This window comes from Stappia stellulata DSM 5886, assembly GCF_000423705.1.
In the GTDB taxonomy this organism is placed as follows: Bacteria; Pseudomonadota; Alphaproteobacteria; order Rhizobiales; family Stappiaceae; genus Stappia; species Stappia stellulata.
In genome coordinates this window covers 56,064-286,749 of sequence record NZ_KE384083.1, presented here as the reverse complement: position 1 = coordinate 286,749, position 230,686 = coordinate 56,064, and the positions used below count along the sequence as shown (strand labels likewise).

The window sequence follows — 230,686 nt, the reverse complement described above, 5'->3', positions numbered from 1 at the left end:
TGTGGAAGTTCTGCCCGGCAATTGCCGCCGGCAACGCCTTCATCCTGAAGCCGTCGGAGCGCGATCCGTCCGTGCCGATCATGCTGGCCGAACTGATGCTCGAGGCCGGTCTGCCGGCGGGCATTCTCAACGTCGTCAACGGAGACAAGGAATCCGTCGACGGCATTCTCGACGATCCGGACATCATGGCGGTCGGTTTCGTCGGCTCCACCGCGATTGCCCATTACGTCTATTCGCGTGCGACCGCGACCGGCAAGCGCGCGCAGTGCTTCGGCGGCGCCAAGAACCACATGATCATCATGCCGGATGCCGACATGGACCAGGCGGCCGATGCGCTGATCGGCGCGGGCTATGGTGCCGCCGGCGAGCGCTGCATGGCGATCTCGGTTGCCGTGCCCGTTGGCGAGGAAGCCGCCAATGCGCTGATGGAGCGTCTTATCCCGCGCGTCGAAGCCCTGAAGATCGGTCCTTATACGGCCGGCAACGATGTCGACTTCGGCCCGCTGGTGACGGCACAGGCACGCGACCGTGTGCTCGGTCTGGTGGAGCAGGGCGTCAAGGATGGCGCGACGCTTGCCGTCGACGGCCGCGACTTCACCATGCAGGGCTACGAGAATGGCTACTTCATGGGCGGTTGCCTGTTCGACAATGTGACCAAGGACATGTCGATCTACACCGAAGAGATCTTCGGCCCCGTTCTGTCGGTGGTTCGCGCAAAGGACTATGACGAGGCGCTGGATCTGCCGATGAGCCACGAATACGGCAACGGCACGGCGATCTTTACCCGCGACGGCGACACTGCCCGCGATTTCGCCAGCCGCATCAACATCGGCATGGTCGGTATCAACGTGCCGATCCCGGTGCCGCTGGCCTATCACACCTTCGGCGGGTGGAAGCGCTCGGGCTTCGGCGATCTCAACCAGCACGGCCCGGATTCGTTCAAGTTCTACACGCGCACGAAGACGGTCACCTCGCGCTGGCCGTCGGGCCTCAAGGACGGCGCCGAATTCGTCATTCCAACGATGAAGTGAGCCCCGGTCGGGCGAAGCCCGAGCCATCGCCCGGTGGGGCGATGGCAGGGGCGAACGCGAGTCGAGGGTAAGCGGGCGCAGCCCGCGTCGAGACCGCAACCCGGTCGGGCGGCGAGATCAATCCGGCCCGGTCTTGACCGGGTCGGACAGAATTGATCGCTGGATGAAGCCCGAGCCATCGCCAAGCCTCGCCAGGGCGGATTTTCCGCCCGTCGCGCGAGGCGTCTCTAAAAAGTGGGGCGATGGCAGGGGCGAACGCGAGTCGAGGGCAAGCGGGCGCAGCCCGTGGTCCGAGACCGCAAGCCGGTCGGGCGGCGAGATCAATCCGGCCCGGTCTTGACCGGGTCGGACAGAATTGATCGCTGGATGAAGCCCGAGCCATCGCCAAGCCTCGCCAGGGCGGATTTTCCGCCCGTCGCGCGAGGCGTCTCTAAAAAAGCGGGGCGATGGCAGGGGCGAACGCGGATCGGGGGCAAGCGGGCGCGAGCCCGTTGTCCGAGACCGCCAGCCGGTAAGCGTCGGCACGCAGCAGCGTCTCTATCGAGAGCAGGAAAGAGCCGGGACAAGCGTCCCGGCTTTTTCGTGTGCGTCGCTGCAAGCTTCTGGTTGCAGGTTTTCCCTCCGTCGCGGTCCTGTTTGCGGTTCCTCGCAAGTCCCGATAGGGTGCCGAAAAATCAGGGCCGCCGCGACGGCGGAAGGTCAACAGTCCAAGAGGGTTAGATGACGCAGCGTGAAGTTGTTCTTGTTTCGGGTGTCCGCACGGCAATCGGGAGTTTCGGGGGATCGCTCAAGAGCGTGCCGCCGAGCGAACTGGGGGCGAAGGTGGCTGCCGAGGCAATCCGGCGCTCGCGCGTTTCCGCGACCGACATCGGCCATGTGGTCTTCGGTCATGTGATCAACACCGAACCCCGGGACATGTATCTCGCGCGCGTCGCTGCGGTGGACGCCGGCATTCCCGTCGAGACCCCGGCGCTGACCGTCAACCGACTGTGCGGCTCGGGTGCGCAGGCGATTGTTTCGGCCGCGCAGTCGATCCTTCTCGGCGATACCGACTATGCGCTGGCCGGCGGTGCGGAATCCATGAGCCGTGCGCCCTATGCCTCGCCCGGTGCGCGTTTCGGCGTGAAAATGGGCGAGGCCGTGCTGCACGACATGATGCTCGGCGCGCTGAACGATCCCTTCGGCGGCGGGCACATGGGTGTCACGGCGGAAAATGTCGCCGAACGCTACACCATCAGCCGCGAGGCGCAGGACGCCCTTGCCGTCGACAGCCAGAACCGTGCCGGGATCGCGATCCGCGACGGCCGGTTCGTCGACCAGATCCTGCCGATCGAGGTTCGCGCCGGGCGCGAGACCGTGGCTTTCGCGACCGACGAACATCCGCGCCCTGACACGTCGCCCTCGACGCTGAGCGGTCTTCGGGCCGTGTTCCGCAAGGATGGCTCCGTGACGGCTGGCAACTCCTCGGGGATCAACGACGGGGCGGCGGCTGTCGTTCTGGCCGAGCGGTCCCAGGCGGAGGCGCGCGGCCTGACGCCGATGGCGCGGCTGATCGGTTATGCGCATGCGGGCGTTTCCCCCGATGTCATGGGCATCGGTCCGGTGCCGGCGGTGCAGAAACTCTTTGAAAAGACCGGGATGACGGCGGCGGACTTCGACGTGATCGAATCCAACGAGGCTTTTGCAGCGCAGGCCTGCGCGGTGATGCGCGAACTGGGTCTGCCGTCGAACCGGGTCAATCCGAACGGCGGGGCCATCGCGCTCGGCCATCCGGTCGGGGCCACCGGGTGCATCCTCGCCGTCAAGGCGATGTACGAACTGGAACGCACCGGCGGGCGCTATGCGCTTGTGACCATGTGCATCGGCGGCGGCCAGGGCATTGCGCTTGCGCTGGAAAACCTGAGCGCGGTGTGAGGCCGGGCAGTCGCCGATCTCAGTCGCAGATCGCGGTCACCTGAAGTTCCATCCCGCTCTTGTTCTTGAAGGGAACGAGGTCGAGACGCTTGCCGTCAAAGGTCTTGCGTCGGGAACCGGGGATGGGGCCACGATCCCTCTGACCGATGCCGATCCGGGAATACGCCGGTTCGAGATGCCACTCGACCGGCGTGGCTCGGCCCGCGGTCACTTTGTAGGTCAGCAGGCGCTGCCGTGCCGACATGGTGTTCGAGCCGAGAATGTGGAACGCGATGGTCCGGTCGCAGGGGTTGGAAAAGCGCAGGCCCAGGCCTTTCCCGCCCGCTTCCAGTCGTTTCCCCGGCCTGACCGTCATGCGGTTGTCGGGCAGGGCATCGCCGTTTTTGGCGAGACGCAGAAGCTCCGTGTCGGCGGGCGAAAATGCCACGGCGTGGCGGACGATCTTTCCGCTGCGGCGTTGGGACGTGAAGAAGCCGGCGAAGTACATCTTGCCGTTTTCATGCCGGGCACGAATCGCACCGCGCCTCGGGCCGGCATCGCGGGCGCAGTCCGGATCGGTCCCAAGCGACAGGGGGCGATTGCCGGATGTCTCGGCATTCTCCGCCAGCCAGTAGCGGCAATTCAGCGCCAAGCGATGGTACCGGCCGGGATCGTCCAGCGCGACGCCGCGAAAGGCGAGGACCGGCGGCGCCGAGTTTTTCGTGAACCTCCAGAAGCCGGAGGATCCGATGGAGCCGGGCGCCGCGCTTGCGAATTCGGCAAGCGCAATCGAGGCGACGCCGTCTTTCCCGACCATGCCGGGCCAGACGTGGAGAGCCTCGACATCCAGTCGTCGCAACCGCGAAAGGCCGGGTACTTCGTCCCGTTCTCCGCGTTCGTTGCGGGCGATGATGGGGCGCAGAGTCTGAAACGACATGCGCATGTTGTCCTGCTCGCCGTACTCGGCGATGGCCGGCTCGTAGCAGATGGTGGAGATTGCGGCGAAACGGTCCGAGACCACGACCGCTTCACAGTCCAAGGAGTTTCTGTCGCCGCGTTCGATACGCAGGACACCGAGACCGACGAAACGCTGCGCGTCGGTCAGGCCCTGCCGCTGATCCCCGAGATCGCGCGCGCGCATGGCGGTTTTCGACAGGGGGCCGGAGTAGGGAGCGGTTTCTGCGGCACGCGTCATGGCGGTTGGGGTGCCGGATGATGCGGAAGACGCTTTGGTCGAGGCCGTGTGAGCCGACGGGTCGGTCGTGCGCAGCGCCTGCAGCAGATCCTCGCCGTACAACGGATAGGCAAGCGCCAGCGCGGCAAGTCCTGCGGCGATCCCGACAAGCGGGCCGCGCCTGTTCCGACTGTCTCGGCGGGGCGGCAGGTCCGATGCGGTGTCGGGCCGGGCCCGGTCCGTGGATTCCGCGGCGGTGTCGCCGGGCGAGGGGGAGGGATGATCGGCGGCCTCTTCCCATTCGCCGTCGATCATGTCGTCGTCGGCCTCGGTCAGGATCACCAGCGCACGCGGGTTTGCCAGACTGTCGCCCACTCCGGCGGCGATCTGGGTGACTGTGCCGGCGAGCGGCGAGCGCATCGCAAGTGTCTTGCCTGGTGCCGTTTTCAGGGTCAGCAGCACCGTGCCCGCTTCGACCGTGTCACCCTGGCGAACCCGGACCTCCTCGATTTGGAGGGGGAAGAGGGTCGTGTCCCGCGGGCTGAACACCTGTTTCGACTTGTCCGCAACCAATCCTACGTTCCTTTCGGGCGTCCGGTCTGTCGTCTTGCCTTATTTACCTGCCCTGCAAGGACTTTTTCGTCAACCGGAAGGCGCCGGCTCTTCGCCAGGCGGGGTTTCTTGCCTACATTGTCTTTGCGAGCAAGTGAGCGGAGGTGTCATGGTCCGGTATTCGACGATCGCGTTTCTCGGGGCGTTCTGCCTTGCGGCGTTTCCTGTGCGCGCCGAGGTGCCTGCCTTCACGCTGGAGGCGGGAGCAGAGCATCCGCTCGCCGGCAAGGTCTGGTCGCGCGCGGACGGCGACTTCGTGGCGGCGGGTGCGGTCGAAAAGGCTGTGCGCGACGCGCGCTATGTGCTTCTCGGCGAGATCCACGACAATCCCGACCATCATGCGCTTCAGGCCCATTTGCTGGGACAGGTCGTCTCGCAAGGCCGTCGCCCGGCTGTGGTTCTGGAAATGGTCCCGCGCGACCGGCAGGGGCGGATCGAGGCTCATCTCGCCGCAACGCCCGACGATGCGGCCGGGTTCGGCGCGGCGGTCGGCTGGTCGGAGCTTGGCTGGCCGGACTATGGGATTTATCGCCCGATCCTGGAGGTCGCTCTCGGTGCCGGCCTGCCCGTGGTTGCGGGCGATGCGCCGCGCGCGGATCGCCGCGTGCTGGCAAGGGAAGGGATGGAGAGCCTCGGCGGGGAGAAGATTGCGGTTCTCGCCCTGGAAAACCCGCTCGGTGTGGCGGAGGACGCCCGGTTGCTCGACACGCTGTTCGACGGTCATTGCGGATTGATGCCGCGTGCCGCGCTGACGCCGCTGGTTGCAGTGCAGCGGTTGCGCGATGCGGTCCTTGCGGATGCGATGATCGCGGCCGGGACGGGGCGCGCGGACGGGGCGGTGCTGATCGCCGGGGCCGGACATGTGCGCAAGGACTTTGGCGTGCCGCGCTATCTGGCCTGGCGGGAAGCGGCAAGCGACGTGGTTTCCGTGGCCTTTGTCGAGGTCCGGGAGGCGGCGGCAATGCCCTCGGACTATGTGACGGTCGGCGACGGTGGCGGGGCGCTCTACGATTATGTCTGGTTCACCCCCGGACGCGGGGCCGCGCGCGGCGACCCTTGCGCGGAACTCGAAAAACGGTTCGAAAAGGCGCGGGAACAGCCGTGATGCCGGGCAGGATCAGGACGCGGGTCGCTTCGGCGCCGGGGCGGTTTTCGAGGCGGTATCTGCGTGCTCCGCCGGGTCGTCTTTCGGTTCCGCCCCTGCCGCTGCGCGCGGTGTCTCATAGGCGCTGAGCCTGCGGGCTGTCACCTTCTTGCGGGCACGGCGCATGCGCAGCCGGCTGGCCGCGCGCCTGCTCATGCGGCTGAGATCCTGCCGCGAGAAGAAGAACGGCAGCACCGGCTCCTCCGGCTCCACATGTTCCACCGCAAGCCCGACCCCGGTTATCTCGTGGTCGTCGTTGATGTCGCGCACCACGAGGTCGATGTCGCCATAAGGCACGCGGTCGGTCGGCTCGATGTCGTCGCCGAGCTCGCGTTCCATCACCTTTTTCAGCGTTAGCTCGGCATCGCGCCGCTCCACGCGGAACCCGTAGGCCGCGCCGACATCGGCGATGCGCGTCGCCGGATCGAGCGGAAAGTCGCCGAAGAGGGCAGGGTCGTGCTCGTCTTCCGGCGCACCGGCAAAGAGCGCGTCGAGCACCGGCACCTGTCGCGCGTTGGTGAGGATATAGACCCGGTCGCCAGCCTCGGGACGTCCGGCCTTTTGCAGGCGGATGGTCTTGCCGTTTCGCAGGATCAGCGTCGGCCGCGCCCAGCGGGGAATGCGCGCACCGCGCGCCACCGCACTCGCCGGATGGACGGTGTAGCAGACGATCTCGTGATCGAGCCCGCCCGGCAGTTCCAGCTCGATCCGCTCCACCGGCCCGCGCCTTGCGGGGACGATCAGCTTCAGCCATTTCGCCATCGGGCGGATCGTCCACCCCTGCAGCACCAGCGAGGTCAGCACGATCAGGAAGGTGACGTTGAAGATTGCCTGCGCGTTGGGCAGCTCCGCGATCAGCGGCAGGATCGCAAGCAGGATGGAAACCGCGCCGCGCAAGCCGACCCAGGAGACGAAGGCGATCTCCGCCCGCGTGAATCCGAAGGGCAGAAGGCAGAGCCAGACCGCGATGGGACGGGCGAGAAAGATCAGGATTGCGGCGAGCACGAAGCCGGGCAGCGCAACCTCGCCGAACTGCGATGGCGTCGCGAGAAGCCCGAGCGTCAGGAACATGCCGATCTGGCCGAGCCAGGTCATGCCGCCCTGAAAGTTCTTCAGTGCCGGCTGCTGGCGGATGCGCACGTTGCCGCAGGTTATGCCGGCGACATAGACGGCGAGAAACCCGCTGCCGCCGGCAAGCGGGGTCGCACCCGACAGGGCGAGTGCAAGCGCCAGCACGACGATCGGATAAAGTGCGGGTTCCAGGTTGACCCGGTTGACGAGCTGGACGATGGCGTAGCCGCCGGCAAGCCCGGCGACGAAACCGATGCCCATCTGCTGGACGAATTCCAGGGCAAGCCCGCCGGCCGTTCCGCTGTCGAAGTCGAGCGCGCCGGCCGTGATCATGCTCACCAGCGTCATCGTCAGGAAGATCGCCATCGGATCGTTCGATCCCGATTCGACTTCCAGCGTGGCGGAGATCATCTCGCGCAGGTGCACCCCGCCGACGCGCAGCAGAAAGAACACCGCCGCCGCGTCCGTCGAGCCGACGATGGCGCCAAGCAACAGCCCCTCGACCCACGACCAGCCGAACAGGAGATGCGCCGCCGTCCCGACAACCGCCGAGGTGATGCCGACGCCGAGCGTCGCCAGCACAAGCGCCGGCGCCGCGGCGAGGCGAAAGGTCGACAGCCGGGTGCGAAACCCGGAATCGAACAGGATGATGGCAAGCGCGATGGAGCCGATGAAATAGGCGGCGCGGGCATCGGAAAAGGCGATGCCGCCGGGGCCGTCCTCGCCGGCGGCAATGCCGACGAGCAGAAACACCAGCAGCAGCGGTGCCCCGACCCGGAAGCTGACAAGCGATGTGAACACCGATACGGCAACGAGACCGGCGGCGATCAGGATCACGAGGTTCAGCGTTTCGAGCATTCGGCGTGGCCCTGCCCCTTGTGTCGGGGCGTGTCGAGGGAATCGTCCAATTCCCCCGACTATACGGCAATTTGGGCCCGAATTGCGTCCGCCTCAGGCGGCGGCGCGCGGTGCGGCTGCGGCACTGCTGCGGGCAGGCGTTGCCGCCCCGCTCGCGAAGGTGCGTCCGAAGCGGTTTGCCAGGAAAGTGTCGAGCGCGATGTCTTCCTGCTTGATCAGGCCGCGTGTCGCGATTTCGCCAGAGCGCAGCAGGTCGAGCGTCGTGCACACACCGGCCGAGGTGGTGCTCTGGATCGCCGACCATGTGTCGCCGGCGAACTCCTGCGCCGTCACCCGGTAGACGGCGGAATCCTGCTCGTGCAGGTCGCCCTTCGTGCCCGATGCGGTGATGAAGATCAAAACCACGTCCTGGCGGGTCATCGGCACGGCGGTTTCCAGCACCTCGCGCATCAACTCGCGGCGGTCCTTCATGCCGAGGTCCTGCAACAGCATGCGCATGATGTCGCGGTGGCCGGGGTAGCGCGTCGTGAGATAGCGCAGGTTCTTGACCTTGCCGGCCAGCGTCTCGCTGAGCGAGCCCAGCCCGCCGGAGGTGTTGAACGCCTCGTAGGTCACGCCGTCGAGGGTGAAATTCTCATATCCCTCAAGCGGCTGGACCAGCGTCGGCTTGCCGTCGACCACCGCCTCGCAGGGCTCGCAATACTCGTTGATCAGCCCGTCGGTCGACCAGGTGAGATTGTATTTCAGCGCATTGGTTGGAAAGCGCGGCAGCGCGCCGACGCGCATGGTCAGCGTGTCGAGCGTGTCGAAGCGTTTGGCGAGATCGTGGCCGGCAATGGAAACGAAGCCCGGCGCCAGGCCGCACTGCGGCGCAAAGGCGGTCTCCGCGCCCTCGGCAAGCGCGCGCACGGCCTTGGTCGAGGCGACGTCTTCGGTCAGGTCGAGATAATGCGCGCCGGCGCGCTTGGCGGCGCGGGCAATCGTCTCGGTGAGAAAGAATGGCGCGGCGGAGAGAACCGCCTTTGTGTCGGACAGGGCGGCGACCAGCGCGTCCTCATCGGCGACGTCGACCTCCTTCGTCGCGACGCCCGGCCGGGCCGAGGCCGCAAGGGCTGCGGTGTCGCGGTCGGCTATGGTGACGGCATAGTCGCCCGTGTCGGCGAGCATCGCGGCAAGCGCGCGCCCGATCTTTCCCGCGCCAACGATCAGTACCGGCCAGGTGCTCATGGGTGTTTCCTCCTGAAAAGCGTTGATTTCTAAGAGGTTACGTTTGCGCCGGTTCGCGGGCGAGGGGCAATTTCGTCGGATGTTCGGCGTTTTCCGGCGATTTGACGGAGATTGCGGCAAATCGTCGGCTCAGCTTCCGGCAAGCGTCGGCATCGGGCTTCGATCGAATTTCGACGCGAGCACGATGGAGGATCGCGAGCGCTGCACGCCGGGAATGCCGGCGATGTCGTCGAGTGCCTCGTCGAGGTCCTCAAGCTGCGGCGCCTCGACGACCAGACAAATGTCGAACTCACCCGAGACCGTCAGACAGGTGCGGATTTCCGGGAATGTTTCCAGTCGCTTGAGCGTCTGGCGCACCTGCTGCTGCTCGACCGCCAGCATGACCAGCGCGCGCACCGGATTGTCCTGGCCCGGCCGCGACAGCACGGCCGTATAGCCGGTGATGACACCGGTCCGCTCCAGCCGCGCGATCCGCTCGTGCACCGTGGAGCGGGCGACGCCAAGCTTGCGCGCAAGCTCCGACGTCGGCATGCGCGCGTTCATCTGAAGCAATGCAATCAGCTTTTTCTCGAGGGAATCGCGGGGTGTTGCCATCAGGAACCATGCCATTGTCCGGTGATTTGTCGACAATACCGACGATTCGCGGACGTTTACAGTCATTTTGTCCGCCTCGAGCGGGCCGTCGGCCGGCCTATGTAATGGCGTAGGGGATCAGCCGCCGGTCGTTGCTGTCGATGGTGATGGCGCGGTTGAGCGGGGGAACCGAGCGCTGCGGGCAGGTCAGCCGCTCGCAGATGCGGCAGGAAATGCCGATTGGCTCGAAGGCGGCCGTTCGCGTCAGGTCGAGGTCGTCGCAATAGACGATGTCGCGCGCATGGGCGATCTCGGTGCCGAGCGCGATGGCATAATGCAGCACCGGTCCGCTGTAGCCGCCGGACTTCTTGATCACATGGGCGGCGAGCGAAATGTAGCGCGAGCCGTCCGGCGTCTCGGCCAGTTGGCGGATGATCGTGCCCTGGGTCTCGAAGGCGCGGTGCACGTTCCACAAGGGGCAGGCGGCGCCGAAACGGGCGAACTGCAGTTTGGTGGCGGAGTGCCGCTTGGTGATGTTGCCGGCCCGGTCGACCCGGGCGAAGAAGAAGGGAATGCCCTTCATGCGCGGCCGTTGCAGCGTCGACAGGCGGTGCGCGACCTGCTCGAGGCTGGCGCCGAAGCGGTCGGCGATCAGGTCGAGGTCGTGCCGGGTTTCCTGCGCTGCGCGCAGGAAGGCGCGATAGGGCAGCACCAGCGCGCCGGCGAAGGCATTGGCAAGTCCGATGCGCGCCACATGGATGGCGTCGTCGGACTGGAATTTCGCATCCTTCAAGACGCCGTCCATGATGTCGGTCGCTTCCAGCAGGGCGATCTGATGCGCGAGCTGGAAGACGATGGTCGATTCCGGCAGGGCCTCGTTGAGCACCAATGTGCGCGCTGATCTGTCATAGGTGCGGATCTGGCCCGCATCCTCGCCCGAGCGGCGGCGCTGCACCGCAATCCCGTGCCGCGCTTCCAGGTGGGCGACGAGATCGCGGGCGAAGATGCGCCCGGCCGGTGCGATCGCTTGCGACAGCGCTTCCGCCGCGACGTCGAGCTCGTGGATGTAATTGTTCTCGAAGTGAAAGAAGTCGCGGACTTCCTCGTAAGGGGTTGGCCGTGCCAGGCTTTCGTCGCGCGCCAGCGTGTCGTCGAGCATGGCAAGCTGCTCGCTGGTCTGGCGATAGGCCTGGTGCAGCCGCACCAGGCCGTGCGCGAAGTCGGGCGCGTTCTGGCACACCATCTTGAAGTCCTGCAGGCCGGGCACGCTTCCCGCGAAGACCGGATCGGCGAAGACCTCCTGGAGTGCGGCCAGCAGGCGGTCGTTGTCGTCCACCGAGAGCGACGAGATATCGAGGCCGAATTTCTCGCTCAGCGACAGAAGGACCGGGGCGGAGACGGGGCGCTGGTTGTTTTCCAGCTGGTTGACGTAGCTGGTCGACAGGCCGAGCCTTTCGGCGAAATCCCGTTGCGTCAGCGCCGCTTTCTCGCGCAGACTGCGGATCTGGCGACCGAGAAAGAGCTTTTTCATGCGTGATAGCCTCTTTCGGCCTTGAGACGCTGCGGCTGTCGCGCGATCATGGCGCGTAAAGCGTATTGCGCGCGGCTGCGGTGTCGAAATCGAAACCAAAGGTCTCGATGTCGCGGCTATACCAGTCCGCGACGATCTGGATGAGCCGAGCGTTGTAGTATTGCCTGTAGCTTGCTTTCGATCTGGCGCTTTTGTTGCGACGATCGAGACTAGCCGAAAGCTGAAAGTAGCGGCTGGTCTCTTCGGATAGGTGTTCAAGTCTCAGGAGATCGACTGCGATATCTCCGCTTTCGTCGACGACATAATCGAGTTGCGGGTACCATCCACGAATTGCCCGGTGCCAGAAGAACTCGCGCGCACCCCAGACATGTCGCTCTTCCAGGAAAGCTTCGAAATCGCGCGGAACATACCCCTCCGGCGCGCGTCCGTCATCCATCGCGCTTACGGCGAAAGTGAAACGCGAGACCACTCGGGACCACGGATTGCGGATGACGGCAAAGGCGTTGTTGGCTTTTCGAATCGACAACCGGACATCGCGGTAGCGGGCATGTTCATAGCCCGGGTGATCGCCGTTCGCTTTCATTGTGGCAAGCAGCCTGTCGGCATAGGCTGGGCTCTTCAAACGCTTCCGTGAGGCTAGGATCACACGTTCCTTGAGCTGATCAGCATGCCGGATCGTCATGCCGCCGTTCTTTGGAATGTGAATGAGCAGCTTTTTCGGCTGGCGGATGCCGAGGACGGTAAGAAGACGCTCAGCCGAGTATTGAACGGCTCGACGGTCCAAGTTAAGCAAATCAGTTCCTCCCGTGGTATGCGCTTTGCCTGCAAGTGGGTGATCGCAGATGACGAACGCTGCTGTTTTCGCGCATTGAAACAGCACATCGGCTGCATACGAAGCGGCGGTCAGCGATCTCTGTCCTGCGCCGTTTCTGGCAAGAGCCGCTTACCATCGCCGCGCTAAAATGCATATCCTTCAGGCGCCGGCTTGTGGCTGTACTTCCCTTGGGGGGCTGACGGCGCATGTCAGGCGTCAGCGCCGCTTTCTCGCGCAGACTGCGGATCTGGCGACCGAGAAAGAGCTTTTTCATTGGACGTACCCGGGATTTGGCTTGATCGGCGAGTTTGCAAATTTGCAGTTTTGTATTTGCAAATAGATTAAGTTTGCCTTGCGGCTTTTTCAACTCTGACTTCGCCGCGCGAACCAGATAGGAGCACAGACGATTGCATCGGGAGGTTTCGCAATGACGCAACATGCCGGATCGACGTCGGCTTCGCTTTCCTTCGCTCCGCAAGGCGTTGTCGCGACGCTCGTCGCCGCATTCGCCGGATCGCTGCTCCTGACCGTTTCCGCCAAGGTCAGCATCCCCTTTTATCCCGTTCCGATGACGCTGCAGACGCTGGCGCTGCTGGTGCTGGGCTTCACGCTCGGTCCGCGCTGCGCCGCTGCGGCCGTCGTCCTGTATCTGGCGCAGGGGGCGGCGGGCCTTCCGGTCTTTTCCGGCTCTCCGGCCAAGGGCATCGGCCTTTCCTATATGGCCGGCCCGACCGGCGGGTTCCTGCTCGGCTTTGTCGCCTCCGCCTGGATCGCCGGCTGGTTCGCCCTGCGCGGCTGGACGCTGAGCCTCTGGCGCGCCGTGCCGGCCGCGCTGATCGCCCAGGCGGTTGTCTTCCTCCCCGGCGTGCTCTGGCTCGGCCTTCTTTTTGGCTTCGACAAGCCGATTTTTGCCTGGGGGCTGTATCCCTTCATTCTTGGCGGTATCGTCAAGTCGCTTCTTGCCGCCACCATCGCCGTGGCGCTGACCCGTATTCCTCGTAGCTGAAAGGCCCGTCCATGCAGGAGATTTTGCAGGAGCTGGAAACCCGCCGCGCCGCCGCCCGCCTCGGTGGCGGGCAACGCCGGATCGATGCCCAGCACGCCAAGGGCAAGTTGACCGCGCGCGAGCGCATCGACGTCTTTCTCGATGAAGGCTCCTTCGAGGAATACGACATGTTCGTCGCGCACCGCTGTGTCGATTTCGGCATGGATGGAACCCAGATGCCGGGCGACGGCGTGATCACCGGCTGGGGCACGGTCAACGGCCGTCTGGTCTATGTTTTCTCCCAGGATTTCACCGTCTTCGGCGGATCCCTGTCGGAGACCCACGCGCAGAAGATCTGCAAGGTCATGGACATGGCCATGAAGAACGGCGCGCCCATCGTCGGCCTCAACGACAGCGGCGGCGCCCGCATCCAGGAAGGCGTCGCCTCGCTCGCCGGCTATGCGGATGTGTTCCAGCGCAACATCATGGCATCGGGTGTGATCCCGCAGATCTCGATGATCATGGGTCCTTGCGCGGGCGGCGCGGTCTATTCGCCGGCGATGACCGACTTCATCTTCATGGTCCGCGACACCTCATACATGTTCGTCACCGGCCCGGATGTGGTGAAGACGGTGACCAACGAGGTGGTGACGGCGGAAGAGCTCGGCGGCGCCAAGACCCACACCAGCAAGTCCTCGGTCGCCGACTGTGCTTTCGACAATGACGTGGAAGCTCTGATCGCGCTGCGCCGGTTCATGGATTTCCTGCCCGCCAGCAACCGCGAAAAGCCGCCGGTCCGGCATTTCTTCGACGATCCCTCCCGCGTCGAAGCCTCGCTCGATACGCTGATCCCGGACAATCCGAACAAGCCCTATGACATGAAGGAGTTGATCGTGAAGGTCGCCGACGAGGGCGATTTCTTCGAGATCCAGGAGGCCTATGCCGGCAACATCGTCACCGGCTTCATTCGCATCGAGGGCCAGACGGTGGGCGTCGTCGCCAACCAGCCGATGGTTCTTGCCGGCGTGCTCGACATCAACTCCTCGCGCAAGGCCGCCCGCTTCGTGCGCTTCTGCGACTGTTTCAACATTCCGATCCTGACATTTGTCGATGTGCCGGGCTTCCTGCCGGGCACGACGCAGGAATTCGGCGGTGTCATCAAGCATGGCGCAAAGCTGCTCTTCGCCTATGGCGAGGCGACGGTGCCCAAGGTGACGGTGATCACCCGCAAGGCCTATGGCGGCGCCTATGACGTCATGGCCTCCAAGCACATCCGCGGCGACATCAACTACGCCTGGCCGACGGCGGAGATCGCGGTGATGGGCGCCAAGGGGGCGACCGAGATCCTCTATCGCTCCGAACTGGGTGACGCGGACAAGATCGCCGCGCGGGCCAAGGAATACGAGGACCGCTTCGCCAATCCGTTCGTCGCGGCGGAAAAGGGCTTCATCGACGATGTGATCATGCCGCAGTCGACGCGAAAGCGCGTCGCCCGGGCCTTCGCCACGCTGCGCAACAAGCAGCTGTCGAACCCCTGGAAGAAGCACGACAACATTCCGCTTTGAGGTCGACCATGGGGGAAGACAAGCAAGTGAAGATCGACGTGGGACTATCTGCCAAGGCTGAGGTTAAGGCGGAAATCCCCGCTTCCTCCGCAGGCCGTTTAGTCGATGCTCTTACCGATCTTATTCGACCTTTTACCGAGCGTCGCGGATTAAAGGCTGACCAAATTCGCCTGCAGAGAGAAGATGTTCTAGTCGAAGTCGCGCGTAGAGCGAGAAAAAGACTGCGTTTAGACGGTGTTGAAGCCAAGCCACTTCCGAACAAAGTCCTTATCCCACTCTTGGAGAAGGCATCTCTTGAAGATATCGACGATGAAGAAATGATTGCGCGGTGGTCAAACCTTCTTGCAAATCAAAATGAGGCGCCTGGGGAAAGTAAAGTCTGGGCTGTAGAGATTTTGAGTACAATTAGCTCATGGCAGGCTCAATTTCTCGACGAATTATCTAGGCAACAGCCTTCGCGTGAGTTCTTTCGTATTAGCGCGTTTACAAGAGATGCCGTCGCAGAAGATTTCTATAGTTCTGTGAAATTGTGTGAGGGCAAGGATGAGGCGCGAGTAAGGGAAGTATTAAAAAATCTGAATGGTTACACGCTTGTATTTCTGGGTGATGATATATCAAATACGGAGGAGTTCGAATTTAGTGGCTTGGAAGAAGGTCCAAACATCCTGCACCTAGAGTCATTGGGTCTGTTGTGGGTGAATTCAACATCTTTCCTAGCCAAGAGTGCGTTATCATCGAACGATCAGAGATGCTTTTTATTTAATGCTCATCTATCCCCACTCGGGTCTGCGTTCGTGTCAATGGTGCAGAAAGAAGAAATCTAACCATGCTCAAGAAAATCCTGATCGCGAACCGCGGCGAGATCGCCTGCCGCGTCATCAAGACCGCCAAGAAGATGGGCATCGCGACCGTCGCCGTCTATTCCGACGCCGACCGCGACGCGCTGCATGTGAAGATGGCCGACGAGGCGGTTCACATCGGCCCGCCGCCGGCGAACCAGTCCTACATCGTGATCGACAAGATCCTGGACGCGGTGCGCCAGTCCGGCGCCGATGCCGTTCATCCCGGCTACGGCTTCCTGTCGGAGCGCGCGGAATTCGCGGAAGCCCTTGCGAAGGAAGGCGTCGCCTTCATCGGTCCGCCGACCAATGCCATCGAGGCGATGGGCGACAAGATCACCTCCAAGAAGCTGGCGGCGGAAGCCGGCGTGTCCACCGTGCCGGGCTACATGGGCCTGATCGCCGACGGCGACGAGGCGGTGAAGATCTCCGGCGAGATCGGCTATCCGGTGATGATCAAGGCGTCCGCCGGCGGCGGCGGCAAGGGCATGCGCATCGCCTGGAGCGAGGGCGAGGTCCGCGAGGGCTTCCAGTCGTCGAAGAACGAGGCGGCCAGCTCCTTCGGCGATGACCGCATCTTCATCGAGAAATTCGTCACCCAGCCGCGTCACATCGAGATCCAGGTGCTTGCCGACACGCATGGCAACACGATCTATCTGGGCGAGCGCGAATGTTCCATCCAGCGCCGCAACCAGAAGGTCATCGAGGAGGCGCCGTCGCCGTTCCTCGACGAGGCGACCCGCAAGGCCATGGGCGAACAGGCCGTGGCGCTGGCCAAGGCCGTGGGCTATGCCTCCGCCGGCACGGTGGAATTCATCGTCGACGGCGAGCGCAATTTCTACTTCCTGGAGATGAACACCCGCCTTCAGGTGGAGCACCCGGTGACGGAACTGATCACGGGCATCGACCTCGTCGAACAGATGATCCGCGTCGCGGCCGGTGAAAAGTTGTCGATCACCCAGGATGACGTGACACTCAACGGCTGGGCCATCGAGAGCCGGCTTTATGCCGAGGATCCCTACCGCAACTTCCTGCCCTCCATCGGCCGGCTGACACGCTATCGTCCGCCGCAGGAGGGCACCAACGCCGAGGGCATCGTCGTGCGCAACGACACAGGTGTGTTCGAGGGCGGCGAGATCTCCATGTTCTACGATCCGATGATCGCCAAGCTCTGCACCTGGGCGCCGGACCGGCTGACCGCCATCGACGCCATGTCGGCGGCGCTCGACCGCTTCGAGGTCGAGGGCATCGGCCACAATCTGCCGTTTCTTTCCGCCGTGATGGATCACGAACGCTTCCGCTCGGGCGCGATCACCACGGCGTTCATCGCCGAGGAATATCCGGACGGCTTTGCCGGCGCGACGCTCGATGACGCGAGCATCGCGCGGCTCGTCGCCATCGCGGCCGCCTGCAATTTCGTCTCCGAGACCCGCGCCACGGAAATTTCCGGGGCGATGGACAACCATCGCCGCGTGGTCAATCCCGATTGGGTGGTAACCATCGACAAGGCGGAACATCCGGTGAAGGTTTCGCGGAGCGAGGACGCCTTTCGCGTCGAGCGCGGCGATGCCGCGCCGATGGCGGTCGCGCTCAACGGCTGGCGCCCGGGCATGCCGCTGGTGGAGGCGGTGGTCGACGGCGTTGCTTGCGCAGTCAAGCTCACCCGCACCATCCAGGGTTACCGCATGCGCATGCGTGGCGCGGATCTGACGGCGACCTGCCTCACGCCGCGCCAGGCGGAAGCCGCGCGCCTGATGCCGGAGAAGATTCCGGCCGACACCTCCAAGATGCTGCTCTGCCCGATGCCGGGTCTGATCGTGTCGATCTCCGTGGAAGCGGGACAGGCGGTCGAGGAGGGCCAGACGCTCGCCACCGTCGAGGCGATGAAGATGGAGAACGTCCTCAAGGCGGAGCGCAAGGGCGTCGTCAAGACCGTCAATGCCAAGCCCGGCGACAGCCTCGCCGTCGACGAACTCATCATGGAATTCGAATAGGAGCCAAGCCGGTGAGCGACAAGAAGAGCATCGACGACTGGAAGGCCCTCGCCGCGCGCGAGATCAAGGCGGACAGCATCGAGGATCTCGTCTGGCAGACGCCGGAGGGCATCCCCGTCAAGCCGCTCTACACCGAAGCCGACCTTGAGGGGATCGACCATCTCGGCACGCTTCCCGGCTTCGATCCCTTCCTGCGCGGCCCGCGCGCGACCATGTATGCCGGTCGCCCCTGGACCATCCGCCAGTATGCGGGCTTCTCCACGGCGGAGGAATCCAACGCCTTCTACCGAAAAGCGCTCGCCGCCGGCCAGAAGGGCCTGTCGGTTGCCTTCGACCTTGCCACCCATCGCGGCTACGACAGCGACCATCCGCGCGTCCTCGGCGACGTCGGCAAGGCGGGCGTTGCCATCGATTCCGTTGAGGACATGAAGATCCTCTTCGACGGCATTCCGCTCAAGGAAATGTCCGTCTCCATGACCATGAACGGCGCGGTCATTCCGGTGCTGGCGAGCTTCATCGTCGCCGGCGAGGAGCAGGGCGCGTCGCGTGCCGAGCTCTCCGGCACGATCCAGAACGACATCCTCAAGGAGTTCATGGTCCGCAACACCTATATCTATCCGCCGGAGCCCTCCATGCGGATCGTCGCGGACATCATCGAGTTCACGGCGAAGGAAATGCCGCGCTTCAACTCGATCTCGATTTCCGGCTACCACATGCAGGAAGCCGGCGCGACGCTGGTACAGGAACTGGCGTTCACGCTGGCCGACGGGCGCGAATACGTGCGCGCCGCCCTGAAGAAGGGCCTCGATGTCGATGCCTTCGCGGGCCGCCTGTCGTTCTTCTTCTGCATCGGCATGAACTTCTTCATGGAAGCGGCGAAGCTGCGCGCGGCACGGCTTCTGTGGTCGCGCATCATGGACGAGTTCGAGCCGAAAAAGCCGCAGTCGAAGATGCTTCGAACCCATTGCCAGACCTCCGGCGTGTCCTTGGCCGAGCAGGACCCTTACAACAATGTCGTGCGCACGGCTTTCGAGGCGATGTCGGCGGTGCTTGGCGGGACGCAGTCGCTGCACACCAACTCCTTCGACGAGGCGATTGCGCTGCCGACGGAGTTTTCCGCCCGCATCGCCCGCAACACCCAGCTCATTCTCAATCACGAGACCGGCGTCACCAATGTCGTCGATCCGCTGGCCGGCTCCTACTACGTGGAGAGCCTGACCGACGAACTCGCCACCCGCGCCTGGGAGATCATCGAGCGCATCGAGGCGGAAGGCGGCATGACCGCCGCCGTCGACAAGGGCCTGCCCAAGCGCATGATCGAGGAGGCGGCGACCCGCCGTCAGGCCGCGGTCGACAAGGGCGATGCGGTCATCGTCGGCGTCAACAAGTACCGCCGCGACGACGAGGACGCGCTCGACATCCTGCAGATCGACAATGCGGCGGTGCGCAAGTCGCAGGTCCGCCGGCTGGAGAAGATCCGCGCGACCCGCGATCCCGATGCGGTTGCCGAAACGCTCAAGGCGCTTGAGGAAACCGCCCGCACCGGCGAGGGCAACATTCTGGAGCGCGCCGTCGAGGCTGCCCGTGCGCGGGCCACCGTTGGCGAGATCTCCGACGCGATGCGCACGGTTTTCGGCGATCACGCGGCGACGCCGGAAGTCGTCACCGACATCTACGCCGGCGAGTACAAGGACGAGCCGGAATACCAGACCCTGGTCGCGCGTCTCTCCGATCTCGCCGCCGAGCTTGGCGAAAAGCCGCGCGTGATGGTGGCGAAGCTCGGTCAGGACGGCCATGACCGGGGCGCCAAGGTGATTTCCTCCGCCTTCGGCGACGTCGGCTTCGAGGTGCTCGCCGGCCCGCTGTTCCAGACACCGGAGGAGGCGGCGCAAGCCGCCATCGACGCAAAGGTGCATGTGGTCGGCGTGTCGTCGCTTGCCGCCGGTCACAAGACGCTGCTGCCGCAGCTCGTCAAGGCGCTGGAGGAGCGCGGCGCCGGCAACATCATCGTCGTTTGCGGCGGCGTCATTCCGCGCCAGGACTACGAGTTCCTGAAAGAGGCCGGCGTCGCGGCGATCTTCGGTCCCGGTTCCAACGTGCTGGATGCCGCCCGCTCCGTGGTCGACTTGATCGCCGGCCGCCGCCGCAACGTGGCGTGACATAGAATTGAAGCAAAGCTGCACCGATGGCCGGTCGCCTTCTCGCGGCCGGCCGTTGTCGTTCGGTGGGCGTTATGAGCAGAATTCGGTCGTCTTCGCCCCGGACGTCGCGTTTGTCGGCCCGCACATTGCCCGGACGGCCGCTTCGCCGGCCTGCGTGACCTCCTGCGCCACGGCCGAGATCGTTGCCCGCAGCCATTGATGCGCCGGGTCGGCGTCGTCGCGACCGTGCCAGATCAGCGAGACGGTGAACTCCGGCATCTCGATCGGCGGTTCGAAAATCTCCAGATCGAGCAGATCCGCCTTGGCGAGCGCGATACGCGCCGGCAGGCAGGAAACCAGATCGGCTTTCGCGACCGCATAGGGCGCAAAGATGAACTGCGGGAGGGTCAGGAACACGCGCCGTTTCAAGCCCTGCGCGGCAAGAGCGGCATCGATTGCGCCTCCCGGACCGTTGCGCGGTGCGACCAGTGCGTGTTCGGCTTCGACGAATTGCTCCAGCGTCGGTCCGTCGGGCCCGAAGCGCCCGCGCCGCGCGATGCCGACCAGTCGGTCCGAGTAGAGCGGGGCGGCGCGGTGGCGGGGTTCCAGGTCGCTGGCGACGCCGACGGCAAGGTCGATTTCGCCGTCGTCGAGCATCGGCGGCATTCCGGAGGGGCGCGTGTTCTTGATGTGAAGGTCGAGGTTCGGCGCCGTCTCGCGCACCCGTTCGATCATCTCGATCAGGAGCACGGCCATGGAATTGTCCGTCATGGCGATCCGGACCACCCGGTCGAGCCGCGCCGGATCGAAAGTAAGCGCTGGCGCCAGCGCTTCCTCGATCCGCGCCAGCGCCTCGCGAACGGGGAGCGCCAGCGATTGCGCCCGCGCGGTCGGCTCCATGCCACGACCCGAGCGAACGAAGAGTTCATCGTCGAGCAGCGCCCGCAGCCGCGACAGCGCATTCGACATGGCCGGTTGCGAAAGCCCGACCCTGCGCGCGGCCCGCGTGACATTGCGCTCGCTGAAGAGGGCGTCGAAGGCGACCAGCAGGTTGAGGTCGATTGCCGATATATTCATGCCGTGAATGTTCCGCGATACCCAAAATCAATTGGACGATAGGCCGATCCTGCCCCACTTACAAACTGGACGTTTTTATCGAGGTTGGCGGCCGTGCGGTATTCATGCCCGTCCCGTTTCCAGGAGGCTCATATGATCCGTTTGAATGTGAACGGCGAGGATCGCGAGGTCGATGTCGATCCCGATACGCCGCTTTTGTGGGTTTTGCGCGACGAATTGCAGATGACCGGCACGAAATACGGTTGCGGCATCGCGGCCTGCGGCGCCTGCACCGTGCAGATGGACGGGTTTCCCACACGCTCCTGCCAGACGCGGGTGTCGGATGTCGAGGGCACGAAGATCACCACAATCGAGGGCGTCGACGGCAAGGCGGCAAGCGCTGTGCAGGCCGCGTGGCGCGAGTTCGACGTGCCGCAATGCGGCTATTGCCAGTCGGGACAAATCCTCGCCGCGACGGCGTTGCTGGCCGAGACGCCGAAGCCGACCGACGACGATATCGATGCTGCGATGAGCGGAAACGTCTGTCGCTGCGCCACTTACCACCGCATCCGCGCGGCGATCCACCGCGCATCCGACACGATGGAGGGCTGAGCCGATGCTGCATCTCATGCAAAGACTGGCCACGACGGCCCCGCGCCCAAGCCGGCGCTCCTTTCTGAAGCTTTCCGCCGGCGCTGCGGGCGGTCTGCTGATCGGCGTCAAGCTGCCGGGTTCCATGGCGCAGGCTGCCGAAGGCGCCTCGGCCGAGCAGATGTTCACCCCCTTCGTGCGCATCACCCCCGACAATATCGTCACCGTGCTCAACAAGCATCTCGACATGGGGCAGGGCAACGCCACTGGTCTTGCGACGCTTGTCGCCGACGAGCTGGACGCATCGCCCGAGCAGGTCCGCGCCGAATTCGCGCCCGCCGACGCTTCGAAGTACCAGAACCTCTTCTTCGGCGTGCAGGGGACGGGCGGGTCCACGGCCATCGCGAATTCCTTCGAGCAGTATCGAAAGGCCGGTGCCACCGCGCGCGCCATGCTGGTCGCGGCGGCAGCAGATGCCTGGGACGTTTCGTCCTCCGAGATCTCGGTCAAGGCCGGCACGCTGTCGCATGCCTCCGGCAAGTCGGCGACATTCGGCGAGATGGCCGAGGCGGCGGCGAAGCAGGAGGTTCCGGGCGAGGTGACGCTCAAGGCGCCGGAAGACTGGGTCTATATCGGCAAGGGGTTCCCCCGGCTCGATGTGCCCAACAAGACGGTCGGCGCGCCGAATACCTATGGCATGGACGTGCAGCGCGAGGATCAGCTGGTCGCCGTGTTGGCCCGCCCGCGTGCCTTCGGCGGGAAGGTCGCCTCTTTCAACGCCGACGAGGCGCGCAAGGTCACCGGTGTGGTCGATATCTTCGACGTGCCGGGCCACGGTGTGGCGGTGCTGGCGACCTCGACCTGGCCGGCGATCAAGGCGCAGGGTCTCCTTGAGATCGAGTGGGATGAAAGCGGTGCGGAAACCCGCTCCTCGGGCACGCTTTTCCAAGAGTACCGGGCGCTTGCCGACAACGACGGCCCGGTGTTCCGCGACGACGGCGATGCCGCGGCGCAGCTTGAAGGGGCGGCGAGGGTGGTCGAGGAGACCTTCGAGTTTCCCTATCTCGCCCACGGCATGATGGAGCCGATGGTGCTCACCATCCATGTCGAGGGAGACCGGGCGACACTTTGGTATCCCGCGCAGTTCCAGACGATCGACCAGGCAACGGCGGCCTCCGTGCTGGGCATCCCGCAGGAAAATGTCGCGATCAACACGCTCTACGGGGGCGGCTCCTTCGGCCGGCGCACTTCGTTCGACGCCAAGCACATCGTCGAGGCGGCTTCCATTGCGAAGATCTGGGGCAAGTCCCAGCCGATCAAGCTGGTCTACACCCGCGAGGACGACACGCGCGCCGGCTACTACCGGCCGATGGGTGTTCACAAGGTGCGTGCCGGTCTCGATGCCGACGGCAATCTTGTCGCCTGGCACCATCGCATCGTCCAGCAGTCGCTGATGACGGGAACCGCGTTTGAATCCGTCGCCGTCAAGGACGGGATCGATTCCACCTCCATCGAGGGCGTCGAGGACTTCAGCTACGCGCTGGCAAACTTCCACGGCGAGCTGCACTCGCCGAAGGTCGGCGTGCCGGTGCTGTGGTGGCGGTCTGTCGGTCATACCCAGACCGCCTATGTGGTGGAAACGATGATCGACCGCGCGGCCGAAGCGGCCAAGGCCGATCCGGTCGCCTTTCGCCGTGCGCATCTCACCCGCAAGACCGGCAGCGACACGCATGACGCTGACAACACCCGCAAGCTCGGCGTTCTCGACAAGGTTGTCGCGATGTCCGGCTGGGACGAGGGGGCGCCGGAGGAACGGTTCCGGGGCGTTGCGGTCCACAAGTCGTTCAACACCTATGTGGCCGAAGTTGCCGAAGTCAGCCGGCGCGACGATGGCACCTTCAAGGTCGAGAAGGTCTGGTGTGCGGTCGATTGCGGCGTCGCCGTCAATCCCGACAACGTCAAGGCGCAGATGGAGGGCGGCATCGGCTACGGGCTGGCGGCGATCCTCTTCAACGAGATCACGCTGACCGACGGCCACGTCGATCAGGAGAATTTCGACACCTACCGGCCGCTGCGTATTGAAGACATGCCCGAGGTCGCGGTCGAGGTGATTGCCTCGGCCGCCGCTCCGACAGGTGCGGGCGAGCCGGGCACGCCGCCCATCGGTCCGGCGGTCGCCAACGCGATCCGTGCCGCGACCGGCAGCGTGCCGGCGGTGCTGCCGCTCTCCAGGGCGGGCCTTGCCTGACCGGGCTACGTTCTACCGAAAGCACAGACCGCGCCGGAGCGATCCGGCGCGGTTTTTTAGGGTCCGAACGCGGTCGCGCGGGCGGCCGAAGTGTCGTATGGGAGCGGTTGGGGCGGCACAACCGAAGGACATCCATGAGCGGCTATCGGCTGGAGCGGGGCGGGGCGCTGATTGCGCGGGAGCGGAGGCTCGGCTTCTCCCTCGACGGACGGCCGTTCGAAGGGGTTGCCGGCGACACGCTCGCCTCCGCGCTCATGGCGAACGGTCATGCGCCGGCGTCGCGCGTGGCGCTGAAAAACGGCGAGGAAGCCGCGCCGTCGCAGATCGCGCTCCTCGATGGCCTCCAGGCGGTCTCGGTGACGGATGAAGGGACTTTGCTGACAAGGGCCCTGCGCGCGTTGCGCAGGAAGCCGCCTGACTTCGAGCGGGGCAATCCGCCCGGCGTCATGCGTCTGTGCGAGGGACTTGCACTGGTGCAGGACCATGGCGTTGCGCCGGGACAAAACGTCATCGTCTCTTGCGAAGAGGACGACGGTCTGCGGGCCGCCTTGAGCCTCCACGATGCCGGTGTCTTCGTGAAGGCGGTGGTCGATACGCGTGTTCACCCGGATCGCCGTCTGGTCGCCGCTCTGGCTGAGCGCGGTATCCGCCTGGAGGCGGGGGCGGTCGTCGCTGCGACACGGGGGCGCACCCGGCTCAAGGGGGTCGACATTCGCGGTTTCGATGCGACGTCCGGGCAACTTGGCCCCAATGTCATGCGCCCCGCCTGCGATGCGCTGCTGGTCCCGCGCATGCGACGTTTCGTGCGGCCGATGCGACGGCGAGCCCCTTGACCGGAACGTCTCGACGGGCGAGTCTGGATCTGGAACGGTCATCGACCGTTTCCCGATGCCAGATGCGTGTCTGTTGCATTTGGCCGACTATCCGGCGTGTGCGCCGGCATGACCCTCGACGCCTGTCCGGTGCAGGCGGAAGAGAGGGCCGGTCACGATCGCCGATTCCTATTCATCACCCCGACGGGAGCCGCCTGCATGTCCGATGCTCCGCCCGAGCTTCACGTTAAACCTTCAAGCGCCGAACTGACGCCCGGAGAAACCGTTGGCGCCGGAGACCCGGCGTTGACACTGAGCGAACTGAAGCTCGGCGCGGTGCTGGAAATCGGCGCCTGGCCGAACCGCCTGGAGGCCGTCACGGAGATACTGGCGACGCTGTGCCAGGCGGATCCGCCGGGGCGGCCGGGTCGTTTCTCGCAAGGGGAGGCGGCGCTGCTCGGCTGGCTGGCCTTCGGACGGTTCCTGTGGCTGGCCGACGACGAGAGCGACGCGACGCGGCTTGACGAGGCGCTCGACACCAACGACGCCGCCGTCGTGGACCTCGGATCGGCCCGGCGTGGCGTCCGCCTGTCGGGCCCGGCCGCGATCGCGACGCTCAACAAGGAAGTCGCGATCGATTTCGACCCCAAGGCGTTTCCGCCGGGATCGCTGGCACAGGCCGTGATCGATCAGGTGCCAGTCATCATCCTGCGCCGCAGCGACGACAGCTTCGACCTTTTGGTCTCCACCAGCCTTGCCGACAGTTTTCTCGACTGGTTGCGCGATGCCGCGAGCGAATTCGGCTACCGAGTGGGCGATCCGGTCGACCGGGCGGTTCCGGCACCGTCGTCCTGACGCGGCCTCGCAGGCGGTGCCGTACCGCCTGCGATTTTGCCGATTTTGTCGAAGTCGAGTGCCAACTCGGTCCGGATTTTACCGATATTGATCGCGAATTTGGCGATATTGATCGGCCGGCAGGCAAAATCAGCCGATCACATTGTGCGCCGGCCCATAGGGAAAGCCGGTGATATTTTCCGCAGCCTCCTGCGTGACGATCAGGATGTCGTGTTCGCGGTAACCGCCCGCGCCAGGCGTGCCCTCCGGGATCATGATCATCGGCTCCATCGAGACCACCATGCCCGGCTCAAGCACCGTGTCGACGTCCTCGCGCAGCTCCACCGACGCTTCGCGTCCGTAGTAGTGGCAAAGCACGCCGAAGGAATGCCCGTAGCCGAACGAGCGGTAGCCGAGCAGCCCGTGCGAGCGGTAGATCTCGTTGAGCTCGGCCGCGATGTCGCGGCAGCGCGCGCCGGGACGGATCAGCTCCAGTCCGCGCCGGTGCACCTCGCAATTGACTTCCCAAAGCTTCAGATGTGCGTCCGGCACATGATCGCAAAACAGCGTGCGCTCAAGTGCGGTGTAATAACCGAAGATCATCGGAAAGCAGTTGAGCGACAGGATGTCCCCGGCCTTCACGGTCCGGTTGGTGACCGGGTTGTGCGCGCCGTCGGTGTTGATGCCGGACTGGAACCAGGTCCAGGTGTCCATCAGCTCGACCTGCGGAAAGCTATTGGCGATCTCGCGGATCATCGCATTGGTCGAGGCGATGGCGACCTCGTGTTCCGCGACGCCCGGCGCCACCGCCTCGGCCACGGCGGCCCCGCCGATGTCGCAGATGCGCGCGCCTTCGCGGATGAGCGCGTGTTCTTCCGCCGACTTGATCGTGCGCTGGATCATCGCGTCGCCGGCGATGTCGACCAGGTCGACGCCCGGCAGCGCCTCGGCGAGCAGCGCCCGCAGCTCCAGCGAAACATGGTCGAACTCGATTCCGAGCCGTTTCACGCCCTTCGTCAGTCCCTGAAGGGCGAAGAAGTAGTTGTCCCGGCGCCAGTCGGTATAGGTCACCGCATCGCCGTGCGAACGACGCCACGGCTGCCCGCCGTCGATCCCGGCGGAGATGGTCGTCGCCTCGCTCTGGTCGATCACCAAACCGTAGCGGCGGCCGAACTGGCAGTAGAGGAAGCCGGAGTAGTAGCAGATATTGTGATGGGAGGTGAAAAGCGCGGCGTCGATGTCGCGCCGGGCGAGCGTTGCCCGCAGGGCGACCTTGCGGCGGGTCATTTCGGCATCCGAAAAGGGCGACCAGGCTTTCTCGCCATTGTGCCAGCGGGTGGTGCGGATGAGGTCGTCGGACACGTCGGTTCCTTTCAGGGGGGCCGAAAGCGGCGGTTGAACGCAAGACGGGCCGGTTCCGCGAGGAACCGGCCCGCCAGGCCAAGGATCTGGAGCAGTGCGCTTCGCCGGGTCACGGAAGCCCGAAGGCTCTTTCGCGACCGCCCGGTGACTGGCGTGCCGTCACCGGTTCCCCTTCGGGAAGGCGGGGCGCCCCGCCGTGGTTGTCGCCGTCAGGACGGCGAGAGGCCGCGCAACCGCTCGGAGCGGCGGCGCAGGAACTCGAGCACCGTCAGCAGCACGATCGAGATCGCGACCATCAGCGATGCCACCGCCAGGATGGTGGGCGAAATTTGTTCGCGCAGGCCGGTGAACATCTGCCAGGGCAGCGTTTTCTGACCGGCCGAGCCCAGGAACAGCACCACCACGACCTCGTCGAAGGAGGTGATGAAGGCAAACAGCGCGCCCGAGACGACGCCGGGAATGATCAGCGGCATCTGCACCTTGAAGAAGGTGGTGACCGGGTTGGCGCCGAGGCTTGCCGCCGCCCGCACCAGGCTTCTGTCGAAGCCGACGAGCGTGGCTGTCACGGTGATGATCACGAAAGGCGTGCCGAGCGCGGCATGCGCCAGAACCACGCCGACATAAGTCCCCTGCAGGCCGATGCGCGAATAGAAGAAATACATGCCCGCGGCCGAGATGATCAGCGGCACGATCATCGGCGAGATCAGGATGGCCATGATCACCGAACGATAGGGCACATGCGCCTGCGACAGGCCGATGGCCGCAAGCGTCCCGAAGGCTGTCGCAAGAATAGTGGCGACGGGGGCGATGGCAAAGGAGTTCCGCATTGCCTGCTGCCAGTCGGGATTGGTGAAGAAGTCTTCGTAGTGCTTGAACGAGTAGCCAGCCGGATCGAAGGCGAGCATCTCGCGGGTGAAGGTGAAGAAGTCTTGCGCGTTGAAGCTGAGCGGCAGGATTACCAGGATCGGAAAGATCAGGAAAAAGAAGATCAGGCCGCAGATCGTGCGGAAGCTGTAGTGCCAGACGCGCTGGCCGGTGGATGCATAGGCGGGAAGGGCTGACATGTGTGTGTTCTCCTTAGCCCAGCTTGACGTTATCGATGCCGACGATCTTGTCGTAGACATAGAAGAGGAGCATCACCGCAAGCAGCAGGATGACGCCGAGCGCGGCCGCCAGACCCCAGTTCAGCGAGGTCGAGATGTGATATGCGATGCGGTTCGAGATGAAGATGCCGTCGGTGCCGCCGACCAGTTCCGGCGTGATGTAGTAGCCGATGGCCAGAATGAACACGAGAATGGCTCCCGCGCCGATGCCCGGCACCGTCTGCGGGAAATACACCCGCCAGAAGGCCGTCCAGTCGGTCGCGCCGAGGCTCTTGGCGGCCCGCACGTAGGACGGCGAGATCGTCTTCATCACCGAGTAGAGCGGCAGGATCATGAAGGGCAGCAGGATGTGGGTCATCGCGATGATCGTGCCGGTCTGGTTGTTGATCATCACGAGCCGGCCCGCGTCGCTGACAAGCCCGGTCCAGACAAGGAAGTCGTTGATCACGCCCTGCTGCTGAAGCAGCACCTTCCAGGCCGAGGTGCGCACGAGCAGCGATGTCCAGAAGGGCAGAAGCACGAGGATCATCAACAGGTTCGCCGAGCGCGCGGGCAGGGCGGCCAGAAGGAAAGCGATCGGGTAGCCCAGCAGCAGACAGCTGAAGGTGATGGTCACGGACAGCAGCAGCGTGCGCCAGAACAGATACAGATAGATCTGCTCGTCCTCCGGCTTCATCTGAATGCCCTGGGGCGTCAGCTCGGCATCGGCGGCGGCCAGGAAATATCCGGAGGTGTAGGACGGCGAGAATGTCTGAATGACGCCCCAGTAGTAGGGATTGCCCCAGTCTTCGTCGGCGTCGATGAAGGCCTCCCGAAGACTGATCTTTTCAAACCCGGACACGGCATTCGCCGCCTGGCTCAGCAGCGTGGCGGTCTCGCCGGAAAAGGCGGAGGCGGCGTTCGGGTTCGCGAGAAGGTCGTCGTGCAGGCCGGTGTAAACCGCGTTCCACGGTTCTTCCTCGGTCGGACTGTCCTGATCCTCGGTCTGAATGAACTCGGCGAACGCCTGATAGATGTCGGCGGTGCGCGGCAGGGCTTCGGCAACGCCTTCGCGGATCGCGAACGCGGGCTCGGGCTGTTCGAACGCTGTTCCGTTCGCGCGCGCCGCGTCTCTGTCGGCGACCCAGGCCGCCTGCTCGGCGATCCAGTCGGGCGACGCCATGAGCGAAACCCAGGTGGCGGGCGCCTCCCAGGCCGAATTCAGATCGATGAACTGGTCGGCGTAGATTTCCCCGAAGTCGTCGACACGCCGGCCTGTGCGGCGGAACATGGAGGAAATACCGCTTTCCTCGTAGTTGAGACGGGTGCCGAGCTGCGTGTGGTTCTTGCGTTCCACCGCGACTGTCATGTCGAAATGGAGGGCGTTGAAGACGTTTTCGCCGGGCGCTTCGCCGGTGGTGCCGTCCCAGCTGTCGAGCTCCACCACCGTGCGTGGGAGCGTTGTCGACACGATCTGGTTTTCCACCGACCGGAACAGCATGTCGACGATCGGGGCGACGAAGGTGATGATGACGAAAAGCAGGAGCGGTGCGATCAGCAGCAGCGCACGCATCTTCTCGCGGCGCAAGGCGCGCGCGATACTGGTTTTGAGCGGCTTGCCGTCCGCGGTCGTCAGAACCTCCGGCGTTCCGTTCGTCTCGTCGGCGTGAGTCTGGATGGTCATGCGTGCCGCCCCGTCGGAAGAAGTCTCTGGTTCAGTCCCTCGGTTTGCCGGCGTCCGGTCATTTTTTTATGACCGGCGGACCTGACGTGACGCGCGGTTCGCGCGCGGCATGTTGCGGTCGGACCTGTTGTTCGTCTTGCGCTCCGTTGCCGCTGTTGCAAGCCGGTCGGGAGCGAGAGGGGCCCGCGCCGGCGGCGCGGGCCGATGTCGGGCGTCGGCGGCGCAGGAAGCGCCGCCGCGCGCGGCTTACTGCGTGAGCCAGGCCTGGAACTTGGCGTCCAGGTCGTCACGATAGTCCGCCCACCACTCGTAATTGTACAGGAAGGTGTTGGTGGCGTTCGCCGGATCGGTCGGCATGTGCGGGGCCATGTCGATGCCGAGTTCCGCATGCTTGCCGACGAGCGGAGCCGAAGACGCACGGGCCGGACCGTAGGAGATGTACTTGGCCTGGTCCGCCAGACGCTGCGTATCGGTGGCGTACTTCAGGAACTCCATCACAGCTGCCTTGCGATCGTCCGGCAGGCCGGCCGGAACGATCCAGCCGTCAAGGTCGAACACCTGCGCGTCCCACAGCATTTTCACCGGCTGGTCCTGCTCCACGATGAGCGAGAACAGGCGGCCGTTGTAGGTCGAGCCGATCACGACTTCGCTGTCGGCGAGCAGCTGCGGCGTTTCGGCGCCGGCCGACCACCAGATCGTGTCGTCCTTGATGGTGCCGAGCTTGGCAAGTGCGCGGTCGATGCCCTCGTCGGTCTCCAGCACGTCATAGACATCTTCCTTGGCGACGCCGTCGCACAGGAGGGCCCATTCCATGTTGTTGATCGGACGCTTCTCGAGCGAGCGCTTGCCCGGGAAGTTTTCCAGGTCGAACACGTCGCAGATGTCGTCCGGCTCGCGGCCGTTCCAGGCGTCGACATCGGTGCGGTAGCCGAAGGTCGTCGAATAGACGATCTGCGGGATGTAGCAGTCGGAGATGATCAGGTCGCCGAAGTCGTCCGACGCGGGCGTGCCGTCCGGTGCCGCGGCCAGCACTTCGTCGTGATCGATTTCCTCGGCGAGGCCTTCGTCGCACAGACGGATGGCGTCAGCCGCGACGACGTCGACGAGATCCCAGGTCAGGTTGCCGGCTTCGTTCATGGCGCGCAGCTTGGCGACGGCCTCGTTCGAAGCGGATTCCCAGATGAAATTCACATCCGGGTTTTCCTTCATGTAGGGGTCGGTGTAGGCGTTCTTCTGCGAATCCTGGTAGGCGCCGCCCCAGGAAACAACGGTGAGATCGATGGCCAAGGCCCCCGACGTCATCATCGCGCTTGCAGCGCCGGCGAGAAGGAGTGTTCTGAACTTCATGGATTAAGTCCCCTCGTTTTGGTGTTTGCCCGAGGCGGTGCCTCGGGAAGGGCTGCGGGCGCGGTGCCGCGCGCCGCAATCTCTGTTCGGGCCGTTTGCTGGCTTACGCGACGGCGTCGAGCGCCTTGCAGTCGCCGGCGGCCCAGCCGATCTCGACGGTTTGCCCGGTCTTGAGATCGCGCTTTTCTCCGCGGTTGCGGACCTTGACGACAAATTCGTTGTTGCCGGCAACATTCATCCGCACGCGGATATGGTCTCCAAGATAGATCATTTCCTCGATCTGGCCAGAAACCAGATTGTCCATCGTCTCGTGCGTATCGAATTCGACGCGCTCCGGACGCAGGGAAATGGTGGTGCGTGAGCCCACGCCGTCGATGTTGACGGCATCCGCCTTGAGCATCGTTCCGTCGTCCAGCCGAACCGTGCAGGTCTCGCCTTCCACGGCTTCAACGGTTCCGCTCAGCTTGTTGTTCTCGCCAATGAACTGGGCGACGAACGAGTTCTGCGGATTCTCGTAGAGAACATCCGGCCGCGACAACTGCTGAATGACGCCGTCGTTGAACACGGCCACCCGGTCCGACATCGTCAGCGCCTCGGTCTGGTCGTGCGTCACATAGACGATCGAAACGCCGATGTTGTCGTGGATATGCTTGATTTCATACTGCATCTGCTCGCGCAGCTGCTTGTCGAGCGCGCCCAGCGGTTCATCCATGAGCACGAGCTCCGGATCGAACACCAGCGCGCGGGCAACGGCCACGCGCTGCTGTTGGCCGCCGGACAATTGCGCCGGCCGACGCGATCCGAAATGACCGAGCTCGACCATTTCCAGTGCGCGCTTGACCTTCTGTTCCTGTTCCGCCTTGCCCATCCCGCGCACCTGAAGCGGGAACGCCAGGTTTTCCGCCACGCTCATGTGCGGAAACAGGGCGTAGTTCTGGAACACCATGCCGATGCCGCGCTTGTGCGGCTGCACGTTGTTGATCGGACGGTCATTCAGGAAGATTTCGCCGTGGGTGGCGGGCTCGAAGCCGGCCAGCATCATCAGGCAGGTGGTTTTGCCGGACCCCGACGGCCCGAGCATGGTGAGGAATTCGCCCGGCGGAATGTCGAGATTGAGATTTTTGACGACAAGAGTCTCGCCATCATAACTTTTTTGTACGTTCTCGTAACGGACTGCGGCGCCCTTGGTCTCTGTCATCTGTGCCCCTAAGCAATACACAGCAAGGGGCACGCTCTTCCGGCCAAAAGACGGAGCGTAACGCGCTGTTCCCCTGCCACGAACTCTTTGCGGTTCGTTTCAAGACCCTGAAAGTCGCGTCAGCTAAGCAAAATTTGACTCACAATGAAAGGGGGGAGGGGGAAAAATTATTAAAATTGCAAAGAAAAACAAAGCCATGCTGTTGCGTGAGGCGGGGGCCTGCACGATTTGCCCAATACTTTGGCACGGCAGCAGTCGGATGCAGTGTGCTTTTCGACAGGTTGCCGGAATGCGTATTCCGTCCGAGCCGCGGAGTGGCTCCGGCTAGATATTGCTGTCCGGAAATTCTTCCTTTCGCCGAGCCATGAAGCCAATCAGGGCTTCGTCTATTGCCGCGTCGAGCGGCGGTGCTTCATAGGCGGCAAGTGTCTGTTTCCACTTCTGGTTTGCCCGCATACTCGCATCCAACCCGCCGTCTGCGCTCCATTGTTCGTAGGAGTTGTTGTCGGCGATCGCGGAGCGGTAGAATGCCGTCTCGAAGTTTCGCTGGGTGTGGGCGGCGCCAAGGAAATGGCCGCCGGGGCCGACCTCCGCCAGGGCGTCCATCGCCTGCGCTTCCTCCGACAGGTCGATGCCTTTCGCCATCACATGCATCATGCCGAGCTGGTCGGCATCCATCACGAATTTCTCGTAGGACGAGCACAGGCCGCCTTCGAGCCAGCCGGCGGAATGAAGTGCGAAATTCACGCCCGCCTGGAGGGTCGCCATGATGGTCTGGGTGGATTCCTGCGCCGATTGCGCATCCGGCGTCTTGGACGCGGTGAAGGATCCGCCCGAGCGGAAGGGAAGGCCCGCACGCCGGGCGAGCTTTGCCGCGCCGTTGAGCAGCAGCGTGCCCTCCGGCGAACCGAACGTGGGGGCGCCCGACTGCATGGAGATGGAGGAGACGAAGGCGCCGAAGACCACCGGCGCGCCGGGGCGCACGAGCTGGGTCAGCGCGCAGCCGGCCAGCGCTTCCGCCAGGACCTGGGAGAGCGTGCCGGCAACCGTGACCGGGCTCATCGCGCCGGCGAGAATGAAGGGCGAGACGATGCAGGCCTGGTTGGCCGCCGCATAGACCTTCAGCGCGCCCAGCATCGTCGCGTCGAAGACGAGCGGCGAATTGGCGTTGATCAGCTGGATCATCACGCAGTTCTCGTCGACGAAGGCGTCGCCGAAGACGAGCCGCGCCATGGCAACGGAATCCTCCGCCCGTTCCGGTGCCGTCACCGATCCCATGAACGGCTTGTCGGAGTATTTCAGGTGGGAATACACCATGTCGAAATGGCGTTTGTTGACCGGCAGGTCGACCGGTTCGCAGACCGTTCCGCCTGAATGGTGGAGCCAGGGGGAGGAATAGGCGAGTTTCACGAAATTCCGGAAGTCCTCGATCGTGCCGTAGCGCCGGCCGCGGTCGAGGTCGGTGACGAAGGGGGGGCCGTAGACCGGGGCGAAGACCGTATTGTTGCCGCCGATCTCCACGCTGCGCGCCGGGTTGCGGGCATGCTGTGTGAACTGTGCCGGCGCGGTCTTGATCAGCTCGCGCAGCAGCCCCTTGGGAAAGCGCACCCGCTCGCCGTCGACATCCGCGCCGGCGTCCTTCCAGATCTTCAGCGTTTCGGGATCGTCGCGAAACTCCAGCCCGATCTCGGCGAGCAGCCGGTCGGCGTTGGCCTCGATGATCTCCGCGCCTTCGTCGCTCAGGATGTCGAAGAGCGGAAGATTGCGCGAAATATAGGGAATGCTTGCCCCCGCGTTCGCGCCGCGCCGCTTTTCCGTCCGTGCCGCCCGTCCGCGCCGTCCCGCGCGCTCTGCCTGTTCGCTCATCTTTGAAACTCAACCTCGTGTGTCGGGCCTGGTGTCGGGCTGTCCATCGTTACTGTGCGCCCGATCGCTCGCGACCTGCGGCCCGAAAGCGTCGCGCGATTTCCTAAAAACGTCATGGGCGGGAACGGGGTGAGGGTGCGGCGCAAGGCGGTGCCTGCGCGGCGGGCCGGCCGGATGGACGATTTGGTTTGCTTGTCGTCGCGGCGACACCCGGATGACGCAATTGAACAACCTGGCCCCGAAAATTCCCGCGATACTGCCGGCACGAAGGACACGATCCGCCGCGCACCCGGCGGGAATGAAGGGGTTGAAGGATGTCGGCTTTTCCGGACAAGGCACAGATCGTCATCGTCGGTCTGGGCGGGATCGTGGGGGCTTCGATCGCGCATCACCTGATCGAACGCGGCTGGACGGATATCGTCGGCATCGACAAGTCCGGCATCCCGACCGACATCGGCTCGACGGCGCATGCGTCGGACTTCTGCTATTCCACGAGCCACGACTTTCTCTCCACATGGACGTCGCTCTATTCCATCGATTTCTTCGACAGGATGGGAAACTATGAGCGCTGCGGCGGCTTCGAGGTGGCGCGCACCGGCGACGACACCTGGATGGAGGAGATCAGGCGCAAGGTCACCTCGGGCAAGGCGTTCGGCACCCGCGCGCATCTTGTCACCCCGGCAGAGATCAAGGCGAAATTCCCGCTGATCGAGGAGGATCAGGTCCAGGGCGGGCTCTACGATCCCGACGCCGGCCTCGTCGTGCCGCGCTCGCAGGCGGTTGCCGGCAAGCTGGTCGACCAGGGCGAGACGACCGGCGCACTCAAGGCCTTTGCCAACACGCCGGCGAAGTCGCTGATCGTCGAGGAGGGGCGCATCAAGGGCGTCGTCACCCATCGCGGCACGATCCATGCCGATCACGTCATCGTCTGCGCCGGGCTTTGGGGCCGGCTGATCGCCAACATGGTGGGCGAGGACCTGCCTGTCATGCCGGTCGATCATCCGCTGACCTTCTTCGGGCCGTTCAACGAATTCGCCGGGACGGGCAAGGACATCGGCTATCCGCTGATGCGCGACCAGGGCAATTCCGCCTATATGCGCGACACCGGCGACCCCAAGACCACCGAGGGCGGCCAGATCGAGTGGGGCTATTACGAGACCGACACACCGCGCATGTGCCACCCGCGCGACCTGCAGGAAAAGGAGGAGGCGCGGCTCTCCCCCTCGCAGCGCGACCTGGAGCTGGAGCAGGTGATGGAACCGCTCGAGCGCGCCATGGAGCTGACACCGGTGCTCGCCGAGCTTGGCTACAACGAGACCTGGTCCTTCAACGGCCTGCTGCAGGTTTCCGCCGCCGGCGGCCCCTCCTGCGGCGAAAGCCAGAAGGTGCGCGGGCTTTGGTATTGCGTCGCCATCTGGGTCAAGGACGCGCCGGGCTTCGGCAAGTTGATCGCCGACTGGATCACCGACGGGCGCACGGAAATCGACCATGCCGCGATCGACTATGCCCGCTTCTATGCCCATCAGACGGAAGAAAGCTACATCGAGGGGCGCTGCTACGAGGCGGCGCAGAAGATCTATTACCCCGCGATCCATCCGCGCGAGCCCTATGCCAGCGGGCGCGGCGTAAAGCGTTCGCCGTTTTACGAGCGCGAGGTGGAGCTTGGCGGCCACTTCATGGAGCTGGGCGGCTGGGAACGCGCCCACGGTTATGCCGCCAACGAGCCCCTGCTGGAAAAATACGGCAACCGCATCCCGCTGCGCGAAAACGAGTGGGACGCCCGCCACTTCTGGCGCGTCTCCAACGCCGAGCACCTGGCGCTGAGCGAGGATTGCGGGATCATCAACCTCTCGCATTTCTACATGTTCGACGTCGCCGGGCCGGATCACGTCGCGCTGCTGGAATGGCTGTGTGCTGCGAAGATCGGCGGCGACGGCAACATCGGCAAGGGCATCTACACCCACTTCCTCGACGACGAGGGCATGGTGCGCGCCGATCTCACGGTGTTCCGCATGGCCGACCGCTGCCGCATCGTCGATGGCGCCGATGCCGGCCCGCGCGACTTCCACTATGTGAAGCGCGTGGCGGCGGACAGGGGCTTCGACGTCACGGTCACCGACGTCAGCGAGGCCTACACCACCATCGGCATCTGGGGCCCGAACGCGCGCGAAAACCTGAAGAAGGTGGTCTCCGACCCGGCAGCGCTCGACCCGGACGCCTTCCCCTTCGCCGCCATTCGCCAGATCGAGATCGCCGGCAAGTCCGTCATGGCCTTGCGGCTCTCCTATGTCGGCGAGCAGGGCTGGGAACTGCACATGAACTACGCCGACGGGCTTGCCGTCTGGGACGCCTTGCGCGCGCTTGGCATTCCGGCCGTCGGGGTCGAGACCTATGCGAATTCGCGGCGGCTGGAAAAGTCGCTGCGCCTGCAAAACGCCGATCTTCTCACCCAGTACAACCTCTATGAAGCGGATCTTGCCCGGCCGAAGGTCAAGGAGGCGGAGTTTCGCGGCAAGGCCAAGCATCTGGAATACCGCGCCCGCGATCACCAGCCGGCCATGCTGTGCACGCTGGTGATGACCGACAACACCGATGCCAATGGCGTTGCCCGCTTCCCCGTCGGCACGCTTCCGGTGGTCGATCCGGCGACCGGCGAGACGCTGGTCGATGCGCTTGGCCGTCGATCCTACACCACCTCCATCGCCTATGGCCCGACGGTGGGCAAGAACATCGCGCTCGCCTATTTGCCGCACGAGCAGGCGGAAGTCGGGCGCAAGTTCGCGGTCGAGTATTTCGCGGAAAGCTTCCCCGTCGAGGTGGCGGGCGTCGGCTATGCGCCGCTCTACGACCCGCAGAACCTGAAGCCCAGGAGCTGAGGAGACGGGAGACACCAGCGACAGTCCCGCTCCCGGGGCATGAATCCAGTGGTGGCCGCAGAGGTCGTCGCTCACTCAGGCCGTCACCCCGGACGCAGGCGAAGCCGGAGATCCGGGGTCTATTGGCGCCCTCAGCGGGCGAGGGGGGCTGTGCGGTCGAGACCGGCCGAATAATTCTGTTCCGCGCTTGGGTGCGCGGCTCGGTGGATTGGACCCCGGCTCGGTGGCCGGGGTGACTGTTGAGGGCGGGGCGGGGCCTGTAAGCGGTCGGCGCCTTGCGACATATTGAGGACCAAGGCAGTGAGCAGACTAGAGGATCTTCTGGCGGAAAAGGGCACGCTGCTCGCCGACGGGGCGACGGGCACCAACCTCTTCGACATGGGGCTGACGTCCGGCGATCCGCCGGAGGAATGGAACGTCACCCAGCCGGACAAGATCCGCGCGCTGCACCGAAATTTCGTCGAGGCCGGCGCCGACATCATCCTCACCAACACTTTCGGCGCCAACCGGGACCGTTTGAAGCTGCACAAGCTTCAAGACCGCGTGCATGAGTTGAACGCCGCCGCCGCCGGTCTGGCGCGCGAGGTTGCGGACAGCGCCGGGCGCGCCGTGATCGTCGGCGGCTCCATCGGCCCGACGGGCGAGCTTTTCGTGCCGCTCGGCGCGCTCACCCACGAAGACGCGGTCGCAGCCTTCACCGAACAGGCGCAAGGTCTGAAGGACGGTGGCGCAGATGTGCTGTGGATCGAGACCATGTCGGCGGCGGAAGAGATGAAAGCCGCAGCCGAGGCGGCGGCTGCCGTCGGCATGCCCTTCGTGGTGACGGCCAGTTTCGACACCGCCGGACGCACGATGATGGGTCTGAAACCGGCGGCGCTGGGCGCGCTCACGGGCGATTTCGCCTGCACCCCGGTCGCCTATGGCTCCAACTGCGGCGTGGGGGCCTCCGACCTCCTGGCCGCGATCCTGGAAATCACGCAAGCCTTTCCGGAGGCTGTCGTGATCGCCAAGGCGAACTGCGGCATTCCGGTCATTCAGGGCGACGCTGTGGTCTACACCGGCACCCCGGAGCTGATGGGCGATTATGCAAAGCTCGCGATGGACGCCGGCGCGCGCATCATCGGCGGCTGCTGCGGCACCTCCTATGCGCATCTGGCGGCAATGCGTTCAGCGATAGACGCGCATCGGGCGGGCACGCGCCCGAGCGTCGGGGAGGTGGTCGCCCACCTCGGCCCGCTGGTTTCCCCGCCAGCGGCGGAGACGGGAGGCGAAGACGGCGAAAGCACCGGGCGGCGTGGGAGACGCCGGCGGGGGTGAGGGGATGGCGGTGAAACATTGCGCAATGCCCCTCTCGGCTTCTGGTTGCCCCCTTCACTCCCTGCAACGCCACCGATGGGCGCGCTGCCATACAGTCGCTCGCCTGTCGCCATGAAAACATCCGGCGTCCAGCTGCACCGTCCACGGGCGCTGCGCACTTGCGGCATCCGCCGACGCCGCTGTAGCAGCCGGTCTCGCTGATCAGCGAGAACGTAGGGTTTGCCTGCGCCGGCGTTCTCCCTCCTCATTTCCGGTGTCATCGCGAGCGCCCATTGACCGGCGGACGGGGCAAGGATCATGCCGCGCCTGTTCCCGTCTGACAGCAATCGAGGCTGGCGTGCGGGCGCCGTTGCGGTACTCTGAAGGGATGCGAACGCTCGGCCAGATCGGTCCGGTGCTGCGGGCCTTCTTCCTTTCCGCAATCGTATCTGCGGCGATTGTCCCGTCCGCGCGCGCCGAGGTCGCTGTCGATGTGGCGCTGGTGCTGGCTGTCGATGTGTCGCGGTCGATGTCGCATGAGGAGATGCGCATCCAGCGGCGCGGATATGCGGATGCGATTTCAAGCCCGCAGGTGCTGCGCGCGATCTCGCAAGGCCCGCATGGGCGCATTGCCGTGACGCTGTTCGAATGGGCCGCCGACTATCATGCCCGCGAGATCGTCGCCTGGACCGTGATCGAAACGCGCGCGGACGCGCAGGCCATTGCGGCCACGCTGCTGTCACAGCACAGCCGGGGCGAACGGCGGACCTCGATTTCCGGCGGGATCGATCACGCTGTCCGCCTGCTTGAGGCGGTGCCGTTCCTGGCCGACCGGCGGGTGATCGACGTCTCCGGCGACGGGCCGAACAATCAGGGCCTGCCGGTAACGATGGCGCGCGATGCAGCCGTCCGCAAAGGCATCACCATCAACGGCCTGCCGCTGATGACCGAGGGCGGTTACGGCTCGCAGTTCAACATCCCCGATCTCGACGAATATTACCGCCGCTGCGTGATCGGCGGGCCGGGCGCCTTCATGATCCCGGTCAACGACTGGGACCAGTTCGCCGAGGCCGTGCGGCGCAAGCTGGTGCTGGAGATCGGCGCTCTGGAGCCGATGCCCACGGCCACCGAACGCGCCCGCGTGATGCCGGCGCAGTTCGATTTCGCTCCGCCCTACGATTGCCTGATCGGCGAGAAGATCTGGCGCCAGCGCGGCTGGTAGGCGGGGCTGTCGCCGGCGCCCCTACAGTGTGCGCAGCCACGGCAGAAAACCGTCGAGAAACCGGGTCGTGGCCGGCATGAAGTGGCTGCCGTGATGGTACATCGGATCGAGCGCGGTCACGATCATCCGGCCCGGGGTGGTGTCCCTGTCGTCATAAAGCACGGATCCGGTCCCGGCGACGTCGATCAGGCTGGTCGCGCCCTCCGGCACGTCGAAATGACCGTGATGGTGCCAGGTCGCGTCCTCCAGGGTGATATGGGAAAACAGCGGATGACCGGGCGCGACCGTCTCCAGACCGAGGCTTCCGCCTTCCTTCCACCACCAGAAATTCGTCGGCGTGTCGTGCCAGACAACGCCGTCAAGCCAGGACGGCTGCCCCGTCGACCCCATCGCGACGACCGTTCCGCCGCCGGCCAGATAGTCGGCGAATTGCGCGCGGCAGGGTATGAGTTGCGAGGGATCGGTGCGGCAGGAGACGAGCACGAGGTCATGGTCTGAGAGATCGGTGCGGGGAAGGTCGCGGATGTAGACGATTTCGTCGAAATGCGCGCGGTAGCGCTCCTCGTGGATCGTGCGGTGGTGATAATAGGTGCCGCTGTCGAGAACGGTGATTTGGGCCATGGGTCAATCCTCTCCTGCCGCCCAGCGGCACAATTGCGGAACGATGCGGGCGCTGCTGTCGGACGCGCCTGCATACATCCACAGGTCATTGCCCGCGTGCATGAGAATGCGCCCGCCGTCGGGGCGCTCATAAACCCAGTCGCAGGGCACGCGCTCAGGCCCCAGACCGTTGAGCGCGACGGCGCCGGCCGGCGGGGGATTGTGGCCGCGCGCGTAAAAACCGGCGACGCCGCGCCGATAGGTGAGATCGTGCGCTTCAACGCCGGCAAACACGGGATGCTCGGCGAGGCGGTGCACCTCCAGCGTTTCCAGGGTCACCTTGGGCAGCACTTCGAAGGGACGGAACTCGGGGAGCATCGGCCAGGCGACATGGCCGTTGAAGACCAGCGTTCCGCCGCCGTCGAGAAAGCGGGTAATCTTTTGCGTCAGCGTTCCGAAGAACCGCTGGTCGAGATGGGCGGGGACGAGCAGGGCGCGGTAGCGGGACAGGTCGACCTCGGCGAGGGCGTAGTGGTCGATCTGCTCGAGGTCGGCGACGAAGCCGGAAATGTCCGGCAGGTCGCCGCCCGCACCCTTGATCGGCTTGAGGAAAAGGCAGGAAGCCATCGGTCGCTCCGAAGTGGCCCGGCCGGCGGCGTGCCGGCCGGGTTGCAGGATCAGTTCTTGGTGACGGTCTTGAAGTCGTAGAAGAAGCCCGACGGGTGAACCTTGTAGCCGTCGACCGCCGCGCTGGAGGCGGCGACATAGACCTTGTGCACCAGCGGAATGATCGGGGCGTCGGCTTGCAGGATCTGCTGGGCGCGTTCGTAGGTGGCGAAGGCCTCGGGGCCGGCGTCGAGGGTGCGCCCCTTGTCGACGAGCGCGTCGAATTCCGCATTCGACCAGAACTGGTGGTTGAGGCCGGCCTTCGAGTGGAACTGCGACTTCAGGTGAAGGTCCGGATGGCCGGTCATTTCCGGGGTCCAGAACACGACGGAGACGTCGTAGTCGCCCTGCCGGACGCGCTCGAGCATGCCGTCCCAGGTGTACATCTTCACATCCGTGGCAATGCCCTGCTGCTGGAGCAGAATGGCCATCGCCTCGGTGATCGTCGGCATTTCGGCGCGGCTGGAGTAGCTGAGGATGCGCAGGGTCAGCGGTGTGCCGTCCTTCGTCCAGGTGCCGTCGGTCTTCTCGTAGCCGGCCTCGCGCAGCAGCGCGGCGGCGGCCTGCGCGTCGACCTCATGCGGCTCGACCTTCTCGCTCGACCAGGGGAAGGAGGGCGGGAAGAAGGTCCAGGCCGGCGAGCCGATGCCGTCGAGCGCGCCCTTGACGACAAGCTCGCGGTCGACGAGCAGGTTCACCGCCTTGCGGATGCGCACATCGTTCAGGACGCTTTTCTCGCCGGCGTTGAAGGCGCCGTAGTAAAGGCCGGCGCTTTCGTCCTTGTAGACCTTGAAACTGTCGTCGCGCGACAGACGGGCGGCGTCGGAGGGCAGAAGGTGGACGACGAAGTCGACCTCGCCGGTCTCCAACGCCAGCGCGCGGGCGTTGTGGTCGGGGATGTAGCGGTACTCGATGGTCTTCAGCGCGGGAGCCTCGCCCCAGTAACCGTCGAAACGCTCGACGATGGTGCGGTCCTGCTTGCGATAGTCGGCGAAGGCCCAGGGGCCGGTGCCCACAGGCTTGACGAAGTCGCCGGCTTCATTGAAGGAGGCCTTGGCGTAAATCCCGGTGATGGCGTCGGTGAGCTGGTTGGGAAGTGCTGCGAAGGGGCCCAGGGTTTCGATTTCAAGCGTGAGCGGTTCGACGGCGGTCATCGACTTGATGGAAAGCAGGTCGGCGGCATAGGGCAGCAGAGCGATGACGCGCTCGAGCGAGAACTTCGCGGCTCTCGCATCGAAGGGTGTGCCGTCGTGGAAGGCGACGTTGTCGCGCAGGGTGAAACGCCAGACGGTCGGCGCAACGCGCTCCCAGGAGGTCGCGAGGCCGGGCACCAGCTTCATGTCGAAGTCGAGCTTGACCAGCGTGTCGAGGATTTCGCTTTCGTTGAAGAAGCGGCTGCGGCGCGGCTTCATCGACAGCGGCAGCGCTTCCCACATGGTGGCGACGACGAGCGTGTCGGACGGTGTGTCGGCGGTCGCTGCCGCGCCGGGTGCGAGCAGCGTCGCGGTGGCGAGCGCGGCGAGCGCGAGCTTGCGCAGCCGGGTGAGGCGAAGGGTCATGTCAGCTCCTTGTTGCGAGGTGGTTGGTGCGGCCGTCGCGCAACCGGTCTCCCAGGGCATCGCCGAGGAGATTGATCAGGATCACGAAGGCCATGATGGTGAGGCCCGGCACGAGCACGAGCCTCGGATATTCGCGGAGATGGTTGCGGGATTCTGCGATCATGCGGCCCCACTCGGGCGCGCCGGGCTCGACGCCGAGGCCGAGAAAACTCAGCCCGGCGAAGGACAGGATGACCCAGGACAGGGAGTAGCTGCCCATCGCCAAGAGCGGGCCGAGAATGTTGGGCAGGAGGTGCCGGCGTATGATCGCAAGGCGCGGCACGCCGAGCGCCTCGGCGGCGACCACATAGGTCTTCGCCCGTTCCACCATCGTGACGTTGCGCACGAGCCGGGCGTATTCGGTCCAGTGCACGGCGGCGAGGGCAAGGATCACGGCCTTGAGGCCCAGGCCGAGGACGCCGGCGATGATCATGGCGACGGCGAGTGCCGGCAAAACCGAGACGCCTTCGCACAGGCGCATCAGCACCCGGTCCGCCGTGCCGCCGACATAGCCGCTGACCGCGCCGGTCAGGGTGCCGACGGAGGCGGCCGCGAGAACGACGGCAAGTGTGGAAAGGGTCGTGAGCCTTGCGCCGTGCAGCAGGCGCGATAGCAGGCAGCGGCCCATGGCGTCGGTGCCCAGCGGATAGTCGAGGCTGGGCGCGGCCAGGCGGTTGAGGATGTCGGCGGCATGGGGATCGTGCGGGGCAAGCAGCGGACCGGCAAGCACCAGCGCAAGAAACAGTGCGACCGCGACGGCAAGCCCCGTGCCGTGGCGCGCGGCGGCGCGCGCGATGCGGGCGCGTCCCGCACGGGGCCGGGCGGGCGCGATCCGGGTCATCACACCATCTCCCGCACGCGCGGATCGTAGAGGGCGATGGCATAGTCGACCGCGAGGTTCACGACCGCATAGCCGCCGGCAACCACGAGAAAACAGGCCTGGATGACGGCATAGTCGCGCGCCAGCAGCGCCTCGACCATCATCCGTCCGATGCCGGGCCAGCCAAACAGCGTTTCGACGATGATCATGCCGTCGAAGATGCGCGCCAGCTGCATGCCGGTCAGCGTGAGGACGGCAGGAAGGATGTTGGGCGCGGCGTGACCGAGCAGCACCCGCGGCTGCGACAGCCCCTTGGAGCGGGCCGTGCGCACATAGGGTTGCGACAGTTCCTCCAGCAGGCAGCCGCGCACATAGCGCGCGAGGATGCCGGAGATCGACGTCGCGATGGCGATGGCCGGGAGCACGATATGCGCCGCCGTGCCGTGGCCGGTGCTGGGCAGCCAGCCGAGTGTCAGCGCGAAGAAGAGGGCCAGCAGAAGCGCGTACCAGAAATTGGGGATCGACATGCCGACGACCGCGAAGGCCGCAAGCGCCCGGTCGAGCGTGCTGCCGGGAAAGGCGGCGCAGAGCGCACCGACCGGAAGCGAGATCACGAGCGCCAGACCGAGCGCGGCCAGCGCAAGCTTCAGCGATGCCCCCACGCGCAGTTCGAGATCGTCTAGAACCGGCGCGCCGGTCACCATGGAAACGCCGAAATCGCCGGTCAGCAGCCGGCCGAGCCAGCGCAGGTATTGCAGCGGAAGGGGCGCGTCGAAACCGTGTTCTGCCGAAAACCGGGCCACCGCCTCTTCGCTTGGCAGGGTGCCATCCATCTGGGACATAAGCAGGATTTCGGCGAAGTCACCCGGCAGAAGGCGCAGCAGCGCAAAGCCCGCGATCGAGATCGCGAGGAGCAGGACGCAGGTGGAGGCAAGCCGGATGAGCAGGAGGCGGATCATGATGGCGGCGCGAAAGCGGGTGACGAATAAAACTTGACTGCAAAGTGCATGTTTTATCCGGCGCGTCCATGCGTGCGGCCGAAAAATATGAGTTTTTAGATCATGTTTTGAAAATCAGTGCGATTATCCACATGTCGCCACCTCCTGATGGTGGAGAAAGGGCATGCAATGCGCTTCAGGGTTGCCGGATGAGGCGTAGCGCCGTCGGCGAAAGCATCAAGCCCGTCGGCGACGACGCCTGCGTCCCGTGTCGTCCTGGCCCTCGGGCGTTTCGTCCTCCGCCGCCGGCTCGGGCAGTGCGACGGCGGCGCGCAGGCGCGGAAAGGGATCGACCTTGTTCGGGAAGGCCATGGCATTGACGAAATGCTCCTGGAACTTCGGCTCCAGGGCGGTTTCGATCTTTTCGATTTCGCGCACCACGCGCTCGATGGTGCGCCGTTCGCCCCGGTTGACCAGCGCCATGCGGGCGCCGGTGCCCGCCGCATTGCCGACGCTTGAGATCTCGGAAAGCTCGCAATCGGGGATCAGCCCGAGGATCATCGCGTATTTGGTGTCGATGTAGCTGCCAAAGGCCCCGGCGAGGCGAATGCGTTCGATCTGCGGATTGCCGAGCTTGTCGAGCAGCAGTTTCACGCCGGCATAAAGCGCGGCCTTGGCGAGCTGGATCGCGCGGATGTCGGTCTGGGTGATCACAAGCTCGATGCCCTCGCTTGCCACCACATACGCATGGGTGCGGCCTTTCTGGACGATGCGCGGGCTCCTGGCGGCGAGCCGCCCGTCGATGCGTCCGTCCTCGGTAACAACGCCGGCAAGATAGAGCTCCGCCACCGCCTCGATGATGCCGGACCCGCAAATTCCGGTGACGCCGACCTGATCCTTTTTGGCTGAAAATTCCGGATCGTCCGACCATTCGTCGAGGCCGATCACCTTGAAGCGCGGCTCAAGCGTGTCCTTGTCGATGCGGATGCGCTCGATGGCGCCGGGGGCTGCACGCTGGCCGCTGGAGATTTCCGCCCCCTCAAAGGCGGGACCGGTCGGAGAGCTTGCCGCAAGCAGGCGCGCGTGGGTGCCGAGCACGATCTCCGCATTGGTGCCGATGTCGACCATCAGCGTCAGCGCCTCCGCCTCGAATGGGCGGGTGGAGAGCGTGGCGGCGGCGGCGTCCGCCCCGACATGACCGGCGATGCAGGGAAGCACATAGGCGCGCGCGCCGGGGTTCAGCTCCAGGTCGAGCGCGCGCGCGGTCGTATGGACGGCGCCGGAAACAGCCAGCGCGAAGGGCGCGCCGCCAAGCTCCGTCGGGTCGATGCCCAGAAACAGGTGATGCATGATCGGGTTGCCGACGAAGACGGCATCCAGCACGTCACCGCGCGTTGCGCCGACATCGGCGACGAGTTTGGCGACCAATGCGTCGACAGCGGCACGCACCGTGGAGATGAGATCCGGCAGCCGCGCCGGGTTCATCTGCACATAGGAGACCCGCGACATCAGGTCCTCGCCGAAGCGGATCTGCGGGTTGGAGGTGCCGGCCGACGTTACCGTGCGTCCGCTGGTCAGGTCGCACAGATGAGCGGCGATGGTGGTGGAGCCGATGTCGACGGCAAGCCCGTAGACCGTGCTCTTCTCGCCGGGCCACAGTGCAGTGACGCAGGGCCGTGCCTCGCCGTCCTGCCAGATGGCGGCTGTGACGCGCCAGTCGCCGGCGCGCAACACCGACTGCACGCGCGAAAGGAGCGGCGTGTCGAAGGTGAGGCCGGGCAATCCGCCCGCTATCGCCAGCGCCTCCAGAAGCCGGTCGGCATCGCCAAGCGGCATGTCCATGTCCGGTTCCGCGATCTCCACGGTGACAAGCCGGATGGCGCTGTCGGCGGCGACCTTCACGGCTTCGGCGCGCTTGCGCACCACCTGGCGGTTGGTCTGGGCGTCGGTCGGGACATCGACCACCATGTCGCCCTGGATCGTCGCCTGGCAGGACAAACGCCGGTCGGACTTGAGCTCGCGCAGGGACGCGTAGCGCGCTTCCGCCTCGGTAACGGGGCCGAGATGGTCGGCGGAACTGGTCAGCTTCTCCTTGGCGAAGGCGCCTTCGGAGACGGAGATCTGGCAGCGGCCGCAGATGCCGCGCCCGCCGCACACGGATTCCACATAGACACCGAGCGCGCGCGCCGCATCGAGCAGCGGCGTGCCGGGCGCAAACGTTCCCCGTCGTCCGCTCGGCTGGAAGACGACGCGGGCCAGTTTGGTCGTCGCGGGGGCGGTTGGCGGTTGTGATGTCATGCCCGGTGTCCGTTCCTGTCCGGGTGGTGCGGTTCAAACGGCCGCGCGCCGACGCCCCTCGCGTCCGCCGCGCCGGCGGCCGCCGGCGGTATCGCCGCCGGAGGGAGCCGCCGCGGCGACCGCGCCCGGCGTGTGATCGCGATAGGTCATGATCCAGTCATGGCAGTTGGGATCGGCGCCGGTCAGCACGTTGGCGCCGCGCACGGCTTCCATTTCCTGGGGGCGGCAAGGGTTCATGATCGCGCTGGTCATGCCGGCGGTGATCACCATGGGAATAAAGGCGGCGTTGATACCGTGACGATGCGGCAGGCCGAAGGAGATGTTCGACAGGCCGCAGGTGGTGTTGACCTTGAGTTCCTCGCGCAGCCGGCGCAGGAGCTGGAACACCTGCTTGCCGGCGCTGCCCATGGCGCCGATCGGCATGACCAGCGGGTCGACAACGATGTCATGGGCGGGAATGCCGTAGTCGGCGGCATGCTCGACGATCCTCTTCGCCACCGCGAAGCGCACGTCCGGATCCTCGGAAATGCCGGTCTCGTCGTTGGAGATCGCGACGACCGGAACATTGTACTTCTTGATGAGCGGCAGGATCGCTTCCAGCTTCTCCACCTCGCCGGTGACGGAATTGACCAGCGGACGGCCCTTGGCGACGCGCAGGCCCGCCTCGATGGCCGCCGTCACCGAACTGTCGATCGAAAGCGGCACGTCGGTGAGCCCCTGCACGATCTCCAGCGTCTTGACCAGCAGCGGCGGCTCGGTCTCGTTCGGATTGACGGCGGTCACGCCGGCGTTGACGTCGAGCATGGTCGCGCCCGCCGCGACCTGGGCGAGCACGTCCTTTTCCACGGTCGAAAAGTCGCCGGCGATCATCTCGGCGGCGAGCTTCTTGCGGCCCGTCGGGTTGATGCGCTCGCCGATGACGCAGAAGGGCTGGTCGAAGCCGATGATGATCTCTCGTGTGGCCGAGGCCACGATGGTGCGTGTCATTGCGCTATCTCCGCGGGGTACGGGCGCAGGGGGATGGGCTGATAGGACCAGCTCCCGCGCTGAAGGAGCCATTCGGAGGTCTTTGTCAGGCCGCCGAAGGGAAAGACGTGGATCTGTTCGAGCTGCGTGTGCGGGCGGGTCTCGATGCGGGTCTCGAGCGGGCCGATCATGCTCTCCGGATCGTAGCCCGACAGCAGGGAGACCACCGCGCCGCCGCGCTTTTTGAGGAAGGCGAGCGAGTTTTCGACGCCGGCGAAGGCGGCGTACTTCAAAAGCGTCGTCATCTTGGCCGGACCGGCAACGCCGATGTGCACCGGGAAGCGGTTGCCCCAAGACGCGATCTCGTCGAGCCACAGGTTCACCCGCTGCGGATCGAAGCCGAACTGGGTGACGATATGGAAATGCGCGTCGCTCTGCGCGGCGATCTCGTGCTTGCGCATCAAGAAGGCGCGGATCGTGTCGGACGGAATGTCGGGCGCGCCTTCCGGATGACCGGCAATGGCGATCCGCTCGATGCCGAGTTCGTCGAAGAGGCCGGTCTCCAGCATGGCAACGGAGGAGGTGAGGGGGCCGGGCGTTTCCGCCTCGCCGGCAATCGCCAGCACCTCGCGCACGCCCGCCTCGCCGACGAGCCGGCGCAGACGGCGGTCGAAGGCGTCAAGGCTTTGATAGCGGCGCGCGGCCATATGCGGTACAGGCACCAGCCCCTGGTCGTGAATGGCAAGGGCGGCCCGCACGATGTCGTCCTCGCCCGAATTGCCGAGATCGGTGAGATAGACGCGCGTCAGCCGCGGGACCAGCGCGAGGATCTCTGGCTTTTCCAGCGCCTGGCGCGGCGAGACCTCGGTGGAGGCGGTGAAGCGCCCCTGGGCATTGAGGCGGGGATCGGTCATGTCGCATGCCCTCCGGAGGTGATGAGCGCCTTCAAACGCTCTTGTGTGTAGGTCGCATCGAGATCCGCAAGGGCGGCGTCCGCCTCCTGCTCAAGGTCGTCGCCGACGCTCTCGGGCGCGCCGCGTCGCCATTCGGCCAGATAGGCATCGCTGTCCTTCGCGCCGATCGTCATGGCGCACCGGTCGATTGCGTGAATGAAGCGCTCGGGCAACTCGCGCCGAGCGGTCTTGCGCCCGGCCCTGACCAGCACCTGGGCGGGGATGTCCCGCCAAAAAACGATTGTCTTCTGCGCCACCGGGCCGCTCCGTGAGCCGTGTTGCCATCAAGGCCATGATGCCCGCGAACCGGCATGTCATCGGTGCACAGACGACACGCGTAATCCTGAATGCGACAGGATGACGCCGCCGTTTTTCTTGGAGGCCATGTATTGGGGCGCGCGTGTTCCGTAGTGCGTCGTAAAACCGGGGCGGGAACACTTGGGAGCGGGGCTTGAGACGCCCCGCCGGGCTGCCTGCCGGCGGGTGTCCGACATCGAAGGTCAGGCGTCGCCGTCGTCAGGCGTGCTGCCTGAGCCGGGCCTCCAGGAGGCCGTAGCCGGTGTGGCGCTGCGCATAGGCAAGGCCGATGCGCTCGGCCGCCGCCCGCGCCCGCGCCTCGAGGGCCGGGTCGGGCGCCTGGACCAGATAGAGCAGGCGCGTGTAGTTGCCGAAATAGGCGTCGCGCAGCTCCGGGTGGGTGTCGAGGCCGAGCGGCCGGATCACCAGCGTCTCGAAGTGGCGGGCGAGAAAGTCGGTGAGGTAAAAGGTGCCGGGCTCGCTCTCCGCTTCCGCGTCGAAGACATCGAGGCCGGCGAAGAACGCATAGCAATGCGCGCCCTCGATCCGCTCCACGCCTTCGTCTTCGAGCACCTTGTCGAGAAGCCCGCCGGTGCCGCAATCGCCGTAGCCGATCAGGATACGCTCATAGTCGTGGCGCGCGACGTGGATTGCCCGGCGCACGGCGTCGGGGATCTTTTCCGGCCGGTTGTGAAGCTGGGCGGGCAGGCACTGAAGGTCGATGTGGGTCAATCCGTGCTGGCGCGTGATCGCCAGCACCTCGTTGGCCAGCGCGCCGCAGGCGATGACCAGAACGCGACCGCCCGGCACGGGGCCGGGCGACTGCGTGTCCGGGGCCGGGCGGCTCATGTCCTAGCCCGCGCGGGCGGCCAACTGGTTGTGCCGCCGTGCGATCAGGTCCTTGGCGAGTTCGACGGTGACGGCGGCATCGCGGCCATAGGCGTCCGCGCCGACGGCCTGGCCGAATTCTTCGTTGAGCGGCGCTCCGCCGACCATGACGATGTAGTCGTCGCGAATGCCTTTCTCGACCATCGCGTCGATCACCACCTTCATGTAGGGCATGGTGGTGGTGAGCAGCGCCGACATGCCGAGGATGTCGGGCTTGTGCTCCTCGAGCGCCGCCAGATAGTTCTCGACCGGGTTGTTGATGCCGATGTCGATCACCTCGAAGCCGGCGCCCTCCATCATCATGGAGACGAGGTTCTTGCCGATGTCGTGGATGTCGCCCTTGACGGTGCCGATCACCATCTTGCCGACCTTCGGCGCGCCGGTTTCCGCCAGAAGCGGGCGCAGGATCAGCATGCCGGCCTTCATGGCATTGGCCGACATCAACACTTCCGGCACGAAGAGGATGCCGTCGCGAAAGTCGACTCCGACGATGCGCATGCCCTCGACAAGCGCCTTGGTCAGCACCTCGTAGGGTGTCCAGCCGCGGCCCAGCAGGATGTTCACGCCCTCGACGATTTCGTCCTTGAGGCCGTCATAAAGATCGTCATGCATCTGCTCGACGAGATCATCGTCGGACAGGGACGCGAGATCGAGGTCTTCTTCTTCCGACATTCGGCGCTCCACATGCGGGAGGGACATGTATATCTAGGTGATATTACTGTGAGCGCTGCGCCGCCGCGTCGATATCGTCAAAGCGACATGCGGGGTCTCCGGTGCGACAGAGGCTGCTGCGAGCCACCGGCTTCGCGGCCGTGTGGCCTTCGAGCCCGGATTTCGCCGGCACGACGGAAGGAACCGAAACCAGATGGCCTTCGATTTCATCTTCATGCTGACAGAGGACGACAGCACGGTCCCCGACGCGCGGCGCCGGCTGGACGAGGTGCTGGCCGGCGGCGCGCGGCACATCGGTTTCAAGGACGTCGGCCTGCCCGTCGGCGAGCTGAAGGCGCTGGCACGGGAGATCCGTTCGGCCGGAGGGCGCGCCTATCTCGAGGTCGTCAGCCTCGATGGCGAAAGCGAGCGGCGTTCGGCGCGCGCTGCCATCGAACTGGAGGTGGATTGCCTGCTCGGCGGCACGCGCGCGGCCGAGATCGCGCCGATGCTGAAACCCCATCCGGTGCGCTACTATCCCTTTCCCGGTGACATCGTCGGTCATCCGAGCGTTCTCTCCGGCACCGTCGAAACCATCACCGACAGCGCCCGACGCCTTGCGGACCTGGAAAGCGTCGACGGCTTCGATCTGCTCGCCTACCGCTTCGACGGCGATGTGCGCGCATTGATGGCCAGCGTCTGCTCCGCGGTCGACAAGCCGGTGATCATGGCCGGCAGCATCGACCGGGCAGAGCGTATCGAGGCGGTGGCGGAAGCGGGCGGCGCCGGCTTCACCGTCGGCACGGCGGCGCTCAAGGGCCAGTTCGCAGCCCCCGAAGAGGGGCTGACGGCCCAGGTGCGCGCGATCCTGGCGCTGACGCTCAAGGCCCGCGCCCGCTCCACCGCCCCGCGCCGCATCGCACTCGTCGCGCACAACGCCCGCAAGACGCAATTGCGCGCCTGGGTCGCCCGTCACGCCGACGTCCTGCGGCGCCAGAAGCTGATCTCCACCGGCGGCACCGGCGCGATGCTGCTGGAGGCTGTGCCGGATCTCGCCATCCACCGGCTGCAGCGCGGCTCTCACGGCGGTGACCAGCAGCTGGGCGCGCTTGTTGCCACCGGTGAACTCGATGCGGTGATCTTTTTCGCCGATCCGCACGGCCATCACGCCAGCGACGTCGACCTGATGGCGCTGACACGGCTTGCGATCCTGCACGACACGCCGATTGCCTGTTCACCGGCGGCAGCGGACCTCGTGGTGAGTGCAAGCCTGGGGCGGTGAGACGAGCACCGCGACCGGGCAATAAGACCGCCCGGCCTGCCGTTTCTTGCGATGCGCATTGCCGTTTTCGGATGCCATGTCGCCCCCATTTCCGGGGCCACACCCAGGTCTCCGGTTCGAAGTCGCCCGATTTTCAGCGATGTGTCGTTGCTGTCGATGCCTGCCAGTTTCTGCGACGTTTCGAGCAGCGATCGCGTCTGGTTATCGTAAGCGACGAAGGACCAGAACGCCTTGGCCGGGATCGGCCCGGGCAGGGTGACCTTGTCGGTCTTGCCGCCGTCGAAAAGAGTGTATGCCTGTCGGTGCCGAAAGGTAGGCAAAAGGGCGGGGGACGCCTGATCCCGGAACGAAAAAAGGCGGAGCCGGGGCTCCGCCTTTCGTCGTTACGGGGTGCGGACGGCTTACGCCGCGCGGACTTTGGTCAGGAACTCGCGCATCGCCAGCTGGAGATTGTCGGAGCGTTCGTGCAACTGGCCGACAGACGCCTTCATGTCCGAGCTGAGGCGACCCGTTTCGCCGGCGCCATGGCTGACCTGGGAGATCGATGCCGACACGCTGGCTGTCCCCTGCGCGGCCTCGGCGACGCTGCGGGCGATCTCCGTGGTCGCGACATTCTGCTCTTCGGCTGCCCCCGACATGGCGTTGGTGTTTTCCGAGATCTCCTGCACGAGGCCGGCGACCACGTCCGAGGCGGAGGTCGAGGCGTCTGCCGCGTCGCGCATTTCGGAAATCTGGCGATCGATTTCCTCGGTCGCCTTTGCCGTCTGTTCGGCGAGCGCCTTGACCTCGGAGGCAACGACGGCGAAGCCCTTGCCTGCTTCTCCGGCACGCGCCGCCTCGATGGTGGCATTCAGCGCCAAGAGGTTTGTCTGTTCGGCGATGTCGGTGATCAGCTTGGTGACGTCGCCGATGCGCGCGACGACGCGCTGCACGGTTCCGACCGCCTCGCTGGAGCGCCCGACTTCGGTTTCCGCCTTGCGCGCGATCTCCGAGGAGGTGCGCACCTGCTCGGTGATGGCGCGGATCGATGCGGAAAGCTCTTCCGTGGCACTGGCGACCGTGTTGACGTTGGTGGTGGCCTGTTCGGCCGCGGCCGACACGGAGACGGACTGCTCGTTCGTCTGGTTGGCAATGTCGGAGAGCGACGTCGAGGAGCCGCTCAACCGGTCGAGCATCGCGATGATTTCATCCGAAATGGTCATCACGGTCGCCTCGAAGTCGCTGGCGACCTGTTCCATCTCATCGCGCTTCTGGCGTTCCGCATCGAGACGCTGCTGGCTGGTATCGGCCTCCAGCTGACGGGTCCGGATCAGGTTGTCGCGGAACACGTCGAGCGCCAGGCCCATCGAGCCGATCTCGTCGGTGCGCTTGCCGAAGTCGACGCTCTGGTCCGTGTCGCCCTTGGCTAGTTTTTGCGTGATGTCGCAAAGCTGGGTCAGCGGCCGCGAGACGAGTGCGTGGTTGAGGAAACCAAGAAGGATCGCGACCGTCGTGATCAGGCCCGCGCTTGCGACCGCGATCACCCAGACCAGCGACAGTGCCGCGTTCTGGAGTTCTACCGATTCCGCCCGATGCGAGGCGATGGCGTTGGAAAAGGCCTCGGAGCGGTTGCGGACCGCTTCCAGCAGCTCGGTGCTGTCCTTCGTGACCTCGATGGCGCGCGCCAGGTCGACAGTCTCGGGCTTGCGCATGTATTCGATCTGCTTCGCGGCGATCCTGTTGTTCCAGTCCGTCCATGCGCCTTGCACGTCGGCGAGGCGCGCCGTTTCGGAAGGCAGGTCGGCAGAGACCATCGCGCCGATGTTCTGGAACTCGCTCTGGATCATTGTGCGGTGCGTGTTGGCCTCGGCAAGCCAGTCGCGGTTGCCGGTCAGCAGGAACGTCTTGACCGCGAGCGCCTGCTCGACGATCAGCGCGTCGAGCGAATAGGCCTTTTCGCTCATCTGGGAAAGCTCGTTCGCCGTCCCGACTTCGGTCAGGGCGCCGGAGGTGTTCACGGCGGTGACGATCCCCGACGCCGCGCCGATGAGGGCGAGTGCGAAAAACGCAGTCGCACCCTTTTTGCTAACTGACAAATTTCGAAACATAATCTTCTTTCGCCTTAAGAGCCGGTGGACATGCGCCGCTGGAGTTCGGTCAGGTTGAATTCGATGGTGGCCGCCCCGATTGCCTTGCCGGTCTGCGGGTCGGCGATCGACATGTTCATCTGGGCGCGCCAGATCTTGTTGTCGCCGTCCCACTCCGGTTCGTCGACGAACACGGCGTCCGGGCCATTGGGGAAGGTCTTCTGGAACTTGGCCTCGTCGCCCTGCCAGTAGTCGCCCGTGATGGAACTCTGGCCGACGTTCAGCCCGTTTGCGTCCATGATGAAGATCTCGGGGTAGAGGCCGACCGACTTTGCCTGGATGCGAAGCAGGTAGATCGACAGGGGAGCGGACAGCGTCGCGGCGATCAGCGGCTTGTCGTCCGCTTCGCGTTCACTGCGCCACTGGGTGTCGAGGGCATCGATCTCGCCCTGAGCGAGTTGGCCGCGCAGGTCGTTCTGCGCGTTCACCGACAGCGCGACGATCGGATTGGCAAGCCAGGAGCGGACCTCGGAGACCACGTCCGGTGTCAGAAGCGCGGTGGCGTCTGGCGCCGTGTCGGCGGCCAGGACGGTTTGGGTCAATACCGCAAAACTAACAGCAGCAAGTCGGAAGCGCATCTTCAAGCCTTTCGAAAGAAATCGAATTGCGAAGATCTTGCAACCGAGAAAGTTAATTTGATATAAACAGGAAGTAGATTTTAAAATCACTAGTATTTTAATGTATATATTGTTTATGTATCTTGTTTTTGAGGTGGGGAATTCGCTGCGTCTAAAGACCTGTAAATTGTATTATCGGTAGAAATATCACTGTGTATTCGATTTTGCGAAAAAACGGAACGGTTGTGCCGGTCCGCGTCGGTCCCCGGCCGGAAAAAAGCGCGGCCCGGGCCGCGCTCATTATGTTTCTGACGTAGGGTTTCTAAAAAAGGCCCTCGATCGATCCGGCGTCGTCAAGCCGGATGTGGTTCGCCGAAGGGATCTTCGGCAGACCCGGCATCGTCATGATTTCCCCGCAGATTGCGACGATGAAGCCGGCCCCGGCCGACAGGCGCACCTCGCGCACCGGCACGGTGTGTCCCGTCGGTGCGCCGCGCAGGTTCGGGTCGGTTGAGAAGGAATACTGGGTCTTGGCCATGCACACCGGCAGATGACCGAAGCCGTCGGCCTCCCACTTGTGCAACTGGTCGCGCACCGTCTTTTCCGCGATTGCCTCGTCGGCACGATAGATGCGCCGCGCGACGGTCTGGATCTTCTCGAACAGCGGAAGGTCGTCTTCGTAGAGCGGGGCGAATTGCGCACTGTCGCCGTCGACCATTTCAACCACCTTGCGGGCAAGCTCTTCGGTTCCCTCCGACCCCTTCGCCCAGTGCTGGCACAGGATGGCCTCCACGCCTTGCTCCTTCGCATACTCCCGGATCGCGGCGACCTCGGCGTCCGTGTCGGTGACGAAGTGGTTGATCGCCACGACGACAGGCACGCCGAACTGCTTCACGTTCTCGATGTGGCGTCCGAGGTTCACGCAGCCCTTTTTCAGAGCCTCGACGTTTTCCTTGCCCAGATCGTCCTTGCCGACGCCCCCGTTCATTTTCAGGGCGCGAATGGTGGCCACGATCACGGCGGCCGAAGGCGAAAGGCCCGCCTTGCGGCACTTGATGTCGAAGAATTTCTCCGCGCCGAGGTCCGCTCCGAAGCCGGCCTCCGTCACCACATAGTCAGCGAGCTTCAGCGCGGTCTTCGTCGCCACGACGGAATTGCAGCCGTGGGCGATGTTGGCGAAGGGGCCACCGTGGATGAAGGCGGGGTTGTTTTCCAGCGTCTGCACGAGGTTCGGCTGCATCGCCTCCTTGAGCAGGACGGTCATGGCGCCATCGGCCTCCAGATCGCGGGCGGTGACGGCCGTGCGGTCGCGGCGATAGCCGACGACGATGTCGCCGAGCCGTGCTTGCAGGTCGTCAAGATCGGCCGCAAGGCACAAGATGGCCATGATCTCGGAGGCCACGGTGATGTCGAAGCCGGCCTCGCGCGGATAGCCGTTGGCAACGCCGCCGAGCGAGGACACGATCTGGCGCAACGAGCGGTCGTTCATGTCCATCACGCGGCGCCAGGTGATGCGACGTACGTCGATGTCCAGCGCATTGCCCCAGTAGATGTGATTGTCGATCAGGGCCGACAGCAGATTGTGGGCCGAGGTGATGGCGTGGAAGTCGCCGGTGAAATGGAGGTTGATGTCTTCCATCGGCACGACCTGGGCATGGCCGCCGCCGGCAGCGCCACCCTTCATGCCGAAGCAGGGGCCGAGCGAGGGTTCGCGCAGGCAGATCGCGGCTTTCTTGCCGATGCGGTTGAGGCCGTCGCCCAGGCCGACCGAGGTTGTCGTCTTGCCTTCGCCGGCGGGTGTCGGGTTGATTGCGGTGACGAGCACGAGCTTGCCGTCGGGACGGTCGGAAAGGCTCTTGATGAAGTCGGAGCGCACCTTTGCCTTGGTGGAGCCGTAGCTCTCCAGGGCTTCGGCGGGAATGCCGAGTTTTTCACCAATCTCCGCAATCGGCCGTGTCTTCGCCGCGCGCGCAATCTCGATATCGCTCGCCATAACCCCAGTCCTCCTGCGGCCGGGTTTCGACAGGGCCCGGCGGTTTTCTTCGTGAGAGCCGGCGCGAGGCTAGAAGACCCGGCGCGCCGGCAGTGTTGAATTTGCGACGCGCCCTTGTCCCACAATCGACGTGGCGGACCGCCGTGTCGGGGTCAGCTGTCGCCGGTGGCAACGGGCGTATCCTCGCGCCCGCCCCAGTCGGTCCAGGAACCGTCGTAGACAGGCGCCTTGTTCTGTCCGGTGACCGACAGCGCCAGCGACAGGATCGCGGCGGTGACGCCGGATCCGCAGGTGGTGACGACCGGTTTCGAACGGTCGACGCCCGCCGCATCGAAGGCGGCTTTGAGCGCCTGCGTGTCTTTCAGCCGACCGTCGCGCATCAGCTCGCTGAAGGGCAGGTTCATCGCACCCGGCATATGTCCGCCGCGAAGCCCCGCGCGCGGTTCGGGGTCGCTTCCGGCGAACCGGCCGCGCGAGCGGGCATCGAGCACCTGTCCGCCGGCCTCCAGCGTACGGGCGACCTTGGCGCGGTCGGCGACCAGGCCGTGGTTGAGGCGGGCGGTGAAATGCCGGTCGCCACGCGGGGCCGGGTCCATGTCCTCGACCGGATGGCCCTCGGCCTGCCAGCGCGGCAGGCCGCCATCGAGCACGAAGACATCCTCCACCCCCATGGCGCGGAACATCCACCACACGCGCGCGGCGGAATACAGGCCGACGCCGTCGTAGATGACGATGGTCTGGCCGTCGCCGATGCCGAGCTTGCGCATCATGGAAGAAAAGACATGCGCCGGCGGCAGCATGTGCGGCAGGTCGCTTGCCGGATCGCTGATCGCGTTCACGTCGAAGAACACCGCGCCGGGAATGTGGCCCGTGCCGTATTCCGGCTGGGCGTCGGGCTCTCCGACCGGCGGCAGCCAGGCGTTGACCACGACGACATCCGGGGAGGCAAGCTTGCCGGCGAGCCAGGCGGGGGAGACGAGGGGCGAACTGGACATGAAGGACGAGCTCCGGAAAAGCGGCTGGCAGGGCGGATCAGTCGATAAGGCGAATGCGGACCCGGCGGTTCTGCCGGCCCTTCTTTTCGATCTTGGGTACCTCGATCGGCCCGATCTCCGAGGTGCGGCTGACGTGGGTGCCGCCGCAGGGCTGGAGATCGATGTCCGCACCGATGCGAATGAGGCGCACGCGGCCAGAGCCCATCGGCGGCTTGACGCTCATGGTCTTCACCAGGTCGGGGTTCGCCTCGAGTTCGGCGTCGGTGATCCATTCGCTGGTGATCGCATGATCGCCGGCGGAGATCTCGTTCACCTTTGCCGCGATCTCCTCCTTGTCCAGCACCGCCTCGGGCAGGTCGAAATCGAGCCGTCCGTCGCCGTCGGAGATCTGCCCGCCGGTGACGGGGAAGGGGAGCACCACGGACAGAAGATGAAGCGCGGTGTGCACCCGCATCAAACGGTAACGCCGTGCCCAGTCGAGATGCAGCACCACTTTCTCGCCGACGTGCGGAAGGGCGCTGCCTTCGGCGGGCACATGCACGATCTGGGACCGGTCCTCGCCGTAGACGGCGGTCGCCAGGGTCACCGCCTCGCCATCGGCACGCTCCAGCGTGCCGCTGTCGCCGGGCTGTCCGCCGCCGGTTGCATAGAACACGGTCCGGTCGAGCACGATGCCGCCGCGATCCGTGATGGCGGAGACGGTTGCCTCGCAGGTGCGAAGGTAGGCGTCGTCGCGAAAAAGCAATTCTGTCATGAAGTCCCCGGGCCGATTCCGATTGAGGAGCAAGACTAGCCGATCGCTTGCGGCATTCAAATGCCGAGGGCGCACCCTGCGCTTACAGGATCGGCGAGAACAGCCGCGCCGCCTGCGCGACGAGACGGAAGGCGAAGGACCGCGATGCCAGGTCTTCCTGAGTCGCCTCGCGCGACCGGGAGAAGTCCTCGGCCAGCATGTCCGCGACCCGCGTGATCGTGCGCTGATGGGTGAACCACAGCATCACCTCGAAGTTGATGCGGAAGGAGCGGGCGTCGAAATTGACCGTGCCGATTCCGGCGAGCGCATCGTCGACCAGGATGACCTTCTGGTGCAGGAAGCCGGACGTGTAGCGATAGACCTTGATGCCATATTCCGTCATGTCGTCGGCATGGGCGTAGCTTGCCAGCCAGACGAGACGGTGGTCGGCCTTTTCGGGCAGGAGGATGCGCACGTCGACGCCGCGCATGGAAGCGGCAAGCAGTGCGGTCTGCATCGCCTGTTCGGGCACGAAATAGGGACTGACGATCCAAAGGCGCTTGCGCGCCCTGGCGATGACCTCGGCGAAAGCGATGCCGCAGTCCTCGAAAGTGTCCGCCGGACCCGTCGGCATGGTCAAAACCGGCTCGTCGCCCGGTTGCGGGATGGGGTCCGGCAGGCTGGGATCGATCGGCTCTCCGGTCGCCCAGTGCCAGTCCTCGCCGAAGGACAGCGAACAGGCGCTTGCCGCCGGGCCCTCGACGCGCACGTGGGTGTCGCGCCAGTGGCCGAATTCCGGCGACAGGCCGAGGTATTCGTCGCCGACATTGTGCCCGCCGACCCAGGCGGTTTCCCCGTCGACCACGACGATCTTGCGGTGATTGCGGTAGTTGAGGCGCATCGGGCCGCTGAGGCGCAGCAGCTTGAAGCGTTCGTTGAACCCTGCCACATGAACGCCGGCGTCGCGCAGCTTTTGAACATATCCGCGCGACAGGCTCTTGCTGCCGACGTCGTCGTAAAGCAGATGGATGCGCACGCCCGCCCTTGCCCGTTCGATCAGGCTGTCGGCGAGTCGCTGGCCGATGCCGTCGTCGCGCACGATGAAGAACTGGACGAGGACGGTGCGCTTTGCCGAGGCAATGCCTGCGAGGATGGAATCGAACGTGTCGGGGCCGTTGATCAGCACCTCGACCCTGTTTCCGGCCAGAAACGGTATCTGCGCGATTTTCGTGAGCACGGGCCAGCTTGTGCTCGTGTCGGCATCGGCGAGCTTCATGTTGCGGGCGCGTTCCGCGCGGGTGTCGCGCCCGGCGTAGGCCCGCACTTCCTTGTAGTCGCCGAAGTGTTTCCAGCCGAACACCAGATAGACGAAGGCGGTGGGAAACGGCAGGAAGAGCAGGGCCATCAGCCAGCCGATGGAGCCTTGCGCGGTGCGCGAATGCAGGATCTCCCGCACCGCGCAGACCGCGGCGAGAACATAGATCGCAAGCGTGAGGGCGGCGATGATCGGCAGATTGTCGAGAAACAGCCCGATCAGGTCCAGGTCCTGCATCACCGGCGCCTGCTCATGTCGTCTCTTCGAAGGGCACGGAAACGTCGCTCTCGCGGTCGAGCCAGGCGGGAACGGGAAGGTCCTTGGAGCGCAGGAATTGCGGATTGAACAGCTTGGACTGGTAGCGCGTGCCGTAGTCGCACAGGACCGTCACGATGGTATGCCCGGGCCCCATCTCGCGCGCCATGCGGATCGCGCCGGCAACGTTCACCCCCGAGGAGGCGCCAAGGCACAGGCCCTCGTGTTCCAGAAGGTCGAAGACGACGGGAAGCGCCTCGGCATCCGGAATCTGGAAAGGCATGTCCACCGGGGCGCCTTCGAGATTGGCGGTAATCCGGCCCTGGCCGATCCCCTCGGTGATGGAGGAGCCCTCGGCCTTCAGTTCGCCATGAGCGTAGTAGTTGAAGAGCGCGGCCCCCATCGGGTCGGCGATGCCGATCTTCACGTCGCGGCTGCGCTCCTTCAGCGCCATGCCGACGCCGGCGAGTGTGCCGCCGGAGCCGACCGCGCAGATGAAGCCGTCGACCTTCCCCTCGGTCTGGCGCCAGATTTCCGGACCCGTCGTTTCGACATGCGCCTGCCGGTTGGCGACATTGTCGAACTGGTTGGCCCAGATCGCGCCATTCGGTTCGCTTTTGTTCATCTGTTCGGCCAGCCGGCCGGAAATCTTCACGTAGTTGTTCGGGTTCTTGTAGGGCGCGGCGGGCACCTGGACGAGTTCCGCGCCGGCCAGGCGCAGCATGTCCTTCTTTTCCTGGCTCTGCGTCTCGGGAATGACGATCACCGAACGGTAGCCGAGCGCATTGCCGACCAGCGCCAGTCCGATGCCGGTGTTTCCCGCTGTTCCCTCGACGATCACGCCGCCGGGCCTCAGCGCGCCGCGGGCCTCGGCGTCGCGAATGATGTAAAGCGCCGCGCGATCCTTCACCGATTGGCCGGGATTGAGGAACTCCGCCTTCCCGAGGATCTCGCATCCGGTCATTTCCGAGGCGCGGTTGAGCCTGATGAGCGGCGTGTTGCCGATGGCGTCGATGACAGAAGCCTTGATATCCATGCGTATCGTCATTCCGGTTTGGCCGGCGGAACGGATGCCGCCGGGCGAGATGCGTGTCTGCGCTGGGCTTCGAAGATAGGCGGTGGAGCGTTCCGTCTCAAGCGGGGGAGCGATTGGCCGGACCCGTGTTGATAATTCGCGGCTGGCTGTTCTTCAAAGCTGCTCGATCAATGTTCGTTCAATCCATAGAATTTGGAAATTAAGCCATTCTGCGCTGATCCGGCGCCGGGTGGAGAGCGTAGCACGGGATATGAACGGCGCGAAGTCTCTGCTGAAGCCGTTGGATTTGGAATTTGGCGCGATGCCCGCGATCCGGTATGACGGGTCCCGCACGATCTGTGTTTGGCGGGCGTCTGCGCTTGAGACAAAGGTGTTTGCGGGAATGGACCAGTCACATCAGCACTTCGATGCGTTGCTTGCCGGCTATGTCGCGGGAACGCTTGCGGAGCCGGCACGGCTTCTGGTGCGGTCTCATCTCGACCTGTCGCCTGTCAATCGCGCATTCGTCCGCGATCTCGAGGCCACCGGCGGACGCATGCTGGAAGACGTGGCGCCAATGCCGCTTGCCGACCGGGATGCCATGCTTCAGGCCATCTTCGACAGCCCCGAAGAGGAGCGGATTTCGGTTGCGCCGAAGCCCGCCGGAAAGACGCGCCTTCCGCAAACCCTGGTCGACTTTATCGGCAAGGACTTCGACGAGCTGGCGTGGAAGACGAAACTTCCCGGGCTGCGCGAATATCGCGTCGGCGAGATCGACGGGTGCAACGCAAGCCTTCTGTGGATCCGCGCGGGGCAGGCGATGCCGACCCACACCCACCACGGCACGGAACTGACCCTGGTGCTCGAAGGCGGTTTCAGCGACGAGGGCGGTCATTTCGTGCGGGGCGATGTCGCCTATGCCGATGACGATGTCGACCACCGTCCGATCGCCGACGAGGGCGAGGACTGCCTGTGTTTCGCGGTTACCGAGGGAAGTCTGCGCCTTACCGGCCCCGTCGGGCGGTTTTTCGCGCCTTTCCTGCGCGGTTGACGCGAGGCAACCCGGACTTCAGCCCGGTTTTCGCACCTCGCACCTGATCCGAAGCGATCCGTCTTCGCGCATGTTCGTACATCTGTATGAAGCGAGGAGATCCAATGACGTTCAACCCATCCGACTTTACCGCGACGCCCGATGACGGCGTCGCCTGGATCACCGGCGCGAGTTCCGGCATCGGAGCGGCCCTTGCCCGCAAGCTTGCCGGCGAGGGATGGCGCGTCGCCGTGACGGCGCGCTCGGCCGACGACCTGCACGCCCTTGCCGCGGACTGCGCCGGCGCCTCCGGCGAGATCCGTGTTTACCCAGGCGACACCACCGATGCCGCGCGCATGGCGCAGACCGTCGCCGAGATCGAGGCCGATGCCGGTCCGATTGCTCTGGCGGTGCTCAACGCCGGCGTCTATCTGCCGGTCGACGGCACGAATCCGGATCTCAAGGCGTTTCACAAGTCCTTCGACGTCAATCTCGGTGGCACGGTGAATTCGCTGGTGCCGCTGGTCGAGGCGATGCGCGGGCACGGTCGCGGACAGGTCGCGCTCGTCGCCTCGGTCGCAGGATACGGCGGCCTGCCGACGTCGGCGGCCTATGGCGCGACCAAGGCCGGACTGATCAACCTGGCCGAGGCGCTGAAATTCGACCTCGACCGCATCGGCGTGCGCATCCAGATCGTCTCGCCGGGCTTCGTGGACACGCCGGCGACCAAGAACAATCCCTTTCCGATGCCGCATCTGATGCAGGTCGAGGAGGCGGCGGCGCGGCTGCATGCCGGGCTCAAGCGCCGCGGCGTTTTCGAGATCACTTTCCCACGCCGCTTCACATGGCAATTGAAGGCGCTGCAGCTGCTGCCTTACCGTTGGTATTTCGCGTTGCTCGGCCGGACGACGGGGTGGTCGAAAAAGGGGCCGCCCTCCGCCGCGCGCGCGGATGTCGCCGACGCCGCCGAATAAGCCGCGCCTTCAGGCGCGGGCCTGTTCGGCCGCAATCCGCTCCGAGAGGCGGGCGTGTTCCCGCGCGTCGAGCGGAAACCGCCACATCAGCAGGATGGCGGCAAGCTTCAGGATCACCGGAACGATGGCGTAAAGGGCCACCAGAACGGCAAGTCCCCCGGTCGCGCCGCTTTCGGCGTTCGTTTCGAACCCCGAAAGTTCCAGCACGGGAAACGCCAGGCCGACGGCGAGCGCCAGCGACAGTTTTGTCGCCAGTCCCCAGAGCGCGAAGTAAAGCCCGGAGCGGCGCGCGCCGGACGACACCGTGTCGACGTCAATGACATCGGCCTGGATGGAGGAGGGCAGGGCGAGATCGGCACCGAGTGCAAGTCCCGTGAGCACGCAGATGACGGCGAACCCCCAAAGGTCTCCGGGGCCGAGCAACGGCACGGTGATGAAGACCGCGCAGGCGCCCAGCATCGCGACAGACCAGGTGCGGTGCTTGCCGAAGCGCCGGCTCACCGCAAGCCACAGCGGCACGCCGGCGACTCCGCACAGGAAATAGAGAAACAGGAACGGCCCCTGCATTTGCGGCGCTTCCAGCACGCGCGCCACGAAAAACAGGAACAGCGTCGCCGGAAGGCCGTTGGCGAAGCCGTTGAGCACGAAGGCGGCGAGCAGGCGCAGGAACGGCCGGTTGGCGCGCACATGCTTCAGCCCCGCGCGCAAGGGCGGTGCGACGCGCCCGGTGTCTGCGGGTTCCGGCAACCTCCAGACGGCGACAAGCGTCAGCAGCGGTAACGCGAGCGCCACAAAGAGGGCGAGGATATGGAGCGACAGCGCCTGGCCTTTCGCGCCGAGCGCTTCGGCGATCCCGGGAACGGAAACCGCAAGCAGCGTGCCGACGAGCACCATCCCCTCGCGCGCGCCGGCGATCCGGCTGCGCCCGTGATAGTCCGACACGAGATCGGCGCCCCAGGCGGTATAGGGAATGACGCAGGCCGTGTAGCCGAGCGACAGCGCGATGCCCCAGCCAAGCAGATAGACGCCGCTCGCCCCCTCCGGCGGGGTAAGGATCATGTAGGCGGCAAGGGCGGCCGGCAGGGAGGCTGCGAGAAACCAGCCCCTGCGCCGTCCGAGCGGCGGGTGGAGCCGGTCGGAGAGCACGCCGACGACCGGGTCCGACAGCGCGTCGATCAGCCGGACGGCAAGCAGGATGATCCCGACTTGCGCCAGTGGCAGGCCGATGCTCTCGGCGTAGAACGTCGGCAGGATGACGTAGAGCGGCAGCGTGAGCGCGGCCAGCGGCAGGGCCGGTCCTGCGTAGGCCGCCAGCTGCGTGAAGGAGACGCCGCGACCCGCGGGACTCATCGCCACGGATCAGGGTGCCTTCACGTAGATCATCTGCCGCACGTCGATGTTGCCGGAGCGAAAGCCCGCTTCGCAGTAGTGGAAGTAGAACTCCCAAAGCCGCTTGAAGCGCTCGTCGAATCCGAGCGGGCGGATGCGCGGCCAGGCGGCCCAGAAGCGCTGACGCCACTCCTCAAGCGTGCGCGCATAGTCGTGGCCGAAGATTTTCTGCGCCGCCAGCGTCATGCCGCTGCGCGAGCCAAGCTCGTCGAGCGTGCGCGGAGGCGGCAGCATTCCGCCCGGAAACACATGCCTTTGAATGAAGTCCGGCGTCTTGCGGTAGTCGTCGAACAGCGCGTCCTGGATGGTGATGATTTGCAGGCCGGCGCGTCCGCCGTCCTTCAGGCAACCCGCGATCTTGTGGAAATAGGTCTGCCAGTACTGTTCGCCGACCGCCTCGAACATTTCGATCGAGGCGACCCGGTCGTATTGGTTCGTTTCGTCGCGGTAGTCCTGCAGCTTGATGGTGACCTTGTCGTTGAGGCCGCCCTCCTGCATGCGCCGGCAGGCGAAGTCGTATTGCTCCTGCGAGATGGTCAGGCCGGTGACATTCGCACCGATCTCGCGCGCGACAAACTCTGCGAACCCGCCCCACCCGCAGCCGATCTCGAGCACGTGGTGGTCGGAACGGATATCGGTCTCGCGCGCGAGCGACTGGTACTTGAGGCGCTGTGCCTGCTCCAGATCGTTGACGCCTCCGTCGAACAGCCCGGACGAATAGGTCATCGTCGGATCGAGCCACTCGCTATAGAACGCATTGCCCAGATCGTAGTGCGAGGAAATGTTGCGCCGCGACCCGGACTTCGTGTTGCGGTTCAGCCAGTGCCGGAGACGGATCAGCATGCGGTAGACGCGGGTGCCGCGCAGCATGTCGGCGGTGGCGTCGCGGTTGCGGCAGAACAGCTCCAGAAACGTGGTGACGTCGGAACTGGTCCATTCGCCGGCCATATAGGCTTCGCCGACGCCCACGTCCGCGCCGCTCAGCAGACGGCGGATGAAGCGCCAGGAATGGATCGTCACGTCCGCGTCCGGCCCCGGTTCCTCGCCGCGCACCACATAGCGGTGTCCCTCCGGCGTTTCGATGGTCAGCGACCCGACCTTGAGGTTGAGCGCGACGCGCATGCCGAGGCGCGCCAGCCGCGGAAGGCCGGCGAGCGCATGGCGCGCGTTGTCAGGTGTGAGATGAATTGCAGTCGACATGGTCAAACCTCGTCAAACGGCCGGGGCGGTCAAACCCTGGGGGAAGCGGTGGTGCGCGAAATCGCGCTTGGGCGTTTTGACGGCGAGTGAAATGGTGCCCCTTTCCACCACAGTTTGAGAGCCTCCCAGTGGATGCCTGCCACCACTTTGAGTGTCATGAACGGAATTTTCAAGCAGACAACTACCGCATTGCGTGTGGTCAGAGCGCGTTGCGTGCCCGCGAAACTGGCAGAAAGAATGGGGCCGTCCGCGTCGCTTTCAAGGATGCGCAGACGAACGGCGTCGCCGGGCGGCAGGATGCGAAAGCGGTAGGTCTGCTGCATGTCGAGGAAAGGCGAGACGTAAAACGCCTTGTCGCGGGTTTGCCGGATGCCTTCCGGCCCACTCTGGCCATCCTTCACCGGCTCCACATAGGTGTGGATGTCGCCAAAGGTGTTGCGCACCTCGTAGATCAGCGCGATCAGCCGGTCGTCGGCGTCATAGGCAAAATAGACAGAAAGCGGATTGAAGACGAAGCCGAACACGCGCGGATAGCACAAGAGAAGCACCCGCGACGCCGTGGTCGTTACGCCATGCGCTGCAAGTTGGGCATCGACGTGCGCGCGCAGGGATGTTCCGTCGCGCGGACCGTGGTCGGTCTCGCGAAAGCTCAGAAGATTGAACCGCCCGACCGAAAATGCCCGCGACCTGCGCGCCGCCTCCTCCAGCCTGTCGAGATCGATCAACAGGGTGAAAACGGTATAGGTGAACCGGTGGCCGAAGGGCTTCAGCCGCGCATGCATGACCTTGCCGGGATAGAGCGCTGCCGCGTCCGCCGGGGGCGGGCCGTTGTCGGGCCAGGTTGTCGCAACATGCCGCATGCTCACTCCGCCGCTTCTGCCGCGCGCGCCGTGCCGTCGGCGTCGATGCGCCACGGGATCTCCGCGCCGATGGCCTCTGCGGCCGCAAGCCCTGCCTTCAGGCCGTCCTCGTGGAATCCGTAGCCGCACCACGCTCCGCAATACCAGGTGTTGCCGCTTCCCTGGATCTGGCCGAGCGCGTTTTGCGCGGAAATCGCCGCACCGTCGAACTGGGGATGATCGTACTCGAAGGTGGCAAACGTGAGGTCGGGATGCGGGGGCTCGACCGGATTGAGGCTGACGAACACCGGCTTGTCCTCGGGAAGGTTCTGCAGGCGGTTCATCCAGTAGGTGACCGAGGCGTCGCGGAAAGGCGCGTCGGAATCGCTCGACGCAAGGTAGTTCCACGAGGCCCAGACCCGGCGGCGGCGCGGCATCAGCGCGCGGTCGCGATGCAGATAGACCGCATTCGGCCGGTAGCGGACCGACCCCAGGATATTGCGTTCCTCCGGCGTCGCATCGCCCAGCATTGCCAGCGTCTGGTCGGAATGCGCGGCCATGACGACCCGGTCGAAGACATCCTCATGCCCGTGGGTGTCGCGCACATGCACCTTGCCGGCCTTGCGGGTGACCTCGGCGACCGGTGTCGAAAGCCGGATGTTGTCGCGAAACGGGGAAACCAGCCGGTCGACATAGCTGCGGCTGCCGCCCGACACCGTTCTCCAGATCGGCCGGTCCCGGTTGACCAGCCGGTGGTTTTCAAAGAACGCGATGAAGTTTTCCGCCGGGAAGGCCAGCATGTCGGAGGGTGGGGTCGACCAGATTGCCGCCCCCATCGGCAGCAGGTAGTCGCCGGTGAAACTCTTGGAAAAGCGGCGTTTGGCGAGATAGGCCTCAAGCGAGAGGCCCGCCAGCATGCCCGACGCCCGGTCGAGCACCGCTAGCTTGTTGAACCGCAGGATTTCACGCAGCATCCACAAAAAGCGCGGCGAGGCGGCGTTGCGCCGCTGACCGAACACGGTGTTGAGATTGCAGCCTGCCCACTCGCGCACGCCGCGATCGAGCGAAAACGCGAAGCTCATGTTGCTGCCTTCCGTTCCCACGCCGAGATGGTCGAGAAGCGCGGTGAAGTTCGGATAATTCAGCTCGTTGTAGACGATGAAGCCCGTGTCCACGGACAGGGGTGTGCCGCCATGATCAATATCGACCGTCGCGCTGTGGCCACCCGGGCGCGCGCGTTTTTCGTAAAGCGTCACGTCGTGGCGTTCGCTCAGGGCCCAGGCGGCGCTGTTTCCGGCGATGCCCGATCCGATGACGGCAATGCGCATGGCGTGTCCTTTTCTTATGCAGCGTTTTTTATGGATTGGAATGCGTCAAGGGCGCGCTGGCGCGCCTTGCCGTGATCGACGACCGGGCGCGGATAGGTGGTGCCCAGACGCACGCCTGCATCCACCAGAACGGACGCGGGCGCCTCATGCGGCTTGAAGAGGTATTTGTCGGGGACGTTCGCCAGTTCGGGCACCCAGCGGCGCGTGTAGTCGCCGGCCTTGTCGAACTTCTCGCCCTGGGTGGTCGGGTTGAAGATCCGGAAATAGGGGGCGGCATCCGCGCCCGAACCGGCAATCCACTGCCAGCTTGCCGAATTGTTGGCGTCGTCGGCGTCGACGAGCGTATCCCAGAACCATGCCTCGCCCGCCCGCCAGTCCATAAGAAGGTGTTTTACCAGGAAGGAGCCGACGACCATGCGCACGCGGTTGTGCATGTAGCCCGTGTGCCAAAGCTCGCGCATGCCGGCATCGACCAGCGGATAGCCGGTCTGGCCCTTGGTCCAGGCGTGGAACTCCGCCGCGTTCTCGCGCCAGGGGAAGGCGTCGAACTTCGGCTGGAAGTTCTCGTGGGGGAGGGTTGGAAAGTGGAACAGCAGGTGGTGGGAAAACTCCCGCCAGCCGAGCTCCGCCTGAAATTTGGCAAGCGTCGTGTCGCCAACCGCCGTGCGGCCGTCGTCGGCGCGATGCTCCGCTGCGGCCCAAATGCGGCGTGGCGAAATCTCGCCGAACCTGAGGTGTGGCGACAGCATCGAGGTGACGGCGGCAGCCGGCTCGTCGCGGTGGCCGGCGTAGTCGGCAAGCCGGTCGGACAGAAAACTCTCAAGCCGCGCAAGCGCACCGGACTCGCCCGGAGTCCAGGTCTCGCGCAATCCGCCTGCCCAGTCGGGGCGGGTGGGAAGAAGCGCCCAGTCTGCAAGGCGCTCGCTGTGCGGAAGATCGTCCCGGCCCGTCGTCGGGCGGGGTGCCGGGTCGGGCTTGCCGGCGGGATGGGGCATCGCCCCAAGGGCACGTGCGGCCCGCCAGAACGGAGTGAACACCTTGTAGGGGGCGCCGTTGCCGGTTTTCACCTCCCAGGGTTCGACAAGAAGCGCGGCGTTGAAACTTGACGTTTCCACGCCGTTTCGCTTCAGGTCCGCCTTGATCCGCGTGTCGGTCGCGACGCCGCCGGGATCGTATCGGCGGTTCCACACGACGCGGGCGGCGGCGACCTCGCCAACGACCTCGGATACGACATCCCCGGCCGTGCCGCGCCGCAGGATCAAAGCGATCCCGAGTGTCTCGAGGGCGTCGCGAAGTGCGGTCAGAGAATGGTGCAGCCACCAGCGGCTTGCCGCGCCGAGTGGGCGAGGGCCGGGTGTCTCGTCGTCGAGGACATAGAGTGCGATGACCGGACCGCCGCCGTCGAGGGCGGCTGCCAGGGCAGGGTTGTCATCGATGCGCAGATCGTTTCGAAACCAGACGACGGTTGCGGCGGGAATTTCTTTTTCGACCATTGTCCGTGAAAGTCCGGGTCCAGGGGCGCTTGCAATTCCTTCTTACGGCCGCTTGTCCTTGATGGATTAGCGTTTTTGGCACCAGGACGCGAAAAGATTTCGGGCCACCGCTCGCCGCGCGCGATGCTGCGGAAAACGGTGGCCCGTGAGGGGAGGCCGGCGTCGGGTCGCGGGGAAGCTTCTCCGGGCCGGAACCTGAAAATCTCGTCGGTTGTTCCGGCAGGCCGCGAAGACGGCCTGCCAAAACCGGTCGTGGGGCGCGTGATGTAAACCCGTCAGGCCCGGAAGGGTTCCGTAAGCCAGTTCCACGCAACAAGCACGCCATCGGTCGCGGCAGCGAGACTTGCAACGATGGCTGTCCAGATGCGTTCGCCGAAGGCGGCGATCCGCATCATCGCGGTCGATTCCTGCGTCGGCGTCTGTTCCACGAACTCGATCGCGGTCTGGACGGAGGGCGCGTCGACGACCCGGCGCGTGACCACCAGCCGGGCATCGGGGGCGACGCGCGACTCGTCGGTTTTCGCGACGGTTTGCGCGGGATCGGCGCTGTCGTCGAGAAGGGCGCGTACGACGACGGCCCGACCGTTCGGCAGCAAATGGGTCTCGTTGTGCGAAACCTCGCTGTCGTAGACGACCTCGCCGTGTTCGTCGATCAGCTCGACCCAGACGGCGGTGCGACCGTTCAGCTCGACCTCGCCGACCCAGATCGCGTAGTCATCCGATCCCGAAGACGTGCCTTCAGGGATTCCAAGCGTGACGGCGAGACGGTCGCTGGGAAGCAGGAAGGTTTCCCTGTCCTGTTTCTTCAGGTCGCGCTCATTGGTGACGTCCAGCGCCATCGCGCTGCCGCCTGCAAGTGTCATGGCGAGTGCAGCGGCAAGTGCCGTGTGTCGCCCAAGTCTCTTCATGCCAAACATTCGCGCCTCCCAAGGCCTGGCGCTCCCGACTTTTACGCATCGGTGAGCGCCTGAATGTCGATACCGTTAAGATCTGGTGTCCGACGTCGGTTTATTCTAGACGCCACACTGACGAGACTTGCTCAAACATCCTGACGAAACCGTAATATGGATCACAAACTGAAGGGTTCTCGTTTGTAAAAATTTAACCGAAACAGTTCCTGGCTATGCAAGTCGTTGAAAGAAATTCGATTTTCATGCAGGCGGGAATGGGGCGGACATGAGGCGTAATCGTGACACGGTAAACGTCACGTTTTCGTGATCGGCCCGGATTTTTGTTGTCTGCGGCCTTTTTTCAACGGTTTCGGCTTTGCGCGCCGTCGATGCCGGATAGCTCAAGAATGCGCAAGGCCGGGATATTCGTCCCTCAGGGCGCGTCGGGGGTGCCGGCGACCGAGAAGCCGTAGGAGGCCAGGATCTCCTGCCCCGCGGGAGACAGGATGAAAAACGCGAGCTGCCACGCAGCCTCCGGCGCATCCTTCACGACTGTGAGGCCGTAGGCAGCGCCGACGGAAAGGACGGGCGGAAGCTGAACGATCCGCAAGGCCGGAACGTCCCGCTGCGCGAGGACTGCATTGGTGCAATAGGTCAGGAAGAGGTCGGCCTTGTCCGTTTCCATCACCCAGCCGTAGGGATTGCGTCCCTCCGGTGCCTTGGCGCTGTCCTTGCCGCCGGTAAGCTGAAGCGCCTTGGCCTTGAGGGTCTCGCCCGCACCGCTTGAAACGGTCTCCGCCTTGTCGAACACCTGGAAGGCGTAGTCGCCGGCCGGGTCCGCCTTGGGCGTCGAGGTTCCGACCCGAACTTGCGGATCCAGCATGGTGGCAAGCAGCGTGTCCGGTTTCACCGTCAGGTCCGCCTGCACGAGCGCGCAAAGCCGGTTGCGGGCGAAGAGGGCAACCGGACCGGTCGTGCCGGCTTTGGAGAGGGTCGTCGGGTGTTTCATGTTGGCGGAGGCGTAGACCTCGGCCGCCTCGCCGCCCTCGATGCGCTCGCGCAGCAGGCCGGAGGGGCCGAACGTGCGGTCCACGGGGCGGCCGTGGGTTTCCTGGTAAAGATCGGCGATATCGCTCATGGCGGCCTTGAGGCTGCCGGCGGCATGCAGTTTGACGGATGTGTCGGCCATCGTGGGGATCGTGAAGAGGGACAGGACAACGGCGGTCGCAAGCGCAAGGCGCATCGCTGGTCTCCGAAAAGGCTTGAAGGAAGAGAGGGGCGGCGGGAGGAACAGGCCGGGCGCAGTGCCCTGTCGGGGGGGCGGCGAGTGTGCCGCAGGGCGCCCGGGGAGAGAGGGCCTGCGCCGGATCCGACCGGCGCAGGCTTGCCGATCAGCTGCCGGCGGGTGCGTTCGGGAAGAACAGCTGCTGGCCGTCCACCTTGTAGTTGGCGATGGCGGATTGGCCGTCTTCCGAAATCACCCAGTCGACGAAGGACTTGCCGAGTTCGCTTTTCACGTTCGGGTGCTTCTCGGCGTTGACCAGGATGATGCCGTACTGGTTGAACATGCGGTTGTCGCCCTCGACCGCGATCTCGTAGTCGCCCTTGTTGCCGAAGGCGATCCAGGTCGCACGGTCGGTCATGATGTAGGCGCCCATGCCCGTGCCCGTGTTGAGCGTCGCGCCCATGCCGGAGCCGGTTTCGCGGTACCAGTCGCCCGAGGCCTCGCCGACATCGATGCCGGCGTCCTTCCACAGGCGCAGTTCTGCCTTGTTGGTGCCGCTGTCGTCGCCGCGCGAGGCAAACGGCGCCTTGGTCGAGGCGATCTTGGTGAGTGCGTTGACGATGTCGGAGGATCCGGCGATGCCGGCGGGGTCGGACGGCGGTCCGACGATCACGAAGTCGTTGTACATGACGTCATGACGCTTCACGCCGTGACCGGCAGCGACGAATTTTTCCTCCGCCGGGCGAGCATGCACGAAAAGCACGTCGCCGTCGCCATTGGCTGCGTTCTTGATCGCCTGACCGGTTCCCACGGCAACGACGCGGACCTCGATGCCGGTCTTGTCGGTGAAGATCGGCAGCAGGTGGTCGAAAAGGCCGGAGTTCTGCGTCGAGGTCGTCGACTGCACGATGATGAAGTCATCGGCCGCCGCGACCGGCGCCGACAGTCCGGCCGACAGGGTTGCCGCAACGGTGCCGGCGAGGGCGAGGGAAAGGAACTGACGTCTGAACATGTGATGCTCCCGTGTGTTCAGGGTGTCGGGGATGGGGTCGAAGAGAGGTCGTCCAGATACAGACGCCCCTCCAGCCAGGCGCGCGCGGCGCCCGAGTTCGGGGTTTCAAGCACGCGGGCCGCCGGGCCGGTCTCGACCAGGCGTCCCCCATGCAGAAAGGCGATGTCGTCACCCAGGCGCCGCGCCTGGCCCTTGTCATGGGTGATCATGACGATGGTGATGCCGCGGGCATGGGCGGTGGCGATCAGGTTTTCGATCGCGAGCGTCGATGCGGGGTCGAGACTGGCGGTCGGTTCGTCCAGAAACAGCAGTCGCGGGGTGCAGGCGAGTGCGCGCGCCAGCGCAAGCCGCTGCTGTTCGCCGCCCGAAAGCACCCGCGCGGGATGTCTGGCCAGATCGCCGAGGCGCGCCTGCTCCAGCGCTTCCTCCACGCGCCGGCGGCGTTCCGTCCCGCCGATGCCGCGCACGGCCAGGGCAAACTGGAGGTTCGCGATCACCGACCGGCGCAACATCACCGGGCGCTGGAACACCATCGCCTGCTCGCGCATGGCCGCACGGTCGAGCGGTTTTCCCTGCCAGACGACCTCGCCGCCGGAGGGCGGCAGCAGCCCGTGCAGCAGACGCAGCAGCAGGCTTTTCCCGGCGCCGTTCGCGCCCATGACGACAAGGCGGCGGCCTTCGCGAATGTCGAGATCGACGGTGTCGACCAGCGGCTTGCCGTTCGGACAAAACGACAGCTTGCGGGCCTGCATCAGCAGTGGCGCTTGTGCGGCTTCGGGACTTGTCCGTCCGCCCTCGATCGTCTTCAGCCGTGCATCAGGCATAGGCGGACCTCACGGCGGAGGCGCGCAGTGCCATTACCGCGGCATTGACGATCACCGCGATTGCCAGAAGCACGACGCCCAGTGCCAGCGCGAGCTCGAGGTTTCCCTTCGACGTCTCCAGCGCAATGGTCGTCGTCATGACCCGGGTGACGTGATTGATGTTGCCGCCGACGATGATCACGGCGCCGACCTCGGCAACGGCCCGGCCAAAGCCGGCAAGCGCGACGGTCAGGAGGCTGTAGCGCGCGTCCCACAAAAGGGCAGCGATCCGGTCGAGCGGGCCGACGCCGAGCGAGGCGAACTGTTCGCTATATTCCGTTTGGAGATCCTCGATCACCTGGCGCGTCAGCGCCGCGACGATTGGCGTGACGAGGATGGTCTGGGCGATGATCATCGCCGTCGGTGTGTAGAGCAGTCGCAACGGGCCGAGCGGCCCGGCAGCGGACAGCATCAGATAGACAACGAGGCCGACGACGACGGGCGGAAGCCCCATCAGCGCGTTCAGGAAAACGGTCACGACGGCGCGCCCGGGAAAGCGGAACGCACCGACAAGCGCACCGAACGGCAGGCCGATCGCACAGGCAATGATCACTGCGCTCAGCGTGACGCGCAGCGACAGCGTGATGATCTCGATCAGGTCGCCATCGGCCAAAAGGATCAGGCCGATGGCCTCCGCAAGCGTTGTCCCGAAATCTTGCATGAATGCATTTTCTCCGTCCTCGCGGAAATAATGCATAAAAATGCGCGATAATCTACAGGCGATGAGAGGGTGGCCGGACTTTGAGCCCGGATCCCCTGGACATCTTCCTGTCGGGTTCGAAACCCGCCGGGCGTGCCGGGGGTCAGGCCGGGTTCAGGTCGCGGTTTCGTTTGTCACGGTAAAGCAGCTTGTCGGCACGCAGGATCATCTCCTCCGCCTCGATCGTCCCGTCTGTTTCCTGCAGGCCGACGCTGAAGGAGACTGCGATGTCGGGTATCGATAGCTTTCTGGCCGAGCTGTTCAGGGTCGCGCGAACGCGGTCCACGATTGCGGCCGCGGCCGCTTCCCCGGTTTCCGGCCAGATCACCATGAATTCGTCGCCGCCCCAGCGCCCGAGCGTGTCGACATCGCGCAGGTTTGCCTGGACACAATGCGTGAAGGCGGTGAGAACCTCGTCGCCGACGTGGTGACCGTGAGTGTCGTTGATTTCCTTGAAGCCGTTGAGGTCGATCATCGCGACCGTCATCAGATGATCGAAGCGGCGGCAGCGCTCGACCTCGTCGCGCAGGATCTTGGACAGCTGGCGGCGATTGTAGACGCCGGTAAGGGGGTCCTTGATTGCGGCGCGCTGCAATTCGTCGATCAGTTTCGCGCGTTCGGAAATGTCGCGCACAACGGCGGTGTATTCGACCTCTTCGCCGACCTTGATCTTGGCGATGGTGACCTCGGCGGGAAATTCGGTTCCGTCCGAGCGCAGCCCCATGACCGCGACACGCGATTCCATCGGTCGCGAATTGATCGGCGAGCGGCCGAAGCCGTCGAGGTAACCCGAATGACGGTCGCGGAAACGGGAGGGGATCAGCGATTCCAGTGCCCGCCCGACGGCGTCTTCCTGCTCGATCTTGAAAATCTCGCAAGCGGCGCTGTTGAACAAGACGATGCGATGGTCGCGGTCGACGGAGATGATGCCGTCGTAAGCGGCCTCCACGACTGCTTCGAAACGGCTTCGCGACTGACTCAAAGACGCTTCCAGAAGCTTTTTCTCGGTGATGTCGATGCAGGTGTTCAGGACGCGGTGCGTTGCGCCTTCTCCCGACAGGATGGGAGCATAGACCAGGCGCCACCAGGAGACCCGCCCGCCGCGATCGATCACGATTTCCGTCTCCGTCGTGCTCTGCGTCACGAGGCACTCGGTGATCCGCTCCGAAAGCGAGACAATCAGATACCGGGGAAACACGTCGGAGAGCCGTGCGCCGGCGATGTTGTCCGTGTCGCGATCGAGCATCGTCGCGAAGGGCCGGTTGGCCGCCAGGATGTTGAAATTGTCACGTGAGTCGGCGCTGAAGATCGCAGCACTTGCCCCGATCGCGTTGACAAGGGACGTGAGGGACTTCTGATCGTCGGGAACAAATGCCATTCAGGGACTCTCAACTGATGGGCGAAGGAAATCTCGGGGTGGGGGGGGGCTAAAAACCGGGCTGGCAATAATTAATTTAACTGTAAAAATTAACCATACCCTAAACGAAAAAAATGATATCCTCATTGTATATATTGGCATTTTACCGATTGCCGGTGCCGGCCCGTGCATAATGTCCGACGAGTATATTTATTTTTATATATTCGCAATTAAATAAAATTATTGATCGAGGAACAGTGTTTGGCGGGGAGAAGCAACCCCGGAGCGAATGCCGGATTCGGAAACGTTGACATTCGTGCTTGGCAAAACGCCGGGTTTTTTTGAAAAACACACCGGAAACACCGAACGACGACGGTAGCCTTTCGGGCTTTTCCCGGCCGGCCTTGCGGCTGGGCGGCTGCGCGGGCATGCATGCGCCCGGCATCAGGTCGATGCGCCGGGCCATGGTGAGGGCCGCGATCTTCAAAACGGAAAAGGGAACGAAAAAGGCGCGCCTTGCGGGCGCCTTTTTCGTTCGGTCGCGCGGGGCCGGGAGGGGAAGCCGATGGGGCAGATGCACCCCGCGCGACCGGCTTGGCGCGCGGGCTTATTGTGCGGTGACGATGGTCATCACCAGCTTGCCGTCGACCTTGACCGGGCCGTCTTCCTTGGCGCCAAGCGTGTACTCGAAGGCGCCGGTTTTCATGCCGCCGTCTTCGCCGTGGACCATGAGCATCAGCTTGTCGCCGGGAGCGACCGGCTCGCTGAGGATCGCGGCCACGTCATTCGTTTCGCCGGCGCGGATCGGCGCGTGGCCGACGACGGGGCCGGGCTTGTTGCCGTCCGTGCGGTGCACCACCAGCCAGCCGTTCTTGTCCGCGGTGACCTTGTCGGCGGACACGATGCCGTTGGCGACCGACTGGTCCATCGCCTCGACGCCCATCATGTGGTCATCGGCGGAGGCGGCGCCTGCGGCGGCGACCAGGGCGAGGGAGAGAAGAATGCGCTTCATGACGTCTCCTGCTTTTGCTTGCGAAAAAGATTCGGAAGAAGCGACGGTGTTTCACCGTGCTCAGGGGAGTTACCGCCCCCGGACCCAAAAGGTTTCACCGGCCTTGAAAAAAATGTCCTTGCCGGGCTCGGGGCGTCCTCGCCGGTCGCAGGGCTGTGCCGGCCCCTGACGATCGGCTTGCCAACTCTCGACAATCGACAGACACGTTGTTTCTTGTCATAGGTTGTGCAGACGGGAGTTCGAGCCGAATGACAATTGCTTCTGGTGCATCTGCCGATGCGACATCTTCCAAGGTCGACCTTGCCGGGCTGCTCGACGCGGTCTCCGTCGGCGACCGAATGGCGTTCCGCGACCTTTATGGGCGAACGAGCACGAAACTTTTCGGCGTGGTGCTTGGTATCTGCAAGGACCGGACGCTTTCCGAGGATGTCATGCAGGAGGCCTATCTCCGGGTCTGGCGGTACGCGGACGGGTTTGACGCCTCGCGCGCCTCTCCGGTGACCTGGCTTGCGACCATCGCCCGCAACGCCGCGATCGACGCGGTGCGCGCGCGCGGACGAACGAGCCCGGTTTTCGACGGTGCGCGGGACGAGAACGAGGAGGATCCGATGATGCGGGTCGCGGATCCGACCGAACATCCCGCGCCCTGGGATCTTGAAGCGCTCAGGACCTGTCTTGCCGGGCTTGAGGCCGAGCATCGGCGGTGCGTCCTGCTCGCCTATTACGAAGGCTATTCCCGCGAGGATCTGAGCGAGCGTTTCGACCGCCCGGTCGGGACGATCAAGACGTGGCTGTATCGAGGGCTGTCCGCTCTCAAAGCGTGTTTGGGCACCACATGACGGACGACGAATGCACGGCACTGGCCGGGGAATATGTTCTTGGCACGCTTTCTTCCGCGGACCGGCGCCAGGTTGAGCGTCTGCGTGTCTCCGACACACGGCTCGACGGCGAGATAGAGGCCTGGGAAGCGCGTCTTTCACCGCTTTCGCAGACCTTCGAGGACGTCTCCGTCCCGGATGGCGTGCTTGCGCGCATCGAGGCGGAGCTCGATCGCGAGGCCGTGACGGTGTCCATCGAGGACGCACCGCGGGGCGGGCATGGCCGGGCGCGTCTTGCCTATGCCGCAGCGGTGGTCGCGCTGATGATCGGCCTGGGGTCCGGCTACTATGTGCGCGACGTGCTGCCGCCGCCGGCGGATGACTCCTATATCGCGGTGGTCAACCGCGATGCCGGGCTTCCGGCGCTGATCGTTCGGGTCGACCTTGCCGGACGGCAGGTCAGCGTGCGCCCCGTTTCGGCGGAGAAGCCCGCGGACAACGATCTTGAGCTCTGGTACGTCGGCCCGGAAGAAGCGCCACGCTCGCTCGGTGTGATCGATGTGGCGACACCGCTCAAGGCCGACCTGGGGCAGGGCGCAATCGCGCCCGACGGCGTGCTTGCCGTCAGCCTCGAGCCGCGCGGCGGATCGCCAACCGGCGCGCCGACCGGCCCCGTGGTCTATTCCGGCCAGTTGATCCGCGAATAAGCGCAAGGCGCGCAGCCGGAGGGTGCGAGGGCCGCGCTTTCACGCTGCGGCCCGGCTGTGATGCCAAGGGGCAAACGCGCCGCCGCGTCATCGCGGTCCGTGCCTTCGCCCCGTCCGGGAGGACGGCTGTCGAAGGCGCTGCAAACAAACCGGGGCCGTGCCGCCAGGTGCGGTCCTTTTCGTGTCCGCAGCCGGTGTGCGCGCCCCGTTCACGTGGGTGTGATCGTCCGCTGCGAAACTTTCCCCGCCCGTGCCCGGTAACTCTCCTGACCGCGCCGACCGACAGGGTCGTCAGCCGCGGTGTTTCAAGTTTCGATTTGACAGGAGAGATCTATGATCACCGAATTCAAGACGATCGCATCCACGACGGCAATCGCCGCGATGCTCACCGCTGCCGTCGCCGTGGGGGCCGCCGAGGCCTCCAACCCGATGGTTGGCGGCGCGGAAATGTATGCCGACAAGACGATCGTGGAAAACGCCGTCAACTCGAAGGATCACACCACGCTGGTCGCGGCGGTGAAGGCTGCCGGCCTCGTCGAGACGCTTCAGGGCGAAGGACCGTTTACCGTGTTCGCGCCCACCAACGAGGCCTTTGCGGAACTGCCGGCCGGCACTGTCGAAACCCTGCTGAAGCCTGAGAACAAGGACCAGCTCACGAAGATCCTGACCTGCCACGTGGTGGCCGCGGACGCGATGTCCGATGCCATCAACAAGATGATCGCCGATGACGGCGGCGCCCATCCGGTCAAGACGGTCGGCGGCTGCGAGTTCACCGCCCGCACCAAGGACGGAAAGATCATGATCGAGGATGGCCAGGGCAACATGGCCACCGTCACGATTGCGGATGTCGACCAGTCGAACGGCGTCATCCACGTGATCGACGGCGTGCTTCTGCCGAAGTCGTAATCGGTCCTGTCTACGGCCCGCCGTCAGGAATGAGGGCGGGCCGGCCGGCCGCGCGGGGCGACATCGCTTGCCTCTTGCCCCGTGCGGTCGGGTTTTCGCGAACCCCTGCCAGGCCGCACGTCAAGTCGTGTGGCCTTTTGCATGTTCGCCAGATCTGTCCTGCGGAAAAGCGGATCGCTTCGATGCGTCGCCGGCATAGCGATATTGCGATGCGAGCGGGGTGCAAGGGCCGGGTGCAAGGGACTGTTCCCCGGGCCGCGCCCTCGCTACTGCTTGCGGTCGACCGCGCCCACGTCGAGCATCGGAGAGGCGTCGATCGTGCCGGCGTTCAGCATGGAGCCGACCTTTTCCAGGACGGCGACGATCATGGCCTGTTCCCAGTCCTGCAGCCGATGGAACTGCGAGGCGAAAACCTCCTGCAGGGCATCGGGAGCGGTGTCGAGCGTTTCGCGTCCGGCATCCGTGGCCGTGACCCAGACCACGCGCCGGTCGATCTCGCCGCGCGTGCGCTTCACCAGGCCACGGGCCTCGAGCTTGTCCAGCAGCGAGGTGGCGGTCGCCTGCCCGACACCGGCGCGCGCGGCGATCCCCTTCGGCGAAATCTCGTCCGACTCGGCCACGATCGACAGCACGATGAATTGCGGCGTTGTCAGACCCGTCGCGCGCGCGAGTGTGCGCGCGTTCAACTCTGTTGCCCGCAGGATGCGCCGCAGCGCGATGAGACTGGTCTGGACCCGGTTTTCCATGAAATGGCTCTTTGACGCGATTCCCCGTTAGGTAGCAGACTAATTATTATTCGATAAGCGAATTTTTTGACCGTCGTAGGGTATGGGAAACGCTTGGTTTTCCGCCGTTTTGCCAATTTTTTTGGCGCTTGAGGTTGAAAACTAGTTCGATAAACGTAATATCCCTCTCGAACAGACAAGAGGATTCCATGTCCCTTACCCCGATTAAATCCGCTCGCCGGAAGGACGACGACGTCGTCTTTCGAAAGCCGACCGCCGAAGATGGAGCCAATATTTGGCGCCTGATCGGCGAATGCGGCCCTCTCGACGAAAATTCCATGTACTGCAATCTCTTGCAGTGCGACCACTTCGCCGACACCTGTGTCGTCGCCGAACGCAAGAGCGACGGCGAGATTGTCGGCTGGGTGTCTGCCTACATCATCCCCGATCAGCCGGACACGGTCTTCGTGTGGCAGGTCGCGGTCGCGGAAGCGGCCCAGGGGCAGGGGCTTGGCAAGCGTGTGCTCGCCGAGTTGCTGAACAGGGATGCCTGTTCCGAGGTTCGGCACCTGAAAACCACGATCACCTCCGACAATGATGCCAGCTGGGCATTGTTCACGTCTCTCGCGCGCCGCCGTGATGCGAAGCTGCTGCGTGAGCCGTATTTCCGTCGCGATGCGCACTTCGATGGCGAACACGCCACCGAGCACATGGTGACACTGCGCTTCGAGGAGAGGGCGCGCAGCGCTGCGTGACGCGCGCCGCCGCCACTTCATTCTCCCAAGCTCTTCTCAGCATGAGACATCTCGAAAGGATGCGACATGACGACCGTCAACACTGACGACCGTACGATTTTCGCGCGCCGCGAGTCGGAAGCCCGCAGCTATTGCCGCAGCTTCCCCACGGTGTTCACCAAGGCCTCCGGCGCTCTTCTCAGCGACGGCGAAGGCCGCGAGTACATCGATTTTCTCGCCGGCTGCTCCTCGCTGAACTACGGGCACAACGACCCGGACATGAAGCAGGCGCTGATCGACTATATCAGCGCCGATGGCGTGACCCATGGCCTCGACATGCACACGCGGGCCAAGGCGGAGTTCCTCGGCGCGTTCGAGAAGCACATTCTCGAGCCGCGCGGCATGGACCACAAGGTCATGTTCATGGGGCCGACCGGCGCCAACGCTGTCGAGGCCGCGCTGAAGCTTGCCCGCAAGGTGACCAAGCGCACCAATGTCATCACCTTCACCAATGGGTTCCATGGCGTGACGCTGGGCGCCCTGTCGGCGACCGGCAACGGCTACCACCGTGGTGGCGGTGGCGTGTCGCTTCCGGACGTTACGCGCATGCCCTTCGACAACTACCTGAAGTCGGGTGGCGATGCGGCCGACCTGCTGGAAGCCATGCTGAGCGATCCGTCGGGCGGCATCGATGCGCCGGCCGCGATCCTGCTCGAAACCGTCCAGGGCGAGGGCGGCCTCAATGCCGCGAGCGCCGAATGGGTCCGCCGCGTCGAGCAGATCGCGCGCGACAATGGTGCGCTGTTCATCATCGACGACATCCAGGCCGGTGTCGGTCGCACGGGCAGCTTCTTCAGCTTCGAGGAGATGGGCGTGTCTCCGGACCTCGTCACGATGGCCAAGTCGCTTTCGGGATACGGTCTTCCGTTCGCCGCGCTGCTGATCAAGCCGGAGTATGACATCTTCGGTCCGGCGGAGCACAACGGCACGTTCCGCGGCAACAATCATGCCTTCGTGACGGCCCGTGTCGCCATCGAGAAATACTGGTCCGACGATGCCTTCCAGAAGAGCGTCAACGAGCGGGCCGAGCTTCTCGAAAAGCGCCTGGAGAAGGTGCGCGCCATGTTGCCGAATGCGCGTCTCAAGGGGCGCGGCATGATGCGCGGCGTCGATGTCGGATCCGGCGAGCTTGCCAGCGACATTTGTGCGCGCTGTTTCGAGCACGGTCTGATCATTGAAACGTCGGGTGCCTACGATGAAGTCGTCAAGGTGCTGGCGCCGTTGAATATCGACAAGGCGCTGTTTGAGCGCGGCCTCGACATCCTCGAGGAAGCGGTCGCGAGCAGCGTCCAGTCCACAAGCATTGCTGCGGAGTAAGAAAGTATGATTGTCCGGGATTTTCACGAAGCCAAGAAGACCGACCGAAGGGTCGCTGCCGGAAACTGGGAAAGCGTTCGCCTGTTGCTCAAGGACGACAACATGGGCTTCAGCTTTCACATCACGACGATCAAGGCGGGAAGTGAGAGCCAGTTTCATTACAAGCATCACTTCGAAAGCGTCTATTGCGTCTCGGGAGACGGAGCGATCACCGATCTCGCCACCGGCGAGACGCATGAGATCCGCCCCGGCGTGATGTATGCGCTCGACAAGCACGACAAGCACATCCTGCGCGGCGGCAAGGAGGACATGATCCTCGCCTGCGTGTTCAATCCGCCGGTCACCGGCAACGAGGTGCACCGCGAGGACGGCTCCTACGCGCCGGAAAACGAGGCCGTCTGAGGCGGCTGAACGACAATGGGGGAGACGGCATCGTCGTCGTCTTCCCTTCAAGGATGCAATGCACGGCGGCGCTTGCGCCGTCTGCCTCGGGGCCGCCCAGACAGGCCCCCGGTCGCTGGTCCGCGAAAGGGCACGCCCGCAGCCGGACAATGATCAACAAAAGGGTTTGATCCGACAATGACCAACTTCAATGAACAGACCGGTTCTTCTTCTCACCAGGCCGCCCCGGTGGATGCAGCGACGCCTTCGCCGGCCGGCGCGCACACCGTTGAAAAGATCGGCGGCACCTCGATGAGCCGCGCCCGCGAGCTTGTCGACACGATCCTGGTCGGCAATCGCGGCGAGGACGACCTGTACAACCGTGTCTTCGTGGTGTCGGCCTTCGGCGGCATCACCAACAAGCTCTTGGAAGACAAGAAGACCGGCAAGCCGGGCGTTTATGCGCTGTTTGCGGATGCCGACGAGGATCACGGCTGGATGGAGGCCCTGAACGACGTCGCGCGCGAGATGTATCGCATCAACGGCGAGATTTTCGATGAATCCGCCGACCGCGATTCCGCCGACGAATTCGTGCGCGAGCGCATCGAGGGCGCGCGCGGCTGCCTTCTCGATCTGCAGCGTCTGTGCTCCTACGGTCATTTCAACCTGTCGGAACACATGATGACGACGCGCGAGTTGCTGTCGGGCCTGGGCGAGGCGCATTCGGCCAACAGCCTGACGCTGCTCCTGCGCCGCCACAACGTCAACGCGCGGTTCGTCGACCTTTCGGGCTGGCGCGACGAGAGCCAGCCGAGCCTCGACGAGCGCATCGAGACGGCGTTCTCAAAGATCGACGTAGGCCGCGAGCTGGCGATCGTTACGGGCTATGCCCAGTGCCGCGAAGGCCTGATGCGGGAGTATGACCGGGGTTACTCCGAGGTTACTTTCGCGCAGATCGCCGCCCTGTCGGGTGCCCGCGAGGCGATCATTCACAAGGAGTTCCATCTCTCCAGCGCCGATCCGCGCCTGGTGGGAACGGATGCGGTGCGCAAGATCGGCCGGACGAACTACGACGTCGCCGATCAGCTGTCCAACATGGGCATGGAGGCAATCCACCCCAACGCCGCCAAGACGCTTCGCCAGGCGGGCGTGCCGCTGCGCGTCACCAATGCGTTCGAGCCGGAGGATCCGGGCACGCTGATCGACGCCGAACCGGCGGAAACGCCGGGCGTGGAGATGGTCACCGGCATTCCGGTCACCTCCTTTGAGCTGTTCGAGCAGGATATGGTCGGCGTGAAAGGCTATGACGCCGCGATTCTCGACGTGCTGACGCGCCACAACGTGCGGATTGTGTCCAAGGTGTCGAACGCCAACTCGATCGTGCACCACGTCGAGGCGCCGCTGAAGCTCTTGAAGCGGGTCGAGCAGGACCTGATGAAGCGCTATCCGTCCGCGCGGATCGCCACCCGTCGCTCGGCCATCGTGTCGGTGATCGGGCGCGACCTGACCGGTCTCAGCGTCATGCTGCAGGGCCTGCAGGCGCTCGACGCCGCCGGCATCGAGGTGATCTCCTCGCAGGACACCGGCCGCAAGGTGGACGTCCAGTTCGTCGTCGGCGGCAAGGACAAGGACAAGGCGGTCAAGGCGCTGCACCAGGCTTTTTGCGAAGGTGACGCCAACGCATTGAGTCCGGCCGCAACCGATGACACCGGTGCCGACACCAGCAGGCCCGCAGCGCTGTCGCAGGCGGCCTGAGAGGCAATTTGAGGCGGAAACGGCCTCAGCAAAAGACAGGAACGAAACGGCGCGGGAGATGGCCTCCCGCGTCGTTTTGCGTTTGGGAAAGGCGCTGTGGGCGTTGCGCATGGTCCGTCGCTCAGGACGGGTCAATCACCCTCGTTCGGCGGATCGTCGAAGCCCCATTTCAGGAAACCGTCGAAATCGCGCGGCTGCACCCTGTCGGCGATTGTCGACAGGATGTCGCCGGTTGAATGGGCGAACTCGCGCATGCGCCGCAAAGCTGCCTGATCCTTCTCCGGCAGCAGATGCGCGCCATGCTCCTTGACGAGACCGTTGAACCGTTCGAATTCGGCCTCCCAGTGCGCGGCGTGCGTGAGCCGTCCGGCCGGGCTCCAGATGTCGACCGTCCCGACCGTGAACACGCGGACGCGGTCCATGAAGGCGTCGTCGTCGCGTCGCGCGGTGCGCCAGATCTCCGACAGTTCGAACATGCAATTGGGTGACGTCAGGTATTTGTCGCTCAGGAACACGAAGACACGGTCCCCGCCGCCGATGCGCTTCATGAATTTCGGGATGCTGTCGCCGAAGCCGAGATTGGCCTTGTCGCGGATGATGTGAATGCCGCGCCCTTCATACGCCTCGCAAAGACGGTCGACGCCGGCCTCGCGGTCGCGCCCCTCGGGCGTCTTGTCATCCGCCCAAGCATAGGACACGAAGCATTCGGGGACGTCCGACCCGGGTTGCGAAAACGCCAGGGCGGGCTCTTCCTGTGCGCTTCGGAGACGAGCCCGCATCTCATCTCCCTCGATGTCGAGCGAAATGCCAAATCGTGCGGCCTCCCGTTCTATCGTCTCGACCAGGAGCTCCACTGCAACCGGGCTGAGCGTGGACGAGTCGTCCTGCGGGCGCAGGCGCAGGACGATGCGTCCGCCCCAGCTGTCCGGTCCGGAGCGCATCTGTTCGATCAGGATGTGCGTGCCCGATCCCGCTTCGAAGACGGAGAGCCCGCTTGCCCAGTAGTCGCCGTCGATGCCGGCCCGTTGTCCGATTTTCGAGATGATGCCGCGGATGAGCGTCTCGGGCAGGACATCGCAGGCGAACTCGATTTCTCGCTCCCGCTCGCTCTCGACCTCCCACAGTCGCGTCACGTGGCCCGGACGCCCTGCGGGCAGAAGTTCCGGCGCGATATACTCGGTCGTGTCGGGATCGAGGTCATGGGCGGTGCGATGCGCAAAGCAGATCCCGCAGCTTTGCATCATCGACAGGAACAGCCGCTGCTCCTCGAGCGAATAGGTCGCGTCCCACAGATACAGCCCCAGATCCTGCCGGTTGAAGCGCCCGCCCGCGTTCTTGAGCGCGCGGTAGCACAGCTCCCGGTGGAAGACGGCATAGATCGCTTCCAGCGCCCATTGCTGATCGAGGATGATCTTGTCGTGCAGGATGCCGTCCCGGTGGAACACGGTTCCCGCGTTATGCAGGAACTTCAGGAGCATCGCCGGGTCTGAGACAGTGCCGGTCCTCTCGCATAGCTGCCGATAGGCCGTGTAGCTCAGCGTCTGGTGCTTGCGTTTGTTGGCGGGTCGCCCGCTGTCTTCTGCCTGCCAGGCCTCGATCTGTGCCTTCACGCTTGCGCGACCCGGCCCGATCAGGGGCGGGTTGAAGTACGTATAGGCCCGGTTCAAAGCCTCCTTGAGGCTTGCAAATCCGTGACCCTCGCGCGCACTGGTATGAAGGGCGCGCTTGAAACCGGAAAACGCCTCGAGGGCGTCCCGGGCCGCCTCCGGAAGACCGCGCTCATCCTTGATCTCGTCGCATTGCGTCTGCACGACGAGAACGGGCGCATCGACGCCGGCGAACTGGCGCACGTGATCGAGCCAATAGGCGAGCGGATAATTGCGAAAGCGCAGGCCGTCATACTCATGGGTTGCGCTGTCTTCCATCTCCGGGGTCCAGCAGATGATGAAGACCGCGCGGCTGCGCAGGAAGAGCGCATGCGTGCCGTGATAGATATCCTGTCCGCCGAAATCCCAGACATGAAACCGCGCGGGATCGCCGGCGGCACGCTCCGGAACGGGGAGATCGGCCACGAGAATGCCGTGGGTGGAATCCGCATTTTCCTCGAAGGCCGCACCGCGCAACCGGCGCAAGACCTGGGTTTTTCCCACGCGCCCGTTGCCGAGGATCATGAGCTTGGCATCGGTCATCTCGACCGGCGTGTCGCCGAGATCGGCGAGATGGGCGCGCAACGAATCGAGACAGTTGTCGCCATAGCTGGAGGAGAGGACTTCCGACGGGATCCCCGGGATGCTCGTTCGAAAAAGATGGAGGTTTTCCAGCGCGTTCCCCATCCAGACGTGGTGCGGTGGCGGGACCTCGATTTGTGCTTCGCAGCAAACAAGGCGCCGCAGCGCCGTCAGGCCCGAGAGCGGGGTGAGATCGGTGACTTTCGTGTCGGAGCAGACAAGGCTCTGCAGCGCGGTGAGCCCGGTGAGCGGGGCAAGGTCAGCCACCGGGGTTTCGAAGAATTCGAAGCTTTGCAGCGACGTCAGTCCCTTGAGCGGTGTGAGGTCGGCCACCTTCGTGACGGAACAGTCGAGGCTTTGCAGTGCGGTCATTCCCGTGAGCGGAGTGAGGTCGTCCACCTTCGTGCCGGAGCAGCTGAGGCTCTTCAGCGCGGTCAGGCCTTTGAGCGGAGTGAGGTCGGCCACCTTCGTGCTGAAGCAGGCGAGGCTCTGCAGCGCGGTCAGGCCTGTGAGCGGAGTGAGGTCGGCCACCTTCGTGCTGAAGCAGGCGAGGCTCTGCAGCGCGGTCAGGCCTGTGAGCGGAGTGAGGTCGGCCACCTTCGTGACGGAACAGTCGAGGCTTTGCAGTGCGGTCATTCCCGTGAGCGGAGTGAGGTCGTCCACCTTCGTGTCGTAGCAGTCGAGGTTCTGCAGCGCGGTCAGGCCGGTGAGCGGAGTGAGGTCGGTCACTTCGGTGTAGGAGCAGTCGAGCTCTTCCAGGTGCGGCAGCGCAGAGGAGAGAGCATTCGGCAATGCGCGGAACGCGTTGCATGATTCTGTGTCGGAAAGCTCAACGACCGGCTTTTTGCGGGCGTCTGCCGCAAGGCCGAGGTAAAGCCGTTTCAGCCATGTCAGCTCCAAGATCTCTTCCGGGACGTCCTGCAAGGCGAGGCCGCCAAGGTCGAGGTCTTCGCTTCTGTCGGTCTTGCATATCGCGATCCGGCGCAGAGCCTCCTCGGTCCCGGAAGCCGAGGCGGCGTGATCTCGGTCGCGCAAGGCAAGACCCCCTCAATGCTTGAATCGAATGACGAATTCAAAGCATACAGCCGGAAGTCCACGCAATGGAACGGGAAACGCCTGACGTGCAATCCGTTGGGGGTCAACGCTTGCAAGACGTGAGTACGGAAGAATTTTTGGAAAAAGGAGAATGGCTCCCCGGGCCGGACTCGAACCAGCGACCCAGCGGTTAACAGCCGCTTGCTCTACCAACTGAGCTACCGGGGAACACTCTCGAGCGATGTCCTGCATCGCGTCGGTGGCGAGCATATAGCAAACGGATGCCCGCCTTGCCAAGGGCCTTGTCCCAAAAACTTTTCCACAAGCGGGGTTTTCAACGCATTGCGCGCGCATGTGGCGGGAAATGCACCTGCGCTTGTTGCGCGGACCGTGCCGGGTTATGACTTGGCCTCCGGTCCTTCCCGCGCAGGCTCAAGCCTCAAGGGAAGGGGAAAGTCGGAATGCGGTGGGGGAGGACCCAATCCGGGCTCCCGAATCCGCAGCTGCCCCCGCAACTGTGAGCGGCGAGCCCCCTTGCGCAGACCACTGGACACGCATCGTGTCCGGGAAGGGCAAGGACCGGCGACGACCCGTAAGCCAGGAGACGAGCCGGAACGGGAAAAACGTCGCAAGCCGTCGGGTGGACGGCAGGAGGCCTGCCATATGATTTCGCATTTCGCCGGACGGGCATTTTCCGTCGGCTCCTGTCCCGCAATTCGTCTGCCGTCGGGCGTGCGGCATCCATGACCGTTCCCGCCGCGCATTGCGTGTTGGTGACGGGCGGCGCGCGCTCGGGCAAGAGCGTCTATGCGGAAGCATTGATTCGCGACAGCCGGCTCGCGCCCGTCTATGTGGCGACCTGCACCCCCCATGACGCAGAAATGGAAGAGCGTGTGGCGCGTCACCGTATCCAGCGCGGCGACGGCTGGGCAACGATCGAGGAACAGCGCGCCATCGCCGATGTGATCGCGCGCGAAAGCACGCCCGAACGCGCGATCCTCGTCGACTGTCTGACGCTCTGGCTCTCCAACCTGATGTTCGCCGAGGCCGATATCGAGGCGGAAACGGCTGCGCTGGTGTCGGCCCTTGCCGCGGCAGCCGGCCCCGTCGTTTGCGTCACCAATGAAGTCGGCTCGGGCATCGTGCCGGAAAATGCCCTGGCGCGCCGCTTTCGCGATGCGCAGGGGCGCCTCAACAGATCCATTGCCGAGGCGGCGGACGCGGTGGTGCTGATCGCCGCCGGCCTGCCGCTCGTGCTCAAACCGTCCCACGCTCAACCGGAGATCCGCCTATGACCGCGTCCTCTCAAACGCCGAAGCCGAAAATTCCCGCCACGATCATTACCGGATTTCTGGGAGCGGGAAAGACGACGCTGCTGTCCAACCTGCTGCGCGAGGCCAAGGGAAAGCGCATCGCGCTGATCGTCAACGAGTTCGGCGACATGGGCTTCGACGGTTCGCTGGTCGACGGCTGTGCGGACCCCGATTGCGCGGCGGAGGATGTGGTGGAACTCACCAATGGCTGCATCTGCTGCACGGTGGCCGACGATTTCCTCCCCACCATGGAGATGCTGATTGCGCGCGACGACGCACCCGATCACATCGTCATCGAGACGTCCGGCCTGGCGCTGCCGCAGCCGCTGGTGCGGGCGTTTTCCTGGCCGAGCGTGAAAACCCGCGTGACCGTCGATGCCGTGGTGACAGTGGTCGATACGGCGGCGGTCGCGGAAGGGCGCGTTGCGAGCGACGAGGCGGCAGTCGCAGCGCAACGCGCCGCAGATGATGCGCTCGATCATGACAGTCCGGTCGAGGAACTCTTCGAAGACCAGCTCGCCTGTGCCGACCTCGTGGTGCTGAACAAGGCGGACCTGGTCGATGCCGCAGCGCTTGAAGCGGTGCGGACCCGCGTCGCGGCGCGCCTGCGCCCGGCGGTTGAGATCGTCACGGCGGAAAAGGGCATTCTCGCAGCCGACGTGCTGCTTGGCCGGGCAAGTGCCGCGGAAGACGACATGGACGGCCGCAAGAGCCATCACGAGGCGCAGCACGACCATCACCGCGATCATGACGATGATCACGATCACGACCACGACCACGACCACCATCACCATCATCACGATCATGACCACGATGCCTTCGAAAGCCATGTCGTGGCGCTTCCGTCGGTTGCCTCGCTGGCCGACCTGAAGGCGCGGGTGGAAGCGGCGATGGCGACCCCCGGCGTGCTTCGGATCAAGGGCGCGGTGGCGATCGACGGCAAGGCGGCACCGGCGATGGTGCAGGCGGTCGGCCCGCGCGTGGAAACCTGGTTCGCCCGCGATGCGCGCGGCACGGGGCAGCTGGTGGTGATTGGCCTCGCCGGCTTCGACCTCGGTCGCGCCCGCGCGATCCTCACCGACGCGCTGGCGGCCTGAGCCAAACGGCACGCGATCCGTCGCGGCAGGAGGAGACGACATGCATATCCTGGCCGGGCGCAGCGGGCGCATCGACGAGGGCGACGAGGCGGTCGATCTGGAGCAGACGCCCGCCGATGTCGTCTTTCTCTCCGCAGCCGATACGGAGCTTGCCTCGCTTGCGGGCGCTGCGCGTCGTCTGGGCGGGGAGGCACCTTCGCTGCGCCTTGCCAGCCTGCTTGCGCTGTCGCATCCCTATTCGGTCGATCTCTACGCGGATGCGACGCTCAGGGGATCGCGGCTGGTGATCGTCAGGCTGCTGGGCGGTGCGGAATACTGGCCCTACGGTCTGGAGCGGCTCGGCGAGCTTGCCAATGGCTATGGCGTCAAGCTCGCCGTGATGCCGGGCGACGACCGCTGGGACGCCGATCTTGCCGCACGCTCCACGCTGGACACCGACGAGGTGCACCGGTTGTGGCGTTATTGCGCGGAAGGGGGCGCGGACAATCTCGCCAATCTCCTGTCCCATGCCCGTCACCTGCTCGACGGGACGAGGGAACCCGATCCGCCGCGCACCCTGCCGCGCGCCGGTCTGTTTCGCCCCGGGGCAACCGCTGCCGCATTCGACGACCTCAAGGCGGCGTGGCGCGATCCGGATGCGCCGGTGGCCGCCATCGTCTTTTACCGCGCGCTGATGCAAAGTGCGGCCACGGAGCCGGTGGAGGCGCTTGCCGCAGCGCTTGCCGCGCGCGGGCTGAACCCGCTGCCGGTCTTTGTCGCTTCGCTGAAGGATGCCGAATCCGCCGCCGTTCTCGCCTCGCTGTTCGAGGAGGCCGCCCCCGCCGTCGTGCTCAACGCCACGGCCTTTGCCGTCTCCAAGGCGGGTGTCGCGCATCGGCCGACGCCGCTCGATGCGCCCGGCGCGCCCGTGCTGCAGGTGGTGTTTTCCTCCTCCTCGGAAGAGGGATGGCAGTCCGCCGACCAGGGACTTTCGATCCGCGATCTGGCGATGCATGTGGTGCTGCCGGAAATCGACGGGCGCATCACCACCCGCGCCGTTTCTTTCAAGGAGCAGGGCGAGCGCGACCCGCTCACCCAGTCCTTGCCGGTGCGTTTCGTGCCCAAGGCCGACCGCATCGATTTCGTCGCCGAGCTTGCCGCGCGCATGGCAGCGCTGCGCAGCACGCCGGCGGCGGAAAAGAAACTCGCGCTGATCCTCGCCAACTATCCCAACAAGGACGGGCGGCTCGCCAATGGCGTCGGGCTCGATACGCCCGCTTCCTGCGTTGCGGTGCTGACGGCGCTTCAAGACGCGGGCTACGCGGTTTCGGGTGTACCACGGGATTCGGCCGCGCTGATGGAGGCGATCAGCTCCGGGCCGACCAACGCGCTGGAAGACCGCCGCGCGCGTCACGGCGGAGCAGCGCTTGCGCTCGCGGATTACGCAATTCAGTTCGACCGACTGCCGAAGTCGGTGCGCGATGCGGTGACGCAGCGCTGGGGTGCGCCGGAAGACGACCCTCATGTCGACAACGGTGCGTTCCGTCTCGCGGTCACGGCCTTCGGAAATGCGGTTGTCGGCATTCAGCCCGCGCGTGGCTACAACATCGATCCGAAAGCGACCTATCACGACCCGGATCTCGTTCCGCCGCATCACTATTTCGCCTTCTACATCTGGCTGCGCGAGGTGCTCGGCGTCCATGCGGTCGTGCATCTGGGCAAGCACGGCAATCTGGAATGGCTGCCCGGCAAGGCGCTGGCACTGTCGCAAGACTGTTTTCCCGAAGCCGTGCTCGGGCCGGTGCCGAACGTCTATCCCTTCATCGTCAACGATCCGGGCGAGGGCGCACAGGCGAAACGGCGCAATGCCGCCGTCATCGTCGATCACCTGACGCCGCCGATGACGCGGGCTGAAAGTCACGGCGTTTCCGGTGACCTGGAGGTGCTGCTCGACGAGTATTATCTGGCGCAAGGGGTCGATCCGCGCCGCCTCAAGGCGCTGACCCGCGACATTCTGGACACCGCGACCCGCCACGGTCTCGACCGCGATATCGGCCTCACCGACGACATGGACGAGGAAACGCGCCTGGCGCGGCTCGACGCGCATCTCTGCGATCTCAAGGAATTGCAGATCCGCGACGGGCTGCATGTTCTGGGCCATGCGCCCGAAGGGCGGCTTCTGACCGATTTGCTGTCGGCGATGGTGCGCGTTCCGCGTGGCGAGGGCGCCGAAAACGCCGGGATCACCCGCGCGCTGACGCAGGATCTGGGACTCACCTCGGCGTCATCCCGGCCAAGCAACGCGCGAGCCGGGATCGGAGAGCCGGAAGACGATGAGGGGACCGTGGCTCCCCGATCCCGGATCTCCGCTGACGCTCCGTCCGGGATGACGAAAGACGGCGAGGCGTTCGATCCGCTCGACTGCGCTTTCGAGGCGGCCTGGCAGGGAGCAAGGCCAGATGCGCTGGCCCGTGTCTCTGATGCGCCCTGGCGCAGTGCGGGCGATACGGTGGAGCGGCTGGAGCTGCTGGCCGCTGACGTGATCGCACGCGGCGAGGCGCCTGAGGGCTGGACCGCGACGCGCGCGGTGCTTGGCGAGATCGAGACGCGGATCGCTCCGGCGGTGGTTTCCTCCGGCGCGGGCGAGATGCGAGGGCTTCTCGACGCGCTTGGCGGACGCTTCGTGCCGCCCGGTCCTTCCGGCGCGCCGACGCGGGGGCGCCCGGATGTGCTGCCGACGGGGCGCAATTTCTACTCCGTCGACGTGCGCGCGGTGCCGACACAGACCTCCTGGAAGATCGGCGCGGCCAGCGCGGAACGGCTGGTCGAGCGGCATTTCCAGGACGAGGGCGAGTATCCGCAGGCCGTGGTGCTGACCTGCTGGGGCACGGCCAACATGCGCACCGGCGGCGACGATGTGGCGCAGGCGCTGGCGCTGATCGGCACGCGGCCGAAATGGGAGCCGGGCTCGGGGCGAGTGACCGGCTTCGACATCCTGTCGCTCTCGGATCTCGGACGGCCGCGCATCGACGTGACGCTTCGGATCTCCGGCTTTTTCCGCGACGCCTTCCCGCATCAGATCGACCTGTTCCAGTCGGCCGTCGCGGCAATCGCGGCGCTCGACGAGCCGGCGGACGCCAATCCACTGGCCCACGCGGTGCGGGTCGAGACGAAGCGGCTGACGGAAGCCGGCGAACCGGCGGACGGTGCGGCGCGCAAGGCCGTCTACCGCGTCTTCGGCTCCAAGCCCGGCGCCTATGGTGCGGGCCTTCAGGCGCTGATCGACGAGGGCGTGTGGTCGAACCGCGCCGACTTCGCCGATGCGTTTCTGGCGTGGGGCGGTTACGCCTATGGCGGCGGCGCTCAGGGCGAGGGCGCTCGGGACGCGCTGGAGACGCGCCTGTCGCAGGTCGATGCGGTTCTGCACAATCAGGACAACCGCGAGCACGATCTTCTCGACAGCGACGACTACTACCAGTTCGAGGGCGGACTGGCGGCGACGGTTGAAACGCTGAAGGGCGATGCGCCGAAGGTCTATCACAACGACCATTCGCGGCCCGAGCGTCCGGTGATCCGTACGCTGTCGGAGGAGATCGGCCGGGTGGTGCGCGGGCGCGCGGCCAACCCGAAATGGATCGCCGGCGTCATGCGCCACGGTTACAAGGGGGCCTTCGAGATCGCGGCGACGGTCGACTATCTTTTCGCCTTCGCGGCGACGACCCATGCGGTCGGGGACCATCACTTCGACCAGCTGTATGATGCCTATCTGGATGACGAGGCGGTGCGGGATTTTCTCGCAGATGCCAATCCCAAGGCGCTTGAGGAAATCACGGCGCGCTTCCGCGAGGCGGTGGAGCGCGGCCTCTGGACGCCGCGGCGCAATTCGACGCGCGCGGCACTGACTTTGACACAAGGGGAGACGATCGGGTGAGCGACAAAAAAGCGGAAATGACCGAAGAGGAACTGAACGCCCGTCACGCCGACAAGATGCGCAAGAAAAAGGCCGCGCGTGACAAGATCATGGCGACCAAGACCATCGAGAAGGGGCTGCTGATCGTCCACACCGGCAAGGGCAAGGGCAAGTCGACGGCCGGTTTCGGCATGATCTTCCGTTCGCTCGGACACGGCCACAAGGTCGCCGTCGTGCAATTCGTCAAGGGGCGGATCGAAACCGGCGAACGCATGGCGCTCGACCGCTTCTCCGATCTCGTGACGATCAAGCGCATGGGCGAGGGCTTCACTTGGGAAACCCAGGACCGCCAGCGCGACATCGATGCGGCGCGTCAGGCCTGGGAAGCGGCCAAGGACATGATCCGCTCGCGCGAGTATCGCATTGTGCTCTGCGATGAACTCAACATCGTGCTGCGCTACGATTACCTGCCGATCGACGAGGTTGTTGCCTTCCTGCGCGATGAAAAGCCCGAGGATGTCCATGTCGTCATCACCGGTCGCAACGCCAAGGACGAACTGATCGAGGCCGCCGACCTGGTGACCGAGATGACCCAGATCAAGCACCCCTTCCGCTCCGGCGTGAAGCCGCAGGAGGGGATCGAGTTTTGAGGCGCCTACGCGCGCTTCCCGTCAATATCCGGATGGAATGACCGCAATGAAGCTCTTCAGCTCCGATCTTCGCCGTGCCTCGCCCAAGCACGCGGAGCTGGTGCGCCGCTACGAGCTCTTTCGCACGGTCGTGGAGTTTCTCGCGGCGCTGATGTTCGTGATCGGGAGCGTGCTCTTCTTTTCCGACAGCCTGCTTTTCGCCGGGACCTGGCTGTTCCTCATCGGCTCGATCCTCTTCGCGGTGCGCCCGACGATCCGTCTTGCGCTCGAACTGCATCTGACGCGTCTGCCCGTGCCGGACGAGTTTCGCCCCTATGGTGCGCGACCGGAAACACAGGATCGCACGTGAGCAGGACCCGCACCCCCGCCCTGATGATCCAGGGCACTGGCTCGAACGTCGGCAAGAGCCTGATCGTCGCCGGGCTGTGCCGGCTTTTCGCCAACCGGGGCATGACGGTGCGCCCCTTCAAGCCGCAGAACATGTCGAACAACGCTGCCGTGACCTCCGACGGCGGAGAGATCGGCCGTGCGCAGGCGCTGCAGGCGCTGGGCGCGCGGCTGCCGCTCACCGTTCACATGAACCCGGTGCTGCTGAAGCCGGAAACCGACGTCGGCGCGCAGGTGATCGTGCAGGGCAGGCGCGCCGGCACCATGCGCGCGCGCGAATACGGAAGCCGCAAGGCGGAGCTTCTGCCGAAGGTGCTGGAGAGTTTCGCGCGCATGGGCGACGGCGCGGATCTCGTGCTGGTCGAGGGCGCGGGCTCGCCGGCGGAAATCAATCTCAGGGCCGGCGATATCGCCAACATGGGCTTTGCGGAAGCCGCCGACATTCCCGTCGCCCTTTGCGGCGATATCGACCGGGGCGGAGTGATCGCCTCGCTGGTCGGCACGCATACGATCCTGCCCGACGACGAGCGCGCACGGATAAAGGCGTTTTTCGTCAATCGCTTCCGGGGCGATGTCACGCTCTTCGACGAGGGCGTCGCGGAAATCGCAAAACGGACCGGCTGGGCGTCGCTTGGTGTGGTCCCGTGGTTCGCCGACGCCCGCAAGCTGCCGGCGGAGGATGCGCTCGGGCTGGAAGACGGAACGGGCAAGGGCGAGGTGACAATCGTCGTGCCGGTGATCAGCCGGATCGCCAATTTCGACGATCTCGACCCGCTCAGGCTGGAGCCGGGCGTCTCGCTCAGGCTGGTGCAGCCGGGCGACCCGCTGCCGGGAGACTCTGATGTCGTGCTGCTGCCGGGGTCGAAATCCACGGTCGGCGATCTCGCCTTCTTTCGCCAACAGGGCTGGGACGTCGATCTTGCCGCCCATGTTCGGCGTGGCGGACGGGTCGTCGGGATCTGCGGCGGCTATCAGATGCTCGGCCGGACCATTTCGGACCCCGATGGTATCGAGGGGCCGTCCGGCACGGTTCAAGGGCTGGGGCTGCTCGATGTCGAGACGGTGCTCACCCCCGACAAGCGGCTGGTCGAGGTGACGGGCCGGCACGCGCCAAGCGGTGCGGCGCTGTCAGGCTACGAGATCCATATCGGACGAACGCAAGGCGGCGATTGCGCGCGGCCCTTCGCGCATGTGATGTCGGGCGGCGACCCAAAACACCCGGATGGTGCGGTGTCACCTGACGGGCGTATCTGCGGAACCTATCTCCACGGACTGTTCGGCTCGGACGACTTCCGCGCAGGATTCCTGAAGGAACTGGGGGCTGGATCGTCGCTCGGCTACGAGCGCGAGATCGACGCGACGCTGGATGCGCTTGCCGGGCATCTGGAAGGATGCATGGACATTGAGGCGCTTCTGGAGATTGCAGGGAAATAGAAATCGTGTCGGGGGATCATCCTTCTAAGATTCCAGTCACGGGATGTTGAAATTTTCAGGAGTTTTTATGCCATTTGCCTTGTTGCTGGTACGTTTTTTCGCGGCTTATGTCTTTGTGGCTCTGCTTGGTGTTGTCCCCCACGGACTCAGACTTGGCTACGGTGTCGGGGCCGGATTGGCCGGACTCGCGTCCTCGACCCTGATTCTGGCTGTTCTGCTGTTCTCGATCGTGCTGATGCTCTTCCCGCGCAGCTTTCTGCTCGGGCTTGGCTTCGGCCGTGCTGACGCTGATGGAAAGCCGGGTCTCGCGGACGGTTTCGAAGTTGTCTGCGTTGCGCTGCTGGGTCTCTATTTGCTCGTCATCAGCATGAGGGATGTCGTTGTCTGGGCCGTGACCTATCTTTCGATTGAAAGTCAGGCAACCTATCGAAACGCTGCGTCCGACTGGGTGGCGCAGCAATGGCCGGGTCTGGTCGGAAGCATTCTGGTTGCGCTCGCAGGGGGCATATTGATCCTCGGTCCCGGCAAGGTCGCCGGCATGCTGCGTGCGCTCCGAAACTGGCGGCCGGGGCAGGAAAAGGCTTAGGCGTAGGCCGCCTGTGCGTCAGCCCGTGCCGCGCTGCCAGACCAGCAGCCGGTTGTTCGCCGGCATCGCGGTGTCGGCGGCGAGCGTCATTTCCTGCTCGTAGGCGAGATCGTCGAGGGTTTCGAAGTCGCGAATGCCGCTTTCGGGGTTACGGGTTCTTAGCTGGGCATCGAAGTCCGCATTGCTTTGCGTCGTGAAGTCGCCACCGTATTTCATCGGCCCGTAGACGCAGCAAATTCCGCCCGGCGCAAGCACCTCTCCGACACGCGCGAAGAAGTGCTCCACATGTGTAAACGACATGATGTGCAAGGTGTTTGCGGTAAAGATCGCGTCGAAGGCTTCCGGGCTCACGGCTTCCGGAACGGGCCAGGGCGGGGCGGCGACATCGAGGGCAAGCGGTGGCGGCGTGCGCGGGTTGCCCTCCGCTTCAAGCCGCGCGGCGATGCCGGGAACGGCGTCGGCGAGGTCGCTGCACTGCCAGACGATATGGGGCAGGGCCTTTGTGACATGCACCGCATGCTGGCCCGTGCCGCTGCCGATTTCCAGGACGCGCGCGCGGGCCGCGAGATGCGGGCGGATGGCGTCGAGGATGGCGTCCTTGTTGCGCTCGGCAGCGGGGGCGTGGGGGAGCATGTCGATCCTTTCAAAGGCTGAGCGAAAGGACAGCCAGAAGCGCGACGAGGCCGATCTGCAAGGCGCAGGCGAAGATCATCGCCTTTAGCGCGCGGGCGATATCCCCGGCTGTCGCATCGCGGCGCCCGTCCGCGTTCATATAGGGGTCGTCGACGTTGTAGCCAGCGTAGGCGCGCGGCCCGGCGAGCGCCAGTCCGAGAACGGCTGCCATCGCCGCTTCCGGCCAGCCGGCATTGGGCGAACGGTGCTTCGCGGCGTCGCGGCGCATGATCGCGAGAGAGGCGCCGATGCTCTTGCCGAAGAGCGGGGCGGAGAGGGCGAGCAGACATCCGGCGATCCGCGATGCCGGAAGATTGACCAGATCGTCGAAACGCGCGGAGGCCCAGCCGAAGGCGCGGTGGCGGTCCGTCTTGTGGCCGATCATGGAATCGGCGGTGTTGACCGCCTTGTAGGCAAGAAGGCCCGGAAGCCCGAGCAGCAGGAACCAGAAAGCCGGTGCGACCACGCCGTCGGCATGGTTTTCGGCGCAGGATTCGATTGCGGCGCGTGCGACTCCGGCCTCGTCAAGCTGTTCGGGGTCGCGGCCGACGATCATGGCGACCGCCTTGCGCCCGCCTTCAAGTCCGCCCTGCGAGAGACCGTCGCGCACGGCCGCGACATGATCGTAGAGACTGCGTTGGGCAATGAAGACGGCGCCAACCAGAACGATCCCGATCTCGCCAAAGGGAAGCCCGCGAAAAATCACCTCCAGCAAAGCGCCGGTGAGCAGCGTGCAGGCAACAAGCGCGAACAGGAAGATGGCACCGTAGAGTTTTCGCCGGCTCTCCGGCGCGTCGGGCGTGTTGAAATCCTGATCGACGATCTCGATGATTTTGCCAAAGAGCACCACCGGATGGGGAACATGCCGCCACAGCCACGGGGGATCTCCGACGAGCGCGTCGAGCAGAAGCGCAAGGAGGACCAGAAGGGCCGTGTCGGAAAAGAGCAGCATCGCCGCCTATCCCGTCGCCGGTGAAAGGGCGCGGGCGAGCGCATCGTCCAGCCACGCGAGCGGGGCCGCGCCACCGGGAAGCCCGATCCTGAGCCAGGTCGGGGCATAGTCGAAGGTCCGCGTCCAGATCCGCTGTCGCGCCAGCGCCTCATGAACAGCGGCCGCGTTGCGCGTGCCGGCAAGCACATAAAGCGGCGTGCCGCCGAAGACGCTCAAGCCGCGCATCTGCAGCATCAGGGTCAGATCGGCGGCTTCGTCGGCAAGCTGCGTGCGCATGGCGTTCTGCCAACTTTTGTCGGCGAGGGCGCGCGTGCCGATCTCGATGGCCGGGCCGGACACCGCCCAGCTTTCCAGCGAGGCGGACAGAGCCGCTGCAACACCGGGAGGTGCGGCGGCGAAGCCGAGGCGCACGCCGGCCAGTCCGTAGAACTTGCCGAAGGAGCGAAGCACCAGCACCGGAACGTCGCCCAGGTGCGGCAACACGCTGGCGCCCGGAACACAATCGGCGAAAGCCTCGTCGACGATCAGCAGACCGCCGCGTGCGGCCATTGTCTCGGCATGGTGGCGCAGGCTCTTCGGGTCGACCAGGCGTCCGTCCGGATTGTTCGGATTGACGATGACGATCACGCGCGTGTCATGCGTCGGCTCGAAATAGGGCGAGGTGACCTCGGTGACCTGTCGACCCGCCCGCCGCCAGACATCGCCGTGGCTGGAATAGGTCGGTCCGACGATGGCGACATCCCCGGCTGGAAGACAGGCGGGCAAATGCGGCAGGAGCGCCTGGGTGCCCGGGGCCGCGACCAGCCGGAGGTGGTCGGGCACGCCATAGGCTGCGCGTGCCACCTCCAGCATGCGGTCGTGTGCGCCGCGCGCGGGAAGCCGGGTCCAGGCCGCTTGCGACAGCGGCCAGTCGAGCGGATAGGCATGCGGGTTGATGCCGGTGGAGAGGTCCAGCCAGTCCTGTGCAAGTCCACCATGCCGCGCGATTGCCGCGCCAAGATCGCCGCCGTGTTTCATCGTTTCGAACAGGCTCCCGAATTCGTTCCGGCGGACGGTAAAGCGGCTTTGGCTCCATGCCAAGCGCGATGGAGGTCCCCCGTGTCCAACACGGGAAAAAGGGATTGCAAAGCGGTTATTGTATCGATATATCAAGATTTATGGATATGAATCACGCATTGGACGCTTTGGCCGCGCTCGGCCAGAAGACGCGGCTTGAGGTGTTCCGCCTGCTGGTAAAGGCGGGGACGGACGGCATGCATGCCGGCGAGATCGCCGAGGCGCTCAACGTGCGCCAGAACACCATGTCCGCCAATCTCGCCGTTCTGCTGCGCGCGGGGCTGGTGCGCAACGAGCGCGAGGGACGCACCATCCGCTATGTCGCGGACATGGAAGGGATCCGCGGGCTTCTCGCGTTCCTGATGGAAGACTGTTGCGGCGGCAATCCGCAGATGTGCCAGCCGGTGCTCGACGCGCTCGCCTGCGAGTGCTGAGCGCGGAAACGACAAGGAAACCTGCGATGACCGCATCGACATACAACGTGCTGTTTCTGTGCACGGGAAATTCCGCGCGCTCCATCATGGCCGAAGCAATCATGAACAGGGTGGGCGCGGGGACGTTTCGCGCGTTCTCTGCCGGATCTACCCCGACGGGAGAGGTGCATCCCTATACGCTCGACCTGCTGCGCAAGATGGAGTTCGACACCGCCTTCGCGCGCTCCAAGTCCTGGGACGAATTCGCGGCCGACGGCGCGCCGAAGCTCGATTTCGTCTTTACGGTCTGTGACAACGCCGCCGGCGAAACCTGTCCCGTCTGGCCGGGACAGCCGATGACCGCCCATTGGGGTGTGCCCGATCCGGCCGCCGCAGAAGGCTCGGAAGCCGAGCGCCGCTATGCCTTCGCGGATGCCTATCGCATGCTCGATGCGCGGATCTCCGTCTTCGCCAGCCTGCCTCTTGCGAGCATCGACGGTCTGTCGCTGAAGACCACCCTCGATGACATCGGACGTATCGACGCCAAGGAAAGCCTGACATGACCATCGTGATCCATCACAACCCGGACTGCGGCACCTCGCGCAACGTGCTGGCGGCGATCCGCGCCAGCGGCGAGGAGCCGGTCGTGATCGAATACCTCAAGGAGGGCTGGACCCGCCCGCAACTGCTTGCGCTCTTCGCGGCCGCCGGCCTGACCCCGCGCACCGCATTGCGGACCTCCAAGTCGCTTGCCGAGGAACTCGGCCTCACCGACCCGACCGTCGGCGACGACACGATCCTGGCCGCGATGCTGGAGCATCCGGTGCTGGTCAATCGCCCGATCGTGGCGAGCCCGAAGGGCGTGCGCCTGTGCCGCCCCTCCGAAGCCGTGCTGGAGCTGATCGATGCCTCCAGGCTTGGCGATTTCCGCAAGGAAGATGGCGCGCCGCTGGTCGCGACGCCCGGTGCATGAGATGAGCGATCCCGACGCAGTGCACGACATGCCGGCACTCGATCCGCGGCATCTCGCTCCCGTCGACGTCTCCGCGCTCGCAAGCCCCGGCGATCCGGGCCATCGCCCGCGCATCCTGTTGCTCTACGGATCGCTGCGAAAGCGCTCGTTCTCGCGGCTTGTGGCGGAAGAGGCCGAGCGGCTGCTGAAATGGCACGGCTGCGAGACGCGGGTGTTCGATCCCGGCGGTCTCCCGCTTCCCGATGCGGAAGAACCCGACCATCCCAAGGTCAAGGAATTGCGCGACCTTGCCATGTGGTCGGAAGGCATGGTGTGGGTCTCGCCGGAACGTCACGGCGCCATGACCGGCATCATGAAGGCCCAGATCGACTGGCTGCCGCTGTCGCTTGGGGGCGTGCGCCCGACGCAGGGAAAAACGCTGGCGGTGATGCAGGTCTGCGGCGGGTCGCAAAGCTTCAATGCGGTCAACCAGATGCGCATTCTGGGCCGCTGGATGCGGATGGTGACGATCCCCAACCAGTCCTCGGTGCCCAAGGCCTTCACCGAGTTCGGCGAGGACGACCGGATGAAGCCGTCGCCCTTCTACAACCGCATCGTCGATGTGGTGGAGGAACTGGTGAAATTCACTTGGATGCTGCGCGGCCGCTCCGATTATCTCGTCGACCGCTATTCCGAACGGGTCGAGACGCGTGCGGACTTGTCGAAACGGGTCAACCAGCGCGCGATCTGAGGCTGGATCGGCCGAGGCCCCATTCCGCAGGCCTGCGGCAACGGCGTCACTGGCCGGGCGGACGGGGGATCAGGATCGTTCGCCGCCCGAGGGTGTCCACGGCCATGTAGTGGGTCGACAGCACTATCGGGTTGCCACCCTTTGGGGACCAGCGCGCGTTCGGATTGAAGCCGATCAGCACGTCGAAGTCTTGCGTCCGGATGCGCTCCAGAAAGTCCAGGCCCGCCGGTTGCCCGTTGCGGATGAAGGTGGCGAGGCTGAAGGCGTCGAGCACGAACGCCCGCTCGCCCGCGACGATCGCGAAGGCGGGGTTTTCGGAGGCCAGCAGTCCGTTTTCGGGCAGCCAGCGATCCACCTTGCTCCTGATTTCGGCGATGGTCGGGACGGCGTCCTCGCGGATGGTCTTGAGCGGCGACGGCACGCCCGGCATCCAGCAGGCGAGGAGAATGAGGCTCAGGACCGAAAAGCCCCCTGTCAGGACACGGCGTTCGACCGGGCGGCCGGAAACGGCTGTCGCGGCGAGGATGAGACTGACGGCAGCGAGCGGGATGGCATGATTGCCGGCGATCCCGCGTGAGGAGAATATGACGACGGTGACCAGGGTGACCATCGCGAAGGTAAGGTGAAGCGGCGAACGCCAGTGCTTCGGCGCATCGGCGATCCATTTCGCGAGCGCCAGCAGGAACACGATGCCGACGGCCGGATTGTAGACGGCGAGTTCCTTCGCAAAGCGGGTGATCATCCCGGCCGCGAAGGCGAGGTCGGTGCCGCCGGTTGCCGTGGCCGCAAGCGAATCGAGCATCCGTCCGTCGGACAGGTGCAAGAAGAGCGCCGCAAAGGCCGCGAGCAAGACAAGCGAGCCAAGCGCAAAGCCTGTTGCCGCCCGCCACCGGCGAGAGAAAACCAGCGACAGGAACACGGCCGCCGGCGCATAGACCGTGGAGAATTTCGTATAGAAGGCGAGGACGAAGAGCAGGATCGCAAGGCCTGCGGCGAGCGCGGCGCCACGCGGCGAGGATGGTCTGTCGAGATAAAGGACCAGCCCCCAGAGGCTCAGGGCGGCGGCCAGATAATCGCAGTTCAGGCTGGTGAGATATTGCTGATAGAGCGATGTTGCGAGCGTGAGGCCTGCGATCCCCCACGCCAGCAGATGCGGCACCCCGTGCAGGACCATCAGCCGGGCCATGGCCGCGATCATCATGAGCACGCTGGCCTGCATCAAGACGACACCGGTCAGTGTCGGATCCCCGAAAGCCCGGATCAACAGGCCGTGGAGCATGAAGAACAGCGGCATGTAGCGGGTGCCGCCATAGCCCGTCTCGTCGAGGATGGGGCGATACAAAACGCCGTCGGCGTAGTCGACGGCCAGCGTCATCCAGACACCGCTGGTGGCGGAATCGAACGTGCGCCCCGGCCAGTAATCCAGGGCGAGCTGACCCGCAGCCACGATCCCCAGAACGAGCGTCAGGACCGTTGCGATCCGAAGGGCGAGAGTGTCGGGATGAGAGGGCATGAACGTCCGCTACGGTCTGCGGCGATCAAGGCCGGACAGGGCGCGGTCGGACCCGCGAGCCGGACGCGATCGTGAGCAAGCAGCCTGAAGCAGGATGAAACGCACGGAGAAAAGACTGGAGGCCTCGCCCGGAATCGAACCGGGGTGCACGGATTTGCAATCCGCTGCGTAACCACTCCGCCACGAGGCCTTGCTGCGTCTTTTCAGGGAGTTGTCCCGCGCTGTCAAGCGGTGACTGCGCTCTGTCGCCTCAGTGATGTGAATAACCGGGGCTTCGCGCCCGCGCACGCCGGAAGGCGGTCCGGCGTGCGGGGACGAAGTCGCCATCCCGGTGCCTAAAAGCCCAGGCCGCCGACGCAGGCGTATTTGATGTTGAGATAGTCCTCCACACCGTATTTGGAGCCTTCGTTGCCGACGCCGGAATCCTTGACGCCGCCGAAGGGCGCCACTTCCGTGGTGATCAGCCCTTCGTTGACGCCGACAAGCCCGTATTCGAGCGCTTCCATCACCCGGAATGCCCGGCCGAGGTCCTGCGTGTAGAAATAGCAGGCCAGCCCGTATTCGGTGTCATTGGCGAGAGCGACCGCCTCGTCTTCCGCCTCGAAGCGGAACAACGGTGCGAGCGGGCCGAAGGTCTCTTCCCGCGCGACCTTCATCTCCGAGGTGACATCGGCAACGAGGGTCGGCTGGAAGAAGCTGCCGCCATTGGCGTGGCGCTTGCCACCGGTGACGATCCGTCCGCCCTTGGAAACCGCGTCCTGGATGTGCTCCTCGACCTTCTCCACGCCCTTGAGATCGATCAGCGGGCCCTGGGTGGTTCCCTCCGCCAGTCCGTCGCCGACCTTGAGGGCGTCAATTGCAGCGGCGAGCTTTTCGGCGAAAGCGTCATAGACACCCGCCTGCACATAGATGCGGTTGGCACAGACGCAGGTCTGGCCGGAATTGCGGAATTTCGAGACCATCGCGCCCTCGACCGCCGCGTCGATATCGGCGTCGTCGAAGACGATGAAGGGCGCATTGCCGCCAAGCTCCATCGAGATCTTCTTCATGTGGGCGGAGGCCTTGGAAGCGAGCTGCTTGCCCACTTCCGTGGAGCCGGTGAAGGTGATCTTGCGCAAGAGCGGATTCTCGCACATCTCGTCTGCGATATCGGCTGCCGAGCCGGTCAGAACATTGACCACGCCGCGCGGGAACCCGACCTGTTCGGCAAGCGCGCCGATGGCAAGGGCGGAGAAGGGCGTCTGGCTTGCAGGCTTGATCACCATGGTGCAGCCGGCGGCGAGCGCCGCGCCCAGTTTCCGCGAGATCATCGAATGCGGAAAATTCCACGGCGTGATCGCGCCGGTGACGCCGACAGGCTCCTTGGTGACGAGGATCTTCTTGCCGCGCCAGGGCGAGGGGATGATGTCGCCGTCGATGCGCTTGGCCTGTTCGGCGAAGAAGCGCACGTATTTCACGCCGAGCGCGATCTCGCCCTTGGCCTCCGCGAGCGGCTTGCCCATCTCTGTCGTCAGGATCTCGGCGAGCGCGTCCTGATTGTCCATGATCGCGTCGCACAGCGCATGCATCAGGGTTCCGCGCTCTTCCGCCGTGGTGGCCTTCCAGTCCTGAAAGGCGAGATAGGCGGTCTCGATGGCGCGCGCGGTTTCCGCGCGGCCGCAGCGCGGCACGGTCCCGAGGGACTCGCCGGTTGCCGGATTGGTGACCTCGATGGTGTCACCGCTATCGGCATGCGACCAGAGCCCGCCAATGAAGCAGGCCTGTTTGAAGAGCGGGTGTTCAGTGATCATGAAGTCCTCCCGTGATCGGAGCGCATGAGAAAATGCCCCGCGCCCCTTTGTGTCTTTGGTCTCTTGTCACCGATCCCGCTGGACGGTCGGTGCGTCCAAGGCAGGAGTCGTATGTGGGGCTACCGCTTTGGGCACGTCCTGTGTCTTTGCGTCGGCCGGGCCGTCCTTGCAACCGGCTGACGAATGGCGGGTCGGGATGGCGCCGGACACGAATCCGGCTCAGGGTAACCCCATGGACGGGATCAAATGTGTCTCGCAGGGATCGGCGCCCGTCGACCTCCGTTCGTGCGGGATCATAGGACAGTCAATGGTTTGTCAGCAATGGTGCTGCCGGGGATACCCCCAGATCTGCAACGCGCAGCGGCGGGGTGATTCCGGCTTGCCGGCGGTTGAGCGGTGCGCGCCCGCATCCTTGTCCGGCGGCGCGGGCCGGAGAAGAGGCATGCGCGGTGGGGCGGGCGTCCGGGGCATGAATGTGGCTGTGACGGCAGGGAAATCGGCGAAACCTTGCAAGGAGGGCAGGCCGGGCGGGCGGGCCGCCGGTTACCGGCACCGACGATGCGACGCGCGTTCGTTTCCATGTCCCTCGGCGGAGACGTGATTTGCGCCTCTTCTTTGTGGTGAGGGAATTGAAAATATAGGAATTTTCCGTTCCTTCGCTCCTTGATGAAATGCAATCCGCCTCAAACCGTGGCACGCTCGTTTATGAGGCAGGCTGCAGGGGGCATCATCGGCGATGGCGCTCCGGTCATCTCGGTGTGCTGCGTGCTGGGATGGTCCAGGCGGCGGTCACGATCCGGCTTTTCAACGGGGATTTCGACAATGACACAGTCGGTAAGGCTCTCGCTCGAGGAGGCCGACGCTCTGGTTCGCAAGGTGCTCGTTGCCTGCAACACCGCGCCCGACAACGCGGCGAGCGTCGCCCGGGCCCTGGTCGCGGCGGAAGCGGATGGGCAGGGCGGCCATGGCTTGTCGCGACTGCCTTCCTATGCGCTCCAGTCGCGCTGCGGCAAGGTCGACGGGCATGCCCGGCCGGTTCTTGAGCGCCCGACGCCTGCGCTCCTGCGGGTCGACGCCGGTCACGGCTTCGCCTTTCCCGCCTTCGATGCCGTAATCGATGCGCTGCCGGCAATGGCCACAGCGGCCGGGATCGCGATGGCGTCGATCCGCCGCTCCCACCACTTTGGCCAGGCCGGCGCGCATTGCGAACGGCTGGCGGAGAAGGGGCTCGTCGCCTTCGTCTTCGGCAATACCCCGAAGGCCATCGCGCCCTGGGGAGGCAAGGCGGCGCTTTACGGGACGAACCCGATTGCGTTCGCCGCGCCGGTTTCGGCCGGGCAGCCGCCGCTCGTCATCGATCTTGCGGTCTCGCGCGCCGCGCGGGGAAAGATCATGGCCGCACAAAAGGCCGGCACGCCAATCCCCGAAGGCTGGGCGCTCGACAAGACCGGCAATCCAACCACCGACCCGGCCGCGGCTCTTGCCGGCACGATGGTCCCGATCGGCGAGGCGAAGGGCGCGGCTCTCGCGCTTATGGTGGAGGTGATGGCCGCGGCCGTGGCCGGCGCTTGCCTCGCCTTCGAGGCCAGCAGTCTGCTCGATACGGAAGGAGGCCCGCCCGATCTCGGACAGACGATCGTCGCCATCGATCCGCATCTCGCATCGGGCGGAGTTTATGGCGAACGGATGGAGACGCTTGTCGCGGAAATCGTGGCCGAGGCGGGCGCGCGCGTTCCCGGGACGCGCCGGCTGGAAAGCCGGGAACGGGCGGCGCGGGAAGGCGTGTTCATCGGGCCTGCGCTTTACCGCGAGATCGCGAGCCTGACGGGCAATACATCAAAAACCTGAAGGGCGCGGAAGCGTTTACTTGCCGAATTCGCGCTCGAAGAAGATACCGGCCTTCGATTCGCCGTCGGCGCCGACCTCGCCGCGCAGTTTCAGCGACTTGGTGATGTCGATGTCCACCGTCACACGGCTGGAATCGGCGCCGCTGCCCTGTTTGACCCCCAGATAGATGTTGTCATTGAGGTATTTGCCGACGGCCAGCGAAGGGCCGCCATCACCGCCGGTTTCGAGATCGATCGCATCCAGCCCCAGCGACTGACGCAAGCTGCCGAGCGGCCCCTCGCCACTTCCGCCCGTCAGGGTCAGGATGGAGGCGCCGAGCCGGGCAATCTGTGCCGGGCTGAGCTCGCTCATGCTGCGGTCGAACAGGAAGCGCGCAAGGATTTCATCCTGCGGAAGCTGGGGCGCCGACGAGAAGGCGATCTGCGGCGCGTCCGCCTGGCCCCTGACCGTGATGGTGATCGCGGCGCCGCTGGTTTGCGAGGTCGCGGCAAAGTCGAGGCGCGGCGTTAGCGACCCCGTGAAGCCGACATCGCCCTTGGAGAACTCGACGCGCCTCGACAGGACGTTGAGCAGGCCGCGTCGCATCGAGAACGTTCCGATTGCCTGCGGGTCCGCCACGGTGCCGACAAGCCTGAGGCTGCCGCCCATCTCCGCATCGAGACCGCGCCCGCGCACGAAGATCCGCCCGGGCGCATTGACGGTGACGTCGAGTGCAATCGGTCGCGTGCCGCCACCGGCGCTCCCGCCGCCACCTCCGCCCTCGTCCCTTTGCAGGACCCGGTCCTGCGCGCGCACGTTGGCCGGAGCGTTCTTGTGGGTGACGGAGACCGGATCGATTGCGCCGGGAAGGCTGCTCGGGATGGTGATATCTGCTCGCTCGATGGTCACCGTGCCACCCAGCCGCGCCGCCGACTGGGTGCTGGCCAGCGGTCCGGAAAGCGAGATGTCGGCATTGACCGTGGCTTGCACGATCTGTCCGTCCGAATAGCGACCGTTTAGAACCTGGACCTGCAGGTCGGCCGGCATGCCGTTGTCCAGGCCGACACGCCCCCCCGCCGTCAGCGATCCGCCGCCGGCAATGTCCGCGCGCAGCGAATTCAAGGTGATGCCGTTGGTGGCAACATCAATTGTCCCCGACACGTTGCGCAGCGAAAGACCGCTGGCAAGCTGGGTCGCACCGACGTTTGCAGGACGAAGCGTCAGGGCATAGGTCGGTGCAGCGAAAGTGCCGCCGATGCGGCCATCGACCGACAGGGTGCCGGTGGCCGAAAATCCGGCCAGGATCAGCCGCTGACGTGCGACGGACAAGGGAATGCTGCCATTGACGGCGATATCGAGCGAGCCCGCGCCGGCCGGTCGCACGGAGCCGTCCGCGACGAGTGACAGCCCGTCGGGTCCGCTGATCCGGGTGGTCTGGGTCAGCCTGTCTCCCGCGTAGCGGCCGTTGGAGGCAAGCGACAGGGCGGGAAGGCCGTTGTCACGCAGTGGCGCGGCGGCGAGAGCGGACGCATTCAAGGACCAGTCGGCTGTCGGCGCAGATGACGTTCCCGAGACGGTTACCGTGCCGTTGAGCGTTCCCGCGATGGCGAAGCCCGGCGCCACGGCATTTGCAAGAGACAGCGGCACCCGCGCGATGTCGGCTTTCAGGTCGAGCGTGTCGGCGACGCGTCCCGCAATCGTGAGCGTCCCGTCGCCAAGGCGCAGCGTGAACGGTTCGATCCGGGTCCCGGACGGCGCGGATACGATGCGAGCCGGATTGGCCAGACGCGTTTCGAGGCCGCTATAGCGACCGTCGAGGGTCTTCAGCAACAGGTTCACCTCTCCGTCGCCGGTCGCAAGCGCGCCGGCAAGCGACACGCCGTCGGCAGCAGCGCCCTTGGCCAGACGGGCCTCGAGCGTGAAATCCGTGTTCTCACCGGTTCCGCTGGCGGTGGCGATCACGCGATCAATGGACGTCCCTCCGGCGACGACGTCGCTGGCGCGCGCCTTGCCGTCAACCGCCGGGGCGGTGAAAAGGTCGCGAAGGGTGAAGTCGGCAGAGAGGGACCCGACGCGCGTGCCGGCGGCAGAGATTTCACCGCCCGACAAAACGACCTGTGCGCGTGCCGACCCGTCTTCCTGGGAAATTGCGATGTCGCCGGACAGCTTGCCCGCAAGCTCGGTCAGAGCAAGCGTCGAAAACTCCGAAAGATCCGGAGCATCGATGGAGATCTCTCCCGTCAATGTCTGCGTCGCACGGGCAAGATCGGCGATCTTCAGGGCGCCCGACAACGTGTTGTCGCCCGCGTTCAGGGTGAGGGTCGGGACGGAGAGGCCGTTGCCGTCCGGTTCCGCGCGAAGGGCCGCGTTCAGGGCGTTGCCGTCCACATCGGCGTCCAGCTCGATATCGGCGGACAGGGCCTGCGGATTGGTGTCGGCCCTTGCCGAAAGCCTCAAGTTTCGGACCGGCTTGCCGGCCAGCAGGATCTCGTCTGCATTGGCGTCGGCCGTGACGAGGGGGCCCGAGAGCGGACCTTCGACCCGTCCGCTCAGGGTCAGTCCACCCGACACTTGCGGGTCGAACCGCGCCAGGTCGGACACGCCGATGTCGAAGTCGGCGGCGACCGTTTCGGGGCTGACCGTTCCGCTTGCAGTGAGGGTCGCGGGCGCGAAGTCCACCTGAAGGGAAGCGATTTCGGTCTCGAGCGTCACGGGATCGAGAGAAAGGCTTGCACTGGCCTGGAAGGGACCGGCGAAATCGGCGGCCCCGTCCGCCTTCGGCGAAAGCCGCGCGATACTGGCGTCGATCGTCGCTGCAATCGCTGCCGATGGAGCGGTCGCATCGAGTTTCGATCCCTTCAGTACGATCTGCGCAGTTTCGAGGGAGGCTTCGGCGGTCTCCAGCGATGCCGATGCGAGATCGACCTGCCAGGTCAGTTCGGAGAGCGGTCCGCGCGCGGCCAATGTTGCGGTCGTGTCGCCAAGAATTACCCGGCGCTCGGGCAGTTCCAATGCGATCCGGGCACCGTCGCCGCCGGACAGGCGAAGACCGGCTGTTGCCTCCAGCGTGTCGTTTTCCGCATCGAAGGTCGCGGCGATATCGCTCGACAGCGTATCGCTTGCCGCCGACGCTTTCAGCTGTTGCGGCGTGAAGTCGTCGCTCATGCGCACATTCGCGGTGACCCGGGTTTCGCCCATCACGAAGGCCTGGGCGACCGGCGGCGTGAGCGGCGCCAGACGGCCCGATAGCTCCGCCTCGAGCGTGCGGTGGGCTTCCCCCTTGGCCGGAACGGACCGGGTAAGCCGGGCGGACCCCGACACGTCGGTTTCGCCGTCGAGCTTGAGCGCGAGGTCGGCCTGCCAGTCATCCAGCGGGCCGTCTCCGTCGATTGCGAAATCGAGCGCCGGCAATCCCTCGATCTGAAGAAGCCGTGCCACCAGTCCGCCGCGTGGCTCGCGGGCGCTGACGGAAACCGAAAGCGCTTCGGCCTGCCGGTCGAAGCGCACCCGCGCATCGACGGACCCTTCCGTACCGTCCGTGCGGATGACGCTGACGTTGCCCGACAGCGCCTGCGGGGCGGCTTCGGTGCGCAGCTCCGCGGTTGCCGCAAGGCGCATCGGGGAGCCTGCGACCGGCGCCCCCAGCTCGATTGCCTCGATGCGCGCGGTATCCAGCACAATGGCGGGGAGGGAGGGCAAACCGGGCTCCGCCGGCGGTCCGGGCTCCGTGGAGGCAGGCGAGGCGGGAAGGCGCGCCAGTGCGACGCGCTCGACAACAATCTGGTCGATGGCGACGACGCCGGAAAGAAGCGCCGAAGGGCGCCAGGCGAGGTCCAGCCCGGAAACAGACAGATAGGGGCCGGTCGCGTCGCGCACGGTGACCGAGTCAAGCCGCAGATCGAGACCCCAGTCGACGGCGAGACCGGTGAGGGCGACGCCTCTGTCTTCGCTCGAGGCGGCCCAGCCGATCAGGCTGGCGGCATTGCGTCGTCCGGCGTCGGTCTGCAACACGGCGAGCACGCCGACGGCCAGGACGACGACGAGCAAGGCAAGGCCCGCGGTCACCCGCAGTGCGATGCGGATCAGCGCAATTCCAAACCGGATCGGAAGCGGTGCGGTCATTCGGCCCTTCATGTGAAAAAACGAGTCTTGCTACAGCGACTTGCCGCGACAGCTTGAAGCCGGATCGTGGCGTGAGCGAGACCCTTTTGCACCGGCGCGCCGGCGGATTGAATCGGAATCTGATCTTGAAGAAAACGCGCCATCGGCCTGACGGGACTCATTCTTTGTCGACAGGCAGACGGTTTTCGCCCCTGTGTGTGTTCGAAGGCCGTCATGCACATGGGCAAGGATGAATCGGTTCTCAAGGTTTTCTGGCCAAGTGATTCTGTGTGAAGGGAAAACCGGACGTCTTGAAACGGCATCAGAACGCCTGGCTCAGACCCACATAGATCGCGAAATCGGGATCGTCCTTTTCCGGATCGAGCGGCACCGCGAAATCGAACCGAAGCGGCCCCACCGGCGTGAAGTAGCGCAGACCCGCGCCCACACCCACCTTCAGCCCCTGCGAAAAGTCGGGGTACATTGCATCGAAACTGTTGCCGGCGTCGACAAAGCCGACGACGCCGATGGTGTCGGTTGCCTTCACACGGATCTCGCCCGAGGCTTCAAAGAAGCTGCGTCCGCCGGTCACCTCGCCGTTTCGCCTCGGTCCGACATTGCGATAGGCGTAACCGCGAATGGAGCCGCCGCCGCCGGAGAAAAAACGCCGGGCGGCAGGGATGTCGCGCACCGACGGGGCGATGATGCTGCCGGCGCCCAGACGGCCGGCCAGCACGAAGCGGGCGGCCTCGTCCAGTGCCTGATATGCGGAGATCTGGCCGCGCGTGAACAGCATGGCGTTGCCGCCGCGCGCGTCATAGGCCGGTTCGGCGAAGACCAGCGCGTTGATGCCCTTGGTCGGGTTCAACGGATCGTCGCGCGTGTCGTAGTTCACCTGGCCGATCACACCCGTCAGCAGGTAGGTTTGATTGCCGAAGACATCGTTCTCGTCGGCATATTGAACCTCGCCGCCAAGCTTGAACGACAAGCTGTCGTTGACGTCGCGTTCGTAGAAGGCGTCGGCGGTGATGCTGCGGCTGCGATAGGCGTCGGGAACTTCCTGCTTCGCGCCCAGGCTCGTCGTGAACCGCGTCTGCGGACCGAAGGCGCCCGGCTTTTCCAGGGCGATCCGCGCCGAATACTCCAGATCGGATAGGGAATTGTCGGCGATCCGGCCGACGGAGCCCTCGATGCTGAGCAGCTCGCCCCGTCCGAAGAGATTGCGGCGCCGCCAGTAGCTTTCCGCACCGAACCCTTCCGAACTCGACCAGTTCGCGCCTACGCCGATGACGTTGCGCTTGCGTTCCGACACCTCGATGGTCACCGGCAACAGGCCGTCGGGGCCGATGCTGTCGGCGGGCACGATGCGCACCGAGGAGAAAATCCCCAGGTCGTTCAACCGTTCGGTCGCCCTGTTCAGTTTCGCCGGACTGTAGGCCTCGCCCACCGGCAGCATGGCCTGGGTGACGATGAAGTCCGGATCGGTCACCTCCGCTCCCGAGACCGAAACAGCGCCGAAGCGGGCCGCGCGACCCGCAGCGACGGCGAGGCGGACATCCAGGCGGTTGGTGTCATGATCGGCGACGATCTCTCGACGCGAAATGCGCGCGAAGGGATATCCGGCCGCCTTGAGGTCGGACACAATGGCCCTTTCCGCCTGCAGGATCTTCTGCGAATTCGCCGTTTCCCCGGGTACGAGGCCGTAGCTCGCGCCCTCCGAAAGCCGCCCCGAAACGCCTGGAATGTCTTCGCTCGAGGAGATGTCGATGTTGCCGAAGGAAAACAACGGACCGGGATCGACCGAAATCGTCACGGGCACGGGGCGGGGGCCGGGCAGGGAGGCGGCGCCAAGTGCCTGTTGCAGGTCGAGGCCGGCGACGCGGATGGTCACCGTCCCTGCGTAAAAGCCTTCCACGTAAAGACGTCCGATCAGTCGCTCGAAATCGGAGATGGCACGAGCGATCAGGCCGGCCTCGCCGGAGGGAAGGCGGTCGCGCTGGCTGAGCAGTTCCGAGGACGCGGTCAGCGCGTCCTTCAGTCCGGGCGACCCGCCCGGGACGTCCAGGCGCGCGGTATAGGGAAATGGATCGACCACGGCAGGTTGATCGTCTTCCTTGCCGGAGGACTTGGATCCGAACGGGAGCCAGCCGAAGAGATCGAGTGCGTCTGCACGACCTGGCGCGACGACAAGAGCCGCTGCAAGCGCCAGGACCGAGACACGATACGCCAGTCGCAGCGGCAGCCTTTCGGGGTGCCGGCGCAACGCGCAGGGTCTCAAGTCACTGGTCTCGCAAATACGCACGAGCATACCCGGGTTCGTGTGATCGCCTTGCCGACCACCGTTTGCGACTATGATCGCAAATGGTTGACCGGGGCTGAATGTGCTGCCTGGCGCCAAAGCTTGGGTGTTTAGCGCCATTTGGCCGGTTATGGCACGTTTCCCGGTGAAAGACGATTCACGCATGTCGAATGACGCGCCTCATGCATGAAGGATTTCTCGGGAATTCGTTTCAAATGGTTTCTTGTTCGTTTACCAATCCCGCCGAAGATGTTGCCGATTGACAACACGCCTGGGTTACAAGCGCGCCGGAGGGGTTCCGTCTTGTAACGCGGCTGAACGCGATGCTAACTGGACGCCGAATGGTGCGGGGGCGAAACCCGCCTGAAGTTGAGGCTTGTATGCGGTTTTTCCTCCTTGCGGTACTGGGAATGGTACTGTCTGGCTGCGGCGCTTTGCCCGGCCAGGGGCCCACGGCTATTTCCATTACCTCGGAGGACATCGAGGGCGACGCGATTCGCTCCAACTACGTCTTGCTGTCGCTTGACAACGAGATGCTGACGAAGCTTCACGCCTATCGGCCCGCACCGTTTGCCAAACAGTTTCGCGCCGTTCCGAACCGGGGCCGCTCGGCTCGCCTCGGCATTGGCGACCGGCTTGTGATCACGATCTGGGAGGCCGCCCCCGAGGGGTTGTTCTCCACGTCCGACGGCAAGCAGGTGTCTGTCCCCAGCGTGATCGACGAGAGCGGGTATATCTTCATCCCCTATGCCGGTCGGATCCGGGCCTCTGGCCTCAGCGTCGAGGGGCTGCGTGTCGCGATCCAGGAGCGGCTGAAGGGCAAGGCGATCGAGCCGCAGGTTCTCGTTACCGTCGAGGGCAGCGAAAGCACCGGCATTGTCGTCGTCGGCGATGTGACGAACCCAGGTCAGTACACGATGTCCGTTCGCGGCATGCGGCTGCTGGAGGCCGTCGCCCGCTCCGGCGGATCGCGCGAGGCGACATACGAGACGGTGGTGACGGTCAAGCGCGGCAACGCTTCCGGAGAGGCGCGCCTGGTCGATCTGATCAACTACCCGGAAAACAACATCTGGCTGACCGCCGGCGACAATGTGCTTGTAACCCACAAGCCGCGCACCTTCTCCGCCTTCGGTGCCGTCAAAGACACGAAACTTGTGCCGTTCAAGACGGAGACGGTCACGCTCGCCGAAGGTCTTGCGCAAGTGGGCGGGCTGAAGGACTTCTTCGCGGACGCCGCGGGCATCTTCCTCTTCCGGTTCGAGAATCGGGAGCTGGTTCGCCAGCTCAAGGGCAATGCCGTGGACTCGATCCGCGCGGCCCGCATTCCGGTTGTCTACAAGCTGAACCTGCGGCAGGCGGAAGCCTTCTTCCTCGCCCGCTCGTTTGAGATGCGCGACAAGGACATTATCTATGTCGCGAACCATCCGACCGCCGAATTCGGCAAGTTCCTGCAGATCATTGGTCCGCTGCTGTCCAATGTGAACACGGCCAACGGTCTGGTGAACAACTGATACCCGGTTGAAGGCTTGTCTTCCCGGCGTTCTGGAAAAACGGTTGGGGCCGGCGGGGCCAAACGAACGGCCGCCATGGACGGGCAAGCGTCCCGTCCTGCCGCCACCGGAGAAAGATGACCGAGGATCTGCACAGGGAACGCGACGAAGCCGAGGGCGTGCGCCGCCCGGACGGTTCCGCGCGTGTCGTGCTCTTCCTCCAGGGGCCGCCATCCGACTTTCCGCGCCGCGTTGCCGATGAGCTGGCTTCCCTTGGGCACAAGACCCTCCGCGTCAACCTCAGCCTGGCCGACTGGTTTGTGTGGCATGACGCGCGCTGCGTGAACTACCGTGGCAGCCTGTCGGACTGGCCGGCGTTTCTGGAGGACTTCCTGGTCCGCAATGCCGTCACCGACATCGTTTTCTATCAGGATCGCTTTCCCTATCACTCGGCGGCCGTGGAGATCGCGCGGCAAAACGGAGTGCGGGCGGTTTCCTATGAACACGGCTACCTGAGACCCGACTGGATTACGGCCGAACTCGACGGGATGTCGGTTCGCTCTCTTTTTCCCGAGGATGTGACGGCGATCCGCGCCGCTGCCGACGGTCTCCCGCCCGTAGACATGACGGAGCGCTTTCGGCACCCCTTCTGGCTTGAAGCCTTGCATGAAGTGCTGTTCCATCTGGTGAATACGTTCGACGTCCTGGCGTTTCCGCGCTTTGTCGCCGACAAGTTTTACCATCCGGTCGCCGAGTATTTGGCGACGGTCCCGCGTCTCCTGCTTGCCCGTCGTCGCGACCGCATCGCAACGATACTGATCGACGACCTGATTGAATCGAATTGTCCGTGTTTCGTCTTTCCGCTGCAGATGCAAAGCGATTACCAGCTGCGCTACAACGCACAGTACGCCCATATTGCCGATGCGCTGGACGAGGTCATGGCCTCTTTTTCGGCTCACGCCCATCCGGCCGCGCAACTGATCGTGAAGCTGCATCCGATGGATCAGGGCATCGAGCCGTGGCGCAAGATCGTGCGTCAGCTTGCGCGCCGGCATGGCATCAAGCGCCGCGTCCATCTTGTGGATGGCGGGCATCTCGTCACCCTGCTCAAGCACGCCGCCGGTGCGGTCATGGTCAACAGCACCACCGGACTGCACGCGATCAAGATCGGCTGTCCCGTGAAGGTGCTAGGGGTCGCCGTATACGATTTGCCGGGGCTTACCTGTCAGTTGCCGCTGGACCGTTTCTGGCGGACCCCGCAAGCCCCGGATCCCGACACCTATCAGTCCGTCCAGCGGCTGATGGGGCATGCCATTCAGATCCAGGGCAATTTCTACACGCGGGATGGCAAGGCGGCGGCGGCACGCGAGTTTGCCGCACGGATTGCACAAGGTGCGGTCAACGAGCCGGGCTGCGCCACGCCGCCGCCGCCGCGTGCCCGTCGCGCGCGCGCCCTGGGCATTCCGGTGACCTTTGCGGATGAGATCGCCGCGCGCGGCAAGACCGGGAGGTGGTGGCGTGCGTGGCGCGACTGACCGGCTGGCCGCCTCGTCGCCGCGCCGGTTCCTGTTTCTTCAAGGTCCGCTTTCGCCGCTGTACCGGCTGATCGGCGCAAGATTGAGCGCGGCCGGGCATTCGGTCCGGCGGATCAATTTCTGCGTCGGCGACTGGCTGCACTGGCACGGTGCCGGATCCTCCTCCTATCGCGGCCGTCTCGACACGTGGCCGATGTGGATCGAGACCTTGTTGTCGCAAGAAGGCGTGACCGACCTGGTGGTCCATGGCGACACACGGCCTTATCACCGGGAGGCGGTGATCGCGGCCGAGCGCCTCGGGATCGCCGTTCATGTCACCGAGCTGGGCCTTGTCCGTCCGGGCTTCCTGACGCTGGAACGCGGGGGGCTCGGTGTGCTGAGCCGGTTTCCCGTCGCCCCCGGGGCGCTTGCGCGCCTCAGCGAGAATGCAGGCGAGGTGGATATCACACCGTGCTACCCGGCCTCATTTGCGCTCGAGGCATGGCAGGATGTCAGCTATCACTTGCCGAATGTCGCCCTTGGTTGGCTGTTTTTCCCCCACCACAGGCGTCATACGCCGCTTCCGCCGGTTTTCGATTACATACTCTGGCTGCCGCGGCTTGCGCGCGCCCCGCTTCGCCGCCGACGCGCGACGGCCCTGCAAGAAACCGTCCTTGGCTGGAGCGAACCGTTCTTCGTGCTGCCGTTGCAGATGGAGGGCGACTACCAGATCGTCTCGCAATCGCCCTATGCCTCCATGCGGGACGCCCTGCGCGAGGTCGTCGCCTCCTTCGCCGGTCATGCGCCCGCGGGAACACGGCTGGTGGTCAAGTCGCATCCGCTTGACAATGGCTGGATCGACTGGCGCTCGGCGCTTGCGGATCTGGCGCGCGAATTCGCCCTGGAGGAACGGGTGGTCTTTCTGGATGGAGGCGACCTGCGCCCGCTTCTCGCGCGAACAAGCGGCGTCGTGACGGTCAACTCGACCGTGGGACTGGATGCAATGCGCGCGGGCGTACCGGTCAAGTCGCTCGTTCCGGCGATCTATGACGGTCCCGGCTTGACGCACGAGGGGGATCTGGACACTTTCTGGAGCACGCCGCAACCGCCCGCTCCGCTACGGGTCCAGGCGTTTGTCAGGGCGCTTGCCGCTTTCACGCAGGTGCGCGGATCGATCCACAATCGTCGGGGACTGAACGCGGCGGTCGAGGGGATTTCCGCCCGGTTGCTGGCGCCTTTCGACGGCGTGCCGGACCTGGTCAACGAACCGCCACCGCGCCTCGAACGTGCCAGAGCGCTCGGCGTCCGCTTGTAGGAAAGGGGCAGAGGATGGGGCTAGCGTGACACATCGGCTCGGCGATCCCGAAACGACGGTCGAAACAGCAGCGCGTGATGCCGTGCGGCGTCGGGATGCGCTTGTCGACCGGCCGGCCTTTTGCTTCGGCGCGAAGTCCTGGAATCACAGGGCGATTGCGGCGGCCTTCGGGTCCGACGCCCGTCCACTCAGCTTTTGCCGCGACGCCGGATCCGCGATCGCGGCAGCGGGCATGCGCGGCGGGCGCGTGCTTGGCTGGGCGGCCGCCGTCTCCGCCGATGTGGAGGCGAGGGCCGCCGACGCGGGGGTGGAGCTCTGGCGGATCGAGGACGGGTTTTTGCGCTCGGTCGGGCTTGGCGCGGGACTTGCGCGCGGCGCCGCGCTCGCCTTCGACGATCTGGGCATCTATTTTGATGCAACGCGGGAAAGCCGCATGGAACGGGTGCTGAACACCCGTCGGCTGTCGTCCGGCGAACGCGCCAGGGCGCAAGACCTCCGGCGCCTGATCGTGGCTGCGGGACTGAGCAAGTATAATGTCGGCAGGCGCGGCGCGGGATGTGTTCCGCCGCAGGGGCGCGAGGCGGTGCTTGTGCCCGGACAGGTCGCCGACGATGCCGGCGTACGCCGCTCGATCAGTGCAACGATCGACTGCGCGAACTGCGCCAACGTCAACCTCGAGCTTCTGCGTCGGGTGCGTTCAAGGGATCCAGACGCCTGGATCGTCTACAAGCCGCATCCGGATGTTGCGGCGGGCTTGCGCCCAGGTCGGCTCGAGGCGGGCGACCTCAAGGGGCTTGCCGATCATGTTGTCGTGGGCGGCGATATCGTCGACCTGATCGAGACGGTCGACCGGGTGGAAACATTTTCCTCGCTTGCCGGCTTCGAGGCCCTGTTGCGCGAAACGCCCGTCACCGTGCATGGCATGCCGTTTTATGCCGGCTGGGGGCTTACCCGGGATCTGACGCCGATGCCGCGACGAACCGGGCGTCCCGATCTGGCAACCCTCGTCCATGTCGCGCTCGTCGACTACCCCGTCACGCTGGATCCGAAGACACTGAGTCCATGCTCGCCGGAGCTTCTCATTGAACGGCTGGCGGCGCAGCGCGTCGACCGCCTTCACGGCTTCTTTCGCATGGCACGCCAGCAGGCGTCCTGGATCGGTCGCAAGATCGGATTGTGAAGGGCGCCGTCTATTCCGGCTTTCCGTTCCGCACGAGATCGGAAAACCGGGTGTTCGTCGTCCGGATGGCGGCAAGTTCCTCCGCCGTTGCATCGACTGCGCGGTCGATCTGCGCGTTCGTGTGCTCGCTGGTGATGAAAAAGCGGATGCGCGCGGATTTTTCCGCTACGGCTGGAAAAACGATCGGCAATGCATTGATGCCGCGTTTGAGCAACCGGTTGCACAGCGATACCGCGCCGATGGAATCGCCGACGATGACCGGAATGACACTGAGCCCGGCGCTCGGGCCGGTGTCGAGACCGGCCTCGCTTGCGCGCTCCAGAAAACGCCGTCCGTTCTCGGCAAGACGTTGAAGGCGTTCCGGTTCGCGCGCCATGACGTCCAGGGAGGCACGGGCTGCGGCGGCAAGCGGAGGGGACAGTCCGACGGAAAAGACGAAGCCGGGTGCTGTCGCGCGCAGGTAGTCGCATAGCGCCTTCGACCCGGCGATGTATCCGCCGCAGGAGGAGAAGGTCTTCGACAGCGTGCCCATCCACATTTCCACACCCGTGGGGTCGGTGCCGAAGTGTTCCGCGATGCCGCGTCCGGTTGCGCCCATCACGCCGATGGAGTGGGCCTCGTCGATCAGAAGCCACGCATCGTACATTTGCTTGATGCGCATGAGGCGGGGCAGGTCGGGAAAATCCCCGTCCATGCTGTAGATGCCTTCCGCGGCGATCAGCACACGGTCAAACTTGTGACGCTGCTCGCCCAGCAAGCGCTCCAGCGCATCGAGATCGCCATGGGGAAAGTTCATCCGCGCGGCATGCGACAGGCGGGCGCCCTCGCTGATCGAATTGTGAACGAGTGCATCGGTAACGATGAGGTCGTTTGGCGACAGCAGATGGCCGATGGTGGTGACATTGGTGGCATGGCCGCTCACCATCACCACCGCATCCTCAACGCCATGCAATTCGGCCAGTCGTGTCTCGAGCATGCGGTGAATGGGGCGTTCGCCGGCGACCACGCGGCTGGCGGAGGCGCTTGTCCCGTAGGTCCGGACCGCTTCAAGGGCCGCGGCATTGACCTCGGGGTGGCCGTTGAGGCCCAGGTAGTTGTAGGAGGCGAAATTGTCGTGGCGCACGCCGTCGATCACCGTCGTGGCGCCCGCAACACCGTCGTGCGGCTGGAAGAAGGGATTGTCCAACCCGATCATGTCGGCTGCCGCGCGATGCATGGTCAGCTGCCGGAAGGCGGGAAGCTTTGAAAAATCAAAGGACGTGACAGTGGGGGCGGCTTTGACCGGCGCGCCTGGAGGGGGCGCGGGCTTGCGCTGGCGTGCGGCTTCGTGCCCGGCTCTGAGACTTGCCATCAGATCCCGCCGTCGTCCGGTCCCGGAGGCGTTGTCGCCGTCGCGGCTCAAAGCAGGCTCCTCATGTCTTTCATCTTCTCCTCGATGCGAGCGGCGACGTCCTCCATTTCGGCGCTGTCGGAGAAAGTGTCCTCCTTCAGGTGGTGCATCGCATTCGCCCGAGCCGCATCGGAAAGCTCCGCGGCATCCTTCGCGCCTGTTTGCACCTGATCGGTGATGCGGGCCGCCATGTCGGCGAGTGTTGCGCCATTTGCGAGCGACATCAACGGGATGTCGATGCCGAATTGCCGCTCGGCTGCCATTCTCAGTTCAAGCGCCATGAGCGAATCCATTCCCACGTCCGCCAGCGGCCGCGCCGGATCGATTTCCTCTTCGCCAATGCGCAGGATCCGGCCGATCTCGACCGAGAGAAGCTGGCAAACCCGGGCAATCGCGCCCGGGCGGTCAAGGCCCTCGAGCAGGACAGCAAGGTCGACGGCCGCCGCATCGGTGCCGCTCGCCTCCGCGCTGTCGATATCGAGGCGCTCCGCGTAAGGCGTGGCGAGCAGGGCAAGATCGCGACGTGCCGCCGCCCAGTCGATGCGGGCATAGCCGGTTGCCGCCAGGCGGATGTCGGTTTGCGGTTCGCTCATCAGCGCGCACAGGCCGTCAAGCGCTTCGCGCGCGCTGAGGGCATGGCGTCCCAGCTTGCGCGCCAGCTTGTCGCCGACATCGGCGTTCCGGGCAAGATATCCGGCGTCGGAGATTGCGCCCCAGGCAACGGCAAGGGCCGGCCGCCCTTCCGCGCGGCGCTTCGCCGCGAGTCCTTCCAGATAGCCGTTGGCCGCAACGTAGTTGGCCTGACCGGGGTTTCCGACGAGCGTGGTCGCCGAGGAAAAGAGCACGAACTGCTGCAGGTCGTCGTCTCGCGTCAGACGGTCGAGAAGATCCGCGCCGCTGACCTTGGCCGCGAGAACCTTGCGCAAGGCCGCTTCGTTCATATTGGCGATCAGCCTGTCATCCAGCACCATGGCCGTGTGATAGACGCCCGAGATTCCGCCAAAGGCAGCGCGAATGCGCTCAAGCGCACCCGTCATGGCGGCGGCGTCGGACGCATCGCAGGCGTGTCCCGTGACCGTCACATCGCGCGCCGCCAGTTCCGTGATCAGCTCGGCAGCACCCTCCGTCTTTTCGCCGCGCCGCGACAGGACGGCGATCTTGCGCGCGCCGATGTCGGCAAGCCGCCGGATGAGTTCCGCACCGAAACCGCCAAATCCGCCGATGACCACATGCGCGCGCGCCGGGTCTAGGGAGACGGGCGGCTGCGCTTGGCATGCGGCGTCGGTCACGACCTCCGGCGGCCGGATCACGATCTTTCCGATATGGCCTGCCTGCTGCATCAGGCGGAAGGCGGCGACCGCGTCGTCCGCTTCGAACGCCCGATAGGGAAGGGTACGAAGCGTGCCATCGGCGAAAAGCTGCATGACCTCGCGCAGAAGACGTTGCGCCAGGGCCGGCTGATGCACGAGCAACTGGTCCGCGTCGATGCCGAAATAGCTCAGGTTCTGACGGAACGGCCGCAGTCCGAGATGCGTGTTCTCGTAGAAGTCGCGTTTTCCAAGTTCCAGGAACCGGCCGAAGGGCTTCAGAACGGAAAGACTGCGCTCCATCGCTTCGCCGAAGAGCGAGTTCAGCACCACGTCTACGCCCGCCCCGCTGGTTCGCGACATCACCTCGTCGGCGAAGGAAAGCGAGCGGGAATCCAGCACATGGTCGACGCCAAGTCCTTCCAGAAGCGCGCGTTTCTCCGCGCTTCCCGCTGTCGCGAACACCGTGGCCCCGGCATGTTGCGCGATCTGGATCGCGGCAAGGCCGACGCCGCCTGCGCCACCGTGGATAAGCACGCTTTCACCGCCGGTCAGTGCCGCCAGATGCGTCAGCGCGTAGTAACTGGTGAGAAAGGCGACGGGGATGGTTGCGGCCGCTTCGCTGTCCATGCCGTCCGGGGCCGGAACGCACCCTGTCTGCGAGACGAGAACGTGACTTGAAAAACACGCGGGCGCGAACGCGATAACGCGGTCGCCCGGCGCGAGCCCGCGCACATCTGGCCCGACGCCGACGACCCGGCCGCAGCATTCCATGCCCAGTGTCGGACCGGCGAAACCGTCTTCAAGTGCTTCTTCCGGCAGCAGGCCGAGCGCCCACATCACATCCCGGAAGTTGAGGCCGGCGGCCTCGACGGCGATTTCGACAGCGTCGCCGGCGGGGCTTTCGCGCATCGCCGCGGACCAGGACAGCCGGTCGAGTGCGCCTTGCTGGCCAATGTCGAGCCGCATCGCGTCGTGTCGCCGACCGACTGATGGCGCCAGGGCCGGAGGATCGCTGCGTACGATGCGAAGGCCCAGCCGGCGGTCGTCGTCGAGCACGATTTCGCGTTCCGCATCCGGATGATCGATTTCCGCTGCAATCCGCAAGGCCGCGGCACTTGCGTCCAGGTTCTTGCGGATGTCGAGAAGGCGGATGTCGGTGTCGGGAAACTCGTTGATCGCAACGCGCCCGTAAGCCCAGACACCGGCCTGCGCGGGGTCGGGCGCCTGGTTGCAGGTGGTGCCCCGCGCGCCATCCGGCGCGACGATCAGGATTGGCCCGGCACTGCCGGCGCGCCCGTTCAGAAGGCGGGTGAGAGCCCACAGGCGGGTCGTGCTTAGGTGCAGTGGGTCGGATGACGGTGCGAACGCCGCATGGAGGTCGATCACGCCATCGCCAGCGGCATCGGCAAGGTCGCCGGTCCACACATGCGGATCGTCGAGGTCGATCCTCCAGTCGCGTTCGCTCGTACGTCGCGTTTCCGTATCCGGGATGGCGAGGCTGGCAAGGATGCCCATGGGCGCGAGGGTCTCCTGCAACGCCAGGGCGACCGCGTGGCCCTTTTCTTCGGCATCGCTGAGGATCACCATGCGACGCGGGGCTTCCCGCTCGACAGAGGTTGGCGCGTCCGTCTCCGTTGCTGGCGATCGCGGCGCGGCGCAGGCGAGCAGAAGCGTCGCGTCGACGGCGCTGTCGGCTAGGCCATGGGCTTCGACCGAGACATAGCCGGCGTGTTCAAGTGCCCGTGTCCAGCCCTCGGCATCCAGCCGGGACAGCGTCGCGCCGTCGCCGGTGTCGGCATTGTGCCACATGTCCAGACCGCATCCGAAAATCAGGTCGAACGCGCTGTTCGCGTTGCGCTCCACGGCGATGAGTTGCCCACCCGGGGTCATCAGACGATGAAGGGCGCCAACAGGCACCGCGTCCGGAGAACCGAGCGCATCGCAGGCAACAACGATGTCGAAGGCGCTGCCGGCCGCGGCTTCCGCCGCATCGAGGGCCAGGAAGCGGGTGCCCGGGCGACCGCGCCACCGGCGGCGGAGCCGCTCGACCGATGCTTGCGTGTTGTCGGCGACGGTCATTTGCGCCGTGCGCGGGTCAAGCATTCTGCTGAAATCGGCTGCAAGCTTGGGGTGACCGGATCCGACGAAGAGCACGGATATCGGGCGATCGCAGGGGAGCGTCTCGATCAGGCCGGCAAACAGGCTGCGCAGGCTTGCGCCAAGCGCGGCGCTTGCCGGGCTGTCGTTGCGGCAGGTCTCCAGAAGGCCCGGCGCCGCGAAAGCCGCTGCCGTCTCCGGCAGCCCCTTTCGCAGGAGTGTCGGCAAATCACGGGCCAGTCGCGCCAGCAAGGCGGCCTCGATGCCATGTTCGTTCGCCGCCTCGAAGAGGACACGCAGCAACGCATCGGGGGAAAGGGCCGGGTCCGGCCGGACAACTGTCCAGAGGCCGTCGGCGAACTGCGTCAGGTCGTGGCGCGACAGCTCGGGCAGGAAATGCTCGACGAACGGTATCGCGGTCTCATCGATGATGCCGTTTCCGGCAACGTCCTCGACCGAAAACGGTTGTTCGCCAAAGGTTTCGTGAAATCCTGCATGCAGGACGCTTCGGGCAAGCGCGTCGAGCAGGAGGCGGTCGTCGTCGGGTGCGAAGCCCGTGCCCGGCTCTGCAAGGAGGTGGGCCTCGCGGGCAAGCGCGGCGATGGCATCCGGAGACAGCGAAATGGCGGTATCGGCTCCCCTCAGGAGGCGGGCGTCAAGGTGATAGGCGCAGACGGGGCCGCTCTGATCCAGATGGAAGTGAACCGCCTTGAAGCGAACGCCGTCGAGGCGGGCCATCACCTGTCCATGCGCATCCAGATATTCAAAGCCTGCAAGGATCGAGCGCGGGCTGGCCCTTTCGATCGTGATCCGCGCGGCAGTCGGCGTGGCCGACGCATCGATCAATTGGACCGTACCCGCGCGGACCGGCAGGAAACCGCTGTCCGCCCGGGTCATTCCGTTGCTGGACAAGAGGGCGAACAGGCCGTGAAAGGCCGCGTCCGCAAGTGCCGGATGCAGTGAGTACACCGGGTCTCCATCTCCCTGGGCCGGGGGGCGGAGCGAGACGGTTGCCGTGCGTGCGTCAAGGACGGTCGCGCCGTCGGCCAGTTGGAATGCGGCGCCATACTGAAGACCGTGCGCGCGTGTCATCTCGTAGATGGTGTCATGCGATACCTGCGTCGAACCCGGCTGTGCCGGACCTTGCGCCGGGCCGGCATGCCCTCTCGCGTCGGCCGAGGGAGACCGGAACCCGGCCCTTGCGTGCAGCGACCAGTCGGCGCCGGCAAGGCGCGGACGGGCGCAGATCTCGATCACGCGATCGTCCGCTGACAGGCGAACGCGGGTCTCCTGTGCTTTTCCGCCATCGAGCAGGAGAGGGCGAAGGATCTCGACATTGTCCAGTTCCGCTGCATCCTGCCCGGTCCAGTCGAGCGCGGCGCGCAGGGCCATTTCCAGGTAGCCCGCGGCCGGAAACACCACCGCGTCCTCGACCTTGTGGTCGGCGAGAAACGGCTGCAGATGCGTGTCGATGACGTTGAACCATTCGCAGCCGTCGGGCTTTGTCCGTGCGCCGGCCAGCGGCCAGCTGCGCGGCCCCTGAACGCGTTCGTCGGTTTGCGAAATGACGAAGGGAACGGTCTGCCAGGGGTAATGCGGCAGCAAGGGGAGGCTTGAGCCCTGCGGGCCGACAAAGAGGTCGGCATCGGGTGACGCGCCGGCGGCGACGATCCGCGCCACGACGGGCCCCAGGGCCTCGCCATCCGGTGTCTTGTCGCCTGTCTTGTCGAAGGAAGTCACGACATTGGCCTGCGTGCCCGCACCTGCCAGCGTGTCGCGCAGGTACGTCGCCAGAAGCGGCCGCGGCCCGATTTCCACGACGACGCCTGCACCGGCTTCGGCAATGCGGGCGACGGCCTGCGAAAATTGCACCGGCCGCCGCACGTTTTCCCACCAGTAGGTGGCATCCGGGGTGATGGTTTCCGCATCGGGATGCACCGAAGAGAAGAAGGGCACGCGCGGCGGTGCCGACCGGATCTCGCCCAGTGCATCGCGCAGCGGCGCCTCGATCGGGTCGACCAGCGCGCTGTGGAACGGATAGGCGATCTCGAGCTTGCGCAGTGCCCAACGCTTCGCCCTTGCGTGACGGGCGAAGGCGTCGATGCTCTCCGCCGGACCCGACACCGTCACGCTGCGCGGGGAATTTATGGCGGAAAGTTCTAGCCCGGGAAGCGCCAGGGAAGCGAGAGCGGCGCGCGCCTCGGTTTCCGGCAGCAGGAGGGCAGCCATTGTGCCCAGATGGCGAACCACTTCCTGCTGTGTGGATCTGGCATGAATGATGCGGGTTGCGCTCGCAAGGTCCAGCATGCCGGCGCACCAGGCCGCGGCAACTTCGCCGACGCTGTGGCCGACCACCATGTCGGGCACGATGCCGCGACTTTCGAGCGCCGTGACCATCGCGACCTGGAGCGCGTACAGCAGGGGTTGGGCGATCTCTGTTCGGCCGATCTCCTGATCCAGATCGGCGGAAAACAGCATCGTGACCAGTGACCAGCCGGAGACCGCCATGAAGTGCCTGTCGACGGTCTCGAAGACTTCGCGAAACACCGTGTCGCTCCGGTAGGCTTGCTGGCCCATTCCGGCCCATTGCGCGCCATTGCCCGAAAACGCGAAGACGAGGCCGCCGCGCGTGCCCGGACCTCGCCCGGTTACGGTCGACGGTTCTGTCTTGCCGCTTGCGAAGGCGGCAAGGGCGGCGCGTTTTGTCTCGCCGTCGCCCAGCACCACCAGTCGGTGATCGTGCAGGTCGCGGGTGCGAATTGCCGCATCCGCAACGGCACCGGAGGAGATGCCGGGCCGGGCGAGCAGCGTGCTGTAGCGAGCGGCCAGTTCGCGAAGCGCCGGCTCGCTGCGGGCGGAGACGACCAGCGGCGCATCGTCGGCGACCGTGCTTTTCGCGCCGCCTTGCGGCGCAACTTCGCCGATCACGGTGTGCGCGTTCGTGCCTCCGAAGCCGAAGGAATTGATCCCGGCGATTAGACGGCTGACGTCGCCGCTCAAGGGAACCGGTTCGCTCGCCACGGCAAGGTTCAGACCGTCAAAGTCGATGTTGGGGTTCGGTGTGTCGAAATGGAGGGAGCGCGGCAGGACGCCGTGCTGAAGCGCCAGAACAGACTTGAGGATTCCGACGAGGCCGGAGACCGGTTCCAGATGCCCGACATTGGTTTTGGCGGACCCGATGGGCAGCACGCTGCTGCGCGCGCGACCGATCACCTGGCCCAGTGCGTTCGCTTCGGCCGGATCGCCGACCTGCGTTCCGGTGCCATGCGCCTCGATGAACGAGAGATCCTCCGGTGCAATCCCGAGATCGCCGTAAATGGAACGCAACAGGGCTGTCTGTGCGGGCGAAGACGGCAGCGACAATCCCGCCGTTCGCCCGTCTGCATTGATTCCGGTCGCAAGAATACGGGCCCGCGCGGCGATCCCCGGACCGTCCCGGCGCAGCACGATCGCCACCGCGCCTTCCGAGCGGACGTAGCCGTCCCCCGAAGCATCGAAGGCCCGACACAGCCCCTGCGACGACAGCATGGAGGCACGGGAAAATCCGATGAAGGAAAACGGGCTGAGCAGCAGGTTGACGCCGGCGACGATGGCGGTGTCGATCTGGCCGCTTTCGATGGCAGCGACGGCCTGATGCAGGGCCACCAAAGAGGATGAGCACGCCGTGTCGAGCGTGAAACTCGGACCCTGCAGATCGAAAATATAGGAAATGCGGTTTGCGATGATCGACAGGGTGTTGCCCGTCATCGTCTGGATATCGACCGCGGGAAGGTCGAACAGGAGACTTTGATGATAGTCCAGCGCGGAGGCACCGACATAGACGCCGGTGTTCGTGCCCGCAAGATCCGAGGAGCGGATGCCGGCGTCCTCGATCGCTTCCCAAACGACTTGCAGCAATAGCCGTTGCTGCGGATCCATCTGCACGGCTTCACGGGGAGAAATTCCGAAAAACCCGGCGTCGAAGCCCCAGACATCCTCGATTTGTCCGGCCGAGAAGGTCATGCTGCGACCCGGCGTGTTGGGCTCCGGATGGTGATAGCGACGCGTGTCGAACCGGTCATCGCCGATCCGCGAGATCGTGCAACGTCCGTCGTCCAGGAGGTTCCAGAAGTCTTGCACGCTGTTCGCGCCGGGAAGGCGGGCGGCGTAACCGCAAATGATGGTATTGCGAGCCCGAAGGGACATTTATGTGTCTCTCATTTCGACGCCGTGCATGGTGTCTCGTTCCGTCTCGCAACTGACTGCGTCAACCGTGAGCGCTTTGTCGAGCCGCACGCGGAACGCGTCCGTCACGGGTTTCTATCAGTCTTGGTTCTTGTGCATGCCAGCAACGCACAGGGTCTTCGGACCATGGATGGATCACCTGTCCACCTGTCCCATACAAACCAGATAATGCCTGAAGCGTCGATATTGTGGCATCTGACAAGAAACGGCAGTATTTTCTCTCCGGATCACGTCTGATCCGGAGGGACATCCACAGACCCATCGGCCTTTTTGTCCGGTGCGTTGCGCGTGCCGAGCTTGTGTTCCCAAGCCAGCGCATGGCGGGCGATCGTTGTCAGGTCGCGATAGGCCGGCTGCCAATCGAAAAGAGACATGATCTTGCGGTTGTCAGCGATCACGCGCATGGAATCGCCGGGACGTCGCGGGCCGAGGTGGACGGGGAAGTCGACGCCGGAGGCCGTCTTGACCGCCTCGATAACCTCCAGCACCGAATAGGCTTGGCCATAGCCGCAGTTCGCCGTGAAGCTGGCTCCGCCCTCCCGCAGATGCGAAAGCGCGAGATAATGCGCGTCCACGAGGTCGCTGACGTGGATGAAGTCGCGCTCCGCCGTTCCGTCGCGCGTGGCATAGTCGGTGCCGTGGACCGTGAGCCCGTCGCGGACCCCGAGAGCGGCCTCGCAGGCCACCTTCAAGAGGTGTGTTGCGCCGACGGTCGAATGGCCCGCGCGTCCCTGCGGGTCCGCGCCGGCAACATTGAAGTAACGCAGGGCGCCATAGCGCAGGTCGCTTGCAGCGGCGATGTCGTGCAACATCGTTTCGACCATCAGCTTGGATGCGCCATAGGGGGAAAGTGGCAAGGTGCGGGACTCTTCCGCAACCGGGCAGCTTTCCGGGTCGCCATAAACGGCGGCGGTAGAGGAAAACAGGATGCTTCCGATGCGATGCGCAAGGCAGTTCTCGATAAGGGCGCGGGAGGCACAGGTGTTGTTGCGATAGTATTTCAACGGGTCGGCAATGGACTCGGGAACGACAACGGAACCGGCGAAATGGATCACGGCATCGATGTCGGCCAGCTTGCAGGCCGCCTCCAGCGCTTTCGGATCACTGACTTCGCCCTTGACGAAATGCGCTCGGCCGGGGATCGCCCAGTCATGTCCGGTGCTGAGATCGTCGATGACAACCACGGTTTCGCCGGCATCGAGCAGGCGCAATATCATGTGGCTCCCGATGTACCCGGCGCCGCCGGTAACAAGTGTCGCCATTTCCGCTCTCCGGTTTTCTGGGGGGTGGGGGCAGGCCCGCGAATCGTTCTGTTTGTCGCGCAAACCAAACGTCGTACGAGGTAACGGCTTGACAAACCGATGGCAAGCGAACACCAACGCTGCGTCTTTTCGGGTCCCTGGACGTGAAACGGTGGTGTCGCACGGCGGGGGACGTCTCATTTCCGTCGCAGATGGGGTCTTATAGACGGGTCCTGGACAAGCCGTCCGGGACCGCCCATCGGGAATGGCCCGCCGGGCCAAACTGTCCGGTGCCTCCATCGCGGGGCAACCGCATCTGTCCAGAGATCGACTTCAGGAGCATCCATGCGTATTGCGATGATTGGAACCGGATATGTCGGACTTGTGTCCGGCGTCTGTTTTTCCGAGTTCGGCTTCGATGTGACCTGTGTCGATATCGACGCCGACAAGATCGCCAGGTTGAATGCGAAGGAAGTTCCGATTTACGAGCCGGGACTCGATGCGCTGATCGAGCGCAACCTGGATGCGGGGCGCCTTGCCTTCACCACGGATTTCGATGCGGCGGTCGCGGCCGCGGATGTGGTCTTTGTGGCGGTCGGGACGCCGTCGCGACGCGGCGACGGCGAGGCGGACCTCACCTACGTCCATGAAGCCGCCCGCCAGATCGCGCGCGTGATGCGCGAGGGAACGGTCGTGGTCATCAAGTCTACGGTCGTCGTCGGCACCTGTCGCAAGGTGGCGGAGATCCTGCGACAGGAGCGTCCGGGGCTCGCGTTTTCGGTTGCATCCAATCCGGAGTTCCTGCGCGAGGGCTCGGCGATCGAGGACTTCATGCGTCCGGACCGCGTTGTCGTCGGTGCCGAGGATGCCCGCGCCGAGGATACGCTGCGTCGCCTCTACCAGCCGCTGTATCTGCGTGAGACGCCGATTCTCGTCTCGACGCTCGAGAACGCGGAAATCACCAAATACGCCGCCAATGCGTTCCTGGCACTGAAGATCACCTTCATCAACGAAATCGCCAACCTGTGCGAAAAGGTCGGCGCGGATGTCCAGAAGGTGGCAAGCGGAATTGGACTGGACAACCGGATCGGCGGCAAATTCCTGCATGCGGGGCCGGGCTACGGCGGATCCTGCTTTCCGAAGGACACGGCGGCGCTTGCTGCGACCGGACAGAGGCACGGAACGCCCTTGCGGCTTGTGGAGACGACCATTGCGGTCAACGAGGCGCGCAAGCGCGACATGGCGGAGCGGATTCTTGCCGCGCTCGGTCCGGATCCCGAGGGAAAGTCGGTCGGAATTTTCGGCATTGCCTTCAAGCCCAATACCGACGACGTGCGCGACGCGCCCTCGCTGGTGATCGTGCCGGCGCTTCAGGCGCATGGCGTGCGTGTTGTCTTGCACGATCCGGAAGCGCGGTCCCAGGCCGAACCGCTGTTGCCGGGCGCGGAATGGCGCGACAATCCCTATGACGTTGCGGACCGCGTCGACGTGCTTGCCGTTGTGACGGAGTGGAACCTCTATCGCGGCCTCTCGCTTGAAGAGATCGCAGGACGGATGCGTGGCGACACCGTCATCGACATGCGCAACATCTGGCGTGCCGACGATGTCGCCCGCGCCGGACTGACCTATCGCGGCATTGGCAAGGCGGCGCCTGCGCACGACGCCGCAACCGACACTTGAGTAAACCGGGAGAGCGGCATGTTGATCGGGCAAGAGCTTCAGGCGCTGGCCGCGGTGTGCGACGAAGCCGGCGATATCATCCTGTCGTTCTTCCGCAACGATGTGAGCGTTGATCGCAAGCCCGACGACAGCCCGGTAACGGAGGCCGACCGCAGGGCGGAAGACGTCATTCTGTCGGGCCTTTCCCGCCTTTATCCCGATATTCCGGTCGTGGCGGAAGAGGCGGCTTCGTCCGGTGCGGTTCCGGATATCTCCGACCGGTTTTTCCTTGTGGATCCGCTGGACGGCACGCGCGAGTTCATCTCCGGTCGCGGCGACTTCACGGTCAACATCGCGCTGGTGGAGAATGGTTTGCCGGTGGTCGGCGCGGTGTTTGCGCCTCACCGGAAAGAGGCATTCGTGGGTGCGCGGGGCGGAGGGGCCTTCGAGAGAGTGCAGGGCGCGGGCGCTGAAAGCGCATGGCGGCCTGTCAGGGTCCGGGAACAAGCGGCCGCCCGGCCGGTGGCCGTTGCCAGCCGCTCTCATCGCGACGCCAACACGGATTTGCTGCTCGAGCGGCTTGGGGTGGCGCAGACGGTGAGCGTCGGGTCCTCGCTCAAATTCTGTTTGGTCGCGCGCGGCGAGGCCGACTTCTATCCCCGTTTCAATCGAACGATGGAATGGGATACAGCCGCTGGCCACGCCATTCTCGCCGCGGCCGGCGGTACGGTCGCGGGGCTCGATGGAAACCCGTTTCTCTACGGAAAACGCAATCAGGCGACCGACGACGATTTTGCCAATCCCGGTTTTCTTGCCGCGGGCGACGACAGACTGATCGTACGCACTGCGGCCCTGATCTGCGCAACCAACAATCCCGCCAGGGCAATTTGACAGAGATTTTTTAAAGGCCGGCCATTGTCGGCAATCTGGTTTCTCGAACTTTCGGCGCGGCGCCATTATCGGTTGCTTCCAGCATGCGCAAAGCATATCGCGGGTTGATATGTTTTTGGTTTATGCAGCCATAAGATACGCTCGCTTTCCGCAGTGGCTGCAGCGATTTTCGTTGTCGACCGGCAGTCCCGACGGAAAAGCTTTGTTTGGGAGTGCGTGGAGCCGAATGGGCTTCGCGCGCTTCCCGCCGAGAGGATCAGATCGTGTACAATCGCGCCAGTCAGCTACGACGTCTTGAAGCGCAATCCATCGAGATCATTCGCGAGGTCGTGGCGGAGATGGCCCGTCCGGTGATGCTCTATTCGATCGGCAAGGATTCCAGCGTAATGCTGCACCTTGCGCGCAAGGCCTTTCATCCCGCGCCGCCGCCGTTTCCGCTGCTCCACATCGACACCACCTGGAAATTCCGCGAGATGATCGCCTTTCGGGACCGGATGGCGCGCGAGGCGGGGATGGAGTTGCTGACCCACACGAACGCGCAGGGTCTCGCCGACGGCCTGAACCCTTTCGACCACGGTGCGTCCTATTACACCCAGGTCATGAAGACTGACGCGCTCAAGCAGGCCCTCGACCTTCACGGGTTCGATGCGGCATTCGGCGGCGCACGGCGCGACGAGGAAAAATCGCGGGCCAAGGAGCGGATCTTTTCGTTTCGCACGCCCCAGCACGGGTGGGATCCTAAAAACCAGCGTCCGGAGCTCTGGTCGCTCTTCAACACACGGGTGCGGCGCGGGGAATCCCTTCGTGTCTTTCCGCTGTCGAACTGGACCGAACTCGACATCTGGCAGTACATCCGCGCCGAAAACATCCCCATCGTTCCGCTTTATTTCGCTGCGGAACGCCCGGTCGTGGAACGCGACGGGATGCTGGTCATGCGCGACGACGAGCGGCTGCCGCTTTCGCCCGGCGAAACCCCTCGCATGCGGCGCGTGCGGTTTCGCACGCTTGGCTGCTATCCGCTCACCGCGGCCATGGAGTCGGAGGCCGATACGCTCGACGGGATCGTCACCGAGATGCTGATCGCCAGAACGTCGGAACGCTCCGGGCGGCTGATCGATCACGATGAATCCGCGTCGATGGAAAAGAAAAAACGCGAAGGCTACTTCTGAGGGACATGTCATGAACCACCTTCCGTCGATTTCCCGACCCGTAACGAGCGTGCTCGACGACCATGATCAAAAGGGCCTGTTGCGGTTTTTGACCTGCGGCAGCGTCGACGACGGCAAGTCGACGCTGATCGGACGGTTGCTGCATGACACCAAGCGGGTGCTGGAGGATCAGGTTGCCGCGCTCCGCAGCGATTCCCGCAAATACGGCACCCAGGGCGATGACATCGATTTCGCGCTTCTCGTCGACGGTCTGGAGGCGGAGCGCGAGCAGGGCATCACCATTGATGTCGCCTACCGGTTCTTTGCCACCGATGCCCGCAAGTTCATCGTCGCCGATACGCCCGGCCACGAGCAATACACCCGCAACATGGCAACAGGCGCGTCCAACTCCGATCTCGCGGTCATCCTGATCGACGCTCGCAAGGGCGTTCTGCAACAGACGCGGAGGCATTCCTTCATCGTCTCGCTTCTGGGCATTCGCCATGTCGTCGTTGCGGTCAACAAGATGGATCTGGTCGACAACGACGCGGAGGTGTTTGCACAAATTTCAAGCGACTATCGCGCCTTCGCCGACAGCTTCGGCTTCGAGACCCTGCAAATGATCCCGATGTCGGCGCTGACCGGCGACAACGTCACAGCGCGCTCCGGCGCGATGGACTGGTATCAAGGCCCCACGCTGCTCGCGCATCTGGAGAGCGTTGGCGTTGCCGGCGAAACCTCCGACGGTCCGTTCCGGATGCCGGTTCAGTGGGTGAACCGTCCGAATCTCGATTTTCGCGGCTATTGCGGCACGCTCGTCAGCGGCCGGGTTCGTCCGGGCGACAGGATCGCCGTTGCGGCGTCGGGCCGACCTGCGGTCGTCGAGCGGATCGTCACCATGGATGGCGATCTTGAAGAGGCATGTGCCGGTGATGCGGTAACGCTGACCCTGGAGGAGGAGGTCGATATCTCGCGGGGCGATGTGCTTTGCGCGCCCGATCAGCGCCCGGAGGTGGCCGACAGGCTCGGCGCGCATCTGATCTGGATGGACGACCAGCCGCTCGTTCCCGGGCGCACTTACGCGATCAAGGCTGGAAAACGCCTCGCGTCCGCAAGCGTCACCCGCATCGATCACGGCATTGACGTGAACACGCTGAAGCATGAGGAGCTCGAGACGCTCGCGCTCAATGGCATCGGCTATTGCGAACTTTCCCTGTCGTCGCCGGTGGCCTTCGACCCCTATGAGGTCAACCGCGATCTCGGAGCCTTCGTGCTGATCGATCCGCTGACCAACCATACGGTCGCGGCCGGGATGATCTGGAAGGCGCTGCGCAAGGCCGACAACATTCACCGGCAGGCCTTCGATATCGACAGGTCCGCGCGCGCGGCGCTCACCGGCCAGGCGCCGAAGGTGCTTTGGTTCACGGGATTGTCGGGCGCGGGCAAGTCGACCGTGGCCAATCTCGTGGAGCAGCGGCTGCACGCGATGGGACGGCTGACCTTCCTGCTCGATGGCGACAACGTCCGCCACGGGTTGAACAAGGATCTCGGGTTTTCCGAGGCCGACCGGGTGGAGAACATCCGCCGGGTCGGCGAGGTGGCGAAACTCTTCACCGAGGCCGGGTTGATCACGCTGGTGTCCTTCATCTCGCCGTTCCGCTCCGACCGGCAGATGGCCCGTGACCTGTTCAAGCCCGGAGAATTTGTCGAGATTCATGTCCATGCACCGCTCGAGGTCGCCGAAGCGCGGGACCCGAAGGGGCTGTACAGGAAGGCCCGCGCCGGCGAAATCCGCGATTTCACCGGTATCGACAGCCCCTACGAAGCGCCGGAGGCCGCGGAAATCGTCCTGAACACCGACGGAGCCGATCCGGTCGCGCTCGCCGATGAGGTGATTCGCTACCTCGATCTCTAGCGATCTTCGGGGCAGTGCCGCCAGCCCTCGCGGGCAAGCGGCGGGGTGCCCCGGCAAGTGCTGCCTGTGATGAAAAGTTGGGCTGACCCAAAATCTGCTTGATCGATAGGCACCCGCTTGGCACTCTCTGCGGCGAAAACAAAGCCAGTGGGGACTGACATGCGTCGACTGTTTGGAATTGCGCTCGCCCTGACCTTGACCGCGCCGTCGGCCATGGCCGAGACGGAGATCAAGTTCACGCTCGATTGGAAGTTCGAGGCGCCGGCCGCGCCCTTCTTCATTGCCCAGGACAAGGGGTATTTCGCGGACGAGGGCCTGTCGGTGACAATCGACAGCGGGGCCGGGTCGCGGGAATCGATTCCGCGCGTTGCGACCGGCACCTACGACATGGGCTTCGGCGACATCAACGCATTGATCAAGCTGATGGACGAGCAGCCGGACCTCAACGTCAAGGCCGTTATGATGGCCTATGAGCGCCCGCCGTTCGCGGTGATCGGCCGCAAGAGCCAGGGCATCACCGAGGACCCCAAGTCGCTTGAAGGCAAGACGCTGGGCGCGCCGCCACCCGATGCAGCCTTCGGCCAGTGGCCGGCCTTCGTCGACGTCGCCGGCATCGACACCTCCACCATCACCATCGAGAACGTTGGGTTTCCGGTTCGCGAGCCGATGCTGGCGCAAGGGCAGGTGGATGCGATCTTCGGCTTTTCCTTCTCCTCCGTCATCAACCTCAAGGCACAGGGTATTTCGGACGATGACATCGCGCTGATCCTGATGGCGGAGAACGGTCTCGACCTCTACGGCAACGTGGTCATGGTCAACACCCAGTTTGCCGAGGAGAACCCGGAGGCGGTCAAGGGCTTCCTCAAGGCACTCGTGAAAGGGTTTCTCGACACGATCGAAGACCCTGCTGCATCCGTGCCTTATGTCCTTAAGCGCAACGGCGTGCTCGACGAGGCGACCGAGATCGACCGGATCGAAATGGCGATCGACGGTTCCATTGCCACTCCGGCTGTGAGGGAAAACGGCTTCGGTGGCGTGGACATGGAGAAGCTTGCCCAGTCGATGGAGTATCTGAAGACCTCCATGGGCGTGAGCGACACGCCGCCGGCACCCGAGCGGGTCTTCGACCCGTCCTACCTTCCGCCGGTCGAAGAGCGGATGGTTCGCTGACACCTCAATGATCATGACCGCGGGCCCCACGGTTGTCTTGCCGAGGGGCCCGGCGTAGTGGGACCAGCCGAAAGAGCATCCGTGACCGGTTTTGTTGAATTGAATGACATTCGCCTTGCCTACGGGCCGGGCGGTGACAGCACGCTGGCCCTCGACGGCTTGTCGATGACGGTGAAGAAAGGCGAGTTCGCAGCCGTTGTCGGCCCGTCGGGTTGCGGCAAGTCCACCTTGATGAAGCTTGCCACGGGCCTTATCCGTCCGCAGGTCGGCACGGTCGAGGTGGCAAGCAAGGAGGTCGACGGACCGGTTTCGATGGCCGGCATGGCCTTTCAAAACCCGTCCATGCTGCCATGGCGCACGACCTTGAAGAACGTCATGCTGCCGCTGGAAATCGTTCAGCCGCATCGCCGCAGGCTGTCGCGAGAGCGGGCCGCCTACGAAGCGCTTGCGGAAGACCTGCTTTCCGTCGTCGGCCTCAAGGGATTCGGCGACAAGTTCCCCTGGCAATTGTCGGGGGGGATGCAGCAGCGCGCGAACCTGTGTCGGGCGCTTGTCCACGATCCCGAGCTCCTGATGCTCGACGAGCCGTTCGGCGCGCTCGACGCCTTCACCCGCGAGGAACTGTGGCAGGTGATGCGCGATCTCCACGCGGAAAAGGGCTTCACCACCATCCTGGTGACGCATGACCTGCGCGAGGCGGTGTTTCTCGCCGACCGGGTGTTCGTCATGAGCGCGCGGCCGGGGCGCATCATCGTCGAGCGCGAGATTTCCTTCCCGCGTCCGCGACCGATCGATCTCACCTATGAAGCAAAGTTCAACGACATCGTGCATGAGCTTCGTGCACATATCGCCGATGCGAGGGCTGCGGCATGAACGAGAAATGGATCAAGGCCGCTCCCTGGATCTGGACCATCGGGTTGTTCGTTGTGTGGGAAGGCGTCGTGCGCGCCTTCGACATCGCGTTCTTCATCCTGCCGGCGCCCTCCGATATCTGGGTCGCCACAGTCAAATACTGGCCGGTAATCTGGACGAATTCGCTGCAAACGCTCTTTACCACGACGCTCGGCTTTTTGCTGGCGGTGGTCGGCGGACTGGCGCTCGGTCTTGCGATAGGCTGGAGCAGGTCGATCTACGCCGGGCTTTACCCGCTGATGATCGGCTTCAACTCCGTGCCCAAGGTTGCCGTGGTACCGATCCTCGTCATCTGGTTCGGCATTGGAACGGTGCCCGCGGTGCTGACCGCCTTTCTGATCGCCTTCTTTCCCATTGTCGTGAACGTAGCGACCGGCCTTGCCACCATCGAGCCGGAAATGGAAGACGTGCTGCGTGCGCTTGGCGCGAAGAAGCTCGACATCATGCTGAAGGTCGGCATTCCGCGCTCCATGCCCTATTTCTTCGGCTCGCTGAAGATCGCGATCACGCTTGCCTTCGTCGGTTCGGTGATCTCGGAGACCGTGGCGGCCAATTCCGGCATCGGTCACATGATGCTGGCGGCTCAGTCGCAGTTCAACGTGCCGCTTGTCTGGGCGGGGCTGATGGCGCTCGCGGTGCTCGGCATCGTCATGTATGCGATGATGGCCTGGCTGGAGATGCGCATGACCGGTTGGGCGCATCGCTCCTCGCACGGCTGAGGCGGTTCACGATCCGATTTCGTTCGCGCCCCGTTTCAACGGGGCGCGTTCGCGGTTAACGTCTTTTCAGGACGCGGTCGGGCATCAAGGGCGACAGGCGTGCCGTGCCGCGCTCCGATGACGAAAACCGCGAAAGGCGAAGCGTGATCATACCTTGCATATTGTCCGGCGGATCCGGATCGCGACTTTGGCCGCTGTCGCGTTCCTTGCGCCCCAAGCAATTCCTCCCGTTGTTCGATGGCGAGAGCCTGTTTCAAAAGACCCTGAGCCGTTTTCCCGCGCCCCATTATGCGCCGCCGATTGTGATTGCGAATGCCGAGCACCGCTTCCTCGTGGGGGAGCAGATGGCGAGTGCAGAAAATGGCCAGGGCACGATTGTGCTGGAGCCCATCGCACGCAACACGGCCGCTCCGGCCGCTGTCGCCGCGCTGACCGCTGCAGCGACCGATCCCGAGGCGTTGGTCCTGCTCGCCCCGTCCGATCACCTGGTGCGTGACGCGGATGTGTTTGCGCGGGCGGTTGCCGAAGCAGTGCCGGCGGCCAGGGACGGACGGATCGTGACATTCGGCATTCGTCCGAGCGAACCCAACACGGGCTACGGCTATATCCGTCTTTCGGCGGGCGAGGGGCCCGTGCGTCCGGTGGCCGCATTCGTCGAGAAGCCGGACCTGGAGCGGGCGAAGGCCTTTCTCGCTTCCGGGGACCACGTATGGAATGCCGGCATTTTCCTGTTTTCCGCGTCCACGATGATCGCGGAGTTCGAGCGCCACTGTCCCGAGGTGTTGATGCGGGTTCGCGCCGCACTGGCGGCCGCGTCCCCCGATCTCGATTTTCTGCGGCTCGACGCGGAGAGCTTTGCCGCCGTCCCGAACATTTCCATCGATTATGCGATCATGGAAAAGTCCGACCGCATCTCCTGTGTGCCGACGGATCCGGGCTGGAGCGACCTTGGATCATGGTCGGCCGTGTGGGAGGTGCTCGACAAGTCGGAGGACGGCAACAGCACGCTTGGCGAGGCGATGTTCGTGAAGTCGCGCGACAGTCTTGTCGTGAGCGACGGGGCGCTTGTCTCGGTCGTCGGCCTCGATCAGGTGATGGTGGTGGCCACCAAGGACGCGGTTCTGGTGGCCGACAAGAACCATGCCCAGGATGTGAAGAGCGTCGTCGAAGAGCTCCAGCGAGAAAATCGGCCGGAAACCCGGGAGCATCGCAAGCGTTACAGACCCTGGGGGACACGTGAGGAAATTGCCCGGGGCAATCGCTTCCAGGTGCAGGAAATCGAGATCAAGCCGGGGGAGAGCATGTCGCTTCAAAGCCACGTCAACCGGGCGGAACACTGGGTGGTCGTTTCCGGAACGCTGGCGATCACCATTAATGGCGAGACCCGGCTGATGACCGAGAACCAGTCCGCCTATGTTCCGGTCGGGGCCCGCCACCGGCTTGCAAATCCCGGTCGCGTTCCGGCGCGTGTCATCGAAATACAGTCGGGCACCTATATCGGAGACGACGACATCGTTCGATATTCCGACGAGGTGCCGGACGCGACTTGAGTCCCGGCATTCGGGCGAACAAATATTGGAAAAGCCGGCGCTCGCCGGCACACAGACTTGAGGATAAACGCATGCTGAGCGTTCCCGTCGCCGAACTGACGCCGAACACCTACGATTTTGAATCGCGCCCGATGGTGAAGCCGACCGGGTTTCGCGAATACGATGCCCGCTGGCTTTTCGAAAAAGAAATCAACCTGATGGGCATTCAGGCGCTTGGCATGGGCATAGCCACCTTGATGCGTGAACGCGGCACACGGCCCGATATTGTCGTCGGGCATGATTTCCGCAGCTATTCCGCCGCCATCAAGATGGCACTGATTTCCGGACTGATGGCCGGCGGCGTGCGTGTTCACGACATCGGGCTTGCACTCTCGCCAATGGCCTATTTCGCGCAGTTCGCGCTCGACGTACCGGCGGTCGCGATGGTCACGGCCTCGCACAACGACAACGGCTGGACCGGGGTGAAGATGGGAATCGACCGGCCGTTGACCTTCGGGCCGGACGAGATGGGGCGATTGAAGGAAATTGTTCTCACCGGCACGTTCCGCGAAGGCTCCGGCGGCGGCTATCGCTTTGTCGAAGGCTTTGCCGAGACCTATATCAAGGACCTTACCGACCGGGCGAAGCTGTCGCGGCCGATCAAGGTCGTTGCGGCCTGCGGCAATGGCACGGCCGGTGCCTTTGCCCCGCAGGTGCTGGAAGCGCTGGGCGCGGAGGTGATCCCGCTCGACTGCGAGTTGGACCACACGTTCCCGCGCTACAACCCCAATCCCGAAGACATGAAGATGCTGCACGCGCTTCGCGACAAGGTGCTGGAAACCGGCGCCGAGGTCGGTCTCGGCTTCGACGGCGACGGAGATCGCTGCGGCGTGGTGGACAATACGGGCGCGGAGATCTTCGCCGATACGGTCGGCGTGATGCTGGCGCGCGATCTGTCCGAGCTTCATCCCGGCAGCCAGTTCGTCGTCGACGTGAAGTCGACCGGTCTCTTTGCAACCGATCCCGTGCTTCTTGCCAACGGTGCCAAGACCGACTACTGGAAGACCGGTCATTCCTACATCAAGCGCCGCGTGAACGAGCTGAACGCACTCGTCGGTTTCGAGAAGTCCGGACATTACTTCTTCAACACGCCGATCGGGCGCGGCTACGACGACGGCCTCGTTTCGGCGATCGCCATTCTGGACATGCTCGACCGCAATCCGGGCAAGTCGATGGCCGACCTGCGCGCCGCGCTGCCGAAAACCTGGGGCTCGCCGACGATGTCGCCGCATTGCGCGGACGAGATCAAATACGAGGTGGTCGACCGGGTGGTCGCCCGCTTTGCCGAGATGCAGGAGAAGGGGGAAAAGATCGCGGGACACGAGATCGTCGACCTCGTCACCGTCAACGGCGTGCGGGTGGTTGCCGAGGACGGCACCTGGGGGCTCGTGCGCGCGTCTTCCAACAAGCCCGAACTCGTGGTGGTGATCGAAAGCCCGGTCTCCGACGCCCGGCTCAGGGAAATGTTCAAGGCGGTCGACGACGTCTTGCGCGAAAACCCGGAAGTCGGCGCCTACAACCAGACCATCTAGCCCCGGCCGGGCAGGGTCTGGGTATCAATCGCGCCGTCAACGCCGGCGCGGGCGCTCGGGCCTTGCCGAGTGCCGCGCGCTGTGCAAAACGGTCGGCTTGCGCCGCAGACAATGCGGCACGGTGATTTTACGGCACAGTGACTGGTCAGGATCGATCCGATGGCAGCGGACATGACGTCAACGAACCCTCTTGCGCGCTTTGCCGCGCGCATGACCGACCGCTCCGCGGTGATCGGTATCATCGGGCTCGGCTATGTCGGTCTGCCGCTGGCCTCGCGCTTCAGCGAGCTCGGGTATCCGGTCGTCGGTCTCGATGTCGATGCGGCCAAGGTTGCGGAACTGAATGCCGATGGCGGCTTTCGCCGCTATGTCGGGTTGACGCGCGAGAGCGTGCGCTTCTCGGCTCCCTTCACGGCAACCACGGATTTCAGTGAGGCCGCCGATTGCGACGCGCTGATCATCTGTGTGCCGACGCCGCTTGGCAAATACCATGATCCCGATATCGGCTATATCCTGGATGCCGCGCGCAGCGTGCGTCCGCATTTGCGCTCCGGACAGGTAATTGCTCTGGAATCGACCACCTATCCCGGAACCACCGAGGACGACATGCTTCCCGTTTTGGCGCGGGACGACCTCACGGTGGGCGAGGATATCTTCGTCGTCTATTCGCCCGAGCGCGAGGATCCGGGAAACGCCTCCTTCAGCATTCGCCAGATTCCCAAGGTGGTGAGCGGTGTGACCGAAAACTGCCTGCGCGCGGCCGAGGCGCTTTATGGCGGGGCGGTGGACACGCTGGTGCCCGTTGCCTCGACACGGGTCGCGGAGATGACCAAGCTTCTGGAAAACATCCACCGCGCGGTCAACATCGGTCTCGTGAACGAGATGAAGACACTTGCCGACCGCATGGGCATCGACATCTTCGACGTGATCCGCGCCGCCGCGACCAAGCCCTTCGGCTTTACCGCCTTCTATCCGGGGCCGGGGGTCGGCGGTCACTGCATTCCGGTCGATCCGTTCTATCTGACATGGAAAGCGCGCGAATACGGCGTGCACACGCGGTTCATCGAGCTTGCCGGCGAGATCAACCGCTACATGCCCGAGTTCATCGTGGAAAAGCTGATGGATGCGCTCAACGGCGAGCGCAAGGCGCTGAACGGTGCGCGCGTGCTGGTGCTTGGCGTCGCCTTCAAGAAGAATATCGACGACATGCGCGAATCCCCGAGCGTCATGGTGATCGAGGGCATCGCCGCGAAGGGCGGCGAGGTGGTTTATGCCGACCCGCATGTGCCGGTGCTGACGCTTGCCGACGGATCGCGCCACGCGAGCTGCGTTGCGGATGCCGGAACGGTCGCCTCCATGGACGCGGTGGTGATCGCCACCGACCATGACGCCTTCGATTACGAGATGATCGGGCGCGAGGCGAAGCTGATCGTCGATACGCGCGGCCGCTTTCCGGCCAGTCTTGCCAAGGTGACGCGCGCCTGACCGATTGTGTTTTTCGCCCCGGTCGGATAACCCACCCTTGAGGACCAGTCGACGCGCGGCTGTCTTGGCCGAAAACGCCATGGACCCGCGCGCTTGCCACAACAAGCGGGACGTTGTTGATGTACGAAGCCATCGATCCAAACCCTAGCTTTCCCAAGCTGGAGGAAGACATCCTCAAGTTCTGGGAAGAGAACCGGATTTTCGAGGCTTCCGTGGAGCAGCGGCGCAACCAGGACGGTGCGGGCGAATACGTCTTTTACGACGGACCTCCCTTCGCCAACGGCCTGCCGCACTACGGCCATCTCGCGACCGGCTTCGTCAAGGACCTGATCCCGCGTTACCGCACCATGCGCGGCGACTGCGTCGTGCGCCGTTTCGGCTGGGACTGCCACGGGCTTCCCGCCGAACTGACGGCGGAAAAGGAACTCGGCATCTCGGGGCGAAACGAGATCCTCGATTACGGCATCGGCAAGTTCAACGCCCACTGTTCGGTCTCGGTCATGCGTTTCACCAACGAGTGGCGCTACTATGTCGAGCGTCAGGGGCGCTGGGTCGATTTCGAGAACGATTACAAGACCATGAATCTCTCTTTCATGGAGAGTGTGATCTGGGGTTTCAAGCAGCTCTGGGACAAGGGCCTGGTCTATCGCGGCTACCGGGTGGTGCCTTACTCCTGGGCCGTGCAGACGCCTTTGTCGAACTTCGAGACGCGCCTCGACAATTCCTATCGCGAACGTCAGGACCCGGCGCTCACCGTCGGTTTCCTGCTGAAGGATGCGGCTTACGCTTCTGTCCCGACGCGTCTTCTCGCCTGGACGACAACGCCCTGGACGCTGCCGTCGAACCTCGCGCTCGCCGTCGCGCCCGATCTCGACTATGCGGTTCTGGAAAAGGACGGCCAGCGGGTGGTTCTCGCGGAGGCCGCGCTGGAGCGCTACGAGCGTGAATTCGGCGAATGGACGCGCGTCGACACGCTGAAAGGATCGGCGCTCGCCGATGCGTCCTACGAGCCGCTGTTCCCCTATTTCAAGGACACGGAAAACGCCTTCAAGGTGCTCGCCGCAGACTTTGTCGAAGCCGGTGACGGAACGGGCTGCGTGCATATCGCGCCGGGTTTTGGTGAGGACGATTTCGAGCTTGCCAAGGCCCGCGAGATCCCGCTTGTGGTTCCGGTCGACGAGGCCGGAAAGTTCACCGCCGAGGTGAGCGACTATGTCGGCCAGAACGTGATCGAGGCGAACAAGGACATCATCCGCGACCTCAAGGCGCGCAATGTCGTCTATCGCCACGAGACCTATCTGCACGACTATCCGCATTGCTGGCGCACCGACACGCCGCTGATCTACAAGGCGATCGACGCCTGGTATGTGGCGGTGTCCCAGTTCAAGGACCGCATGGTCGAGCTCAACCGCGAGATCGACTGGGTGCCCGAGCATGTGCGCGACGGCCAGTTCGGCAAATGGCTGGAAAACGCCCGCGACTGGAACATCTCGCGCAACCGCTTCTGGGGCTGTCCGATCCCCGTGTGGATCAGCGACGATCCGAATTACCCTCGCACCGACGTCTATGGCTCGCTCGACGAGATCGAGGCGGACTTCGGCGTGCGGCCCGACGACCTTCACCGCCCGATGATCGACGAGCTGGTGCGCCCGAACCCCGACGATCCGACCGGAAAGTCGATGATGCGCCGCGTGTCGGAAGTGCTCGACGTCTGGTTCGATTCCGGCTCCATGCCTTTCGCGCAGGAACATTACCCGTTCGAGAACAAGGATTATTTCGAACAGAACTTCCCGGCCGACTTCATCGTGGAATATGTCGCGCAGACGCGCGGCTGGTTCTACACGCTGATGGTTCTGTCGACCGCGATCTTCGACCGCGCGCCGTTCCGCAACGCCGTGTGCCACGGCGTCGTGCTCGACGAAAACAAGCAGAAGCTTTCCAAGCGCCTGCAGAATTACCCCGACCCGGTCGGCGTCTTCGACACTTACGGCGCCGATGCGCTGCGCTGGTACATGCTGTCCTCGCCGCTGCTGGTCGGCGGCGATCTGGCGGTCGCCAAGGACGGGCGCGGCATCGCGCAGGCACTGCGTCAGGCGATCATCCCGATCTGGAGCGCCTATTACTTCTTCACGCTCTACGCCAATGCCGACAGCTACAAGGCCCGGGTGCGCTTCGACCAGAAGGGCCTTCTCGACCGCTACATCCTCGCCAAGACGCGGGAACTGATCGAGAAGGTTCAGGGTTCGCTCGACGCCTACGACATCCCGGGCGCCTATGCGCATGTCCCGGGCTTTATCGACGCGCTGAACAACTGGTACATCCGCCGCTCGCGCTCCCGCTTCTGGGGCGAGGAGATGACGGAGGAAAAGCGCGACGCCCTCGACACGCTCTACACGGTGCTGACGCACCTGATGCGCACGCTTGCGCCGATGATGCCCTTCGTCTCGGAGCGCATCTACAAGGGGCTGACCGGCGATCTTTCCGTGCATCTGGCGGACTGGCCGGAGGCCGAAGCGCTGCCGAATGATCCCGATCTCGTGCGCCGCATGGACCTGATCCGCGACATTTGCGCCTCCGTCATGTCGCTGCGCGAGGCCAAGCGCCTGCGCGCCCGCCTGCCGCTGAAGACGCTGACCGTCGCCCACCCGGAAGTCGAGGACCTGCGGCCCTATGCGAACCTCATCGCCGAAGAGGTGAACATCAAGGACGTGGTGCTGGAAGCCGATCCGCTGTCGGTCGGCGAACACCGCCTTGCGGTCAAGCCGCAGATCGGCAAGCGCCTCGGCAAGAAGATGAAGGACGTGATGAGTGCGTCCAAGTCCGGCGACTGGACGCTTCGCCCGGACGGGATTGTGGAGCTGGCCGGCGTCGAGCTGCCGCCGGAAGATTACACGATGCGCGTGCTGGCGCCGGAAGGCTCCGATACGGGTCTCTTCGATGCCGGTGCCGGCGTCGTCCTGATGGACACCCAGCTCTATCCGGAGCTGGAGCGCGAGGGTTACGCCCGCGACATCGTGCGCCTGATCCAGCAGACCCGCAAGGACGGCGGTTTCAACGTCTCCGATCGCATTCGTCTCAACCTGACGCTGCCTGAGGAGCTGATGCAGGCGGTGGAAGAACATCGCGAGCGGATCGCGACCGATACGCTGGCGCGTGAGTTCACGATTGGCGAAAGCCTCAAGGACGGCTTTGGCGCCACGCATGAGGTCGGCGGCAAGAACGTCGTGATCGAGATGGTGCGCATCGACGCCTGATTGCCATGTCGACGCGCATGACCTGAACAATGCGAAACGCCGCAGTCGTATGGGCTGCGGCGTTTTTTGTTGTTCCGGGGGCGGCCGCCGGTCCCGCTTGACCTTCCAGTTACTGGATGGGCAATTGTCCGGGGTCTGGACGTGCCGAAAGGGATTGGAACATGAATATCGGTGCCGCGGCGGCCCGCACCAAGCTGCCGCCCAAGACCATTCGCTACTACGAGGATATCGAGCTCGTGCGCCCGACGCGGGCGGCCAACGGCTACCGCGACTATTCGGAGACGGATGTGCACCGCCTGCGGTTTCTTCAGCGTTCGAGAAGCCTCGGATTTTCCATCGAGGAGTGTCGTTCGCTGCTCTCGCTTTACGATGACGAGCATCGGGCAAGCTCGGACGTCAAGGCGGTGGCGCTTGAGAAGATCGGCGAGGTGGAACGCAAGATCGCCGAACTTCAGGCCATGAAGACGACCCTGTCGCGTCTGGTGGATTGCTGCCAGGGCGATGAGCGGCCGGACTGCCCGATTCTCGACGACCTCGCCGGGCGGGGAAAAGGGTCTTGAGGGCGCCGGGCGCTGCCCTGCTCGCCGGCGGAGTTCTCGCCGCGCTTGCCGGGACCTGGGTGTATCTGGGCGGCGCGGACGATCCGGGCGGGAGTAGTCGCAGCGGCGGCGCGCTCGCTGAAGTCATCGTCCCTGAGATGACAGGGGAGGCCCGTCTGGGCGAAACGGAGTTCGCCGAGAATTGTGCGAGCTGCCACGGCGCCAACGCTGCCGGACGCGACGGGATCGGTCCGCCGCTGGTGCACAGGGTCTACGAACCCGGCCACCATGCGGACGGAGCGTTCTACCTGGCGGTTGCCCGCGGCGTTCGCGCCCATCACTGGACCTTTGGCGACATGCCTCCCGTTGCCGGTGTTTCCCCGGAAGAGATTTCGCGCATCGTTGCCTACGTGCGGACCCTCCAGCGGGCCAATGGCATCGAGTGATCGTCGGGCCGGTTTGCCCTTCGCGGCCAAACCCCTATGATCGCGCGGAAAGACAGTCTGGGAGGCAATTTTCATGAAACTCATGCGTTACGGACCCGTCGGGGCCGAAAAACCGGGTCTGGTCGATACAGCAGGGCGCATCCGCGACATCAGCGCCCATGTCGACGATCTTGCGGGGGCCGCATTGTCGGACGACAGTTTCGCGCGGCTGAAGGCGCTCGATCCCGATACATTGCCCGTGGTGGAGGGATCGCCGCGGATCGGACCTTGCGTCGCAGGTGTCGGGAAATTCATCTGTATCGGGCTCAACTACTCCGATCATGCCGCGGAAGCCGGCATGGACGTTCCGCCGGAACCGATTGTCTTCATGAAGGCCACCTCGGCGATCTGCGGGCCGGACGACGGTATCGAACTGCCGCGCGGGTCGGCGGCGACCGATTGGGAAGTGGAGCTCGGCGTCGTCATCGGCAAGCACGCCAAGAACATTGCCGAAGCCGATGCGCTCGATCATGTCGCCGGCTTTTGTGTCGTCAACGACGTCTCGGAGCGCGATTTCCAGATCCGGCATTCGGGGCAATGGGTGAAGGGCAAGTCCGCGGACACCTTCGGCCCCATCGGTCCGTGGCTGGTCACGCGTGACGAAGTGCCCGACCCCCAAAGCCTGCCGCTCTATCTCGATCTCAACGGCAAGCGCTATCAGGATGGAACGACCGCGACGATGGTCTATGACGTTGCCTTCGTCATTGCCTATCTGTCGCGCTTCATGAGCCTGCATCCGGGCGATGTGATCGCGACCGGCACGCCTCCGGGTGTGGGCATGGGGCAAAAGCCCGATCCGGTCTATCTCAAGTCCGGAGACCAGCTTGAGCTCGGTATCGCGGGGCTTGGCATGCAGCGTCAGACGGTGCGCGGATCCGTGTAGCCCGGAACGCATGACGGAAAAAAGCGCCGGAGCATCGCTGCCCGGCGCTTTTTTGTTTGTCGGTTCAGCCTTGTGAGGCTGGATCAGCTGGCGTTTGCCGAGCGCGGGCCGCGGAAACGGCCGCCTTGTCCGCCATCCGACTGCGAACCGGGGCGCGGGCCGCGATAGGGGCGCTTGTCGCCGGCGGGCTTGCCGTCGCGCGGACCGCGCGAGCCGTTCGGGCCACCGTCGGACGCATGGGCGCCATCGCCGCGCGGCTTGAACGGACGGCGTGCGGGCTTGCGGCCCTTGCCGTTCGACGGGCGGCCGATCGGGCCGTCGTCGTCGCGCTCGACCAGCGTCTTGCCGATCAGCTTCTCGATGTCGCGCAGGAACGGACGCTCGCTGCGGTCGCAAAAGGAGATCGCCGAGCCGCTCTTGCCGGCACGTGCCGTGCGGCCGATGCGGTGCACGTAGGATTCCGGCACATTGGGGAGCTCGAAATTCACCACATGCGAGACGCCGTCGACATCGATGCCGCGCGCGGCAATGTCGGTGGCGACCAGGATCGGCGTCCGGCCCGAGCGGAAGGATTCCAGCGTCTTCTGGCGCTGGCCCTGGCTCTTGTTGCCATGGATCGCGGAGGCGTTGAGGCCGGCCTGCTCCAGCTGGCGCGTCACCTTGTCGGCGCCGTGCTTGGTGCGCGTGAAGACGATGGCGCGGTCCATGTCTTCGCGCTTCAGCACGTCGACGAGGGCCTGGCGCTTCTGTTCGCGCTCGATCAGCAGAACCGTCTGTTCGATCCGGTCGATCGGCTTGGACGTCGGCGCGACGGCGATTTCCTGCGGCTCGTGCAGGAAGTCGGCGGCAAGCGCGCGGATCTGCTTCGGCATGGTCGCCGACAGGAGGATCGTCTGTCGCTGGCGCGGCATGGCGGCCAGGATCTTGCGGATCGCAGGCAGGAAGCCGAGGTCGAGCATGTGGTCGGCTTCGTCGAGCACCACGGTCGTGGTCTCGTCGAGACGCAGGGCACCGGTCGACATGTGGTCGAGCAGGCGGCCGGGTGTTGCCACGACAATGTCCATGCCGCGCGCAAGGCTGCGGATCTGCGGCATTGCACGGGCGCCGCCGACGACGACGGTCGAGGAATGGCGAACCTTCTGCCCGTAGGCACGAATGCTCTCGGCGATCTGCGAAGCGAGTTCGCGCGTCGGTGCGAGAATGAGCGCACCGCAGGTCTTGGGGTTCGGGCGTCCGCCCTGCTCGGCGATACGGTGGAGCAGGGGAAGGACGAAGGACGCGGTCTTGCCGGTGCCGGTCTGGGCCAGGCCAAGAACGTCGCCACCGGAGAGAATTGCGGGAATACCCTGGGCCTGGATCGGCGTCGGCGTCGTGTAGCCTTCGCCCTCGACGGCCTTGAGGATCGGGTCGGCGAGGCCGAGGTCTTTGAAAGTGGTCAAGCGGAATCCTTAGAGCTGCGCCCAAACGCGGCGTCATCGCCTGCGAGGGTCGCGGTCGTGTGTCATCGAAAAGGGAGCTTGCGCAGATCAGCTGCCTTGGGAGTGCGCTCGCTGTGCGAGCAGCTCGGGCAACGATCGGGAGGAAAGTTGCTTTGCCCTGAAGCGCCGTGAACGTGTGACGTTTCTCTACGCAGCGCCAGGATGGTGCCTGTAGACCACAGAAGATGTTGCAGCGCAATGAAAATCATTTTGCCTGCGCCTCGGTTTCGGGGCGCAGGCAAGCACGTCTCACCCTTCAGCTTCGTTTCTGCAGGCCGCCAAACTCGGGATCGTGACACGGTCGCTCGGACGGGGCGGCGATGCGGCCACCGCACGCGGCATCGAGAAGCGGTATTTTTAGAATAAAAATTCCAATTTTGCGCGTGCGCGTCCGGAAAATTACCGGATTGCCCGGACGGACGGCTGGGCCGCGGTCCGAAAGTCATGGGAGAACGCGCGAGATGGAGGGCGATATGAAGGGCAGGCCACCTTGCATCGGTTCGGCGCCTTTCCCATTGTGATCCAAGTGCCTTGATGCCGAATTTGGATGTCGGGCCCAGCCGGTTTCGCGAATCTGCGGTTGCAATCGTTCGCGTATCGGCTCTCGAGGAAAGTGATTGTGCCGGGGTGCTTGGGCGGTCGGGCGGTGAAAGAATTGGGTTGCGGCTGTAAAAAATGGAATTTATGTTCCGTTTTTGAGGGTGATCTTGCGGCTGGGCCGCTATTCGGTTCCAGCCGTGGTCGTCCATTAAATTTCATGGAAACGGGTGCGTTGTAGCAATGGAAGACGGCAGGTATCTCGACGTCATCACGATTGGACGGTCCTCCGTCGACCTCTACGGGGCGCAGGTGGGCGGTCGGCTCGAGGATATGCGCGCCTTTTCCAAGTATATCGGCGGGTCGCCAACGAACATGGCGGCGGGAACCGCGCGTTTGGGACTGAAGTCGGCACTGATTACGCGGGTCGGCGACGAGCACATGGGGCGGTTCATTCGCGAACAGCTTGAATCGGAAGGTGTCGATACGCGCGGCGTGGTCACGGATCCGGAGCGGCTGACGGCGCTTGTGCTGCTCGGGATTCGCGATCACGAGCAGTTTCCGCTGATCTTCTACCGAGAGAATTGCGCGGACATGGCTTTGTGCGAGGACGATATCGATGCAGGGTTCATCGCCTCGGCGCGCTGCGTGACGGCGACCGGCACTCACCTGTCGCATCCGCGCACTGAAGCTGCCGTGCTCAAGGCGCTGGGGATCGCGCGCGACACCGGTGCCCGCACGGCGCTCGACATTGATTACCGGCCAAACCTCTGGGGACTTGCCGGGCATGACGCCGGCGAAAGCCGCTTCATCGCCTCCGACATGGTGACGGCCCGGCTTCAGTCCACGCTGCATCTCTTCGATCTCATCGTCGGGACGGAGGAGGAGTTCCACATCGCGGGCGGAACGACCGACACGCTTGCCGCGCTGCGCGCCGTGCGCGCTGTCTCAGATGCAACGCTCGTGTGCAAGCGCGGGCCGATGGGCGCCGTTGCCTTCACCGGGGGCATTCCCGACACGCTCGAAGACGGTATTTCCGGTCCGGGGTTCCCGATCGAGGTGTTCAACGTGCTTGGCGCGGGGGACGGGTTCATGTCGGGCCTGCTGCGCGGCTGGCTGAAGGGTGAGCCGTGGGAAACCGCGCTGACCTACGCCAATGCCTGTGGTGCGCTGGCCGTGTCGCGGCATGGCTGTGCGCCGGCCTATCCGAGTTGGGAGGAACTGCGGTTTTTCCTGGAGCGCGGCGTGCGCACGCCTGCGCTTCGCCACGACGCGGAGTTGGAGCAGATCCACTGGTCGACCAACCGCAAGGGCGACTGGTCGACGATGCGCGTCTTTGCCTTCGATCATCGCAAGCAGCTTGAGGAGCTTGCCCGGGAAGCCGGTGCGGAAGCCTCCCGCATTCCTGCGTTTAAGGAGCTGTGCCTCGAGGCCGCGCGCCGGGTGCAGGACGGGCGATCCGGCTATGGCATCCTATGCGACGGACGGCTTGGCGAGACCGCCTTGCATGCGGCCGCCGGCACGGGCCTTTGGGTCGGACGACCGGTGGAAGAGCCGGGGTCGCGCCCGCTGGCGCTTGAGATCGGGCCGGATTTCGGCTCGGATCTGGCGGAATGGCCGGCCGGGCAGGTGGTCAAGGTGCTGTGCTTCTACCATCCCGACGATGCGCCGGATCTGAAGAGGCAGCAGGAAGAGACCGTCGTCCGCCTTGCCCGGGCCGTGCGGGCAAACGGCCTTGAATTCCTGCTTGAGGTGATCCCGTCCAAGGTCGGGCCGGTCGATGAGACCATCACGGCGACGATCATTCAGCGCTTCTACGATCTCGGCGTCTATCCCGACTGGTGGAAGCTCGAACCCTCCGCCAGTGCGCGGGCCTGGGAGCGGACATGCGCGACGGTCGCATGCAACGATCCGCATGTGCGCGGCATTGTCGTGCTCGGGCTCGACGCGCCGATGGCGGAGCTTGAGGCGAGCCTCGCGATTGCCGCAGGCTTCGATCTTGTGAAAGGCTTTGCCGTCGGGCGGACGATCTTCGCCGGTCCGGCACGCCGTTGGTTCACGGGCGAAATCGACGATGCGGCCGCCATCGCGGAGATGGCGGACACCTTCGCGCGCCTGTGCGCGATCTGGGATGCGGCACGCGCCGCATCCGCTCCGCAATTCGCCAAGCAGGGAATGGCAATATGACGACGATCCGGCTGACTGCGGCACAGGCCATGGTGCGCTACCTCGCGGCCCAGAAGAACGGCGATGGCGAGCGCCTGGTTCCCGGATGCTGGGCGATCTTCGGTCACGGCAATGTCGCCGGACTGGGGGAAGCGCTTCAGCAGGCGGGCGATGCTTTCCCGACCTGGCGCGGGCACAACGAGCAGGGGATGGCCCATGCGGCGATTGCCTTCGCCAAGGCTAGGAACCGCCGGCAGGCCATGGCCGTCACGACCTCCATCGGCCCGGGCGCGACCAATATGGTCACGGCGGCAGCACTGGCGCATGTCAACCGGCTGCCGGTGCTGTTCGTGCCGGGCGATGTCTTTTCCAACCGCGCACCCGATCCGGTGTTGCAGCAAGTCGAGAACTTCGAGGACGGGACGGTTTCCGCCAACGACTGTTTTCGCCCCGTGAGCCGCTATTTCGACCGCATCCAGAGACCCGAGCAGCTGTTGACGGCGTTGCCGCGCGCCATGCGCGTCTTCACCGACCCGGCGGACTGCGGCCCGGTGACGCTGGCATTTTGCCAGGACGTGCAGGCCGAGGCCTTCGACTGGCCGGAGAGCTTCTTTGCCGAACGCGTGTGGCGGATGCGCCGGCCGCGCGCGGATGTCGCGGAGCTTCTGGCGGCGACGCAGGCGATCAAGGCGGCGAAGACGCCGCTGATCGTCGCTGGCGGCGGGGTGCATTATTCGGGCGCTTGCGACGCGCTGCGTGCCTTCGCCGAGCGCCATTGCATCCCGGTTGCGGAAACCCAGGCCGGCAAGTCGGCACTTGCCGTCGATCATCCGCTCAATCTCGGTGCCATTGGCGTCACCGGAGCCGCCAGTGCGAACGATGTCGCCGAGCGGGCGGATCTGGTCATTGCCGTCGGCACGCGTCTGCAGGATTTCACCACCGGGTCGTGGGCGCTTTTCAAGAACCCGGCCTGTCGTCTTTTATGTCTTAACGTGGCCGCCTATGACGCCGCGAAACACGATGCCTTGCCGCTGGTCGCGGATGCGCGTGGGGGACTGGAAGACCTGAGCGCAGCACTTGGAAAGCACGCGGCATCGGCACCCGACCCTGCTCTCAAGGACGCATGGATGGCCGCCGTTGCGGCTGTCACCGATGCGCCGGAGGGCAATGCCCTGCCAAGCGACGCCCAGGTGATCGGGGCGGTGCAGCGCGGCCTGGAGGACACTGCGGTCGTGCTTGGAGCGGCTGGGGGGTTGCCCGGGGAGCTGCACAAGCTCTGGAAGGCGGCCCGGCCGGGCGGATACCACATGGAATACGGCTACTCCTGCATGGGCTACGAGATCGCCGGCGGGCTTGGCGCCAAGATGGCGTGCCCCGACCGCGAGGTGGTCGTGATGGTCGGCGACGGCTCCTACATGATGATGAACTCCGAGCTTGCCACCTCGGTGATGCTCGGCCTCAAGATCGTCGTCGTCCTGCTCGACAACCGCGGTTTCGGCTGCATCAACCGCCTGCAGGTCGCGACCGGCAGCGAGAGCTTCAACAATCTGCTCGACACGGCGCGCCACGCCACGCCGAGCGACATCGACTTTGCCGCCCATGCCGCATCGATGGGGGCGATCTCGGAAAAGGTCGACGGTGTCGCGGGGTTGGAAGAGGCGCTTTCCCGCGCGCGGTCCTCGCCGCGCAGCCATGTGATCGTGATCGACACCGATCCGCTCGCCTCCACCGAGGCCGGCGGTCACTGGTGGGATGTCGCGGTGCCGGAGGTCTCCGGACAGGCAAGGGTGCGCGACGCCCGTCAGCACTATGAAACCATTTTGAAACAGCGCCGTTCGTCGAACTGACGGGCGACGGAGCAGGGCGATTGTCATGATCCTTTACGGCACCAACCCGATTGCCTGGTCGAATGACGACGACCAGACGCTGGGCGCGCATATTCCACTTGAGACCTGTCTGGGCGATGCATCGCGGATCGGCTTCGACGGCATCGAGAACGGGCACAAGTTTCCAACCGATCCGGGAGAGCTTGAAGCCGTGCTGCAGCCGTACGGATTGCGGTTCGTGTCCGCCTGGTATTCGCTCAACCTGCTGACGCGCTCGGCGGAGGAGGAAATCCGCGCCATCGGTCCGCATCTGGCGCGGCTGAAGGCGATGGGCTGTCCGGTGCTGATCGCCTGCGAGACATCCAACGCGGTGCACGGCAACGACGGTGTGCCGGTCAACGACCGCCCGCGCCTGGAGCCGGAGCGCTTCGCTTCCTTCTGCGCGGATCTTGAGAAGGTGTCGGCGCATTGCGCGGCCGAGGGCGTGCCGCTGGTCTATCATCACCACATGGGAACGGTGGTGGAGAGCGAGGCGGAGATCGACCGGCTGATGGAGCTGACCGGACCGGCGACACGGCTCCTGCTGGACACGGGCCATGCGTTTTTCGGCGGCGGCGATCCGGAGGCGCTCGCCCGCCGCCACATGGGGCGCGTGTCGCACCTTCATGCCAAGAACGTCCGGCCCGAGATCATGGCCGAGGTGCGCAACGAAGGCTTGAGTTTCCTTGAGGGTGTCCGCCGCGGCGTCTTCACCGTGCCGGGCGATCCGGACGGGGCCGTTGCCTTCGAGCCGGTGCTGAAGGTTGCTGCGGAGCATGGCTATTCAGGCTGGCTGGTGATCGAGGCGGAACAGGACCCGGACGTGCGCGATCCGGTCTTCTATCAGTCGATGGGGCTTACGGCGCTGCGCGAGATGGCGCGCGCCACCGGGCTCGACGCCGGTGCGCAATTGCAAGACCAGGGGGAGTGAACGGATGTCGAAGCTGCTGGTGAAGCCGAACGGAACGCAGGGCAAGCTGCATGATATCACTCCCGAAAGCGCCGGTTGGGGCTACGTCGGCTTTTCGCTCTACCGGCTCCAGCCTGGAGAAACGGCCGAGGAGGCCACGGGCGGCCGCGAGGCGATCCTGGTGCTTGTCGAGGGCAAGGCGGACATCGAGGCCGACGGAACGCAGTTCGGCGAGATGGGCGAGCGGATGAGCGTGTTCGAGAAAACGAAACCGCATTGCGTCTATGTCCCGAACGACAGCAGCTGGCGGGCAAGGGCGACCACGCCCTGCACGCTCGCGGTCTGTACCGCGCCCGGGCAGGGCGGTCACCCGGCGCGGCGCATAGAGAACATCGGCTTCGAGGAGCGCGGCAAGGGGGCGAACACCCGTTACATCCATCCGATCGCGATGGAGGACAAGGACATCGCCGACAGCCTGCTGGTGACGGAGGTGTTCACGCCCGCCGGAAACTGGTCGTCCTATCCTCCGCACCGGCATGACGAGGACGCCTTTCCGGAGATGACCTATCTGGAGGAAACCTATTATCACCGTCTCGATCCGGCGAGCGGCTTCGGCTTCCAGCGGGTCTTCACCGAGGACGGGAGCCTCGACGAGACGATGGCCGTCTCCGACGGCGACGTCGTCCTCGTTCCCAGGGGGCATCACCCCTGCGGCGCGCCCCATGGCTACGAGATGTACTATCTGAACGTCATGGCCGGGCCGCTGCGCAAATGGCGCTTCAAGAACCATCCCGATCATGACTGGATCGCGCGTCGCGACGCGGAGGCCTGACTTGCGACGGTGGCAGGCGGTGAGGGCGCGCGCATTGCCTTGTTGCGCGTTTGATCCGGGTCTGGCACTTCCATCGTCATGACCCGCGCGCGCATTGCCATCACGCCCAGTATCTTCTCAATCACTCTGGTGATCGCTCTCGGTCTTGCCGGCGCGATCATTTCCTATTCGCATCGGCAAGGTTCCGACAATGCGGAGGTCGCCGCCAATGCGCTGATGGACCGGGCGCTGGAGACAATCGATCTGCGGATTTCGGCGCATGTCGAGCCGATCGAGCGGTCCTTGCGCCAGGCCACGTTCTGGAGCGCGCTTTCCACGTTGCCGTCGGTTTCCGGCCATCCGCTGCGCGCGCGAATGCTGTCCCTGTTGAAGGATTTGCCTCAGGCGTCGGCCGTGTTCGTCGGTTTCGAGGGGGGCGACCATTATCAGATCGCGGCTGCCGCACATCGGCCCCCGGGCTTTCTCGCGGACAAGGGCGCGCCGGCTGAAACGGTCTTTCAGGAAAGCGTGATCTTGCGCAACGGGCGGGATTTCCCGATCAGCTACGCGCGATTTCTCGACGCGAACGGAGTGTTGCTGGCCACCCGGGTCGAACCCGGCGAGCCCTACGATCCTCGCGGACGTCCCTGGTATCGTCTGGCCCGCGAGGGTGGCGGGCTGGTGCGCACGGATACCTACCGCTTTTCCGGCACCGAGAAACTCGGGCTGACGCTGGCGCAAGGCTTTCCCGGCGGTGTTGTCGGCATGGATGTCACGCTGGCGGAGCTGACCGCGTTCCTCAATGCCGTTCCGCAGGCGGAGGACGGCATCGTCGCGCTGTTTCATGACGACGGCACCATTCTGGCACACTCGGGCGTCGAACAGCGGAACGGCGCAAAGAATGCCATGACCCAAGAGCAGCGGCGCGAAAAACTGGAGCTTCTGGTGAAGCGCCTGGCCGGCGATCCCTTGTTGCGCGCGACCAGCGTGAATGTGTCCGGCCAGACCTGGCTCGTGCGGCGCAATCCCGTCGATCTGGGTGGCGGTGCGGCGGAAAACCTCGTGGTGGCGATGCCGCGCAGCGCCGTCGTCGGCCCGATCGAGGCGGCGTCGCGCCGGACGCTGGTGGTGTCGCTGCTGATCGTCCTGCTGAGTATACCCCTGATCTGGCTGGTGGCGCGTCGGATCTCCCGGCCGGTCCAGGAGCTGGGCGAGGCGGCCGAGCGTATCGGCCGGTTCGAGCTCGAGCGCGAGATCGCCGCCGGTTCGATTATTCGGGAAATCGATGTGTTGCAGCGGGCGATGGAACGCATGCGCCACAGCCTGTCGATGTTTTCCCTTTATGCGCCAAAGGCGCTGGTACGCCAGCTGGTCGCAAGCGACACCCCTCCCGCGCTTGGGGGGGAGCGGCGGGACGTGACCGTGTTCTTCATGGATCTGGAGAATTTCACGGCGATGTCATCCCATCTCGAGCCGGAAGAGGTGATGTTGCGCATGTCGCAGTATTTCGAGCGGGTGACAGAAATCCTGCATGCGCACGGAGCGACGATCGACAAATACATCGGCGATGCGGTTATGGCATTCTGGAACGCGCCGATGACATCGAAGGATCATCCCGCCAAAGCCTGTGCGGCGGCTCTTGCGGTCATCGCGGAAACCTCGGCCATGACGTCCGCCTGGACCGGAACGGGCGCCCCGGCCGTGCGCACCAGGATCGGCATCCACAGCGGGCAGGCGATCATCGGCAATGTGGGAAGCTCCGACCGGATGAACTACACCGCCCTTGGCAGTACGGTGAACCTGGCCTCCCGGCTGGAGGGCCTCAACCGTGATCTCGGGACTTCGATCCTGGTCAGCGCCGACGTGGTGGAGCGTGTCGGTGGCCGGTTTGCCTTCAGGAGTGCGGGCGACACCGAAATCAAGGGCTACGGCAATCCCGTGCCGGTGTTCGAGCTTCTCGCTGTTGCACCGGATGCCGTTTGACGTCAACGAACGTCAAGCCCGCCGCGGAGGATGAGGACATCCGCCGCGGCGGTCGTTTCGGTCCGAAAACGGCCGATTGCGCGATCAGCCCGAGATCAACGCCAGACCGGCAAGGGCGGTAATCCCGCCGAGCACGCGGCTGAGCGTCAGGCTCGAGCCAAGCCGGCCGGCTGCCCAGCCGATTGCAATTCCGCAAACGTGGAGGACTGCCGTGGACAGCGCAAAGCCCAGACCGTAGGCCGCTTGCGTCGCCGTGCCGATCTCGCCGCCATGGGCATAACCGTGAAAGAGCGCGAAGACGGCGACGATGGCAGCGCTTGGCCCGAGCGGAAGGCGCACCGCAAGGGCGACAAGCAGTCCGAGTGCCACGACGGAGGCGAGGATCGCCGGTTCGACGAAGGGAAGCGACACGCCGGTCAGCGCCAGCGCGAAGCCGGCAATCATCGTCACGACGAAGGCGGCGGGAACCACAAAGACCGCCTTTCCGCCGATCTGCCAGGCCCAGAGGCCGACCGCGACCATCGCCAGGATGTGATCGGCGCCGAACAGCGGATGGGTGAAGCCGGCGGCGAAGGAGCCGTGTTCGCCGGGGCTCAGATGCGCAAGTGCCGGCGTTGCCCCCGTAAACACGGTTGATGCCGCGAGCGCGACGGCAAGCAGGGGCAGGGAACGGTTCGTCATAGTGTCGATCCTTCTTTCGAGTCGATCTGGCACCCCGGAATGGGTCGTGCCTTGTGGGAGACGTGGCAATCGCAAGATGGCTGTTCGACACGAAGGGAGCCTTGTGTCGAACGGCCGTCAAGTATGGTGTCAGGCGGCGGCGCGGTGCAGCCGTCTGTGGAAGATGGCACTTGATTTCGTGCCGTGAAACGTCTTTACGCCGGCGAGGATGGCAAGATCGACCAGCGGTTCGATCAGGATCACCAGCATGTAGGCGGCGCCGAAGCTCGAAATGGATGCCAGCGTCTCTGCGCTGAAGCCGGCGCCGTAGAGCGCCCAGAAGCCGACCCAGGCGACGATACCCGCCTGATAGCTGGTGGAAAGCGCCAGCGCCTGCGCATAGGAGACATCCTTGTAGGGGGTGTGCGCGGGAATGACCCGGGCCGCGATCAGGCTCATGGCGTAAAGCGGCACCAGAAGCGTCGTGACGTTCATTCCGTATTGCGGCAGGTCGAAGGGCGCGAAGAACAGCCCCTGAGCCAGCAGGCCGAGTGCAAGGCCCACGGCGGCCGGGCCGGCGCCCAGCAAGAGGAACAGGGTCGATCCGAGGATCAGGTGCACCTCCGAGACGCCAACCGGATAGTGGGGCAGGATCTCGAAAAAGCCGAAGACGGCAATGGTCGCCGCGACGGAGCGCAGACCAAAGGCTGCAAGGCCACCGTCGTCGCGCACGGATGTCCACGCCATCCGGGCGCCAAGGCCGATAGATGCCGCAGCCGTGCCGATGCTGAGAAGGATCTTGGCGCCGTCGACGACGCCTGGTTCTATGTGCATGTCATGTCTCTCACGCGCACCCGCCGTGCGCCGGTTCGAGGAAGGCGAAGAATTCGCCGGAATCGATGGCAGGTCTCCTGGCTCGCGGATCCTTGCTGCGCCCGCCTTCCCAGCCCGATATGGCCAGTGGCTTGTGGACGCCGCTCTCCGCTTACAGTTGCGGGGGCAGCCACGGTCTTGGTCCCTGATGGAGAGGCCGCACCGTGTTCCCTTTTTATCCGTGCCTTGGCTTTGTCGCACGGAACCATCGCCGACGATGCTAGGCTGCGGGCGTTTGTTGTGACAAGTTCAATTTTCGATTGATCCTGATCATTTCCGCTCTTGGCGCTTTGGCGTCAGTATGGTGCGATGCAGCATCGGCAAGGGCGAAGCTTTGTCGCCTGTCCGCGGCTAAAATGCCGACGGACGGGATCGGGACGGAAGGGAATGCCATGCTGATGGTTCACACGCGAATCGTCGACATCGTCGGAGACATCATCCGCATTCGTGTCGCCGCCTCCGGTCGGGCCGGGGCGGGCGGACCGTGTCTCGGCGATCTTGCTCGGGTGACCGGCGGCGACGGCTTCGATTCGCTTGCGCAGGTGATCATGATCGATGGCGAACTGGTGACGCTTCAGGTCAATGCCGGAACCAAGGGCCTTCCCAACAATGCGGCGGTGCGGTTCATGGGCAGCGCCATGCAGGTCACCTATTCGGCGAGCATTCTCGGGCGTGTCTTCGACGGTGGCGGGCGCCCGGTCGATGCCGGCCCCGATCTCGGCACGGATCCGACCGTGCCCATCGGCGGCCCCACCGTGAACCCGATGAAGCGCCTCCTTGCCTCCCGGATGATCCGCACCGACGTCCCGATGATCGACGTCTTCAACTGTCTGGTCGAAAGCCAGAAGATCCCGGTCTTTTCCGTTTCCGGCGAGCCTTACAATTCCTTCCTTGCGCGCATCGGCATCCAGGCGGACGCGGATGTGGTGATCTTCGGCGGCCTCGGGCTGATTTTCGACGACTACGCCTTCTTCCGTCAGCAGTTCGAGGATGCCGGCGTCTTTCCGCGCACGGTGATGTTCGTCAACCAGGCCTCCGACCCGGTGGTGGAACGGCTCCTGGTGCCGGACATGGCGCTGGCGGTCGCAGAAAAATTCGCCGTGGAGGAGGGCAAGCGGGTGCTCGTCCTGCTCACCGACATGACCGCCTTCGCCGATGCCTTGAAGGAAGTCTCCATCGCCATGGAGCGGGTGCCGGCCAATCGCGGCTATCCGGGGGACCTCTATTCCCAGCTCGCCCGCCGCTACGAGAAGGCCTGCGATTTTCGCGGCGCCGGGTCGGTCACGATCCTTTCCGTGACCACCATGCCGGGCAACGACCTGACCCATCCGGTTCCCGACAACACCGGCTACATCACCGAGGGGCAGTTTTACCTGCACGGCGGCGCCATCGACCCCTTCGGATCGCTTTCCCGGTTGAAGCAGCACGTCATCGGCAAGGAGACCCGCGAAGACCACGGTCAGGTGATGAATGCGATGATCCGCTTCTATTCCGAGGCGCGCGACGCTGAGCAGAAACAGTCGATGGCTTTCGACCTGTCGGACTACGACCGGCAACTCCTGCGCTTCGGCGCGCTGTTTCGAACCCGCTTCATGGACATCGGCATCGCCATGCCGCTGGAAGATGCTCTCGACCTGTGCTGGCAAACGCTCGCGGAGTGTTTTCGCGCCGAACAGCTGTTGATGAAGCAGGATCTGGTCGACCGTTATTTTCCGACCGCTTGCGAGGAACCCCCGGCTTCGTCACCGCAGTCGGAGGCCGTCGCGTGACCCGGGTGTCGCTCAACAAGTCGGTGTTGTCGCGTGAAAGCGAGAAGCTTGCAGAATACCGCCGGTTTCTTCCGTCGCTGGAATTGAAGCGTCGGCAGGTCGTCGCGGAACGGCTGAAGGCGCGTGCCCATCTTGCCGAATGCCGCACGCTTCTGGAAAACCGGTTGGCCGAAACTGCCCGGGATCTTCCGATGCTGGCCAACGACGAGGTCGCGCTCGACGAACTGGTCGTGCTGGAGGCCGTGGACCTGTCCACGCAGAACCTCTCCGGCACGCGTCTCCCGGTCTTGAAGGAGGTACGCTTCGCCGAGGTTGCCTATGCCCGGCTGACGCGACCGCATTGGGTCGATGCGGCGGTTGCCGCCTTGCGGGAGGCGGTCGGGATGCGGATTGCCCGCGATGTCGCCGAGCGGAGAATGCGCGAGCTTGAACAGGCCGAGGCGGTAATCGCCCGGCGGGTCAACCTGTTCGAGAAGGTCCTGATCCCCCGTGCGCAGGAAACCATCCGCCGGATTCGTATGGCGCTGGCAGATGCGGAACGCGAAGCGGTGATCCGCGCCAAACTGTCCAAACGCAAGACAGCCGCCCGGGCGGCGGAGCCCAGGCTTTCCGGGCTATGACCATTGTCGCGCTGAATAAGGTCAGTCTGATCGGGGTGATGGAAGACAAGGCCGCCGTTCTGGAGGCCGTGCAGGCCTTTGGCGGCTTGCATCTCGTTCCCTTGCGGGCCGCGCAAAAGGAACTGGAGGCGGTGCCGAGCGGCACCGGCCGGGAGGCGACGGAGGCCTTGCGCTGGCTGGTCGACTGTCCATCGCCGCGCAGGGTGGTGACCTCCGATCCCGCTTTCGATCTTGCCGGCATCGTCGAGGCCGCCAACCGGAACCGGCGTGAATTGCGGGAGACCGAGGACCGCAAGGCCGCTCTGGAAAACCGGATCCGCGACGTGGCGCGCTGGGGCGAGTTCTCCTTTCCCGATCTCTCGAGGATCGGCGGGTATCGCTTCTGGTTCTACGAGGTCCCGGCGGGACGCGAGAAGGCCGTTGCAGGGTCGGGCGCGATCGTCGAGACCGTGCATCGGGAGCGCGGCATCGCCTATATGGTCGTCTTGTCGCCCGAAGAACCGCCGGTCGACAGCATGCCGGTCCCGCGCGTTCACATTGGCGCCCATGCGCTTTCGACCCTCCAGGCTCAGCTTGAGGCCGTTGAAATTCGGCTGGACGATCTCTGGCTGGAGCGGCGGGATCTGACGAAATGGCGTCTGCTGCTGGCCGAAAACCTCGCGCGAGCCCGCGACCAGGCGGCCCGAAATCGCGCGGCTCTGGAAACAATCGACGCCGAACGGGTTTTCGTGATGCGCGGCTGGGCGCGAGCCGACAGGGTCGCGCAGGTTGCACAACTCGCCGACCGGCTCGGCATCGCGGCCCTCGTCGAGGAACCCGCCCCGGAAGACGAACCGCCGACGCTTCTGGAAAACGCGCCGGGCCTGGCGGCGGGCGAGGATCTCGTCCAGTTCTACCAGACACCCGGCTATCGCGGCTGGGATCCGTCGCCGGTCGTCTATGTGTCCTTCATCGTGTTCTTCGGCATGATCATGACGGATGCCGGCTACGGCCTGCTCCTGATGGGGGTGCTGTTCCTGATGCGCGGCCGGTTTCAGGTCTCCGCGCTCGGGCGGCGCATGGTGCGCCTGGGGTACTGGCTTGCGGTCTCGACCATGGCGTTCGGCGTCGCCACCGGCAGTTACTTCGGCTGGCAGCCGCAAGGTGGTGGTGTTGTCGCCCGCGCGGCCTTTATCGACCTCTCCGACATTGACGCGATGATGCGCCTCACAGTGACCATTGGTGTCGCTCATGTCGTCGCGGCCAATGTGCTGAATGCCTGGAACGCGGAAAGCCGCGCCGGACGGCTTGTTCCCGTCGGCTGGTGTTGTGCGGCTCTCGGCGGTCTTGTCGTCTACCTCACCGACGGCGCGCAGGCCGGCGCCGGCATCGCGCTTGCGGGTGTCGGTGTGGCGCTTGTGGTGGCCTTTGGCGGGGAGGTGCGCGTCACCTCGCTGTCGACATTCGCGCGGCGGCTCGGCGGCGGCCTGCTCAGCGGCGCCAGGGTGGTGAACCTCTTTTCCGACGTCCTCAGCTACATGCGGCTCTTCGCGTTGGGGCTGGCGGCGGCCTCGCTCGCCGGAACGATCAACATGCTGGCGGAACAGGTGCGCCATGCCGTGCCCGGCGTCGGGGTGTTGGTCGCCATCGCCGTGCTTTTGATCGGCCATGCCGTCAACATGGGGCTGGGGATTGTCGCGGGCACCGTTCACGGTCTGCGGCTCAACGTCATCGAATTCTTCAATTGGGGCCTCAAAGGCGAGGGGCGCCCCTTCAGACCGTTCCGCAAGGAGGAGACACGCTTGTGACTGACCTGGTTCTTGTACTTGGCTGGTTCGGCCTCTTCGCACCCGTCGCATTCGGCGCCATCGGCAGCAGCATCGGCTGCGCGCGCGCCGGCTCTGCTGCCATCGGTGCCATGCTCGACACCGAAACCGGCTACGGACGGTTCATCGGCGCGTCGCTGATGCCCTCGTCGCAGGTGATCTACGGCATCGTCATCATGTTTTCCCTGCAACGCGATCCGATGACCGCGGAAGCGGCCGCCGGTGTTTTCGGTGTCGGCCTGCTTGCGGGCGTCGCGCTGCTTTATGTCGGCATTCGCCAGGGCGAAGTGCTTGCCTCCGCCATCGTGGCGGCCAAGGCAAAGCCGGAGATCTTCGGAATTTCGCTCGCGCCGGCCGCCGTGCTCGAAGGGTTCGCGGTGTTCGCGCTGGTCTTCGCCCTCGTTCTCAGCGGCACCATTCCGGGATGACGGCTTCAAGCGGGAGATCTGATATGGGTTCGACATCCGAAACGGGCGCCGGGTCGCCACCGGGGGAAGGCGCCGATGTCCACTCTGCCGGGGCGGGGGTTCAGGCCCTGATCGACCGCCTGAGGCAGGAGGGGGTCGATCGGGGCGAGCGCGAGGCAAATGCGCTTTTGGCCGCCGCCCGTGAAAAGGCCGACGCCCTGATTGCCGAAGCCGAGGCAAGCGCCGCGGACATCCGCGACAGCGCGCGACGCGACGCACACGCGGAACGCGGGGCGACGCAAGACGCGCTGAAGATCGCCGCCCGCGACGTCGTCCTGTCGTTGCGCAACGAGATTGCCGCGCGCATCGACAAGGAGACGTCCCGGTTGCTGCGGGAGGCCTTTGCCGACGAGAGCTTTCTCAAGCGCCTGGTGCTTGCGCTCGCCGGCAAGGTGCGCGCCGACGCGGGTCTCGATGAAACGGCCGAGCTGGAGATCGTCCTGCCGGAGAAGGTCGTCACCTTCGAGGAACTGAAGGCCGACCCGGAGACGGTGACCGAAGGCACCCTGACCCATCTGGTGGTCTCGCTTGCCGCCAATGTGCTGCGCGACGGTGTGACGTTTTCGGCCGGGGCGGGGTTCGAGGGCATCCGCATCCGGTTGCGCGACCGGGATCTTGAGGTGGATGTGACCGAAGAGGCAATCGCGCCCTTGCTGATGAAGCATCTGCAGCCGCGTTTCCGGGCGGTCATGGAAGGGGTGGTGCGCTAAGCGATGTCTGACGCCTCCTTCCGCTACATCACCCTCGTTGCCAGTCTTCCGTATCTGGGGCCGCTTTTTTCGAGCGCACATCTTCCCATGTCGCGCTACCGGCTGGAGCAAAGGCTTTCGATGCTGGAGGCGGCGGATCGGCAGCGTCTCGAGCGGCTCACGCATGTGGTGTCGTGGCCAGGGGTCGCCGGGTGCAGCGCGGACGCCGAGGTGTTCGCGCTTTTCGAAGAGGCGTGCGATGCCGTTCAGCCCTATCCGGCGCTCATGGAGCTTCTGCGGGAACGGCTGGAATCGCGGATGCTCGTTGCCGCGCTTCGTTTGCGACGGGACGGCGGCGGAGATCCCGCACCTGTCGCGACATGGGGACGCGGCAGCGTCGCCCGCGCCATTCGTGCCAACTGGAGTGAGCCGACCTTCGGGCTGGGGCGGGCCCGTCCCTGGCTTCGCGATGCCCAGGCCTTGACGGCACGTGGGGACCATATCGGGCTGGAGCGTGCGGTGTTGACGGAGATCTATCGACAGCTCGACCGCATGTCGGCGCATCACCGCTTCGATTTCGAGGCGGTTGCCCTTTATGTCCTGCGCTTTCAGGTGATCGAGCGGTGGCAGCGCTATGACACGGAGCGGGCGCGGAGCAGGCTGGAGACCCTGCTCGGTGAGACACTGGCCGGAGCCGAGCGATCCAGCGTCGGGGCGGAAAGGGGTTTGGCGCAATGACACAGGTTTCGGGACTTCCGGCACCGAGCGCGGAAATCGCGGCGGTCCAGGACGATCTGGTGACGATCGTCCCGACGGGCGACAGCCCCCTCATGAAGAACGAGGTGGTCTACATTATTCCCCACGGCCCGAAGCGCGGCGGCGGGCGCGAGGAATACCTTCGCGCCGAGGTATTGCGCGTGCGCGGGGCGACCGCCGATGCACAGGTGTTCGAGAGCACGCAGGGTGTGAGGATCGGCGACAAGGTGATCCAGACCGGCGAAATGCTCTCCGTCACGCTGGCGCCGGGGCTGCTTGGCGGGGTCTTCGACGGATTGCAGACGCCGCTTGCCGATGTCGCCTCCGATCATGGCTTTTTCCTGCCGCGCGGCATCGTCATTCCCGCGCTCGACACTCGCCGCAAATGGGCATTCTCGCCGTCCGTTCGGTCGGGGGACACGGTGCGCGCCGGAGACGTTCTGGGAACCGTTCCGGAAGGGCGGTTCGCGCACAAGGTCATGGTTCCGTTCGCGCTGCGCGGCGGTCTCGCCGTGGAGCGCATTCGCGAAGGGGCGCATACGATCGACGAGGTGATTGCCACCCTACGGGACGAAAGCGGGCGCTTGCACGAACTCACCATGTCGCAACGCTGGCCGGTGCGCCGTCCGATCCCGGAAACGCTGAAGCGCGCCGGGCGCGGCGAGCGGCTGTATCCGCGAGACCCGCTCGTGACCACCATCCGCTTGATCGATACGTTTTTTCCGATTGCCCGCGGCGGAACCGGGTGCATTCCCGGCCCCTTCGGCGCCGGCAAAACCGTGCTCCAGTCGCTGATCTCCCGGTTTTCCGACGTCGATGTGGTGATCGTGGTGGCCTGCGGCGAACGTGCCGGCGAGGTGGTGGAGACGATCACCGAGTTTCCCAACCAGCCGGATCCGTCCGGCGACGGTACGCTGATGGAGCGCACGGTGCTGGTGTGCAACACCTCGTCCATGCCGGTCGCCGCGCGGGAAGCCTCGATCTACACCGGCATCACGCTTGGCGAATACTATCGTCAGATGGGTCTGGACGTTCTCCTGATCGCCGATTCCACCTCGCGCTGGGCGCAGGCAATGCGCGAGACCTCCGGACGGCTTGAGGAAATCCCCGGCGAGGAGGCGTTTCCGGCCTATCTCGATTCCGCGATCCGCGGCGTCTACGAGCGGGCAGGCGTCATGCGCACGCCGGACGGCTCGGTCGGAAGCCTGACGGTGATGGGAACCGTGTCGCCGGCGGGCGGAAACTTCGAGGAACCGGTGACCCAGTCGACGCTTGGTACCGTGAAGGCGTTTCTGGGACTGTCCTACGACCGCGCCTACAAGCGGTTCTATCCGGCGGTCGATCCGCTGATTTCCTGGTCACGGTATCGCACGCAGCTTGCCGACTGGTTTGCGCGCGAGCTCGGGCCTGACTGGGCGGGGCAGGTCGATGCGGTGATTTCCCTGTTGCACAAGGGAGACGAGATCGCGCGCATGATGCAGGTGACGGGCGAGGACGGCGTGACGATCGACGATTTCGTCACGCAGCAAAAGGCGCTTTTCGTCGACATGGTCTATCTGCAACAGGATGCTTTCGACGATGTCGACATGTCGGCGCCACTGGCACGGCAACGCGAGACATTCAATCTGGTCTTCAGCGCGGTCAGCCATTCTTTCTCCTTCGATGACAAGGAGGCGGCGCGCACCTTTTTCATTCAGCTGACAGGGCTGTTCCGGAACCTGAACTACACCGCGGCGAAGAGCCCGCGGCGCCCGGAACTTCTGGCGGATATCGCAGCGTCGCTTGCCGCGGCCCCCAAACACCGTGCGGGCGCTTGACGGACGGCCCGTCGCTTACAGCCAACGACGGACCCTTGCACGATAGTCGCGATAGAGGTCGCCGAAGAGATCCTCCGCGATGCGTTCCTCTCGCGGGATGTACCAAAGGCTTGCGACCGCGAAGAAGATCAGCGGTCCGGCGAAGGCGAGCGGCGTGTTGAGAAGCAGCGCCGCGCCCAAAAGCGTCAGCACGAAGCCGAGATACATCGGGTTGCGACTGAACGCGAAAACCCCGGTGGTGATGAGCTGGTCCGGATCGCGGAAGGCGTGGAGATTGGTGCGGGCCTTGATGAATTGCCCGGCGGCGATGCCCTGAAGCGCAAGGCCTGCGGCGATTGCAACCCATCCCGATACCTGTGCGGCGGCGTCGGCCAGGACATAGCCGGGCGTTGCCACGCGTATGCCCACCATCGAAAGCAGCAAAATCAGCCAGAGGACGGGCGGGATCAGCAGGTGCGTCATTGCGAAAGGGCCCTTTCGGCAGAGACGTCCGTGAAAGTCCGGGCGCGACCGCGGCCGCGCCCGGAAAGACCGAAGGGTCAGGCTATCATCTTTCCTCGGTGAGGAGACCCTTGAAGATCGCCCAGCACATCAACAGCAGCACGAGCGTAAAGGGCAGGCCGGTGGAAATCACCATCGCCTGAAGCGAGCCGAGCCCGCCGCCGATCAGCAGCACGATGGCCACCAGCCCCTCGAAGGTGCACCAGAACACGCGCTGGGGCACCGGAGCATCCACCTTGCCGCCGGCGGTGATCGTGTCGATAACGAGCGAGCCGGAGTCGGAGGAGGTCACGAAGAACACGATGACGAGCACGATGCCGATTGTCGACGTGATCGCGGCGAGCGGCAGGCCTTCGAGCATCGCGAAAAGCGAAAGCTCGGGGCGATAGGCGTCGATCACATTCGCCTTCACCGCGCTGGTCAGCGGGTCCGAAAGAACCTGATCGATGGCGACGCCGCCGAAAACGGCCATCCAAAGCACACAGACGAGCGAGGGGATGATCAGCACGCAGGTGAGGAACTCGCGCACGGTGCGGCCGCGGCTGACGCGTGCGATGAACATTCCAACGAACGGGGACCAGCTGATCCACCAGGCCCAGTAGAAGGCCGTCCAGCCCTGCCGATAACCGTCATCCTCGCGTCCGACCGGGTTGGAAAGCGCCACGAGATCGGTGGCATAGGCCGTCAGGCCGCTCAGGAAGTCGGAGAAGATCGCTGCCGTCGGTCCGGCGATAAGCACGAAGAGAAGCAGAAGGGACGCAATGCCCATGTTGATTTCCGACAGCACCTTGACGCCGCCATCGAGGCCGCGAAGCACCGAAATCAGCGCAACTGCGGTGATGCCGATGATCAGGACCACCTGAACGGTGACCGTGTTCGGAACACCATAGACATACTCAAGACCGGCATTCGCCTGCTGGGCGCCGAGACCGAGTGAGGTGGCCAGCCCGAACAGCGTTGCGAAGACCGCGAGAATATCGATGACATGGCCGGTCCAGCCCCACACGCGTTCTCCGAAGATCGGATAGAAGGCGGAGCGGATCGACAGCGGCAGGCCCTTGTTGAAGCTGAACAGCGCCAGAGCGAGCGCGACGACGGCATAGATCGCCCAGGGATGCAGGCCCCAGTGGTAAATCGTGGCGGCGAGGCCCATCTTCTTGGCCGCGTCGACATTCTCGGCGATGATCGATCCGTCCTCGGCGATCGGCGATGCAACGCCGAGCGGCTCGGAAATCGCCATGTGGTAGACCGGCTCAAGCACACCGAAGAACATCAGCCCGATGCCCATGCCGGCGGCAAAGAGCATCGCGAACCAGCCGATATAGCTGTAGTCGGGCGAGGCTTCCTTTCCTCCGAGCCGGACACTGCCCCAGGGGCTGAAGATCAGCACCAGGCAGAAGATCACGAAGACGTTGGCGGCGCTCAGGAAGAACCAGTCGAACGTGCTGGTAAGGGTGGGGCGTAGCCAGCCGAAGAAGCTGCCGGCCTGTTCCGGGGCCAACAGCGCATAGATGACGAAGGCGATGACCGACAGCCCGGAGACAAGAAAGACCGGATTGTGGATGTCGAAGCCGAACGGTCCGACGTTGCCCTCGAGATTGTCCTGGCCGATCTCGAACTCGGTATCGATGATGTCGGACGCGCCTTCGGGATCCGGGATCCCTGTGCTGCCTTGATCTGTCATTGTTTGTCCCTGTTTGATTTGTGCGGATGCCGTTGCCGCTGAACTGTTGGTACCGGCTCAGCCCTCGCGCACGACGAAGACGGAGGCTTTCGACCTGCCGGCCACGGTGCCGCCGTTGGACGGCCAGAGGTAGTCCGCGACATTCGGCACATGCGATGCCATGACCACGAGGTCGGCCCCGACGTCATCGATTGCCTTGAGGAGCGCCGGGTCGAGATCGATGCTCGGATCGTGGGCCACGACCATGTGGCTCGAAGCTTCGATGCCGTTCGCCGCGCCCTGTTCCTTGGCAAAGGACTCGAGCTTGCCGGCGTACTCCTTCGGCGTATGCGCGACCGAGCCCGGCGTCTCCGTGGTCACACCAACATAGCAAACTGGAACTTGATAATGGCGCGCGAGGTCGGCAGCCGTTTTCAGTGCTTTCGCCAGCTTTCCGGCATGCGCCAGATCGACCGGAACAATAATTTTCTTGTACATCCTGGTGTCTCGCACCTCCGTGTTTGGATTTTATTTTAATTAAACGCCCGATTTACGTCTCTCGACTTTCTCCGGGCGTCGTCGCGTTGTCAAAATCCGACTCTCTCCCTGCGGCGGGGCGCAAGGCAAGAGGGGGTGTCGTCATTCCGGGACAAGCAGGCAAACGATGCGCCAAGGCGGCAGAATACGTCGTCGAACCACCGGTGCGTGGAGCTGCTGGACCGGCATCGGTTGTGTCATCCACCCCAAGCGGCCCTGCGGCGCTTTTTGCACTCTCGACGCCGGCAACCTTGTTCGCATGACGATCGGCCCCAGCCCCTCGCTGTGCGAAACCGCGCTGAAACTGGCATATTCATGGCAGCAGCGCAAACCGCTGCGCAAAACATGTGCATATCGTCTCGATGCCTGGATGGATACGAACCCGCGACCGGACCGCAGGTGTGGTCAGGTGGAACCTTCCTTTCAACACGGACAATCACGGGAAAACGAAGGGACTCGGGAAGAATGAGCCGCGCAATACGCCCGGTCCCGAAAGGCCGGGACCGGGCGCCGCTGCACCTTTGTGCGAATGTGATCGAAAACCGGTGCGGACGGTTCCTGTGCTGAGCGGTGTCTGAATTGCCCGTTGGAAGTCTTTGTCGTAAAAGCGGAAAGCCTTCCCGGCGCTTCGCGGCGTTGCCGGAGGTTCCCGCAATGCCGTTTTGCCCGCAACCTGGAAGGATACCGCTTGTCCACTGACGCAAAGCTTGCCGATACCGCCTGGCCGCGTGCGATGCTCTTCGATCTCGATGGCACCCTTGTCGACAGCGTTCCCGACATTGCCGACGCCATCAACACGGTGCTCGTCGCGGAGGGATTTCCCGCGCTTGAGATCGCGGATGTGCGCAAGATGATCGGCAATGGGATCCAGAAGCTGGTCGAACGTGCCTTTGCTGCATCTGGCAAGCCGCTGGCGGGGGACGAACTGGCCAGGATGACCGACCGCATGATGGAGGTCTATGCCAAGGGCCTCACCGTTGCGACGGTGCTTATGCCCGGCGCCGCGGCGGCTGCCGCGTGGCTTCATCAACGCGGGCATCGCCTTGCCGTCGTCACCAACAAGCCGGAAGCCTTTTCGCGCGAGATCGTGGAACACTTCGGCCTGGACAAGATGTTCACGGTGGTGGTCGGGGGCGACACTTGCGCCACCCGCAAGCCAGATCCGCAGATGCTGTTTCACGCCTGCCGCGAGCTCGGCGTCGCGCCGGAAGACGCCATCCTGGTCGGTGACAGTCCGGCCGATGTCAATGCCGCGCTGGCGGGCGGCTTTCCCAGCATCGCGGTCCGGGGCGGCTATACCAATATCGCCGTGGAGGAACTGGGCGCGGATTGTGTGATCGACAGTCTCGACGACCTCGGGGAGGCGCTCACGCGGCTTCCCGCGCGCCTGCGTTCGGCCTGACACACCTCGCCGGTCCGCTTGCCCGCAGTTGCATCGGGCGGGGCCGTGTGGCTCTATCGGTGGGCAGTCGGTGGCCGGCTGTCCGCATTTGCCCGCGACCATCGACGGAGCCTGGATGCCAGCAATTGCATTGATAGGTCTTTACCTTGCGGTCGCGTTTGCGCCGCTCGGTCTTGCGGTTGCAAGCGCTCGTCCTCCCCGTCCGATCCTCGATGAACTTGCCACCGGCGCCGCTCTCGTCGCATTTGCGATCCTGCTTGCGGAATTCCTGCTGTCGGGCAGATTTCGTGCGATTTCGGGGCGGGTCGGCATGGACGTGACGATGCGGTTTCATCAGTTGCTGGCGCGCACGGCGCTGGCGCTCGCGATGGTCCATCCCTTTCTCTACACGTTGCCTTTCAACCGGCCGCTGCCTTACGACCCGACGCGGCAACTGACCCTCACCTTCGAGGGCGAGGGGCTCGTCACCGGTGTCCTGGCCTTTCTCCTGCTGCCGTCACTTGTGATCCTGTCCATCGGCCGGGACAAGCTGCCGTTTCGCTATGAAACCTGGCGGTTCATGCATGGGATCGGCGCGCTTGCCGTCGCCGGTCTGGTCTATCTGCATGCGGTGGAGGCAGGCCGCTACAGTCAGGACTGGATGTTGCGCGGTTTTTGGAGCGGATTGCTCGGTCTCGCCGTCCTGTCGTTGCTCGTTGTTTATGTCTTCAAACCGCTGCTGCAATTGCGACGCGGATGGCATGTGAGCGGTGTGCGGCAGGTGGCGGAGCGCACATGGGAACTGACGATCGCGCCCGATGGCCACGATGGCCTGACTTATCGCGCGGGGCAGTTCGCGTGGATCAATATCGGTCATAGTCCGTTTTCGCTCGATGAAAACCCGTTTTCAATCTGTTCGTCGCCTGCGGAGGGACGCGAGCTCCGGTTTCTGATCAAGGAATTGGGAGATTTTACAGGCAGTCTGTCGCGGATTCGCCCGGGCACGCAGGCCCATCTGGATGGGCCGCACGGACATTTGACGCTGCAGGGCCGCTCCGCTCCGGGCATCGCGTTCATCGCGGGTGGTGTCGGGATCGCGCCGATGCTGTCTCTGCTCGGCCAGCTTGCTCATGACGGAGACCCGCGACCCACCGTGCTTGTTTACGGCAATCGCGCCGCCGATCAGATCGCCCTTGGCGATGAACTGGCCAGGTTGCGGCGGGTCCACAAGACGCAGGTCGTGCAGGTGTTGAGCGGTCCGCCGCCGGACTGGAGCGGCGAGGTGGGCATCATCGATGCCGCGCGCATCCGGGCGCTTTTCGGGGAAGAACAGTATCGCGACTGGCTCTTCGTCCTCTGCGGCCCGCCGGCGATGATGGAAACGGTCGAGGAAACCTTGCTCGAGATCGGCGTTTCCTCCCGGACGATCCTGGCCGAGAGGTTCCGCTATGATTGACGGGCCGCGCAAACACGGAACCAGGGTACGCGGCCTGATCGTATTCTGGGCGCTGAACGGACTTGTCGTTTTCGCACTTCTGGCTTTTGCGGTGCGCTAGGGACTGCATTCAGTCCGTCCGTTCTCGACCGGTTGCGCACGATCCTCTCGACCGAAGGCCGGCGGCACGTCGTCTGAACCGGACGTGGTCTCCCGAGGGATGCGAGCCTTGTCGGCAGGAAATCGCTCTCCCGCCGACAAGGCCCTTTCGGCTCTCGTCCCGGCTCACGCCGCGCCGGCTTCGGGGGCGTCTCCAAATCCCGCGATCACGATCTTGCCGCGGGCCGCCCCCGTCTCGACAAGGCGGTGCGCCTCGCGGATCGTCTCGGCATTGATCGGGCCGAGCACCGTGTCGAGCGTGGTGCGCAGCCGCCCGGCGTCGATTTCCCCGGCAACGAATGTCAGAAGCTTGTGCTGCTCGATCATGTCCGGTGTCTGGAACATGGCGCGTGTGAACATCAGCTCCCAGTGCAGGCTTGCCGCCTTCGTCTTCATCAGCTCCATCGGCATCGGGTGGTGCGTGTCGTCGATGGTCACGATTCCGCCTTGCGGGCGGATCAGTTCGACCGCCTCCGCCCAATGGCGCATGTCGTTGAAGATCGCGATATGGTCGACATGCTCAAAGCCCAGGGCGCGCACCTGCGGCACCATTGGGTCGCGGTGGTTCACCACGTGGTCGGCGCCTAGGTCCTTGACCCATGCGGTGGTCTCGGGCCGCGACGCGGTTGCGATCACCGTCAGGCCGGCGCGTTTGGCAAGCTGGATGGCGATGGAGCCGACACCGCCGGCGCCGCCGATGATCAGGACGCTCTGACCGGCGTTGCCGCCGTCCCGGTCGATCCTCAGCCGCGTGAAGAAGCATTCATAGGCGGTGATGGTGGTCAGGGGCAGGGCGGCAGCCTGGGCGTGGGAAAGCGTCTCCGGCTTGTGGCCGACGATGCGCTCGTCGACCAGCTGGTACTCCTGGTTGGATCCCTGGCGGGTGATGTCGCCCGCGTAGTAGACGGCGTCGCCCGGTTTGAAGAGGGTCGCCTCCGGTCCCACGGCCACGACCGTTCCGCTGGCATCCCAGCCAAGCACCCTGGGGTGTTCCTCGACCTTGTCCTTGGGCGCGCGCACCTTGGTGTCGACGGGGTTGACCGCGACCGCCGCGACCTGGACCAGGATGTCCCGCCCCTTTGCAACAGGTCTTTCGAGCGTGACGTCGATGAAGGCATTCGGGTCACTGACAGGAAGATATCGTGTGAGGGCAACGGCTTTCATGAATGGGATCCTTCCCGGTTGAATTCGATGGTGACGAACACAAGCTCGGCGGAGCCGGTGTTTGTAAGATCGTGGACGAAGGCCGTCTCCGGCGAGAGTTGCGAATGGTGGGTGGTGTCGCCGGCGCGATAGCTCACCTTGGTGACCGTGCCGTCATCGCGCCGTGCGCGCGCCTTGCCATCGCTCAACACGGTCCAGATGTAGGGGCGGTCGTGGCGGTGCGCCGGGAGCGTTTCCCCCGGCTGCAGGCGAATATGCCAGAGGGAAAATCCCGCGGTGGCGTGCACGCGCCTTGTGCCGATCCGGTCGTTTGTCCGGCCCCGTTCAACCTCTGCCGGAGTCAACTGGTGCGGCCCGCTCATGCCGGGCTCAGCGCGGGGTAGTCGGAGTACCCGCGCGTACCTCCGCCGAAGAGCGTTGCCGGATCGAAAGCGGCAAGCGGTGCGTGGCGGCGCAACCGGTCGGGCAGGTCGGGATTGGCAACGAAGGGACGTCCGAAGGCCACGAGGTCGGCAAGCCCCTCCGCGAGGATGCGCTCCGCCCGTGCCTTGTCGTATTTCCCCGCGACGATCAAAGTCCCCGAGTAGGTTGCGCGCAGGTCTTCGCGAAACCTTTCGGGAATGACGGGCGCATCGTCCCAGTCGGCTTCCGACAGATGAATATAGGCAAGGCCGATCCGCTCGATTTCCCTTGCCGCCCGCAAGATGGTCGGGATGATTTCCGCGTCTTCCATGTTGCGCTGGGTTATGTAGGGCGACAGCCGGATGCCGGTTCGTCCCGCACCGATTTCGCCGGCGACCGCTTCCGCGACCTCGACCAGAAACCGGATCCTGTTTTCCTGAGGCCCGCCATAGCGGTCCGTGCGCAGGTTGGAGGAGCGGCGCAGAAACTGGTCGACCAGATAGCCGTTCGCCCCATGGATTTCGACGCCGTCGAAGCCCGCCTCCGCGGCATTGGCGGCCGCTTGCCGGAACTGGTCGACAATCCCGGGGATTTCATCGGTTTCCAGTGCCCTGGGGAGAGGCGAGGGCAACATCTTGCCCTCGCCGGTTTCAGGGTCGGCAACCCAGACCGAGGCATCCGGGGACAATGCGGATGGCGCGACCGGAAGGCCGTCCGCATGAAAGCTCTCGTGGCTCATTCGCCCCACATGCCAGAGCTGCAGGAACATGCGTCCGCCGGCGGCGTGAACCGCGTCCGTGACCTTGCGCCAGCCGGCGATCTGCGCGCGTGAGTGGATGCCGGGGGTAAAAGAGTAGCCCTGTCCCTGCGGGCTGACCTGCGTGGCTTCGGAGACGATCAGGCCGGCACTGGCGCGTTGGGAGTAATACTCGGCCATCATTGCATTCGGAACATTGCCGGGCTGATCCGTCCGCGCCCGCGTCATCGGCGCCATCACGATGCGGTTTGGAAGGGCAAGTGCTCCCAGAGTGAGTGCATTGAAAATCATGGTCATGGCAGGCGGTCCTTGATGAAGTGCGGGCTCCCGGAGGCCGAGGCGGACATCGCCCGGGAGAACGTGGGCTTCTCGCGACGGCAGGCGTTGTGAGAAGCGGTTGTTTCGCCAACATGCCTTGTTTGCTAAGAAGAGATAATCCGCTCAAAATCAAAATGACAATTTGGGAATTACGGATAATGAACCTCGACAACCTCGCGCTGTTTCTCAAGATTGTGGAAAAGGGCGGCCTTGCCGCCGCGGGACGCGAGGTCGGCTTGTCGCCCACGAGCGTTTCGCAACGGCTGGCTGCGCTGGAGACGCATTTCGGCGCAACGCTGCTCAACCGGACAACGCGCTCGGTGAGCCTGACCGAGGAGGGACGGGTGCTCGCGGAAGGTGCCGGCCGGCTGATCGCGGAGGCGAGCGATCTCGACGCACGGGTTCGCCTCGGCATGGAGCAGGTCAGCGGACCGGTCCGCCTGAGCGTCCCGGTCGATCTCGGACGGAGCCGGATTGCGCCGTTGATCGACACGTTCCTGGGAGAGCACCCGCATGTGAGCGTCGATCTGGAGCTGTCGGACGGCTACAGCGACCTGCCCCGCCACGGGATCGATCTGGCGATCCGCTATGGCGCTCTGGCCGACAGCGGACTGCGGGTGCGGAAACTCGCGGACAACAGGCGGCTGGTGTGCGCCTCTCCGGCTTATTTGGCACGCCACGGGGCCCCCGCAGATCCCGGCGCGCTGATCGATCACAACTGCATCCTGATGCGGTTCGGGCAGGCGCTGGACAATCACTGGCGGTTCCGGATCGACGGTCGTGCGGTTTCCGTCGTGGTATCGGGGAACCGGATCGCCAATGACGGCGGGTTGGTGCGCGAGTGGTGCCGGGCCGGTCACGGCATTGCCCTGAAAGCCCATTGCGACGTGCGAGACGATCTTCAATCGGGGGCGTTGGTGGCGCTCTTCGAAGCGCATCTGGGCGAGGAAGCGCGGCTTCAGGTCGTCTATCCGGGCGGAAAGGCGGTTCCGCGCCGGGTCCGCCTGCTCATCGACCATCTGGTCGCCGGGTTTGCGTCCTGACCCGGGCGGTTTCGTCTCGTCTCTCGCCGAGGGGCGCCTTCTGATCGTTTGTGGACTCCGGATCAGCCGTGCGAATGTGCCACGCCCGCCTCCAGGATGTCGTAGCCGGCACAGGCGGCGGTGTTGATCACATGGTCGGTCATGGCGCGACGCGCGCCAATGGAATCGCCGCGGGCAAGGGCATCGATCAGCCGCCGGTGTTCGCTCACGGAGGCTTCCATGCGCTTGGGGTCGGTGATCGGGATCGGCTGGCGCTGGGTTTCCGTGACCTGGTCCCGCACCTGGCCGTAGAGCTCGCTCAGCATCTTGTTGCCGCAGGCCCGAGCAATGATCGCGTGGAACTTCAGGTCCGCCTCGACATTCGCCAGATAGTCGCGCGCCGCCCAGGAGCGTTCCATGTCGTCGGTGAGATCCGTCAGCGCCTGAATGTCGTCGTCCACGACGCGACCGGCCGCGCGGGCGGCGATCTCGCCTTCGAGCATAAGCCGCGTTTCGAAAACCTCCTTGAGCGCGTAGCTGTGGGAGTACCGCCATTCGGCCATCGTCCTGGCCGACGCCGGCGAGGTTCCGACGACGAAGGTGCCGCGACCGGCCTCCGTCTTGACGAGGCCGATCGTCTCCAGCGTCATCAGCGCCTCGCGCAGGGACGCGCGGCTCACCCCGAATTTCTCGGACAGCTCGCGCTGGGAGGGGATTTTCTCCCCGGTCTTCAGTTCGCCGTCCAGAATCATCGTCTGGAGCTTTCGGGCCACACCCTGTGGCACCGGGATCCGCGTGAACATCCGCAGTTTCGCCTTTTTGTCCTTATGCGCGCATGTGCGCCGAACGCGGCACGCGCTGCGTGCCTGTCGGTGCGGCTCAACATTCCACCTTGCACTCTTCGCTGCAAAGCGGTTATTTGGTCTAACTGGTCAGACCAGTTAGACCAAATCAAAAACACGCGCCACCAGGGGACTTCACATGAAAATCCGTTCATTGCTCAAATCCGCCGCCTTTGCCGGCTTCATGACCGTCGCTGCCGGCAGCGCGCCGGTCCTTGCCGCCGATCTGACCGTCGGCGCCAACATCGGCAACGTGCCGTGGGAATTCCAGGATGAAACCGGCAAGACCGTCGGCTTCGAGATCGATCTGATCAACGAGGTTGCCGGCCGTCTCGACAAGACCGTCGCCTTCGAGAACATCCCCTTTAACGGCCTGTTCTCCGCCGTCCAGTCCGGCCGGATCGACATCGCCGTCTCCTCGATCACCATCACCGACAAGCGTCTGGAATCGGTGACCTTCGCGCAGCCCTATTACGACAGCGACCAGTCGCTGACCGCGACGACCGCCAGCGGCCTCAAGTCGCTCGACGACATGAAGGGCAAGGCGATCGGCGTCGACACCGGGTCGACCGGCGACATGTGGGCGACCGAGAACATCGACACATACGGCTTCTCCGAAATCCGCCGCTACGAGGGTCTGGCACCCGCGATGCTCGACCTCGCGGCAGGGCGCATCGACGGCTACATCAGCGATATTCCGGCCCTTCTCTATTACACCAAGGACAAGCCGAACCTCGCCGTGATCCAACGCATCGAGACGGGCGAGAAGTATTCGATGATGTTCGCCAAGGACGCACCGCTTGCAACCGAGGTCAATGGGGTGCTCACCACCCTCAAGGAAGAGGGCGTGATCGCCAAGCTGCACGAGAAGTGGTTCGGCGCAACGCCGGAAGACACCACCTCGACCGTGAAGGTTCTCGACATGCCGAGCCTGAAATAAGCATTCCGGCAGGGCGCGGGGTGCGGTTTCCATCGCTCCCCGCGTCTTTCTTTCAGGCCCCGCACCTTCGGACGCTCCATGGACCTGCTCGATACCTTCTTTAACGTTCCGATCCTGATCCGCACCTTTCCGATGCTGATGTCGGGCTTGTGGATCACGATCCAGATCGGCGCCACCAGCATCATCGCCGGCCTCGTGCTCGGCCTGTTTCTCTCGCTGATCCGCCTCTACGCCGCCAAGCCGCTTGTCTTCATCGCCCGGATCTACATCGACATCTTCCGCTCGATCCCTCTGCTCGTCCTGCTTATCGTCGTCTATTACGCGCTGCCCTTCGTTGGCATCCGGTTGTCGCCGTTCTTCTCCGCCGTCGTGGCGCTGACACTTGTGTCCGGCGCCTATACCGCGGAGATTTTCCGTGCCGGCATCGAGGCGATCCCGTCGGGTCAGTTCGAGGCCTCGCGCGCATTGGGCTTGAGCTACCGGCACATGATGGTCGATGTCGTCCTGCCGCAGGCGGTCAAGATCGTGATCCCGCCACTGACCAACAACTGCATCAACGTCATGAAGGACACGGCACTTGCCTCCGTCGTCGCCATGCCGGATCTCTTGAAACAGGCGACGCAGGCGCAGGCGCTCGCCGCCAATCCCAGCCCGCTGATCGGGGCAGCCCTGATCTATCTGGCATTCCTGTGGCCGCTGGTGGCACTGGTGTCCCGCTTCGAACGTCACATGGGACAAAGGGGAGCACGCTGATGTCGTCCTTCATCGAGATCCGCAATCTCAACAAGCACTATGGCGCCTTCGCAGCGCTCACCGACATCGACCTCGACATCGCCGAGGGCGAGGTGGTCTGCGTCATCGGTCCGTCGGGTTCCGGCAAATCGACGCTGATCCGCTGCATCAACCTGCTGGAGAGCTTTTCGAAAGAGAGCACCATCCTCGTCGACAAGATCCCGGTGGAGCCGGGCAAGCATCTGGCCCAGGTGCGCGCCGAGGTCGGCATGGTGTTCCAGTCCTTCAACCTGTTTCCGCATATGACGGTTCTTCGCAACATCATGCTGGCGCCGCTGCGGGTTCGCGGGCTGTCCGAGGCAAAGGCGGAAAAGAAGGCGCGCGAGTTGCTCGACCGCGTCGGCATTGGCGAACAGGCCGAGAAATACCCGGGCCAGCTCTCCGGCGGACAGCAGCAGCGCGTTGCCATCGCCCGGGCGCTTGCGATGGAGCCGCGCGTGCTGCTCTTCGACGAGCCGACCTCCGCACTCGACCCCGAGATGGTCGGCGAGGTGCTCGACGTCATGCGCGATCTCGCGGGAACCGGCGTGACCATGATCGTCGTGACCCACGAGATGGGCTTTGCCCGCCAGGTTGCCGACCGGGTGATCTTCATGAACGGCGGCAAGATCGTGGAAACCGGCAAGCCGGAAGTCATCTTCGACGCGCCGAAGGAACCTCGGACCCGTGACTTTCTCAGCGCGGTCCTCAATCATTGATCTCACATACGACAGTTTCGGAGACAGTTATGCTCACCAATGCGCCGCTCGACATGGAGTATGTCCGCGCCCAGTTTCCCGGCCTGCAAAGCGGCTGGGTGTTTTTTGACAATGCCGGCGGGTCGCAGATCCTGAAAGGCGCGGTGGAGCGCATCAACACGTTCCTCTACGAAAAGAACGTCCAGATCGGCGGCAGTTACGAGGTCTCCCAGGCGGCAGCCGGGGCCCTTCAGGAAGCCCGCGAGGCGGCGCAGATTCTGGTGAACGCGGATCGCTCCGACGAGATCGTCTTCGGCGCCTCGACCACGGTCCTGATGCAGAATCTCGCCGCCGCGATGCGCGGCCAGCTGTCGCCCGGCGACGAGGTCGTCATCTGCGTGGCCGATCACGAAAGCAACATCGGCCCCTGGGACCGGCTCAGCGAGTTCGGCATCGTCATCAAGACCTGGCCGATCAACCGCGAGACCCTGAGGCTGGAGCTGTCGGATCTCGAACCCCTGATGAGCGAGCGCACGCGTCTCGTGTGCGTGCATCACGTCTCTAACATCCTGGGCGAAATCAACCCGATCCGCGAGATCGCCGATTTCGTGCATGCGCGCGGCGCAAGGATCTGCGTCGACGCCGTCGCCTATGCCCCGCATCGCGCCATCGACGTTCAGGCGCTCGATGTCGATTACTATGCCTTCAGTCTCTACAAGACCTACGGTCCGCATACCGCGCTGATGTACGGCAAGCATTCCCATCTGCTCGAGCTCGACACGCTCTATCACTATTTCTACGGCAAGGACAAAGTGCCGGGGAAACTTGAGCCGGGCAATCCGAACTACGAGCTGGCCTATTCGATCCTCGGGATCACCGAATATCTGCAGGAGCTTGGCCGCCGCGCCGGTGCGGCGGACGCATCGCCGCGCGAACGGATCGAGGCGGCCTTTGCGGCAATCACCGCGCAGGAAAACACCTTGGTCGACCGTCTGCTCGCCTGGGCCAACGGCCGGGACGACGTCCATCTTGTCGGTCAGGGCGAGAATACCCCCGGCTCGACGCGCATTCCGACCATCGCCTTCACCGTGGACGGCTGGACGCCGGAAGCGCTGTGCCGCGAGATGGATCCGAAGGGCATTGCCATCCGTCATGGCGACTTCCATTCCCGACGCCTGATCGAGGAGCTCGGACTGGCCGAAGCCGGCGGCGTCGTGCGCGTCTCCATGGTCCACTACAACACGCTGGAAGAGCTCGACCGCATGACGCGGGAGCTGGACGCCGTTCTCGATGCGGCCCGCGCCGGCGGCAAGCTGGCGCAGGGAGGCGCCGCATGAGCGCGCCCGCCTTCGACACGGTCATTCGCGGCGGCACGGTGGTGACCGCCGCCGATGCGGTTCCCTGCGACGTCGGTATTCGCGACGGCAGGATCGTCGCCCTCGGTTCGGATTTGGCGCAAGGGGCGCGCGAGATCGATGCGCGCGGTCTGCTGGTCATGCCGGGCGGCATCGACAGTCACGTTCACATCGCCCAGCCGTCTGGCGACGGCATCGTCATGGCGGATGATTTCGAAAGCGCGACGCGCTCCGCGCTTCTTGGCGGCAACACCACGGTGATGCCGTTCTGCCTGCAGCAAAAGGGCGTCGGCCTGCGCGAGGCGCTCAACGGCTATCACGCCCTCGCGGAAGGAAACTGCTACACCGACGTCAGCTTCCACCTGATCGTCTCCGACCCGACGCCGACGGTTTTGGGGCAGGAGATGCCGGCGCTCGCCGAGGAAGGCTACACCTCGATCAAGGTCTTCATGACCTACGAGGGCTTGCGCCTGCGCGACGACGAGATCCTGGCAACGCTCGATTCTGCCCGCCGCTCCAAGCAGGTCGTGCTGGTCCATTGCGAGAACGAGGACGCGATCCGCTATCTGATCGGGCGGCGCGAGGAGGACGGCGACACCGCGCCCTATCACCATGCGACCAGCCGGCCGATCGCCGCCGAACGCGAGGCAACCCACCGCGCGCTGTCGCTGGCCGAAATCGTCGACACCCCCATCGTCATCGTCCATGTTTCCAACCGCGAGGCGATGGAGGAGGTCGGTCGCGCGCGGATGCGCGGTCAGAAAATTGCCGGCGAGACCTGCCCGCAATATCTGGTGCTCACCGCCGAGGATCTCGACACGGAGGATTTCGAGGGCGCGAAATACGTCTGCTCGCCGCCGCCGCGCGACAAGCCGAGCCAGGACGCCTGCTGGCAGGGGCTGGAGACCGGCGTCTTCGATCTCTTTTCCTCCGACCATTGCCCGTTCCGTTTCGAGGACAGCGAAGGCAAGAAGACGGAGAAGGGCAAACAGTCCTTCCGCTGGATCCCGAACGGCATTCCGGGTGTCGGCACGCGGCTGCAGATCCTGTTCTCGCAAGGCGTCGCCACGGGCCGCATCGACGTCAACCGCTTCGTCGAACTGACCGCCACCAACCACGCCAAGCTCTACGGCCTCTACCCGCAAAAGGGCACGATTGCTGTCGGATCCGACGCCGACATCGCGATCTGGGATCCGACGGCAAAGGGCACGATCCGCAACGCGGATCTCCAGCACGGCGCCGACTACACGCCCTATGAGGGCATGGAGATCACCGGACGCCCGGTCACGGTCCTGCTGCGCGGCGACGTCGCGGTGGAGAACGGCGAACTGGTCGCGCAAAAGGGGCAGGGCGCCTACCTCCCGCGCGGGCAGAGCAGCCTGTTTCGGTGAGGTTTTCCGGGCGCTGACATTGCGTGGCGCGGGAACAACAAAGTCGGCGCGGTCGGACCGCCCCGGCTTGAGGTGGCTGACAAAGGCAAACAAGCACCCCGCGTCATCCCCGACTTGATCGGGGATCCATTCGTTTGCAGAGCGAATGCGGGGTGTTGCGGTCATCCACCTGGTGACCGTTCCCTGGCCGCGAAGCGGAGCGTGGGGACCGGCCAGGCCTTGCCGGCCGTTTTGAAAGCGACACAGCTCGTCTTCGTCTCGACGCTCGCGACCTTGCCGAGGGTGCCAATGGATCCCCGATTAAGTCGGGATGACGGCGGAGGGAGTGGTGGTGTCTGTGGTTTCCTGCTCTCGCGTTGCCGTGAGGGCCCGGTGAGAATCCTTCCCATAACATTGCGGGAAACAAAAAATCCCGGGAAAGGTGCGAGCCACTACCCGGGATCGGGGAGCCCAAAAGTGTGTTTCTTCAAGCCAATGGAAGCCGACGGCAGGGCCTCCGCGATCCCGGATGTCCGCTTGTGCGGAGTCCGGGATGACGTCTTTCAAAGGCGTTGTCATCACTCGCAGCCGGAGCGCATGTCGCGCTCCGGCTCTTTTATTTCATCGGACGAAGCGGACCAACCCGCCTCAGATTCCCTTGATCGAACCGCCGTCGATGCGGATGCGGCTGCCGGTGACGTAGCTGGCGCGCGTCGAGGCGAGGAAGGTGACGACATCGGCGAACTCCTGCGGCTTGCCGTAACGGCCGGCGGGGATTGCGGCGGCCGAGGCGGTCGCGACGTCTTCCACCGGCTTGCCGGTGCGCTTGGCCGCGGCTGCGTCCAGCTCGTCGACGCGGGCGGTGTGGATTCGGCCCGGTAGCACCACGTTGACGGTCACGCCGTCCCTGGCGACTTCGTTGGAAAGCGTCTTCGACCAGCCGACGACGGCGGCGCGAATGCCGTTGGAAAGCGCGAGGTTCGGGATCGGCTGTTCCACGCCCGACGAGGTGATGGTGATCACCCGGCCGAAGCCGCGTTCCTGCATCTTCGGCAGGAGGCGGCCGGTGATGTGGAAGAGGTTTGCCGCCATGCCCTCGAACTGGGAGATCCAGTCGCCGCGCTTTGCCGCCTGTGCGGTGCCCGGGGGCGGGCCGCCGATGTTGTTCACCAGCACGTCGACGCCACCCTTGGCCAGCAGCTCGTCGACGGCCTTGTCGATGGCTGCGATGTCGGTGAGATCGAGCGCGAGCGCCTCGACCTTGCCGGCCGGCAGATCGGCGGCCCAGTCTCGGATGGTGTCGGCGTTGCGGGCGGCGGCGATCACATGCGCGCCTTCCGCTGCCAGCGTTTCGGCAATCGCGCGGCCGAGGCCACGGCTTGCGCCGAGCACCAGCGCTGTCTTGTCGGCGAGACCCAGATCCATCAGTTCAGCTCCTTCAAACGGTTTTCCTGGCGCGCGATCAGGCGGTCGACTTCGCCTCGCGTCGTCGCGTCCAGCGCGTTGCCCGGCTTGCGCAGGGCAGGTGTGGCAATAATCCCGCGCTTGGCGAGGGTGTATTTGCGAATGGCAAGGCCGAGGCCCGGCTGCTGCTCGAAGCGCGCGAGCGGCAGATAGGCGTCGAACAGATCGCGGGCCCGCTCCATGTCGCCTTTCTCATGGTGTTCGACCACGGTTGCCATCATCTCCGGATAGGCAAAGCCGGTCATCGCGCCGTCGGCGCCGCGCTCCATCTCCTCCGGCAGGAACAACCCGCCGTTGCCGCAGAGGATCGAAATGCGCCGATCCAGCGTTCCCGCCTTGCGCAATGCGGTGATCTTGGCAAGCCCCGGCCAGTCCTCGTGCTTCAGGCAGACGCAGCCGGGAAGCGTGTTGACGATCCGCGCGATGGTCGAGACCGACATCTGCACGTTCGTTGCGAGCGGGAAATCCTGCAGCACGAAGGGCACGTCGCCGATCAGTTCCGCAACTTGCGTGTAATAGCCGACGATCTGGTCGTCGGTGCGCAAGCTCCCCGGAGGGGCGATCATCACGCCGGCGGCGCCGTCGCCCATCACCATCCTGGTCAGCGCGTCGATCTGGGCGAAGCCGGGCGCAGAGACGCCTGCGACGACTGGAACGCGTCCGTCGACGCGTTTCAGGATCCGCCCGACGACCTGGCGCGATTCCTCGACCGTGAGCTTGGGCGCTTCGCCCATCATGCCAAGCACCGTCAGGCCGGTCGCGCCGGCCTCCAGATAGAAGTCGACAAGCTTGTCACAGCCCTCCAGGTCGAGCGCGCCCGTGTCGGCAAATGGCGTGACGGCAATGACATAGACGCCGCGTGCGTCTTCGCTCAGTCTCATCATCTTGATCTTTTCCTTTTCAAGTTCAATCGCAGCGGGCAAGCGCGATGCGGCCGAGCGCCATCGCGGTTGCCGCCTGGCACGGGTCGATGACCGGAATGCCGAAGGTTTGCTGAAGGTCCCGCCGGTAACGCGCCATGCCGGCGCAGCCGAGGATGAGAACGTCGGCGCCGTCCGTGTCGCGAAGTTGCGTGCCCACTTCGTTCAGGCGTGCACGGGTCCGGTCCTCGTCGGAGAGTTCCGCAACGCCGAGATCGATCGGACGGTCGGCCGCCAGCCGGTCGAGGATACCCATGGCGCCGAGCGTCTTGATGTGACGCGCGACCGAGCCGCGCTTGATCGAGAGGATGCCGAAACGCTGGCCCATCGTCAGCGCGGTGAGATAGGCGCTCTCGCCGATGCCGAGCACCGGACGGGCGCTTTGCTCGCGAAGTGCTGCAAGGCCGGGATCGGAGAAACAGGCGACGACGAAGGCGGAGGCCTCCGCCTCAAGCGCGCGCGCCTGGGCGAGCAGCGGCAGGACGACGCCGTCGACATGGGCCTGCGTCTCGATCCCCGCCGGCCCCTCGGCGAGCAGATGGCAGTGGATGTCGACGCCCGCGCCCGCGCGCATCGGATCGATGGCGTCATCTATCCCGTCGGTGACGACGCGCGAGGAGTTCGGGTTGAGAATATGCAGGGTCATGGCAGGGCCTCCGTCTTGCGCGGGCGCGGCTCTTTCCAGAAGCCGGCCTGCATCTCCAGATCGGCCGCCGCGCCGATGCGGTCGATCATGGCCTTGGTCTCGCGTTCGGCCTCGGCGAGGATCGTAGCGCTAGAGACGCGCGTCGGCTTGCGGTCCTTCAGGCAGATTTCGCCGCCGACGATCACCGTATCGACGTCATTACCGTTGGCGAAATTCACCACGCGGTGGGCCGCCATGTTGTCGGGCGCCAGATGCGGCCGCTGCATGTCGACGAGGATCATGTCGGCACGTTTGCCCGGTTCAAGCGAGCCGATCTCCGCGTCGAGGCCGAGCGCCCTGGCCGCGTCGATGGTCGCCATTTCCAGCACCTTGCCAGGCGGCAGCACGCTCGGGTCGCGGAAGTGCCGACGATGGTAGTGCATCGCCTGCTGCATGTGGCGAAACATGTCGGAGGAGCGGTCCGGCGCGGTCGCGTCCGAACCGAGACCGACGGTGACGCCGGCTTCCATCAGCTCGATGGCCGGGCACCGGCCCATGATCGAGGCGACGGCGGAGGGGTTGTGCGCGATACGGGTGTTCGTCTCGGCGCAGATCGCGATTTCTTCCTCGGTGATGTCGATGGCATGCGACAGCAGCGCGTCGGGGCCGAGCAGGCCGAGATCCTTGGCGCGTGCCACGGATCCGCGCCAATGGCCGTCCTGGGTGAAGACGACCTTCGCCTCGCGCGACAGCGCGCGGGTTGCCTGTGCCTGGCGGATCGCCTCTGCGTAGTCGGCGCGCGGCATGTCGTTTTCATGCTCGTTGCGCAACACGGGGTAGAGCAGGGCGATCGTCACACGGTTGTCGCCGGCGCCGTGCCAGTCCGCCAAAAGCCGTTCGCAGGTCTGGAGCTGGGTTTCGAAGGTGACCGGCTTCGGATCCGCCCCGCCATTGGCATAGGTGCGCGGATGCGGGGCGCGTGTCGGCCCGACGGCGATCATGGAGCGCGTGCCGACCTCCAGCACGCCGCGTGCGTGGGCCGCGCCATAGACGGGGTCGTCGGTGCGCATGATGGTGTCGCCGCCGCCAAGCAGCGACACGCCGGTGGTGACGCCGAAGGTGAGCCGCTCCAGCGCCGCAAGCCGTGCTTCGGCATGCCAGAACTCGGGCGTCGAGCCGGTGGTGTAGACCTCACCGCAGATCTCTTCCCAGCGGTTGCCGCTGTCCATGCCCATCGTCTTGATCAATCCGTGGCCGGCATGGGCATGCACGTCGATCAGTCCGGGCATGACCACCTTGCCGGTCGCGTCCAGCGTTTCCGCGTCTGGATAGCGCTCCGCGACCTCCGCTGCCGGACCGACGGCGACGATGCGCCCGTCGGATATGGCAACGGCGCCGTTTTCGATGATGCGACGCTCCGCATCGATTGCGATGACGGTTCCGCCGGTGACGATGAGATCAGCCATTGGCGGTCTCCGTGTCGGTGGTGAAGGCGGGAAGGTCGGCGACGTCGATCACACCGTCTTCGCGCATTTTGAAGTCGGGATGATCGCCGCGCAGGCCAACCGCGCGATGCGGATTGTAGAGCGTCAGCCACGCCGGATCGTTTTGCAGTTCCGCATAGGCCTTGCGGTAGAGTGCTGCGCGGGCCTTCGTGTCCGTCGTGACCCGTCCCGCGTCGATCAGTGCTTCGATGGCCTCGTTTCGATAGCCCTGCCACCAGGCGCCGGCCGTGCGGGAGTCGATCTTCTCGTAAAGTACGCGGAAGGTGGACATCGGGCTGGAATCGAACACGCAGAGGTCGCCGATCTCCTTGCGCCGCACCATGTGGGCATAGGCCTCGCGGTCCTCGTGGATGCGCACGTCGAAGGTAACGCCGATGGCGGAAAGCTGCGCGCCGAGGTCGGCGGTGAGCTTTTGTGCCTCGTCGGGCAGGCGGGTCGGGCAGTCGAGGGTCAGCGTGAGGCCGTCGGGATATCCCGCCTCGGCAAGAAGGGCGCGCGCCGCTGCGACATCCGGGCCGGGGACGGGATCGCTTCCGGCACCATAATGGCGCGGGCTGACGAAGCCGTGCAGCGGATCGGCGGCGCCGTCGAGGACCGTGTCGATCAGGGCCTCGCGGTCGACGGCAAGCGACAGCGCACGCCGCACGCGGCCATCCTGCAGCGGACCCTTGGCGGAGTTCAGCAGATAGATGATCGCGACCGGTGCGGTGAAGCGCACCAGGGTCGCGCCGGGAACCGCGCCGAGATGCGGATCGAGCGAGTTGGCGACCTGTGCCCGCCCGTCGGCGAGCATGCGCACCCGCTCCTCGGCGTCCTTTTCGAGGACGAAGACGAGCGTGTCGTTCTTCGAGCCATCCGCGAAATGATCCGGGTTGCGGGTTGCCGTCACCCTGTCGTCGGCCGCGCTCTCCAGTCGGTAGGGGCCGGTGCCGCAGATGACGGATGTTTCACCGGCATCGAGGCGGTCGAACACGGACGGCGCGACGATGAAGCCCTGGACAAGAACGTCGAGAAGGTCGGCCATCGGCGCCGTCAGACGGACCGTGAGCGTCAGGCCGTCGGCCTCGATCTCCGCGCCGCCCAGATACTGGCGCCACACGGCGGGGGACCCCAGCGTATAGCCCTTGTCCTCACGCGCCATGCGCTCGAGCGACTTTGCAACCGCGGCAGCGTCGCAGGCCGTGCCGTCGTGAAACGCCACGCCCGCGCGGATGTCGAAGGTCCAGGTGCGAGCATCGTCGCTCACCCGCCAGCCGTCGGCGAGATGCGGGTGGTAGGCGCCCTCGCGACGCTTCACCAGCGTGTCGTAGAAGGTCTGATAGAGCGTCAGCTCGTCGTTGGCGTCGGTGCAGTCATGCGGATCGCCAAGCGGCAGGCGGGGCAGGGCGATCGCCACGGGGGCGGCGTCAGCATAGGTCATTGGGTATCGCGCTCCGGCTCGTCGGTGAGATGGCAGGCAACCTGTTGTCCGTCGCCCATGTCTTTCAGCGTGGGTCGCTCCACCTTGCAGCGCTCGAAGGCGAGCGGGCAGCGCGTGCGGAAACAGCACCCGCTGGGCAGGTCGAGCGCGGAGGGAACCTCTCCGCTCAGCTCGATTTCCTCGCGCGGGCGCGTTTTCTCGATGGAGGGGGCGGCCGACAGCAGCGCGCGCGTATAGGGATGGCGCGGCGCGGAAAACAGCTTTTCGCGCGACCCCGTCTCCACCAGGAAACCCAGATACATCACGCCGATCCGGTCGGCGATGTGATGCACCACGGAGAGGTCGTGGCTGATGAAGAGATAGGCGAGACCGAACTCGTCGCGCAGGTCCATCATCAGGTTGAGGATCTGCGCCTGGATCGAGACGTCGAGCGCGGAGACCGGCTCGTCCGCGATGATCAGCCCCGGATTGACCGACAGCGCACGGGCAATGCCGATGCGCTGGCGCTGGCCGCCGGAAAACTGGTGCGGATAGCGACCGGCGTGCTCGGTGTTGAGACCGACACGGGCCAGAAGATCCAGCGTCTTCTGGGCGACTTCCTTGCGCGCGGCCCGTCCTTGCGTCTGTTCCAGCAGCGGTTCGGCGACGATGTCGCGCACCTTCTGGCGCGGATTGAGCGAGGCGAAGGGATCCTGAAAGATCATTTGCATCCTGGAGCGCACGGGCAGCATCTCGCGCACGCCGTAGGAGGAGATGTCCTCGCCCTCGATGCGGATCGCGCCCTGCGAGGGGCGGTAAATGCGGGCGATGGTCTTGGCGACCGTCGACTTGCCGCATCCGCTTTCGCCGACGAGTGCGACGACTTCGCCGCGATTGACGGAGAGGGAGACGCCGTTCACTGCCTTCACCCGCGTGTCGGGGAACCGCAGGCGTCCGTCGGCAAACTTCATGCGGTCCAGGAGCGATCCGCCGATACGAAATTCCTGGTGCAGGTTCTCGACCTGAAGCATGGCGGTCATTCGGTTTCCCCTTCCTTCAGCGGGAAATGGCAGGCATGGGCGCGCGCGCCGGTCGCAACCAGCGGCGGCTCGCTTTCGCGGCACAGCGTGCCGACGCGCGGGCAGCGGTCCTGAAAGTTGCAGCCCTTCGGCAGCTTGCGGATGTCCGGCACGGCGCCGGGGATCTGCTTGAGCCGAGCCATGCGGTGCGCCGGATTTGGGATGCTGTCGATCAGCCCGCGGGTGTAGGGATGTGACGGACGGCGGATGACATCGTCGGTCGGCCCACGTTCCACCACCTTGCCGCAGTAGAGAACGGTGATGTGGTCGGCCATCTCCGAAACAACGGCAAGGTCGTGCGTCACCAGGATCATCGAGGCGCCGTTGTCGCGGATCTGCCGGCGCATCAGTTTCAGGATCTGTGCCTGGATGGTGACGTCGAGCGCCGTCGTCGGTTCGTCCGCGATCACGAGCTTGGGCTGTGCCAGCATCGCGATGGCGATCACCACGCGCTGGCGCATGCCGCCGGAAAACTGGTGCGGATAGGACTTCAAACGGTCGGCCGCCCGCGAGATGCCGACATCCTCCAGCACCTGCACGCAGCGTGCCTGACGCTGGCCTGCATCCATGTCCGTGTGCAGACGAAGCATTTCGTCCATCTGCTCGCCGACGGTGTGCAGCGGGTTGAGCGAGGTCATCGGATCCTGGAAGACCATCGCGATGTCGCGGCCGCGAATGTCGCGCAGCCGTGCGTCGCCGGCGTCCTTCAGGTTCTCGCCGTTGAACTCGATCGCGCCGCTCTCGATCTTTCCCGGAGGGTCGATCAGGCCGAGGATCGAGAAGCCGACGACGGACTTGCCGCCGCCGCTTTCGCCGACGAGGCCCATGATCTCGCCCCGCTTGACGGAGAAGCTCACGCCGTCGACCGCCTTCACCGTTCCGGAGAACGTGTGGAACCAGGTGCGCAGATCCTCCACGCGCAGCAGCGTTTCCGGTGCCGCGGCGTTTGCCGGTTTTGCTTCGGCCATTACTTCAACCTCGGATTCAGTTCGTCACGCAGGAAATCGCCGAACAGGTTGATCCCGAACACCAGCGCCATGATGAAGAGGCCCGGGAAGACGGAGGTCCACCACAGCCCGGAGAACAGGACGTCGAAGCCGTTCTTGATCAAGAGGCCGAGCGACGGCTGGGTGATCGGCACGCCGACGCCCAGGAACGACAGGCTCGCCTCGATCAGGATGAAGGTGCCGACCTGAACGGTGGCAACGACGATCAGCGGTGTCATGACATTGGGCAGGACGTGACGGCGGATGATCTTGCCATCGCGAAGGCCGGCGACGCGGGCCGCCTGCACATATTCCTTCTGCACTTCCGACAGCGTCGAGCCGCGCACGGTTCTGGCGTAAACCACCCAGCCGACGGCGGTCAGCGCGATCAGCACCTTGTCGATCCCGGTGCCGAAGGCGGACATCAGGAACAGCGCGATCAGCATGGAGGGAAAGGAGAGCTGGATGTCGGCGATGCGCATGATCGTCGCATCCAGCCGCCCGCCGTAGAAGCCGGCGAGAAGCCCGGCCGTCGTTCCGATGAGGCACGACATCAGCATGGCCGTGACGCCGATCATCACCGAAACCCGGGTGCCGTAGAGGATACCGGCGAGCACGCCGCGTCCCTGGCCGTCGGTGCCGAGCAGAAAGCGCGGATCGCCGCCCTCCAGCCAGACCGGCGGCTTGTAGCTGTCGAGCAGGTTCAACTGGCCGACGTCATAGGGGTCCTGCGCCACGAAGAGCGGGCCGGCCACCACGATCACCGTGAAGACCAGGAGGACAATGCTGCCGGTAATCGCCGAGGCGTTGCGCTTGTAGTTGTGGAAGAATTCAGAGGAGAGGAAGGTCGCGCTCATGTCATTTCACCGTAATGCGCGGGTCGATCCAGGTGTAGACCATGTCGACGAGGAAGTTGATCACGACGAAGATGAAGGCGACCAGCATCAGATAGACCACGATCACCGGGCGGTCGGCGCGATAGATGGAATCGATCAGCAGCTTGCCGAGGCCGGGCCAGGCGAAGATGGTTTCCGTAATCGTCGCGAAGGCAATCAGGTCGCCGAGCTGGAGGCCGAAAATCGTGACGACCGGGATCAGCGCATTGCGCAATCCGTGCCCGTAGAGCACGCCACGACGCGAGACGCCCTTGGCGCGGGCGAACTTCATGTAGTCCTGGCGCATGACCTCCATCATGCCGGCGCGGGTGATGCGCAGGATGATCGCCATTGTCGCAAGCGACAGCGTCAGCGACGGCAGGATGATGTGATACCACCCGTCTAGCGTCAGGATCGACAGCTTCAGTCCCAGGAAGTCGACCGTTTCGCCCCGTCCCGAGGACGGGAAGATCTGCCATTGGACCGCCAGGAGGAAGATCAGCATCATGCCGACCCAGAAGCTGGGGAGCGAAATGCCGAGCAGCGAGCCGGACATGATGGCGCGGCTGGTCGTGCGGTTGGGGTTGGCGCCGGCGTAGACGCCGAGCGGAACGGCCACCAGGGCCGCGAAGATCATCGCCACGACGACGATTTCCATCGTTGCGGGCAGGCGTTCCAGGATCAGGTCCATCGCCGGCTGGCGGTAGACGTAGGACCGGCCGAAGTCGCCCTGGAGCATCCCCTTCATGAAGACGAGATACTGCTCGAACAAGGAGCGATCGAGGCCGAGGATCCGGCGCGCCTGGTCGATCTCCGCCTGGGTTGAATCGATGGGGATGACCATGAAAACCGGATCGCCGGTAAAGCTCATCATCAAGAAGACGATGACGGATACGATCCAGAGAACGAAGACCATCTGCAAGAGACGTTTGATCGTGTAACCGAGCACGCGCGCAATCCCTGGTTGGCTGTCTCAGGTAGGAAAACCGGCGGCGCTGACGCACCGCCGGTTCGATGGAAGAGGGATCAGCCCTCGATATCCATGTCGTAGGCCCACAGGAACTTGTCCGTGCGCGGCGTGAAGTCCACCGCCGTGCTCGCCCCGTAGATGTCCTGCTCGTAGTGAACCGGGATCATCGGGATGTCCTTCAGCAGGATCTTGGTGACCTCCTGCAGATGGGCGTCGCGCTCTTCCACGCGCGGGGTGCTGTCGGCCTTGTCGATCAGCGCATCCACCTCCGGGTTGGAGTAGGAGCCGCGGTTGACCTGGCCGTAGCCGTCCTTCTTGTCGCGCGAATAGAACATCACGCCATACATCGAGCCAGCGTCGCCGGAAGGGACGTCCCAGCCCGACATGATGAAGCTAGACTGGTCGGACGGCACCCGGATGTAGCCGAAGAAGTTCGACTTGGGCATCAGGTTCAGCTTCAGATCGATGTTGATCTTCGCCAGCATCGAGGCGAGCGCCTGGGCGATCTGTGCATCGTTCACATAGCGGTTGTTGGTTGCATCCAGCGTCATCGTGAAGCCGTCCGCGTAGCCCGCCTCCGCCATCAGCGCCTTGGCCTTTTCCACGTCGAACGGATAGATCTCGTGGAAGTTCTCGCCGTCGACATGTCCGACGTGGCTTTCCGGCACATATTGCGCGGAGGGCGTCGACAGGCCGTTCATGATGATCTTGGAGATCGTGTCGACGTCGATCGCCCGCGCCATGGCTTCGCGCACGCGGCGGTCGGTCATCGGGTTGTCGCCCTCGATCGTCGGGCTCTTGGCGCGCATGTCGAGTGCCAGCACCAGGTTCAGCAGGCTCGGACGTGTAATGATTTCATAGCCTTCCGAGCGCTTCACCCGGTCGACGTCGCGCACCGCGAGATCCTGCACGATGTCGACTTCGCCGGTCAGGAGCGCCGCCGTGCGGGTCGCCGGATTGGTGATCGGGCGGAAGGTGACAGTCTCGATCTCGGCTTCGCCCATATAGTAATCGTCGAAGGCTTCGAGTGCGATGCGGTCTTCCTTGACCCACTCCACCAGCTTGTAGGGGCCAGTGCCCATCGGCTGGCGGTCGAGGTCGTCGCCGACCTTCTTCACGTGATCCTCGGAGAGGATCAGGATGGCGGCCAGGTCGTTCGGCAGTGCCGCATAGGGGCGGAATGTCTTGATCTCGACCGTGCTGTCGTCGATGGCGCGGAAGCTCTCGATATTGGCTGCGAGATTGGCCATCAGCGAGCCCTTCAGCCGGTCGAGCGTGAAGACCACGTCGGAAGCCTTGAGCGTGTCGCCGTCATGGAAGGTCACGCCGTCGCGCAGGGTAAAGACCCAGGTGACGTCGTCGGTAAGCTCCCAGCTCTCCGCCAGGCCGGGACCGAACTGCAGCTCGGCGTCGCGGCGCACCAGCGGGTCGTAGAGGTGGTAGTACATGATGTTGGAGCTGAGCTCTTCGCCCGCCTGCGGGTCCATGTGAACCGCGTCGGAGGTGAGGCCGACAGTCAGGGACTTGTCGGCGGCAATGGCGCCCGTCGCGGTCATGGCCACGACGGCGACGGAGGCAAGAAGATGCTTGAAATCGGTATGCAGTGTCATCGGGGGACTCCCATCCGGTGGTGTTGCGGGGCGGTGGGCCGCCCTCGTTTGCTGGTTGTTTCGAGGAAAAACGGACGATCAGGCGAGGGGCGTCTGGATCTCGATCTGGTAGCCTTCCGGATCGTCGAACATGAAGGCGCGGATCTTGAGCGACGGGCTGTCCTTGGCCTCGGTCAGATTGGCGACGCCACAGCTTTTCACCCAGGCATGCCAGGCGTCGACGTCATCGACCCGCAGGCACAACTGGACGGGCTTGGTGTCGGCCGCGCGATGCGCGCCTCGCGTCTCGTCGACCAGGCCGACGTGACCGGTGCCTGCGATCCTGTAGATCTTCGACCAGCCCTGATCGATGGCGAGCGTCAGGCCGAGAACCGTCTCGTAGAAGGCCTGGGCTCGCGGAATGTCGCGGTAATAGAGAAAGGTGATGGTGAGCTGCGCTTCGCCTTCCGGGCGCTGGACGGCGGGAGTGTCAGTCATGGGCGCTCTTCCTTTGGTCTGATAGCATGCTGATGGTATACCGTATGAATGCAGTGTCAATGGGCGTGCGTCGACGCTGCCGTCGATAGCTGGCGCGACGTCAGTACAAACGGTGGATATGGGTAAGAATCGCTTCGCGCACGTTGTCCAGATGGCGGCGCATCGCTTCGCCGGCCCGGTCGGGATTCCGCGCGAGAATCGCGTCCAGAATCTCCAGGTGCTCGTGCAGACCCGGCTCGAAGCGGTCGGGAATGAAGCCCTTGTCGAAGATGCGGGTCTTCAGCTTCAGGCTTTGAACGAGTTCCGTGAGCAGTTTCGAGCCCGCGATCCGCGCGATCGTGCTGTGGAGGTCCTCATCGAGTTCCGCGTGTTCCCCGGGGCCGGGCCGAGGGCCCTCAAGCGCGGCCTGGGTGCGGGCGCGAAGCTCCAGAAGCGGCTCGACAGGAGAGTTGACGCTTGCCGCCTGGCGGGCCGCCTCGCATTCCAGTAGACGCCGAACGTGAAGGATTTCAATGATTTCCGAGATGGAAATCTGGTTCACCACCGGCACGCCACCCAGCGATCGCGTGACGAGACCTTCCGACACAAGCCGGGCAATCGCCTCGCGTACGGGTGTACGCGACACGCCCAAACGGTCCGCGAAGGGTTTTTCCTGCAGCCGCGTTCCAGCTGGAAGCTCGCCGCTGACGATCATTTTCCGCAAGCGGTCGTGCGTGGATTCGGCCAGCGTTTGTCCGGGTTCGGTGCTGCTCATTCATTGTGCTCCGCGCGGGTCCGCCGGACGCTTGTCCCGGACACATTTCCCAACCATTGCTCATTGCCTACTCTATCGGCAATGGAGCCCGTTGTCAGTGTCGGTATACAGTGTGTATATCAAATGGGCAATGAAAGGAGGCATCATGACCGAAACTGCCTATGACACGGTGATCCGAAACGGAACCGTCGTAACGGCCGGAGGCCGCTTCAAGGCCGATGTAGCCATAAGTGGGGGGCGGGTCGCCGCGCTCGGTCACGGGTTGGCGCCGGGGCGCAGCGAGATCGACGCGAGCGATCGTCTGGTGATGCCGGGCGGGGTCGATACCCATTGCCACATCGAGCAGCTGTCCGGTGCGGGTCTGATGAATGCCGACACCTTCGAGACCGCGACCCGTTCGGCGGCTTTTGGCGGAACGACCACGACGGTCTCCTTCGCCGCCCAGCATCCGGGCATGCGCATTTCCAAGGTCCTGGCCGACTATGCGCAGCTTGCCGAGCGCGGCGCGCTGACCGATCACGCCTATCACATGATCGTGGCCGATACGTCCGGCGAGAACCTCGACGACGTCGCCCGTCTCATCGAGGCGGGCCATCGCTCGATCAAGATCTTCACCACTTATGACAAGGTGCGCCTCGACGACCTCTCGATTCTCAATGTCCTGGATGTCGCCCGCGCCCATGGGGCGATGGTCTGTTTTCACGCGGAAAACGACGGGCTCATCCGCTGGGCAACCGCGCGGCTGCTGGATGCCGGCAAGAGCGAGCCGAAGTATCACGCCGCGTCCCATCCGCGCCTTGCCGAACTGGAGGCACTTGAGCGTGTCTGCCGCTTCGCCGAGGCGACCGGACAGCCGGTGATGTTGTTTCATGTCTCCACGAAGGAGGGCATTGCAATTGTGCGTGCGGCGCGGGCACGCGGTGTGCCGGTCTTTGCGGAAACCTGCCCGCATTATCTGTTCATGACGCAGGATGTGCTGGATCGCCCGGGCCGCGAGGCCGCCAGTGTCATGTGCAGCCCGCCCCAGCGGCTGGCTGAGGATCAGGACGCCCTCTGGCAGGCACTGGCGCTTGGCGATCTCCAGCTTGTGACGTCCGATCACGCGCCTTACCGGATGGATGAGACGGGCAAGTTCGCCAATGGCGCGGCCGCCCCTTTCAATCGCATCGCCAACGGCTTGCCGGGGCTGGAGCTTCGGCTTCCGCTGATGTTCGATGCGATGGTTCACGGCGACAGGCTTGGCGCGGAGAAGTTCGTCGAGCTGACGTCCACCGCCCCCGCCCGCATCTTCGGCCTTGCAAACAAGGGACATTTGTCGCCGGGCGCCGATGCCGATATCGCGATCTGGGATCCGGCCGTTCGCAGGGTCTTCGGAGACAACGATCTGCATGACAATGTTGGCTACAATCCGTTTGCGGGTCGCGAGGTCACCGGTTGGCCGACCACGGTCCTGTCGCGGGGCGAGGTGATCGTCGAGGATGGGGCCATTCTGGCGCGGCCGGGGCGCGGTCAGCGCGTCGAGATGCAAAAGAGCGCTGCCATGATGGCGCGCGAGCCGGTTGTTTAGGTCTCATGTCTCCGGGCGGGCAGGCCTCAGTGCCGGCAGCGATAGGGCGTTTTCGTCAGGGCGTCGCCGGACCTGCCCCGCCCGTCACCGACGCTTTGCCCTGCGGTCCTCGCCGGCCGCTTCGTGACAGGCGTTTCGCGTGCCGATTTTTCGGGACAGCAAAGCGTCGGGAGGCGGCTCCGTTGCAAGGGCGCGGGGCCCGGATACGCTCGCGGCATGCGCGCCGGCCCGGTCCCGCGCGCTGCGGACGTTGTCGTCCGACATCGCTCTTTCGCTTCATGCCCGGAGCCTGAACGCCTGTCGGCAATAAGGCGGCGGGCAGGAGATATCTTGTCCATGATGAATTGATTGAAATTAAGTATTTGTATTCTGATGAATTACGAAGAACGATGATCGTATAAAATCTTTGGTTGCAATTTTTATTTGAAGTTCGGGGTCGGTTCGCTGACATCTCTGAAAGATTGTCTGGCTTCGATCTTGCGGAATCCGGCGGCGATTTGAAGTCCGCGGCCGGGGATCGGCGGCGCGGCAACATGCCGGATGCAATCCCTGGCACCCGAAGGGACCGATGGTCCGGCACGAAGGAGGTCTGCAATGATCGTCAGAACGTTCAAGGCCGCGGGCGATGCGCCCGTTTTTTGCACGATCGCATCGCGTGAGATCGTCTCCGGACGGGACAACGTCGGGCACAGTCTGTTCGATACCGCGTTTCCGGCGGGTGGGGACGATTGCGTGCGCGATGGGGCCTGCGGCGATTTCGGGGCGCAAGCGCATTATTGCGTGACCGGAGAGGGCACGATTTGCGTCGACGGCAAGTGTTGGCCGCTGGTCGAGAACACCCTGGTCGCCGCGCCGGCGGGGGCGACGGTTCGCGTGGCTGCCGATACGGACATGCGTCTGTGTTCGGTTTTTGCCGGAGACCCTCGGGAGGTCACGGCCGGAACGATGGTGCGCAGCGTTGACGATATCGTTGGAACCGCGCGCGATGTCTTTTGGGGCAACGGCCAGAGTCGCCGGCTGCTTGTGCGCGGCGACGGCTACGGGTTTGCCCTGTGTCAGACGCTTGGCAATCCCGAAACGGACTCGCCCCTTCAGTACCGCCATCACTTCGAGTCCTGTTACTATGTTGCCGGCAGCGGCGAATACGTCTGGGAGCAGGGGCGTCACCCGATCGATACCAATGGCGCCGGCGGCACCGTCTTCATCATGAACCGCAACGATGCCCATCGCATGGTGGTCCGGGATTCCTCCATCTGTCTGAGCATCTTCACGCCGCCGATCGAGGGCACGGAATCCCACGATTTTTCCGGGCACGCGCCCTCGTCCTACTGATCTCCAACCGGTCGCTACGGGGGGGCGCGCCCAGGCGTGGCGTGGCCGCGGTCGGCGGCTTCGCCTGGCGCTTCGTCGCGCTTTGACACCGGTGGGACCGTCGAGACGATCACCGCACCTGGCGGCGTGTTCCCCGCAAGGGGCGAGAGGCGCGCGCTGGAGAGGATGTTGCGCGGGCGCTTTCGCCTGTCCCGTTAAGCGCCAGAAATATAGACGAAAACGATATTTGTTCTCGCGGGCCGGGCAAGGGAAAATAATCCCTACCCTAGCGGGCGGAGCGCTGCCGCTGACTGCCCGTCGCGACGTGACCCGTGAGGAGCAGGAACATGTTGAAGACCGTGGAGATCTCCAAGGAGCTGACCCGTGACAGCATCCGCAAACTGATCGAGCAGACCACCGATGCGATCCACGTGCCGGGGTTTTACCCGGCTGACCTTTCGGCGGAGTTCGCCCATCGCATTGCGAGCCATTCCGAACTCGAGGCCTACAAGATCCAGAGCGCGCTGAAGCGTCTCGGCATGGGCTATGTCGATGTCGAGAAGAGCACGGAAAACGCCAGCCGCTATCACAGCGAGGCGGTCCGCTCGATCTGGGGCATTCGCGACATGATGTATCCGCATCTCTCGCCGATGGATCACTTCCGGCTGCTTTTGGAAGAGGTCTGGCCGGCGGGCGCGACGATCGAGAACATCGACGGTCAGAAGAGTTTCGTCGGCACGTGCCGTGTGATCGAGCCGGAGGCACGCATGCTGCCGCACAACGACCGCCTGGGCCGCATGCTGATCGACGGAACATCCGATCTGACGGGCCAGCTTGCCGTGAACATCTATCTGGAAATGTCGGAAGCCGGCGGTGACCTGGAGCTCTGGCTCACCGAGCCGACGCCCGAGCAGGACGAGGAGCAGGTGACCCGCGACGGGATCGACCGAGAGGGGATCGGCGAGCCGCGGGTGGTGATCCGTCCCGGCAACGGCGATCTGGTGCTCTTCAACTCGCAGCTCATTCACTGCGTGACGCCGGCCATCGGTTCTCAGCGCGTCACCACGTCCTGCTTCGTCGGCTATCGCGGCGAAGACAAGCCGTTGACCTACTGGAGCTGAGCGCTTCCTCGGCCCCGCACCGTCTGTTGGATCGAAACGCGTCGCCCGGTCCGGCAGCGCGCTTTTTGCTGCGGTTGCCGCAAGAGGCCTGTTCGCCGGGTGCTCCTGCGCTTCCGTGGGCGATGAGACCCGCAGCCAGGCGATGGCGATCAGGCCGCCCACACCGATTTTCATCGGCGCTTCGAGGCGGGCGCCAATCGGTGCGAACAGGAGCAGCGGAAGGGGCATCGGCATCAGCATGAGGCCGGCTGAGGAGGCGGACATTCCAAGCACGACCTGGAGGCAATCGGCAGATAGATCCGCATGATCCAGAAGATGATGCTGGTCAAAAATCAGACCAGCGGGATGCCCCTCGTATGACGTTGTCGGCGCAGGCCGGACTTTTTCTGCTGGCAACCAGAAATGCGTCCGTGTCCGTTCGCGAGATTGTTTCGCCCGGCGAGACGGACCAGGTTGGCCTCTTGTCGCGGTCGATCATCATCGCGCGAATGCCCTCGCTGAAGTCCGGATGTTTCATCAGACGCGAGACGATCCGCAGTTCCAGCGCCAGGGCACGTCCGACGGTGTTGTGTCGTCGTTGGATTTCGAGGGCACGCAGGGCCAGCGTCTGCGCAAGTGGCGCGCCGCGCGCGAGCGCTTTTCGCAGTTTTCGGCACCAGTCGTGCAGTTCATGTTCGGGCGTCACGCCGGCGAGCACGCGATCCAGATCGGCCGGGGACGTGATCGCGGTATCGCGCGCGAGCGCCGCCGCCCGGTGGCGCAGGGCCGGTTCGTCGCCCGGAGCGGAAAGGGGCCCGAGCGCGGAAGGGGCGCCCGTGGCGCACAGCGTTGCGATCAGCTCGTCGCGGCGGTCGCCATCGATGACATGCCGGATGAAACCGAGGTCGAGCGCATCGGCTGCGCCAATCGGCAATCCGGTCAACGCCATGAGCGCGGCGACCGCATGCGGCGTGCGGGCCAGCAGAGCCGTCGACCCGGAGTCCGGGACCCATCCGATGGCGCATTCGGGAAGGCTGAGCCGGAAGCGCTCGGTTACGACCGGATGGCTGGCGTGGCAGCCGAGTCCGACGCCGCCGCCCATGACCTGGCCGTCCATGAGGGCGACCACAGGTTTCGGGTAGCGGGCAATCTTGAGGTCCAGCCGGTATTCGTCTCGCACATGGGCCCGTGCGGCGGAGAAATCGCCCGCGGCCACATGGGTATGGACTTCCCCAATGTCGCCGCCGGCACAAAAGGCGCGCCGGCCTTGCGCATCGATGATCAGCACATGGACATCCGGATCGGCGCGCCACAGATCGAGCGCGCCATGCATTGCGCGCACCATCGCCCCGGTGAGCAGATTGAGGGACCGCGGCCGGTTCAGCGTGATCCGGCCGGCCATTCCGTCCCGGCGCAAAAGGACGTCGGTGCTGTCGTGGAGACCGGCGCTCATGCGCACAACGGGTCAGTGACGGATCAGCGCCGCCGACCAGGCGAAGCCCGCGCCGTTTGACACCACCATCACCGCGTCGCCTGGCTTGATCAGCCCCTGATCCACGGCTTCGGCGTAATTGATCACCATGTCGCTTTCCTGGACATGGCCACGGTGCCTGAGCGCGCTGGTATAGACCTTGTCCGGCGTGAGGCCGAATTTTTTCATGAAATAGGCCTGATCCCAAGTCGAGAAGGTCGGGTAGATGTAATAGTCCACGTCGTCATGCGACATGTCGAGCTTCTTCAAAAGCCGGTCCATCACCTTGCCGAACATGCGGAAATTGATCGGGATGACGCCCTCGTTGAACTTGTCCATCTTGGCGTACATGTGCAGGAGCTTTTCGGTCACCTCCTCGTTCGGCTTGCGGTTTTGAAGGCCCGGCACGTACCAGACATCGTGCAGGCGCCCGATGGAGATGGTTTCCACCTCCAGGATCCGGCCGCGGTCCGCGTTCTTGCGCAGCACCAGCGCGCTGCCGCCGTCGGAGGCAACGGTGATCGGATAATAGGTCTTGTTGAGATCCGGGGTGCGGTCACCGGCAAATAGAAGTGCCGTTTGCACGTCGTCATCGCAGAGCATCAACGCCATTACCGATTTGAGCGCCAGGTGGTAGCTGGCGCAGCCGCCGGTGTTCACCGCCGTCGAGAAGGCGTTGACGAGGCCGAGTTCCTGCTGGACAAGTCCTGCCGCCGACCAGGTCGGGCCGACATAGTCCTCGGGGATGCTGGTGAAATCGACGACGAGATCGATTTCTTCGGCGGAGACGCCCGCCTGGTCCATCGCCCGTCTTGCCGCTTCCAGCGCCAGCACCGACGGAAGTTCGTCGGTGACGTGGATGTCCTCGATGCCGATGTCGCGCTGGAAGTCGATGTTCTTGGACAGGGTGCCGAAGGGGACGCTCTCGTCGCGGAAAACGTCCTCGACCCGCTTCTTGTCCGGGGGAAGATAGAAGGCTTCCGACAGAATTCCGACGTGATCCATGGCTTTCGTCCCTGTCACAGTTTCAGCAGTGTCGCGCCGAGAAAGAAGCCCATCCCGTGGGAGGCCATCAGCACGTGATCTCCGCGAGCCGCGCCATTGCCGCGCAGGCTCATGTAGTTCAGCACCAGGTCGCAGGAATGAACGTGACCGCAGGCGCCCAGATTGTCCCGGTGGAGGCGACCGTTCGTCTGCATGGTGCGGGAAAAGGCCTCGGTGTCGTCGTCCGAGATGTTGGCCGTGAGAAAGTGGTCGATGCCTTCGCGGGCGAGCCCGTTGCGCGCGAGCATCTTGTCGGTCAGCACGCGCAGCTCCCCCATGTGGTCGCGGGAGCGGTATTTCGCCTCGTCCAGGGTCAGCTTGTAGAGGTCGAGCCGCGTGGGATGGGCCATGCCGCCGCCGGGAATGTTAAGCACGTCGTGCAGCGCCCCGTTGGACGCGGAGATCGTGTCGACAATGGTTGCCGACGGGGCGTTGCGCTGCACGATCAGGGCCGTTGCCGCATCGCCGATGACCGTGACCGCCTCGCCGGCGCTGAGCACGCGGTTTCCCGGGATCGCCCGGTCGGCGGCGGCCAGAAGAATGGTGTTCACATCGTCGTTGGCGCGGATCAATGCACGTGCGAATTTCAGCGCTGCATGAATGTTGCCTGAGCCGCCGCCGCTGAACCCGAGGGTGAAGGCCTTTTTCGCGCCAAGCTCCGCCTGCAGCTCGTTGCTCATCGACCAGGCGGGTTCGACATAGCGCTGCGGCATGACGGAAAAGTCGATGATCGCATCCAGCTCGAGCGGACCGAGGCCGGCCTCGCTCATCGCGGATTGAGAGACCGCAACGGCCATCTCCGTCGGGCTTTCGCCTTCGAACACATGCACGCTCTCGATGCCCAGACCGCGCAGGGTCTCCGGTTCGGCAGCGCCGCTTTCCGCATGCGCGATTCCATCGAGCGCGAGGTTGCGGGGAGGCAGGAACCGGGCGGCGGCGAGTATTCCAACGCTGTCGTTCGTCATGGCCGTTGTCTCTCGGTGATGGTCCGGCCCTGGCGCAGGCCTGGCCCGGATGCGGCGCGCGGCATGAGGCGCGGCAAAGCCACCCTGGCCGACGCCATCCGGTTGGGGAAACGGGGCAGGGGCAGGCCTTTGCCCGCCCCGACAACGTGGCGAGACTAGGCGGCTGCGCGTTCGCGCACGCAGGCGTCGATGATCTCGCGCGGCACCGTGTGATCGTCGTACCAGCGGCCGGACAGCGGCTTTTTCACCAGCGCGACGTCCGCCGCATAGGACAGGATCTCGTCGTTGTGCGCGCCGATCTCGCGTTTGAGCGAGGCGGGCAGGCGCCCGTCCGTCTCCATCGCCCGGTCGATCGATCCGGTCAGATGGCGCAAGTGGTCGATCCGTCCGTTGACGATGTCGATGCTGCGCCTGGTGATCCGGCCGTAGTCGGCCTTGTGGTTCGCCATAACCTGCATCGCCTCATACATGCTGGGCAGGAATTCGTCGCGCTTCATCCACTCGGTCTCGTAGTTCATGGCGTCGCGCCAGCGCGGCTGCGTCAGCGACTGGCGGTGCGATTCCAGATCCCGGTGGAACACCGTGTAGCCGTGCTGGTCCGGCTCCTCGAACCACTGGCAGCCGGGATCGAGGAAGGGCACCATGCCGAAGATCGTCGGGATGATCTTGTCGTTGGGAAACCGCTCCATGAGCCGGGCCGAATAGGCGACCGTTTCCATCACCGATTCATGCGTCTGCTTCGGCATTCCAATCGTGTACCAGAGGTAGACGCCCTTGATGCCGATATCCATCGCGGCCGCGATCCACTCCTCCATCTCCTCGTTCGTGTAGGTGCCGCGCCCGGTCAGGCGGCTGATCTCCACGTCGTGAGACTGGGGAGAGAGGTTGATGTAGATGTCGAGGTTCGGCGCGACCTCCACCATCTGTTTGAGAACCGAAATCTTCGTCAGCCGGAACTGCTCGAAGGAAACCGATTTCACCACGCCGCTGTCGGAAACGGCGGCCAGATAGTCGAGCAGGCGCGGGGAGGATTCCGAATAGGCCTGGAGCGTGTAGACGCTGAGCGGCGATTCCGTCTTCGGGAAGGTCAGGATCTCGCGCGCCAGCTGTTCGGAGCGCCGGTGGAAGACCGTCTTCTTCTCCACGTTCATCATGCGCTGATAAGCCCAGCGGGAGCCGGAGCACCAGCCGCAGCTCTGCTGGCAGCCGGTGTTGGGCAGCACCATCAGGTTCGGCATGTTGAGAAGGCTGGAGGTCTTGGGAAACATTTTCGACCAGTCGATGGCGACGTCGTTCAGCACCTCGGGCGTGTAGCTGTGACCGTTGTCGACCACCTCGCCCTTGTCCTTGTAGATCATGTTCTCGACATTGAAGCGTCCGCGCACGCCGCGCTTGGCTTGCGCCACGAGCTCCGCGAGCGGCTCCAGCGTGTCGTAGCCGCGAATGACGCCGTCGATCTGCGGATATTGCATCATCTCGCGGGCGTAATAGGTCGAGACGATCCCGCCGAAGACCACGAAACTCTCCGGGAGGACCTTCTTCACCAGTCCCGCAACTTCGATCGAGCCCTGACAGTGCGGCAGCCAGTGCAGATCGAGACCGATGACCGGGGCGTCGAGATGCTCGAGCAGCTTTTCCACGTCGAGCGTCGGGTGCTTGAGCATGAGGGAGGCGACATTGACGATCTTTACGTCGAGATCGCGTTCGCCGAGGAAACTCTTGATCGACAGGAAGCCGAGAGGGTGCATCTCGAAGATCGGCGTGACGTTGCTGCTTTCCTGGCTGGCGTACCAGCCCAGCACGAAATCGTCGCGGTCGCGGAAGTCGTAGATGGCCGGCGCATGGATCAGAATGAGGTCGGCCTTCACTTTGCTTGACATGGTCGGTCTGTCCCTTTTCGCCCCTGGTGAGGAGATCAGTCAGATCACGTCGCCGAGGCGGCGATCTTCTCGCGACAAAAGGCGGTGAACGCGGTGAGCGTGCGGTAGTTCTGCGAGGTGATTTCGTCTTCGTCGATCTCGATACCGAATTCCTTTTCAACGTATTCGGTGATCTCCGCGATCCCGAGACTGTCGAGAATGCCGCTGTCGAGAAGATTTTCCTCCGGGTCGATCCCTCCCGAGACATTCACGCCGGCGTTCTCCACCAGATAGTCGTAGATTTTCTTGTGAACCTCGTCGTTCTCGATTGTCTGCGCATCCATGGCGGCCTCCTGTCTGTTGTGTTCAACACCGCTCGCGCCCCTGCGTGATGACCTGCGTCATTCACAGCCTGCGATGCGGGATGTACGCCCCCGGACAGTCTTGCCTGCGGCAATCTGCCTTTCGGAGAATAAAACCACCTCAGGTTTTATTATTCGAATATATTTCCATCTATAACAGAAAAGAATACGTTTATTATCAGTTAAGTCAACGTATTATAGATACTATATTTATATTTATCGATACAAAATACGAATTCCTTTGTTATTTTGATCGAAATTACAATTTTAATCTATGAACATACGTTGAAATTCAAATATTGAATGAGACCTGTGCGTTTCAGGTCCGTGGGCGGACTTACAATCCCAGGGCGCGCGCGGCGATGGTGCGCTGGATGTCGGATGTTCCGGAGTAGAGCAGGCTTCCCACGGCATCGCGAAAGTCGCGCTCCACCTCCTGGTCGGCCATGTATCCGTAACCGCCGTGGATCACCACGGAGTTCTGGCAGGAGGCCACCCACGCCTCGCTCAGATACAGCTTGGCCAGCGCCGCCTCCATCGCCGCGTTTCCCTTGGTCTTCTTCAGCCAGGCGACCTTGTAGAGCAGCAGCCGGGACGTCTCGTGGCGCAGTTTCATGTCGACGATGCGGTTCGAAACCGACTGGAACTTGCCGATCGGTTTTCTGAATTGCGTGCGCTTGTTTGCATGGCGGATGCAGTCCTCCACCTGGTGCTCCATCGCGCCGACGAGATTGGCGAGGATCGAGGAGCGTTCCCACTCCATGGAATTGTTGAAGATCCGGCCGCCCTGGCCCTCCTTGCCGATCCTTGCGGTCGCCGGCACGCGGCAGTCCTCCAGCGTCAGCCAGGCCATGGGAGAGGTGCGAAGTCCCATTTTCTTGCGGTTCTCGCTGACGATCAGGCCGGGCGTGTCCCGCTCCACGACAAAGCCGGTCAGCCCGAGCGAGCCGGCGCTCTTGTCCACGGTGGCGAAGATCACGAAGACGTCGGCAACCGGCCCGTTGGTGCAGAAGACTTTCGCACCGTTCAGCACATAGTCGTCGCCGTCGCGGGTTGCGGTGGTCCCGAGCGCCATCACGTCCGACCCGGCTTCCGCTTCCGTGATGCCATGCGCGCCGATGAGCTCGCCCTTGATCAGGCCGCGCAGGTATTTGTCCTTCTGTGCGTCGGTTCCGAACTGCGCGATCGGCATCTGCACGGTCCACATTTGCCCGTTCATGCTGAACAGCAGTCCGTTGTCACGGCAGCCGTAGCCCAAAGCCTCCATCGCCAGAACCGTGGTGATGATGTCCTTTTCGCCCCCGCCATAGGTCTTGTCGAACGGCAGGCCGAGGATCCCGAAGTCGGCAATCTTCTTCCACAGCTCGCGGGACAGGATGCACTCGGCGTCCCGGTGTTTCAGGTCTCCCTCGTTCAGCTCCGTTTTCGCGAATTCAGCGACGGTTTCCTTGAAGGCGTCTTGTTCGGGAGAAAAGCTGAAATCCATTGGTCGCTCCTGTCGGCCTGGTGTCGTCGGGTCAAATGAGGGCTCCTGGTGGAGCAATTTTGAGGTGGGTTCGATGTCCTTTCTATTTCAGGTCTTCAAAAATTTATAAGATAAATTTGAATATAAATAATTATTATAAATACAAGATGCTTGAAAATGAAAATATATATTTTAATAGTGAACTATTATACGATCAATAATCGAATTTTTTCTGCATATCCGAAAATAGTATACGATTTTAGCCGGTGGTGAAGGGTCTAATAATTGTTATTATCGTCATACGAGTGACAAAATCATATTACGTGTATTATAAGAGTGGTTAGCACGAGAAACTAATTTGAAATGCAACTTTAATAATGCGTTCCACGTGAGTTCAAAAAGATATGTTTCATAGAAGAAAAAGACGTAGCTCGAATGAGAAGATCGGCCGTTGGTCGGCGATCCTGAAATAGAAGAAGGCAAGCAATGAATCTCCGGAGGCTAAAGTTTTTCGTAGCGGTAGCGGAAGAGTTGCATTTCGGCCGGGCGGCCGAACGGCTCTGCATGACGCAGCCGCCCTTGAGCCAGGCCATTCTTGCGTTGGAGGAGGAATTGTCGGTTACGCTGTTCAAGCGAACGAAGCGCAACGTCGCACTGACCCCTGTTGGCGAGCATCTCTTGTCGCATGTCACGAGACTGCTGGAGGATGTGGAGGCCCTGCCGGGGCTGGCGAAGCAACTGTCCAGAGGCGAGATCGGGAGTTTGAAGCTCGGCTTCGTGACCACGGCGGATTACAATCTCCTTCCCGACCTGATCAGCCACTACGGGGCGACCTATCCGGACGTGAAGGTGTCGCTGAAGGAAATGACCAGCGATCTTCAGATCGAGGCCTTGCTGCAGGGGGAGATCAACGCCGGACTGATCATTCCGCTGCATGCGACGCTCCATGCTTCGCTTGCCTATCTGCCGTTGTTGCGCGAGCCGCTCGTGGCGGCGGTGCCGGAGGAGTGGGTGCGTCGCGGGCGCATCGAACTGGCGCAGGGCCGGTTGCGCCTGAAGGATGTCGCGGAGGCCCCCCTGGTGCTGTTCCCGCGAAGAAGCGCGCCGGCCTTTCATGACATCATCACCACCTATTTCGTCACCAACGGGATCCAGCCGACGATCGGGCAGGAAGCGATACAGATGCAGACCATCATCAGCCTCGTGTCGGCCGGGATGGGTATCGCCCTCGTGCCGGGATCGCTGAAGCGTCTCGGCCGCGACGGTGTGGTCTACGTCGAGCTCGACGGGGAACCGCCGATGATCGAGACCGGGCTGGTCTGGCGCCGGGACGATCCGTCCCCGACCGTGACCCGGCTTGTCGAGATCTCGCAAACGATCGGCGAGCAGGGCGCCTCCGTGACCGGGGACACCGGCGGGCCCGGCACCGCGTTTGCGGAGCGTTCGGCCGCGAGAGGGGCCACGGCCGTGCTTTTGAACGGACACGGATAGGCAGCGGCCGGGCGACCAGGGTGTCGCCCGGCAGGATTTTTGATATGATTTTCGACCTAGTTCATGATGACAAATATATTTCTTAAATATGGGGCTGGGCGTTAGCTTTCTGAAATCTGTCGGTTTCTCAAATGCTTCTTCGGGACGAAGCGGGAAATGGTCAGTGGCATTGCGGTCCTGCTCAAGACAGGCGGGTTGGGTGCATTTTGCTGGATCCCAGCAGGTTTTCCCGGATTCGACGGCCGCCTGACGGCCTCGCGTCCGCGTCGCGGGCGCGGGCTGCCAATCCGATCCGGGCGAACCGCCCGGGCAGGCGAGGCGCGCAGGATCGCGATGTTCGACTGCGCGGTTGAAACCGTCCGTTCGGGGCGGATGTGGACGGTCGTCGCGCCGGGTGAGAGAAAAACAGTCCCGTCAAGGAGGATATCGGGTGCCATACAACGAGCGTTCGAAGACGATTTCGCAAGGAATCGAGCGTTCGCCGAACAGGGCCATGTTTTACGGCCTCGGCTATACGAAAGAAGATTTCGACAATCCCATGATTGGCGTTGCCAATGGTCACTCGACCATCACGCCATGCAATGCGGGCATTCAGCCGCTGGCCGATATCGCCGTTGCGGCGATCAAGGAAGCCGGTGCCAACCCGCAGATTTTTGGCGTTCCGACGATTTCCGACGGAATGGCGATGGGGACGGAAGGAATGAAGTATTCCCTGATTTCCCGGGAGGTGATTGCCGACTGCGTCGAAACGACGGTTCAGGGGCAATGGATGGACGGCGTGCTGGTGCTCGGCGGTTGCGACAAGAACAAGCCCGGCGGCATGATTGGCATTGTCCGGGCCAATGTTCCGGCGATCTACGTCTACGGCGGCACGATCAAGCCGGGCAAATGGAAAGGCGAGGATCTGTCCGTGATTTCCGCCTTCGAGGCGGTGGGCGCGATCAAGGCCGGGCGCATGAGCCAGGAGGACTTCGAGGGGATCGAGCGCAACGCTTGCCCGACAACGGGGGCCTGCGGCGGGATGTACACGGCCAATACCATGAGTTCGTCCTTCGAGGCGCTCGGCATGGCATTGTTCTATTCCTCGACGATGGCCAACATCGATCAGGAGAAAAAGGAGTCCACGGCGGAATCCGCGCGGGTCCTTGTCGAGGCCGTCAAGAAAGGCCTGAAGCCACGCGACATCGTCACGCGCAAGAGCGTGGAGAACGCCATTGCGCTGGTCATGGCAACCGGCGGCTCCACCAATGCCGTGCTGCATTATCTCGCGATCTGTCATGCCGCCGAGGTCGAGTGGAGCCTTGACGATTTCGAGCGGGTGCGCCGCAAGATTCCGGTCATTTGCGACCTCAAGCCCTCGGGCAAATACATGGCCGTCGATCTGCACAAGGCGGGCGGAATCCCGCAGGTGCTCAAGATCCTTCTCAACGCCGGCCTGTTGCACGGCGATTGCATGACGATCACCGGTCGGACCCTGGCGGAGGAACTGGAGAGCGTGCCGGACGCGCCGCCGGCAGATCAGGATGTCATCCGGCCGATCGACCAGGCGCTCTATTCCCAGGGGCATCTGGCGATCCTGCGCGGCAATCTGGCGCCGGAGGGGTCGGTTGCGAAGATCACCGGTCTCAAGTCGACGTCGATCACCGGCCCGGCTCGCGTCTTCGACGATGAGCAGTCGGCGATGGATGCCATCCAGTCGGACCAGATCCGGCCCGGCGATGTGCTGGTGTTGCGGTATCTCGGGCCGAAAGGCGGACCTGGAATGCCGGAGATGCTGGCTCCCACGTCTGCAATCATCGGACGCGGTCTGGGCGACAAGGTCGGGCTGATCACCGATGGCCGGTTTTCCGGCGGCTCCTGGGGCATGCTGGTCGGGCACGTGACCCCCGAGGCGTTCGACGGCGGGCCGATTGCGCTTGTTCACGAGGGCGACAGCATCACCATCGATGCGCCGACCCAACTCCTGCAGCTGAACGTCGATCAGGCGGAACTCGATCGGCGGGCCGCCGCCTGGCGGCAGCCGGAATCGCGTTACAAGTCAGGAGTCTTGAGCAAGTATTCTCAACTTGCGACATCGGCGAGCAAGGGGGCCGTGAGCGGATAGCGGGCGGGGGCTGCCCAGCGAAAACGACGACCGGGAGCGAGCCGGCTGCCGGTCGTCTTGTGCGTGGGATTTTGTTTCAAGGATTGCTCATCCCGCAAGAATGACTTGGGTGTCATCAAAAATAGAAAAATAGACTTAGACCGACCTGTGGTTGCTGAATAGGTTTTGAAGAGGCTGCACCTACAGCCGGTCTTTTAAACCTGGAGGGGCCCATGATCGACGCCGCGCCAACGTCTTGTCCCAGCACTGGTAAGACGTGTCGGAGTCGGGGCGTGGGGGGCCTCATGGATATCGCCTTCGACGCGGCGCGGACGCAATCGGTCACACCCCGCCTTCGCCGCGCACTGGTTGCCGGCCTTCTCGTCTCGCTCTTCGGACTGGTGTCGGCCACGCAGGCGGCCGACTACACGATGACCATCGCGCATCTCTATCCGGACGATCTCAAGAACAACGAGACGGCGCCGGCTCTGAAGCATTTCGAGCAACTGGTCGAAGCCGCCACAGACGGCGCGGTCGACGTCGAGGTGTTCGGCAACGGTGCGCTCGGCGGCGAGGTCGAGGTCGCCCAGCAGGCCCGCGCGGGCAAGACCATCCAGTCGGTCATGCTGGGGTCGGGAACGCAGGCGTCTTTCTATCGCAACTACGAGATGATCACGGCGCCGTTTCTTTTTCCCGATTATCGCACGGCCTGGGCCTTCTTCGATTCCGCCTGGTTTGCGGACTTCATGAAGCCGATGATTGGGGAAAGCGGCCTGCGCTACCTCGGAACGCTCGATGACGGCGGCGGGTTCGTCGCCTTCGCCAACAACAAGCGGCTGATCAAGACTGTCGAGGACCTCAAGGGAATGCGCATTCGCGTCGAGGAAAACCAGGCGCATATGACGATCATGACCGCGCTCGGCGCGTCCCCGACGACGCTGCCCTGGGGCGAGCTGCAGACCGGTCTGGCGACAGGGTTGGTTGACGGCCATTTTCATGCGCCGGGCGTCAACGACATTTTCAAGCTCTACGACGTCACCGATTACACGACGTGGAGCGGGCACGTTTACAACACGATCACGTGGAGCGTGAGCGAGGCGTGGTTCAAGGATCTGCCGCGCGAGTATCAGGAAATCATCGTCACCTCGGCCCGCGAGGCGATTGCCATGGCCCACGGCATCGCAACGCAGATCACCGTGATCGGCTGGGCGAATTCCTGCGAGAAGTTCGACGAATGCTATGTGCTTCCCGAGGCGGAGAAGGCGCGCATGCGCGACATCGCGCAGCCGATCTACCGTGACTGGCTTGTCGAGGAATTTGGTCCGAAGGCTGCGTTGTTCGACGAGATGCGCGCCGAAATCGACCGCATCCAGCAAAGCCAGCGTCGGGCCAGCATCGAAAGATATCTCGACTGACGCCCGGCATCGTCGTCTTCGCGTGTCGCGACACGTGCACAGCGACGTTTGAGCCATCGGGGTCCACGCCGGATACGACATCTTGTGGCCGGTCCCCGCGCGCCTGTTTTCGAGACCCCTGTCCCTTGCGCGATCCAAGGATCTTCTGGAAATGACCCTGAGACACCGTCTGCACCGGATAAGCGATGTCGCGAACAAGGCGACGATTGCCGTGTGTGCGGTTCTCCTGTTGCTGATGCTTTGTATCTCCGCCATCGGCGTGGCCCTGGAGGTCCTTGCCTCGTCGCTCTCCGCGGTCGGCGAGCGCGATCTGTTCGACGGCGGCGCGCTCGCATGGCTCTATGCCAACACCCGGCCCTCTGTCCTGCGATTGTTCCTGCCCTGGTTCGGGATGCTGAGTATCACCGTCGCCTTCAAATACGGCGAGCACATCGCGATCCTGGCCGCCTCGAAAGCGTTGCCGGACTGGGGGCGACGGATCGCCCAGGCGGTCAATCTCTTTGCTGTCGCTGTCTTTGCCGCGGCCCTCGTGTGGTACGGGGCGGAGTTTTTCATGGGCGCGACGCATCTCTTCATCGTGTCCGAAACGATCCAGGTTTCGCATCGCTGGACGGCCGCGTCCGTTCCCGTCGCCGGGTTCGTCTTGTGTCTCCATCTTGTCGATGGCGTCGCGCTGCTGGAGGACCGCGATCCCGGCATCGTTTTCGACGATGAGCTTGTCTCGGCGACGGAAGGGGGCATGGCGTGGGATGCGGGGGCCTATGCGTCGCCGGATGCCGCAACCGGCCGGGCGGATGTCCCGACCGACAAGCCGCTGGAGGCGACGCGATGAGCCCGACATTCGTCTTCGTCTTCTTGATGGTCATAGGCCTGCCGCTCGGCCTGGTCCTGACGGCGGCCGGCCTGGCGGGCGCGGTATCGATCGGCGGGCCGGAGTTTTTGAGCATCCTGCCGGATCGTTTCTATGCAGGCGTCTCCGGCTATGTGCTGATTGCCGTTCCCTATTTCATCATCACCGCCGAGATCATGAACCGTGCGGGGCTGACGGACCGGCTGATCTCCTTCGCCAGCAGCCTGTTCGGTCGCGTGCCGGGCGCCCTGTCGCACGTCAATGTTACCACCTGCCTGATGTTCGCGGGCCTCACCGGGGCGGCGGTCACCGAGACCGCTGCCATCGGACGCACGCTGATCCCCTCCATGCGGCGCGAGGGTTACAGCGCGTCCTATTGCGCCGCCGTAACGGCCTGTTCGGCGATGGTCGGCCCGATCATTCCGCCAAGCATCATCATGATTGCCTATGCCGCCACCCTGAGGGACATCTCGATCCTGGGCCTCTTCGCCGCGGGGATCCTGCCCGGCATCCTGATGGGCCTGGGCATGCTTTTCGTCAGCGGTGTCGTTTGCTGGCGGCGCGGCTACCGGGCGCACGGACCCGTCCGCTTCAATGTCATCTTGCGCGCGGGCACCGGCGCGCTTGCTGCGATGGGCATCCCGGTGGTGATCATCGTCGGCGTGCTCACCGGCCTGACGACCGTTACGGAAGCCTCGGTGATCGCCTGTATCTACGCGCTTGCGCTCGGCGGCCTTGCCTATGGCAAACTCTCCCGCCGCGACCTCTGGGAAGCGCTGGTGTCAACCGTCAGCTTCAGCGGCGTCGTGTTCCTTCTGCTTGGCGCGTCGAATGTGCTTGGCTGGTACGTGACGCGCTCCGGGATCGCCCGGCATGCGGCAGAGACGATCGCGACGATGAGCGACAATCCGCATGTCCAGATCCTGGCGGTCGCCGGACTTCTTGTCGTGATCGGCATGTTCATCGACGTGCTTCCCGCCATCATCATCGCCGTGCCCGTGCTGGCGCCGGCCCTGGTCGCGCTCGGCTTCGACCCGCTGCATGCCGGCATGGTGATGCTGCTTGCGTTGAACCTTGGAAACATCACGCCGCCCGTCGGCCTCACGCTGATGACCGCGGCGCGGATCGCGAACGCCCCCTATGAGGGCGCGGTCAAGGAAGCGGTGCCCTTCATCTGTGCGCACATCGTGATCGTCGTGCTTGCGGCGATTTTCCCCGCAATCACGCTGGCCGTTCCAAGAATGTTCGGCGTGGCCGGCTAGTCGGTTCGCCGGCCGCTGCCGCAGCGCCCGGGACCGGATTCAAGGATGGAATGAAGACCATGAGCCAATCGGTTGAACGACTGAATGCAGTAACGGCAAGGGTCGCCGCTGCCGAACAGGAGCGCCGGACGGGCGGGGACCCGGTCACGCTCGTCGCGGTGAGCAAGACCTGGAGCGCCGACGAGATCCGCCCCGTGATCGAGGCGGGCGCGCGTGTCTTCGGAGAAAACAAGGTGCAGGAGGCCAGGGACAAATGGCCGGGCCTGAAGGAGCAATATCCCGGTCTCGAGGTGCGTTTGCTCGGGCCGTTGCAGACCAACAAAGTGCGCGATGCCGTTGCGCTCTTCGACGTCATCGAGACGGTCGACCGGGAGAAGCTTGCCGCCGAGCTCGGCCGGGAAATCCGGAAACAGGGCCGGGCGCCGCGTCTCTACGTGCAGGTGAACACCGGGCGCGAACCGCAAAAGGCCGGCATCGATCCGGACGAGGCGGTCGCCTTTGTCGCGCGCTGCCGGGAGGTGCACGGTCTGGAGGTCGAGGGCCTGATGTGCATTCCGCCCGCCGGCGAGGATCCGGCGCCGCATTTCGACCTGCTCGCCCGGCTGACGGATGAAGCCGGCCTTTCGCGCCGCTCGATGGGCATGTCCGGCGACTACGAGACGGCCATTCGCCACGGCGCCAGCAGCGTGCGTGTCGGGGCCGCGATTTTCGGAAGCCGCACCTACGCCTGACCTTTATCGTTTTGGGGTTCATTGCCATGAACATGCATCACAAGCTCAACTACACCGTGACCCACAGTTTCGACGGCCTCGATATCTCGGACGCGGAACGCCGGCGTCTCCTGGATATTGCCAGTTGGAACGGTCATGTGCCGACCTTTACCCGCCGCGGACGTGGCGCCTGGGAGCAGCTGAACGAGCCGGTGGCGTTGAAGAGCGATCCTTCGGTCACCTTTCAGGCGGCAAAACTCAAGGGCGTCGGCCTGTGGAACCCGATCCTTCCTGGCGATGCGGAATACTCCAACAAGCTGCATGACGACGCGAGCAACGATCCGGTCCCCCCGCTCACGGATCTGCTGGAGTATCTGGTCACCTACCCGCATTTCGGCATTTCCAACGAGGCCGAGTACAAGTTCGCCTATTCCTCGCCGAGCCCGATCGGGGGCATCGTGCATGAGCGTGCGCACCGCGAATACTGGTCGTCGGAGCGGCTGATCAAGCACGGCGTGCCGAGCATCGCGCCGCTGGCGGTGATCGAATACGACGAGAGCCTGCGCTTTCAGGACCAGCCGATGGGCGCGGTGATCACGCTGTCGCCTGGATCCGCCTCCTACCGGATTTCGGAAATTTTGTTCGGTGCCGGGCTGGTGCGCGGCACGGATCCCGCATTCGACGTCCATTACGACGGCATTCGCGAGAGCCTGGGCGTGGAAGGCGATCCGGACGACGAACGCGTGCGGCTCGAGGTTATCCGGAAGCTCGCGCGCGAGGCCGGCAAGCTCTTGCATGATTTCTCGCTGACCGGAATGTACCGCTACTCCGGGGACTGGGGGAATTTCGTCTATTCGGTGGAGAGCAAACAGCTTTTCCTGATCGATCTGGACAGCGTGCAGGACATCGGTCACCTGCCGGCGCCGGCGAAGGCGATGCAGGCGTGGCGCGATCTCGTCAGCGCAATCTACCGCATGGTCGGCAAGTTCGGTTACCCGACGGCGCTCGACAAATACACGCTGGAAAACCTGCTGGAATTCGACCCGATCGCCGCCAAGATCAGCGGCTATTTCCCCGACATTCCAGAGGAGGAAATCCGTCCGCTGTCGCGCCGGCTCTGGGGCTATTTCATTCCCCATCTCTTCCTTTTGAAGAAGCACCGCGACGCCATCCGCAACGATTGGGATGGCGACCGCCGCAAGAGCTACAAGATGGATCACGACCTCTTCTACATCCTGGCGATGACGACGCTGCGTCCGCTTTTCGCGCGCTCGCTGGTCGGAGAGAAATACCCGCATTCGATCACCGAGAAGGAGATGTGGGCGAAGGCCGAACGGTTCCTCGGCGAGCGCTACGAATACTTCGCCTACCTGATGCGCCAACCGGCGCTTTGACAACGCATCTGTCCCGCTTTTCGTTTGCGCCGCAGGAGGGCATTATGGCCAGCACCGTTCCGCAGTTGCTAGAAGACGCCGAGGCCCTGCGCACGAGCGCCATCGCCGTGACCTGCGGCACGGCCTCAATGACCCACGGCGAGCTGATGTCCGAAAGCAACCGGATCGCCAACGCCCTGCGCGCAAACGGTGTCAGGCGGGGCGACAGGGTCGGTGTCTATCTCGACAAGTCCATCGTTTCCCTCGCCAGCCTGATCGCCATCATGAAGGCGGATGCCGTTTGCGTGCCGCTCGATCCGACGGGGCCGGTGGCGCGCCTGGCCTTCATCGTTGCCGACTGCGGCATTCGCGTCCTGATCGCCGGCGGCAACAAGCAGGGACGTCTTGAGAGCTTCCTTGCGCAAGGGGGCACGCTGGAGACCGTTGTGGTGGCCGGCGACAAGCCGCTGGAACTGGACGACCGGCGCGTCGCCGTCGTTTCTTCCGCGCAGGTTGCGCAAATGCCCGGCACCGCCCCCGGGCGAACCGCGCTCGAGACGGATCTGGCTTATATACTCTACACGTCGGGGTCCACCGGCCGGCCCAAGGGGGTGATGATCACCCACCGCAACATTGTCGCCTTCGTGGAATGGGCGGTGCGGCAGTTCGATGTCGGACCGGCGGACCGGGTGTCGTCGCACGCCCCGTTTCACTTCGACCTGTCGCTGTTCGATCTCTACGCCACCCTGTCGCGCGGAGGGACCGTGTGTCTGGTGCCGCAGGGGATCGGCTTTCTCGGGGTCGATCTGGTGAAGTTCATCGCCGACAGCCGTGTCACGATCTGGCAGTCGGTGCCTTCGGTCCTGATGATCATCGAGAAGCATATCAAGGAGCGGCAGCGGGGGCTGGAGATGTTGCGGGTCATCTTCTTCGCCGGCGAACCCTATCCGCCTCCGGCATTGCGCGAGCTCATGACGAAGATCCCGGCGGCGCGGTATTTCAACATCTACGGCGCCACGGAAATCAACGATGTGACGTGTCATGCGATCGAGCGTCTTCCCGACGACGCCCCGCTGCCGATCGGCAGGCCATGCAGCCATGCGGATCTGTTGGTTCTCGACGAGCACGATCGCGCGCTGACGGCTGCGGGCAGTATCGGGGAACTTTGTGCCCGTGGACCGACACTCGCCCGGGGGTACTGGGGCGATCCTGATATGACGGAACGGAAATTCGTGCAGAATCCGTTGCATCGGGATTTCGACGACCCGGTGTATCGCAGTGGCGACCTGGTCGAAATCCGCAGGGACGGGGCGCTGGCTTACGTCGGGCGTCGGGACTCCCAAGTGAAGATCCGTGGCTACCGGATCAATCTGCGCGAGGTCGAGGAGGCGATTTCAAGTCATCCGGACGTCGCCGAAGCCGCCGTGATCGACCGGGTCGGCGAGGACGGGACAAGCTTCCTCGCCGCCGTCATTGCAACGGCGGGCGGCGCCGACGTGCCCCTGCGCGCGCTCAAGCGACACGTCACGGAGCGCTTGCCCAACTATATGGCGCCTGAAACGCTGGAGATCGTGTCGGCATTGCCGAAGACCTCGACCGGCAAGCTCGACCGGCAGGCGCTCAAGGGTCAAGTGACCCGTGAGCAGCTTTCCGGAGCCGCAACGTCATAGGGGCGGCGGGCCCAAGCCGGCGCGCGGGGACAGCCGGATGGTGGCGTGGGATATACCGCCGCGCTTCACCAGGTCACCGGTTTGAGGAATTGGAGGCCTCGCCTGGATTCGAACCAGGATGTAGGGAGTTGCAATCCCTTGCGTCGCCATTCCGCCACGAGGCCTCAAAAAAATCTGAAAGTCATGACTTCCGCATGGCTTTCGATGGCGATGTTTCATTCAGGTTATCGGGTTGTTGGTCTGTTTCAATGTCTGTATTCGGATTTGTTGATAGTATTGGCCTTTGGAATTTTGATATTATGAATAAAATGATTTTTGATTTTGGAAGTCATATCGGGAGGTGTGCCGTATACTTCATTTCTTCAAGGATGACTGTGCTCTGGATTTCATGAAGCCCTGGGAGCATGACAAGCTTGTCCCGCAGAAGCGTTTGAAAGTGATCCATGTCGCGCACGACCACGCGCAGGTTGAAATCGAATTCGCCGAGCATGAGCTGGACCACCTGAACCTCGGGGATCCGCATTGCCGCTTCCTGAAAAACGGAAATCGACTGGCGGCCGTGACCCGACAGTTTGATGCGAACGAGGATCGTGGCATCGAAGCCCAGCTTCCGACGGTCCAGCAGTACGGACCGGCCGGTGATGACACCGTCCTCCTGCATCCTGTTGATCCGTCGCGAACAGGGCGACTGGGACAGGCCGACGCGTTCGGCGACCTCCGAGACGGAGAGGGATCCGTCCAGTTGCAGCACCCGGAGAATCTTGAGGTCGGTTTCGTCGAGCGGTTGCATGTAAAAACTCCAGATCGTTACCATTGCGCGAGAAATATGCGTGTCAGCGTATACGCGCGGCTCAAAAAGGCAAGAATAGCTAAAAGGGTGGCGATATATTCCGGTCATCGAACGGATTTCATGTTTCCGGGAGGGGATCAAATGGGATCGTGCATTACGGGGTGGGCGCATACAGTGTTCGGAAAGTCCGATGCTGATTCCTCTGAGATTTTGATTGCCGATGTCGTCAAAAATTGCTTGGAGCATGCCCAAACGGAAGCGGAAGACATAGACGCGATTTTCGTTGGTGCGTTCAACAACGGGTTTTCCAAGCAGGATTTTCAGGCATCTCTCGTCGCTCTCGCGGAGCCGGCCTTGCGTTTCACACCGGCGACGCGCGTTGAAAACGCCTGCGCGACCGGCTCCGCGGCGCTTCACGCCGGGTTGCGCCAGATCGAAAGCGGTCGGGCCCGGCGCGTTCTCGTCGTCGGGGTGGAGAAGATGACGGCGACGCCGACCGCGGAGGTTGGCGACATTCTTCTGGGGGCATCCTACCGGCGGGAGGAGGCGGATATCGACGGCGGGTTCGCCGGTGTCTTTGCAAACATCGCCCAGGCCTACTTTCAGGAATATGGCGACTGCCGTGAGAGCCTCGCGCGGATTGCGGCCAAGAACCATGAAAACGGTGTCCGCAACCCCTACGCCCATATGCGCAAGGATTTCGGGTTCGCGTTCTGCAATACGGTTTCGGAGAAAAATCCGGTCGTTGCGGGGCCGCTCCGGCGCACCGACTGTTCGCTCATTTCCGACGGTGCGGCCGCGGTCGTGCTGTCGGACCTGGACGTGGCGCTTACATCCGATCCGCGCGCGATCTATTTCCGGGCGGCCGAGCATATCAACGACTTCCTGCCGTTGAGCCGCCGGTCCCGCACCGCGTTCGAAGGGGCCGCGCGGGCCTGGGCGAAGGCCTATGACACTGCCGGAATTTCGGTTGAAGACCTGTCCTTCGTGGAAACCCACGATTGTTTTACCATTGCAGAGCTGATGGAATACGAAGCGATGGGACTGGCGTCGCCGGGGCAGGGGCGTCGCGTCATCGACGAAGGGGTCTCGTCCCGGGATGGCCGTCTCCCCGTCAATCCCTCGGGCGGATTGAAATCCAAGGGCCACCCGATCGGGGCCACGGGCGTCTCCCAGCACGTCATGGCGGCGATGCAACTTGCCGGGGATGCCGGCGACATGCAGTTGGATGACGCCCGGCTTGCCGGCGTGTTCAATATGGGGGGCGCAGCCGTTGCGAACTATGTTTCCGTTCTGGAGCGCGTGAAATGAGCGTGTCGGGACGTGCACGGCTGTCGAACCGGGTCATGAACCTTGGCGATCTCCTGACCGAGGCGGCTCGCCGCTTTCCGGCGCGTCCCGCGGTGATCCATGGCGATCGCACCTGGAGCTGGGCGGAGATGAACGCCCGTGTCGACGGGTTCGCCAATTCGCTGGCGAAACTCGGCATCGGCCCTGGCGACAAGGTGATCATTCACGCGCGCAACTCGCACGAGATGTTCGAAACGATGTTTGCGGTGTTCAAGCTCGGTGCCGTCTGGGTGCCGACAAACTTCCGCATCCTGCCATCCGATGTCGCACATATCGCGGAAGCCTCCGGTGCGCGTGCGATCATCTACGATGCCGAATTCGCGGATCAGGCCGATGCGGCCCGCGACGCGGGCGCCGATCTCGTCATCTGTTTCGACAAACCGCGCGACGGAGAGCAAAGCCACGCGGATCTCGTGCGGGCCGGTCACGGCGCCGATTTCAACGCGGCCCCCGTCGACCGGGATGACCCGTGCTGGTTTTTCTTCACCTCCGGAAGCACCGGCAAGCCGAAGGCGGCGGTGCTCAGCCACGGCCAGATGGCCTTCGTCATCAACAATCACCTGGCCGACCTGATGCCCGGGATGACGGAAAACGATGTGTCGCTGGTGGTCGCTCCCTTGTCGCATGGCGCCGGCATTCATCAGCTTATCCAGGTCGCGCGTGCGGTTCCCAGCGTGTTGACAACCGCACGCAGCCTCGACGCATCCGAAGTGTTTCGTCTGATCGAGACGCATCAGGTCACCAATATCTTCACCGTCCCGAGCATTCTCACCGCGCTGGTGAGCGACCCTGCCGTTGACAGGCATGATCACGCATCGCTGCGCTATGTGATCTATGCGGGCGCGCCGATGCTGCGCGAGCACCAGAAGGCGGCCCTTGGCAAGCTGGGCCCGTGTCTTGTGCAGTATTTCGGGCTGGGGGAGGTCACCGGCAATATCACGGTGCTGCCGCCGCGGCTGCATGCGCTTCAAGACGGCCCCGGCGTGCGGATCGGCACCTGCGGGGTCACCCGCACGGGCATGCAGATCGAAATCCAGGACGACGCCGGACAGGCGTTGCCGCCCTTCGAAAACGGGGAAATCTGCGTGATCGGGCCGGCCGTGTTCAACGGCTATTACCGCAATCGCGCAGCCAACGAGGCCGCCTTTCGCGACGGGTGGTTTCGCACCGGCGACATCGGACACTTCGACGACGCGGGATATCTCTACATCACGGGCCGCGCCTCGGACATGTTCATTTCCGGCGGATCGAACATCTATCCGCTGGAGATCGAGGACAAGCTCGTCGCCTGCCCCTCGGTGGTCGAGGCCTGTGTGGTGGGGATGGAGGACGAAAAATGGGGGGAGGTCGGCGTCGCGGCGCTCGTTCTCGCGCCTGGGGCGGACCTCGATGTCGCGGCCTTGAAGACGGCCCTGTCCGGAAGTCTGGCCGGCTACAAGATCCCGAAACGCTTCGAGGTCTTCGATGCCCTGCCGAAGTCGGGATACGGGAAGGTCACCAAGGCGCTCGTGCGTGAGGCCCTCCGCCGCCGGATGGCGGACAACGCCGGCACGACCACGCGGGAGGCCGCACAGTGAGTCCGGAGCAGGTGGTCTGGGAATCGTCCCGGCTGTTGCGGCACCCGGGGCCGGTGGCGCGCGAACGGTTTTCGATCCTGTCCGACACCGCTTCCGAAACGGCGCGGGTGCGTCTTGCCGGCGGACAAACCCTGGTCGGCGCGCTCGATAAGGCCGTGCGGCGGATCTGCAACGGGGAGGTCCGCGCTGCGGCGGTCACCCTGATTGGCGGCACGTTGGAGCCTTGCGTCTATTGTCTTGCCGCGCCGGATGCGACCCGGCGCACGGTCGCGACCTACACGCCGATGCGCGACGTCGGGCGTGTCCGGGTGCTGGGTGGGTCGGCGACCCTTGGCATCGCGCTTTCCGGCGATCCGATGGTCCATTGCCATGCCTGGTTCGTGGAACCGGAACTCGGCCGCGTCGGCGGCGGTCACCTCGACACATGCGCGACGCACATCGGCGCGGACGGCCTGGTCGTGCGCATCGATGTCCTTGGCGGTCTGATGATCCGTCAGGTGGAGGACGCGGAAACCAATCATGCGATTTTTTCGCCCGTCGGCCATTCGGAGGCGCGCGCATGAGCCTGCAAGCAGATATCGAAACGGGCACAACCGGCCGGATCATCTATGCCCGTGTCCGGCCCAACGAGGACCTCGTGCAGGGGATCGAGAAGATCTGTTTGCAGGAGGGGGTCAGCCGCTGTTTCGTGCGCGGAAGTCTCGGCAGTCTTAACGATGCATGTGTGAGCCTGTCCGACGAAACCCTTCAGGTGCTTCGCGGTCCGGCGGTCGAGGTCGTTGGCATGTCCGGCGAGGTTCGTCCGGATGCGGACGGCAATCCGGTCGCCGCAGTCACCGGCGTCCTTGCGGAACCGGGCGGTCGGATTTGCGGCGGACGGTTCATTCGCGGGCAGAACCCGGTTTGCGTGACCTTTGAGATCGTGCTTGAGGAATGGCTTGTCGCAGACACTGCGACGGGAGCGGCAGGCGCATGAGCATGACGAGCGCGCTTGCTGATCGCACCTATATCATCACCGGAGGTGCGTCGGGCATCGGACTGGCGACGGCTGCGTGGATTCTGGATGCCGGCGGGAATGTCGCTCTCATCGATGTGGATGCGGACCGCGTGGCTGGCGCACGCGAGGCTTTGGCGGATGCACAGTCGCGGGTCGTCGCGCTTGCTGCGGATGTCTGCGACGAGGTGGCTGTAAGAGCCGCATTCTCGCAAACCTGCGACCATTTCGACCGGCCGTTGTCGGGTCTCGTCAACTCGGCGGGCATCGCCCGCAATCTTCATTCGCTCGACACAAGCGCCCAGACGATGCGCGATGTGCTCGACGTCAATGTCGTCGGCAGTTTCGTTCCCTGCCAGGCGTTTGCCGGGGCTTGGCGCGCGCCGGAGGCGGCCATTGTCAACCTGGCCTCTGTTTCCGGCATGATCGGCAACACGGGTCGCGCCGCCTACGGCGCTTCTAAGGGCGCGGTGATCGCCCTGACAAAGGTGCTGGCGACGGAGTTCGCGCCGATGGGCATTCGTGTCAATGCCGTCTCGCCCGGCCCCGTTCGCACACCGATGGTCGCCGGGCTGCACACCGAGGATTTCGCGGCGCTATGGACGGCGCGGATTCCGCTTCGGCGCTATGGGGAGCCCGGAGAACTGGCCGAGGCAATCGGCTTTTTGGTTTCACCGTCCGCAAGCTACGTCACCGGCGAAGTGCTGGCGGTGGATGGAGGGTATCTGTCGGCCGGTGTCGACGCCACCGACAGAACCTGACTTGTTTCCAAGGGAGGAAAGAAAATGAACTCGACGAAAGCTACCCTGACCCTCGCGACCGCCGCGGCAGCCCTGCTTTGGGCCTCTTCCGCGTCCGTCGCCAGGGACCTGGAAATGACAAGCGTCTATCCGGGATCCTTTCCGATCATCGGCGATATCGGCAAGGACATCGGGCGGCGGATCTCTGTCCTGACCGACGGCGATCTGAACCTCGTCTTCAACGAACCGGGCGCGCTTGTTCCGGCTCCGGAAGCCTGGGACGCGGTGTCCACCGGCGCCGTCGATGCGGCGTGGTACTCGCCGGGCTTCGCGCAGGGGATCATTCCCTCTGCCGCAATGTTCACCTCGGTGCCTTTCGGTCCGGAAGCGCCTGAGTATCTCGCCTGGTATTACCGTGGCGGCGGCGAGGAGATCTGGGAGGAAATCACCGCCAAGCATGGCATCAAGAGCGTGTTGTGCTCGACCCTTCCGCCGGAAGCGTCCGGCTGGTTCCGCGAACCGGTCAATTCGGTCGAGGAGCTGAAGGGCATGAAGATGCGCTTCTTCGGCCTCGGTGCCCGGGTGATGGAGAAGCTCGGCGTGTCCGCCCAAACCCTTCCCGTCGGCGACACGGTTCCCGCGCTCGAACTCGGGACGATCGATGCGGCTGAAATATCGATGCCGGCGCTGGATCTGAAACTGGGCATGCAGGCCTACGCCAAGCATTACTATTTCCCCGGCTGGCACCAGCAGACCTCGCTGTTTGCGCTGTTGATCAACCGTGATGTCTGGGATGGACTGAGCGAACGCAACAAGCTGGCGATCAACGAAGTTTGCCGGTCGGCCGTGACGGAATCTATTGCCTGGGGCGAGGCCATTCAGTTCGAGGCCCTGCAGGAGCTGACTGAAGCCGGCGTGACCCTGCACAAGTGGTCGCCGGAAATTCTCGCCGCGATGGAAGATGCCTGGGGCGAGGTGGTCGAGGAACTCTCCGCCGATGCGGACTTTGCCAAGGTGTGGAAGTCCTATTCCGACTTCCGCTCCGCGCATGAGCAGTGGCGGACCCTCGGCTACATGCGCTGAGGTTTGCGCCGCGCCGGGCCGTTCGGTCCCGGTGCGGCGGCGCCGCCGCCGGCTGGAGTCTGCTGGCCTCGACACAAGCCGATCCTTTTTCTGGTCGGCGGCGTGACCGTCTCGCGCGGGCGTGCATTGCGTCCGCATCCAAACATTTCGGAAAGCGCGTTCACATGACTTCACTGGCACGGCTTTTTGCCGCCTTGCCGCGTGCGGGGCACGCATTCGGCGGCTGGTTGCTTCTGCTGCTTGCGCTCGTCATCGGATACGACGTGGTCGGGCGTAAATTCTACAACACCGGCTCCATTCGCTTGCAGGATCTGCAATGGCATCTGCATGGCGCAGCGATGATGCTGGGGTTTGGCGCGGCCTATCTGCGTGACGCCCATGTGCGCGTCGATCTGTTTCGCGAAAACTTCGCCGACCGGACGAAAATCCGGCTCGAGATCTTCGGCATTGTGGCGTTCCTGATCCCCTATGTGGCAGCCCTTGCGTGGTTCTCCATCGATTATGCCATGCGCGCCTTCATGTCGGGCGAAGGGTCCGTCGGCGGCGCAGGACTGCCCAATCGCTGGATCATAAAGTCGTTTTTGTTCATTGGCTTCTCGCTGGTCATTCTGTCCGCCGTTTCCGTCCTGTTGCGATGCATTGCGTATCTGGGGCGAAAGGACGGTTCCGGATGGCCATTTGCCGGTGACGCCTGAGCGACCGCCCGTCTCCTTTTGCCCTTCATTACAAGGAACCTGCGAAAATGCTCGTAGACCTTTTGCCGGCGCTCATGTTCGTCACGCTGGTCTTGTTCATATTCTCCGGTCTTCCGGTCGCGGTCGTGCTGGGCGGCGTTTCGCTGTTCTTCGCGCTTCTCGGCCTTGCGCTTGGAGAGATCCGGCTTGCGCACTTGCCCCTGGTGGTCAATCGTATTTTCAGCGGTATTGTCGCCAACCCGGTGATGGTCGCCGTCCCCATGTTCGTTTTGATGGGGACGCTTCTGGAAAAAAGCGGGATTGCGGAGGATCTGCTCGACGGATTGCAGATCCTGATGCGTCGCGTGCCGGGGGGGCTTGCGATTGCAGTGACCATGATGGGCACCATCCTCGCGGCCTCGACCGGCATCATCGGCGCGTCCGTCGCCATGCTGACGTTGCTTGCGCTGCCGATGATGTTGCGCTCCGGCTATGCGCCGTCGCTTGCCACCGGCACGATTGCGGCGTCGGGGACGCTTGGCATCCTGATCCCGCCATCGATCATGCTTGTGATCATGGGCGACCTGCTGACGATTTCCGTCGGCAAGCTCTTCATGGCGGCCCTTGTGCCCGGTTTGATGCTGTCCGTTCTGTATTTGCTCTATATCGTGACGGCCAGTTTCCTCAAGCCGCAACTGGCACCGCGCGCCTCGACTCCGCTCACGGCGGAGGAAAGGCGGCTGCTTTGGGTCAAGCTCGGTGGCGGACTGGTCCCCCCGTCGCTGCTGATCGGGCTGGTGCTCGGGTCGATCCTCGGCGGCTGGGCCACACCGACGGAAGCGAGCGGCGTCGGTGCGCTCGGTGCGCTGGTACTTGCCCTCGTGCGCAGGCGCCTCGATTTCAAGGCATTGAACGATGTGCTGTCGCGCTCGCTCGACACCGTCTCGATGATCTTCTTTATCTTTGTCGGGGCGACGGCCTTTTCCTATCTTTTTCGCCGGTTTGGCGGCGAGCATTTCGTGTTGTCGCTCGTCGATCAGACCGCCCTTGGACCCTGGGGGGTGCTGGCGGTTCTGATGCTGCTGATTTTCCTGCTCGGGTTCTTCTTCGACTGGATCGAGATCACGCTGATCATCCTGCCGATTTTCGCGCCGATCGTCGGCGCTCTCGATTTCGGCACCCATGTCGCCCCGCGCGATGCGGTCTACTGGTTCGCGATCCTGGTGGCGCTCAACCTCCAGACAAGTTTCCTGACACCGCCCTTCGGATTCGCGTTGTTTTACCTCAAGGGCACGGCGCGCAAGCTGGTGACCCTGAAGCAGATCTACCGCGGCATCGTTCCTTTCGTTCTCCTGCAGGGGCTGGCACTCGGACTGGTCCTGGCGTTTCCGAAAGTGGCGCTGTGGTTGCCGAACCTCCTGTTCGACTGAACCTCGGCCACAGGGGCTCCCCGCCTGGCCGGTGCCCGACAGACGGGTGCCGGCCATTTTTTTAAGCGTCGGCAGGTGGCACACGAAGAAAAGGCCCGGTCGTGCGACCGGGCCTTTCGCCTTGAAGCGCGGTTTTGCCTGCTAGATGTGAAGGGCGTGGCCGAGGGCCGCGAGACAGGCTTCCTGCAAGCCTTCGCTCTGGGTCGGATGGGCGTGGATCACGGCGCCGAGATCATCGGTGCGCGCGCCCATTTCAATCGCGATGGCGAAGGCGGCGGACAGTTCGGATACCCCGGTTCCGACAGCCTGCAGCCCGACGATCAGCCCGTCGGACTTTCGCGCGACAACGCGTACGAACCCGTCCTCGGCCTCCATCGACATGGCCCGGCCGTTGGCGCTGAAGGGAAACTGTCCGGTCGAAACGTCCAGTCCGGCGCTTTTGGCATCTTCCGGCGCGAGGCCACAGGTGACGATTTCCGGATCCGTGAAGCAGACCGCCGGGATGCAGCGCTTGTCCCAGGACCGGCGGTGTCCGGCGACGATTTCCGCCACCATCTCGCCCTGGGCCATGGCGCGATGCGCGAGCATCGGCTCTCCCGTGACATCGCCGATGGCGAAGACGCCGTTCATCGAAGTGCGGCAGCTGTCGTCGACGCGCAGGAACGGGCCGTCGGTTGCCAACCCAAGGCTTGCGATATTTGCGCTGTCGGAGCGCGGACGCCTGCCGACGGTCACGAGAATGCGGTCGGCGGGAAGGACTTTGTCTTCGCCTTCCGGGGTTTCCACTGCAAGGCCGTCTCCGTTCTCGCCCTTGGCCTTCGTCGAAAGATGAACCTCGATGCCGAGCGCATGCAGGTTCTTCATGACCGGTCGGGTGAGGGCGCTGTCGTATTGCGGCAGGATACGGCCCTCCGCCTCGACGATGGACACCTTTGCCCCGAGTTTGGCGAAGGCGATGCCGATTTCCAGACCGATGTAGCCCGCGCCGACGATGCAAAGGCGTTCCGGCATCTTCGTCAGCGCAAGCGCCTCGCTGGAGGAAATGACCTTTCCTCCAAACGGCAGGAACGGGAGTTCCACCGGTTCCGACCCTGTCGCGATCACGACCGTTTGCGCGCGGATCTGCACCGTGCTGTCGCCGGTGGTCACTTTCACGGTCTTGCCGTCGAGAAAGGTGGCACGGCCGGTGACGAGCCGCGTTCCGGCCTTTTTCAGCAGTCCGGCGACCCCGGCGTTTAGACGGCTGACGATGCCGTCCTTCCAGGCAATTGTCTGGGCCATGTCGATCGTCGGGTTTTCCGTGCGAATGCCGAGCGGCGAGCGCCCGTTGTAATGCGTCAGCTTGTGGAATTCCTCGGCCGCGTGGATCAGCGCCTTGGAGGGGATGCAGCCAACGTTCAAACAGGTGCCGCCAGGTTTCTGGTCGTCGACGACGATGGCGTCGATACCGAGCTGTCCGGCGCGGATGCCGCAGATATAGCCGCCGGGACCGGCACCGATGATCAGCAGTTTGCAGGTCAGATCGCTCATCGCCTCACTCCTCGACAAACATCAGCGCAGGGGTTTCCAGCAGCTTCTTGAGTTTCTGGACGAAGACGGCAGCGTCCCAGCCGTCGATCACGCGGTGATCGAACGAGCAGGAGACGTTCATCATCTTGCGTGGCCGGAAATCCTCGCCATCCCACATCGGGCGGACGGCCATTTTGTTGATGCCGACGATGGCGACCTCCGGGTGATTGATGATCGGTGTCGTCGCCAACGCGCCGAGCGGACCGAGCGAGGTGATCGTGATGGTCGAACCGCTCAGTTCCTCGCGGGTCGCCTTGCCGGTCCGGGCCGCTTCGGCGAGGCGCGTCAGCTCTGCGGCGTTTTCCCAAAGGCTTGCTGCTTCTGCGTGGCGGGCGACCGGCACGGTTAGGCCGGCGGGCGTTTGCGCCGCGATGCCGATGTGGACGGCATCCGACTGGTGGATCACGCCGGCCTCGTCATCGTAACGCGCGTTCATCTCCGGCTGGGCCGCCACGGCGTTGACGATGGCGCGCATCACGAACGGGAGAATGGTGAGCTTGCCGCGTTCGGTGCCATGTTCGGAATTCAGTGTGGCGCGCAGCTCCTCCAGCGCGGTCATGTCGATTTCCTCGACGATGGTGATATGCGGGATGCGGTCCCAGGACTGGGCCATCTTTTCCGCGATCTTGCGTCGCATCCCGACCACCTTGACCTCGCGCATGCCGGTCGCGGGCAGGCGTCCCCCGCCACCGCGCCCGGTGACCGGGCCGTGTTCGAGATAGGCGTCGAGATCCTCGTGCAGGATCCGTCCCGCCGGACCCGACCCGCCGACGAGCCGCAGGTCGATGCCCGCATCCTGCGCGCGCCGTCGCACGGCCGGCGAGGCGAGCGGTCTTTCCCCTTTCGCCAGCGGTTCCCGGCGTACGGTGCTTCCGTTCTTCGGCTTGTCGGTGGGCGCCGCAGAGGGAGCCGGAGCCGGCGCCGGAGCGGATGTGTCTACCTTCGCGGGCGTTTCGGCGGCTTCTTCCGAGGGGGCCTCGGAGCCGGTAACGTCTTCCTTTTTCCCGGATGCCGCTTGCGGCTCGGGCGCTTTCGCGGGCGCGGCGGTATCGTTGCCCTGGCCCTCGACCTCGATCTGTATGAACTTGTCGCCGATGGCGATGACATCGCCAGGTTCGCCGCACAACCAGACCACCTTTCCGGCAACGGTCGAGGGCACCTCGACGGCGGCCTTGTCGGTCATCACCGTGCCGAGAACGTCGTCCTCCGCGACTTCGTCGCCGACGGCGACCTGCCATTCGGTGAGCTCCGCTTCCGCGATGCCTTCGCCGACGTCGGGCAGGGTAATCGTGTAAAGGCCCATGTTCTAACCCTCCAGAACTTGGGTGAAGGCTTGCTTGATGCGCTCCGGCCCCGGGAAATAGGTCCATTCCTGCGCATGCGGGTAGGGCGTGTCCCAGCCGGTGACCCGAACGATAGGGGCCTCCAGGTGATAGAAACAGCGTTCCTGCACCAATGCGCTCAGCTCCGCGCCGAAGCCGGAGGTCTTGGTCGCCTCGTGAATGACGACGCAGCGTCCGGTCTTGCGCACCGACTGCTCGATGGTGTCGAGGTCGAGCGGCAAGAGCGTGCGCAAATCGATGATTTCGGCGTCGACACCTGCTTCCTCGGCCGCCGCCTGCGCCACATAGACCATCGTGCCATAGGCCAGGACCGTCACGTCGTTTCCGGGGCGACTGATCTCCGCCTTGCCGAGGGGCACGGTGTAATAGTCCTCCGAGACGTCGCCGAGGTCATGGTTCTTCCACGGAACGACCGGTCGGTCGTGGTGGCCGTCGAAGGGGCCGTTGTAGAGGCGCTTGGGCTCCAGGAAGATCACCGGATCGGGATCCTCGATGGCGGCGAGCAGCAGCCCCTTGGCGTCGCGCGGATTGGCCGGAACGACGACCTTGAGACCCGAGACATGGGTGAACAGCGCCTCCGGGCTCTGGCTGTGGGTCTGGCCGCCGAAGATGCCACCGCCCGTCGGCATGCGGATCACCATGGAGCAGGTGAAGTCGCCTGCCGACCTGTGCCGGAGCCGCGCGGCTTCCGACACGATCTGGTCGTAGGCCGGATACATGTAGTCGGCGAACTGGATTTCCACGACGGGCTTCAGCCCGTAGGCGGCCATTCCGACGCCGGCGCCGACGATGCCGCTTTCGTTGATCGGCGCGTCGAAACAGCGGTGCGGGCCGTATTTCTTCTGCAGGCCGGCGGTGCAGCGGAATACACCGCCGAAATAGCCGACATCCTCGCCGAACACGACAACGCGCTTGTCCCGCTCCATCGCGAGATCATGGGCGTTGCGGATCGCCTCGATCATTGTCATCCGGGCCATGTCAGTATCCTGCCTGCTGGCGTTGCTCGCGCAGGTGAGGGGGCATTTCGGCAAAGACATCGTCGAACATGCTGCGCGGCGACGGCTTGTCGCCGGAAATCAGCGTGCCGTTCGCCTCAGCTTCGCGCTGCGCGCTGCGCACCGTGTCGACGATCTCGGCCTGGGCCTGCGTGTGCCGGTCCTCGCTCCATTCGCCGATGGTGATCAGATGCCGTTTCAGCCGCTCGAGCGGATCGCCCAAAGGCCAGGCATCGAACTCGTCCTTGGAGCGGTAGGCCGACGGGTCGTCGGAGGTGGAATGTCCGCCGGCGCGATAAGTGACATGCTCGATCAGGCTCGGGCCGAGGCCTGAACGGGCCCGTTCCGCCGCCCATTTCGCCACGGCGTGCACCGCCAGATAGTCGTTGCCGTCGACGCGAATGGCGGGGATGCCGAACCCGTGGCCGCGCGCGGCGAAGGTCACCGCGCCGCCGCGGGCCATCCCCTGGAAGGTGGAGATCGCCCACTGGTTGTTGACGATGTTGAGAATGACCGGCGCCTTGTATGTGGAGGCGAAGACCATGGCGGCGTGAAAATCGTTTTCCGAGGTCGAGCCGTCGCCGATCCAGGCTGCCGCAATGCGCGTGTCATGCGAGATCGCGGAGGCCATCGCCCAGCCGACGGCCTGGATGAACTGTGTGCCGAGGTTGCCGGACACGGAAAAGAAACCGTGGTCGCGCGCGGAATACATCACCGGAAGCTGACGGCCCTTCAAGGGGTCTTCCGAGTTGGAATAGATCTGGTTCATCATCTGGGTCATCGGGTAGCCGCCCGCGATCAGCAGGCCGGCCTGACGATAGGTCGGAAAATTCATGTCGCCGTCTTCGAGCGCCATGCGGAAGGCGCAGGCAACGGCCTCCTCGCCGAGGTTCTGGACGTAGAAGCTGGTCTTGCCCTGGCGCTGCGCCTTCAGCATGCGTTCATCGAACTGGCGCAGCGTCATCATGTGGCGCAGGCCGTTGCGCAGCGCCTCCGCGTCGAGATCGCCGGCCCAGGGGCCGACAGCCTCGCCCGCCTTGTTGAGCACGCGCACGACCGAAAACGCCATGTCACGCATGTCTTCCGGCGCTTCATCGACCTGCGGCCGGCGAACGGCGCCGGCGCGCGGGATTTCGAAATCGGAGAAATCGGGTGTGTCCCCGGGGCGGCATCCCGGTTCGGGAACATGAAGGGCAAGCGGCCTGGGCGCGGTCATGGAGCCTCCTCCTCAAGTGTTTGCCAGATCGTTCCCCTGCGGGGCGAGCCGGCGGAAACGTCAGCCCCTGTCGCGCTCCTGAAGCAGCGCGCGGGCGGTGATCAGTCTCATGATTTCGTTCGTTCCCTCGAGGATGCGATGCACCCGCAGGTCACGCAGCGTCTTTTCCAGACCATAGTCTTCCAGGTAACCGTATCCGCCAAGCATTTGCAGCGCGTCGTCGGTTGTCTTGAAGGCCGTGTCCGTGACGAAGGCCTTTGCCATGGCGCAATATTTGGTGGCATCTGCGGCACCTGTGTCGAGCTTCCATGCCGCCTGGCGCAGGAACGTGCGCGCGGCCTGGAGACCGATCTCCATCTCCGCGAGACGGAATTGCAGTCCCTGAAACTGGTCGAGGCTTTTGCCGAAGGCGGTGCGTTCTCCCATGTAGTCGAGGGCGGTGGACAGCGCCGCCTGCGCACCGCCGAGCGCGCAGGCGGCAATGTTGAGCCGCCCGCCGTCGAGCCCCTCCATGGCATAGGAGAAGCCGTGGCCCTCCTCGCCAAGCAGGTGATCGTCGGGAACGGCGCAATCGTCGAACTGGACCTGGGTGGTCGGCTGCGCCTTCCAGCCCATCTTGCGTTCCGACGCGCCGAAACTGAGACCGTCGCTGCCGTCGGGCACCGCGAGCGTCGAGATGCCCTTGGGGCCGTCGGCGCCGGTCCGGCACATGACGACATAGAGGTCGGAGTAGCCACCACCGGAAATGAAGGCCTTGGCGCCCGACAGGCAGTAGCCGTCGTCGGTACGCGTGGCGCGGGTCCGAAGCGCGGCGGCGTCCGACCCGGAGCCGGGCTCCGTCAGGCAGTAGGAGGCAACCGCCTCCAGCGAAACGAGGCGTTCCAGCCAGTGCGCCCTGAATGCCTCGGTCCCGTATTTCGCGACCATGTTGGTGCACATGTTGTGGATCGAGATGAAGGCGGCGACAGAGGGACAGGCATGCGCCAGTGCCTCGAAGACCAGCGTCGCGTCGAGACGCGACAGGCCGGTTCCGCCAAGCTCCTCGGGAACGTAGATCGCACCGAAGCCGAGTGCGCCCGCTTCCCTGAGCAGGTCCCGCGGGATCGTGCCGGCCTTTTCCCAGTCGTAGGCATGCGGCGCGATCGCGGCTTTGCCGAAGTCACGCGCCGTGTCGAAAATCAGGGTCTGCTCCTCGGAAAGCCCAAAATCCATTTCGGTTGCGCTCCTTGACATTGCGTGCCGCCGGGCGCCGCCTGTGCCGGCGCCGCGCAGGCGGGTGAGTGCCCAGATAATTGCGCGCTATGGTCGAAATTTCTTGCCGTATTTGCTGAATTTCCGGAATGATGCGGAATATTCTTTTTCAGTTTCATCCGATGTCAGAAGGAGATTTCCATGTCACGCACACTGGATGACATCGACAGACGGATTCTCAAGGCGCTTGTCGCCGACGGCCGTCTGTCCAACACGGAACTTGCCCGCGAGGTCGGGCTTTCGCCGTCGCCGTGCTGGCAGCGGGTGCGCAGGCTGGAGGAAGAGGGGATCATCTCCGGCTATACGGCGGTTCTGGATCATGCGGCCCTCGGCGTCGGCGAGACCGTCATGGTCGAGGTTTCCCTCGACCGTCACGACGCGGAGGTGCTTGAGGACTTCGGCCGGGTGATGGCGGAAATCCCCGAGGTGCTCGAAGTCTATCTCATGGCGGGCGACTACGACTATTTCGTCAAGATCGCGGCCAATGGCACGCAAGGGGTCGAGGCCTTCCTGCGCGAACGGCTGTTCCGGGTCACGGGTCTCAGGCACTCGAAGTCGAGCTTCTCGCTCCGGTGCCTGAAAAACGTGGTGTCCTTCGTTCCCGATTGAGCCGTCGGCCCGGCCTATCGCGACCGTCCGAGCAGGGCGAGGATGAAGGCCGCGCCGATTGAGGTGGTGACGATCCCCACGGGCAGTTCCTGCGGCGCGAGCAGGCTGCGCGCGACGATATCGCTCAGCAGGAGAAGGCACCCGCCGATCAGGGCCGACAGCACGATCAGCCGGCCGTGAAGGGGGCCCGCGAGGCCCCGCGCGATATGAGGCACCATCAGTCCCACAAAGCCGATCACGCCGCTGATCGAGACGAAGGCGGCCGTTGCGAATGCACAGGCGAGAAACGTCAGTTTGCGAAGACGCGTGACGTCGACACCCAGCGTGCGCGCGGTGTCGTCGCCGGCGAGCATGGCATCGAAGCTGCGATGCCGCGCGAGGGCGAAAACCAGGATCACCGCCAGTCCC

At 64.5% G+C, this 230,686-nt stretch carries 185 protein-coding genes, 3 tRNA genes, 1 pseudogene and 2 riboswitches (2 of these 191 only partly in view); of the genes and pseudogenes, 95 read left to right on the top strand and 94 right to left on the bottom strand.

All coding sequences use genetic code 11. The features are described from left to right. On the top strand, positions 1-1,031 hold the 3' portion of the coding sequence (locus G572_RS0118430) for a CoA-acylating methylmalonate-semialdehyde dehydrogenase (protein WP_029059734.1). Its footprint begins 469 nt before the window's first position; 1,031 of the gene's 1,500 nt are visible here — the last part of the coding sequence; its start codon lies beyond the left edge, outside the window; it ends in the stop codon at positions 1,029-1,031. 720 nt (positions 1,032-1,751) lie between these two features. Continuing rightward, complete coding sequence (locus G572_RS0118425) at positions 1,752-2,945, top strand: acetyl-CoA C-acyltransferase family protein (RefSeq protein ID WP_029059733.1); 1,194 nt, start codon at positions 1,752-1,754, stop codon at positions 2,943-2,945. Between the two features lie 19 nt (positions 2,946-2,964). On the opposite strand, the gene G572_RS0118420 is transcribed toward G572_RS0118425, so the two are convergent. After that, the gene (locus tag G572_RS0118420; protein WP_029059732.1) at positions 2,965-4,671 is read right to left on the bottom strand and encodes a hypothetical protein; all 1,707 of its coding nucleotides are present in this window, start codon (positions 4,669-4,671) and stop codon (positions 2,965-2,967) included. A 148-nt stretch (positions 4,672-4,819) separates the two neighbouring features. Here G572_RS0118420 and G572_RS0118415 point away from each other — a divergent pair, with 148 nt between their 5' ends. Beyond that, a complete protein-coding gene (locus G572_RS0118415) occupies positions 4,820-5,815 on the top strand; it encodes a ChaN family lipoprotein (protein WP_029059731.1) in 996 nt (331 codons plus the stop codon). A 12-nt stretch (positions 5,816-5,827) separates the two neighbouring features. On the opposite strand, the gene G572_RS24640 is transcribed toward G572_RS0118415, so the two are convergent. From G572_RS24640 to G572_RS0118390, 5 genes are all read right to left on the bottom strand, one after another. Continuing rightward, positions 5,828-7,783 carry a potassium/proton antiporter gene (locus G572_RS24640; protein ID WP_084650338.1) on the bottom strand — a complete coding sequence of 652 codons (1,956 nt, stop codon included), beginning with the start codon at positions 7,781-7,783 and terminating at the stop codon, positions 5,828-5,830. A gap of 93 nt (positions 7,784-7,876) precedes the next feature. Further along, on the bottom strand, positions 7,877-9,010 hold the full coding sequence (locus G572_RS24635) for a saccharopine dehydrogenase family protein (RefSeq protein ID WP_037547425.1): 1,134 nt from the start codon (positions 9,008-9,010) through the stop codon (positions 7,877-7,879). Between the two features lie 129 nt (positions 9,011-9,139). After that, entirely contained in the window at positions 9,140-9,670 is a 531-nt protein-coding gene (locus tag G572_RS0118400) for an Lrp/AsnC family transcriptional regulator (RefSeq protein WP_208979152.1), read from the bottom strand. 31 nt (positions 9,671-9,701) lie between these two features. Next, a complete protein-coding gene (locus G572_RS0118395; protein ID WP_029059729.1) occupies positions 9,702-11,114 on the bottom strand; it encodes a helix-turn-helix domain-containing protein in 1,413 nt (470 codons plus the stop codon). Positions 11,115-11,160: 46 nt separating this feature from the next. Next, positions 11,161-11,907 (bottom strand): sulfotransferase family protein, encoded by a 747-nt coding sequence (locus G572_RS0118390; protein ID WP_156884726.1) that lies wholly within the window; start codon positions 11,905-11,907, stop codon positions 11,161-11,163. A gap of 448 nt (positions 11,908-12,355) precedes the next feature. Between G572_RS0118390 and G572_RS0118385 the strand changes: the two genes are divergently transcribed. From G572_RS0118385 to scpA, 5 genes are read left to right on the top strand one after another with little or no spacing between them, the layout of a single operon-like run. Further along, positions 12,356-12,934, top strand: a complete 579-nt coding sequence (locus tag G572_RS0118385; RefSeq protein ID WP_029059727.1) for a biotin transporter BioY — start codon at positions 12,356-12,358, stop codon at positions 12,932-12,934. 11 nt (positions 12,935-12,945) lie between these two features. Further along, on the top strand, positions 12,946-14,478 hold the full coding sequence (locus G572_RS0118380) for an acyl-CoA carboxylase subunit beta (RefSeq protein WP_029059726.1): 1,533 nt from the start codon (positions 12,946-12,948) through the stop codon (positions 14,476-14,478). Between the two features lie 26 nt (positions 14,479-14,504). After that, the gene (locus tag G572_RS26330; protein WP_169391335.1) at positions 14,505-15,302 is read left to right on the top strand and encodes an Abi-alpha family protein; all 798 of its coding nucleotides are present in this window, start codon (positions 14,505-14,507) and stop codon (positions 15,300-15,302) included. Positions 15,303-15,304: 2 nt separating this feature from the next. Continuing rightward, positions 15,305-17,311: an acetyl-CoA carboxylase biotin carboxylase subunit gene (locus G572_RS0118375; RefSeq protein WP_029059725.1), complete on the top strand. Its 2,007-nt coding sequence runs from the start codon at positions 15,305-15,307 to the stop codon at positions 17,309-17,311. A gap of 11 nt (positions 17,312-17,322) precedes the next feature. Further along, positions 17,323-19,470: a methylmalonyl-CoA mutase gene (gene scpA, locus G572_RS0118370; protein WP_029059724.1), complete on the top strand. Its 2,148-nt coding sequence runs from the start codon at positions 17,323-17,325 to the stop codon at positions 19,468-19,470. A 72-nt stretch (positions 19,471-19,542) separates the two neighbouring features. On the opposite strand, the gene G572_RS24630 is transcribed toward scpA, so the two are convergent. Then, on the bottom strand, positions 19,543-20,529 hold the full coding sequence (locus G572_RS24630; protein WP_051242719.1) for a LysR family transcriptional regulator: 987 nt from the start codon (positions 20,527-20,529) through the stop codon (positions 19,543-19,545). Positions 20,530-20,661: 132 nt separating this feature from the next. Here G572_RS24630 and G572_RS0118360 point away from each other — a divergent pair, with 132 nt between their 5' ends. From G572_RS0118360 to G572_RS25630, 4 genes are all read left to right on the top strand, one after another. Then, positions 20,662-21,120 (top strand): (2Fe-2S)-binding protein, encoded by a 459-nt coding sequence (locus G572_RS0118360; protein WP_029059723.1) that lies wholly within the window; start codon positions 20,662-20,664, stop codon positions 21,118-21,120. A 4-nt stretch (positions 21,121-21,124) separates the two neighbouring features. Continuing rightward, on the top strand, positions 21,125-23,347 hold the full coding sequence (locus G572_RS0118355) for a xanthine dehydrogenase family protein molybdopterin-binding subunit (RefSeq protein WP_029059722.1): 2,223 nt from the start codon (positions 21,125-21,127) through the stop codon (positions 23,345-23,347). Between the two features lie 134 nt (positions 23,348-23,481). Further along, positions 23,482-24,180, top strand: a complete 699-nt coding sequence (locus G572_RS0118350; protein ID WP_029059721.1) for a 2Fe-2S iron-sulfur cluster-binding protein — start codon at positions 23,482-23,484, stop codon at positions 24,178-24,180. Positions 24,181-24,378: 198 nt separating this feature from the next. After that, positions 24,379-25,014 (top strand): sarcosine oxidase subunit gamma, encoded by a 636-nt coding sequence (locus G572_RS25630; protein ID WP_169391334.1) that lies wholly within the window; start codon positions 24,379-24,381, stop codon positions 25,012-25,014. 129 nt (positions 25,015-25,143) lie between these two features. Here the strand turns inward: G572_RS25630 and G572_RS0118340 are convergent, their stop codons facing one another. From G572_RS0118340 to G572_RS0118315, 6 genes are all read right to left on the bottom strand, one after another. Further along, positions 25,144-26,355, bottom strand: a complete 1,212-nt coding sequence (locus tag G572_RS0118340) for an aminopeptidase P family protein (RefSeq protein ID WP_029059720.1) — start codon at positions 26,353-26,355, stop codon at positions 25,144-25,146. A 209-nt stretch (positions 26,356-26,564) separates the two neighbouring features. Then, positions 26,565-27,419: an ABC transporter permease gene (locus G572_RS0118335; protein ID WP_029059719.1), complete on the bottom strand. Its 855-nt coding sequence runs from the start codon at positions 27,417-27,419 to the stop codon at positions 26,565-26,567. Between the two features lie 13 nt (positions 27,420-27,432). Beyond that, positions 27,433-29,121, bottom strand: a complete 1,689-nt coding sequence (locus tag G572_RS0118330) for an ABC transporter permease (protein ID WP_029059718.1) — start codon at positions 29,119-29,121, stop codon at positions 27,433-27,435. 246 nt (positions 29,122-29,367) lie between these two features. Beyond that, the gene (locus tag G572_RS0118325; protein ID WP_029059717.1) at positions 29,368-30,468 is read right to left on the bottom strand and encodes an extracellular solute-binding protein; all 1,101 of its coding nucleotides are present in this window, start codon (positions 30,466-30,468) and stop codon (positions 29,368-29,370) included. Positions 30,469-30,571: 103 nt separating this feature from the next. Further along, positions 30,572-31,666: an ABC transporter ATP-binding protein gene (locus G572_RS0118320; RefSeq protein ID WP_029059716.1), complete on the bottom strand. Its 1,095-nt coding sequence runs from the start codon at positions 31,664-31,666 to the stop codon at positions 30,572-30,574. Between the two features lie 324 nt (positions 31,667-31,990). After that, complete coding sequence (locus G572_RS0118315) at positions 31,991-33,532, bottom strand: trimethylamine methyltransferase family protein (RefSeq protein WP_029059715.1); 1,542 nt, start codon at positions 33,530-33,532, stop codon at positions 31,991-31,993. 314 nt (positions 33,533-33,846) lie between these two features. Between G572_RS0118315 and G572_RS0118310 the strand changes: the two genes are divergently transcribed. From G572_RS0118310 to G572_RS0118300, 3 genes are all read left to right on the top strand, one after another. Beyond that, positions 33,847-36,408 carry a GcvT family protein gene (locus tag G572_RS0118310; RefSeq protein WP_029059714.1) on the top strand — a complete coding sequence of 854 codons (2,562 nt, stop codon included), beginning with the start codon at positions 33,847-33,849 and terminating at the stop codon, positions 36,406-36,408. A gap of 300 nt (positions 36,409-36,708) precedes the next feature. Then, positions 36,709-37,725: a betaine--homocysteine S-methyltransferase gene (bmt, locus tag G572_RS0118305; protein ID WP_029059713.1), complete on the top strand. Its 1,017-nt coding sequence runs from the start codon at positions 36,709-36,711 to the stop codon at positions 37,723-37,725. A 367-nt stretch (positions 37,726-38,092) separates the two neighbouring features. Further along, positions 38,093-38,926 (top strand): DUF1194 domain-containing protein, encoded by an 834-nt coding sequence (locus tag G572_RS0118300; RefSeq protein WP_037547421.1) that lies wholly within the window; start codon positions 38,093-38,095, stop codon positions 38,924-38,926. Between the two features lie 21 nt (positions 38,927-38,947). Here G572_RS0118300 and G572_RS0118295 read toward each other — a convergent pair whose 3' ends face one another. From G572_RS0118295 to G572_RS0118245, 11 genes are all read right to left on the bottom strand, one after another. Further along, the gene (locus tag G572_RS0118295; protein WP_029059711.1) at positions 38,948-39,547 is read right to left on the bottom strand and encodes a hypothetical protein; all 600 of its coding nucleotides are present in this window, start codon (positions 39,545-39,547) and stop codon (positions 38,948-38,950) included. A gap of 3 nt (positions 39,548-39,550) precedes the next feature. After that, positions 39,551-40,153, bottom strand: a complete 603-nt coding sequence (locus G572_RS0118290) for a hypothetical protein (RefSeq protein WP_029059710.1) — start codon at positions 40,151-40,153, stop codon at positions 39,551-39,553. Positions 40,154-40,203: 50 nt separating this feature from the next. Next, complete coding sequence (locus G572_RS0118285; protein WP_029059709.1) at positions 40,204-41,751, bottom strand: ABC transporter substrate-binding protein; 1,548 nt, start codon at positions 41,749-41,751, stop codon at positions 40,204-40,206. A 1-nt stretch (position 41,752) separates the two neighbouring features. Next, positions 41,753-42,631 carry an ABC transporter permease gene (locus tag G572_RS24620; protein WP_084650336.1) on the bottom strand — a complete coding sequence of 293 codons (879 nt, stop codon included), beginning with the start codon at positions 42,629-42,631 and terminating at the stop codon, positions 41,753-41,755. Then, a complete protein-coding gene (locus G572_RS0118275) occupies positions 42,631-43,569 on the bottom strand; it encodes an ABC transporter permease (protein WP_029059708.1) in 939 nt (312 codons plus the stop codon). The genes G572_RS24620 and G572_RS0118275 overlap by 1 nt, the downstream gene beginning before the upstream one ends. Positions 43,570-43,785: 216 nt before the next feature. Further along, complete coding sequence (locus G572_RS0118270; protein ID WP_037547419.1) at positions 43,786-45,846, bottom strand: ASKHA domain-containing protein; 2,061 nt, start codon at positions 45,844-45,846, stop codon at positions 43,786-43,788. A gap of 33 nt (positions 45,847-45,879) precedes the next feature. Next, the gene (locus G572_RS0118265; RefSeq protein ID WP_029059706.1) at positions 45,880-46,833 is read right to left on the bottom strand and encodes a methyltetrahydrofolate cobalamin methyltransferase; all 954 of its coding nucleotides are present in this window, start codon (positions 46,831-46,833) and stop codon (positions 45,880-45,882) included. After that, the gene (locus G572_RS24615; protein WP_037547417.1) at positions 46,830-47,726 is read right to left on the bottom strand and encodes a methylenetetrahydrofolate reductase; all 897 of its coding nucleotides are present in this window, start codon (positions 47,724-47,726) and stop codon (positions 46,830-46,832) included. The genes G572_RS0118265 and G572_RS24615 overlap by 4 nt, the downstream gene beginning before the upstream one ends. Further along, positions 47,723-48,022 carry a virulence factor gene (locus G572_RS0118255; protein WP_029059705.1) on the bottom strand — a complete coding sequence of 100 codons (300 nt, stop codon included), beginning with the start codon at positions 48,020-48,022 and terminating at the stop codon, positions 47,723-47,725. The genes G572_RS24615 and G572_RS0118255 overlap by 4 nt, the downstream gene beginning before the upstream one ends. Before the next feature lie 259 nt (positions 48,023-48,281). Beyond that, positions 48,282-48,911 (bottom strand): DUF1638 domain-containing protein, encoded by a 630-nt coding sequence (locus G572_RS0118250; RefSeq protein ID WP_029059704.1) that lies wholly within the window; start codon positions 48,909-48,911, stop codon positions 48,282-48,284. A gap of 3 nt (positions 48,912-48,914) precedes the next feature. Further along, the gene (locus G572_RS0118245) at positions 48,915-49,622 is read right to left on the bottom strand and encodes a corrinoid protein (RefSeq protein WP_029059703.1); all 708 of its coding nucleotides are present in this window, start codon (positions 49,620-49,622) and stop codon (positions 48,915-48,917) included. Positions 49,623-49,815: 193 nt separating this feature from the next. Here G572_RS0118245 and G572_RS26805 point away from each other — a divergent pair, with 193 nt between their 5' ends. Beyond that, positions 49,816-50,883 (top strand): methylglyoxal synthase, encoded by a 1,068-nt coding sequence (locus G572_RS26805; RefSeq protein ID WP_029059702.1) that lies wholly within the window; start codon positions 49,816-49,818, stop codon positions 50,881-50,883. A 167-nt stretch (positions 50,884-51,050) separates the two neighbouring features. Here G572_RS26805 and G572_RS26855 read toward each other — a convergent pair. The 8 genes and pseudogenes from G572_RS26855 to G572_RS0118200 all read right to left on the bottom strand — a co-directional run. Next, positions 51,051-51,167: pseudogene (locus tag G572_RS26855) on the bottom strand (DUF1214 domain-containing protein); the annotation flags it as partial. Positions 51,168-51,284: 117 nt separating this feature from the next. Continuing rightward, entirely contained in the window at positions 51,285-52,958 is a 1,674-nt protein-coding gene (locus G572_RS0118235) for a methyl-accepting chemotaxis protein (protein ID WP_208979150.1), read from the bottom strand. 26 nt (positions 52,959-52,984) lie between these two features. Further along, positions 52,985-53,551, bottom strand: coding sequence for a hypothetical protein (locus G572_RS0118230; RefSeq protein WP_208979149.1), 567 nt, complete (start codon positions 53,549-53,551; stop codon positions 52,985-52,987). Positions 53,552-53,888: 337 nt separating this feature from the next. After that, positions 53,889-55,559 carry a formate--tetrahydrofolate ligase gene (locus tag G572_RS0118220; RefSeq protein WP_029059699.1) on the bottom strand — a complete coding sequence of 557 codons (1,671 nt, stop codon included), beginning with the start codon at positions 55,557-55,559 and terminating at the stop codon, positions 53,889-53,891. Between the two features lie 152 nt (positions 55,560-55,711). Then, on the bottom strand, positions 55,712-56,554 hold the full coding sequence (gene sseA, locus G572_RS0118215) for a 3-mercaptopyruvate sulfurtransferase (RefSeq protein WP_029059698.1): 843 nt from the start codon (positions 56,552-56,554) through the stop codon (positions 55,712-55,714). Between the two features lie 37 nt (positions 56,555-56,591). Continuing rightward, positions 56,592-57,308 (bottom strand): alanyl-tRNA editing protein, encoded by a 717-nt coding sequence (locus tag G572_RS0118210; protein ID WP_029059697.1) that lies wholly within the window; start codon positions 57,306-57,308, stop codon positions 56,592-56,594. A gap of 82 nt (positions 57,309-57,390) precedes the next feature. Continuing rightward, complete coding sequence (cls, locus tag G572_RS0118205; protein WP_051242714.1) at positions 57,391-58,839, bottom strand: cardiolipin synthase; 1,449 nt, start codon at positions 58,837-58,839, stop codon at positions 57,391-57,393. Positions 58,840-58,852: 13 nt separating this feature from the next. Continuing rightward, positions 58,853-59,893: a cysteine synthase A gene (locus G572_RS0118200; protein ID WP_029059695.1), complete on the bottom strand. Its 1,041-nt coding sequence runs from the start codon at positions 59,891-59,893 to the stop codon at positions 58,853-58,855. 382 nt (positions 59,894-60,275) lie between these two features. On the opposite strand from G572_RS0118200, the gene G572_RS0118195 reads away from it, so the two are divergent. After that, the gene (locus tag G572_RS0118195) at positions 60,276-60,923 is read left to right on the top strand and encodes a ChrR family anti-sigma-E factor (protein ID WP_029059694.1); all 648 of its coding nucleotides are present in this window, start codon (positions 60,276-60,278) and stop codon (positions 60,921-60,923) included. 104 nt (positions 60,924-61,027) lie between these two features. Then, positions 61,028-61,876, top strand: coding sequence for an SDR family NAD(P)-dependent oxidoreductase (locus G572_RS0118190; RefSeq protein ID WP_029059693.1), 849 nt, complete (start codon positions 61,028-61,030; stop codon positions 61,874-61,876). Between the two features lie 9 nt (positions 61,877-61,885). Here G572_RS0118190 and G572_RS0118185 read toward each other — a convergent pair whose 3' ends face one another. From G572_RS0118185 to G572_RS0118130, 12 genes are all read right to left on the bottom strand, one after another. Then, complete coding sequence (locus G572_RS0118185; protein WP_029059692.1) at positions 61,886-63,226, bottom strand: MFS transporter; 1,341 nt, start codon at positions 63,224-63,226, stop codon at positions 61,886-61,888. 9 nt (positions 63,227-63,235) lie between these two features. After that, the gene (locus tag G572_RS0118180) at positions 63,236-64,465 is read right to left on the bottom strand and encodes an SAM-dependent methyltransferase (RefSeq protein ID WP_029059691.1); all 1,230 of its coding nucleotides are present in this window, start codon (positions 64,463-64,465) and stop codon (positions 63,236-63,238) included. A gap of 29 nt (positions 64,466-64,494) precedes the next feature. Beyond that, positions 64,495-65,325, bottom strand: a complete 831-nt coding sequence (locus G572_RS24610) for a DUF1365 domain-containing protein (RefSeq protein ID WP_037547416.1) — start codon at positions 65,323-65,325, stop codon at positions 64,495-64,497. Positions 65,326-65,327: 2 nt separating this feature from the next. Beyond that, positions 65,328-66,632 carry an NAD(P)/FAD-dependent oxidoreductase gene (locus tag G572_RS0118170; protein WP_029059690.1) on the bottom strand — a complete coding sequence of 435 codons (1,305 nt, stop codon included), beginning with the start codon at positions 66,630-66,632 and terminating at the stop codon, positions 65,328-65,330. A 14-nt stretch (positions 66,633-66,646) separates the two neighbouring features. After that, positions 66,647-68,125, bottom strand: a complete 1,479-nt coding sequence (locus G572_RS0118165; protein WP_029059689.1) for a cryptochrome/photolyase family protein — start codon at positions 68,123-68,125, stop codon at positions 66,647-66,649. A gap of 275 nt (positions 68,126-68,400) precedes the next feature. After that, complete coding sequence (locus G572_RS0118160; RefSeq protein ID WP_208979148.1) at positions 68,401-69,042, bottom strand: hypothetical protein; 642 nt, start codon at positions 69,040-69,042, stop codon at positions 68,401-68,403. A 406-nt stretch (positions 69,043-69,448) separates the two neighbouring features. Beyond that, complete coding sequence (locus tag G572_RS0118155; RefSeq protein WP_029059687.1) at positions 69,449-70,258, bottom strand: molybdate ABC transporter substrate-binding protein; 810 nt, start codon at positions 70,256-70,258, stop codon at positions 69,449-69,451. A 148-nt stretch (positions 70,259-70,406) separates the two neighbouring features. Beyond that, entirely contained in the window at positions 70,407-71,252 is an 846-nt protein-coding gene (locus G572_RS0118150) for an ABC transporter substrate-binding protein (RefSeq protein ID WP_029059686.1), read from the bottom strand. 17 nt (positions 71,253-71,269) lie between these two features. Continuing rightward, the gene (locus tag G572_RS0118145; protein WP_084650331.1) at positions 71,270-72,076 is read right to left on the bottom strand and encodes an ATP-binding cassette domain-containing protein; all 807 of its coding nucleotides are present in this window, start codon (positions 72,074-72,076) and stop codon (positions 71,270-71,272) included. Continuing rightward, positions 72,069-72,776: an ABC transporter permease gene (locus tag G572_RS0118140; RefSeq protein ID WP_029059684.1), complete on the bottom strand. Its 708-nt coding sequence runs from the start codon at positions 72,774-72,776 to the stop codon at positions 72,069-72,071. The genes G572_RS0118145 and G572_RS0118140 overlap by 8 nt, the downstream gene beginning before the upstream one ends. Positions 72,777-72,918: 142 nt before the next feature. Then, positions 72,919-74,193 (bottom strand): sensor domain-containing diguanylate cyclase, encoded by a 1,275-nt coding sequence (locus G572_RS0118135; protein WP_029059683.1) that lies wholly within the window; start codon positions 74,191-74,193, stop codon positions 72,919-72,921. A 586-nt stretch (positions 74,194-74,779) separates the two neighbouring features. Then, positions 74,780-75,184 carry a DUF7282 domain-containing protein gene (locus G572_RS0118130; protein WP_029059682.1) on the bottom strand — a complete coding sequence of 135 codons (405 nt, stop codon included), beginning with the start codon at positions 75,182-75,184 and terminating at the stop codon, positions 74,780-74,782. Between the two features lie 248 nt (positions 75,185-75,432). Here G572_RS0118130 and G572_RS0118125 point away from each other — a divergent pair, with 248 nt between their 5' ends. From G572_RS0118125 to G572_RS0118115, 3 genes are all read left to right on the top strand, one after another. Further along, positions 75,433-76,023, top strand: coding sequence for a sigma-70 family RNA polymerase sigma factor (locus tag G572_RS0118125; RefSeq protein WP_051242711.1), 591 nt, complete (start codon positions 75,433-75,435; stop codon positions 76,021-76,023). After that, complete coding sequence (locus G572_RS0118120; RefSeq protein WP_029059680.1) at positions 76,020-76,709, top strand: anti-sigma factor; 690 nt, start codon at positions 76,020-76,022, stop codon at positions 76,707-76,709. The genes G572_RS0118125 and G572_RS0118120 overlap by 4 nt, the downstream gene beginning before the upstream one ends. Before the next feature lie 381 nt (positions 76,710-77,090). Then, entirely contained in the window at positions 77,091-77,615 is a 525-nt protein-coding gene (locus tag G572_RS0118115) for a fasciclin domain-containing protein (protein ID WP_037547618.1), read from the top strand. 266 nt (positions 77,616-77,881) lie between these two features. On the opposite strand, the gene G572_RS0118110 is transcribed toward G572_RS0118115, so the two are convergent. Further along, the gene (locus G572_RS0118110; RefSeq protein ID WP_029059678.1) at positions 77,882-78,361 is read right to left on the bottom strand and encodes a MarR family winged helix-turn-helix transcriptional regulator; all 480 of its coding nucleotides are present in this window, start codon (positions 78,359-78,361) and stop codon (positions 77,882-77,884) included. A gap of 188 nt (positions 78,362-78,549) precedes the next feature. Here G572_RS0118110 and ectA point away from each other — a divergent pair, with 188 nt between their 5' ends. The 4 genes from ectA (at position 78,550) to G572_RS24605 (ending at position 82,587) form a co-directional block, all read left to right on the top strand. Further along, positions 78,550-79,095 (top strand): diaminobutyrate acetyltransferase, encoded by a 546-nt coding sequence (gene ectA / locus G572_RS0118105; RefSeq protein ID WP_029059677.1) that lies wholly within the window; start codon positions 78,550-78,552, stop codon positions 79,093-79,095. 66 nt (positions 79,096-79,161) lie between these two features. Next, a complete protein-coding gene (gene ectB, locus G572_RS0118100) occupies positions 79,162-80,451 on the top strand; it encodes a diaminobutyrate--2-oxoglutarate transaminase (protein ID WP_029059676.1) in 1,290 nt (429 codons plus the stop codon). A 6-nt stretch (positions 80,452-80,457) separates the two neighbouring features. After that, positions 80,458-80,853, top strand: coding sequence for an ectoine synthase (locus G572_RS0118095; RefSeq protein WP_029059675.1), 396 nt, complete (start codon positions 80,458-80,460; stop codon positions 80,851-80,853). Positions 80,854-81,030: 177 nt separating this feature from the next. Continuing rightward, entirely contained in the window at positions 81,031-82,587 is a 1,557-nt protein-coding gene (locus tag G572_RS24605) for an aspartate kinase (RefSeq protein WP_084650326.1), read from the top strand. Positions 82,588-82,718: 131 nt separating this feature from the next. Here G572_RS24605 and G572_RS24600 read toward each other — a convergent pair whose 3' ends face one another. Together G572_RS24600 and G572_RS0118080 are read right to left on the bottom strand one after the other, a co-directional pair. Then, positions 82,719-85,850, bottom strand: a complete 3,132-nt coding sequence (locus G572_RS24600) for a leucine-rich repeat domain-containing protein (protein ID WP_051242709.1) — start codon at positions 85,848-85,850, stop codon at positions 82,719-82,721. A 152-nt stretch (positions 85,851-86,002) separates the two neighbouring features. Beyond that, a tRNA-Asn gene (locus G572_RS0118080) sits at positions 86,003-86,078 on the bottom strand. Positions 86,079-86,246: 168 nt separating this feature from the next. Next, a riboswitch (cobalamin riboswitch) is annotated at positions 86,247-86,478 on the top strand. Positions 86,479-86,593: 115 nt separating this feature from the next. Here G572_RS0118080 and cobU point away from each other — a divergent pair. The 7 genes from cobU to G572_RS0118045 are packed head-to-tail and all read left to right on the top strand — an operon-like array spanning position 86,594 to position 95,206. Then, positions 86,594-87,145, top strand: a complete 552-nt coding sequence (gene cobU / locus G572_RS0118075) for a bifunctional adenosylcobinamide kinase/adenosylcobinamide-phosphate guanylyltransferase (protein WP_029059674.1) — start codon at positions 86,594-86,596, stop codon at positions 87,143-87,145. Next, the gene (gene cobW / locus G572_RS0118070) at positions 87,142-88,260 is read left to right on the top strand and encodes a cobalamin biosynthesis protein CobW (RefSeq protein ID WP_029059673.1); all 1,119 of its coding nucleotides are present in this window, start codon (positions 87,142-87,144) and stop codon (positions 88,258-88,260) included. Before cobU ends, cobW begins: the two co-directional genes overlap by 4 nt. A 40-nt stretch (positions 88,261-88,300) precedes the next feature. Beyond that, complete coding sequence (cobN, locus tag G572_RS0118065; protein ID WP_029059672.1) at positions 88,301-92,170, top strand: cobaltochelatase subunit CobN; 3,870 nt, start codon at positions 88,301-88,303, stop codon at positions 92,168-92,170. 17 nt (positions 92,171-92,187) lie between these two features. Beyond that, entirely contained in the window at positions 92,188-92,799 is a 612-nt protein-coding gene (gene cobO / locus G572_RS0118060) for a cob(I)yrinic acid a,c-diamide adenosyltransferase (RefSeq protein ID WP_029059671.1), read from the top strand. 46 nt (positions 92,800-92,845) lie between these two features. Next, complete coding sequence (locus G572_RS24595) at positions 92,846-93,148, top strand: YrhK family protein (RefSeq protein WP_051242933.1); 303 nt, start codon at positions 92,846-92,848, stop codon at positions 93,146-93,148. A gap of 23 nt (positions 93,149-93,171) precedes the next feature. Beyond that, complete coding sequence (locus tag G572_RS0118050; protein ID WP_029059670.1) at positions 93,172-94,620, top strand: cobyric acid synthase; 1,449 nt, start codon at positions 93,172-93,174, stop codon at positions 94,618-94,620. Positions 94,621-94,663: 43 nt separating this feature from the next. Then, positions 94,664-95,206, top strand: a complete 543-nt coding sequence (locus tag G572_RS0118045) for a hypothetical protein (RefSeq protein WP_156884722.1) — start codon at positions 94,664-94,666, stop codon at positions 95,204-95,206. Positions 95,207-95,224: 18 nt separating this feature from the next. On the opposite strand, the gene G572_RS0118040 is transcribed toward G572_RS0118045, so the two are convergent. From G572_RS0118040 to cobD, 3 genes are read right to left on the bottom strand one after another with little or no spacing between them, the layout of a single operon-like run. Beyond that, on the bottom strand, positions 95,225-95,839 hold the full coding sequence (locus G572_RS0118040) for a DUF938 domain-containing protein (RefSeq protein ID WP_029059668.1): 615 nt from the start codon (positions 95,837-95,839) through the stop codon (positions 95,225-95,227). A gap of 10 nt (positions 95,840-95,849) precedes the next feature. Beyond that, positions 95,850-96,830, bottom strand: a complete 981-nt coding sequence (gene cbiB / locus G572_RS0118035; RefSeq protein ID WP_029059667.1) for an adenosylcobinamide-phosphate synthase CbiB — start codon at positions 96,828-96,830, stop codon at positions 95,850-95,852. A 6-nt stretch (positions 96,831-96,836) separates the two neighbouring features. Beyond that, positions 96,837-97,847, bottom strand: coding sequence for a threonine-phosphate decarboxylase CobD (gene cobD, locus G572_RS0118030; protein ID WP_029059666.1), 1,011 nt, complete (start codon positions 97,845-97,847; stop codon positions 96,837-96,839). Positions 97,848-97,987: 140 nt separating this feature from the next. Here cobD and G572_RS0118025 point away from each other — a divergent pair, with 140 nt between their 5' ends. From G572_RS0118025 to arsH, 4 genes are read left to right on the top strand one after another with little or no spacing between them, the layout of a single operon-like run. Further along, the gene (locus G572_RS0118025; protein ID WP_029059665.1) at positions 97,988-98,320 is read left to right on the top strand and encodes an ArsR/SmtB family transcription factor; all 333 of its coding nucleotides are present in this window, start codon (positions 97,988-97,990) and stop codon (positions 98,318-98,320) included. A 26-nt stretch (positions 98,321-98,346) separates the two neighbouring features. Beyond that, entirely contained in the window at positions 98,347-98,862 is a 516-nt protein-coding gene (locus G572_RS0118020) for an arsenate reductase ArsC (RefSeq protein ID WP_029059664.1), read from the top strand. Further along, the gene (gene arsC / locus G572_RS0118015; RefSeq protein ID WP_029059663.1) at positions 98,859-99,272 is read left to right on the top strand and encodes an arsenate reductase (glutaredoxin); all 414 of its coding nucleotides are present in this window, start codon (positions 98,859-98,861) and stop codon (positions 99,270-99,272) included. The genes G572_RS0118020 and arsC overlap by 4 nt, the downstream gene beginning before the upstream one ends. A 1-nt stretch (position 99,273) precedes the next feature. Next, on the top strand, positions 99,274-100,002 hold the full coding sequence (arsH, locus tag G572_RS0118010; protein WP_029059662.1) for an arsenical resistance protein ArsH: 729 nt from the start codon (positions 99,274-99,276) through the stop codon (positions 100,000-100,002). 46 nt (positions 100,003-100,048) lie between these two features. Here the strand turns inward: arsH and G572_RS0118005 are convergent, their stop codons facing one another. The 3 genes from G572_RS0118005 to G572_RS0117995 all read right to left on the bottom strand — a co-directional run bounded on the left by G572_RS0118005 (position 100,049) and on the right by G572_RS0117995 (position 103,305). Next, positions 100,049-101,515, bottom strand: coding sequence for a hypothetical protein (locus tag G572_RS0118005; RefSeq protein ID WP_029059661.1), 1,467 nt, complete (start codon positions 101,513-101,515; stop codon positions 100,049-100,051). A gap of 116 nt (positions 101,516-101,631) precedes the next feature. After that, a tRNA-Cys gene (locus tag G572_RS0118000) sits at positions 101,632-101,705 on the bottom strand. A 145-nt stretch (positions 101,706-101,850) separates the two neighbouring features. Beyond that, entirely contained in the window at positions 101,851-103,305 is a 1,455-nt protein-coding gene (locus tag G572_RS0117995; protein WP_029059660.1) for an NAD-dependent succinate-semialdehyde dehydrogenase, read from the bottom strand. Between the two features lie 822 nt (positions 103,306-104,127). On the opposite strand from G572_RS0117995, the gene G572_RS0117990 reads away from it, so the two are divergent. Further along, a complete protein-coding gene (locus tag G572_RS0117990; RefSeq protein ID WP_029059659.1) occupies positions 104,128-105,153 on the top strand; it encodes an Ldh family oxidoreductase in 1,026 nt (341 codons plus the stop codon). A 15-nt stretch (positions 105,154-105,168) separates the two neighbouring features. Here G572_RS0117990 and G572_RS0117985 read toward each other — a convergent pair whose 3' ends face one another. Continuing rightward, positions 105,169-109,254: a translocation/assembly module TamB domain-containing protein gene (locus G572_RS0117985; protein ID WP_029059658.1), complete on the bottom strand. Its 4,086-nt coding sequence runs from the start codon at positions 109,252-109,254 to the stop codon at positions 105,169-105,171. 301 nt (positions 109,255-109,555) lie between these two features. Beyond that, complete coding sequence (locus G572_RS0117980) at positions 109,556-111,541, bottom strand: autotransporter assembly complex protein TamA (protein WP_084650323.1); 1,986 nt, start codon at positions 111,539-111,541, stop codon at positions 109,556-109,558. A 401-nt stretch (positions 111,542-111,942) separates the two neighbouring features. Between G572_RS0117980 and G572_RS0117975 the strand changes: the two genes are divergently transcribed. From G572_RS0117975 to G572_RS24590, 4 genes are all read left to right on the top strand, one after another. Further along, positions 111,943-113,043, top strand: a complete 1,101-nt coding sequence (locus tag G572_RS0117975) for a polysaccharide biosynthesis/export family protein (protein ID WP_208979147.1) — start codon at positions 111,943-111,945, stop codon at positions 113,041-113,043. A gap of 116 nt (positions 113,044-113,159) precedes the next feature. Continuing rightward, entirely contained in the window at positions 113,160-114,557 is a 1,398-nt protein-coding gene (locus tag G572_RS0117970) for a capsule biosynthesis protein (protein ID WP_051242707.1), read from the top strand. Beyond that, positions 114,541-115,851 (top strand): capsule biosynthesis protein, encoded by a 1,311-nt coding sequence (locus G572_RS0117965; RefSeq protein ID WP_029059654.1) that lies wholly within the window; start codon positions 114,541-114,543, stop codon positions 115,849-115,851. The genes G572_RS0117970 and G572_RS0117965 overlap by 17 nt, the downstream gene beginning before the upstream one ends. A 25-nt stretch (positions 115,852-115,876) precedes the next feature. Then, complete coding sequence (locus G572_RS24590; protein WP_051242705.1) at positions 115,877-117,031, top strand: capsular polysaccharide export protein, LipB/KpsS family; 1,155 nt, start codon at positions 115,877-115,879, stop codon at positions 117,029-117,031. 10 nt (positions 117,032-117,041) lie between these two features. Here the strand turns inward: G572_RS24590 and G572_RS24585 are convergent, their stop codons facing one another. The 3 genes from G572_RS24585 to galE all read right to left on the bottom strand — a co-directional run bounded on the left by G572_RS24585 (position 117,042) and on the right by galE (position 127,314). After that, positions 117,042-118,382, bottom strand: a complete 1,341-nt coding sequence (locus G572_RS24585) for an aminotransferase class I/II-fold pyridoxal phosphate-dependent enzyme (RefSeq protein ID WP_051242931.1) — start codon at positions 118,380-118,382, stop codon at positions 117,042-117,044. A 47-nt stretch (positions 118,383-118,429) separates the two neighbouring features. Beyond that, complete coding sequence (locus tag G572_RS0117945; protein WP_029059653.1) at positions 118,430-126,013, bottom strand: type I polyketide synthase; 7,584 nt, start codon at positions 126,011-126,013, stop codon at positions 118,430-118,432. A 266-nt stretch (positions 126,014-126,279) separates the two neighbouring features. After that, positions 126,280-127,314 (bottom strand): UDP-glucose 4-epimerase GalE, encoded by a 1,035-nt coding sequence (gene galE / locus G572_RS24580; protein ID WP_051242703.1) that lies wholly within the window; start codon positions 127,312-127,314, stop codon positions 126,280-126,282. Between the two features lie 324 nt (positions 127,315-127,638). Between galE and G572_RS0117930 the strand changes: the two genes are divergently transcribed. From G572_RS0117930 to G572_RS0117860, 14 genes are all read left to right on the top strand, one after another. Further along, on the top strand, positions 127,639-128,973 hold the full coding sequence (locus G572_RS0117930; protein ID WP_029059652.1) for a UDP-glucose dehydrogenase family protein: 1,335 nt from the start codon (positions 127,639-127,641) through the stop codon (positions 128,971-128,973). Positions 128,974-128,991: 18 nt separating this feature from the next. After that, positions 128,992-129,843 (top strand): 3'(2'),5'-bisphosphate nucleotidase CysQ, encoded by an 852-nt coding sequence (gene cysQ / locus G572_RS24575; RefSeq protein WP_084650318.1) that lies wholly within the window; start codon positions 128,992-128,994, stop codon positions 129,841-129,843. A gap of 263 nt (positions 129,844-130,106) precedes the next feature. Then, a complete protein-coding gene (cysD, locus tag G572_RS0117920) occupies positions 130,107-131,012 on the top strand; it encodes a sulfate adenylyltransferase subunit CysD (protein ID WP_037547408.1) in 906 nt (301 codons plus the stop codon). Between the two features lie 10 nt (positions 131,013-131,022). After that, positions 131,023-132,906 (top strand): sulfate adenylyltransferase subunit CysN, encoded by a 1,884-nt coding sequence (gene cysN, locus G572_RS0117915; protein ID WP_029059650.1) that lies wholly within the window; start codon positions 131,023-131,025, stop codon positions 132,904-132,906. A 159-nt stretch (positions 132,907-133,065) separates the two neighbouring features. Further along, complete coding sequence (locus G572_RS0117910) at positions 133,066-134,076, top strand: ABC transporter substrate-binding protein (RefSeq protein WP_051242701.1); 1,011 nt, start codon at positions 133,066-133,068, stop codon at positions 134,074-134,076. Between the two features lie 81 nt (positions 134,077-134,157). Next, positions 134,158-134,949, top strand: coding sequence for an ABC transporter ATP-binding protein (locus G572_RS0117905; RefSeq protein ID WP_029059648.1), 792 nt, complete (start codon positions 134,158-134,160; stop codon positions 134,947-134,949). Next, a complete protein-coding gene (locus G572_RS0117900; protein ID WP_029059647.1) occupies positions 134,946-135,707 on the top strand; it encodes an ABC transporter permease in 762 nt (253 codons plus the stop codon). The genes G572_RS0117905 and G572_RS0117900 overlap by 4 nt, the downstream gene beginning before the upstream one ends. Before the next feature lie 104 nt (positions 135,708-135,811). Continuing rightward, a complete protein-coding gene (locus G572_RS0117890) occupies positions 135,812-137,257 on the top strand; it encodes a mannose-1-phosphate guanylyltransferase/mannose-6-phosphate isomerase (RefSeq protein WP_208979146.1) in 1,446 nt (481 codons plus the stop codon). A gap of 71 nt (positions 137,258-137,328) precedes the next feature. Next, entirely contained in the window at positions 137,329-138,828 is a 1,500-nt protein-coding gene (locus G572_RS0117885) for a phosphomannomutase/phosphoglucomutase (RefSeq protein WP_029059645.1), read from the top strand. Between the two features lie 171 nt (positions 138,829-138,999). Then, positions 139,000-140,313 carry a nucleotide sugar dehydrogenase gene (locus tag G572_RS0117880; RefSeq protein ID WP_051242925.1) on the top strand — a complete coding sequence of 438 codons (1,314 nt, stop codon included), beginning with the start codon at positions 139,000-139,002 and terminating at the stop codon, positions 140,311-140,313. Positions 140,314-140,432: 119 nt separating this feature from the next. Then, positions 140,433-143,567 carry an isoleucine--tRNA ligase gene (gene ileS, locus G572_RS0117875; protein ID WP_037547406.1) on the top strand — a complete coding sequence of 1,045 codons (3,135 nt, stop codon included), beginning with the start codon at positions 140,433-140,435 and terminating at the stop codon, positions 143,565-143,567. 161 nt (positions 143,568-143,728) lie between these two features. Next, positions 143,729-144,127 (top strand): Cu(I)-responsive transcriptional regulator, encoded by a 399-nt coding sequence (gene cueR, locus G572_RS0117870; RefSeq protein ID WP_029059642.1) that lies wholly within the window; start codon positions 143,729-143,731, stop codon positions 144,125-144,127. Beyond that, positions 144,124-144,552 (top strand): c-type cytochrome, encoded by a 429-nt coding sequence (locus tag G572_RS0117865; protein WP_029059641.1) that lies wholly within the window; start codon positions 144,124-144,126, stop codon positions 144,550-144,552. The genes cueR and G572_RS0117865 overlap by 4 nt, the downstream gene beginning before the upstream one ends. Before the next feature lie 73 nt (positions 144,553-144,625). Beyond that, a complete protein-coding gene (locus tag G572_RS0117860) occupies positions 144,626-145,474 on the top strand; it encodes a fumarylacetoacetate hydrolase family protein (protein WP_029059640.1) in 849 nt (282 codons plus the stop codon). 83 nt (positions 145,475-145,557) lie between these two features. Here the strand turns inward: G572_RS0117860 and G572_RS24570 are convergent, their stop codons facing one another. After that, complete coding sequence (locus G572_RS24570; RefSeq protein WP_051242699.1) at positions 145,558-146,913, bottom strand: DEAD/DEAH box helicase; 1,356 nt, start codon at positions 146,911-146,913, stop codon at positions 145,558-145,560. 819 nt (positions 146,914-147,732) lie between these two features. Between G572_RS24570 and G572_RS0117850 the strand changes: the two genes are divergently transcribed. The 5 genes from G572_RS0117850 to G572_RS0117830 all read left to right on the top strand — a co-directional run bounded on the left by G572_RS0117850 (position 147,733) and on the right by G572_RS0117830 (position 155,224). Then, entirely contained in the window at positions 147,733-149,676 is a 1,944-nt protein-coding gene (locus G572_RS0117850; protein ID WP_029059639.1) for a bifunctional 5-dehydro-2-deoxygluconokinase/5-dehydro-2-deoxyphosphogluconate aldolase, read from the top strand. Next, on the top strand, positions 149,673-151,502 hold the full coding sequence (gene iolD, locus G572_RS0117845) for a 3D-(3,5/4)-trihydroxycyclohexane-1,2-dione acylhydrolase (decyclizing) (RefSeq protein WP_029059638.1): 1,830 nt from the start codon (positions 149,673-149,675) through the stop codon (positions 151,500-151,502). Before G572_RS0117850 ends, iolD begins: the two co-directional genes overlap by 4 nt. 25 nt (positions 151,503-151,527) lie before the next feature. Further along, a complete protein-coding gene (gene iolE, locus G572_RS0117840; protein WP_029059637.1) occupies positions 151,528-152,451 on the top strand; it encodes a myo-inosose-2 dehydratase in 924 nt (307 codons plus the stop codon). Between the two features lie 4 nt (positions 152,452-152,455). Continuing rightward, on the top strand, positions 152,456-153,262 hold the full coding sequence (gene iolB, locus G572_RS0117835; RefSeq protein ID WP_029059636.1) for a 5-deoxy-glucuronate isomerase: 807 nt from the start codon (positions 152,456-152,458) through the stop codon (positions 153,260-153,262). A 78-nt stretch (positions 153,263-153,340) separates the two neighbouring features. After that, positions 153,341-155,224, top strand: coding sequence for an adenylate/guanylate cyclase domain-containing protein (locus tag G572_RS0117830; protein ID WP_029059635.1), 1,884 nt, complete (start codon positions 153,341-153,343; stop codon positions 155,222-155,224). An 84-nt stretch (positions 155,225-155,308) separates the two neighbouring features. On the opposite strand, the gene G572_RS0117825 is transcribed toward G572_RS0117830, so the two are convergent. Both G572_RS0117825 and G572_RS0117820 read right to left on the bottom strand, forming a co-directional pair. Further along, on the bottom strand, positions 155,309-155,905 hold the full coding sequence (locus G572_RS0117825) for a HupE/UreJ family protein (RefSeq protein WP_029059634.1): 597 nt from the start codon (positions 155,903-155,905) through the stop codon (positions 155,309-155,311). Between the two features lie 129 nt (positions 155,906-156,034). Next, a complete protein-coding gene (locus G572_RS0117820) occupies positions 156,035-156,718 on the bottom strand; it encodes an energy-coupling factor ABC transporter permease (RefSeq protein ID WP_029059633.1) in 684 nt (227 codons plus the stop codon). 50 nt (positions 156,719-156,768) lie between these two features. Then, positions 156,769-156,982: riboswitch (cobalamin riboswitch) on the bottom strand. 173 nt (positions 156,983-157,155) lie between these two features. On the opposite strand from G572_RS0117820, the gene G572_RS0117815 reads away from it, so the two are divergent. The 7 genes from G572_RS0117815 to G572_RS0117785 are packed head-to-tail and all read left to right on the top strand — an operon-like array spanning position 157,156 to position 164,680. Next, positions 157,156-158,526: a V-type ATP synthase subunit B gene (locus tag G572_RS0117815; RefSeq protein WP_208979145.1), complete on the top strand. Its 1,371-nt coding sequence runs from the start codon at positions 157,156-157,158 to the stop codon at positions 158,524-158,526. Further along, complete coding sequence (locus G572_RS0117810; protein ID WP_029059631.1) at positions 158,523-159,146, top strand: V-type ATP synthase subunit D; 624 nt, start codon at positions 158,523-158,525, stop codon at positions 159,144-159,146. The genes G572_RS0117815 and G572_RS0117810 overlap by 4 nt, the downstream gene beginning before the upstream one ends. Then, positions 159,143-160,933 (top strand): V-type ATP synthase subunit I, encoded by a 1,791-nt coding sequence (locus G572_RS0117805; RefSeq protein ID WP_029059630.1) that lies wholly within the window; start codon positions 159,143-159,145, stop codon positions 160,931-160,933. The genes G572_RS0117810 and G572_RS0117805 overlap by 4 nt, the downstream gene beginning before the upstream one ends. After that, positions 160,930-161,379 carry an ATP synthase subunit C gene (locus G572_RS0117800; RefSeq protein ID WP_029059629.1) on the top strand — a complete coding sequence of 150 codons (450 nt, stop codon included), beginning with the start codon at positions 160,930-160,932 and terminating at the stop codon, positions 161,377-161,379. The genes G572_RS0117805 and G572_RS0117800 overlap by 4 nt, the downstream gene beginning before the upstream one ends. Positions 161,380-161,402: 23 nt before the next feature. After that, complete coding sequence (locus tag G572_RS0117795) at positions 161,403-162,128, top strand: ATP synthase subunit E (protein WP_029059628.1); 726 nt, start codon at positions 161,403-161,405, stop codon at positions 162,126-162,128. A 3-nt stretch (positions 162,129-162,131) separates the two neighbouring features. Next, on the top strand, positions 162,132-162,845 hold the full coding sequence (locus G572_RS24565; RefSeq protein ID WP_051242697.1) for a DUF2764 family protein: 714 nt from the start codon (positions 162,132-162,134) through the stop codon (positions 162,843-162,845). Beyond that, positions 162,842-164,680, top strand: coding sequence for a V-type ATP synthase subunit A (locus G572_RS0117785; protein WP_029059627.1), 1,839 nt, complete (start codon positions 162,842-162,844; stop codon positions 164,678-164,680). The genes G572_RS24565 and G572_RS0117785 overlap by 4 nt, the downstream gene beginning before the upstream one ends. 15 nt (positions 164,681-164,695) lie before the next feature. Here the strand turns inward: G572_RS0117785 and G572_RS0117780 are convergent, their stop codons facing one another. The 3 genes from G572_RS0117780 to G572_RS0117770 all read right to left on the bottom strand — a co-directional run bounded on the left by G572_RS0117780 (position 164,696) and on the right by G572_RS0117770 (position 167,342). Further along, a complete protein-coding gene (locus G572_RS0117780) occupies positions 164,696-165,142 on the bottom strand; it encodes a methyltransferase family protein (RefSeq protein ID WP_029059626.1) in 447 nt (148 codons plus the stop codon). An 85-nt stretch (positions 165,143-165,227) separates the two neighbouring features. After that, positions 165,228-166,865 carry a BCCT family transporter gene (locus tag G572_RS0117775; RefSeq protein ID WP_029059625.1) on the bottom strand — a complete coding sequence of 546 codons (1,638 nt, stop codon included), beginning with the start codon at positions 166,863-166,865 and terminating at the stop codon, positions 165,228-165,230. Positions 166,866-166,922: 57 nt separating this feature from the next. Continuing rightward, positions 166,923-167,342, bottom strand: a complete 420-nt coding sequence (locus G572_RS0117770) for a universal stress protein (RefSeq protein ID WP_029059624.1) — start codon at positions 167,340-167,342, stop codon at positions 166,923-166,925. 727 nt (positions 167,343-168,069) lie between these two features. Here G572_RS0117770 and gph point away from each other — a divergent pair. Then, a complete protein-coding gene (gph, locus tag G572_RS0117765) occupies positions 168,070-168,783 on the top strand; it encodes a phosphoglycolate phosphatase (protein WP_029059623.1) in 714 nt (237 codons plus the stop codon). A 115-nt stretch (positions 168,784-168,898) separates the two neighbouring features. Continuing rightward, complete coding sequence (locus tag G572_RS0117760) at positions 168,899-170,218, top strand: ferredoxin reductase family protein (protein WP_037547403.1); 1,320 nt, start codon at positions 168,899-168,901, stop codon at positions 170,216-170,218. Between the two features lie 264 nt (positions 170,219-170,482). On the opposite strand, the gene G572_RS0117750 is transcribed toward G572_RS0117760, so the two are convergent. From G572_RS0117750 to G572_RS0117740, 3 genes are read right to left on the bottom strand one after another with little or no spacing between them, the layout of a single operon-like run. Further along, entirely contained in the window at positions 170,483-171,520 is a 1,038-nt protein-coding gene (locus G572_RS0117750; protein WP_029059621.1) for a zinc-binding alcohol dehydrogenase family protein, read from the bottom strand. Further along, entirely contained in the window at positions 171,517-171,882 is a 366-nt protein-coding gene (locus G572_RS0117745) for a cupin domain-containing protein (protein WP_029059620.1), read from the bottom strand. Before G572_RS0117745 ends, G572_RS0117750 begins: the two co-directional genes overlap by 4 nt. Beyond that, positions 171,879-172,976 (bottom strand): alkene reductase, encoded by a 1,098-nt coding sequence (locus G572_RS0117740; protein ID WP_029059619.1) that lies wholly within the window; start codon positions 172,974-172,976, stop codon positions 171,879-171,881. Before G572_RS0117740 ends, G572_RS0117745 begins: the two co-directional genes overlap by 4 nt. A gap of 179 nt (positions 172,977-173,155) precedes the next feature. Between G572_RS0117740 and G572_RS0117730 the strand changes: the two genes are divergently transcribed. Continuing rightward, positions 173,156-174,040, top strand: coding sequence for a LysR family transcriptional regulator (locus tag G572_RS0117730; protein WP_029059618.1), 885 nt, complete (start codon positions 173,156-173,158; stop codon positions 174,038-174,040). A 62-nt stretch (positions 174,041-174,102) separates the two neighbouring features. On the opposite strand, the gene G572_RS0117725 is transcribed toward G572_RS0117730, so the two are convergent. Beyond that, positions 174,103-174,822 carry a FadR/GntR family transcriptional regulator gene (locus G572_RS0117725; protein ID WP_029059617.1) on the bottom strand — a complete coding sequence of 240 codons (720 nt, stop codon included), beginning with the start codon at positions 174,820-174,822 and terminating at the stop codon, positions 174,103-174,105. Positions 174,823-175,000: 178 nt separating this feature from the next. Here G572_RS0117725 and G572_RS0117720 point away from each other — a divergent pair, with 178 nt between their 5' ends. The 5 genes from G572_RS0117720 (at position 175,001) to hydA (G572_RS0117700) (ending at position 180,016) form a co-directional block, all read left to right on the top strand. Continuing rightward, positions 175,001-175,801: an ABC transporter substrate-binding protein gene (locus G572_RS0117720; RefSeq protein WP_029059616.1), complete on the top strand. Its 801-nt coding sequence runs from the start codon at positions 175,001-175,003 to the stop codon at positions 175,799-175,801. Between the two features lie 78 nt (positions 175,802-175,879). Next, entirely contained in the window at positions 175,880-176,554 is a 675-nt protein-coding gene (locus G572_RS0117715; protein WP_029059615.1) for an amino acid ABC transporter permease, read from the top strand. Beyond that, complete coding sequence (locus tag G572_RS0117710) at positions 176,554-177,291, top strand: amino acid ABC transporter ATP-binding protein (protein WP_029059614.1); 738 nt, start codon at positions 176,554-176,556, stop codon at positions 177,289-177,291. Before G572_RS0117715 ends, G572_RS0117710 begins: the two co-directional genes overlap by 1 nt. A gap of 29 nt (positions 177,292-177,320) precedes the next feature. Beyond that, positions 177,321-178,607 carry a cysteine desulfurase-like protein gene (locus G572_RS0117705; RefSeq protein WP_029059613.1) on the top strand — a complete coding sequence of 429 codons (1,287 nt, stop codon included), beginning with the start codon at positions 177,321-177,323 and terminating at the stop codon, positions 178,605-178,607. Then, complete coding sequence (gene hydA, locus G572_RS0117700; protein WP_029059612.1) at positions 178,604-180,016, top strand: dihydropyrimidinase; 1,413 nt, start codon at positions 178,604-178,606, stop codon at positions 180,014-180,016. The genes G572_RS0117705 and hydA (G572_RS0117700) overlap by 4 nt, the downstream gene beginning before the upstream one ends. 627 nt (positions 180,017-180,643) lie before the next feature. Here hydA (G572_RS0117700) and G572_RS0117695 read toward each other — a convergent pair. The 12 genes from G572_RS0117695 to G572_RS0117640 form a co-directional block, all read right to left on the bottom strand. Continuing rightward, positions 180,644-181,420, bottom strand: coding sequence for an SDR family oxidoreductase (locus G572_RS0117695; protein WP_029059611.1), 777 nt, complete (start codon positions 181,418-181,420; stop codon positions 180,644-180,646). Beyond that, entirely contained in the window at positions 181,420-182,343 is a 924-nt protein-coding gene (locus G572_RS0117690; RefSeq protein ID WP_029059610.1) for a dihydrodipicolinate synthase family protein, read from the bottom strand. Before G572_RS0117690 ends, G572_RS0117695 begins: the two co-directional genes overlap by 1 nt. 22 nt (positions 182,344-182,365) lie before the next feature. Next, positions 182,366-183,025: an aspartate/glutamate racemase family protein gene (locus G572_RS0117685; RefSeq protein WP_029059609.1), complete on the bottom strand. Its 660-nt coding sequence runs from the start codon at positions 183,023-183,025 to the stop codon at positions 182,366-182,368. Further along, the gene (locus tag G572_RS24560) at positions 183,022-184,470 is read right to left on the bottom strand and encodes an amidohydrolase family protein (protein WP_051242695.1); all 1,449 of its coding nucleotides are present in this window, start codon (positions 184,468-184,470) and stop codon (positions 183,022-183,024) included. Before G572_RS24560 ends, G572_RS0117685 begins: the two co-directional genes overlap by 4 nt. Further along, positions 184,463-185,929, bottom strand: a complete 1,467-nt coding sequence (locus G572_RS0117675; protein ID WP_037547401.1) for an ABC transporter substrate-binding protein — start codon at positions 185,927-185,929, stop codon at positions 184,463-184,465. Before G572_RS0117675 ends, G572_RS24560 begins: the two co-directional genes overlap by 8 nt. Beyond that, positions 185,926-186,948: an ABC transporter ATP-binding protein gene (locus tag G572_RS0117670; protein WP_029059607.1), complete on the bottom strand. Its 1,023-nt coding sequence runs from the start codon at positions 186,946-186,948 to the stop codon at positions 185,926-185,928. Before G572_RS0117670 ends, G572_RS0117675 begins: the two co-directional genes overlap by 4 nt. Next, positions 186,945-187,955: an ABC transporter ATP-binding protein gene (locus tag G572_RS0117665; protein WP_051242694.1), complete on the bottom strand. Its 1,011-nt coding sequence runs from the start codon at positions 187,953-187,955 to the stop codon at positions 186,945-186,947. Before G572_RS0117665 ends, G572_RS0117670 begins: the two co-directional genes overlap by 4 nt. Next, complete coding sequence (locus tag G572_RS0117660; protein WP_029059605.1) at positions 187,955-188,830, bottom strand: ABC transporter permease; 876 nt, start codon at positions 188,828-188,830, stop codon at positions 187,955-187,957. The genes G572_RS0117665 and G572_RS0117660 overlap by 1 nt, the downstream gene beginning before the upstream one ends. A 1-nt stretch (position 188,831) precedes the next feature. Next, positions 188,832-189,797: an ABC transporter permease gene (locus tag G572_RS0117655; RefSeq protein WP_029059604.1), complete on the bottom strand. Its 966-nt coding sequence runs from the start codon at positions 189,795-189,797 to the stop codon at positions 188,832-188,834. Between the two features lie 77 nt (positions 189,798-189,874). After that, positions 189,875-191,428: an ABC transporter substrate-binding protein gene (locus G572_RS0117650; RefSeq protein WP_029059603.1), complete on the bottom strand. Its 1,554-nt coding sequence runs from the start codon at positions 191,426-191,428 to the stop codon at positions 189,875-189,877. A 78-nt stretch (positions 191,429-191,506) separates the two neighbouring features. Further along, entirely contained in the window at positions 191,507-191,905 is a 399-nt protein-coding gene (locus G572_RS0117645) for a VOC family protein (RefSeq protein ID WP_029059602.1), read from the bottom strand. 100 nt (positions 191,906-192,005) lie between these two features. Next, complete coding sequence (locus G572_RS0117640; RefSeq protein WP_029059601.1) at positions 192,006-192,659, bottom strand: GntR family transcriptional regulator; 654 nt, start codon at positions 192,657-192,659, stop codon at positions 192,006-192,008. Positions 192,660-192,804: 145 nt separating this feature from the next. Between G572_RS0117640 and hydA (G572_RS24555) the strand changes: the two genes are divergently transcribed. From hydA (G572_RS24555) to G572_RS24550, 3 genes are all read left to right on the top strand, one after another. Beyond that, positions 192,805-194,226, top strand: coding sequence for a dihydropyrimidinase (gene hydA / locus G572_RS24555; protein ID WP_037547599.1), 1,422 nt, complete (start codon positions 192,805-192,807; stop codon positions 194,224-194,226). Positions 194,227-194,820: 594 nt separating this feature from the next. Beyond that, on the top strand, positions 194,821-195,558 hold the full coding sequence (locus G572_RS25625) for an ectoine synthase (RefSeq protein ID WP_051242691.1): 738 nt from the start codon (positions 194,821-194,823) through the stop codon (positions 195,556-195,558). Positions 195,559-195,884: 326 nt separating this feature from the next. Continuing rightward, the gene (locus G572_RS24550; protein ID WP_051242689.1) at positions 195,885-196,658 is read left to right on the top strand and encodes a 2OG-Fe(II) oxygenase; all 774 of its coding nucleotides are present in this window, start codon (positions 195,885-195,887) and stop codon (positions 196,656-196,658) included. A gap of 325 nt (positions 196,659-196,983) precedes the next feature. Here the strand turns inward: G572_RS24550 and G572_RS24545 are convergent, their stop codons facing one another. The 6 genes from G572_RS24545 to G572_RS0117590 all read right to left on the bottom strand — a co-directional run bounded on the left by G572_RS24545 (position 196,984) and on the right by G572_RS0117590 (position 203,824). After that, positions 196,984-198,090: an enoyl-CoA hydratase/isomerase family protein gene (locus G572_RS24545; RefSeq protein ID WP_051242688.1), complete on the bottom strand. Its 1,107-nt coding sequence runs from the start codon at positions 198,088-198,090 to the stop codon at positions 196,984-196,986. Between the two features lie 12 nt (positions 198,091-198,102). Beyond that, positions 198,103-199,113 (bottom strand): 3-oxoacyl-ACP synthase III family protein, encoded by a 1,011-nt coding sequence (locus G572_RS0117610; protein WP_029059598.1) that lies wholly within the window; start codon positions 199,111-199,113, stop codon positions 198,103-198,105. Between the two features lie 14 nt (positions 199,114-199,127). Continuing rightward, entirely contained in the window at positions 199,128-200,117 is a 990-nt protein-coding gene (locus G572_RS0117605; protein WP_029059597.1) for a 3-oxoacyl-[acyl-carrier-protein] synthase III C-terminal domain-containing protein, read from the bottom strand. A 155-nt stretch (positions 200,118-200,272) separates the two neighbouring features. Continuing rightward, the gene (locus G572_RS0117600; protein WP_051242685.1) at positions 200,273-201,997 is read right to left on the bottom strand and encodes a cobalamin-dependent protein; all 1,725 of its coding nucleotides are present in this window, start codon (positions 201,995-201,997) and stop codon (positions 200,273-200,275) included. A 44-nt stretch (positions 201,998-202,041) separates the two neighbouring features. Further along, positions 202,042-202,320: an acyl carrier protein gene (locus tag G572_RS24540; RefSeq protein WP_037547400.1), complete on the bottom strand. Its 279-nt coding sequence runs from the start codon at positions 202,318-202,320 to the stop codon at positions 202,042-202,044. A 355-nt stretch (positions 202,321-202,675) separates the two neighbouring features. Further along, positions 202,676-203,824, bottom strand: coding sequence for an acyl-CoA dehydrogenase family protein (locus tag G572_RS0117590; RefSeq protein WP_029059595.1), 1,149 nt, complete (start codon positions 203,822-203,824; stop codon positions 202,676-202,678). A gap of 465 nt (positions 203,825-204,289) precedes the next feature. Here G572_RS0117590 and G572_RS24535 point away from each other — a divergent pair, with 465 nt between their 5' ends. From G572_RS24535 to G572_RS24525, 8 genes are all read left to right on the top strand, one after another. Continuing rightward, entirely contained in the window at positions 204,290-205,294 is a 1,005-nt protein-coding gene (locus tag G572_RS24535; protein ID WP_051242683.1) for a LysR family transcriptional regulator, read from the top strand. Positions 205,295-205,724: 430 nt separating this feature from the next. Continuing rightward, positions 205,725-207,398, top strand: a complete 1,674-nt coding sequence (gene ilvD, locus G572_RS0117580; protein WP_029059594.1) for a dihydroxy-acid dehydratase — start codon at positions 205,725-205,727, stop codon at positions 207,396-207,398. A 284-nt stretch (positions 207,399-207,682) separates the two neighbouring features. After that, positions 207,683-208,792, top strand: coding sequence for a TRAP transporter substrate-binding protein DctP (dctP, locus tag G572_RS0117575; RefSeq protein WP_084650313.1), 1,110 nt, complete (start codon positions 207,683-207,685; stop codon positions 208,790-208,792). A 151-nt stretch (positions 208,793-208,943) separates the two neighbouring features. Further along, entirely contained in the window at positions 208,944-209,624 is a 681-nt protein-coding gene (locus G572_RS24530; protein ID WP_156884714.1) for a TRAP transporter small permease, read from the top strand. After that, entirely contained in the window at positions 209,621-210,904 is a 1,284-nt protein-coding gene (locus G572_RS0117565; RefSeq protein WP_029059592.1) for a TRAP transporter large permease, read from the top strand. The genes G572_RS24530 and G572_RS0117565 overlap by 4 nt, the downstream gene beginning before the upstream one ends. 59 nt (positions 210,905-210,963) lie before the next feature. Next, on the top strand, positions 210,964-211,635 hold the full coding sequence (locus G572_RS0117560; RefSeq protein ID WP_029059591.1) for a YggS family pyridoxal phosphate-dependent enzyme: 672 nt from the start codon (positions 210,964-210,966) through the stop codon (positions 211,633-211,635). Between the two features lie 26 nt (positions 211,636-211,661). Beyond that, on the top strand, positions 211,662-213,008 hold the full coding sequence (locus tag G572_RS0117555) for a protein kinase family protein (RefSeq protein ID WP_029059590.1): 1,347 nt from the start codon (positions 211,662-211,664) through the stop codon (positions 213,006-213,008). 44 nt (positions 213,009-213,052) lie between these two features. Then, positions 213,053-214,657 carry an amino acid adenylation domain-containing protein gene (locus G572_RS24525; RefSeq protein WP_037547589.1) on the top strand — a complete coding sequence of 535 codons (1,605 nt, stop codon included), beginning with the start codon at positions 213,053-213,055 and terminating at the stop codon, positions 214,655-214,657. Between the two features lie 90 nt (positions 214,658-214,747). On the opposite strand, the gene G572_RS0117545 is transcribed toward G572_RS24525, so the two are convergent. Next, positions 214,748-214,821: transfer RNA gene (locus G572_RS0117545), tRNA-Cys, on the bottom strand. A gap of 164 nt (positions 214,822-214,985) precedes the next feature. Then, positions 214,986-215,447, bottom strand: a complete 462-nt coding sequence (locus G572_RS26850) for an Lrp/AsnC family transcriptional regulator (protein WP_029059589.1) — start codon at positions 215,445-215,447, stop codon at positions 214,986-214,988. Between the two features lie 141 nt (positions 215,448-215,588). On the opposite strand from G572_RS26850, the gene G572_RS0117535 reads away from it, so the two are divergent. The 8 genes from G572_RS0117535 to G572_RS0117500 all read left to right on the top strand — a co-directional run bounded on the left by G572_RS0117535 (position 215,589) and on the right by G572_RS0117500 (position 223,295). Beyond that, entirely contained in the window at positions 215,589-216,758 is a 1,170-nt protein-coding gene (locus tag G572_RS0117535; protein ID WP_029059588.1) for an acetyl-CoA acetyltransferase, read from the top strand. Further along, positions 216,755-218,374, top strand: a complete 1,620-nt coding sequence (locus G572_RS0117530) for an acyl-CoA synthetase (RefSeq protein WP_029059587.1) — start codon at positions 216,755-216,757, stop codon at positions 218,372-218,374. Before G572_RS0117535 ends, G572_RS0117530 begins: the two co-directional genes overlap by 4 nt. Beyond that, positions 218,371-218,937: a PCC domain-containing protein gene (locus G572_RS0117525; RefSeq protein WP_029059586.1), complete on the top strand. Its 567-nt coding sequence runs from the start codon at positions 218,371-218,373 to the stop codon at positions 218,935-218,937. The genes G572_RS0117530 and G572_RS0117525 overlap by 4 nt, the downstream gene beginning before the upstream one ends. After that, entirely contained in the window at positions 218,934-219,350 is a 417-nt protein-coding gene (locus G572_RS0117520) for a PCC domain-containing protein (protein WP_029059585.1), read from the top strand. Before G572_RS0117525 ends, G572_RS0117520 begins: the two co-directional genes overlap by 4 nt. Next, positions 219,347-220,129, top strand: a complete 783-nt coding sequence (locus tag G572_RS0117515) for an SDR family NAD(P)-dependent oxidoreductase (protein ID WP_245566253.1) — start codon at positions 219,347-219,349, stop codon at positions 220,127-220,129. Before G572_RS0117520 ends, G572_RS0117515 begins: the two co-directional genes overlap by 4 nt. Positions 220,130-220,153: 24 nt before the next feature. Further along, entirely contained in the window at positions 220,154-221,191 is a 1,038-nt protein-coding gene (locus G572_RS0117510; RefSeq protein ID WP_029059583.1) for a TRAP transporter substrate-binding protein, read from the top strand. 164 nt (positions 221,192-221,355) lie between these two features. Beyond that, positions 221,356-221,886, top strand: coding sequence for a TRAP transporter small permease subunit (locus G572_RS24520; protein WP_029059582.1), 531 nt, complete (start codon positions 221,356-221,358; stop codon positions 221,884-221,886). Positions 221,887-221,933: 47 nt separating this feature from the next. Then, the gene (locus G572_RS0117500; protein ID WP_029059581.1) at positions 221,934-223,295 is read left to right on the top strand and encodes a TRAP transporter large permease; all 1,362 of its coding nucleotides are present in this window, start codon (positions 221,934-221,936) and stop codon (positions 223,293-223,295) included. Positions 223,296-223,436: 141 nt separating this feature from the next. Here G572_RS0117500 and lpdA read toward each other — a convergent pair whose 3' ends face one another. Genes lpdA through G572_RS0117475 form a run of 5 tightly spaced genes read right to left on the bottom strand, consistent with a single transcriptional unit; the run spans position 223,437 to position 229,630 of the window. Then, complete coding sequence (gene lpdA / locus G572_RS0117495; RefSeq protein ID WP_029059580.1) at positions 223,437-224,825, bottom strand: dihydrolipoyl dehydrogenase; 1,389 nt, start codon at positions 224,823-224,825, stop codon at positions 223,437-223,439. A 4-nt stretch (positions 224,826-224,829) separates the two neighbouring features. Next, the gene (locus tag G572_RS0117490) at positions 224,830-226,167 is read right to left on the bottom strand and encodes a dihydrolipoamide acetyltransferase family protein (RefSeq protein ID WP_029059579.1); all 1,338 of its coding nucleotides are present in this window, start codon (positions 226,165-226,167) and stop codon (positions 224,830-224,832) included. Positions 226,168-226,170: 3 nt separating this feature from the next. Next, positions 226,171-227,184 carry an alpha-ketoacid dehydrogenase subunit beta gene (locus G572_RS0117485; RefSeq protein ID WP_029059578.1) on the bottom strand — a complete coding sequence of 338 codons (1,014 nt, stop codon included), beginning with the start codon at positions 227,182-227,184 and terminating at the stop codon, positions 226,171-226,173. Position 227,185: 1 nt separating this feature from the next. Further along, on the bottom strand, positions 227,186-228,418 hold the full coding sequence (locus G572_RS0117480) for a 3-methyl-2-oxobutanoate dehydrogenase (2-methylpropanoyl-transferring) subunit alpha (protein WP_029059577.1): 1,233 nt from the start codon (positions 228,416-228,418) through the stop codon (positions 227,186-227,188). Between the two features lie 60 nt (positions 228,419-228,478). After that, the gene (locus G572_RS0117475) at positions 228,479-229,630 is read right to left on the bottom strand and encodes an acyl-CoA dehydrogenase family protein (protein ID WP_029059576.1); all 1,152 of its coding nucleotides are present in this window, start codon (positions 229,628-229,630) and stop codon (positions 228,479-228,481) included. Between the two features lie 180 nt (positions 229,631-229,810). Here G572_RS0117475 and G572_RS0117470 point away from each other — a divergent pair, with 180 nt between their 5' ends. Beyond that, a complete protein-coding gene (locus G572_RS0117470; RefSeq protein WP_029059575.1) occupies positions 229,811-230,278 on the top strand; it encodes an Lrp/AsnC family transcriptional regulator in 468 nt (155 codons plus the stop codon). A 14-nt stretch (positions 230,279-230,292) separates the two neighbouring features. Here G572_RS0117470 and G572_RS0117465 read toward each other — a convergent pair whose 3' ends face one another. Further along, positions 230,293-230,686: the 3' end of a FecCD family ABC transporter permease gene (locus G572_RS0117465; protein ID WP_029059574.1), read on the bottom strand. The gene runs 590 nt beyond the window's last position; the window shows 394 of its 984 coding nt (coding positions 591-984); its start codon lies off the right edge, out of view — the gene reads right to left on this strand; it ends in the stop codon at positions 230,293-230,295.

Coding starts and splice junctions, on each gene's coding strand:
- G572_RS0118425 (WP_029059733.1), top strand. CDS start 1,752: ATGACGCAGCGTGAAGTTGTTCTTGTTTCGGGTGTCCGCACGGCAATC.
- G572_RS0118415 (WP_029059731.1), top strand. CDS start 4,820: ATGGTCCGGTATTCGACGATCGCGTTTCTCGGGGCGTTCTGCCTTGCG.
- G572_RS24640 (WP_084650338.1), bottom strand. CDS start 7,783: ATGCTCGAAACGCTGAACCTCGTGATCCTGATCGCCGCCGGTCTCGTT.
- G572_RS24635 (WP_037547425.1), bottom strand. CDS start 9,010: ATGAGCACCTGGCCGGTACTGATCGTTGGCGCGGGAAAGATCGGGCGC.
- G572_RS0118400 (WP_208979152.1), bottom strand. CDS start 9,670: ATGACTGTAAACGTCCGCGAATCGTCGGTATTGTCGACAAATCACCGG.
- G572_RS0118395 (WP_029059729.1), bottom strand. CDS start 11,114: ATGAAAAAGCTCTTTCTCGGTCGCCAGATCCGCAGTCTGCGCGAGAAA.
- G572_RS0118385 (WP_029059727.1), top strand. CDS start 12,356: ATGACGCAACATGCCGGATCGACGTCGGCTTCGCTTTCCTTCGCTCCG.
- G572_RS0118380 (WP_029059726.1), top strand. CDS start 12,946: ATGCAGGAGATTTTGCAGGAGCTGGAAACCCGCCGCGCCGCCGCCCGC.
- G572_RS0118375 (WP_029059725.1), top strand. CDS start 15,305: ATGCTCAAGAAAATCCTGATCGCGAACCGCGGCGAGATCGCCTGCCGC.
- G572_RS24630 (WP_051242719.1), bottom strand. CDS start 20,529: ATGAATATATCGGCAATCGACCTCAACCTGCTGGTCGCCTTCGACGCC.
- G572_RS0118360 (WP_029059723.1), top strand. CDS start 20,662: ATGATCCGTTTGAATGTGAACGGCGAGGATCGCGAGGTCGATGTCGAT.
- G572_RS0118355 (WP_029059722.1), top strand. CDS start 21,125: ATGCTGCATCTCATGCAAAGACTGGCCACGACGGCCCCGCGCCCAAGC.
- G572_RS0118350 (WP_029059721.1), top strand. CDS start 23,482: ATGAGCGGCTATCGGCTGGAGCGGGGCGGGGCGCTGATTGCGCGGGAG.
- G572_RS25630 (WP_169391334.1), top strand. CDS start 24,379: ATGTCCGATGCTCCGCCCGAGCTTCACGTTAAACCTTCAAGCGCCGAA.
- G572_RS0118335 (WP_029059719.1), bottom strand. CDS start 27,419: ATGTCAGCCCTTCCCGCCTATGCATCCACCGGCCAGCGCGTCTGGCAC.
- G572_RS0118330 (WP_029059718.1), bottom strand. CDS start 29,121: ATGACCATCCAGACTCACGCCGACGAGACGAACGGAACGCCGGAGGTT.
- G572_RS0118325 (WP_029059717.1), bottom strand. CDS start 30,468: ATGAAGTTCAGAACACTCCTTCTCGCCGGCGCTGCAAGCGCGATGATG.
- G572_RS0118320 (WP_029059716.1), bottom strand. CDS start 31,666: ATGACAGAGACCAAGGGCGCCGCAGTCCGTTACGAGAACGTACAAAAA.
- G572_RS0118315 (WP_029059715.1), bottom strand. CDS start 33,532: ATGAGCGAACAGGCAGAGCGCGCGGGACGGCGCGGACGGGCGGCACGG.
- G572_RS0118310 (WP_029059714.1), top strand. CDS start 33,847: ATGTCGGCTTTTCCGGACAAGGCACAGATCGTCATCGTCGGTCTGGGC.
- G572_RS0118300 (WP_037547421.1), top strand. CDS start 38,093: ATGCGAACGCTCGGCCAGATCGGTCCGGTGCTGCGGGCCTTCTTCCTT.
- G572_RS0118295 (WP_029059711.1), bottom strand. CDS start 39,547: ATGGCCCAAATCACCGTTCTCGACAGCGGCACCTATTATCACCACCGC.
- G572_RS0118290 (WP_029059710.1), bottom strand. CDS start 40,153: ATGGCTTCCTGCCTTTTCCTCAAGCCGATCAAGGGTGCGGGCGGCGAC.
- G572_RS0118285 (WP_029059709.1), bottom strand. CDS start 41,751: ATGACCCTTCGCCTCACCCGGCTGCGCAAGCTCGCGCTCGCCGCGCTC.
- G572_RS24620 (WP_084650336.1), bottom strand. CDS start 42,631: ATGACCCGGATCGCGCCCGCCCGGCCCCGTGCGGGACGCGCCCGCATC.
- G572_RS0118275 (WP_029059708.1), bottom strand. CDS start 43,569: ATGATCCGCCTCCTGCTCATCCGGCTTGCCTCCACCTGCGTCCTGCTC.
- G572_RS0118270 (WP_037547419.1), bottom strand. CDS start 45,846: ATGACATCACAACCGCCAACCGCCCCCGCGACGACCAAACTGGCCCGC.
- G572_RS0118265 (WP_029059706.1), bottom strand. CDS start 46,833: ATGACACGCACCATCGTGGCCTCGGCCACACGAGAGATCATCATCGGC.
- G572_RS24615 (WP_037547417.1), bottom strand. CDS start 47,726: ATGACCGATCCCCGCCTCAATGCCCAGGGGCGCTTCACCGCCTCCACC.
- G572_RS0118250 (WP_029059704.1), bottom strand. CDS start 48,911: ATGAGCCGCCCGGCCCCGGACACGCAGTCGCCCGGCCCCGTGCCGGGC.
- G572_RS0118245 (WP_029059703.1), bottom strand. CDS start 49,622: ATGTCGGAAGAAGAAGACCTCGATCTCGCGTCCCTGTCCGACGATGAT.
- G572_RS26805 (WP_029059702.1), top strand. CDS start 49,816: ATGGCCTTCGATTTCATCTTCATGCTGACAGAGGACGACAGCACGGTC.
- G572_RS0118220 (WP_029059699.1), bottom strand. CDS start 55,559: ATGGCGAGCGATATCGAGATTGCGCGCGCGGCGAAGACACGGCCGATT.
- sseA (WP_029059698.1), bottom strand. CDS start 56,554: ATGTCCAGTTCGCCCCTCGTCTCCCCCGCCTGGCTCGCCGGCAAGCTT.
- G572_RS0118210 (WP_029059697.1), bottom strand. CDS start 57,308: ATGACAGAATTGCTTTTTCGCGACGACGCCTACCTTCGCACCTGCGAG.
- cls (WP_051242714.1), bottom strand. CDS start 58,839: ATGCAGGACCTGGACCTGATCGGGCTGTTTCTCGACAATCTGCCGATC.
- G572_RS0118200 (WP_029059695.1), bottom strand. CDS start 59,893: ATGGATATCAAGGCTTCTGTCATCGACGCCATCGGCAACACGCCGCTC.
- G572_RS0118195 (WP_029059694.1), top strand. CDS start 60,276: ATGGACCAGTCACATCAGCACTTCGATGCGTTGCTTGCCGGCTATGTC.
- G572_RS0118190 (WP_029059693.1), top strand. CDS start 61,028: ATGACGTTCAACCCATCCGACTTTACCGCGACGCCCGATGACGGCGTC.
- G572_RS0118185 (WP_029059692.1), bottom strand. CDS start 63,226: ATGAGTCCCGCGGGTCGCGGCGTCTCCTTCACGCAGCTGGCGGCCTAC.
- G572_RS0118180 (WP_029059691.1), bottom strand. CDS start 64,465: ATGTCGACTGCAATTCATCTCACACCTGACAACGCGCGCCATGCGCTC.
- G572_RS24610 (WP_037547416.1), bottom strand. CDS start 65,325: ATGCGGCATGTTGCGACAACCTGGCCCGACAACGGCCCGCCCCCGGCG.
- G572_RS0118170 (WP_029059690.1), bottom strand. CDS start 66,632: ATGCGCATTGCCGTCATCGGATCGGGCATCGCCGGAAACAGCGCCGCC.
- G572_RS0118165 (WP_029059689.1), bottom strand. CDS start 68,125: ATGGTCGAAAAAGAAATTCCCGCCGCAACCGTCGTCTGGTTTCGAAAC.
- G572_RS0118160 (WP_208979148.1), bottom strand. CDS start 69,042: ATGTTTGGCATGAAGAGACTTGGGCGACACACGGCACTTGCCGCTGCA.
- G572_RS0118155 (WP_029059687.1), bottom strand. CDS start 70,258: ATGCGCCTTGCGCTTGCGACCGCCGTTGTCCTGTCCCTCTTCACGATC.
- G572_RS0118150 (WP_029059686.1), bottom strand. CDS start 71,252: ATGTTCAGACGTCAGTTCCTTTCCCTCGCCCTCGCCGGCACCGTTGCG.
- G572_RS0118145 (WP_084650331.1), bottom strand. CDS start 72,076: ATGCCTGATGCACGGCTGAAGACGATCGAGGGCGGACGGACAAGTCCC.
- G572_RS0118140 (WP_029059684.1), bottom strand. CDS start 72,776: ATGCAAGATTTCGGGACAACGCTTGCGGAGGCCATCGGCCTGATCCTT.
- G572_RS0118135 (WP_029059683.1), bottom strand. CDS start 74,193: ATGGCATTTGTTCCCGACGATCAGAAGTCCCTCACGTCCCTTGTCAAC.
- G572_RS0118130 (WP_029059682.1), bottom strand. CDS start 75,184: ATGAAGCGCATTCTTCTCTCCCTCGCCCTGGTCGCCGCCGCAGGCGCC.
- G572_RS0118125 (WP_051242711.1), top strand. CDS start 75,433: ATGACAATTGCTTCTGGTGCATCTGCCGATGCGACATCTTCCAAGGTC.
- G572_RS0118120 (WP_029059680.1), top strand. CDS start 76,020: ATGACGGACGACGAATGCACGGCACTGGCCGGGGAATATGTTCTTGGC.
- G572_RS0118115 (WP_037547618.1), top strand. CDS start 77,091: ATGCTCACCGCTGCCGTCGCCGTGGGGGCCGCCGAGGCCTCCAACCCG.
- G572_RS0118110 (WP_029059678.1), bottom strand. CDS start 78,361: ATGGAAAACCGGGTCCAGACCAGTCTCATCGCGCTGCGGCGCATCCTG.
- ectA (WP_029059677.1), top strand. CDS start 78,550: ATGTCCCTTACCCCGATTAAATCCGCTCGCCGGAAGGACGACGACGTC.
- ectB (WP_029059676.1), top strand. CDS start 79,162: ATGACGACCGTCAACACTGACGACCGTACGATTTTCGCGCGCCGCGAG.
- G572_RS0118095 (WP_029059675.1), top strand. CDS start 80,458: ATGATTGTCCGGGATTTTCACGAAGCCAAGAAGACCGACCGAAGGGTC.
- G572_RS24605 (WP_084650326.1), top strand. CDS start 81,031: ATGACCAACTTCAATGAACAGACCGGTTCTTCTTCTCACCAGGCCGCC.
- cobU (WP_029059674.1), top strand. CDS start 86,594: ATGACCGTTCCCGCCGCGCATTGCGTGTTGGTGACGGGCGGCGCGCGC.
- cobW (WP_029059673.1), top strand. CDS start 87,142: ATGACCGCGTCCTCTCAAACGCCGAAGCCGAAAATTCCCGCCACGATC.
- cobN (WP_029059672.1), top strand. CDS start 88,301: ATGCATATCCTGGCCGGGCGCAGCGGGCGCATCGACGAGGGCGACGAG.
- cobO (WP_029059671.1), top strand. CDS start 92,188: ATGACCGAAGAGGAACTGAACGCCCGTCACGCCGACAAGATGCGCAAG.
- G572_RS24595 (WP_051242933.1), top strand. CDS start 92,846: ATGAAGCTCTTCAGCTCCGATCTTCGCCGTGCCTCGCCCAAGCACGCG.
- G572_RS0118050 (WP_029059670.1), top strand. CDS start 93,172: ATGATCCAGGGCACTGGCTCGAACGTCGGCAAGAGCCTGATCGTCGCC.
- G572_RS0118045 (WP_156884722.1), top strand. CDS start 94,664: ATGTTGAAATTTTCAGGAGTTTTTATGCCATTTGCCTTGTTGCTGGTA.
- G572_RS0118040 (WP_029059668.1), bottom strand. CDS start 95,839: ATGCTCCCCCACGCCCCCGCTGCCGAGCGCAACAAGGACGCCATCCTC.
- cbiB (WP_029059667.1), bottom strand. CDS start 96,830: ATGCTGCTCTTTTCCGACACGGCCCTTCTGGTCCTCCTTGCGCTTCTG.
- cobD (WP_029059666.1), bottom strand. CDS start 97,847: ATGAAACACGGCGGCGATCTTGGCGCGGCAATCGCGCGGCATGGTGGA.
- G572_RS0118025 (WP_029059665.1), top strand. CDS start 97,988: ATGGATATGAATCACGCATTGGACGCTTTGGCCGCGCTCGGCCAGAAG.
- G572_RS0118020 (WP_029059664.1), top strand. CDS start 98,347: ATGACCGCATCGACATACAACGTGCTGTTTCTGTGCACGGGAAATTCC.
- arsC (WP_029059663.1), top strand. CDS start 98,859: ATGACCATCGTGATCCATCACAACCCGGACTGCGGCACCTCGCGCAAC.
- arsH (WP_029059662.1), top strand. CDS start 99,274: ATGAGCGATCCCGACGCAGTGCACGACATGCCGGCACTCGATCCGCGG.
- G572_RS0118005 (WP_029059661.1), bottom strand. CDS start 101,515: ATGCCCTCTCATCCCGACACTCTCGCCCTTCGGATCGCAACGGTCCTG.
- G572_RS0117995 (WP_029059660.1), bottom strand. CDS start 103,305: ATGATCACTGAACACCCGCTCTTCAAACAGGCCTGCTTCATTGGCGGG.
- G572_RS0117990 (WP_029059659.1), top strand. CDS start 104,128: ATGACACAGTCGGTAAGGCTCTCGCTCGAGGAGGCCGACGCTCTGGTT.
- G572_RS0117985 (WP_029059658.1), bottom strand. CDS start 109,254: ATGACCGCACCGCTTCCGATCCGGTTTGGAATTGCGCTGATCCGCATC.
- G572_RS0117980 (WP_084650323.1), bottom strand. CDS start 111,541: ATGCTCGTGCGTATTTGCGAGACCAGTGACTTGAGACCCTGCGCGTTG.
- G572_RS0117975 (WP_208979147.1), top strand. CDS start 111,943: ATGGTACTGTCTGGCTGCGGCGCTTTGCCCGGCCAGGGGCCCACGGCT.
- G572_RS0117970 (WP_051242707.1), top strand. CDS start 113,160: ATGACCGAGGATCTGCACAGGGAACGCGACGAAGCCGAGGGCGTGCGC.
- G572_RS24585 (WP_051242931.1), bottom strand. CDS start 118,382: ATGGCAAGTCTCAGAGCCGGGCACGAAGCCGCACGCCAGCGCAAGCCC.
- G572_RS0117945 (WP_029059653.1), bottom strand. CDS start 126,013: ATGTCCCTTCGGGCTCGCAATACCATCATTTGCGGTTACGCCGCCCGC.
- galE (WP_051242703.1), bottom strand. CDS start 127,314: ATGGCGACACTTGTTACCGGCGGCGCCGGGTACATCGGGAGCCACATG.
- G572_RS0117930 (WP_029059652.1), top strand. CDS start 127,639: ATGCGTATTGCGATGATTGGAACCGGATATGTCGGACTTGTGTCCGGC.
- cysQ (WP_084650318.1), top strand. CDS start 128,992: ATGTTGATCGGGCAAGAGCTTCAGGCGCTGGCCGCGGTGTGCGACGAA.
- cysN (WP_029059650.1), top strand. CDS start 131,023: ATGAACCACCTTCCGTCGATTTCCCGACCCGTAACGAGCGTGCTCGAC.
- G572_RS0117910 (WP_051242701.1), top strand. CDS start 133,066: ATGCGTCGACTGTTTGGAATTGCGCTCGCCCTGACCTTGACCGCGCCG.
- G572_RS0117900 (WP_029059647.1), top strand. CDS start 134,946: ATGAACGAGAAATGGATCAAGGCCGCTCCCTGGATCTGGACCATCGGG.
- G572_RS0117885 (WP_029059645.1), top strand. CDS start 137,329: ATGCTGAGCGTTCCCGTCGCCGAACTGACGCCGAACACCTACGATTTT.
- G572_RS0117880 (WP_051242925.1), top strand. CDS start 139,000: ATGACGTCAACGAACCCTCTTGCGCGCTTTGCCGCGCGCATGACCGAC.
- ileS (WP_037547406.1), top strand. CDS start 140,433: ATGTACGAAGCCATCGATCCAAACCCTAGCTTTCCCAAGCTGGAGGAA.
- cueR (WP_029059642.1), top strand. CDS start 143,729: ATGAATATCGGTGCCGCGGCGGCCCGCACCAAGCTGCCGCCCAAGACC.
- G572_RS0117860 (WP_029059640.1), top strand. CDS start 144,626: ATGAAACTCATGCGTTACGGACCCGTCGGGGCCGAAAAACCGGGTCTG.
- G572_RS0117850 (WP_029059639.1), top strand. CDS start 147,733: ATGGAAGACGGCAGGTATCTCGACGTCATCACGATTGGACGGTCCTCC.
- iolD (WP_029059638.1), top strand. CDS start 149,673: ATGACGACGATCCGGCTGACTGCGGCACAGGCCATGGTGCGCTACCTC.
- iolE (WP_029059637.1), top strand. CDS start 151,528: ATGATCCTTTACGGCACCAACCCGATTGCCTGGTCGAATGACGACGAC.
- iolB (WP_029059636.1), top strand. CDS start 152,456: ATGTCGAAGCTGCTGGTGAAGCCGAACGGAACGCAGGGCAAGCTGCAT.
- G572_RS0117830 (WP_029059635.1), top strand. CDS start 153,341: ATGACCCGCGCGCGCATTGCCATCACGCCCAGTATCTTCTCAATCACT.
- G572_RS0117825 (WP_029059634.1), bottom strand. CDS start 155,905: ATGACGAACCGTTCCCTGCCCCTGCTTGCCGTCGCGCTCGCGGCATCA.
- G572_RS0117820 (WP_029059633.1), bottom strand. CDS start 156,718: ATGCACATAGAACCAGGCGTCGTCGACGGCGCCAAGATCCTTCTCAGC.
- G572_RS0117815 (WP_208979145.1), top strand. CDS start 157,156: ATGGTTCACACGCGAATCGTCGACATCGTCGGAGACATCATCCGCATT.
- G572_RS0117805 (WP_029059630.1), top strand. CDS start 159,143: ATGACCATTGTCGCGCTGAATAAGGTCAGTCTGATCGGGGTGATGGAA.
- G572_RS0117795 (WP_029059628.1), top strand. CDS start 161,403: ATGGGTTCGACATCCGAAACGGGCGCCGGGTCGCCACCGGGGGAAGGC.
- G572_RS24565 (WP_051242697.1), top strand. CDS start 162,132: ATGTCTGACGCCTCCTTCCGCTACATCACCCTCGTTGCCAGTCTTCCG.
- G572_RS0117785 (WP_029059627.1), top strand. CDS start 162,842: ATGACACAGGTTTCGGGACTTCCGGCACCGAGCGCGGAAATCGCGGCG.
- G572_RS0117780 (WP_029059626.1), bottom strand. CDS start 165,142: ATGACGCACCTGCTGATCCCGCCCGTCCTCTGGCTGATTTTGCTGCTT.
- G572_RS0117775 (WP_029059625.1), bottom strand. CDS start 166,865: ATGACAGATCAAGGCAGCACAGGGATCCCGGATCCCGAAGGCGCGTCC.
- G572_RS0117770 (WP_029059624.1), bottom strand. CDS start 167,342: ATGTACAAGAAAATTATTGTTCCGGTCGATCTGGCGCATGCCGGAAAG.
- G572_RS0117760 (WP_037547403.1), top strand. CDS start 168,899: ATGCCAGCAATTGCATTGATAGGTCTTTACCTTGCGGTCGCGTTTGCG.
- G572_RS0117750 (WP_029059621.1), bottom strand. CDS start 171,520: ATGAAAGCCGTTGCCCTCACACGATATCTTCCTGTCAGTGACCCGAAT.
- G572_RS0117745 (WP_029059620.1), bottom strand. CDS start 171,882: ATGAGCGGGCCGCACCAGTTGACTCCGGCAGAGGTTGAACGGGGCCGG.
- G572_RS0117740 (WP_029059619.1), bottom strand. CDS start 172,976: ATGACCATGATTTTCAATGCACTCACTCTGGGAGCACTTGCCCTTCCA.
- G572_RS0117730 (WP_029059618.1), top strand. CDS start 173,156: ATGAACCTCGACAACCTCGCGCTGTTTCTCAAGATTGTGGAAAAGGGC.
- G572_RS0117725 (WP_029059617.1), bottom strand. CDS start 174,822: ATGTTCACGCGGATCCCGGTGCCACAGGGTGTGGCCCGAAAGCTCCAG.
- G572_RS0117720 (WP_029059616.1), top strand. CDS start 175,001: ATGAAAATCCGTTCATTGCTCAAATCCGCCGCCTTTGCCGGCTTCATG.
- G572_RS0117715 (WP_029059615.1), top strand. CDS start 175,880: ATGGACCTGCTCGATACCTTCTTTAACGTTCCGATCCTGATCCGCACC.
- G572_RS0117710 (WP_029059614.1), top strand. CDS start 176,554: ATGTCGTCCTTCATCGAGATCCGCAATCTCAACAAGCACTATGGCGCC.
- G572_RS0117705 (WP_029059613.1), top strand. CDS start 177,321: ATGCTCACCAATGCGCCGCTCGACATGGAGTATGTCCGCGCCCAGTTT.
- hydA (WP_029059612.1), top strand. CDS start 178,604: ATGAGCGCGCCCGCCTTCGACACGGTCATTCGCGGCGGCACGGTGGTG.
- G572_RS0117695 (WP_029059611.1), bottom strand. CDS start 181,420: ATGGATCTGGGTCTCGCCGACAAGACAGCGCTGGTGCTCGGCGCAAGC.
- G572_RS0117690 (WP_029059610.1), bottom strand. CDS start 182,343: ATGATGAGACTGAGCGAAGACGCACGCGGCGTCTATGTCATTGCCGTC.
- G572_RS0117685 (WP_029059609.1), bottom strand. CDS start 183,025: ATGACCCTGCATATTCTCAACCCGAACTCCTCGCGCGTCGTCACCGAC.
- G572_RS24560 (WP_051242695.1), bottom strand. CDS start 184,470: ATGGCTGATCTCATCGTCACCGGCGGAACCGTCATCGCAATCGATGCG.
- G572_RS0117675 (WP_037547401.1), bottom strand. CDS start 185,929: ATGACCTATGCTGACGCCGCCCCCGTGGCGATCGCCCTGCCCCGCCTG.
- G572_RS0117670 (WP_029059607.1), bottom strand. CDS start 186,948: ATGACCGCCATGCTTCAGGTCGAGAACCTGCACCAGGAATTTCGTATC.
- G572_RS0117665 (WP_051242694.1), bottom strand. CDS start 187,955: ATGGCCGAAGCAAAACCGGCAAACGCCGCGGCACCGGAAACGCTGCTG.
- G572_RS0117660 (WP_029059605.1), bottom strand. CDS start 188,830: ATGAGCGCGACCTTCCTCTCCTCTGAATTCTTCCACAACTACAAGCGC.
- G572_RS0117650 (WP_029059603.1), bottom strand. CDS start 191,428: ATGACACTGCATACCGATTTCAAGCATCTTCTTGCCTCCGTCGCCGTC.
- G572_RS0117645 (WP_029059602.1), bottom strand. CDS start 191,905: ATGACTGACACTCCCGCCGTCCAGCGCCCGGAAGGCGAAGCGCAGCTC.
- G572_RS0117640 (WP_029059601.1), bottom strand. CDS start 192,659: ATGAGCAGCACCGAACCCGGACAAACGCTGGCCGAATCCACGCACGAC.
- hydA (WP_037547599.1), top strand. CDS start 192,805: ATGACCGAAACTGCCTATGACACGGTGATCCGAAACGGAACCGTCGTA.
- G572_RS25625 (WP_051242691.1), top strand. CDS start 194,821: ATGATCGTCAGAACGTTCAAGGCCGCGGGCGATGCGCCCGTTTTTTGC.
- G572_RS24550 (WP_051242689.1), top strand. CDS start 195,885: ATGTTGAAGACCGTGGAGATCTCCAAGGAGCTGACCCGTGACAGCATC.
- G572_RS24545 (WP_051242688.1), bottom strand. CDS start 198,090: ATGAGCGCCGGTCTCCACGACAGCACCGACGTCCTTTTGCGCCGGGAC.
- G572_RS0117610 (WP_029059598.1), bottom strand. CDS start 199,113: ATGGATCACGTCGGAATTCTGTCGGAAGCCTTCTATCTTCCCCCGGAC.
- G572_RS0117605 (WP_029059597.1), bottom strand. CDS start 200,117: ATGACGAACGACAGCGTTGGAATACTCGCCGCCGCCCGGTTCCTGCCT.
- G572_RS0117600 (WP_051242685.1), bottom strand. CDS start 201,997: ATGTCAAGCAAAGTGAAGGCCGACCTCATTCTGATCCATGCGCCGGCC.
- G572_RS24540 (WP_037547400.1), bottom strand. CDS start 202,320: ATGGATGCGCAGACAATCGAGAACGACGAGGTTCACAAGAAAATCTAC.
- G572_RS0117590 (WP_029059595.1), bottom strand. CDS start 203,824: ATGGATTTCAGCTTTTCTCCCGAACAAGACGCCTTCAAGGAAACCGTC.
- G572_RS24535 (WP_051242683.1), top strand. CDS start 204,290: ATGAATCTCCGGAGGCTAAAGTTTTTCGTAGCGGTAGCGGAAGAGTTG.
- dctP (WP_084650313.1), top strand. CDS start 207,683: ATGGATATCGCCTTCGACGCGGCGCGGACGCAATCGGTCACACCCCGC.
- G572_RS24530 (WP_156884714.1), top strand. CDS start 208,944: ATGACCCTGAGACACCGTCTGCACCGGATAAGCGATGTCGCGAACAAG.
- G572_RS0117565 (WP_029059592.1), top strand. CDS start 209,621: ATGAGCCCGACATTCGTCTTCGTCTTCTTGATGGTCATAGGCCTGCCG.
- G572_RS0117560 (WP_029059591.1), top strand. CDS start 210,964: ATGAGCCAATCGGTTGAACGACTGAATGCAGTAACGGCAAGGGTCGCC.
- G572_RS0117555 (WP_029059590.1), top strand. CDS start 211,662: ATGAACATGCATCACAAGCTCAACTACACCGTGACCCACAGTTTCGAC.
- G572_RS24525 (WP_037547589.1), top strand. CDS start 213,053: ATGGCCAGCACCGTTCCGCAGTTGCTAGAAGACGCCGAGGCCCTGCGC.
- G572_RS26850 (WP_029059589.1), bottom strand. CDS start 215,447: ATGCAACCGCTCGACGAAACCGACCTCAAGATTCTCCGGGTGCTGCAA.
- G572_RS0117535 (WP_029059588.1), top strand. CDS start 215,589: ATGGGATCGTGCATTACGGGGTGGGCGCATACAGTGTTCGGAAAGTCC.
- G572_RS0117530 (WP_029059587.1), top strand. CDS start 216,755: ATGAGCGTGTCGGGACGTGCACGGCTGTCGAACCGGGTCATGAACCTT.
- G572_RS0117520 (WP_029059585.1), top strand. CDS start 218,934: ATGAGCCTGCAAGCAGATATCGAAACGGGCACAACCGGCCGGATCATC.
- G572_RS0117515 (WP_245566253.1), top strand. CDS start 219,347: ATGAGCATGACGAGCGCGCTTGCTGATCGCACCTATATCATCACCGGA.
- G572_RS0117510 (WP_029059583.1), top strand. CDS start 220,154: ATGAACTCGACGAAAGCTACCCTGACCCTCGCGACCGCCGCGGCAGCC.
- G572_RS24520 (WP_029059582.1), top strand. CDS start 221,356: ATGACTTCACTGGCACGGCTTTTTGCCGCCTTGCCGCGTGCGGGGCAC.
- G572_RS0117500 (WP_029059581.1), top strand. CDS start 221,934: ATGCTCGTAGACCTTTTGCCGGCGCTCATGTTCGTCACGCTGGTCTTG.
- lpdA (WP_029059580.1), bottom strand. CDS start 224,825: ATGAGCGATCTGACCTGCAAACTGCTGATCATCGGTGCCGGTCCCGGC.
- G572_RS0117490 (WP_029059579.1), bottom strand. CDS start 226,167: ATGGGCCTTTACACGATTACCCTGCCCGACGTCGGCGAAGGCATCGCG.
- G572_RS0117485 (WP_029059578.1), bottom strand. CDS start 227,184: ATGGCCCGGATGACAATGATCGAGGCGATCCGCAACGCCCATGATCTC.
- G572_RS0117480 (WP_029059577.1), bottom strand. CDS start 228,418: ATGACCGCGCCCAGGCCGCTTGCCCTTCATGTTCCCGAACCGGGATGC.
- G572_RS0117475 (WP_029059576.1), bottom strand. CDS start 229,630: ATGGATTTTGGGCTTTCCGAGGAGCAGACCCTGATTTTCGACACGGCG.
- G572_RS0117470 (WP_029059575.1), top strand. CDS start 229,811: ATGTCACGCACACTGGATGACATCGACAGACGGATTCTCAAGGCGCTT.